The 230686-nt window shown below is 32.4% G+C and carries 220 protein-coding genes and 3 pseudogenes (2 of these 223 only partly in view); 128 read left to right on the top strand and 95 right to left on the bottom strand.

Going from position 1 to position 230686, the window contains the following annotated elements; genetic code table 11:
• Positions 1–1764, top strand: partial view of a tetratricopeptide repeat protein gene (locus AMD28_RS13690; protein WP_055444708.1) — the 3' portion only. The gene continues 420 nt to the left of window position 1, outside the view; the window shows 1764 of its 2184 coding nt (coding positions 421–2184); its start codon lies beyond the left edge, outside the window; it ends in the stop codon at positions 1762–1764.
• A 68-nt stretch (positions 1765–1832) separates the two neighbouring features.
• Here the strand turns inward: AMD28_RS13690 and AMD28_RS13695 are convergent, their stop codons facing one another.
• The 3 genes from AMD28_RS13695 to AMD28_RS13705 all read right to left on the bottom strand — a co-directional run bounded on the left by AMD28_RS13695 (position 1833) and on the right by AMD28_RS13705 (position 6805).
• The gene (locus AMD28_RS13695; RefSeq protein WP_152975616.1) at positions 1833–3530 is read right to left on the bottom strand and encodes an LIC_10190 family membrane protein; all 1698 of its coding nucleotides are present in this window, start codon (positions 3528–3530) and stop codon (positions 1833–1835) included.
• Between the two features lie 119 nt (positions 3531–3649).
• Positions 3650–4318 carry an ABC transporter ATP-binding protein gene (locus AMD28_RS13700; RefSeq protein WP_055444710.1) on the bottom strand — a complete coding sequence of 223 codons (669 nt, stop codon included), beginning with the start codon at positions 4316–4318 and terminating at the stop codon, positions 3650–3652.
• A gap of 51 nt (positions 4319–4369) precedes the next feature.
• On the bottom strand, positions 4370–6805 hold the full coding sequence (locus AMD28_RS13705) for a DUF5916 domain-containing protein (protein WP_055444711.1): 2436 nt from the start codon (positions 6803–6805) through the stop codon (positions 4370–4372).
• Positions 6806–7013: 208 nt separating this feature from the next.
• Between AMD28_RS13705 and folE the strand changes: the two genes are divergently transcribed.
• A complete protein-coding gene (gene folE / locus AMD28_RS13710) occupies positions 7014–7610 on the top strand; it encodes a GTP cyclohydrolase I FolE (RefSeq protein ID WP_055444712.1) in 597 nt (198 codons plus the stop codon).
• Between the two features lie 87 nt (positions 7611–7697).
• Complete coding sequence (locus AMD28_RS13715) at positions 7698–7985, top strand: hypothetical protein (protein WP_055444713.1); 288 nt, start codon at positions 7698–7700, stop codon at positions 7983–7985.
• A 192-nt stretch (positions 7986–8177) separates the two neighbouring features.
• Here AMD28_RS13715 and AMD28_RS13720 read toward each other — a convergent pair whose 3' ends face one another.
• The 8 genes from AMD28_RS13720 to AMD28_RS13755 form a co-directional block, all read right to left on the bottom strand.
• Complete coding sequence (locus AMD28_RS13720; RefSeq protein WP_055444714.1) at positions 8178–10430, bottom strand: TonB-dependent receptor; 2253 nt, start codon at positions 10428–10430, stop codon at positions 8178–8180.
• 175 nt (positions 10431–10605) lie between these two features.
• The gene (locus tag AMD28_RS13725; protein WP_241492517.1) at positions 10606–10941 is read right to left on the bottom strand and encodes a hypothetical protein; all 336 of its coding nucleotides are present in this window, start codon (positions 10939–10941) and stop codon (positions 10606–10608) included.
• 3 nt (positions 10942–10944) lie between these two features.
• Positions 10945–11436: a DUF6787 family protein gene (locus AMD28_RS13730; protein ID WP_055444715.1), complete on the bottom strand. Its 492-nt coding sequence runs from the start codon at positions 11434–11436 to the stop codon at positions 10945–10947.
• 36 nt (positions 11437–11472) lie between these two features.
• Positions 11473–11904: a DUF6146 family protein gene (locus tag AMD28_RS13735; RefSeq protein WP_055444716.1), complete on the bottom strand. Its 432-nt coding sequence runs from the start codon at positions 11902–11904 to the stop codon at positions 11473–11475.
• Positions 11905–11984: 80 nt separating this feature from the next.
• Complete coding sequence (locus AMD28_RS13740) at positions 11985–12626, bottom strand: DUF937 domain-containing protein (protein ID WP_055444717.1); 642 nt, start codon at positions 12624–12626, stop codon at positions 11985–11987.
• A gap of 136 nt (positions 12627–12762) precedes the next feature.
• Complete coding sequence (locus AMD28_RS13745; protein WP_055444718.1) at positions 12763–13719, bottom strand: D-2-hydroxyacid dehydrogenase; 957 nt, start codon at positions 13717–13719, stop codon at positions 12763–12765.
• 78 nt (positions 13720–13797) lie between these two features.
• Complete coding sequence (gene serC, locus AMD28_RS13750; RefSeq protein ID WP_055444719.1) at positions 13798–14862, bottom strand: 3-phosphoserine/phosphohydroxythreonine transaminase; 1065 nt, start codon at positions 14860–14862, stop codon at positions 13798–13800.
• Between the two features lie 108 nt (positions 14863–14970).
• Entirely contained in the window at positions 14971–16029 is a 1059-nt protein-coding gene (locus tag AMD28_RS13755) for an acyl-CoA reductase (RefSeq protein ID WP_055444720.1), read from the bottom strand.
• A 179-nt stretch (positions 16030–16208) separates the two neighbouring features.
• Here AMD28_RS13755 and AMD28_RS13760 point away from each other — a divergent pair, with 179 nt between their 5' ends.
• Positions 16209–16562 carry a 4Fe-4S dicluster domain-containing protein gene (locus tag AMD28_RS13760; RefSeq protein WP_055444721.1) on the top strand — a complete coding sequence of 118 codons (354 nt, stop codon included), beginning with the start codon at positions 16209–16211 and terminating at the stop codon, positions 16560–16562.
• Positions 16563–16625: 63 nt separating this feature from the next.
• Here AMD28_RS13760 and AMD28_RS13765 read toward each other — a convergent pair whose 3' ends face one another.
• Entirely contained in the window at positions 16626–19388 is a 2763-nt protein-coding gene (locus AMD28_RS13765) for a TonB-dependent receptor (RefSeq protein WP_055444722.1), read from the bottom strand.
• Between the two features lie 225 nt (positions 19389–19613).
• Between AMD28_RS13765 and ychF the strand changes: the two genes are divergently transcribed.
• The 4 genes from ychF to AMD28_RS13785 all read left to right on the top strand — a co-directional run bounded on the left by ychF (position 19614) and on the right by AMD28_RS13785 (position 26057).
• Positions 19614–20708 carry a redox-regulated ATPase YchF gene (gene ychF / locus AMD28_RS13770; protein WP_055444723.1) on the top strand — a complete coding sequence of 365 codons (1095 nt, stop codon included), beginning with the start codon at positions 19614–19616 and terminating at the stop codon, positions 20706–20708.
• A 223-nt stretch (positions 20709–20931) separates the two neighbouring features.
• Positions 20932–22794, top strand: a complete 1863-nt coding sequence (locus tag AMD28_RS13775) for a DNA topoisomerase IV subunit B (RefSeq protein WP_055444724.1) — start codon at positions 20932–20934, stop codon at positions 22792–22794.
• Between the two features lie 120 nt (positions 22795–22914).
• The gene (locus AMD28_RS13780; RefSeq protein ID WP_241492518.1) at positions 22915–23307 is read left to right on the top strand and encodes a hypothetical protein; all 393 of its coding nucleotides are present in this window, start codon (positions 22915–22917) and stop codon (positions 23305–23307) included.
• Complete coding sequence (locus AMD28_RS13785; RefSeq protein WP_055444726.1) at positions 23304–26057, top strand: DNA gyrase/topoisomerase IV subunit A; 2754 nt, start codon at positions 23304–23306, stop codon at positions 26055–26057. Before AMD28_RS13780 ends, AMD28_RS13785 begins: the two co-directional genes overlap by 4 nt.
• A gap of 181 nt (positions 26058–26238) precedes the next feature.
• Here the strand turns inward: AMD28_RS13785 and AMD28_RS13790 are convergent, their stop codons facing one another.
• From AMD28_RS13790 to AMD28_RS13800, 3 genes are all read right to left on the bottom strand, one after another.
• The gene (locus tag AMD28_RS13790; protein WP_055444727.1) at positions 26239–27024 is read right to left on the bottom strand and encodes a TerC family protein; all 786 of its coding nucleotides are present in this window, start codon (positions 27022–27024) and stop codon (positions 26239–26241) included.
• 34 nt (positions 27025–27058) lie between these two features.
• On the bottom strand, positions 27059–27427 hold the full coding sequence (locus AMD28_RS13795) for a hypothetical protein (protein ID WP_055444728.1): 369 nt from the start codon (positions 27425–27427) through the stop codon (positions 27059–27061).
• Positions 27428–27526: 99 nt separating this feature from the next.
• Positions 27527–27955 (bottom strand): helix-turn-helix domain-containing protein, encoded by a 429-nt coding sequence (locus tag AMD28_RS13800; RefSeq protein ID WP_055444729.1) that lies wholly within the window; start codon positions 27953–27955, stop codon positions 27527–27529.
• Positions 27956–28259: 304 nt separating this feature from the next.
• Here AMD28_RS13800 and AMD28_RS13805 point away from each other — a divergent pair, with 304 nt between their 5' ends.
• From AMD28_RS13805 to AMD28_RS13815, 3 genes are all read left to right on the top strand, one after another.
• A complete protein-coding gene (locus tag AMD28_RS13805; protein WP_055444730.1) occupies positions 28260–29417 on the top strand; it encodes a M14 family zinc carboxypeptidase in 1158 nt (385 codons plus the stop codon).
• Positions 29418–29481: 64 nt separating this feature from the next.
• A complete protein-coding gene (locus tag AMD28_RS13810) occupies positions 29482–29961 on the top strand; it encodes an Lrp/AsnC family transcriptional regulator (protein ID WP_055444731.1) in 480 nt (159 codons plus the stop codon).
• A 60-nt stretch (positions 29962–30021) separates the two neighbouring features.
• A complete protein-coding gene (locus tag AMD28_RS13815) occupies positions 30022–30393 on the top strand; it encodes a DinB family protein (RefSeq protein WP_338035240.1) in 372 nt (123 codons plus the stop codon).
• A gap of 143 nt (positions 30394–30536) precedes the next feature.
• On the opposite strand, the gene AMD28_RS13820 is transcribed toward AMD28_RS13815, so the two are convergent.
• Positions 30537–30812, bottom strand: a complete 276-nt coding sequence (locus AMD28_RS13820; RefSeq protein WP_055444732.1) for a hypothetical protein — start codon at positions 30810–30812, stop codon at positions 30537–30539.
• Positions 30813–30891: 79 nt separating this feature from the next.
• On the bottom strand, positions 30892–31959 hold the full coding sequence (aroB, locus tag AMD28_RS13825) for a 3-dehydroquinate synthase (RefSeq protein WP_055444733.1): 1068 nt from the start codon (positions 31957–31959) through the stop codon (positions 30892–30894).
• A gap of 96 nt (positions 31960–32055) precedes the next feature.
• On the opposite strand from aroB, the gene AMD28_RS13830 reads away from it, so the two are divergent.
• Positions 32056–33228 carry a proline dehydrogenase family protein gene (locus tag AMD28_RS13830; RefSeq protein ID WP_055444734.1) on the top strand — a complete coding sequence of 391 codons (1173 nt, stop codon included), beginning with the start codon at positions 32056–32058 and terminating at the stop codon, positions 33226–33228.
• Positions 33229–33310: 82 nt separating this feature from the next.
• Here the strand turns inward: AMD28_RS13830 and AMD28_RS13835 are convergent, their stop codons facing one another.
• The 9 genes from AMD28_RS13835 to AMD28_RS13870 all read right to left on the bottom strand — a co-directional run bounded on the left by AMD28_RS13835 (position 33311) and on the right by AMD28_RS13870 (position 43912).
• Positions 33311–35677 (bottom strand): GumC family protein, encoded by a 2367-nt coding sequence (locus AMD28_RS13835; RefSeq protein WP_055444735.1) that lies wholly within the window; start codon positions 35675–35677, stop codon positions 33311–33313.
• Between the two features lie 11 nt (positions 35678–35688).
• Positions 35689–36477: a polysaccharide biosynthesis/export family protein gene (locus tag AMD28_RS13840; protein WP_055444736.1), complete on the bottom strand. Its 789-nt coding sequence runs from the start codon at positions 36475–36477 to the stop codon at positions 35689–35691.
• A 20-nt stretch (positions 36478–36497) separates the two neighbouring features.
• Positions 36498–38396 (bottom strand): polysaccharide biosynthesis protein, encoded by a 1899-nt coding sequence (locus tag AMD28_RS13845; RefSeq protein WP_193787284.1) that lies wholly within the window; start codon positions 38394–38396, stop codon positions 36498–36500.
• Complete coding sequence (locus AMD28_RS13850; RefSeq protein WP_055445046.1) at positions 38389–39531, bottom strand: aminotransferase class V-fold PLP-dependent enzyme; 1143 nt, start codon at positions 39529–39531, stop codon at positions 38389–38391. Before AMD28_RS13850 ends, AMD28_RS13845 begins: the two co-directional genes overlap by 8 nt.
• Before the next feature lie 515 nt (positions 39532–40046).
• Positions 40047–40232, bottom strand: a complete 186-nt coding sequence (locus AMD28_RS18930) for a hypothetical protein (protein ID WP_241492519.1) — start codon at positions 40230–40232, stop codon at positions 40047–40049.
• Positions 40233–40321: 89 nt separating this feature from the next.
• Positions 40322–41023, bottom strand: coding sequence for a polysaccharide deacetylase family protein (locus tag AMD28_RS13855; RefSeq protein ID WP_241492520.1), 702 nt, complete (start codon positions 41021–41023; stop codon positions 40322–40324).
• Positions 41020–41610 (bottom strand): sugar transferase, encoded by a 591-nt coding sequence (locus AMD28_RS13860; RefSeq protein WP_152975617.1) that lies wholly within the window; start codon positions 41608–41610, stop codon positions 41020–41022. The genes AMD28_RS13855 and AMD28_RS13860 overlap by 4 nt, the downstream gene beginning before the upstream one ends.
• Positions 41607–42812, bottom strand: a complete 1206-nt coding sequence (locus AMD28_RS13865) for a DegT/DnrJ/EryC1/StrS family aminotransferase (RefSeq protein ID WP_055444737.1) — start codon at positions 42810–42812, stop codon at positions 41607–41609. Before AMD28_RS13865 ends, AMD28_RS13860 begins: the two co-directional genes overlap by 4 nt.
• Before the next feature lie 5 nt (positions 42813–42817).
• Positions 42818–43912, bottom strand: coding sequence for a glycosyltransferase (locus AMD28_RS13870; RefSeq protein ID WP_055444738.1), 1095 nt, complete (start codon positions 43910–43912; stop codon positions 42818–42820).
• A 151-nt stretch (positions 43913–44063) separates the two neighbouring features.
• Here AMD28_RS13870 and AMD28_RS13875 point away from each other — a divergent pair, with 151 nt between their 5' ends.
• On the top strand, positions 44064–44990 hold the full coding sequence (locus AMD28_RS13875) for an ATP-grasp fold amidoligase family protein (RefSeq protein ID WP_055444739.1): 927 nt from the start codon (positions 44064–44066) through the stop codon (positions 44988–44990).
• On the opposite strand, the gene asnB (AMD28_RS13880) is transcribed toward AMD28_RS13875, so the two are convergent.
• Genes asnB (AMD28_RS13880) through AMD28_RS13925 form a run of 10 tightly spaced genes read right to left on the bottom strand, consistent with a single transcriptional unit; the run spans position 44987 to position 57769 of the window.
• On the bottom strand, positions 44987–46873 hold the full coding sequence (asnB, locus tag AMD28_RS13880) for an asparagine synthase (glutamine-hydrolyzing) (RefSeq protein WP_055444740.1): 1887 nt from the start codon (positions 46871–46873) through the stop codon (positions 44987–44989). The two genes, AMD28_RS13875 and asnB (AMD28_RS13880), sit on opposite strands and share 4 nt — an antisense overlap.
• Positions 46861–48012: a glycosyltransferase gene (locus tag AMD28_RS13885; RefSeq protein WP_055444741.1), complete on the bottom strand. Its 1152-nt coding sequence runs from the start codon at positions 48010–48012 to the stop codon at positions 46861–46863. The genes asnB (AMD28_RS13880) and AMD28_RS13885 overlap by 13 nt, the downstream gene beginning before the upstream one ends.
• Positions 48002–48940, bottom strand: coding sequence for a hypothetical protein (locus AMD28_RS13890; protein ID WP_055444742.1), 939 nt, complete (start codon positions 48938–48940; stop codon positions 48002–48004). Before AMD28_RS13890 ends, AMD28_RS13885 begins: the two co-directional genes overlap by 11 nt.
• A 5-nt stretch (positions 48941–48945) precedes the next feature.
• A complete protein-coding gene (locus AMD28_RS13895) occupies positions 48946–50355 on the bottom strand; it encodes an MBOAT family O-acyltransferase (RefSeq protein ID WP_055444743.1) in 1410 nt (469 codons plus the stop codon).
• The gene (locus AMD28_RS13900; protein ID WP_055444744.1) at positions 50345–51439 is read right to left on the bottom strand and encodes a glycosyltransferase; all 1095 of its coding nucleotides are present in this window, start codon (positions 51437–51439) and stop codon (positions 50345–50347) included. The genes AMD28_RS13895 and AMD28_RS13900 overlap by 11 nt, the downstream gene beginning before the upstream one ends.
• Positions 51439–53283 carry an asparagine synthase (glutamine-hydrolyzing) gene (gene asnB, locus AMD28_RS13905; RefSeq protein ID WP_055444745.1) on the bottom strand — a complete coding sequence of 615 codons (1845 nt, stop codon included), beginning with the start codon at positions 53281–53283 and terminating at the stop codon, positions 51439–51441. The genes AMD28_RS13900 and asnB (AMD28_RS13905) overlap by 1 nt, the downstream gene beginning before the upstream one ends.
• Positions 53284–53286: 3 nt before the next feature.
• The gene (locus AMD28_RS13910) at positions 53287–54387 is read right to left on the bottom strand and encodes an O-antigen ligase family protein (protein WP_055444746.1); all 1101 of its coding nucleotides are present in this window, start codon (positions 54385–54387) and stop codon (positions 53287–53289) included.
• A 1-nt stretch (position 54388) separates the two neighbouring features.
• Positions 54389–55732 (bottom strand): murein biosynthesis integral membrane protein MurJ, encoded by a 1344-nt coding sequence (gene murJ / locus AMD28_RS13915; protein WP_055444747.1) that lies wholly within the window; start codon positions 55730–55732, stop codon positions 54389–54391.
• Positions 55733–55736: 4 nt separating this feature from the next.
• Positions 55737–56684: a glycosyltransferase family 2 protein gene (locus AMD28_RS13920; RefSeq protein ID WP_055444748.1), complete on the bottom strand. Its 948-nt coding sequence runs from the start codon at positions 56682–56684 to the stop codon at positions 55737–55739.
• Positions 56675–57769 carry a glycosyltransferase family 4 protein gene (locus tag AMD28_RS13925; RefSeq protein ID WP_055444749.1) on the bottom strand — a complete coding sequence of 365 codons (1095 nt, stop codon included), beginning with the start codon at positions 57767–57769 and terminating at the stop codon, positions 56675–56677. The genes AMD28_RS13920 and AMD28_RS13925 overlap by 10 nt, the downstream gene beginning before the upstream one ends.
• Before the next feature lie 428 nt (positions 57770–58197).
• Here AMD28_RS13925 and AMD28_RS13930 point away from each other — a divergent pair, with 428 nt between their 5' ends.
• The gene (locus AMD28_RS13930; RefSeq protein ID WP_055444750.1) at positions 58198–59718 is read left to right on the top strand and encodes a T9SS type A sorting domain-containing protein; all 1521 of its coding nucleotides are present in this window, start codon (positions 58198–58200) and stop codon (positions 59716–59718) included.
• Between the two features lie 52 nt (positions 59719–59770).
• Here the strand turns inward: AMD28_RS13930 and AMD28_RS13935 are convergent, their stop codons facing one another.
• Entirely contained in the window at positions 59771–60139 is a 369-nt protein-coding gene (locus tag AMD28_RS13935; protein WP_055444751.1) for a DUF4258 domain-containing protein, read from the bottom strand.
• 3 nt (positions 60140–60142) lie between these two features.
• Positions 60143–61342, bottom strand: a complete 1200-nt coding sequence (locus AMD28_RS13940) for an alanine dehydrogenase (RefSeq protein ID WP_055444752.1) — start codon at positions 61340–61342, stop codon at positions 60143–60145.
• A 118-nt stretch (positions 61343–61460) separates the two neighbouring features.
• Between AMD28_RS13940 and AMD28_RS13945 the strand changes: the two genes are divergently transcribed.
• Positions 61461–62069: a hypothetical protein gene (locus AMD28_RS13945; RefSeq protein WP_055444753.1), complete on the top strand. Its 609-nt coding sequence runs from the start codon at positions 61461–61463 to the stop codon at positions 62067–62069.
• A 2-nt stretch (positions 62070–62071) separates the two neighbouring features.
• Positions 62072–62704, top strand: coding sequence for a hypothetical protein (locus AMD28_RS13950; RefSeq protein WP_055444754.1), 633 nt, complete (start codon positions 62072–62074; stop codon positions 62702–62704).
• A 3-nt stretch (positions 62705–62707) separates the two neighbouring features.
• Here AMD28_RS13950 and AMD28_RS13955 read toward each other — a convergent pair whose 3' ends face one another.
• The 5 genes from AMD28_RS13955 to porX form a co-directional block, all read right to left on the bottom strand.
• Positions 62708–63067 (bottom strand): hypothetical protein, encoded by a 360-nt coding sequence (locus tag AMD28_RS13955; RefSeq protein ID WP_055444755.1) that lies wholly within the window; start codon positions 63065–63067, stop codon positions 62708–62710.
• A 225-nt stretch (positions 63068–63292) separates the two neighbouring features.
• On the bottom strand, positions 63293–63814 hold the full coding sequence (locus AMD28_RS13960) for a hypothetical protein (protein ID WP_241492521.1): 522 nt from the start codon (positions 63812–63814) through the stop codon (positions 63293–63295).
• On the bottom strand, positions 63774–63920 hold the full coding sequence (locus AMD28_RS18730; protein WP_162838507.1) for a hypothetical protein: 147 nt from the start codon (positions 63918–63920) through the stop codon (positions 63774–63776). The genes AMD28_RS13960 and AMD28_RS18730 overlap by 41 nt, the downstream gene beginning before the upstream one ends.
• Before the next feature lie 195 nt (positions 63921–64115).
• On the bottom strand, positions 64116–64520 hold the full coding sequence (tsaE, locus tag AMD28_RS13965) for a tRNA (adenosine(37)-N6)-threonylcarbamoyltransferase complex ATPase subunit type 1 TsaE (RefSeq protein ID WP_055444757.1): 405 nt from the start codon (positions 64518–64520) through the stop codon (positions 64116–64118).
• A gap of 95 nt (positions 64521–64615) precedes the next feature.
• A complete protein-coding gene (gene porX, locus AMD28_RS13970; protein ID WP_055444758.1) occupies positions 64616–66169 on the bottom strand; it encodes a T9SS response regulator signal transducer PorX in 1554 nt (517 codons plus the stop codon).
• A gap of 35 nt (positions 66170–66204) precedes the next feature.
• Between porX and AMD28_RS13975 the strand changes: the two genes are divergently transcribed.
• From AMD28_RS13975 to hisIE, 19 genes and pseudogenes are all read left to right on the top strand, one after another.
• A complete protein-coding gene (locus AMD28_RS13975; RefSeq protein ID WP_055444759.1) occupies positions 66205–67434 on the top strand; it encodes an HD domain-containing protein in 1230 nt (409 codons plus the stop codon).
• A gap of 49 nt (positions 67435–67483) precedes the next feature.
• Positions 67484–68512 (top strand): UDP-3-O-(3-hydroxymyristoyl)glucosamine N-acyltransferase, encoded by a 1029-nt coding sequence (gene lpxD / locus AMD28_RS13980; RefSeq protein ID WP_055445048.1) that lies wholly within the window; start codon positions 67484–67486, stop codon positions 68510–68512.
• Complete coding sequence (locus AMD28_RS13985; protein WP_055444760.1) at positions 68499–69905, top strand: bifunctional UDP-3-O-[3-hydroxymyristoyl] N-acetylglucosamine deacetylase/3-hydroxyacyl-ACP dehydratase; 1407 nt, start codon at positions 68499–68501, stop codon at positions 69903–69905. The genes lpxD and AMD28_RS13985 overlap by 14 nt, the downstream gene beginning before the upstream one ends.
• Positions 69906–70006: 101 nt before the next feature.
• On the top strand, positions 70007–70792 hold the full coding sequence (lpxA, locus tag AMD28_RS13990; RefSeq protein ID WP_055444761.1) for an acyl-ACP--UDP-N-acetylglucosamine O-acyltransferase: 786 nt from the start codon (positions 70007–70009) through the stop codon (positions 70790–70792).
• A gap of 42 nt (positions 70793–70834) precedes the next feature.
• Entirely contained in the window at positions 70835–71401 is a 567-nt protein-coding gene (efp, locus tag AMD28_RS13995) for an elongation factor P (protein ID WP_055444762.1), read from the top strand.
• Positions 71402–71473: 72 nt separating this feature from the next.
• On the top strand, positions 71474–72409 hold the full coding sequence (locus AMD28_RS14000) for a UDP-3-O-(3-hydroxymyristoyl)glucosamine N-acyltransferase (RefSeq protein ID WP_055444763.1): 936 nt from the start codon (positions 71474–71476) through the stop codon (positions 72407–72409).
• Positions 72410–72802, top strand: a complete 393-nt coding sequence (locus AMD28_RS14005; RefSeq protein WP_055444764.1) for a nuclear transport factor 2 family protein — start codon at positions 72410–72412, stop codon at positions 72800–72802.
• Between the two features lie 119 nt (positions 72803–72921).
• Positions 72922–73794, top strand: a complete 873-nt coding sequence (gene sucD / locus AMD28_RS14010) for a succinate--CoA ligase subunit alpha (RefSeq protein ID WP_055444765.1) — start codon at positions 72922–72924, stop codon at positions 73792–73794.
• Positions 73795–73972: 178 nt separating this feature from the next.
• Positions 73973–74719 carry a 3-oxoacyl-[acyl-carrier-protein] reductase gene (gene fabG / locus AMD28_RS14015; RefSeq protein WP_055444766.1) on the top strand — a complete coding sequence of 249 codons (747 nt, stop codon included), beginning with the start codon at positions 73973–73975 and terminating at the stop codon, positions 74717–74719.
• 91 nt (positions 74720–74810) lie between these two features.
• Positions 74811–76844 carry a hypothetical protein gene (locus AMD28_RS14020; protein WP_055444767.1) on the top strand — a complete coding sequence of 678 codons (2034 nt, stop codon included), beginning with the start codon at positions 74811–74813 and terminating at the stop codon, positions 76842–76844.
• 9 nt (positions 76845–76853) lie between these two features.
• Positions 76854–77666, top strand: coding sequence for a prohibitin family protein (locus tag AMD28_RS14025; protein ID WP_055444768.1), 813 nt, complete (start codon positions 76854–76856; stop codon positions 77664–77666).
• 261 nt (positions 77667–77927) lie between these two features.
• Positions 77928–78785 (top strand): ATP phosphoribosyltransferase, encoded by an 858-nt coding sequence (gene hisG, locus AMD28_RS14030; RefSeq protein ID WP_055444769.1) that lies wholly within the window; start codon positions 77928–77930, stop codon positions 78783–78785.
• Positions 78786–78821: 36 nt separating this feature from the next.
• Complete coding sequence (gene hisD / locus AMD28_RS14035) at positions 78822–80105, top strand: histidinol dehydrogenase (RefSeq protein WP_055444770.1); 1284 nt, start codon at positions 78822–78824, stop codon at positions 80103–80105.
• A 46-nt stretch (positions 80106–80151) separates the two neighbouring features.
• On the top strand, positions 80152–81189 hold the full coding sequence (gene hisC, locus AMD28_RS14040) for a histidinol-phosphate transaminase (protein WP_055444771.1): 1038 nt from the start codon (positions 80152–80154) through the stop codon (positions 81187–81189).
• A gap of 28 nt (positions 81190–81217) precedes the next feature.
• Positions 81218–82357 (top strand): bifunctional histidinol-phosphatase/imidazoleglycerol-phosphate dehydratase HisB, encoded by a 1140-nt coding sequence (gene hisB, locus AMD28_RS14045; RefSeq protein ID WP_055444772.1) that lies wholly within the window; start codon positions 81218–81220, stop codon positions 82355–82357.
• A 46-nt stretch (positions 82358–82403) separates the two neighbouring features.
• A complete protein-coding gene (hisH, locus tag AMD28_RS14050) occupies positions 82404–82985 on the top strand; it encodes an imidazole glycerol phosphate synthase subunit HisH (RefSeq protein ID WP_055444773.1) in 582 nt (193 codons plus the stop codon).
• Positions 82986–83065: 80 nt separating this feature from the next.
• Positions 83066–83794, top strand: a complete 729-nt coding sequence (gene hisA / locus AMD28_RS14055; RefSeq protein ID WP_055444774.1) for a 1-(5-phosphoribosyl)-5-[(5-phosphoribosylamino)methylideneamino]imidazole-4-carboxamide isomerase — start codon at positions 83066–83068, stop codon at positions 83792–83794.
• A gap of 1 nt (position 83795) precedes the next feature.
• Positions 83796–84550 (top strand): annotated as a pseudogene (gene hisF, locus AMD28_RS14060) (imidazole glycerol phosphate synthase subunit HisF).
• Positions 84550–85149 carry a bifunctional phosphoribosyl-AMP cyclohydrolase/phosphoribosyl-ATP diphosphatase HisIE gene (gene hisIE / locus AMD28_RS14065; RefSeq protein WP_055444775.1) on the top strand — a complete coding sequence of 200 codons (600 nt, stop codon included), beginning with the start codon at positions 84550–84552 and terminating at the stop codon, positions 85147–85149. The pseudogene hisF and the gene hisIE overlap by 1 nt, the downstream one beginning before the upstream one ends.
• A gap of 64 nt (positions 85150–85213) precedes the next feature.
• Here hisIE and AMD28_RS14070 read toward each other — a convergent pair whose 3' ends face one another.
• The gene (locus AMD28_RS14070; RefSeq protein ID WP_055444776.1) at positions 85214–85630 is read right to left on the bottom strand and encodes a hypothetical protein; all 417 of its coding nucleotides are present in this window, start codon (positions 85628–85630) and stop codon (positions 85214–85216) included.
• A 99-nt stretch (positions 85631–85729) separates the two neighbouring features.
• On the opposite strand from AMD28_RS14070, the gene AMD28_RS14075 reads away from it, so the two are divergent.
• The 8 genes from AMD28_RS14075 (at position 85730) to AMD28_RS14110 (ending at position 91086) form a co-directional block, all read left to right on the top strand.
• A complete protein-coding gene (locus AMD28_RS14075) occupies positions 85730–86512 on the top strand; it encodes a tRNA pseudouridine synthase A (protein WP_055444777.1) in 783 nt (260 codons plus the stop codon).
• A 32-nt stretch (positions 86513–86544) separates the two neighbouring features.
• On the top strand, positions 86545–87630 hold the full coding sequence (gene corA / locus AMD28_RS14080) for a magnesium/cobalt transporter CorA (RefSeq protein WP_055444778.1): 1086 nt from the start codon (positions 86545–86547) through the stop codon (positions 87628–87630).
• A gap of 132 nt (positions 87631–87762) precedes the next feature.
• Complete coding sequence (locus AMD28_RS14085; RefSeq protein WP_055444779.1) at positions 87763–88263, top strand: Dps family protein; 501 nt, start codon at positions 87763–87765, stop codon at positions 88261–88263.
• Positions 88264–88321: 58 nt separating this feature from the next.
• Positions 88322–89227: a mechanosensitive ion channel family protein gene (locus tag AMD28_RS14090; RefSeq protein WP_055444780.1), complete on the top strand. Its 906-nt coding sequence runs from the start codon at positions 88322–88324 to the stop codon at positions 89225–89227.
• Between the two features lie 65 nt (positions 89228–89292).
• The gene (locus tag AMD28_RS18400; RefSeq protein WP_083478323.1) at positions 89293–89457 is read left to right on the top strand and encodes a DUF1328 domain-containing protein; all 165 of its coding nucleotides are present in this window, start codon (positions 89293–89295) and stop codon (positions 89455–89457) included.
• A gap of 35 nt (positions 89458–89492) precedes the next feature.
• On the top strand, positions 89493–89693 hold the full coding sequence (locus AMD28_RS14100; RefSeq protein ID WP_055444782.1) for a hypothetical protein: 201 nt from the start codon (positions 89493–89495) through the stop codon (positions 89691–89693).
• A 53-nt stretch (positions 89694–89746) separates the two neighbouring features.
• On the top strand, positions 89747–90295 hold the full coding sequence (locus AMD28_RS14105) for a hypothetical protein (RefSeq protein ID WP_152975619.1): 549 nt from the start codon (positions 89747–89749) through the stop codon (positions 90293–90295).
• Positions 90296–90408: 113 nt separating this feature from the next.
• Positions 90409–91086 carry a DUF2461 domain-containing protein gene (locus tag AMD28_RS14110; protein WP_055444784.1) on the top strand — a complete coding sequence of 226 codons (678 nt, stop codon included), beginning with the start codon at positions 90409–90411 and terminating at the stop codon, positions 91084–91086.
• 22 nt (positions 91087–91108) lie between these two features.
• Here AMD28_RS14110 and AMD28_RS14115 read toward each other — a convergent pair whose 3' ends face one another.
• Entirely contained in the window at positions 91109–92242 is a 1134-nt protein-coding gene (locus AMD28_RS14115) for an MBL fold metallo-hydrolase (protein WP_055444785.1), read from the bottom strand.
• Between the two features lie 126 nt (positions 92243–92368).
• On the bottom strand, positions 92369–92785 hold the full coding sequence (locus tag AMD28_RS14120; RefSeq protein ID WP_055444786.1) for a hypothetical protein: 417 nt from the start codon (positions 92783–92785) through the stop codon (positions 92369–92371).
• Positions 92786–92916: 131 nt separating this feature from the next.
• Between AMD28_RS14120 and AMD28_RS14125 the strand changes: the two genes are divergently transcribed.
• From AMD28_RS14125 to AMD28_RS14135, 3 genes are all read left to right on the top strand, one after another.
• Positions 92917–93804 (top strand): DUF72 domain-containing protein, encoded by an 888-nt coding sequence (locus AMD28_RS14125; RefSeq protein ID WP_055444787.1) that lies wholly within the window; start codon positions 92917–92919, stop codon positions 93802–93804.
• 3 nt (positions 93805–93807) lie between these two features.
• Positions 93808–94197, top strand: a complete 390-nt coding sequence (locus tag AMD28_RS14130) for an acyl-CoA thioesterase (RefSeq protein WP_055444788.1) — start codon at positions 93808–93810, stop codon at positions 94195–94197.
• Positions 94198–94314: 117 nt separating this feature from the next.
• Complete coding sequence (locus AMD28_RS14135) at positions 94315–95676, top strand: T9SS type A sorting domain-containing protein (RefSeq protein ID WP_055444789.1); 1362 nt, start codon at positions 94315–94317, stop codon at positions 95674–95676.
• 2 nt (positions 95677–95678) lie between these two features.
• Here the strand turns inward: AMD28_RS14135 and AMD28_RS14140 are convergent, their stop codons facing one another.
• Positions 95679–96851 (bottom strand): TlpA disulfide reductase family protein, encoded by a 1173-nt coding sequence (locus AMD28_RS14140; RefSeq protein WP_055444790.1) that lies wholly within the window; start codon positions 96849–96851, stop codon positions 95679–95681.
• Between the two features lie 28 nt (positions 96852–96879).
• Positions 96880–97167 (bottom strand): DUF3817 domain-containing protein, encoded by a 288-nt coding sequence (locus AMD28_RS14145; RefSeq protein ID WP_055444791.1) that lies wholly within the window; start codon positions 97165–97167, stop codon positions 96880–96882.
• A gap of 97 nt (positions 97168–97264) precedes the next feature.
• Between AMD28_RS14145 and AMD28_RS14150 the strand changes: the two genes are divergently transcribed.
• Entirely contained in the window at positions 97265–100132 is a 2868-nt protein-coding gene (locus tag AMD28_RS14150) for a M16 family metallopeptidase (protein ID WP_055444792.1), read from the top strand.
• Positions 100133–100206: 74 nt separating this feature from the next.
• Here the strand turns inward: AMD28_RS14150 and AMD28_RS14155 are convergent, their stop codons facing one another.
• A complete protein-coding gene (locus tag AMD28_RS14155; protein ID WP_055445049.1) occupies positions 100207–101061 on the bottom strand; it encodes an OmpA/MotB family protein in 855 nt (284 codons plus the stop codon).
• Between the two features lie 134 nt (positions 101062–101195).
• Positions 101196–101498 carry a hypothetical protein gene (locus AMD28_RS14160; RefSeq protein WP_055444793.1) on the bottom strand — a complete coding sequence of 101 codons (303 nt, stop codon included), beginning with the start codon at positions 101496–101498 and terminating at the stop codon, positions 101196–101198.
• Positions 101499–101652: 154 nt separating this feature from the next.
• Here AMD28_RS14160 and AMD28_RS14165 point away from each other — a divergent pair, with 154 nt between their 5' ends.
• The 20 genes from AMD28_RS14165 to AMD28_RS14255 all read left to right on the top strand — a co-directional run bounded on the left by AMD28_RS14165 (position 101653) and on the right by AMD28_RS14255 (position 119365).
• Positions 101653–102879 carry a class I SAM-dependent rRNA methyltransferase gene (locus tag AMD28_RS14165; RefSeq protein ID WP_055444794.1) on the top strand — a complete coding sequence of 409 codons (1227 nt, stop codon included), beginning with the start codon at positions 101653–101655 and terminating at the stop codon, positions 102877–102879.
• A 46-nt stretch (positions 102880–102925) separates the two neighbouring features.
• A complete protein-coding gene (locus AMD28_RS14170; RefSeq protein WP_055444795.1) occupies positions 102926–103429 on the top strand; it encodes a CIA30 family protein in 504 nt (167 codons plus the stop codon).
• A gap of 270 nt (positions 103430–103699) precedes the next feature.
• Positions 103700–104332: a hypothetical protein gene (locus AMD28_RS14175; protein WP_055444796.1), complete on the top strand. Its 633-nt coding sequence runs from the start codon at positions 103700–103702 to the stop codon at positions 104330–104332.
• Between the two features lie 213 nt (positions 104333–104545).
• Positions 104546–105664, top strand: a complete 1119-nt coding sequence (locus tag AMD28_RS14180; protein WP_055444797.1) for a DEAD/DEAH box helicase — start codon at positions 104546–104548, stop codon at positions 105662–105664.
• 36 nt (positions 105665–105700) lie between these two features.
• The gene (locus AMD28_RS14185; protein WP_055444798.1) at positions 105701–106279 is read left to right on the top strand and encodes an RNA polymerase sigma factor; all 579 of its coding nucleotides are present in this window, start codon (positions 105701–105703) and stop codon (positions 106277–106279) included.
• Between the two features lie 36 nt (positions 106280–106315).
• The gene (locus AMD28_RS14190; RefSeq protein ID WP_055444799.1) at positions 106316–106627 is read left to right on the top strand and encodes a hypothetical protein; all 312 of its coding nucleotides are present in this window, start codon (positions 106316–106318) and stop codon (positions 106625–106627) included.
• A 4-nt stretch (positions 106628–106631) separates the two neighbouring features.
• Positions 106632–107159 (top strand): periplasmic heavy metal sensor, encoded by a 528-nt coding sequence (locus tag AMD28_RS14195; protein WP_055444800.1) that lies wholly within the window; start codon positions 106632–106634, stop codon positions 107157–107159.
• A gap of 125 nt (positions 107160–107284) precedes the next feature.
• Positions 107285–107569, top strand: a complete 285-nt coding sequence (locus AMD28_RS14200) for an EF-hand domain-containing protein (RefSeq protein WP_083478324.1) — start codon at positions 107285–107287, stop codon at positions 107567–107569.
• A gap of 139 nt (positions 107570–107708) precedes the next feature.
• Positions 107709–107843 (top strand): hypothetical protein, encoded by a 135-nt coding sequence (locus AMD28_RS19045; RefSeq protein WP_275077409.1) that lies wholly within the window; start codon positions 107709–107711, stop codon positions 107841–107843.
• A 125-nt stretch (positions 107844–107968) separates the two neighbouring features.
• Positions 107969–108706, top strand: a complete 738-nt coding sequence (locus AMD28_RS14205; RefSeq protein ID WP_241492522.1) for a YHYH protein — start codon at positions 107969–107971, stop codon at positions 108704–108706.
• A gap of 12 nt (positions 108707–108718) precedes the next feature.
• Complete coding sequence (locus AMD28_RS14210; RefSeq protein WP_055444801.1) at positions 108719–109336, top strand: DUF6702 family protein; 618 nt, start codon at positions 108719–108721, stop codon at positions 109334–109336.
• 221 nt (positions 109337–109557) lie between these two features.
• On the top strand, positions 109558–109842 hold the full coding sequence (locus AMD28_RS14215) for an EF-hand domain-containing protein (RefSeq protein WP_055444802.1): 285 nt from the start codon (positions 109558–109560) through the stop codon (positions 109840–109842).
• A 95-nt stretch (positions 109843–109937) separates the two neighbouring features.
• Positions 109938–110642 (top strand): CotH kinase family protein, encoded by a 705-nt coding sequence (locus AMD28_RS14220; RefSeq protein ID WP_206542243.1) that lies wholly within the window; start codon positions 109938–109940, stop codon positions 110640–110642.
• A 139-nt stretch (positions 110643–110781) separates the two neighbouring features.
• Entirely contained in the window at positions 110782–111531 is a 750-nt protein-coding gene (locus AMD28_RS14225) for a hypothetical protein (RefSeq protein ID WP_055444804.1), read from the top strand.
• A gap of 74 nt (positions 111532–111605) precedes the next feature.
• A complete protein-coding gene (locus AMD28_RS14230) occupies positions 111606–112142 on the top strand; it encodes a CREC-EF hand family protein (protein ID WP_055444805.1) in 537 nt (178 codons plus the stop codon).
• An 18-nt stretch (positions 112143–112160) separates the two neighbouring features.
• Positions 112161–113297, top strand: a complete 1137-nt coding sequence (locus AMD28_RS14235) for a YHYH protein (protein WP_055444806.1) — start codon at positions 112161–112163, stop codon at positions 113295–113297.
• Between the two features lie 77 nt (positions 113298–113374).
• Positions 113375–114340, top strand: a complete 966-nt coding sequence (locus AMD28_RS14240; protein WP_083478325.1) for a YHYH protein — start codon at positions 113375–113377, stop codon at positions 114338–114340.
• The gene (locus AMD28_RS14245) at positions 114306–114938 is read left to right on the top strand and encodes a toxin-antitoxin system YwqK family antitoxin (protein ID WP_241492523.1); all 633 of its coding nucleotides are present in this window, start codon (positions 114306–114308) and stop codon (positions 114936–114938) included. The genes AMD28_RS14240 and AMD28_RS14245 overlap by 35 nt, the downstream gene beginning before the upstream one ends.
• Positions 114925–115578, top strand: coding sequence for an SCO family protein (locus tag AMD28_RS14250; protein ID WP_055444807.1), 654 nt, complete (start codon positions 114925–114927; stop codon positions 115576–115578). Before AMD28_RS14245 ends, AMD28_RS14250 begins: the two co-directional genes overlap by 14 nt.
• An 85-nt stretch (positions 115579–115663) precedes the next feature.
• Entirely contained in the window at positions 115664–119365 is a 3702-nt protein-coding gene (locus AMD28_RS14255; RefSeq protein ID WP_055444808.1) for a metallophosphoesterase, read from the top strand.
• A gap of 15 nt (positions 119366–119380) precedes the next feature.
• On the opposite strand, the gene AMD28_RS14260 is transcribed toward AMD28_RS14255, so the two are convergent.
• Complete coding sequence (locus tag AMD28_RS14260; RefSeq protein WP_055444809.1) at positions 119381–120265, bottom strand: AraC family transcriptional regulator; 885 nt, start codon at positions 120263–120265, stop codon at positions 119381–119383.
• Positions 120266–120437: 172 nt separating this feature from the next.
• On the opposite strand from AMD28_RS14260, the gene AMD28_RS14265 reads away from it, so the two are divergent.
• The 21 genes from AMD28_RS14265 (at position 120438) to AMD28_RS14365 (ending at position 140296) form a co-directional block, all read left to right on the top strand.
• Positions 120438–120737 (top strand): putative quinol monooxygenase, encoded by a 300-nt coding sequence (locus AMD28_RS14265; protein ID WP_055444810.1) that lies wholly within the window; start codon positions 120438–120440, stop codon positions 120735–120737.
• Positions 120738–120958: 221 nt separating this feature from the next.
• Positions 120959–121588, top strand: a complete 630-nt coding sequence (locus AMD28_RS14270) for an alpha-ketoglutarate-dependent dioxygenase AlkB family protein (protein ID WP_055444811.1) — start codon at positions 120959–120961, stop codon at positions 121586–121588.
• 217 nt (positions 121589–121805) lie between these two features.
• Positions 121806–122480, top strand: a complete 675-nt coding sequence (locus AMD28_RS14275) for an NAD(P)H-dependent oxidoreductase (RefSeq protein WP_055444812.1) — start codon at positions 121806–121808, stop codon at positions 122478–122480.
• A gap of 27 nt (positions 122481–122507) precedes the next feature.
• Positions 122508–123515: a zinc-binding alcohol dehydrogenase family protein gene (locus AMD28_RS14280; RefSeq protein WP_055444813.1), complete on the top strand. Its 1008-nt coding sequence runs from the start codon at positions 122508–122510 to the stop codon at positions 123513–123515.
• Between the two features lie 279 nt (positions 123516–123794).
• Positions 123795–124268 (top strand): cupin domain-containing protein, encoded by a 474-nt coding sequence (locus AMD28_RS14285; RefSeq protein WP_055444814.1) that lies wholly within the window; start codon positions 123795–123797, stop codon positions 124266–124268.
• Positions 124269–124491: 223 nt separating this feature from the next.
• Positions 124492–125610: an L-dopachrome tautomerase-related protein gene (locus tag AMD28_RS14290; protein ID WP_055444815.1), complete on the top strand. Its 1119-nt coding sequence runs from the start codon at positions 124492–124494 to the stop codon at positions 125608–125610.
• Between the two features lie 96 nt (positions 125611–125706).
• Positions 125707–126660 (top strand): hypothetical protein, encoded by a 954-nt coding sequence (locus AMD28_RS14295; protein WP_055444816.1) that lies wholly within the window; start codon positions 125707–125709, stop codon positions 126658–126660.
• 185 nt (positions 126661–126845) lie between these two features.
• Positions 126846–127658 carry an SDR family NAD(P)-dependent oxidoreductase gene (locus AMD28_RS14300; RefSeq protein WP_055444817.1) on the top strand — a complete coding sequence of 271 codons (813 nt, stop codon included), beginning with the start codon at positions 126846–126848 and terminating at the stop codon, positions 127656–127658.
• Positions 127659–127871: 213 nt separating this feature from the next.
• A complete protein-coding gene (locus AMD28_RS14305; protein ID WP_055444818.1) occupies positions 127872–128495 on the top strand; it encodes a MarC family protein in 624 nt (207 codons plus the stop codon).
• A gap of 26 nt (positions 128496–128521) precedes the next feature.
• Positions 128522–129118: an NAD(P)H-dependent oxidoreductase gene (locus AMD28_RS14310; protein WP_055444819.1), complete on the top strand. Its 597-nt coding sequence runs from the start codon at positions 128522–128524 to the stop codon at positions 129116–129118.
• 3 nt (positions 129119–129121) lie between these two features.
• Positions 129122–131011 carry a monovalent cation:proton antiporter-2 (CPA2) family protein gene (locus AMD28_RS14315; RefSeq protein ID WP_055444820.1) on the top strand — a complete coding sequence of 630 codons (1890 nt, stop codon included), beginning with the start codon at positions 129122–129124 and terminating at the stop codon, positions 131009–131011.
• A gap of 7 nt (positions 131012–131018) precedes the next feature.
• Complete coding sequence (locus tag AMD28_RS14320) at positions 131019–131897, top strand: helix-turn-helix domain-containing protein (RefSeq protein ID WP_055444821.1); 879 nt, start codon at positions 131019–131021, stop codon at positions 131895–131897.
• 320 nt (positions 131898–132217) lie between these two features.
• Entirely contained in the window at positions 132218–133372 is a 1155-nt protein-coding gene (egtB, locus tag AMD28_RS14325) for an ergothioneine biosynthesis protein EgtB (RefSeq protein ID WP_338035241.1), read from the top strand.
• Positions 133373–134320: an L-histidine N(alpha)-methyltransferase gene (locus AMD28_RS14330; protein ID WP_055444823.1), complete on the top strand. Its 948-nt coding sequence runs from the start codon at positions 133373–133375 to the stop codon at positions 134318–134320.
• Between the two features lies 1 nt (position 134321).
• Positions 134322–134990 (top strand): aspartate/glutamate racemase family protein, encoded by a 669-nt coding sequence (locus AMD28_RS14335; protein WP_055444824.1) that lies wholly within the window; start codon positions 134322–134324, stop codon positions 134988–134990.
• Positions 134991–135090: 100 nt separating this feature from the next.
• Positions 135091–135951: an SDR family oxidoreductase gene (locus tag AMD28_RS14340; protein WP_055444825.1), complete on the top strand. Its 861-nt coding sequence runs from the start codon at positions 135091–135093 to the stop codon at positions 135949–135951.
• Between the two features lie 168 nt (positions 135952–136119).
• Positions 136120–136323 carry a hypothetical protein gene (locus AMD28_RS14345; RefSeq protein ID WP_055444826.1) on the top strand — a complete coding sequence of 68 codons (204 nt, stop codon included), beginning with the start codon at positions 136120–136122 and terminating at the stop codon, positions 136321–136323.
• A gap of 132 nt (positions 136324–136455) precedes the next feature.
• The gene (locus tag AMD28_RS14350) at positions 136456–137082 is read left to right on the top strand and encodes a TetR/AcrR family transcriptional regulator (RefSeq protein WP_055444827.1); all 627 of its coding nucleotides are present in this window, start codon (positions 136456–136458) and stop codon (positions 137080–137082) included.
• Between the two features lie 4 nt (positions 137083–137086).
• Positions 137087–137572, top strand: coding sequence for an Mpo1 family 2-hydroxy fatty acid dioxygenase (locus tag AMD28_RS14355; protein ID WP_055444828.1), 486 nt, complete (start codon positions 137087–137089; stop codon positions 137570–137572).
• Positions 137573–137641: 69 nt separating this feature from the next.
• Complete coding sequence (locus AMD28_RS14360) at positions 137642–138982, top strand: DEAD/DEAH box helicase (protein WP_055444829.1); 1341 nt, start codon at positions 137642–137644, stop codon at positions 138980–138982.
• 3 nt (positions 138983–138985) lie between these two features.
• Complete coding sequence (locus AMD28_RS14365) at positions 138986–140296, top strand: DEAD/DEAH box helicase (RefSeq protein WP_055444830.1); 1311 nt, start codon at positions 138986–138988, stop codon at positions 140294–140296.
• A 1-nt stretch (position 140297) separates the two neighbouring features.
• Here AMD28_RS14365 and AMD28_RS14370 read toward each other — a convergent pair whose 3' ends face one another.
• Positions 140298–141029 (bottom strand): NUDIX hydrolase, encoded by a 732-nt coding sequence (locus tag AMD28_RS14370; RefSeq protein ID WP_055444831.1) that lies wholly within the window; start codon positions 141027–141029, stop codon positions 140298–140300.
• A gap of 346 nt (positions 141030–141375) precedes the next feature.
• On the opposite strand from AMD28_RS14370, the gene AMD28_RS14375 reads away from it, so the two are divergent.
• Genes AMD28_RS14375 through AMD28_RS14400 form a run of 6 tightly spaced genes read left to right on the top strand, consistent with a single transcriptional unit; the run spans position 141376 to position 148233 of the window.
• Positions 141376–142170: a hypothetical protein gene (locus AMD28_RS14375; protein ID WP_241492524.1), complete on the top strand. Its 795-nt coding sequence runs from the start codon at positions 141376–141378 to the stop codon at positions 142168–142170.
• A gap of 54 nt (positions 142171–142224) precedes the next feature.
• Positions 142225–143289 carry a substrate-binding domain-containing protein gene (locus AMD28_RS14380; protein WP_055444833.1) on the top strand — a complete coding sequence of 355 codons (1065 nt, stop codon included), beginning with the start codon at positions 142225–142227 and terminating at the stop codon, positions 143287–143289.
• Between the two features lie 18 nt (positions 143290–143307).
• Positions 143308–144828 (top strand): sugar ABC transporter ATP-binding protein, encoded by a 1521-nt coding sequence (locus AMD28_RS14385; protein WP_055444834.1) that lies wholly within the window; start codon positions 143308–143310, stop codon positions 144826–144828.
• 23 nt (positions 144829–144851) lie between these two features.
• Positions 144852–145820: an ABC transporter permease gene (locus AMD28_RS14390; RefSeq protein WP_055444835.1), complete on the top strand. Its 969-nt coding sequence runs from the start codon at positions 144852–144854 to the stop codon at positions 145818–145820.
• A gap of 16 nt (positions 145821–145836) precedes the next feature.
• Positions 145837–147333, top strand: a complete 1497-nt coding sequence (locus tag AMD28_RS14395) for a mannitol dehydrogenase family protein (protein WP_055445053.1) — start codon at positions 145837–145839, stop codon at positions 147331–147333.
• Positions 147334–148233: a carbohydrate kinase family protein gene (locus AMD28_RS14400; protein WP_055444836.1), complete on the top strand. Its 900-nt coding sequence runs from the start codon at positions 147334–147336 to the stop codon at positions 148231–148233. It abuts the gene before it with no gap.
• Positions 148234–148349: 116 nt separating this feature from the next.
• On the opposite strand, the gene AMD28_RS14405 is transcribed toward AMD28_RS14400, so the two are convergent.
• The 7 genes from AMD28_RS14405 to AMD28_RS14435 form a co-directional block, all read right to left on the bottom strand.
• Positions 148350–149156, bottom strand: a complete 807-nt coding sequence (locus tag AMD28_RS14405; protein ID WP_193787285.1) for a type 1 glutamine amidotransferase domain-containing protein — start codon at positions 149154–149156, stop codon at positions 148350–148352.
• 8 nt (positions 149157–149164) lie between these two features.
• Complete coding sequence (locus AMD28_RS14410; protein WP_055444837.1) at positions 149165–150325, bottom strand: iron-containing alcohol dehydrogenase; 1161 nt, start codon at positions 150323–150325, stop codon at positions 149165–149167.
• 24 nt (positions 150326–150349) lie between these two features.
• Positions 150350–151348 (bottom strand): NADP-dependent oxidoreductase, encoded by a 999-nt coding sequence (locus AMD28_RS14415; protein ID WP_055444838.1) that lies wholly within the window; start codon positions 151346–151348, stop codon positions 150350–150352.
• Positions 151349–151359: 11 nt separating this feature from the next.
• On the bottom strand, positions 151360–151992 hold the full coding sequence (locus AMD28_RS14420) for a nitroreductase family protein (protein ID WP_055444839.1): 633 nt from the start codon (positions 151990–151992) through the stop codon (positions 151360–151362).
• A gap of 17 nt (positions 151993–152009) precedes the next feature.
• Complete coding sequence (locus AMD28_RS14425) at positions 152010–152675, bottom strand: NAD(P)H-binding protein (RefSeq protein ID WP_055444840.1); 666 nt, start codon at positions 152673–152675, stop codon at positions 152010–152012.
• A gap of 1 nt (position 152676) precedes the next feature.
• Complete coding sequence (locus tag AMD28_RS14430) at positions 152677–153261, bottom strand: TetR/AcrR family transcriptional regulator (RefSeq protein ID WP_055444841.1); 585 nt, start codon at positions 153259–153261, stop codon at positions 152677–152679.
• Between the two features lie 134 nt (positions 153262–153395).
• Complete coding sequence (locus AMD28_RS14435; protein ID WP_055444842.1) at positions 153396–154133, bottom strand: hypothetical protein; 738 nt, start codon at positions 154131–154133, stop codon at positions 153396–153398.
• Positions 154134–154383: 250 nt separating this feature from the next.
• On the opposite strand from AMD28_RS14435, the gene AMD28_RS14440 reads away from it, so the two are divergent.
• Positions 154384–156081, top strand: a complete 1698-nt coding sequence (locus AMD28_RS14440) for a patatin-like phospholipase family protein (RefSeq protein WP_055444843.1) — start codon at positions 154384–154386, stop codon at positions 156079–156081.
• Positions 156082–156144: 63 nt separating this feature from the next.
• Here AMD28_RS14440 and AMD28_RS14445 read toward each other — a convergent pair whose 3' ends face one another.
• Positions 156145–157047 carry an EamA family transporter gene (locus AMD28_RS14445; RefSeq protein WP_055444844.1) on the bottom strand — a complete coding sequence of 301 codons (903 nt, stop codon included), beginning with the start codon at positions 157045–157047 and terminating at the stop codon, positions 156145–156147.
• 169 nt (positions 157048–157216) lie between these two features.
• Between AMD28_RS14445 and AMD28_RS14450 the strand changes: the two genes are divergently transcribed.
• The 4 genes from AMD28_RS14450 to AMD28_RS14465 all read left to right on the top strand — a co-directional run bounded on the left by AMD28_RS14450 (position 157217) and on the right by AMD28_RS14465 (position 160562).
• Positions 157217–158269 carry an NAD(P)-dependent alcohol dehydrogenase gene (locus AMD28_RS14450; protein WP_055445055.1) on the top strand — a complete coding sequence of 351 codons (1053 nt, stop codon included), beginning with the start codon at positions 157217–157219 and terminating at the stop codon, positions 158267–158269.
• Between the two features lie 182 nt (positions 158270–158451).
• Positions 158452–158643 carry a cold-shock protein gene (locus tag AMD28_RS14455; RefSeq protein WP_055444845.1) on the top strand — a complete coding sequence of 64 codons (192 nt, stop codon included), beginning with the start codon at positions 158452–158454 and terminating at the stop codon, positions 158641–158643.
• Between the two features lie 119 nt (positions 158644–158762).
• Complete coding sequence (locus tag AMD28_RS14460) at positions 158763–160298, top strand: SDR family NAD(P)-dependent oxidoreductase (protein WP_055444846.1); 1536 nt, start codon at positions 158763–158765, stop codon at positions 160296–160298.
• A gap of 72 nt (positions 160299–160370) precedes the next feature.
• The gene (locus tag AMD28_RS14465) at positions 160371–160562 is read left to right on the top strand and encodes a cold-shock protein (protein WP_055444847.1); all 192 of its coding nucleotides are present in this window, start codon (positions 160371–160373) and stop codon (positions 160560–160562) included.
• A 121-nt stretch (positions 160563–160683) separates the two neighbouring features.
• Here AMD28_RS14465 and AMD28_RS14470 read toward each other — a convergent pair whose 3' ends face one another.
• Positions 160684–161652 (bottom strand): sugar phosphate isomerase/epimerase family protein, encoded by a 969-nt coding sequence (locus tag AMD28_RS14470; RefSeq protein WP_055444848.1) that lies wholly within the window; start codon positions 161650–161652, stop codon positions 160684–160686.
• 226 nt (positions 161653–161878) lie between these two features.
• Here AMD28_RS14470 and AMD28_RS18640 point away from each other — a divergent pair, with 226 nt between their 5' ends.
• Positions 161879–162034, top strand: coding sequence for a hypothetical protein (locus AMD28_RS18640; RefSeq protein WP_161804641.1), 156 nt, complete (start codon positions 161879–161881; stop codon positions 162032–162034).
• A gap of 51 nt (positions 162035–162085) precedes the next feature.
• Here AMD28_RS18640 and AMD28_RS14475 read toward each other — a convergent pair whose 3' ends face one another.
• Both AMD28_RS14475 and AMD28_RS14480 read right to left on the bottom strand, forming a co-directional pair.
• Positions 162086–162517 carry a TlpA family protein disulfide reductase gene (locus tag AMD28_RS14475; protein ID WP_055444849.1) on the bottom strand — a complete coding sequence of 144 codons (432 nt, stop codon included), beginning with the start codon at positions 162515–162517 and terminating at the stop codon, positions 162086–162088.
• Positions 162518–163162, bottom strand: a complete 645-nt coding sequence (locus AMD28_RS14480) for a thiamine phosphate synthase (RefSeq protein WP_055444850.1) — start codon at positions 163160–163162, stop codon at positions 162518–162520.
• Between the two features lie 244 nt (positions 163163–163406).
• On the opposite strand from AMD28_RS14480, the gene AMD28_RS14485 reads away from it, so the two are divergent.
• The 3 genes from AMD28_RS14485 (at position 163407) to AMD28_RS14495 (ending at position 165427) form a co-directional block, all read left to right on the top strand.
• Complete coding sequence (locus AMD28_RS14485) at positions 163407–164411, top strand: LLM class flavin-dependent oxidoreductase (RefSeq protein WP_055444851.1); 1005 nt, start codon at positions 163407–163409, stop codon at positions 164409–164411.
• A gap of 127 nt (positions 164412–164538) precedes the next feature.
• Positions 164539–164841: a ribosome hibernation-promoting factor, HPF/YfiA family gene (hpf, locus tag AMD28_RS14490; RefSeq protein ID WP_055445056.1), complete on the top strand. Its 303-nt coding sequence runs from the start codon at positions 164539–164541 to the stop codon at positions 164839–164841.
• Positions 164842–164917: 76 nt separating this feature from the next.
• Positions 164918–165427, top strand: a complete 510-nt coding sequence (locus tag AMD28_RS14495; RefSeq protein ID WP_055444852.1) for a peroxiredoxin-like family protein — start codon at positions 164918–164920, stop codon at positions 165425–165427.
• A gap of 155 nt (positions 165428–165582) precedes the next feature.
• On the opposite strand, the gene AMD28_RS14500 is transcribed toward AMD28_RS14495, so the two are convergent.
• Positions 165583–166170, bottom strand: coding sequence for a thiamine phosphate synthase (locus tag AMD28_RS14500; protein ID WP_055444853.1), 588 nt, complete (start codon positions 166168–166170; stop codon positions 165583–165585).
• 320 nt (positions 166171–166490) lie between these two features.
• On the opposite strand from AMD28_RS14500, the gene AMD28_RS14505 reads away from it, so the two are divergent.
• The 4 genes from AMD28_RS14505 (at position 166491) to AMD28_RS14520 (ending at position 169288) form a co-directional block, all read left to right on the top strand.
• Positions 166491–167057 carry a porin family protein gene (locus tag AMD28_RS14505; protein WP_055444854.1) on the top strand — a complete coding sequence of 189 codons (567 nt, stop codon included), beginning with the start codon at positions 166491–166493 and terminating at the stop codon, positions 167055–167057.
• Positions 167058–167196: 139 nt separating this feature from the next.
• A complete protein-coding gene (locus AMD28_RS14510; protein WP_241492525.1) occupies positions 167197–167796 on the top strand; it encodes a Crp/Fnr family transcriptional regulator in 600 nt (199 codons plus the stop codon).
• A gap of 249 nt (positions 167797–168045) precedes the next feature.
• Positions 168046–168918, top strand: a complete 873-nt coding sequence (locus AMD28_RS14515; protein WP_055444855.1) for a pirin family protein — start codon at positions 168046–168048, stop codon at positions 168916–168918.
• 52 nt (positions 168919–168970) lie between these two features.
• Positions 168971–169288: a GNAT family N-acetyltransferase gene (locus tag AMD28_RS14520; protein WP_055444856.1), complete on the top strand. Its 318-nt coding sequence runs from the start codon at positions 168971–168973 to the stop codon at positions 169286–169288.
• Positions 169289–169356: 68 nt separating this feature from the next.
• On the opposite strand, the gene AMD28_RS14525 is transcribed toward AMD28_RS14520, so the two are convergent.
• The gene (locus tag AMD28_RS14525; RefSeq protein WP_055444857.1) at positions 169357–170223 is read right to left on the bottom strand and encodes an outer membrane beta-barrel protein; all 867 of its coding nucleotides are present in this window, start codon (positions 170221–170223) and stop codon (positions 169357–169359) included.
• 265 nt (positions 170224–170488) lie between these two features.
• Between AMD28_RS14525 and AMD28_RS18795 the strand changes: the two genes are divergently transcribed.
• The 3 genes from AMD28_RS18795 to AMD28_RS14535 are packed head-to-tail and all read left to right on the top strand — an operon-like array spanning position 170489 to position 174090.
• The gene (locus AMD28_RS18795; protein WP_206542244.1) at positions 170489–170722 is read left to right on the top strand and encodes an AAA family ATPase; all 234 of its coding nucleotides are present in this window, start codon (positions 170489–170491) and stop codon (positions 170720–170722) included.
• Positions 170709–172262, top strand: a complete 1554-nt coding sequence (locus AMD28_RS14530; protein WP_206542245.1) for an ATP-dependent nuclease — start codon at positions 170709–170711, stop codon at positions 172260–172262. Before AMD28_RS18795 ends, AMD28_RS14530 begins: the two co-directional genes overlap by 14 nt.
• Entirely contained in the window at positions 172255–174090 is a 1836-nt protein-coding gene (locus AMD28_RS14535; protein ID WP_083478340.1) for an ATP-dependent helicase, read from the top strand. The genes AMD28_RS14530 and AMD28_RS14535 overlap by 8 nt, the downstream gene beginning before the upstream one ends.
• 170 nt (positions 174091–174260) lie before the next feature.
• Here AMD28_RS14535 and AMD28_RS14540 read toward each other — a convergent pair whose 3' ends face one another.
• From AMD28_RS14540 to AMD28_RS14610, 16 genes are all read right to left on the bottom strand, one after another.
• The gene (locus AMD28_RS14540; RefSeq protein ID WP_055444859.1) at positions 174261–174887 is read right to left on the bottom strand and encodes a Pycsar system effector family protein; all 627 of its coding nucleotides are present in this window, start codon (positions 174885–174887) and stop codon (positions 174261–174263) included.
• A gap of 12 nt (positions 174888–174899) precedes the next feature.
• The gene (locus AMD28_RS14545) at positions 174900–175790 is read right to left on the bottom strand and encodes a DUF6268 family outer membrane beta-barrel protein (RefSeq protein WP_055444860.1); all 891 of its coding nucleotides are present in this window, start codon (positions 175788–175790) and stop codon (positions 174900–174902) included.
• An 18-nt stretch (positions 175791–175808) separates the two neighbouring features.
• Positions 175809–177050, bottom strand: coding sequence for a cation:proton antiporter (locus AMD28_RS14550; protein WP_055445058.1), 1242 nt, complete (start codon positions 177048–177050; stop codon positions 175809–175811).
• Position 177051: 1 nt separating this feature from the next.
• On the bottom strand, positions 177052–177717 hold the full coding sequence (locus AMD28_RS14555) for a potassium channel family protein (RefSeq protein ID WP_055444861.1): 666 nt from the start codon (positions 177715–177717) through the stop codon (positions 177052–177054).
• Positions 177718–177722: 5 nt separating this feature from the next.
• Complete coding sequence (locus AMD28_RS14560) at positions 177723–178736, bottom strand: S1C family serine protease (protein ID WP_152975623.1); 1014 nt, start codon at positions 178734–178736, stop codon at positions 177723–177725.
• Positions 178737–178882: 146 nt separating this feature from the next.
• The gene (locus tag AMD28_RS14565) at positions 178883–179272 is read right to left on the bottom strand and encodes a YHS domain-containing (seleno)protein (protein WP_055444863.1); all 390 of its coding nucleotides are present in this window, start codon (positions 179270–179272) and stop codon (positions 178883–178885) included.
• A gap of 6 nt (positions 179273–179278) precedes the next feature.
• Positions 179279–181228, bottom strand: a complete 1950-nt coding sequence (locus tag AMD28_RS14570; RefSeq protein WP_055444864.1) for a thiamine pyrophosphate-dependent enzyme — start codon at positions 181226–181228, stop codon at positions 179279–179281.
• Positions 181229–181235: 7 nt separating this feature from the next.
• Complete coding sequence (locus tag AMD28_RS14575; protein WP_055444865.1) at positions 181236–181613, bottom strand: hypothetical protein; 378 nt, start codon at positions 181611–181613, stop codon at positions 181236–181238.
• Between the two features lie 4 nt (positions 181614–181617).
• Positions 181618–183024 carry an FAD-dependent oxidoreductase gene (locus AMD28_RS14580; RefSeq protein ID WP_055444866.1) on the bottom strand — a complete coding sequence of 469 codons (1407 nt, stop codon included), beginning with the start codon at positions 183022–183024 and terminating at the stop codon, positions 181618–181620.
• A 5-nt stretch (positions 183025–183029) separates the two neighbouring features.
• Positions 183030–183773, bottom strand: coding sequence for a hypothetical protein (locus AMD28_RS14585; RefSeq protein ID WP_055444867.1), 744 nt, complete (start codon positions 183771–183773; stop codon positions 183030–183032).
• Positions 183774–183779: 6 nt separating this feature from the next.
• Positions 183780–184916 carry an FMN-binding glutamate synthase family protein gene (locus AMD28_RS14590; protein ID WP_206542246.1) on the bottom strand — a complete coding sequence of 379 codons (1137 nt, stop codon included), beginning with the start codon at positions 184914–184916 and terminating at the stop codon, positions 183780–183782.
• A 32-nt stretch (positions 184917–184948) separates the two neighbouring features.
• A complete protein-coding gene (locus AMD28_RS18800; protein WP_206542247.1) occupies positions 184949–185389 on the bottom strand; it encodes a Rieske (2Fe-2S) protein in 441 nt (146 codons plus the stop codon).
• A 33-nt stretch (positions 185390–185422) separates the two neighbouring features.
• Entirely contained in the window at positions 185423–188869 is a 3447-nt protein-coding gene (locus AMD28_RS14595; RefSeq protein WP_055444868.1) for a hypothetical protein, read from the bottom strand.
• A 74-nt stretch (positions 188870–188943) separates the two neighbouring features.
• Positions 188944–189321: a hypothetical protein gene (locus tag AMD28_RS14600; RefSeq protein ID WP_055444869.1), complete on the bottom strand. Its 378-nt coding sequence runs from the start codon at positions 189319–189321 to the stop codon at positions 188944–188946.
• 3 nt (positions 189322–189324) lie between these two features.
• Positions 189325–190977 carry an FG-GAP repeat domain-containing protein gene (locus AMD28_RS14605; protein WP_055444870.1) on the bottom strand — a complete coding sequence of 551 codons (1653 nt, stop codon included), beginning with the start codon at positions 190975–190977 and terminating at the stop codon, positions 189325–189327.
• Positions 190970–191635, bottom strand: a complete 666-nt coding sequence (locus tag AMD28_RS14610) for a DUF6796 family protein (RefSeq protein ID WP_055444871.1) — start codon at positions 191633–191635, stop codon at positions 190970–190972. The genes AMD28_RS14605 and AMD28_RS14610 overlap by 8 nt, the downstream gene beginning before the upstream one ends.
• A 261-nt stretch (positions 191636–191896) precedes the next feature.
• Here AMD28_RS14610 and AMD28_RS14615 point away from each other — a divergent pair, with 261 nt between their 5' ends.
• The 5 genes from AMD28_RS14615 to AMD28_RS14635 are packed head-to-tail and all read left to right on the top strand — an operon-like array spanning position 191897 to position 197411.
• Positions 191897–193228, top strand: a complete 1332-nt coding sequence (locus AMD28_RS14615; RefSeq protein ID WP_055444872.1) for a TolC family protein — start codon at positions 191897–191899, stop codon at positions 193226–193228.
• Positions 193229–193239: 11 nt separating this feature from the next.
• On the top strand, positions 193240–194439 hold the full coding sequence (locus AMD28_RS14620) for an efflux RND transporter periplasmic adaptor subunit (protein ID WP_241492526.1): 1200 nt from the start codon (positions 193240–193242) through the stop codon (positions 194437–194439).
• Positions 194440–194447: 8 nt separating this feature from the next.
• On the top strand, positions 194448–195215 hold the full coding sequence (locus AMD28_RS14625; protein WP_055444874.1) for an ABC transporter ATP-binding protein: 768 nt from the start codon (positions 194448–194450) through the stop codon (positions 195213–195215).
• Positions 195193–196413, top strand: coding sequence for an ABC transporter permease (locus AMD28_RS14630; RefSeq protein ID WP_055444875.1), 1221 nt, complete (start codon positions 195193–195195; stop codon positions 196411–196413). Before AMD28_RS14625 ends, AMD28_RS14630 begins: the two co-directional genes overlap by 23 nt.
• A 38-nt stretch (positions 196414–196451) precedes the next feature.
• Positions 196452–197411 carry a YHYH protein gene (locus tag AMD28_RS14635; protein WP_055444876.1) on the top strand — a complete coding sequence of 320 codons (960 nt, stop codon included), beginning with the start codon at positions 196452–196454 and terminating at the stop codon, positions 197409–197411.
• Positions 197412–197534: 123 nt separating this feature from the next.
• On the opposite strand, the gene AMD28_RS14640 is transcribed toward AMD28_RS14635, so the two are convergent.
• Positions 197535–198422, bottom strand: coding sequence for an AraC family transcriptional regulator (locus AMD28_RS14640; protein ID WP_055444877.1), 888 nt, complete (start codon positions 198420–198422; stop codon positions 197535–197537).
• A gap of 130 nt (positions 198423–198552) precedes the next feature.
• Between AMD28_RS14640 and AMD28_RS14645 the strand changes: the two genes are divergently transcribed.
• The 13 genes from AMD28_RS14645 to AMD28_RS14705 all read left to right on the top strand — a co-directional run bounded on the left by AMD28_RS14645 (position 198553) and on the right by AMD28_RS14705 (position 214488).
• Positions 198553–199989, top strand: a complete 1437-nt coding sequence (locus AMD28_RS14645; protein WP_055444878.1) for an MATE family efflux transporter — start codon at positions 198553–198555, stop codon at positions 199987–199989.
• A gap of 11 nt (positions 199990–200000) precedes the next feature.
• The gene (locus AMD28_RS14650) at positions 200001–200717 is read left to right on the top strand and encodes a DUF1565 domain-containing protein (RefSeq protein ID WP_055444879.1); all 717 of its coding nucleotides are present in this window, start codon (positions 200001–200003) and stop codon (positions 200715–200717) included.
• 44 nt (positions 200718–200761) lie between these two features.
• Positions 200762–202402 carry a hypothetical protein gene (locus AMD28_RS14655; RefSeq protein ID WP_338035242.1) on the top strand — a complete coding sequence of 547 codons (1641 nt, stop codon included), beginning with the start codon at positions 200762–200764 and terminating at the stop codon, positions 202400–202402.
• A gap of 64 nt (positions 202403–202466) precedes the next feature.
• Entirely contained in the window at positions 202467–203651 is a 1185-nt protein-coding gene (locus AMD28_RS14660) for an efflux RND transporter periplasmic adaptor subunit (protein WP_055444881.1), read from the top strand.
• Positions 203652–203653: 2 nt separating this feature from the next.
• On the top strand, positions 203654–206812 hold the full coding sequence (locus tag AMD28_RS14665; protein WP_055444882.1) for an efflux RND transporter permease subunit: 3159 nt from the start codon (positions 203654–203656) through the stop codon (positions 206810–206812).
• 11 nt (positions 206813–206823) lie between these two features.
• Positions 206824–208236, top strand: a complete 1413-nt coding sequence (locus AMD28_RS14670) for an efflux transporter outer membrane subunit (protein WP_055444883.1) — start codon at positions 206824–206826, stop codon at positions 208234–208236.
• Between the two features lie 184 nt (positions 208237–208420).
• On the top strand, positions 208421–209467 hold the full coding sequence (locus AMD28_RS14675) for a sensor histidine kinase (protein ID WP_055444884.1): 1047 nt from the start codon (positions 208421–208423) through the stop codon (positions 209465–209467).
• A 24-nt stretch (positions 209468–209491) separates the two neighbouring features.
• Positions 209492–210817 carry a YHYH protein gene (locus AMD28_RS14680; protein WP_055444885.1) on the top strand — a complete coding sequence of 442 codons (1326 nt, stop codon included), beginning with the start codon at positions 209492–209494 and terminating at the stop codon, positions 210815–210817.
• A complete protein-coding gene (locus AMD28_RS14685) occupies positions 210814–211413 on the top strand; it encodes a YbhB/YbcL family Raf kinase inhibitor-like protein (RefSeq protein ID WP_055444886.1) in 600 nt (199 codons plus the stop codon). The genes AMD28_RS14680 and AMD28_RS14685 overlap by 4 nt, the downstream gene beginning before the upstream one ends.
• Before the next feature lie 13 nt (positions 211414–211426).
• Positions 211427–212434, top strand: a complete 1008-nt coding sequence (locus AMD28_RS14690) for a hypothetical protein (RefSeq protein ID WP_206542248.1) — start codon at positions 211427–211429, stop codon at positions 212432–212434.
• Positions 212435–212482: 48 nt separating this feature from the next.
• The gene (locus AMD28_RS14695) at positions 212483–213211 is read left to right on the top strand and encodes a LytR/AlgR family response regulator transcription factor (protein WP_206542249.1); all 729 of its coding nucleotides are present in this window, start codon (positions 212483–212485) and stop codon (positions 213209–213211) included.
• A gap of 135 nt (positions 213212–213346) precedes the next feature.
• Positions 213347–213646, top strand: a complete 300-nt coding sequence (locus AMD28_RS14700) for an EF-hand domain-containing protein (RefSeq protein WP_055444888.1) — start codon at positions 213347–213349, stop codon at positions 213644–213646.
• A 227-nt stretch (positions 213647–213873) separates the two neighbouring features.
• The gene (locus AMD28_RS14705) at positions 213874–214488 is read left to right on the top strand and encodes a DUF6515 family protein (RefSeq protein WP_055444889.1); all 615 of its coding nucleotides are present in this window, start codon (positions 213874–213876) and stop codon (positions 214486–214488) included.
• Between the two features lie 79 nt (positions 214489–214567).
• Here the strand turns inward: AMD28_RS14705 and AMD28_RS14710 are convergent, their stop codons facing one another.
• The 13 genes and pseudogenes from AMD28_RS14710 to AMD28_RS14765 form a co-directional block, all read right to left on the bottom strand.
• Positions 214568–214984 carry a cation transporter gene (locus AMD28_RS14710; RefSeq protein WP_055444890.1) on the bottom strand — a complete coding sequence of 139 codons (417 nt, stop codon included), beginning with the start codon at positions 214982–214984 and terminating at the stop codon, positions 214568–214570.
• A 35-nt stretch (positions 214985–215019) separates the two neighbouring features.
• Entirely contained in the window at positions 215020–216735 is a 1716-nt protein-coding gene (locus AMD28_RS14715) for an efflux RND transporter periplasmic adaptor subunit (RefSeq protein ID WP_055445060.1), read from the bottom strand.
• Between the two features lie 4 nt (positions 216736–216739).
• A pseudogene (locus tag AMD28_RS14720) lies at positions 216740–219237 on the bottom strand (heavy metal translocating P-type ATPase).
• A 69-nt stretch (positions 219238–219306) separates the two neighbouring features.
• Entirely contained in the window at positions 219307–219864 is a 558-nt protein-coding gene (locus AMD28_RS14725; protein WP_055444891.1) for a helix-turn-helix domain-containing protein, read from the bottom strand.
• Between the two features lies 1 nt (position 219865).
• Positions 219866–221110 carry a TolC family protein gene (locus tag AMD28_RS14730; protein WP_055444892.1) on the bottom strand — a complete coding sequence of 415 codons (1245 nt, stop codon included), beginning with the start codon at positions 221108–221110 and terminating at the stop codon, positions 219866–219868.
• A 9-nt stretch (positions 221111–221119) separates the two neighbouring features.
• Positions 221120–224869: an efflux RND transporter permease subunit gene (locus tag AMD28_RS14735; protein WP_055444893.1), complete on the bottom strand. Its 3750-nt coding sequence runs from the start codon at positions 224867–224869 to the stop codon at positions 221120–221122.
• Between the two features lie 136 nt (positions 224870–225005).
• Positions 225006–225419, bottom strand: coding sequence for an HYC_CC_PP family protein (locus tag AMD28_RS14740; protein ID WP_083478327.1), 414 nt, complete (start codon positions 225417–225419; stop codon positions 225006–225008).
• Positions 225420–225677: 258 nt separating this feature from the next.
• Positions 225678–226442 carry a hypothetical protein gene (locus AMD28_RS14745; RefSeq protein WP_152975624.1) on the bottom strand — a complete coding sequence of 255 codons (765 nt, stop codon included), beginning with the start codon at positions 226440–226442 and terminating at the stop codon, positions 225678–225680.
• A 476-nt stretch (positions 226443–226918) separates the two neighbouring features.
• Positions 226919–227647 carry a LytR/AlgR family response regulator transcription factor gene (locus tag AMD28_RS14750; protein ID WP_055444895.1) on the bottom strand — a complete coding sequence of 243 codons (729 nt, stop codon included), beginning with the start codon at positions 227645–227647 and terminating at the stop codon, positions 226919–226921.
• Positions 227628–228677, bottom strand: a complete 1050-nt coding sequence (locus AMD28_RS14755) for a sensor histidine kinase (protein ID WP_152975625.1) — start codon at positions 228675–228677, stop codon at positions 227628–227630. The genes AMD28_RS14750 and AMD28_RS14755 overlap by 20 nt, the downstream gene beginning before the upstream one ends.
• 23 nt (positions 228678–228700) lie before the next feature.
• Positions 228701–228913: pseudogene (locus AMD28_RS18405) on the bottom strand (DUF4907 domain-containing protein); the annotation flags it as partial.
• 209 nt (positions 228914–229122) lie between these two features.
• On the bottom strand, positions 229123–230130 hold the full coding sequence (locus AMD28_RS14760; RefSeq protein ID WP_055444897.1) for a Kelch repeat-containing protein: 1008 nt from the start codon (positions 230128–230130) through the stop codon (positions 229123–229125).
• Position 230131: 1 nt separating this feature from the next.
• Positions 230132–230686: the 3' portion of a DUF6268 family outer membrane beta-barrel protein gene (locus AMD28_RS14765; RefSeq protein ID WP_055444898.1), read on the bottom strand. 345 nt of this gene lie beyond the right edge of the window; 555 of the gene's 900 nt are visible here — the last part of the coding sequence; the start codon falls outside the window, past its right edge — the gene reads right to left on this strand; the stop codon is at positions 230132–230134.

Below are 230686 nucleotides of genomic sequence, written 5' to 3' on the forward strand. Positions count from 1 at the left end.
CAAAATAGATTTTTATTAAAAAAGATAAGTGGTAAAAAAACAAGCTTAACCTATAATTTGTTAATGTTTGATGAAATAGATAATTATGATGCTTTTATGGATAATGAAAATTATCTAGAGGCTATTAATTCAGCCAAGAAATCTGTAGAGTATGGAAAAAAATGGAGAAAGTATGATACTATTTATTATGATGATTTCTCAGGTACTTATGAATTTCTTTCAAAAGCATATATCCAAAGAGGAAACAAATTATATACTAATAGGGATTATCTATCCGCATTAAAAAATTATAGATCTGCAGATAGCGTTTTAAAACATAAAGAGCATATACCTAAATATCCAAAAGCAACGCAATCAGACATTTATTGGAATAGATGGAATCTTCTAAAAACTTATGACAGACTCAATGATTTTGAAAATTATGATAGGGAAATTGATTTTTTATTAACCAATTACCATAAGGTTAAAGATACTATTGATTTAGACTATTTCCGTATCGTGGAAAACGTAGCTAGTAATTATGCAAAGCGTAACGTCTTAGATGAATCTATTCGTTTGAGTAAGTTTTCCTTAAGTATATTAAAAAAGGATAGTTTAAATAATTTATCGAACTATAGAGATACCTATATCAATTTGGCTAAAAATTATTTAGTAACGGATAGCTTAGAGAATGCTAAAATTTACTTAGATAAATATTCTGAAATTGCCGATGTAAAGGATTGTAAAATACTGTATTATAATTCCATGTATTTTAGTAAAGTAAATATTAAACAAGCACTTTCTTATGCTGAAAAAACGTGCGAATGTATGGATAATGAAAATACTCCTAATCCAAATAATCAATTTAGAGCATATTTAAATCTTTCTCAAATAGCACTGGAAAACTCAAATTATGTGACTTTTAAAAAGAATTTAAAGCGAATAAAACCATTAGTTCCTCAGACATATAATCAAGAGTTAAATATCTCTAAAATTAATAATACCTTAGGATACTATTACAGACTGAAGGGCGATTTTACTAAATCTAAATATTATTATCAACAATCCTTGAACTATTATAGAGATGCAAATGAATATGATAATTATAAAAAGATAATAATTGAGTTAAAGATTGCTTTACTAAATGATGAATTAGGAATTAAAAATAACCTACAATTAATTAACAAGAAGGTTTTAGATTTATTGTCTACTTACGAGTCCACTACGCCAAGTTTGACAATGATGCATAATGATTTAGCTAGTATCAATACTGGTTCTAATATAAAATTATCAGATTCTCTATATCACATAACACTTGCTATTCATAAAAAATATAACCTTAAAAATCTCCCTAAAATAGGAGTTGCATATAATGGTTTAGGAATAAATAATCTTTATTTAAAAAAATACCCCAAAGCAGATTCTTTATTATTGAAAGGAAAAAACCAATTGGAAGCCTTTTACGGAAGCAATCAAAATATGAATCAGACCATTAATTATCTGAATTTAGCAAAATCAAAGCTACATCAAAAAGACTTTTTAAATAGTGCTAAATACTTGGAAAAAGCCACAATCACAGCTAATAATTGTTTTCCAAACGAAAAAACGATTTACGAATCCTATATATTAAAATTACAAGGAGATCTGGAACTAGAAACATCTAAAGATCGTGTTGTTGCTTGGAATCATTATACTAAAGCGTTACCAATTGCGGAAAAATATTTACCAAAAGACCATCCATTTATAATAGAACTTAAAAAGCGAATTAAGAGGAACGCTTCCTAATAAATAATTTACTACGCTTAAATATTCTATAGATTTTAGGTTATATAAGTTAATTAGAGTAATAGTTTTCACTCTATTTCTTTAGCATAAAAACCCTCTTTTAAATCTTTGGTACGCTGTTGCGGAATGACCTTAAAGTTCGCCTTAAAAAAATCTAATTGTTCTTGGTTTAAAGCAGGCAACGGAATATTTCCTGTTCCCCAAAAGAAGTCCACATTATTAGGCGTGTGAATACTTGTGTTTTGTAACGGAAGCGTTTCATATTCTTCCGAATATTTAGAATTTTTATACGGAGTTATAAGGTATTCCGAAGAAAAAGTACTAGAAACGGCAAGCTGTTTATTATTGCTAATTTGCTGATTGTTTATCTTAAAAAATAATGGTATTGCTGCAAGTATAACAGACATAATTAGAACAACCTGAATGCTTTTTCTATGCATCAATAACTTGGAAGCTATCAGTAAACTAAAACACAATATAAACGGAAAGAAGAAGCGATATTGTGGCGACGTTAGTAATAGAAATACCATAGTGATTACCGAAACCGTATAAATAATAAAAAGCGCTTTTTTGTTTTTAGATTTTGCTATAATAAATGGAACCACAGCCAAAAGGACTATCATTAATTTATTAAAAATCCCATGTAAACTAGGTGCTAGTAGCCAGCTTTTTAGTTTTGTGAAATAGGACGCGTTTTCAAATGCTTCGGCAGTTAAATGGTATGCATACGGTTTGGTGTAATTCGCAAAATAGATTTCTATACTTGTGGGTAAACTCCAAGACGTTTTTAAACTTTCTATTCCTTGTAAAGGAAACAATAAATTACCAGTAACTATTATATTTTTAATAGCAAATAGGAGTAAGGTTAGACTTCCAAACAAAACAATAATAGAGCTTGTACTTCTTGTAAAAATGAAATAACGTTTATACAATACTAGAGCAAAAAGGCAAAATGGGAATGCGGTTAGTTTTATGAAAATCATAAAAAAGGAAAGCAATACTACTGCGAAAAAAGCTTGTTTTGTATAGCTAGAATAGCATATTACGAATTGATGTAAAAGTATAAAACTTAACACATAAATCGCAATATCTGGTGATGGCGCAGATATAAATTGGAAGAAAAAAACATTGGCTATAGGGAATAAACCAAAGATGAGATTTCCTTTTGAAGTGTCTTTTTTAGAGATATAATCATGTAGTCTAAAAATAGCGTATACATTACCAAGCACTAATGCTAAAGCACTTAAATCGTTAAATCTGTTGTACATAAAGCTGAAATTAAAGGCACTTTGTAAAATGTGCCAACCAGAGGTTTGTCCTAAAAAGACATGCAAGTTTACCAAGCCATTTACAAAACCAAATTCATTAAGCCATTTAATGGTTTGTATGTAATACGATTCGTTATCGATAACAAATGGAGGAGAAGCGCTTTGTGCTAAAATAAGGATGCTTATAAGTGCTAAAACGATTTTAAGAAACGTAGATAGCCCAAGTAATTCTGTTTTTAGTTGATGCCAAAAAGCAACTATTTCTTTGCAATTTAGAAATGCTAAAGCGCTTGTGATTAATAGTAAAAGAATATGAAAGTATCCATTAATAGCAAACGGAATAGCCCAAATACTAGCAAGTAATGTAACTCCGAAAAAGCCAAAAAAGATAGTTATTATGGTATCTTGTTTTTGTGATTGTAAGACACGGTTTATGCTCACGCCAATAATGCTGCTTATTGTAAGAATGTAAAGCCAGGAAAGGAGGATTAGTAGCATAATTAATTTTTAGTGAGATATTTCGACTGCGCTCAATATGACAATTTGATATAATCCCAAAAAAAGAAATACTTCGACAAGCTCTTTATGACATTAAGTTTCATTTATAATACGGAACACTAATCACTACCAACTATTTTCCCATCTACCATAGTTAGTTTTCTATCTGCCATATCTGCTAATTCTTCGTTATGCGTAACAATGACAAAGGTTTGCCCAAACTCATCACGTAATTTAAAAAAGAGATTGTGTAGGTTTTCGGCAGAAGCACTATCTAGGTTTCCAGAAGGTTCATCTGCAAAAATTAAATCCGGATTATTAACCAAAGCTCTAGCAACAGCAACACGTTGTTGTTCGCCACCAGAAAGTTCGTTTGGTTTGTGTTTGTATCGATGAGATAAACCCAAAAAATCTAAAAGTTCTTTCGCTCGTTTTTCTGCTTCCGCAGGTTTTGTTCCTTTTATAAAAGCAGGAATACAAACGTTTTCTAAAGCTGTAAATTCAGGTAATAGTTGATGAAACTGAAAGATGAAACCAATATTTTCATTTCTAAATTTAGCTAAAGCTTTATCACTTAACGAAAGTATTTCTGTTCCTTTAATTTGAAAGCTAGTATCTTCTTTTTTGGAGGCTTTATCCAAGGTTCCTAGAATTTGTAAAAGGGTAGTTTTTCCTGCTCCAGAAGTACCAACAATAGATACAATTTCTCCTTTTTTAATATGAAGATTTACACCTTTTAACACGTGTAAATCTTCGTAATATTTATGAATATTTTTGGCTTGAATCATTATCTTTTTATCAAGCAATGAAAGTACTACTTTATGCTTAATCCAGCAAGTTTAAATGTTTTTAGGTTTCGATTTAAAGATGTTTTTTACATTGTTATAATCTATATAATACACCATTCTAAGAGAAAAAACATGATTTATATCTTCTTTGAACAAGTCGTTTAAGCTAGAAAAATAATCGTCTTTGGATGCGTTTGTATCGTTATACAATCTATTTCTATATAATGCAGTTAACTGACTTCCAGGAGCAAATTGCCAAGAGTAGGATAGGTCTAAATTCCATGTGTCAAAATTTACATCCGGATTATCTACATCTGCTTTTGTATAACCATCCGCTTGGTTTAAGCGGCCATTTTCTTGAAGTGCGTATAAATCGTCTTCATAAGTTACTGTACTCCAGTAATTTCTAAAGGTTAGATTTAGTGCGTGAAAAGAGTTGAAGTTATAGCTTGCAGAAATACTATTAATTATTGTTTCTTGGTCACGTTGCCCATAAATAATGTCGTCATTATCCAGCGTTTGTACATAACCACGTTCTTTTAATTCCATATCATAATCAAAAGAATACTGCATGATAAACTTATCGCCAAGTTTTAACCGTGGCGATAAGCTATAAAAATAACTGGTATAATCTCTTCCGTTTTCAAAAAGAGTTTCATAACCAAAACTAGCATCTAAAGCAAAAGTTTTATTGTAATTAGAAGAAATCCAACCATTCATATTCAGCCAATCTTCAGAAATAAAATAGCGATTTTCTGCTCTTGGTCCAAAATAGTCATACTGTTTTCCGGGTTGCACACTTACATAAGCACCAAAACCCAATAAGCTCTTTTTTAAAGTTCCGTTAAAGTTTACATTAAAGTTTTTACCAGTGTAGGTATGTGGTTTAAATAGGTAGCTTACATTAGCGTTAACGTATAGTTGAAAGTCATTTAGTATTTTTGTAGGTTCAAAAATTCTATAACTTCCGTTCGCATAAAAATTACTATAGTTATTTCTAAATAATATTCCCATATCATTAATATCGTATTTTTTGTCTACAGCTTCATGTTCCACCGAAAAGCGATATTTTCCACTATTTTTTCCAAAACCTATTCTGCTACTATAACCTACTTGATTGTTTTCCTCTGGTAGATTGATATCGCTTCGTTTCGCTTGCGCAATAAAACCATAGGTGTTTTTTTTGTTTACAAGATCTAAAAGTAACCCCGTTACATTGGCATCTCTTGCATGCCCATTTCTAGTAACATTGGTATTGATTAAACTTACAGATGAGTTTTTGTTAAACTGTTGGTCTACCACAAGAATATTGTAATTAGCCATAGGTTCTACCACCTCTTCTCGGGTACTATTGGTTACATTATCTTTTATTTGTGCTTTTGTTTTTTCGGTGATGGCATTAAAAACACCAATACCTAATCCGTTTTTGGTTCTACCAGAAACTTTAATCGCATTAAGCATGTTTACTTTTTCAGGAAAGTCTACAAATTCTTCATCATCACTTAAAGCAACTTCACCAACAGGAGCGCTCCCAATTCTTCTAGAGTAAAATAAGTTTCCTTTAGAAAATAAATCGACACCTTCGGTAAAGAATTGTCTTTGTTCAGAAAACTGTTGTTCAAAAGGACCTAAATTTAATTGTACATTATCAAAACCAGCTTGGCTAAAATCGGGAATTAAGGTTGCATCTAGTGTGAAGTTTTCACTAATCCCGTATTTCACGTCCATACCAAGTCCGTAATCCGGATTTTTACTAGAATTATAAGTCGCAGAAGCAAAGGGGTAAAAGCTTAATCGAGTAGGTGGTTCAATGTTTTCAATTCCTTTAATTTCTCCGTGATATAAACCAATATTTCCTTTGGTAACATCTATTGGGTTCCAAGTATACTGTGAGTTATCTGTTCTAAATCTTCTATGAAATTGTAAACCCCAAGTTTGCACTTCTTGATTAGAAAAACGCAAAGTAGCATAAGGTATTTTTACTTCTACAATCCAACCATCATCTACAATTCTGGAAGCACTTTCCCAAACAGCATTCCATCCAAAATCTTCTCCAATAGTTGGATTTGCAATAGCATCTGCTTGATGTCCGGTAGGGAAAATAAAAAACTCAACATCATTTTGTGCATCGTTATTCGGATTTAAAACAATGCCGAAAAAATCGGAAACACCAAAATTATCGCGTTGCGAAAACTGTTTAATAATAGCTTCAGGAGTATCGTGTAAGTATGCTGCAAAAAAGATAGCATTATCATTATAAGTTACTTTTACTTCTGTTTTTTGATGTTCCTTTTCGGTTGCACCAACATCGGGTCTAAATTGAATAAAGTCTCCAGCAATTTCTGCTTCTTGCCATGCCGCATCGTCTAAAATAGCGTCAATCTTTGGTGCTTGGTCTGTTCTTTTAATGTTTAATGATTTTTTTTCTTGCGCTTGCAAAGTAATAGCAGTAACCATTGCAAGAAAGAAAATGATGAAATGTCTCATTTGGTTTAGTGTTTAGTTTTTGATGGATAGATTAAAGACATATAAAAAAAAGAAATGTTACAGTAAACTTAAGAAATCTAAAATTCAAATACTTTTTTTATCATTAACGAAAGTAAAAACAGGAAGAATTTATTAATGTAGAGTAAGTAGGTTTAATAGGTTTCGACTTATTTTTTTTGCTTATTTTTATAGAATTAATTTATATACGATGCCATACAAACAATTTGAAGAATATAATATTGACGTAACCGAAGGTATAAAAAACCAATTTAAAAATATTATTGAAGACTTAGGGGAAGATACACAACGGGATGGGTTACTTAAAACACCAGAACGTGCAGCAAAAGCGATGCAGTTTTTGACGCAAGGTTATGATCAAAATCCGGAAGAGATTCTTAAAAGTGCAATGTTTAAAGAAGATTATAAGGATATGGTTATTGTAAAAGATATTGAATTGTATTCTTTATGCGAACATCATTTGCTTCCTTTCTTCGGAAAAGCACATATTGCATACATACCTAACGGACAAATTGTAGGATTAAGTAAACTACCAAGAATTGTCGATATTTTTGCTAGACGATTGCAAGTACAAGAGCGTTTAACCCATCAAATATTAGATTGCATTAACGATACTTTAAAACCTCAAGGAGTTGCCGTTGTTATTGAAGCTTCTCACATGTGTATGATGATGCGTGGCGTACAAAAGCAGAATTCGGTTACAACAACTTCTGGATTTAGAGGGCAATTTGAAAAAATTGAAACACGAAACGAATTTTTAAAATTAATTAGCACAAAGCTTTCCTAAGGTAAGCTACATGTAACATATAGTCTAAATTTTATACTAATTAAGTGTCCGTTAAACTTGGCACTTTTTTTGTTTAATATAATTACTATGAATTTACAATTTAAAAACAAATACAAATTATTAGCCCTAAGCATCTTGTTAGATGTCATTGGTTTAATTCCATTTATTGATCTTATTTGGGCACCACTTTCGGGTTATATTATGACAAGACTGTATAAAGGAGATATTGGGAAAATAGCAGGGGTTATTACCTTTATTGAAGAAGCTATTCCTGGATTAGATTTTATTCCAACCTTTACCATCATGTGGTTTTACACCAACGTGATTAAAAAGACAAAACCAGAAGATACAATTATAGAAGTCGATGCAGAATAAGTATTGAGTATATATAATAAATAAAAAAATCTCCTCCCTTTTTAAAGGAGGAGATTGCATTTTAAATTTATGAGGTTTTAAAATAGCTTCGCATTTTATGTCAAACTCTCCGATTCCTAAAAGAATCATCTCTCTTTAACTAAGGAGAGGAACAAGTTTCTATTAAATAGGAATCTTTCGACTTGTTTAAAATTACAAGGTATAACTCACCGAAAAGCTAACATTTCTTCCAATATCATAAATACCATCTGGTTTTAATCTAGATAGATGGTTTATATATTTTTTATTGGTTAAATTAGTTCCTGTAATTTGAAACTGTAAAGCATTTTTAAACACATTAATTTCTCCACCAAAACCAGCACTTAATAAACTGTATCCACCAGTTTCTGTTTCAAAAACACTAGTATTGTTCTGTTTTAAAGCAGTACTTAAAGTAATAAATGCATTTCCTTTTTCTAGGTGTTTTAGACTGTATTCGACACGTAACGTATTGTTTATTTTGTTTGCAGGAATTAATGGTAAATATGCACCACCATTTTGTTTTCCGGTAACGGTTTCAAAACTACTTTCTATATGCAACCAATCTAAAGGATGCGGATGAATATGTAAACCAAATTCACCTCCATAAAGTGCAGCATCTTCTTGCAGATATAAGTAAACAGGATCTTCATTAATACTTTCTCCGTTAGGAGATAAGTAGATATAGTCATTTACTACATTATAAAAACCATTAGCAAAAACTTCTAAATGATCTGTTTTATATTCTAAAGCTAAATCGGTTTGAAAGTTTTGTTCATTATTCAAATTTTCGTTTCCAATTTCAAAACGGTTGGTACCTTCATGAGAACCATAAGAAGTAAGTTCTGCAAGGTTTGGAGCTCTAAATCCGGAAGCTACATTTAATCTTGCTACTATGTTTTTAGCAAGATTGGTTTTAAAACCTAAAGCACCATTAAAGCTAGTAAAGTTCTTGTCTATAGCATTTTCGACAACAATATTCCTAGTATCAAATCTAGCTCCTAATTGTACATCTATTTTTTCAAAATGAATATGAGAAGTAGCCAAAACACCAAAATCGTTAGTCGTTGCATTTGGGATTAATTCTTCTTCGCCATAATTCGTATTGGTTTGGTTCATTCCTTGCACACCAACTATAGTTTCAAACTTACCCATTTTTGGCATATGGTATTTTACATCATAATTAAAGGTTTTAAGTTTCATGTGTAACGCAGGATGTAATATTTCATCGTGTTCCTCATCCTCATGATCGTCGTGGTCTTCCTCATGATCCTCTTCATGTTCCTCATGATCTTCATCATGATGGTGTTCTTCTTCAAATTCTTTTCTGTCGTTGTACGTAAATCCGAGGTTTACATCTAAACTAGAATCTTTAAAAAACACTACAGATTTAGAACTAAAAATATGATTAGTAATGTCTTGATAAGGTAATAACGGATAGTTTTTTAAACTTTGAACACCTATTTCTTCCGGAATACCGAGCTTAGAAGCATTCAGATTATAACGCAATTCGGTTTTAAAATTTACACCTTGATATCCTAAAGCTGCTTTTAAATCTTTTTCGTTAAAACGTGTATTGGTAACTCTATAGTCTTCGGTTTTATAATCGGCATGTTCTGCAAAACTTCCTCGGATTAAAAACTTAAACTTTTCACCAGAACTTTTATAGCCAAGATTAGTACTTAATCCTTCGGTATTTGTAAAATATTGCAAATTTAGATTAGTTTCACTTTCATTTTCTTGGGCAAAACGTTCTGGATTTAAATACAAAACACCACCAAGTGCATCACTACCATAGAGTAGGGAAGCAGGGCCTTTTATAACTTCTACACTTTCTATTCCTGCATCATTAACACCAAGACCATGTTCGCTACCAAATTGCTGATTTTCTAGTCTTATACCTTGTGTATATACTAAAACACGATTCGAACTTAGTCCGCGAATTACAGGTTTTGAAATACCAATTCCTGTGGAAATACCTTCCACACCAGGGATATTGGTAATACCTTGCGCTAGATTAATGGCTCCTTTATTTTTTAAATCGGAAATTTTACGTTGTTCGACTTTCATTACGTTTTCACTTTGTAATTTGTGAAAAGGAGTAGAGACAATAACTTCTTCCATTTCTATCGCGGAAGTTTGCAAACGAATGTCTAAATTTTCTGGAGACGGAATAGTTATGGTTTGCGAAAAAGTTTCGAATCCAACATACGAAACTAAAATCGTATAGTTTCCGGTAGGTAAATTGTTTAAAGTGAAATTACCCTCTGAGTTTGTTGTTGCTCCTTTTTCTAATTGCGGAAAGTAAATGTTTGCAAAAGAGACAGGTTGATTGGTTTCGCTATCTAAAACGGTTCCGTTAATACTGTTTTGTGCATATATGTTGGTTGCCAAAAAAAGCAACAATAGTTTTATAATTTGTTTCATTTAATAATTAATTTAGTGGGTATGGTACTGAAATAATTTCAGCTCTAAAACCAAGTGATATTTAAAATAAAGGATGGTAATTAGTACATCTATTTCCTCTACATTTTATTAAAAACATAAAGAAAACAGCAATGTATTGCATCGATTATTTAAAAAAAGAATTGGTGTAACGTCATTAAACTAATTGTGGCGGACCACGTAACGCAAAGGATAAGCGTTGGTATTCGGAAATAAATTGATATTGAGAAGTATGTAACTTATGGTTATTTTCTATAGGAACGAAACGATTGGCTACTGTTTTAAAAACAAACGGTTTATTGATTTTAAATTTATAAAACTCACAGTCTACATCCAGTGTATGTAGGTGTGTTTGACTTAAATTATCTGTACAAAAATCGTGTGTATGGTTTTCAAAAACATGACCAAGCTTCACTATACTAGGTATAAGTATGGTAACTATAAGTACTATAGTTACAAATTTAAAGATGCTATGTTCTTGAATGGATTTCATGTTTTATAAAAATCGACCTAAGCCGAATCGTCTAATCATCTTTTTTTCAAATTCCCAAAAGAATTTATGTTGACCAAATAGCCAACCAAAAAATACTAATAATATTTGATAGAAAACTAGGCCAATGATAATAAAAAGGATCCAATAAACAAAAATGTTTAAGTTTTCTTTAGTAATTCCAATCCATTTCATGAGTGGTCTTCCAACAAATAAAGAAGAAGAACCTGTTAGAGCAAATACAATGAATATAGCAATCATTTCCCAACGATAAGTTACTTTCCATCGTTTTTCTACTTTGGTAAAAAGAAATAGAAAGAAGCGTATTAGTAGGTAAGAAATAACAATAGTTAAAACGATTTGAATACTTAAATGTAGCTCGTTAGCAAACCTACTAGAAAGGCGGTAAGCAGAATAAAAAGTAACTAATAAACCAAGAATAGGAAATAGTAATTGCCAATTTTTTTGAATTTCCCAACGTTGTTTAAATTTTTCCATCAAATTTTATTTCGATGCAAAAATACAGAACAGTGTTTAATTTCTAGGAATAAAACCAGTTAATTGTTGTTTATATTTTAATTGAAAGTATATGAAATAGTTATAGAGTTTATAATTAACATCATAACCGTAATCTACACCATAGTCATAATTTATTTGCATTTCGTAAAGATTAGGATCAAACTGACTAGGATTGAGTACTCGAGTATTCCATGCGCTTACAAATAATTTGTTTTTGTTTTCTAAATAATTTTGAGAGTAGAAGCCTTTTGGTTTTGCTCTAGTGGCAAACCAAGAACTAAAGCCTGGTTCAATAATTATTATTTGGTATTCTAGCGCTTCATTACTAATATTTATGGTGTCGTTGTCTATAATAGGTTTTGTTTCTTCAACTACTGTATTGTTTTTAGTTGAATTACAAGCTACTAATAATACACATGCTAGTATTGCGTAAAGAAAGGATTTCATTTTAAAATTTGTTTGCTATTAAAATACAAAAAATGCCAAACAAACGTTTGGCATTTAAGTTAAAATATGTGGAAGTTACATTATTTACCTCCAAAAAGTCCACCAAGTAAACCACCAAGTCCACCTTTTCCTTTTGTTGCTTGACCTAATACCATTCCAGCTACATCATCAATTACGCTACCATCTCCATCTGCATCTAATATTTTTTCAAGGAAACTTTGCTCTTCTTTAGCATCACTACCACCAAGTAAACCACCAAGTAAACCACTTAAGTCGTTAGACGAGCTTACATTGTTTTGACTTGCTTGTTTTCCTAAAACACCCATTAATATTGGTGCCGCTACTTTTAATATGTTCGCTACAGATCCAGCATCTAAACCAGATTTTTCACCAATAATTTTTTCAACGCCTTGTTTTTTGTTTCCTAGAACGTGACCTAAAATTTTATCTCCATCATTTAGTACTTCGTCATTAACTCCACCACCAAATAAACCACCAAGGTTGTCTAATATACTTCCATTATGTTTTCCGCTTAAAGCTCCCATTAAGCCTTCAGCACCTTGAGGTGTAGAAGCATTACGCTCCATTGCCTTCATTAAAACAGGTAAAGCCATTGTTAATACGCTACTTGTTTTGTTTTGATCTGTTCCTGTAGAGCCTGATACACCACTAATGATAGTTTTACCAAGGTCACTGTTTAATAAGTCTAGAATTCCTGACATTTTTATTTTTTATTTTAATTAATACTTCATCTCTTTATCAAAAGATATACTACTAATTTACATAAAAAAAGTCTTAACGTTTTTGTTAAGACTTTATTTTAAAAAAATATGCTAAATCACCGATAAACGGTTAGGTTTAATCGTTGATAAGTATGCTTTTAATTTGTTCGGCTAATTCGGTACCAATTCTGTCTTGTGCTTCGTTAGTTGCAGCTCCAATATGAGGGGTAAGAGAAACTCTTCCGTTCATTAAAACTTTAACTGCTGGAGTAGGTTCGTTTTCAAAAGTATCTAAACCTGCAAAAGCAACTTTTCCAGATTCTAAAGCATCTACTAAAGCAACTTCATCAATAACACCACCTCTTGCAGCATTAACAATGCCAACACCATCTTTCATTAAGTCAAATTGTGCTTTACCAATAACATAATCTTTTTGTGCAGGAACGTGTAACGAAATAAAATCTGCCTGTTTTAAAACATCTTCTAGAGGTTGTGTTGCAATATCGAATTTAACAGATTGTCCATCAAAAAAGTCAAGAGTAATTTCTGCGTTTTCAATAAACATATCTGCAGCTATTACTTTCATACCTACACCTAAAGCTATTTTTGCTACTTCACGACCAATACGTCCGAAACCAATAATACCTATTGTTTTTCCACGTAGTTCAATTCCTTTCGCGTAGTTTTTCTTTAATGCTTTAAATTTAGAATCTCCATCTAATGGCATGTTTCTGTTTGAATCATGTAAAAAACGAACACCTCCATAAAGGTGAGCGAATACTAATTCGGCAACAGATTGTGAAGATGCAGCAGGCGTATTAATTACGTGTAATCCTTTGCTTTTTGCATATTCTACATCAATGTTATCCATACCAACACCACCACGACCAATAATTTTTAGGCTAGGGCAAGCATCAATTAAATCTTGACGTACCGTTGTTGCACTTCTAACTAGTAGTGTGCTAATTGCATTTGTGTTTATGTAGTTTATTAGTTGTTCTTGTGCTACTGTTGTAGTTGAAACTTCAAAACCTGCTTCTTCTAAAGCTTTAACTCCGCTTTGAGAAATTCCGTCATTTGCTAATACTTTCATTTTTTATGTATTATGTTTAAAGTAGAAAGTTAAATGTTGTTTGAACGATTTATACTTCCGCTTTAAATTAAAATTAATTTATGCTTTTGTTTCTAATTCACTCATTACTTCTACAAGTGCTTTAACACTATCTAAAGGTAATGCGTTGTACATAGATGCTCTATAACCACCAACACTTCTATGTCCATTTAAACCACTAATACCAGCTTCTTTAAGCATGGTTTCAAAAGTTTCTTTTAGATCTTCGTTAGCAAGAGTAAAGGTTGCATTCATATTAGAACGGTCTTCTTTATTTGCGTATCCTTTAAATAACGGATTTAAATCTATTTCAGAATACATAACACGAGCTTTCATTTCGTTAATTTCTTCGATAGCTTTAAGACCACCAAGATTTTTTAACCATTCTAGTGTTAACATAGACGTATATACTGCAAAAACAGGAGGTGTATTAAACATACTGCTTTTACTAATATGTACTTTATAATCCATCATTGACGGAATTTTACGAGATACCTTTCCTAAAACATCTTCTTTCACTATTACTAGAGTCGTTCCAGCTGGTCCCATATTTTTTTGAGCTCCTGCATATATTAAATCGAATTTAGTAAAGTCTAAAGTTCTTGAAAATATATCACTACTCATATCACAAACTACAGGAATAGGAGAGTTTGGAAAAGATTTCATTTGTGTTCCAAAAATGGTATTGTTGGAAGTACAATGGAAGTAATCATGATCACTAGGAATATCATATCCTTTAGGTATATAATTATAACCAGCGTCTTTAGAAGATGCTACTTCTAAAATATCATCATATATTTTTGCTTCTTTTACCGCCTTATCACTCCAAGTTCCAGTATTTAAATATGCTGCTCTTTTTTCTAAAAGATTTAGTGCAACCATTAAAAATTGTGAGCTTGCTCCACCTTGTAAAAATAAAGCTTTGTAGCCTTTGCCTTCTAAACCAAGAAGTTCTAAAGCTAAGGATCTTGCTTTTTCCATAACATCTACAAAAGATTTACTTCTGTGGGATATTTCTAATAAGGATAAGCCATCATTGTTGAAATCCATTACAGCTTCTGAAGCTTTTAATAATACTTCTTGTGGAAGAATACTAGGTCCTGCACTAAAATTATGTTTTTTCATTGAAAAATTTATTTTGCATTTCCGAAAACCGGAAATCTTTATTTTTAAACAGTTACAAAGGTGCTAATTTTTGAATGGAATTATGTTATTAAAATGATAATTTATCCACTAAATTTTTAACAAAAATGCAATTGTGTCTTCCCCATCTGCATAATCGGAAAGTTCTGGTTGTTGGGTTTTACCAAATACTATTTCGTTTTCGTTAAAGCCATTAGATACAATACATTGAATGTTGTTTAGGTTAGTATCTATATACGTTTTAAGTGCTTCTGTGCTATCGTAATATTCGTAAAAAACGGTAGCAATTGGCGAAGCGAAACTAGCGTCTTCTTTAATCATTAAAAAGCCGTTTTCTAGCATATCAAATTCACTCATTAAATATACTGCTTTATTATAATCGTAATTATTAGCGTACTTACTTTCGTTTATGATCGCATTCCAAGGGTACATTGCTTTAAAAAATCTTTGAAAATCGTAATCTTTTGGTACAAACAGCTTCGATACGTTTCTGCATCCTAAACCGTAGTATCTAAAAATATCTTCAGACAAAGCCGTTAGCTCTTCTTCGGTTTCGTTTCCTGTTAAAATAGCAACAGAGTTTCTGTTTTTTCTAATAATAGAAGGTTTATTCTTAAAATAGTATTCAAAATAGCGCGCAGTATTATCACTTCCTGTTGCAATAACCGCATCAAAATTTTCTAGTTTTTGATCTGTTAACGTTATTTTTCCTTTAAAAGCAGGTGCTACATGTTCTAAATATTTTGCTATAAAAGGAAGGAGGTGTTTGTCGTTACTAGATTGTTTTACTAGCACTTCATGTCCGGAAATTAAAACAGATAAAAAATCATGGAAACCAACTAACGGAATGTTTCCTGCCATAATAATAGCAACTTTTTGTGTATTTACTTTGTTGAAGTCATACGTTTCTAACCAAGTTGTTAAATTTTTAGTTGTTAAAGCATTAGACCAACTATTAAAAGTAAAGACTAGGTTTTTTTTAGTAAACCATCCGTTATGTTCTTGTGCTAGTTTTATTTGGTGTTTAAATCCTTCAAAAAATAGTTCATTGTGTTCTACATTATCTTTTTTCTGAAAGTTTTCAGAAGTAAATTGGCTTAAAAAGTCTCCTAATTTTGCAAAAGCGTTAATTCTTTGGTCTAAATTCATCTTGTATTTGGTTATGAATACTTTTGGCGTTATTTTTGCGCAAAGTTAGAAAAATGAAATGAACGAAATTTTTTTAAACCTATTTTTTTAAAAGGATTAAATTAAATTTCAAATAATTCTTAATTTTATAGAATTTTCATCGTTTTTAAAGACTATTAAATTAAATTGAAAATTACGCTATGGCAATTATAATAACAGACGAATGTATCAATTGTGGTGCTTGTGAACCAGAATGTCCAAATACAGCAATTTATGAAGGTGCAGACGATTGGAGATACAAAGATGGAACGAGTTTAGATGGTAAATTAGTTTTACCTAACGGAAAATCTGTAGATGCAGACGAAGCACAAGAACCAATAAGTGATGAGATTTACTACATTGTACCAGATAAATGTACCGAATGTGTAGGTTTTCATGAAGAGCCACAATGTGCTGCAGTATGTCCTGTAGATTGTTGTGTACCGGATGATGATCACGTAGAAGAAAAAGAAGTACTTTTAGGAAAGCAAAAATTTATGCATCCGGAAGATTAAATATTTAGTATATTTTTAATAAAAAAACCGAGCTATTGCTCGGTTTTTTTGTTTTTTAATAATTTAGAAATTAAACCCTAATCTAGTAAAAATATATCTACCATCAGAACCCATTTGCACAGAATCTGCTAATCCTCCTTGGTCTGTCCAGCCATCAAATTGAGAAGTTGGATATTCATTAAATAAGTTATTTGCTCCTAAAGTTAAACTCAGGCTTTCTGTAAACTTATATCCTAAACTTAAGTCTACTATATTTCTTGCTTCATAGGTATCAGTTGCAACTAGTTTTAAAGCATCCGCTTCTGCAAAAGTTACAGGAGGAGAATCTACCCATTGAAAATCTTGAAGTTGTACTTCACTAAAACGAGTAATAGATACTAAGGCATTGAATTTAGATTTAGTATAACCAAGATTTAAACCAAATTTATAATCTGGAGCAGCAGCTTGCAAATATGCTTGTGAAAAAGGACCGAAAAATCTTAATTCTGCTTCTTCATCTGTCATGCTACTTCCTTCAAATTCTGGAGTATTAATGTTTTTAATTTTTAGCTTATTTATGTTTCCTATAACTCCTATATTTATTTTACTATCCTTTCCAAAAGACATTTCATAACCTAAAACAATATCTAATCCTGTTGTTTGTGTGTCTACACCATTTGCAAAAAACTGTGCAGCATCTACATTAAGAGGGCCTAAAATTGCTTGATCTGTAAAATTATCTGTTAATATAATCCTGTCGTCTACATTAATTAAATAACCGTCTATAGTTGCAGTGAATCCACTTTTCTTAAAGGTAAAACCTAAGCTTCCGTTAAATGCTTTTTCTTCTTTTAATTCTTCAATACCAAATGCTTTAGTTACTGTACTGTTGTTTGCCGATAATAAAGAAGGAACAGATTCACCAGCTACAATATTATTAAAAATAAGGTTGTAATATAATTGCGCTAAAGAAGGCGCTCTAAAACCGGTAGATACAGAACCTCTTATTGCTAATGCATCGTCTAGTAATTTATATCTACTTGCTATTTTAAAGTTGAAGGTGTTTCCAAAGTCACTATAGTTTTCAAAACGTAAAGCACCTCCAATTAAAAAATCATCGCTAATGTTGATTTCAGAATCAAAATAAATACCATAATTGGTTCTACTTCTATCTATTTCATTAGCTGGGCTATACCCCGGAAAACCTTGAGAACCTCCTGGTCCGGCAGGTAATAAATCTTCATTTGGATTCGTTATCGGTTCATTATCTCCATCTAAAACTGGATCTCCATTTTCATCTCTAACGATATCATCATAAGGATTATTGACAGCACCTGAACCATCATAAACAGAATAAGAAGCTAATTCTCCTGCAAAAATACCGAAGTTTTCGGTTCTATATTCTATACCAAATGCAATGCTTAATCCAGAAGCTACATCTTCAAAATACTTATTAAAATCTATTCCAGTTGTATTTTGAGAAAGATAATGTCCACCAGCATCAAAATCTGTAGGAGAACCATCTTGCATAGAAGCGTTATTACTATCTTTTACATAATAATGGAAGTTGTTTTTACCATAGGTATTATTAAAGTCTAAATGCCATCCGTTACTCATTTCATGTCTTACACCAGCGGAAACAGAAACATCCGTAATATTAGATGTTATTCTAGGTGTAAATCCGTCCGGATATAAACTTAAGACAGTTCTATCATCTCCTTCACCATCACGAGAAAAAGCATAAGCATTGGTGTCTCTAAAGTTGCGACCACCAAAAGCATAAATTTCAGTTTTATCCCCTACAGGAATTGCCGCATTTACCATAAAATTAAATCCGTCTACACCAGCACTACCATATCCTTTTCTCCAAGAAAAACCAGGACGAAGTGTGTTGTCTTTCGATAATAATTCTGTGGTAAAGTTTACAAAACCGCCATTTTCACCTAAGGATACCCCATAGTTTAAATCGATTTTAACAGTTTCACCATCATACTTTCTGTCTTTACCATCTAATCTGTTTTCTCCTTCTACATTGTATAAGGTCTCTCCAGATTTTTCTTCCCAACCATCTCCAACGGCTGTGCTATAAGCACCATAAGTAATACCTCCAGAAACACCATCGGTATTATTTTTAAGTACAATATTAATTACACCAGCAATGGCATCGGATCCGTATTGTGCAGAAGCACCATCTCTTAAAACTTCTATTCTTTTAATTGCAGAAGCAGGAATCGCATTTAAATCGGTACCAGAATTTCCACGACCTCTTGTTCCAAAGACATTTACCAAAGAAGATTGGTGTCTTCGTTTTCCATTAATTAAAACTAGTGTTTGATCGGGGCCTAAACCTCTTAAAGAAGCAGGAACCACATGGTCGGCACCATCAGACCCCGATTGTTTACTGGCATTAAAGGAAGGTGCTGCATATTGAAGTATTTCATTAACTTCGACTTTTCCTGTTGTAGACGCAATTCCAGCAACATCAAGAACATCGACGGGAACAGCGGTGTCTAAAGCGGTTCTTTTAGGGCTACGAGATCCTACCAGTACCACTTCGTCTAAACCTACGCCTTCAGACATGGTAACATGAATAGAAGATTGTCCGTTTACCTTTAATTCTTGAGAGTCATAGCCAACATAACTAAAAATAAGTGTCGCATTTTCACTTACTTCAATACTGTAATTTCCATCAAAATCGGTGGTAACACCATTAGAAGTATTTTTTTCAATAATATTAACATTGGGTAAAGGCAAGCCTTCTGCATCCGTAATATTACCTGTTACGGTTTGTCCAATAGCAAAACTGATACTAAAAAGAGATAGCATAAATAAAAATAAGTGTTTCATTTGTTTTGTTTTTTTAAGATTAGTTATCTTAAAGATATGGAAATTAAATATTTAAGGAATGTTTTGTTTTTAAGTTATTAACTTATTTATTAAAAATTAATCAATACTGAGAAGTATAATTTATATTTGCAATCGCTAATAAAAATTAGTTTCCTTAAAGGCGTATGCCTTTAGCAGGAAAAAGAAGTTTAATTTAAAGATTTCCGCATTAGCGGAAAAACAAATATGAAAGCAGGAATTGTAGGATTACCAAACGTAGGAAAGTCAACTTTATTTAATTGTTTATCTAATGCTAAAGCACAAAGTGCAAACTTTCCGTTTTGTACTATTGAACCTAATATTGGTATTGTAAATGTACCAGATCCTAGGTTAGAAAAACTAGAAGAACTAGTAAATCCAGTTCGTGTACAACCAGCAACTGTAGAGATTGTAGATATTGCAGGTTTAGTAAAAGGAGCAAGTAAAGGAGAAGGTTTAGGAAATCAATTCCTTGCAAACATTAGAGAAACCGACGCTATTTTACATGTGTTACGTTGTTTTGATAATGACAATATTATTCATGTAGATGGTAATATAAATCCGATTAGAGATAAGGAAACTATCGATATGGAACTACAGTTAAAAGATTTAGAAACTGTAGATAAAAAATTAGATAAAGTAAAAAGAGCTGCAAAAACAGGAAATAAAGAAGCGCAAAAAGAAGAAGCTGTTTTATTAAAAATAAAAGAAAACTTAGAGGCTGGTGTTTCGGTAAGAGCTTTAGAATTTAGCGATGAAGATTACTTAGAATTTGTAAAACCTAGTCAGTTTATTACAGACAAACCAGTAATGTATGTTTGTAATGTAGATGAGGGGTCTGCTGTTTCTGGTAATGCTTATGTAGAACTAGTTAGAGAAGCTGTAAAAGATGAAAATGCGGAAGTTTTAGTATTGGCAGTTGGTACAGAAGCAGATATTAATGAATTGGATGATTATGAAGAAAGACAAATGTTTCTTCAAGATATAGGATTAGAAGAAGCTGGAGCAGCAAAATTAATTCGTTCTGCTTATAAATTATTAAAACAACAAACGTATTTTACTGCAGGAGTGAAGGAAGTAAGAGCTTGGACAGTTAATGTTGGAGCAACCGGACCTCAAGCTGCTGGAGTTATTCATACCGATTTTGAAAAAGGTTTTATTAGAGCAGAAGTTATTGCTTACGAAGATTTTGTTACTTATGGTAGTGAAGCGAAAGTAAAAGAAGCTGGTAAAATGCGAGTAGAAGGAAAAAATTACGTGGTTAAAGATGGCGATGTTATGCATTTCTTATTTAATGTGTAAAAAAGAATAGATAAAATAGAGTAAATTTTAAAAGCGAGATGAATTTTTCATCTCGCTTTTTTATTTCATAATATTTGAATAATTCATAAAATGACATCGTATTAAAAACCGATGACCTCTTCCTTTTTATTTTCTAATAACTTGTTAATTACTTTGTGCCTTCTGTATTTCATTTTTTCCTACGAAATACTATCTTAGCAACTTATCCTATTTTTATTCAACTATGTCTCAAGAAACCAAATATACCGAAGATAATATACGCTCACTAGACTGGAAAGAGCATATTCGTATGCGTCCAGGAATGTATATTGGAAAACTTGGTGATGGTTCTTCGGCAGATGATGGTATTTATATTCTTTTAAAAGAGGTGCTAGATAACTCGATCGATGAATATGTCATGGGAGCAGGTAAAACCATTGAGATTTCTATTCATGGTACTAAGGTTATTGTTCGAGATTATGGTCGTGGTATTCCTTTAGGAAAAGTAGTAGATGTAGTTTCTAAGATGAATACAGGAGGAAAGTACGACTCTAAAGCCTTTAAAAAATCGGTAGGTTTAAACGGAGTTGGTACCAAAGCTGTAAATGCATTGTCTTCCTTTTTTAGAGTAGAATCTACAAGGGATAATAAAAGCGCTTCCGCGGAATTTGCGCAAGGTAACCTTATTAATCAAGATTTATTAGAAGATACCTCAAGACGAAAAGGAACCAAAGTATCTTTCGTTCCAGACGAAATTATATTTAAAAAATACAAATATAGAAGCGAGTATGTAGAAAAAATGCTGAAATACTACGTGTACTTAAACCCAGGTTTAACTATTGTATTTAATGGCGAAAAATTCTACAGTGAAAATGGTTTAAAAGATTTACTTTCTGAAAACATCAACGAAACCGATAGATCTTATCCAATTATTCATTTACGTGGTGACGATATAGAAGTAGCGCTTACACATAGTAAAACACAATATAGCGAACAATATCACTCTTTTGTTAACGGACAAAACACCACGCAAGGAGGAACACATCTTGCTGCTTTTAGAGAAGCATTAGTGCGAACCATAAGAGAGTATTTTGGTAAAAATTACGAAGCTTCCGATATACGTAAATCGGTAGTCTGCGCCATTGCTATTAAAGTAATGGAACCCGTTTTTGAGAGTCAGACCAAAACCAAACTTGGTTCTACAGATATGGGAGGAGAGCTTCCAACGGTACGAACATATATTAACGACTTCCTAAAAAAATACCTCGATAACTTTCTACATAAAAACACAGATGTAGCAGAAAGTATTCAGCGTAAAATATTACAAGCAGAACGCGAACGTAAAGAGCTTTCCGGTATTCGTAAACTCGCAAAAGATAGAGCTAAAAAAGCAAGTCTGCACAACAAAAAATTAAGAGATTGTAGAGTGCATTTTGGCGATATTAAAAACGGAAGAAACCTAGAAAGCACCTTGTTTATTACCGAGGGAGATTCTGCATCTGGTAGTATTACAAAATCACGAGATGTAAATACGCAAGCAGTATTTAGTTTAAAAGGGAAACCGTTAAACTGTTACGGACTTAGTAAAAAAATCGTGTATGAAAACGAGGAATTTAACTTACTACAAGCCGCTTTAAATATTGAAGAATCTATTGAGGATTTACGTTATAACAATATTGTTATTGCAACAGATGCCGATGTCGATGGTATGCATATTCGTTTGTTATTAATTACTTTCTTTTTGCAATTCTTCCCAGAAATTATAAAAGAAGGGCATTTATATATTTTACAAACACCATTGTTTAGAGTCCGAAATAAAAAGGAAACGGCGTATTGCTATTCGGAACAAGAAAGAAGAGATGCGGTAGAAAAACTAAAACCGAAACCTGAAATCACTCGATTTAAAGGACTTGGTGAAATCTCGCCAGATGAGTTTGTTCATTTTATTGGTGAAGACATTCGTTTAGATCCTGTGATGCTAGATAAGGATATGTCTATCGAAGATTTACTTAGTTTTTACATGGGGAAAAATACTCCAACAAGACAAGAGTTTATTATCGAAAATCTTAAAGTAGAATTAGATATTATAGAAGAAGATAAGGCGTAATTTCTACATTAAAACAGAAAATCATAAATGAGAACAAACAATCATAAAACAAAAAATTTCATAGTTTCTATATATTTTATACTTGTAATATTTGCTATTATCTCTGCTATAATGTTTAGAATGTTTAATGAAATTAGTAGTAATCCTTTAGTCGTTTTCTTAATTATAGTATTAAGTTTTAGCTTACTATTTTTTGCGGTACATTCTATCTCCAAATTTTTTGAGTATGATAGTGATGGCATGAAGGTAGTGGTTACTAATAAAGGTTTATTATTATCCGATAGGTTTAATTATAGAGAACATACTGTAGAGTTCAATAAAACCGATTTAAAAGGTTTTAAGTTTAATAACTATGTAGTGTACAATACTTTGGTATTGCTAATAAAGGATAAAAGTGGTACTTCTAAAAAAGAACGATTTAATGTTACTTTGGTTTCTAAAAAGAAACGAAAATACATCAAGCAATCTTTAAATAAAATGATTAAAAACAATAGAAAATTAGCTAGTTCATGATAGAGGGAAATGATGATTTGGTAAATGAACAAAACGAAAACATAGAACCGCAAGAAACCATTACTCGAGTTACAGGAATGTACAAAGAGTGGTTTTTAGATTATGCATCGTATGTAATTTTAGAGCGTGCTGTTCCTGCAATTGAAGATGGTTTTAAACCGGTACAACGCAGAATCATGCACTCCATGAAAGATCTAGATGATGGACGTTACAATAAAGTAGCCAATATTGTTGGGCATACCATGCAATACCATCCGCATGGAGATGCAAGTATTGCAGATGCTATGGTGCAAATCGGACAAAAAGATTTGCTAATCGACACACAAGGAAACTGGGGAAATATACTAACTGGAGATAGAGCAGCAGCTTCACGTTATATTGAAGCGCGTATTTCTAAATTTGGATTGGATGTTGTTTTTAATCCGAAAATCACCGAATGGCAAGCTTCTTATGATGGTAGACGAAAAGAGCCTGTAAATCTTCCGGTAATGTTTCCGTTGCTTTTGGCACAAGGAGGAGAAGGAATTGCGGTTGGTTTATCGACAAAAATATTACCACACAATTTTATCGAGTTAATTGATGCTTCTGTAAAACACTTACAAGGAAAGCGATTTACCATTCTTCCAGATTTTCCTACTGCAGGAATTGCAGATGTTACTGGTTATAATGATGGTTTAAGAGGAGGAAAGGTTCGCGTGCGAGCAAAAATCTCTCAGTATGATAAAAATACATTAGTAATTACAGAAATTCCTTTTGCTACCAATACTTCGTCTTTAATTGATTCTATATTAAAAGCGAATGAAAAAGGAAAAATAAAAATAAAGAAAATTGAAGACAATACTGCGGCCAATGTAGAAATTTTGGTGCATTTACCTTCCGGGATTTCTCCAGATAAAACCATTGATGCTCTATACGCATTCACCAATTGTGAATCGTCTATTTCTCCTTTAGGTTGTGTTATTGAAGATAACAAGCCTTATTTTGTTGGTGTTTCAGAAATGCTTCGTCGTAGTACAGATAATACGGTACAGCTTTTAAAGCAAGAATTAGAAATTAAACTTGGCGAGTTTCAAGAACAATGGCATTTTGCTTCCTTAGAACGTATTTTTATTGAAAAACGAATCTATCGCGATATTGAAGAAGAAGAAACTTGGGATGGTGTAATTCAGGCCATCGATAAAGGACTTCAGCCACATATAAAACATTTAAAACGTGCTATTACAGAAGAAGATATCACGCGTTTAACTGAAATTCGAATCAAGCGTATTTCTAAATTTGATATTGATAAAGCACAACAAAAAATTGATGCACTTGAAGAACAAATTGCAGAAGTAAGACATCATCTTGCAAATCTTATCGACTATGCTATTGCATATTTTACAAGATTAAAAAAGGAATATGGTGAAGGACGTGAGCGTAAAACAGAAATCAGAATTTTTGATGACGTTGATGCTACAAAAGTAATTATTCGTAACACAAAGCTGTATGTCAATAGAGAAGAAGGTTTTGTTGGTACTTCGTTAAAAAGAGACGAGTATGTTGGCGATTGCAGTGATATTGATGATATTATTGTTTTTACCAAATCGGGTAAAATGATGGTTACCAAAGTAGATAGTAAAACTTTTATTGGAAAAGATATTATTCATGTTGCTATCTTTAAAAAGAAAGATAAACGTACTATTTATAATATGATTTACCGCGATGGTAAAGGCGGACCTTCCTATGTGAAACGATTTGCCGTTACCAGCACAACTCGAGATAGAGAATATGATTTAACCAATGGGAATTCTAGTTCCGTAGTCTTATATTTTTCTGCAAATCCAAATGGAGAAGCAGAAGTGGTTTCTATAATATTACGTCAAGTTGGCGGAGTCAAAAAACTGAAATGGGATTTAGATTTTTCAGATGTATTAATAAAAGGAAGAGCATCTAAAGGAAACGTTGTTACAAAACATGCGGTTAAGAAAATTGAGCTCAAAGAAAAAGGAGTTTCTACTTTAAAGCCACGCAAAATTTGGTTCGATGATACCGTGCAACGATTAAACGTAGATGCAAGAGGAGAATTAATTGGAGAATTTAGAGGAGAAGATAGATTGTTAATCATCACACAGTCTGGAATGGTAAAAACCATACTTCCAGAAATCACAGCGCATTTTGATGAAGACATGATTGTGTTGGAAAAATGGATTCCTAAAAAACCAATTTCGGCAATTTATTTTGATGGTGAAAAAGAACGCTATTATGTAAAACGTTTTTTAATTGAAGTAGAAGGAAAAGAAGAAAGCTTTATTTCAGAACACCCAAAATCGCAATTGGAAATTGTTTCTACAGATTGGAAACCAATGGCAGATATTGAGTTTAAAAAAGAAAGAGGAAAAGATAGAAAAGATAATGTAGAAATAAATTTAGAAGAATTTATTGCTGTAAAAGGAATTTCAGCTTTAGGAAATCAACTTACTAAAGACAAAGTAAATCAAATAAGTTTACTAGATCCTTTGCCTTATGAAGCTCCTGAAGAAATTCCAGCCGAAGAAATTGAAGTGGTAGAAGAAGAGAATGTTGCGGAAGAACCGGTTGTTGAAAAAGTTAAAGAGGAAAAACCTAAAGAGGAAAAGTTTAAAGAAGAAAAAGTAAAAGAAAGTCCAAAAGCAGAAAATGCTAAAAAAGAAGAACCTAAAAAGGAAGACGAAAAACCTGAAGACGATAAAGAGCTTCCTGAAGGTGAAGACGGACAAATAACTTTGTTTTAATACTTTGTCATTCTGAACTTGTTTCAGAATCTATATAATTATAATAAATCTTCCAATGTTGTGGAAAATACCAACATTGGAAGAAAAATATTTATCATTTTAAATTCGGAATGGCATTTTTAGTATGTGCTTATTTTGAGGTTATTGAATAACCTAAATGGAGACCAGTTTTAAGAATGTTTTATTTCTTCCTAGTAATTCTATAATTAATAAACTCTACCATTAATGAGAATGCAATGGCAAAATAAAGATATCCTTTAGGTATTGCGCCAACCGTTTTTCCAAATAAATTAGTGTGTGAAAGGTGAGCAGCTTCAGTAATTAACATAAAACCAATTAGAATTAAAAAAGATAATCCTAAAATCTGCATACTTGGATGGGCATCTATAAACTTACGTATTGGGTTTGCAAAACCAATCATAATTGCAATAGATATCACAACAGCAATAATCATTAAAACTAAAGTGTAGTAGTGGTTTTCATGCAAACCATTTGTCATACCAACAGCAGTTAAAATAGAATCTATAGAGAAAATAAAATCAATAATTATTATTTGCGTAATGGCTTGCGATAAAGAGGTTATCTTTTTTCCTTTTATTTCGTCTTCATCATGACTTGGTGTTTCTACTTTTTCTCTAATCTCTGATGTGCTTTTATAAATTAAAAATAATCCTCCAACAAACAGTATGATGCTTTGCCAGCTTATTGCTATTTGTAACCAGGAACTTTCAAAATGAAAAAAGGGTTCGCTTAAGCCGACTAAAAAAGAGACGAAGAACAACAATATAATACGTTGTACCATGGCTAGTAGTAAACCAATGTTTGTTGCTTTGCTACGCTGCTCTTCTGGTAATTTATTTGCAGCAATAGATATAAATACAATATTATCTATACCTAAAATAATTTCTAAAAACGTTAAGGTTAATAGTGCGAATAACGCATCACTAGTAAGTAAAAAATCTAACATATCTATTTGCTATTTATTTCATGGTGTTAAAAAACTATTTCTTGAAAGCTTTTCCTTTTTGTTTCAGCTTTTCGCCAACATAAGAATACTCAAAAGTATACGATCTATCTGTTGTTGTGAGGATTTTTAAATGCACGTCTTTACGTTCTGCCATGTTTTTAGGGTTCATGGTCTTAAAGATCATTTCGCAGTCGTTAATCCAGCGTACTTGTGCAGAATCTGTTTTACCTTGGTACACTTCTATTTGTAAATCTTTAGTTCTTGTAAAATCAGATTTATAAACCACAGAGTCAATTATAACTTCGCTATAAAAACTACCTGTTTTATAATCTGTACAATTTCTCTCTACTTGGTAACAACTAGAAAAACTTATAAGTACTAAGGCAACCAGAAAATATCTCATTAAAAATCTTTTATACAAAATTAATAATCTTTTCTGTTATAATACATCTTTTTGCTAAAAGTCGTAATAATCGTTTATTTGAAAATTTTAGGTACTAGTTTATGAATTGTTGAAATTTTGAAAACTACCGTCGGTATAAAAAATTACAATGCGTTCTATTTTTTTTTCGGAAGAAGTGTTTAAGGAAAAATTAGAAGAAGATGGATTCGGAATTTCTACATTTTCATTTTTAGGAGGGGGTATTGTTTTTTCCACTTTTTCCACTTTCGGAGTTTCTGGAATTTTTTCTTCGGTTTTATTTTCATTTGGAAAAACTCCTTTTCCATTCATCAACCAATATAATTCTACTTCCGGAAAATGGGAGAGTACCTTCATTACAAAATCTAAACTTGGCTTATTTCTGCCGGAAAGAATATGCGAAATAGTAGAGCGTTGCACGCCAACTTTCTCTGCAAAAGAGGAAGCACTTTCTCCGTAAAAATCGATGACTTTCTGTAGTCTTTTTGTAAATCCTTCGGTGTTTATCATTGTAAACAAGTTGTTTTGTTTTTATAACGTTACAAATGTAAACATTATTTTGTTAGCACTATTGTATTTACTTGTTATATTTGATTGTAGTTGATTTTTTACTTTATATAATTAAATCTAATTAACTGAAAATAAGATATTTGATTGTTAAATTTAAATTATGTTAAATTTTTCTAAGTGATTTTATGTTTCGTCTTGTAAACGCTATTGTTTTTGTTTAACAATGTAACCAAAAGCACTGTGTAATCTTGTTTACAATTGTAAATTATCAATTGTTTACCTTTGTAATCAATACAAATTACATATGGAATTAGAAACCTTAAAATCATTATATAAAGAACACAAAGAAGCACGGCTTTTTGGACGATATATTCACTCGGAAAGCATAGCTCCTCTACTGGAAAAATTAGCTAAAAAATGCGAAGTTTTAATGGTAGGGAAATCTGTTCTTCAAGAAAATATTCATACTATTACCATTGGGTCTGGACCGAAAAAAATATTAATGTGGTCGCAAATGCACGGAAATGAAAGCACCACAACGAAGGCGATTTTCGATTTATTGAACCTTTTATTAAGTAGTGAAGAAGTTTCAGAAGCTATTTTAAAGACTTGCACGATACAAATTATACCTATTTTAAGTCCCGATGGCGCAAAAGCATATACACGTGTTAATGCGAATCAGGTGGATTTAAATAGAGACGCGCAAAATCTTTCGCAGCCAGAGAGTGTTATTCTTAAAGCCTGTTTTGAGACTTTTAAACCTCATTTTTGCTATAATCTACATGGGCAACGGACTATTTTTAGTGCAGGAGACACAAACAACTCGGCAACGGTATCCTTTTTAGCTCCAGCACAAGACGAAATCTGTACTATTACTCCTAATAGAAAGAGAGCAATGGAGGTTATTGCGGTTATGAATGCTAATTTACAGCAACAAATACCAAATCAAGTTGGTGTTTATGATGACGCTTTTAATATTAACTGTGTTGGTGACACCTTTCAAACTCAAAACATACCAACAATTCTTTTTGAAGCTGGTCATTATAGGGACGACTACACGAGAGAAGTGGTGCGAGAGTATATTTTTCAGTCTTTTGTAGTTTCGTTGAATTATATCGCTAAAAACACGGTTACTGGAGATGCGTATGCTTCTTATTTAGATATTCCTGAAAACCATAAGTGCTTTTATGACCTTATTATTAGAAACGCTAGAATAGTGCAAGATGGAGATTTGTTAGATATAGCTATTCAATATCAAGAGCGATTATTAGCGGATTCTGTTGCGTTTGTTCCTAGAATCGAAAAATTTACAAGTCTAAATCAGTTTTTCGCACATCGGGAAATAGAGGCTAATGGAAGTGTGGTGGAAACGGTGAAAAAAGAGGCAATAATTATAGGTTACGAAAACGATTTAGTAAAGTTGAAAAATGAAGGAATTTCATTAAAATTAACAAAATCTTGAAATTTAGTATATATAAATCAATAAAAATGTATTATTTTTGAAGAAAATTTAATAATACAATAAAATGGCTAAGTTCAAATTAGACGAAATAGATCATCAGATTTTAGATATGTTGATTCAAAATACGAGAGTTCCTTTTACAGATATTGCGAAAAAATTATTAATTTCTGCTGGAACTGTGCATGTAAGAGTTAAAAAAATGGAAGATGCAGGAATTATCAAAGGTTCTTCATTGACTTTAGACTATAAAAAACTTGGTTACTCCTTTATTGCTTATGTTGGGGTGTTTTTACAGAACACATCGCAAACAAAATTTGTTTTAGAGCGTATCAACGAAATACCAAATGTAACTGTAGCGCATATTACTACAGGGAAATTTAATATTTTCTGTAAAATTAGAGCGAAAAATACAGAGCACGCAAAAGACATTATCTTTAAGTTAGATGATATTGAAGGTATTTACAGAACAGAATCGATGATTTCTTTAGAAGAGAGTATAAACGATAAAAAACGATTAATGCATTCTATTTTTAGCGAATTATAGAAGTTATATAAACACGTACTAAGCCCTTTTTTTTAAGGGCTTTTTTTATTCCTTAAAATTATGAAAGTAAAAGATTTAAATGCTTCAGAATACAATTCTTATTATGGGACTTATATTGCTAAGGCTAGTGATTTAAGCTTGTTAGACGGTTTGAGTGACAGTTTTAATACAACGCTTAGCTTTTTTAATAATTTACCAGATGACAAGATGGAGTTCGCTTACGCGGAAGGAAAATGGAGTGTAAAAGAAGTGTTGCAGCATATAATAGATACAGAACGCGTGTTTGCATATCGTGCTTTGCGTTTTTCTAGAAATGATAAAACGGAATTGCCGGGATACGATCAGGATGCATATACGCCTTCTAGTGAAGCAAACAGAAGAACGAAAGCTTCGCTTATTGAAGAATATACACATATAAGAAAACTACAATAAGTTTGTTTGAGAGTTTTACCAACGATATGCTTTTACAAAGCGGTAAAGCAAGTGGAGGAAACATGTCTGTTAGAGCGATAGGCTTTATTATCATAGGTCATGAAAAGCACCATTGCCAAGTGATTAAAGAGCGATATCTATAATTATTCTTCTTCTTCGTTAATAATAATGTGTCCAGAATCGTTTAAAATTACATCATCATTACTATCAAAATTAGTCATGGTGTAATGTAATTTGCTGCTTACTTTTACTAGGTAAATAGCGTCTTCTGTTTTCACTTCAACCGCTTCAATAGTTTCGTTTTTATGGTTATCAAACACTATAATGTCGTTATCTCCATAACCATCTGGAAATTTTTGTGTTAACAAATCCAGGAGTTCTGGAGTTAGTTTTTTGTAGTCTACAATTATTCTTCGCATAACTAGAGTATTTAAGTTAATAAATCCAAGTGTTTTCTTTAACTAGCGAAATAAAGTTACAAAATTTTAAACCAAAAAGTTACGAAGCGTAAAAATTAAATGCTTCTAATATTAATTCGTTAGAAACTTTACAGTTGATTTTTGGTTTTCCAATAGCTTCAAGAAGAACAAAGTTGATGTTACCATGTTCGTTCTTTTTGTCGTATATAAGTAGCTCAATAATAGGAGCGTAGTCTTTTTCGTCGAAAATTACTTTACCAAAAACACTTGTGATTGTTGTTTTTATTTCTTCGTTTATAGTGGTGTCAAGACCAACAAGTTTGGTAGAGATATAGCTTGCTAAAATCATACCTACAGCAATTGCTTCACCGTGAAGCAATGATTCTTTGTCTGCGTTGCTTAAAAAATAAGACTCTATAGCGTGACCTAGTGTATGTCCGTAGTTTAAAGTTTTCCTAAGGTTTTCTTCATTAGGATCTTGCTCTACAATATCTTTTTTAATGACTATAGATTCGTAGATAAGCACGTCTAAATCTTTAGTTGTTTGTTTAGAAAGATCTAGAAATTTACTCCAATACGTCTGGTTTGAAATTAATCCGTGTTTTAGCATTTCGGCTAAGCCAGAGCGCATTTGGTTTTCTGGTAGTGTTGCTAAAAAAGCGGTGTCTATTAGCACCATTTCAGCAGTATTTATAACTCCGATTTGATTTTTTAGATGTCCTAAATCTATTCCGGTCTTACCGCCAATGGAGGCGTCCACCATGGCAAGCAAAGATGTAGGGATATTTATAAAAGAAATACCACGTTTAAAAGTAGAAGCCACAAAACCACCTAAGTCTGTAATTACACCACCACCAACATTGATCATTAAACTTTTTCTGTCTGCTCCATATTCGGATAAAGCTTCCCAAAGTCCTAAACAGATATCTAAGTTCTTGTTTTCTTCACCAGATTCGATCTCTAAAACATCATACGTTATTTCAGCGTCTATATTTGCTAGTACAAAAGGAATGCAATCTGCATTCGTATTTTCATCCACTAAAAAGAAAATTTTAGAATAATTTGCAGCTTTTAAGTGTTCATTTAAAGAAGTATAAGCGCTTTCATTAAAATAGATACTGTAATCTTGTGTGGTAATAGGTGTCATTAACTATAGAATTATTTTAGGGTAAAAATAAGGAGAAATTAATCAAATTTGGTAGACTTCAATTATATTTGTTCTATAAAATTTAATAATCGCATCATGCAAACGGATAAAATATTTGAAAACACAGAAATTGCTTTCGCATTAAAAACAGATACGCAATTAGAGCGTGCTTATTTTTTGTTTAAAATGATTTCTAATGAGCCTTTGGTTCGTATTGGTACTGCAGCTACCAACTTTGCTTTAAAAGCTAATCTGCCAATTGAAGGTTTGATACGTTCTACGGTTTTCGATCACTTTTGTGGTGGTGTAAACGAAGAGGATTGTTTGTCTGTTATAGAGAACATGTACACTAAAGGAGTGAGTTCTGTTTTGGATTATTCGGTAGAAGGAAAAGAAAGTGAAGTAGAATTTGATGCAGCGATGCAGAAAATATTGAAGATTGTAAATTTTGCTGATGAAAAAGAAAGCATGCCAATTGTGGTTTTTAAACCAACTGGTTTTGGAAGATTTCATTTATATCAGAAATTAGGTGAAAGAGGAACGCTTACTTCCGAAGAGCAAGAGGAATGGAATAGGGTAGTTGCAAGGTTTGATACGGTGTGTAGAGCTGCAAAAGAAAAAGATGTTGTTGTTTTAATTGATGGTGAAGAAAGCTGGATGCAAGACGCAGCAGATGATTTGGTTACACAAATGATGCAATTGTATAATACTGAAAAACCTATTGTTTATAATACATTACAAATGTATAGACATGATAGAATGGGTTTTTTGAAAAAAGAGACTGCTTTAGCGAAAGCTAATAATTACTTTCTTGGCTATAAATTGGTTCGTGGTGCTTATATGGAAAAAGAAAATGAGCGTGCAGAAAAGAAGAAATATACTTCACCAATTTGTGTTAGTAAGCAAGCAACAGACGAAAACTTTAATACAGCTGTTGCGTATACCTTAGATCATTTAGATATTATGTCTGTGTTTGTGGGAACGCACAATGAAGATAGTAGTTATTTGGTTATGGATTTAATGAAAACTAAAAACATAGCGAATAAGGATTCTAGAGTTTGGTTTGGACAGCTTTATGGTATGAGTGATCATATTAGTTACAACCTTGCGCATTATGGGTATAATGTAGCGAAATATATTCCTTTCGGACCAGTTAAAGATGTGATGCCTTATCTTATCCGTAGAGCGGAAGAGAATACGTCTGTTGCAGGACAAACAGGAAGAGAGCTTACTTTATTGAAGAAAGAAAAACAACGTAGAAAGGGATAGTTTGCAAGAAGATTAGTTCTGATTTTAAATTTAAAAACCCCGAAAATTTTAATTTTCGGGGTTTTTTATGACATATTAAGTGTTAGCTAGATCTTTTCCACCATTTTTTCTTTGAAGGATCTTTACCATAGCCATAGGTGTAGCTTCCACCTTTTTTGTGGTCTACAGCGTTTAATAAAATAGCCATATTTGGTAGGCGTTTTTCGGTGTACATGGTTTGTGCTATATGTAATTGACGTTTATCGATGTAGTTAGCTCGCACTACATACACAAACATATCTGCATACTTACTAATTAGTAGTGTATCTGTAACTAAACCAACAGCAGCGGTGTCTACAATAATGTAGTCGTACTTGTTTTTAACAGCTTCAAATAATTCTCCAACACGATCACTCATTAATAACTCAGAAGGATTAGGAGGTATAACACCCGACGGAATTACATCTAAAAAAGGATTATCTTCTAATTTTGTTGTTACCTCACTAGCGGTAAGCTGTTTGTTGCCAATAAAATTAGTGATTCCTATGTCGTTTTTAATTTTTAAGTAGTTAGTCGCTTTTGGTACGCGAATATCTGTTTCAATTAAAAGTACTTTCTTTTCAGAAAAAGAGAGCGAAGAAGCTAGATTTATGGAGGTGTGTGACTTTCCTTCTTGACTAGTTGTGGAGGTAACAAAAATGATTTTAGCTCTGGTTGTGATGTCTTGAAGCATAAAATCAATATTGGTTCTTACCATTCTAAAAGCCTCTGCTTTTGAAGAGTAGTCCACTTTGTCAATTAACTTTTTACGGTTATTAGATTTTGGTATATCACCTAAATAGGGTACATCTATATTCTTTTTAATATCTTTTATTGTGTGCACTTTAGAATCTAGCAATTGGAATAAATAGATTAGTCCTATTGGTAAACTAGCTCCTAAAATAAGAGCAGATAAATATATTATTGGTTTTATAGGTGAAATTGGTTTTCCGCCAGCATATCCTTTATCTACTATTTTAGCGTTAGGAGAGGAGATACCATGAGAAATCGCTGCTTCTTCACGCTTTTGAAGTAAGTATAAATAAAGGGACTCTTTTATGTTTTGTTGTCTTTGGGTGTCTCTAAACTGTCTTTCTTTTGTAGGTGTAGAATAAATCTTACCGCTTATCTTGCTTGCTTTTTCACTTAAAGCGCTTAATGTAATTTCATTAGAGGATTTGATGTTGTTTAAGTTCTGGTTTAAATTACCTTTTAGCTCATCAATCTGATTGGTTAGATTTACAACGGTTGGGTTTTTTTCACTAGAATGCTTTAATAGTCGGTTTCTTTCTATAACAAGATCATTATGTCTTCTTGTAATTTCGCTAATGGAATTTTCAGCAATACCAATATTTGCTGGTAATAAATCGGAAGATTCACTGTTTTCATCTACGAAATCTTTCATGTAATCAATTAGCTGAATTTGATTCGTAGTGGTTACTATTTGAGATTCATTATCTCTTTCTGTTTGTAAAAAGATATTAGACTGCGTTGCTAAATCTGATAATCTGTTTCTTTTTTGAATGGTTTCTGCAGTTAAATCTACTTGACCTAGCTCTCTAGAAACAATTTCAAGTCTGCTGTTAATGAAGTCGGAAGTAATTTCTACTACTTGCTGCTTGTCTTTAACAACATCATTATTGTAAACCTCGATTAATCTGCTTAAAAATAAGGATGCTTTTTCTCTATTGTTATTGGTGATCGATAATTTGATAATACTAGAGTATTCCTTGGTTTCAATACGTAAATCGCCTTTAAAACTTCCAATTATTTTACTGATTGGAGAAATTTGAATGGTGATATTGGATCCAATTTTAGCTGCGTACTGTCCAAGGTTTGGGGTTATTATAATATCTCCAAATCCTGTTTTTATAGGTTGACCAAAACTATGTAATGTGCCTTGATCTTCTATGTTCTGATCTTTTGATTTCCATATTTTTTCACCTTCTGTTATACCTTTAAGCAGGAATTGTGTTTTTGAATGTATTTTTACATTCATTATGGTGTCTGCTTGAAAAAGAACGGAGTCTGTAGCGCTAAAATTTAAATTTAATGGCGGATTAGCGTATACTTCGTGATTTTGAATTCTTCCTTCTACATAATATTGAATGTTGAATTTTAAATCTTTAACAACTTGTTCTATTAGCTCTCTGGAGCCAATAATTTCGGCTTCATCTAAAACATTATTAAGGTCTTTTTTGAATAACCCGTAATTTTGTAACGAGGAAAGCTCAGGTAGTTTCGTGCTTTGTCTTTCGTCTTTAATTTGTATAGTTGCGCTTGCTCTGTATTGATAGGTGGCGTATCTCAAATATAAATGCGCTAAAGCTATTGCGACAATTACGCATAAGATCACTAGTTTCCATTTACTTAAGTATGGATCTACTAAATCTCTAAAATGCTCTTTTTGATTTGCAGCGTTATTATTCATCGGTAGGCTTTTTAATTTACAATAATTGCAGTTAATGATACTATTACGGCAAGTGCTGAAATTACAACTGCAGTGTTTTGGTTATAAGATGAAGAGCGTACTTTAGCTTTGTTTGGCGATATATATACAACATCGTCTTGTGCTAAGTAATAGCTTTGGTTGTTTAAAACAGAAATGGATGTTAAATCGAATTTAGAATACTGCTTTTTACCATTATTATCTCTAATAAGTAATACGTTATCTCTTCTTCCGTGAATGGTTAAATCTCCGGCATAACCTAAAGCTTCCGATAAAGATATTTTTTCGTCTTCTAGAACAAATGTTCCAGGATTACGTACTTCTCCTAATACCGTGATTGTAAAGTTTATTAGTCTAATATTTACAATTGGATTTTTTAAGTATTCTTTTAGTCTAGTTTTTAGTAATTCGGTTGCTTCTGTTCTGCCTAGGCCTCCTATTTTTATTTGTCCTAATACAGGGAATTCAATATTACCATACTTATCCACTAAATAGGTCTGCATTTTGGTGCTTCCTTGTGTTACAATTGCAGATTGGCCTTCAGATATGGTAGGAAGGTTAAATGGTCTTGCTGCTTCTGGGTCTAATGACGAAACAATTATTGAAATTTTGTCGTTTGTTTTATAGACAACATCTGTGTTAAAGTCGATAGGTTCGTAGTTTTCAAGAGTTTCGTCTTGAAAGTAAGCGACTTCTTGTGTTGTTGCGCAAGACGCGAATAGAAAAAGGGCTAATAGCGTAGCAACAATACTAGTTTTTGGTTGGTTAAAAATTGGTTTCATGATTAATAGCGTTTTTGAATTTATTTTACGTTTAAAACATCGTATTTAGTATTGTTAGGGGTGTATTCTGGTACGATACCTTTTATTAAAGATACTATTTCTATATTGGATGAAGTAGAATCTAAGTTTAATAAGTTTTTAATTTTTTCTAATTGACTTTCATTTACATTTCTGCATTTGGCAATCATTATTTTTTCGTTATAGGTGGGTTTTGTGTTTTCTCCATCTATTAATAGTTCTTCGTAAATTTTCTCACCAGGTCGAAGTCCGATTATTTTAATATCAATATCTTCTGGGTAATTTAGACCAGAAAGGGCGATCATATTCTTGGCTAAATCTATTATTTTGACTGGTTTCCCCATATCGAAAACAAAAATCTCTTCACCTAATCCCATTGCGGCTGCTTCAATTACCAATTGACTTGCTTCTGGGATGGTCATAAAATATCGTATAATATCTTTGTGGGTTACTGTTAATGGGCCTCCGTTTTCTATTTGTTTTTTAAATAAAGGAATTACAGAACCGTTAGAACCTAGTACGTTACCAAATCTCGTGATGATAAATTTTGTTTTTCCTTTTACTATATTTTTCTGACAGAAGATGCATATTTCAGCAATTCGCTTTGTTGCACCCATAACATTTGTAGGGTTTACTGCTTTATCTGTGGATATTAATATGAATTTTTCTGCACCATGTTTCATGGCAAGTTCTGCGGTATTATATGTGCCAAATATATTTACACTTACTGCTTCGAATGGGTTGTTCTCCATTAAAGGTACGTGTTTGTATGCAGCTGCATGAAATATAATTTCTGGTTTATAGGTGTTGAAAATTTGATCTAAACGTTGTTTGTTTCTTACGTCTGCAATAATAGTTTCAATGTTTGTTATTTTATTTCTTTTAAGTTCTTGTTGTAAATCATATAGAGCAGATTCAGAATTATCTATAATAACTAGTTTCTTATATTTAAAGTTGCTTAGTTTTCTAACTAACTCGCTACCAATAGAGCCTGCAGCACCTGTTACTAAAAGTACTTTATTGCTGTATTCGTCTGTTAATAAAGGGTTGTCTATTCTAATTGGTTCTCTTCCTAAAAGGTCTTCAATTTTAATGTTTTTTATTTGACCAATACTTAGGTCGCCATCAATCCAGTGTTGTACGTCTGGAACAATTTTCACTTTTAAATTTAAAGCGAAGAAAGACCCTGAGATTTCTAATAAGCGATTAGAGTTTATGTTTTGAATAGATATAATTACTTCATCTATTTTGTTTTTTTCTACAAACTCTTTATTTATTTTTTTTGGGTTATAAACATTTAGCATGTCTATTTTCTTTCCGATTTTACCTTCTTTATCGTCTAAAAAACCAAAAACCTTAATGTTGCTTTTTGCATCATTTGTAATAGCGTCATAGGTTACCATTCCCGAATTTCCGGCACCATAAATAAGTACTGTTTTTAAGCTTTCAAAATCATGAAACAGACTTCTGTACATGTGTTTAATAAAGAATTTCGCACCAATTATAAAGAAGATATTAAGCAGTAAATGAATGTATATTATAGACCCTGGGATATCAAAAACACTATCAAAATTATACTCTCTACTTATATAGGTTGTAATAATTAATATGGTTGCTAATATGTTTAGCCCAATAACAACGTTAACCACATCTTTTACTCCTGTAAATCGTACAACGCCTTTGTGTGAGCTAACTATTAAAAAACTAATTAATGTTGCGACGAATACAAATGGAAGTTGTTTTAAAAAGGTGTAAAAATTAAAATCTATTACAAAGTTGAATCTAATTATATACGCTATAAAGAAGGTGAGTAGTACAATGCAAGAATCAAACAGCAACACAAGCCATTTGGATGCGTATCTATCGGTTAGTTTTCTTAATATGTCGTTATAATTAATCAAAGTGCGATATAATTAATTTCGTTATTCGATTTAAATCTGTTTCTGTAAGACTAGATCCGCTTGGTAGGCATAAGCCTTTTTCATACAAACTATTAGAAACACCGTTTAAATATGCAGGAGCGTCTTTGTATAAAGGCTGTAAATGCATTGGTTTCCAAGAGGGTCTTGCTTCAATATTGTTGTTGTTTAATAATTCTAGTAAACGATCTCTTGTTTCTTTTGTGTCTAGTAAGATGCAAGTTAACCACCTGTTAGAAGTGTATCCTTCTGGTTCTTCTAAAAAGGTAATGGCATCCAAGTTTTGAAGCTGACTGTAATAATAGTCATGGTTTCTTCGTCTTAAAGCGACATAGCTGTCCAGAACTTTTATTTGTCCTCTACCAATTCCTGCAATGATATTAGACATTCTATAATTATAGCCAATAGTTTGGTGCTCGTATTCTATGCCGTCTTCTTTTGCTTGTGTAGCTAAAAAGATTGCTTTTTTCTTTAAAGCTTCGGTTTTGGTGATTAAAGCGCCACCACCAGAGGTTGTTATTATTTTATTTCCGTTAAACGAAAGAATAGAAAAATCGCCAAATGTGCCACATTTCTGATTATTAACCTGACTGCCAAATGCTTCCGCGCTATCTTCTACAACGGGAATGTTGTATTGATTAGATATTGCTTGAATTTGTTTTACATTATATGGCATTCCGTATAAATTAATAGCTATAATAGCTTTTGGTTTTTTTCCTTTTTTAATTCTATCTTTTATTGTCTTTTCTAATAACAAGGGACATATGTTCCATGTTTGTTCTTCGCTATCCACTAAAATAGGTGTTGCTCCTAAATAAACCACTGGGTTTACAGATGCTACAAACGTTTTTGTTTGGCATATAACCTCGTCACCTTGTTTAACTCCTAAAAGGGTTAATGCAAGATGAATTGCTGCGGTGCCTGAACTTAAAACCGTTGCGTTACTGTTCTGACTTAGATATGTTTCAATATCTTTTTCAAAACCGTTTACGTTTGGTCCTAAGGGAGCGATCCAATTTAATTTAAATGCTTCTGTAATGAATTCTTGTTCGTGTCCACTCATATGCGGTGGAGATAACCAGATTTTAGAATTCAGTTTAGATTCATTAATAGCCATATAAATATTGTTGTTTTTAGAGTATAAATCAAAAAAATACGACAAAGAACCCATTTAAACGTTCTTTGATTTAAATAATAAAGGTATTAAGTTTTATCTAGATTTAAACACGCTTTTGGGTTAATTTATTTATATAACAATAGTAATTGATTTTAATTGCTTTTTGCTAAATTAATGTGTTAGAGGGAGGTGTGTATAACTGCTTGTTATAGGTGTAGTTAAATATACGAAATTATGAGAATATAGTTACTTGTTTTTGTTTTTAATGAGGTTACTAGTTCGGGGTGTTCTTTATAATATATGGTTTCTTGTATTGTATTCGTTGTTTTATGAAAATAGACCATGGATGCCTAGTGCTTTTACGGTTGTTTAATGAAAGTGTTTTTTTGTTAAAACAGAGGGTTTTTGTTTTAAATATTTTCAATTTAGGACACGTTACTGCTTGGTTTTTATATTGAATTAAAAAAAGAAGTAAATAGGTTTATTGCCTTTTATATTAGTGAATTAGTGTTTTGTTATTTGTGAAATATTCCTGTTAAGTCTGTCATGGTTTTGCTGCTGAAATTATAAGTATTATTTAGCGTGCTATAATGAATAAATAACGTTTCTAGTGCCTTGAAATTCTCCTCTGTATTTTGTCCGAAATTATGTGGATGCCACCATAGGTGATAGTTTTTTTTGTGTTTAGCGGCATGCGTCATTCCTTTTTTTATTCGCTGTATTTTTAAACCCTCTAGAAAACTTAGTTTTTTACTGTAAGGTCTTAGAAATCTACTAGATGCGATGTTTACTATCCATGATGCATTTGTAACTCATGCGTATTATGTCCAGATATATTGAGGTACGCGTCTAGTAATCTAAATATTCTATGTTTGGTGTTTCCTAGTTGTTTGGTGTCTTTGGTATTGTACATCCAGTGGTTTTCAATCCCTCGATAGCTTAGGATGCCATGTTTTGCACAAACTTTAATGTAGCTTTCGTTTATTTGGTTTCTAGGAAAAACAATACTTTTTATAGGGATATCTTGTTGTTTCCCAATGTTTATAGTGGCTAGCAAGTCTGCTTCAAATTGTTCTTCTGTTTGTCCTGCTTCGTTGCAGTAGTAATGACAAAAAGTATGGCTTCCTATTTCGTGATTGTCATTTTGCTTAATTTGTTCTACTAATGACGTTGCGTAATGATAAGGATCTTTGGTTTCGTTGTTACCAATAGCATCATACAATCTATACGGACTAAAATTAGCATCGCTATAACTCGGTTTCTTTTTTGGGCTATACTGAAGTAATTCTTCTTTGTTTTTTGCTAATAGAAACCCAACAGTAGCAAAGGTTAGTTTGATGTTGTAGGTGTCACTTAGTTGTAATAATCTTGGAACAATTTCGGAAACCTTTTCTAATTGTGATTTGTAACTTTCAAGCGTACGAACATCAAAAACACCCCAAAATAATTCGAAGTCTAAAGAGATGACTAAATGCCCTTGGTTTAGTTTCATTTTATTATGGTTTGAAATGTCTTCAGAATAATTTTAACATCCGTAAATACCGAAGGATTAGCAATATACTTCTTGTTTAGTGCGATTTTTTTCGGCATAATATCTTCAATATAAAGCTTTTCGGGATTATCTGTATCCTTTAAGAGTTCTGCTTCGTCTCTAAATGCAATAGAAGCATAGTCTGTAATACCTGGTTTTACTTGAAGTATTTGTAAATCATCTTTAGAATAATGATCTACATATTTGCGAACTTCTGGTCTCGGGCCAACAAAACTCATGGTACCTTGTAAAACGTTTATGAGTTGTGGCATTTCGTCTAGCTTATATTTTCGCAGGAAATAACCAACTTTTGTTACTCTAGAATCGTTGTCACCTAGGGTTAATAGTCCTTTTTTGTCGGATCCTACAAACATGGTTCTAAATTTAAAAATCTTGAAATCTTGACTATTTTTACCAACTCTTGTTTGTCTGTAAAAAATGGAGCCTTTAGATTCTAATTGGATTAAAACAGCAATTACCACTAATATTGGTAGGAGTATTGTTAATCCTAATAGAGAAAAAAATAAATCAAATACTCTTTTTATCATATTGTGGTTTCTACAGCATTTGCAATTGTGGCTACAATATAATGTAATTCTTCTTCTGTTAACTGCGGATAAATAGGTAAAGATATTTCTGCTTTGTAATTATTAAAGGCTTTTGGATAATCTTCTATTTTATAACCATAAGATTTAAACAAAGTCAATAACGGCAATGGTTGAAAGTGTACATTGACAGCAACACCGTTTGCAGAAATCTTATCTATAATAGCATCGCGTTGTGCTTCGGAAGCATCTTTAATTCGCAAAGCATACAAATGACAAGAAGATATTTTTTCATCGTTTTGAAAAGGCGGTAAGACTGCCCATTCTTTGGCTGCAAAATACTCTTGGTAAAATGTAAAGATTTCTTTTCGTTTTCCTAAAATAGTTTCAAAATATTCGGGTAACTGCGCTACACCAACAGCGGCAAGTAAATCTGGAAGATTCATTTTTAATCCAGGATAAATAATATCGTATCTCCAACCACCAGCTTTAGATTTTGTAAACGCATCTTTTGTTTGTCCGTTTAAAGAGAAACAACGTAAGTAGTTATATTCTTCTTGGTTAACAAAAGGTTTAGGTAGGTTTAAGCAAATGGCGCCACCTTCGGCAGTCGTAACATTTTTTACTGCATGAAATGAAAACACGGTTATATCTGTAGTTTCGCCAACAAACTTGTTTTTATATTGCGCTCCAATTGCATGAGCAGCATCTGCTATTACTACAATTCTTCCAAGCTTTTCTTGGTTTTCGTGTGTGGGTTGAAATAAATCTCTAGTATTATCTACTAAATGATTAATAGCGTCATAATCACAAGGCCAACCAGCAATGTCTACTGGGATGATGGCTTTTGTATCTTCTGTTATAGCGTTCTTAATAGCTTTTAACGAAATATTAAAATCGTCTTCAATATCCACCATTATTGGAGTTGCGCCAACATGAATAACTGCTAAAGCTGTTGCAGCATAGGTGTAAGCGGGAATAATGACTTCGTCACCTTCGCCAATACCAAACCATTTTAGGGCTAACATTAAACCAGAAGTTGCAGAGTTTACACCAAGTGCGTTAGGCGCTTTTGTGTATTGACAAACAAGTTCTTCTAATCGTTTTACTTTTGGTCCTGTGGTAATCCATCCGGATTCTAAGGCATCTGTAACTTCTTTGATTACATTATCACTAATGTAAGGAGGAGAAAATGGGATTTTCATTTTCGTTATATTTTATGATTAATAGCTTGGTTAAAGATATTAATATATTGTTTAGAAACATTTTCTAAACTAAACTTTTCAACGTGTTTTAATGCGTTTTCGGCTAATTCATTGGCTAAATCGGTGTTGGTAGCTAGTCGAATCATAGCATTTGCTAGTTGTTCCGAGTTTTTTACTTCCACTAGTAATGCTTCTTTTTCGTGTCTAGCAAATTCTCTAACTCCGGTAACGTTTGTAGCAATCATTGGTAATCCAACTGCTGCAGCTTCTAATAATACTCTTGCGAAACCTTCTCTAAAGGTTGGTAATACAAAGGCATCCGAAGTTAAAAGAAGATCAAAAACATCATTTCTGCTTCCTAGTATATCTACAATATCTTTGTATTGGTCTAATATGTCTTGATTCAGTCGTTTGCTGTTTTCTTCTAAAGGACCAACAAGTAGTATTTTAAAAGTATGTCCTTTGTCTTTACAAATTCTAGCTGCTTCTAAAAGATTAATAATTCCTTTTTCGTAAACCAATCGCGCAACACAAATAAAGGTAAAAGGTGTATTATTTCGCTTTGCGGTTTTATGAATATTTTTTAATTCTATCCCGCTACTAAAAATAAGTCCGAAGTTAGTATCGGTTATTAATCCGTGAGATTTATATAAATTTTTATCGTCGTAATTTTGAAAAATAGTTTTAAAAATACGGTGTTTTACACTTCTATGAAGCATGTAATAAACCTTCCTTAAAAAGAAGCTAGACAAACTATTAGACATGAAGATTGTTCCTAATCCTGTTACCGTTCTTGTTATTGGTGTTTTTGTTTTTTTTAATGCTATTGGTAATAAAAAAGCGGGTTTGGTATCAAAGGTATGAATGACATCAAATTCATTTTCCGCAAAAAAAGTCTTGTACCATTTTAATGTTTTTCTGTCTGCAATAGGAGAGAAGTGCCGTACTAAATTATAAGGTACATAACGAATGTAATCTGGGAATTTACGAGAGCTTGTTCCTATTATGGTTACATCAAAACCTGCTTCTTTAAGATAGCTAGATAGGGAGATGCGTTTATGCACATCTTCGCCACCAACAAGACAGATTTTTTTATTCATAGATTAAATTTACAACTAAAATAAGATAAGTTTTTTGTTTACTGAAATTTGTTTTACATTAGAATAGATAAAACGCTATTTATGTTAAAGATTGCTAAGTATTTATGTCCTAAAAGCTGGATTCAAGAAAATAATAAAACAGAATCGTAATATGAAGCAATTTATATCTAATATATATCATAATACAAGATTGGGTTTTGCTGTTATTCAGCCATTTAAAAATGTATATGAATATTTACGTTATGCTTTAGTTGCAGATGAAACCGTTATAAAAAGGGAGTTTATAACAAATTTGGGTTATGTTCCAAATTTAGAAAATCCGCAGACTTTTAACGAAAAACTACAATGGTTAAAACTTAACGACAGAACGCCTTTACATACTATTGCTGCAGATAAGTACAAGGTTCGGGAATATGTGAAAGAAAAAATTGGCGAAGCGTATCTTATTCCTTTAATAATGGAAACTAAGAATGTTAGAGAGATTATTCCAGAAAATTTACCAGATTATCCTTTTATTCTAAAAACCAATCATGATAGTTCTGGTGGTATTATTGTTAGAGATAAAAGCCAGCACAATTGGATTAACGTACAAAACACTTTATCTAAGTTTTTAAGTATTAATTACTATTACAGATATAAAGAGTGGCAATATAAAAATATTGAACGTAGAGTTGTTGTCGAGGAATTGTTAATGGACAAAAGTGGTGAAATTCCATTTGATTATAAAATGCATTATTTTAATGGAAAGCTCGTTTTTACGCAAGTAGATATAGATCGAGAAAAGAACCATAAACGAAATTTGTATGATGCAGATTGGAACTTAATGGATTTACAATGGATTTACGAAACAGGAGGGGAAGTGAAAAAACCGAAGCTGTATGAAAAAATGATTGCTTTAGGTGAAACTTTTGCTAAAGATTTTTGTTACATAAGAGTTGATTTTTACCATGTAAACGATAAAATTTATTTTGGAGAATTAACCTTTCATGCAGAATCTGGCTGTGGTGCTTTTACTCCAGAACACTATGATGCAGACTTTGGGAAGTTATTGAAGTTGCATAAAACTAAGGTTTCTTAGATATACAAATTCACATACCATTTCTGAAACGTATAATACGTCCAAACCTTATAACTATTGTCTTCTTTGCCAGTTAAATGGTTATTTATTAATTGCTTAATATAATCGATGTTAAATAGATTTTGGTCTTCTAAAAATTTGGTTTCTATATAGCTTTCTAGTTCTTTTTTTAATCCAGAACGCAACCAATCGCCAACAGGAACTACAAACCCTTTTTTAGATTTCTCTAAGAAACCTTCCGGGAACTCCTCTTTAAAAGCTTCTTTTAAAATATGTTTTTTACTAAAACCTTTTAGTAAATAGTCTTCTGGTAAGCTATTGGCAAATTCCCAAAGCGATTTGTTTAAAAAAGGCGCTCTGCATTCTAGTGAGTTTAGCATACTTGTTCGGTCTACTTTAACCAACATGTCGCCTTCTAAACTTATGTGTCTGTCTATCTCGCGATATTCATGAACCGTTTTTGGTTGTTTTATGTTAGTCTTTTCTTTGTAGTAACTAAATACATTAGGTTGTATGCGGTCTGTTTTTAAAAGCTTTTCGGTATCGTTAGAAAATCCTAGTGAAATGATATTCCAGTAATGCTCATTGTTATAGTTTATGGCGTTTACAAACTTTTTAAGCTTAAAACGTTTCCCTCTATTATCATCTTTTGTTGTTAGTAATTTGTTTAAAACGCTTTTGGAAGCATTATGTAAAAACGCAGGAACCACGCTTGTATATTTACTGTTTAATTTACCAATATAATATTTGTTATAACCGCCAAAAACTTCGTCGCCACCATCTCCTGTTAACGCTACCTTTACAAAATCTCGTGTTTTGTTAGCTACCAAATAGGTTGGTAATGCGGAAGAATCGGCAAAAGGTTCATCGAAATTTAAAAGAATTTCATGAATGTTCTTTTCAATGTCTTTTTCTGAAATAATAAACTCATGATGATTACTATTAATCATTTTGGCTACTAGTTTCGACTTGTCAGTTTCATCAAACGAAGCTTTATCGAATCCAATAGAAAAGGTATCGATTTTTTGATTGTTCATTTGTGATAGTCCTAAGCTCACAATGGAAGAATCTACACCTCCGGAAAGAAATGTGCCAAGCGGAACATCACTAATCGAGCGACTTTCTATGCTTTGAAGCATTCGGTTTTTTAATTCCTTTTTTGCTTCCGCGAAAGCGATATCCTGCTTTTCGTTTTTTACAGTACTTATTGGATGTATTTCAAAACTATCTACTTCTAGATCATAAGTAATATAATGATTGGCTTCCAATTTAAAAATGTGCTCATAAATGGTAAAAGGAGCAGGAGTGTAGGTGAGTCTGAAATATAGGTTTAGCCCTTCTTTAGAAATTTCAGGTTTTGTATCTAGATTATTTGTAATCGATTTCAACTCCGAAGCCCAAAAGAAATTATCTTCGTTTTGGTGGTAATACAATGGTTTTTCGCCAAAAAAATCACGAGTAATAAATACTTTGTTTCGGTTTTTGTCATAAATACTAAAAGCAAACATGCCGTCTAAATCAGCAAAACTGCTTTCACCTTTAGCTTCGTAGAGTTTTAAAATGACTTCAGTATCGCTTTTGGTTTTAAAAGTAACACCTTGATTTTCTAATTGCTGTTTTAATTTTTGGTAGTTATAAATTTCGCCATTAAATACAATAACAATGCTTTTGTCGTCATTATAAATAGGTTGTTTTCCGGTGCTTAAGTCAATAATAGAAAGCCTTCGCATTGCCATAGCAACCGTTGCTGGGCCTTGATTTTCAACACAAAAACCATCTTCATCTGGGCCACGATGATAGATGAGTTCATTCATTTTTTTCAATGTATTGTTTACATCGTCAAGGCTTCTGTTTTTACTGATTAAGCCATTTATTCCGCACATAAATACATATCTATTAAATTTTTTGTTTGCTTTCCTATTTCAGAAATATCGTACTGTTTTGCTTTTTCAAAACTTAAATCGCTATATTTTTTTCGCGCTTCTTCGTTGTTTTGATAATAGGTAATTGCTTTTGCTAAACCTTTGTTGTCATCTACATTTACTAATAGTCCGTATTTTGCTTTAGAAAAGCTTCCTTCTTCAATTTGTATGTGTTCGTTATCATTTAATAACTCTAAAGGACCAGACTTGCAATTGGTTGCAATTACAGGAACTCCAAGCGACATGGCTTCTAGAATAACGTTTGGAAACCCTTCAGAAAGAGAAGTTAATACCAAACAATGATGTTTTAGTATTTCTTGATCTATTTCGCTACTGTTTCCTTTAAAAGAAACTATTTCATTAAGGTTTAAAGTAGTAGAAAGGGATTTTAATTCTTCCTCTAAAACACCTGCACCATATATATTTAAACGTACTTTATCTTTAATGAGTGGTATGCTTTCTATTAAGCTGTTGTAATTTTTAACAGGGTTTAATCTGCCAACAGCAACAATTTCAAAAGGTTTGTTTTCTTCTGGATTGTTAAGGAAATCAGGTTTTTCTTCTAGTGTGTAAATAGGATTGTAAAGTACATGAGCTGGTATTTTAACACCAAAATTATCTTGTAAATCTTTATTTATGTGAATGGAATTGGAGAATAAAGCATTGTTTTTATTGTAAAAATAGTTTACCAATTTTTTTCCAAAGGCACCGTAGGTTTTAGAAGGAAAACAACGTTCACTAACTATAGTTATTAGTTTGGGGTTTCTTATTTTAGTAAAACCATTTATAATATTTTGTTTAATTAAAAACGAAATACTAATGTCTATTTCATTTTCCTTTAAGATTTTTGAATACTGCAAAGCGCTATATAAAAAAGTGCTTAATTTAGACCATGAGGAATTATTGTAATGCTGACTTTTTTTAGAGATGCAAATCACATTAACGTCTTTATGTATAGGTAAGTCAACGGTATTAAACATGAGCACTAAGGTTACATCATAGTACTTTACAAGCTCATTTACAAGTCTGCAAACCACGCGTTCTGTACCGCTAAAACCAATAAATGCAGCAAATAATGCTATTTGTTTTTTATTCGTCATATATATTTAAATCTTTACTTAATGCTTCCGAGAAAGCTTCTGCACCTTTATTAGACATGTGTGCAATATCTACCCAATAATCTAAATGTTTGTTGTCTTTAAAGAAATTGGTATAATCATGATATTCAATATTTAAATCTTCTAATGTTTTTTTTAATGCCATGTTATCCTCAGGACATTTATCAATGTAAATAGGAGTAGTAATGGTAATTAGCTTTTTATTATTCGCAGTACAAAAGGATTCTACTTCTTTTAAATAGCTATTAAATAACGGATTGATTTTTAAGTTTGTATTACAAACAATAGAATCATTACGTTCTAGGATGTTTTTAAATATTTCTTTTTGCGTACTGTGGACTTCCATGGGATCATAACCATAATAGGTATCTAAATCATATTTTGGAAAAATGGCATTTTTAAGAATTCCTAAAGCCAAACCATTATAATCGATACACCAATAAAATTTTTGAAAAGGAGTAGTTAATTCTGCTCTGTCAAGTTCTTCTTTTATTATAGGATTGGAATGATATTTAACCATTAAGGTTTTTGTTTCTAGTCTATTATAAACTTCTCTGTAAGCGACATCTGGATCTATTTGAAGAATAACCGTTTGCTTAAGATCTTTTGGAAGCAGTTTTATAAGTGTTGCACTATATGCTATAAATTTACCATCGACTCCCATATTAAAACTGGAAGCGTCTAATTTTTTAACATCTATATGGTGATTTGCTCTTGAGCTACCAAATACAATTAACTTGGTAGTGTCTTTTATAGATAAATAGTGGTTTAATTTACCAATAGCTTGACCAGAGTAAACCGTGTCGCTAATTTTGGTTATAGAATAATAAACGATTTTATCTACAACATAAGACACCACGACAATGAAAGCGATAAGTTTTAATGATTTTATGAGTTGTTTTTTATTCATAACCTTTAAAATTGAAAATAAATAAAATTGTTAGACGTTGAGTAAAACAAACTAGTAAGTAGTATTATGGCCGAAACGATAACACCTAGTTTTAACGGACTAAATGTGCGACCTAAAGTTTCTAAATCTTTATCTGTTTTGAATAAATACAGGTCAAAAGACATACCAATAGCAAGCATCGCTAATCCGGTTACAATAGCATTAATATCTCCAACAAAAGGGATTTTAAATTCGAAGAATATTAACTTTTTTATTATTTGAATTGCGGTTTCAAAATCTTGCGCTCTAAAAAAGACCCAAGAAAGTAGTACCACACAAAAAGGGTAGATATAACCAATCCAACCAGCATTTTTAATTTTTAGCGTTAAAAATATAATTTTTTCACCAACAAGTAATAAACCATGAATGGCTCCCCAAATAGCGAAATTCCAGGTGTTACCATGCCATAGTCCGCCAATTATCATTGTGATCATTAGATTTCTAAAGGTGAAAATTGCTGAGCCACGACTTCCGCCTAAAGAATAATACAAATAATCCCGTAACCATGAGGATAGTGATATGTGCCATCGTTGCCATATATCTGCGATGGAGTTTGAAAAGTATGGCAGTTTAAAGTTTTGATTAAATTTGAAACCTAAAAGTTTTGCACTACCAATTGCAATGTCTGAATATCCAGCAAAATCAAAATAAATTTGATAGGCATAAAATACAGTAGCGAGTAGCAATGTGCTGGAATTGTGCACATCTGGACTTGCATATATGGAATCTACATAGATACCTAAATTATCTGCAATAACTACTTTTCGGAATAGTCCAACCGTGATTTGAAAAATACCATCGTGAAACCATTTTTGTTTAAACTTTCTTACTTTTTCAATTTGTGGTAATAGGTTAGAGGCTCTTTCAATTGGACCTGCTACTAATTGCGGAAACAAACTAACAAAAGTAAAAAAGGCTATAATATCTTTTGTAGGTTTAAAGTTGCCTCTGTAAATATCTATGGTGTAGCTTAAGGTTTGAAACGTGTAAAAACTGATACCAACAGGAAGTATAATATTTAATGTTATTGCATCTACTTGCCAACCGAAAAGGAGCATCATTTCTGCAAAACTTTCCGTAAAAAAGTTGAAATATTTAAAGGCAGCTAAAAGTCCTAGATTAGATACTAAACTTAGTCGTAGCCAATTTTTTTTCGCTTTTACCGAATCGGTTTCATAAATTTTAATTCCTATATAATAATCTATAAATGAACTATAAATTATTAAGGACAAGAAAGTCCAATCCCAATAGGCATAAAAGAAATAACTAGCAACTAGTAATAATAAGTTCTGCTTTTTTAGATCTTTATTTAATAGCCAATACAGAATGAAAACTGTAGGGAAAAAGATTAAATATTCTATCGAGTTAAATAGCATAGTTTGGGGTTAGTTTAATAAATAATTCTTCGTATTGACTGATGATTTTTTCACTGTTAAATTTACTAGTCACCACATGATTTACAGCATCAGGTGAAAAAGAAAAATTCTGGTTAAGTTTTGTTAACTCAGTAACACACTCATCAACCGTATTCACAATAAAACCATTCTTTCCTGTTTCAATAATTTCATTAATTCCTCCTGGTGCATTAAATGCAACAACGGGTGTTCCAACCACACAGCTTTCTATTAATGCATTTGGAAAACCTTCCGAATAAGAACCGAGTAAAAAGATATCACTTTTTCTTAAAAAATCTTCAACATTTTTCGTGTAATTTATCTGAGTTACTTGATTTTCAATTCCTTTACTTCGAATTAAATTTAAGATGTTTTCTTTTTCATTGCCATCTCCAATCATAAAATAATGAAAGGGGAACGCTAACTGAGATAAAACTTCTATTATTCTATCGTGTCCTTTTTCTTTACTTAATCTACCAACAGTAATAATTTGCAATGGTGTTTCTTTATTTCTTGCTTCTTTTTTTGGTGATGTATTTGAAGTTATTGGATTGTTAATTAGGGCTGTTTTACTAATATCTACGCCATAATTGGTTACCATGTCTTTCTGCATATCTTTAGATTGACAGATAACGCAGTCTACAAGAGTGTAGGCTTTTACTATAAGTTTCTTTAAAACTTTTAACCTACTTCCTTTATCATGTTGTGCTAGAACACTTAAAACATTAGCTTCTCTAGCTGCAAATTTTATTTTAGGAAAAGCAATAGATAGGAACGCTATAATAGTATTTAAATGAAAAATAGAACTTACTACAACCTGTGGTTTTTGGGTTCTAAAATGATTAGCAATAGTAAATACTGCTTTTAAAACTCTCGTTTTATTTAAATAAATGACCTGTAAATCGCTAACATCATATACAGTGTCTTTTTTAAAGCCAACCACTAAAAGGGTAGGCTGAAAGATTTTTTTGTCTATGTTTTGTGCTACAAAAGACAATATGCGTTCTGCTCCGCCAGCAGCTAGCGAAGGAATTACAAATGTTATTTTAATCTTTTGTTTTTTCATTATTGTATTGTATAACCAGTTCCATTATTATCTAGCCATTGTTTTAAAACTAGCAATTGCCAAATTTGTGCGTACCTGTTCCATTCACCATCCATATGTTGTTTGATGTATAGCTGTACCTTTTTTACATTAATATTAGGTATTTGTTTTAAGCTTTTTTCGTTTAATGTATCTAAGACATATTCTTTAAGTTCTGTTCTAAACCATTCGTCAAAAGGAATTGCAAATCCTGCTTTTTTTCTGTCAAATATTTCTTTTGGAACATGCTTATATAACACATCTTTTAAAATGCGTTTTTGGTTATTTCCAGAATACTTGAAATCTGTTGGTAAAGAGCGAGCAAATTCTATAACTCTATAATCTAAAAGAGGAGCTCTTGCTTCTAAAGAATACGCCATGGAAGCTCTATCTACTTTGGTATTTATATCCCAATTTAGATAGGTTTTTATATCAAAATCGGACATGCGTTCCAGTAAATTTTTGTTTTTATGCTTTAAGTATTTTACTTCTTTTAAGTCATAGGTTTTTTCGTTGTTATTTATCCAAGAGATGTCTAAACCTGTCTGAGCTTCTAAATACAAATCTTCTATAGATTTAAATTGTAGCGCTTTAGCCATTATTTTATGTCTGTAATTTGGAGACATGTGAATTAGGCTAGATGCTATTTTTCTTAATGGATAAGGTATCATATTTGCGTAATTACCTTTCTTTATCCAATTGTATCTATGGTAGCCAATGAAACTTTCATCTCCACCATCACCAGAAAGAGCAACTTTTACGTTTTGGCTGGTATATTTAGCTAATAACATAGAAGGAATAGCAGATGAATCTGCAAATGGTTCATCATAATAATGACAGAAATTGGATATTAAATCAATACCTTCCTTGTAGTTACATTCTATAACATGGTGTTCTGTTTTTAAGTGATCTGCTACTTGTTGCGCATAAACACTTTCATCAAATCCTTTTTCATTAAATTTTACACAGAACGTTTTTATTTTACTTGAAGTAGATTTTGTAGCAAGAGCCGCAACCATAGATGAATCAATTCCTCCAGATAAGAAAACTCCAACAGGCACATCGGCAAATAATCTTCTTGAAACCGAATCTTTCAATAGGCTTTCCAGTGTATCTTTTGCTTCTTCATAAGAACCTTTAAATAGATTTTCTGCTTTGTAGTCAATATCCCAATATTCTTTTTGCGTATATTTTTTTGTAGTTAAATCGTAATTAAAAGAATGACCAGCATCGAGTTTCTTTATTTCATTGAATATAGAATATGAATCCGGAACATTTCCCCACGCTAAATAATAAGAAATACTTTGACTAGAAATAGATAAATTGCTATTATGAAGTTGAATAGAGGATATCTGACTAGCAAATTCAAAATCATTATTACTTAAGTTATAATAAAAAGGTTTCTGACCGGTTCTATCTCTAGCGCCAAACAGAAGTTGTTTTTTTTCGTCGTAAATAACAAAAGCAAACATACCATTTAGCATGCTAACAAAGGCATCACCATATTCTATATAAGCAGCACAGATAACTTCTGTATCACTAGTTGTTTTAAATTGATGCCCTTTGTCTTGCAGTTGTTTTTTAATTTCTAAAAAATTATAAATCTCACCATTAAAAACAATATGTGTATGGTAATAAGAAAATGGCTGATTAGACCTTACATCTAGGTCAATTATGGCAAGGCGGTTATGTCCGAAAATTAAATTATGATTTTTCCCAACAGACTTCCAGTCTAATTTGTCAGGCCCTCTAAATGCTGTCCTCTCTAATTTGCTTTTAACTTGAGAATCTGTATATTTTATTGTTGTTCCGTATATTCCACACATAATTTAAGTATAGTTTATTTCATTATTATATAATTTGGTATAAAGCCAAATGGTAAAAAATAAGATGATATAATGGTAAAAATAATTATGAGAAGTTAATAAATACGTGAATAGAACTATGGCGATATAGAAGTATTCTGCATTTGTTGTAAACTGCTTTAAGCTTTTAAAAATTAACGCTAAATAAAAGATAACGATAAGCAAAAACGGAAGTATTCCAGCTTCTCCTAAAACCATTAAAAAGGTATTATGTACCCCAACTTTGGTTACACCATAACTAGATTGAATACCTTGCATAGAACCATATCCTTTTCCAAATATTAAGTTGTCCATAATATCATCGGTATATAGTGCCCAAGTTTCTTGTCTAGATTCTCTGGTTATGGTTTTGGTTTTCACTTCGCCAGATGAAAATAAACTTTCTAAAGCTTCAAATCTACTTGTGTTTAATTCAAAAGCAGGCGTGTTTAAAATCACAATAAACCCAACAATTCCAGCAAAAAGACCAACGGCATTTTTTCTATTAGCAAAAAGAGATGCAACATTAATTATTACAAGCATTAGGATAAAATACCTGGATAAGGTGGCGAGTCCACCAATAGTAAATATAAATTGGGCTAATAACTTATATTTTTTTTCGGTAATAGTATAGGTAAGTGTAAAGCCAAGAATACATATTAAACCAGCATTATTTGGGTTTACATATAGACCAGCATATCTTCCATATTCATCCGAATACATCAAAGCATTAATTATGACACTTACTGCACCAATAAATAAATAAAAACAAGCTTCTTTATTGGATGTGTTTTTTGCTACTTCCGTAATGGAAATAATGAATAAAAAATAGCGAAATATATTTTTAACATAAAGAGAAAAATCACCCGAATAACTAAAGCCTCCAATAGAATAATATAATATTCCTAGAAGTAATAAAGGTAGAAGTGGTTTGCTTTTTTTTACAAAAAAATAGTACAGAAATAATGCTACAAGAGATAATGCACTAGCTAAAGATCCCAAAGCAGGATTAAACGATATTAAACCAAACATAGGAAGGTTTAATATGGTTAATGCAAGGATAGTATGCTTTAGTATTTCTTTCATTTTATAGGGCTAGCAATTGCTGTTTTTTTAATTTGTTTGTATATTTTAAAAAGGAAATGAATCTAAAAATTTGAATTAAAGTGGTGCATAATGCTATTCCCATAATGCCGTAATATTCCATTAAAATAATATCTAAGATAATGTTTAATATTACAGATATTAACGCGACATAAGCCATATATGAATTTTTATTAATACTTGTTAAAAAACGAACAAGGATTATTTCGCAAATAGCAAATGGAAGACCTAGTAAAAATACACGTTGAATATTTGCTACTATTTCTGTGTCTTTTTCTGTAAACGCATCCCGTTCGAAGCTTAATTCTATTATAAAATCGGAAAGAAAAATTAATACTATAGATACAATTATTAAAGCTCCAAATAATCGTTTTAATATGTAATATAATAATCTAAAAGCTTCTTCTCTATTAGTGATAGATAGTTTTGAAAAATAGGGCAGAAGTACATTTCCTAATGCCATTACAATAATTGCTACGAAAAAGGAGGGAATACGAAGCCCATAGTTTAATGCAGCAATAGAACCTATTATTAATTGTGCCGCAAAAAACTGATCGGTTGCAGAAATTAATCCTGTTAGAAACCCAGACGATACTTTTGCTGGGACTTGTTTAAACATGGTTACCGTATTTTTTGCCAAAAAATCGGGTTTATTAAGCGTTATGATGTTTTTATTAATTGCTACAATCAATAAAAATAAAAATTGTACTATACTACCAGCTAACATTCCTACTGCGAGTACTTTTTCTTGCAACTGTTCTTTAAAAAAGAAAAGGCAAATAAGCATCGTTATAGAAGTGAATACAGGATAAATTGAAGAGTATCTAAATTCGTCATAAATATTTAGCAAACCACTTAATAAAGAGGCGAAACCCCAAAAGAGTATACATGGCAATAAATAATATAGCTGCGTTTTTACTAAATCGTAATAATCTTGCGTATGTCCTTTAAACAGGGTTTCTAAAAAAACGTCTGTAAATAAATAAGAAATAACAATAAAGAATAAAGCTATAAGTAAGGTGATAATAAAACTAGCAGATTGAAATGCGCCTATTTTATTAGTAGATTTTTTTTCGGCAATATAATTAGGAATGAATACAGCCTTAAAAGCATTTATAAAGACCTCGCTAACAAAGCCAGGTAATAAAGCGGCAATAAAAAAGGTGTCTAGTAATTCGGATAAACCAAAAGTTCCAGCAACTATAATTTCTTTATAGAAACCTAGGCCTTTTACAAAAATGCTAATAATTGCAACGGTTACAATATTAATAAAAGTAGGACTTTTTATTAGCTTTTTAATGGATGCTATGAGTTGGAGTTTTTTCAATGTCTTATAAAAATCGTTTAAAAGGCCAGCCTATAGTAAAAAGGATCGTTAGCGTATTACTTTTAATTGCTTGTTGGTATTCTTTTAAATGAAATTCTAGATATCTCGAAGCTCGCAATAAGGTGTACGTTCGTTTTAAGAAAAGCTTCGGGTTTTTTAATAAATGTTCTTTGTAATACCAGTTTAGTATGGATAACGAATATATAGCCATTCCAAAAGCATCTTTTTCATGATTTTGAATGGATATAGCATTTATAGTATCTAAATAATAAGTACGTAGTGTTTTGTTGATGTATTTTGTTTGAAAACCTTGCTTGGCTATAAACTCCCATATAATTCCTTCCGGGATATAGCCACGAGAAAAAATAGCATTATTTATCTGAATGCTCTTTAAAATATCGGTTTTAACGAAACCCCATTTTTCTAAAGCATTGGGTTGCTCCATTTGCTGTCTAAATGTATTGCTATAATGTGGTGAAGTTTTAAAAGGTTCTCCAACCAAATTACCAAATTGGTCATTACATAAACAGGTTACGCCACTTATCATTTTTTGTTTTTCAAGAGGAACGGAATCATACTCGTTTTTAAATACTTCTAAAGCATCTACAGTACATTCATCATCCGAATCAAAAGGTAAAATAAATTTCCCCTTTGCCATTTCGATGGCCTGTATAAAGCAAGCCATTTTATGTTTGTTGGTGGCATTGTTAACGTAATTCACAGGAAACGTTGCTGTTTTTATTAACTCTAATGCAACTTCATGCGAATTATCTTTAGAACCATCATTTATTAAAACCAGTTCAAAATCTTTAAAAGTTTGCGCATTCAAAGATTTAAAAACACGTTCTAATGTATCTGCTCTATCATAAATAGGAGTAAACACAGAAAATGTATAGCTATAGTTAGCTGGTTCTTGTTTTTTATATGTAGGAATTAAATTTGTTAAACGCATACCTTATATATTAGTTCTTTCCATTTTTGTCCAATAAAATCAACTTCAAATTTTGAAGTGTTTTTCATTGCGTTAGTACTAAATGTATTCTGAAGATTTGTATCTAAGATTAATGTTTGTAGCTTGTTTTCTAATTCTAATTGGTCATTAACAGGGATAAGAAATCCGTTTACAGCATCGTCAATTAGTTCCGAAGGACCAAATTCACAATTAGTAGAAATGCATGCTACACCAAAACACATCGCTTCAATTAAAGCATTAGGAAATCCTTCGTTGTTAGAAGTAAAAACAAAAATGGAAGCGTTATTATAGTATTCAGAGATATTAGAAACATTTCCTAGTAAAATAATATCCTCTTCCTTATTAAGACTTTTAATTAAAGATTTTAGATAGTCTCTTTTTATACCATCACCGGCAATTTTAACTTTCCAACCATTTGCTTTAATATTAGCAAAAGCTTTAATTAATAATTCTTGATTTTTTGTGTTATCTAGTCTTCCTACGCTTAAAATATATTTTTCTTTTGTTATAGATGAATCTAATTGTTTTAATAGCTTATCAGAAAGCGGATTGTTAATTACTTCCATTTTAGAAGCGTCAATAAAATCATTGTAGTGCTTTTTTACAGCATCCGTTTGTAGCACTAATTTATTTGCTGAAGGATATAATTTTCTTCTGATTTTTCTCCAAGTAGTATTGACATCATCTAATTTAGGATGCGCGCGTTCATTTATGATACAAGATGCTTTGGTGAGTTTCGAAATAATAACCGAATACACATTAGCGGTAGTCATAAAACCGATAATGACATCGATTTTTTCTTTTTTTATGATGCTATACGATTTGTATAATAATTTAAAATGCGTACTAATGGATGAAAAAAAGCTTTTCTCTGGGGAATATGCTTCCAAGCAATAAACGACATTAATATTACTTTTAAGGGTATAGAATGGTGTGCACTTATAAAAAACAATAATGGTAATATCAAAGACATTACAAAGTTCGTTTGAAAGTGTGGACACAACTCTCTCTGCTCCCCCGACTTTTAGGCTAGGTATAATGAAAGCAAGTTTTTTTCTTTCCAAGAAATTCTTAGTTGTAGTATAAGGTATAAAATAGGAATACCTAATATTGATTAATAGCTCAATAAAAGTAGTAATTTTTTAGGTTGTAGTGCTAATACTTGATACATATTAGATGAAATACCTCTTTTGTATATAAAGTGTATACATATTTTTCTTACAATCAGATAACCAGATAATTAAGTTTGATTTTTTTTTCATTTAAAAAATCCAATTAGCCATTTGATGCGTATATAGACTAATTTGCATTTCTCAAAGTTAGCGTAACAGTTTGACTTAGTATCGATTAAGAGTGAATAAATGCCTACAAATAACCATTTTTGTAATTAATAACTTACAAAAAACGTGTATTTTGTCGAATATTTTGGAAGTTTAACCGATTAATGAAATGAAATTATAATTTAGCACAAGATTAATAGCAAAACCCTAAAATGAGAAAAAAATTAATTAATAAGTTTCTGTTTAGCAGAAATTTAGAGAAAGCACTATTGTTTACATTTTTAACCTTTAGTTTAAATGCACAAGCCCAAAACTATCCAGACCGAGTTTTACTTTCAACAGTAAATTATCAATCGTACGAAGCACCTACTGGATCATTACCTGAATATTTAGAATCTTTTACTGAAAATTTATCAGGAAGTAAAATTACAAGAATTAGTGATAAAAATGTCTTTGGTACAAGTTCCCAAAGAATAAGACACAATTACGCTAAAGATCAAACATGGAATTCAGATGGGACTTTAATAAAGTTGGCTGGTTACCCTGCAGCAATTTTAGATGGTGAGACTTTCGATTTTTTATACTGGAGAGATATACCTTCTTATGGTAGATGGGCAAATACAGAGCCTAACTATATGTATGGTACTTCTGGAAACAAATTTGTAAAATATAATGTGAGTGATAATTCAAGAGTTACACTAAATACATTTAGTGATTATGCAAGTGTTGATTTTGGTTTTGGAGAAGGTAACCAATCTAACGATGATAAATACGTTGGATTAATTGGTAAAAACGGAAATGATAAAACTTTAATCGTTTACGATATTGAACTAGATCAAATTGTTGGTACTAAAAACGTAGGGTCTAATGGTAATTTAGATTGGTTTTCTATATCTCAATTAGGAAACTTCGCTGTAGTAAGTTGGGCCGATAATGGTTCTGGTTCTACACAAGGTTTTAAATCGTATGATATTAATTTAAACAATGAAATACATGTTAACTCACATACAGAACATGCCGATTTAGGAGTTGATGCTAATGGTAATGAAGTAATAGTATCTTATAACGGACCTGAAGGATGGAACGAAGGTTCTTATGTGTATTCTGCAAGACTAGATGGAGGAGGAGTAACTAATTTATTTGAATATCCTGGAGGAATTTGGGGTGGTCATATTAGTTGTAGAAACACAGATAGACCAGGTTGGGCTTATGTAAGTGAGCAATGTTGTACTAGTCATGATGTCGCTTCTAGAGAGATATTTGCAATAAAATTGGATGATTCTGGAATTGTAGAGCGTTATACGAAACATCACAATAATGTAGATCCTGGTTATATGCACTCTGCAATGGCAGTTCCAAATAGAAATGGTACAAAGATTTTATTTGCCAGTAATTGGGAAAACAATGAAATCATGGGAGATGCTGCACCTCCAGCTTGGATTTTAGAATATCCGCAAACACAGTTAAGTGTAAACGATAATCAAATAGAAGATAATGTATTAACAGTGTATCCTAATCCAACAGATAACATAGTAAACATTAAAGTTACTGGGCAGAATAATTCTATTTCTGCAATACAGTTACATGATATATTAGGAAGGTCTTTAATAAATGATGTAGTGAATAATGAAAACACATTAACACTAGATTTATCTTCTTATCCAAAAGGTGTTTATGTTTTATCTCTAAACATTAACGGAAAGAAACAAACGAAGAAAATTATTAGAAATTAGTCTTTCTATTGCATATAAAAAAAGCTTCCTATATACTTAGGAAGCTTTTTTTTTACCATTTAATATCTTGAAGCGTAGCAATACTATCACAATTCTCTACTGTAAGTATTACTTCTTTATCGTCAATATAGCTTTCAATAGTATAAATACCACAAGGTTTTTGTCTGGTGTTACTCATACTAAAATCTACATCTCCTTTTAAAAGCGCATTTTTAATCGTTGCGCTATCTACTTTTCTATCCGAAATAAGTAAATCCACGTTATCGCTATAAAGTAGCGTCTTTGTGTTTATGTTTTTTATTACTCTAGCCTCGGGACCGTAGGCACAAGAAGCCTTTTTTCCGTTTAAAAAGAAAGCTAGAATTACTAAACCTATAGAGAAACCTCCAAGGTAAAAGCCAATACGTTGTATTAATTTCACAATTTAAAAAATAAGTAAGTTGATATCGCTGTGTTTTAAATCGAACCATTCACCAACAGATTTGTTAGTTAAAATTCCGTGGTAAAAGTACAACCCATTTTTTAATCCCTTATCAAATCTTAAAGAATTTTCTAAACCACCATCTTCGGCAATTTTTAAAAGATAAGGCGTAAACATATTGCTAATGGAAATAGAGGCTGTTCTAGCAAATCGAGCAGGAATATTAGGAACACAATAATGTATTACACCATGTTTAATAAAAGTGGGATGTTTATGTGAAGTAACCTCACTAGTTTCTATACATCCTCCCATATCAATACTAACATCTATAATAACAGCACCCGATTTCATGTTTCCAACCATGGCATCTGTAACAATAATTGGTGCTCTATTTTTTCCTCTAACTGCTCCAATAGCAACATCACATCTTTTTAAAGCTTTTGCTAAGTTTTTTGGTTGTAGCGTAGAAGTGTAAATAGTCATTCCTAAGTTGGTTTGCATTCTACGTAATTTGGTAATCGAATTATCAAATACTTTTACGTTTGCTCCAAGTCCGATAGCACTTCTAGCGGCAAATTCACCAACAGTTCCAGCGCCAATAATAACAACTTCAATGGGAGGAACACCACTAATATTACCAAACATTAATCCGTTACCTTCATTAACATTACTTAGTAATTCGGAAGCAATAAGCACTGCAGAAGTTCCTGCAATTTCACTTAAAGATCGAACGGCAGGATACGAACCATCTTCATCTCTAATAAACTCGAACGCTAACGCAGTAATACGTTTACTAGCCAAGGTTTCAAAATACTTTTTGTTTTGTGTTTTTAATTGTAGCGCAGAGATTAATATGCTTTGCGGATTTATCAAATTTATTTGATCTAGAGTAGGAGGTTCTACTTTTAAAACTATTGGGCAACCATATACTTTTGCGGTATCATTAGTGATTTTAGCACCAGCTTCACTATAATTTTTATCGCTAAATTTTGCACCTTCACCAGCTCCAGTTTCCATTAAAACGCGATGACCATTACTAACAAGAGCAGAAACGGCATCTGGAGTTAGGCAAACACGCTTTTCTTGAAAAGCGGTTTCTTTTGGTATACCTATAAAAAGGTTTCCTTTTTGTTTAAAAATCTCAAGTGTTTCCTCTTGTGGGAGTAATTGTTGCTTAGTAAAAGGAGATAATGGTTTAGACATATTTTGGACCAATTTATTGGTAAGTCAAATTACGAATAATTTTAATTTATATAAAAATTAAAAATTAAAAGATTTATGTAGAAAATTTCCTCTATTTTTTGTAATATTATATGTAGATATGAAAAACCTTTTAAAAAATATAAAAGAATTAAAAGCCAGAGATGTAGTAATTGCTTTCGTGATCTTGGTTTTGCCGTTTTTGTTTTACTTGTATAAACTAGCTCCAGATACTACTGTTTGGGAAATAGGTTGGTTTGTCATAGATTCAGGGGACTTGGAGAGTACTAAATTTTATTTATGGCTCATTTGCACTAAACTATTGTTAGTTTTTAGTTTAACGATTTGGTTTGTTACCTGTAAACATTGGTGGCGTTATGTAATTTTGGTACCATTAATTATTGAACTATTTAAGTTTAGTTCTATATATATTAATACGGGATTAGTTATAGATGAAATAGAATATTTAGATAGTTTACCATTTACAATACCAATTGTTATTCTTATTATTTTTATTTCAAGAAAAATAAATTATTATTCTAAATATTTAGACTTGAATAATGAGATGAATGCAGAAATAGAAAGTTTATTAACGGAATTAGAAGTTAAGAATGATAAGGATTGGGTAACGGAAGAATTTAAAAACCTCAAAAAAAATAAATCACTATTTAGTATAGAAGATTATAAAAAGAAGCTATTGGCTTTAAGGCAACAATTATCTAAATTATAAGTATGTCAAAGTCGTTAATTTATAATAGAGTTAGTTTTTTTAAGGATCTTTTTATTTTACTATTAATAATTATCACTCCTTTTTTGTTTTTTCTATATACTATAGCTCCAGAAGATGTAACAGAATGGAAAACAAGATTTTTTCATATCAATTTATCTAAGACAGGATATGATGTAAACGCAACACTTTGGTATTTTAGTTATAAGCTTTTATTTTTTATTGTTTTTATTTTGTGGTTTATTACCTGTAAACATTGGTGGAGGTATGTTTTATTAGTGCCGCTGCTTGTCGAAGTATATAAAATAAGTGGAATGTGTTATGAATTGAATGGTATTTCAGCTGATTATAAGTTTTACTATAGCTTTATTTCGTGGGTACCATTAATAATCATTCTTTTTATATTATCTAAAAAACTTAATTATTATTCCTTGTCTAAAAGTATTAATAAGCAAATAGACGAAGAAATTTATGTTTTAATGAACCAAGTTTCTAATTATAAAACGGTAGACTATAAAGAGTTTAAAGTTAAATTGATATCGTTAAGAAAACAAAAAGAGAATTTGGATAAAAAAGAGTATTTAGTACAGTTGATTAAATTAAGGGATGATTATACATTAGGTAAGCAAAAGGAATAACTTTTAATTTTTTTCAATACTTTTAAGTTCCTTTAAAATTTCATCTAAGAGTTGTTTTTTTTCAGCACTCCATTTTTCACTCAACCTTTCGTTTATATATTGCTCGATCTCATGGTTCGTTTTACTAGTTTCTTTTTTAGAATTTTCTAGCAACATATCTCCTTGTCCAGTAATTAGCCAAACTAAATTTATTTGTGGATACAACTCTACAATTCGCTCAATAACATCACTACCAACAGATGCGTTGTTTTTTTGCATACGCAAAATATAACCATTAGCAGTGCCAATAGAAATATCAAATTGTCTCGCACTAATTCCTAAATGCTTAATAACCAGCATTATCCTGTTAATTGTTTTGCTCATTTCTCTTATTTAATATTTTTTAACGAAGAAAATATTCTATAAATATACAAATAAAGATGTAATTGTTAGTATGGTAATATTAAATAGAGAAAGTCCATGCTTTAGAAAAGAGCATAGAATAGGAGGTGGGTGTTATCTAAAATAAAAAACAAAACACTTCAAGTGATTGACTATGAGTGTTTTGTTTTTTTAGTAATTAAGAGTATTGTATAAATAAAATGAATTTTAAAAATACTGTTTTACTTTCCCCCAAAGGGTTTTAGGTCTTACTGTAAATTCTGCTTCCAGATCTTCTAAGGTTTTATTTGCAGTGGTTAATTTATCAAACATCTTGGCTCTTATTAAATAAATGGAAGGGATTATTATTGCCATGACAGGAAGAAGTACTATTAATTCATGTTGATCTGTATATGATAAGTCGTCATTAAGTACTATCATTATTTGGTAAGTAAACATTGCTATAGGAATGAGCAGAGCATGATACCACCAGTGTCTACAAGTAAAAAACCAAATAACAATTAAAAATAGAGGAACAACCTTTCCTGCTAATGTCCATGCTAAAACAAAAATACTTTCGTAATAGTCACTACTATATGTGAAAAAGTAAGTGTCCCAAACTTTAACATCTGGAACACTTTCATATAAATTAAAAATAAATGGCGTAGCCGCTATTAAAGTAGCAATAACGCTACCTAATATTACACCACTATCTACCTTGTCCTGGGACTTTAATTCTGTTTTTTTCAATTTTTGTTGTGGTTGTTCCATCGATATTTAAAAGATTTGTTGCTTGAGCTGTAAATAAAACTCCTCCAAAAATAGCGATTGCCATTAAATACTTTTTAGTTTTCATAATTATAAGGGATTAAATTAATTAATACCTCGAAATTATATAAACACAATATTTCTATTTTGCGTTAAATGTTAAAATTATGTTAAAATTAAGATTTTTCGCTTTTAGGCTTACGGTTATACCGTAAAAAAGGGTTGTGTTATAAAAAATATGTAGGATTTTGCTTACTTTTTTGTTTTATTTTTTTAGTTCCAGTTATTTTATGGTAATCTTTCTACTTTCATTTTCATTTATTTCTAAAAACACATTTGTTGCATTTTCAGGAATAAAATCTATCGCTAATTCTGGCCATTCTATAAAAACCCAATGGTTTTCTTGTAAATATTCTTCAAAGCCAATATTATAAAGCTCATCAATCTCATTTACTCGGTATAAATCAAAATGAAAAATACGCGATGTACTTGCTTGATACTCGTTAACTAAGGAATAGGTCGGACTTTGAACTTCATCAGTGCTACCAATAGCTTTTACTAAAGCCTTAATGAGTGTTGTTTTACCAACACCCATGGTACCATGAAATAAAATAATTTTACTATCACTATTACTTAATAGTGTGCTAACAACCTTATCTAGATCATTAATGGTGTAATTTAATTCCAAATCTATCTTAAATTAATACTACAATTATACATAAATATATCTTAAAAAACTAATTTTTGTGTATTTCGTCGGTATTTAATGCATTACGTCTATCCCTACTTCGGGTTTAATACCACAAACGGAATGATCATTTCTTCCAAAGAAACACCTCCATGTTGATACGTATTTCTAAAATAACTAACATAATGGTTATAGTTATTAGGGTACGCAAAAAACAAATCACTTTTTGCAAAGATAAATGAACTACTCATAGAAAGAGAAGGTAAATGGATGCTTTTTGGGTCTTTTGCAACTAAAACATCTTTGTCTTCATACGTTAAACTTCTACCGGTTTTGTATCTTAAATTTAAACTAGTGTCTCTATCTCCAACAACTCGTGAAGGGTTTTTTACATTAATAGTACCATGATCTGTAGTAAGTATTAATTTAAAGCCCAATTGTTGTGCTTGCTGTATCATTTCTAATAAAGGAGAGTTTTTAAACCAACTTTGCGTTAAAGATCTATACGCTTTATCATTTGACGCTAATTCTTTAACAACATCCATTTCTGTTTTAGAGTGTGAAAGCATATCTACAAAATTATATACCACAACAGTAAGGTCATTATCTTTAAGTCCTTTAAAATTATCTACAAGTTTTTTACCATTCTTTAAATTGGTAATCTTATAGTATTCATGTTTAAGGTGAGATAAGCCTAAGCGTTTTAATTGTTCTCTTAAAAAATCTGCTTCGTGTAAGTTTTTACCGCCTTCATCTGTATCATTCTTCCAGTAATCAGGATATAGTTTTTCCATATCACTTGGCATTAACCCAGAAAAGATGGCGTTTCGAGCATATTGCGTTGCTGTTGGCAAAATGCTGTAGAAAGGAAATTCTTTTTCTTTTTTGTAGTAGTTATTTACAATAGGCTCAAAAGCTTTCCATTGGTCTAAACGTAAATTATCGATTACTACTAAAAGAGTTGGTTGCTCTTTACTTATTTCTGGAGCAATTTTTTCTTTAAATAAAGTATGCGACATAATAGGAGCGTCTGTATTTGCTTCAAACCAAGTCGGATAATTTTTATCTATAAACTTGCCAAACTGCGTGTTGGCTTCGTTTTTTTGCGATTCTAGAATTTCAAACATTCCAATATCTTCAATATCTTCTAGTTGAATTTCCCAATAAACCAGTTTTTGGTATAAAGCGGCCCATTCTTCAAAAGTATTTACCATAGATAAATCCATCGCAATTTTTCTAAACTCTTGCTGGTAATTAGAAGTTGTTTTTTCAGAAATTAACCTAGAATGATCTAAATTCTTTTTTAAACTTAATAATATCTGGTTAGGATTTACTGGTTTAATTAAGTAATCTGCTATTTTATTCCCAATAGCTTCTTCCATGATATATTCCTCCTCACTTTTGGTAATCATTACCACAGGAAGTGTATCTCTTTTTTCTTTAATTTCATTTAAAGTCTCTAACCCCGTAAGTCCAGGCATGTTTTCGTCTAAAAAAACAATATCAAAATTTGTATCGTCTAAAATTTCAAGTGCTTCTGTACCACTTTTGCATGTCGTTACCTTGTAGTTTTTTTGTTCTAAAAAGATAATATGAGGTTTTAATAAATCGATTTCGTCGTCAACCCAAAGAATATTTATATTGTTCATGTATATTTGTTTATAAAATTGTAAAAAATTAAAGCTTGCATACTAAAAACAAACTCAAAATATTAAACGACCCAATTTACGGATTTATTACTATACCGAATTCGTTAATCTTCGATTTAATTGAACATAAATACTTTCAGAGACTACGTAGAATTACACAAATGGGCATGTCTTATTTGGTGTATCCTGGAGCGCATCATACTCGTTTTCAGCACGCTATTGGTTGCATGCATTTAATGCAAAAAGCAATCCAAGTGCTTCGTTTTAAAGGGGTTGAGATATCTACTGAAGAAGAAAACGCACTGCTTATTGCTATTTTATTACACGATATTGGTCATGGTCCATTCTCTCATGCCATGGAACATAGTATTGTAAATAATGTATCTCATGAAGAAATTTCCCTGCTTTTCATGGAAACTTTAAATAAAGAGTTTAACGGAAGTTTAACGTTAGCCATTAATATATTTAAAGGAGAATATCACAGAAAGTTCATGTGTCAGCTAATATCCAGTCAAATAGATATGGATAGAGCAGACTATTTAAAACGCGATAGTTTTTATACAGGTGTTGCCGAAGGGAACATAAATAGTGAACGTTTAATAACCATGCTAAATGTAGTAGACGATGCACTTGTAGTAGAAGGGAAGGGGATTTATAGTATAGAAAAGTTTTTAGTAGCTAGACGTTTAATGTATTGGCAAGTATATTTACACAAAACAAGTTTATCTGCAGAACAATTATTAATTAGAGTTTTAAAAAGAGCTAAAGAATTAACGTTTAAAGGTGAAAAATTAGACGCTAGTAGACCGTTGCAATACTTTTTAGAAAATGAAATTTCTTTAAATAATTTCAACAAAGAAACATTAGATACCTTTGCTATGTTGGATGATTATGATATTGTTTCCGCAATGAAAGCGTGGCAATTTCATGATGATTTTGTGTTGAAAAACTTATGCCAAATGATAATAAATAGAGATTTATTAAAGGTGAAGTTGAAAAAGAAAAAAATCAAACCAGAAATTCTAAAACAACACATACAAAAACTTATGGATACGCATAATATTACAGAAGCGGAAGCAGCTTATTTTGTATTCACAGGTGAGATCTCAAACCAAGCATACCAACAAAAAAAGCAGAAAATTAATATTTTATATAAAAACGGAAAGATTGAAGATATAGTAAAAGCTTCCGATCAATTAAGCTTAAAAGCGCTTTCAAAACCAGTCACTAAATATTATATATGCTATCCAAAGCAAAAACTTTAGCACATTTTTCTTATTTTTGCTAGAATTACAAAAAACTAAACAAAAAAGTTTGAAATTCACAGCGCAACAAATTGCAGGGATTTTAGAAGGAGACATTGTTGGTAATCCAGATGTTGAAGTTTCTAAACTATCAAAAATAGAGGAAGGAACAGAAGGATCGCTTACGTTTCTTGCTAACCCTAAATATAAACCATATATATATTCTACTAAGGCATCTATAACCATAGTTGATAAAACTTTCGAACCAGAAAACAGTATTAAAACTACTTTAATTAAAGTAGAAGATGCATATAAATCTTTTTCAAAGCTTCTAGAATATTACAACGAGGTAAAAAATAATAAAGTAGGAATTGAAAATCCAAGTTTTGTTTCCGAAACAGCTACTTATGGAGAAAACGTCTATTTAGGCGCTTTTTCTTATTTAGGAGAGAATGTAAAACTTGGTGATAATGTAAAAATTTATCCGCAAGCATACATTGGAGATAATGTTACTATTGGTGATAATACTATCATTTTTGCAGGAGCAAAGTTATATTCTGAAACTCAAGTAGGAAAGAATTGTGTCATTAATAGTGGTGCTATATTAGGAGCAGATGGTTTTGGATTTGCACCAGACGAAAATGGAGAGTTTCAAAAAGTACCACAAATAGGAAATGTTATCATAGAAGATAATGTAGATATTGGTTCTGCAACTACAATAGATAGAGCAACGCTTGGTTCAACCATCATTAGAAAAGGGGTGAAATTAGATAACCAAATACAAATTGCTCATAATGTAGAAATAGATGAAAATACTGTAATTGCAGCACAAACAGGAGTTGCTGGTTCTACAAAAATTGGAAAATATTGCATGATTGGCGGACAAGTAGGTATCGCAGGGCATTTAACCATTGGAAATAATGTAAAAGTACAAGCGCAAACAGGAATTGGTCATCGTGTAAAAGATGGCGAAAAACTGTATGGCTCACCAGCTATAGATTACGGAAATTATGTAAAATCTTATGTGCATTTTAAAAACTTACCAGAAATAGTTAAAACTATAAACAAAATAGAAAAAAAATTAGATGGCAATAGTTAATACTCAAATTAAGCAAAAGACAATAAAAAGCGAAACGTCTTTAAATGGTGTTGGCTTACATACAGGAGAAAATGTAAAGTTAACCTTTAAACCAGCTTTAGAGAATTCAGGATTTAAGTTTAAACGTGTCGATTTAGAAGGAGAACCAGTAATTGATGCAGATGCTAACTACGTTACAAATACGCAACGTGGTACATGTATGGAGAAAAACGGCGTAACCATACAAACTTGCGAGCATGTACTTGCCGCATTAGTTGGTTTAGATATCGATAATGTGCTTATCGAATTAGATGCTTCAGAGCCACCAATTATGGATGGTTCTTCAAAATTCTTTATTGAGTCTCTAGAAAAAGCAGGAATTGTAGAACAAGAAGCTACAAGACAAGAATATGTAGTTACAGATGTTATTACGTATACCGATGAAGAATCGGGTAGCGAAATTCTTGTAATGCCTTCTAAAGAATATCAAGTAACTACCATGGTAGATTTTGGTACTAAAGTTTTAGGTACACAAAATGCTACGTTAACTCATATTTCAGACTTTAAAGATGAAATTGCTAACGCTAGAACTTTTAGTTTTTTACATGAAATAGAAATGCTTTTAGAGCATGGATTAATTAAAGGTGGAGATTTAAACAACGCCATAGTATATGTAGATAAAGAATTGTCTCCAGAAACTATGGAAAAACTTAAAGTAGCTTTTAATAAAGAAAGTATTGCCGTTAAAACGAATGGTATCTTAGATAATCTTACTTTGCATCATCCTAACGAAGCTGCAAGACATAAATTATTAGATGTTATTGGTGATTTAGCTTTAGTTGGAACAAGAATTAGAGGTAAAATTATAGCAAATAAACCAGGACATTTTATAAATACACAGTTTGCCAAAAAGCTTTCTAAAATTATAAAACATGAAAAACGTAATTACGTTCCTGATGTTGATTTAAACCAAGAACCTTTAATGGATGTCAATCAAATAATGGATATGTTGCCACATAGACAACCATTTTTATTAATTGACAAAATTTTCGAATTAAGTGACTCTCATGTGCTTGGTATGAAAAATGTTACCATGAACGAAGAGTTTTTTAAAGGTCATTTTCCTGGAGCTCCAGTGATGCCAGGTGTTTTAATTGTTGAAGCAATGGCACAAACAGGAGGGATTTTAGTATTAAGTACCGTTCCAGATCCTGAAAATTATCTAACTTTCTTTATGAAAATTGATAAAGTGAAATTTAAAAAGAAAGTGGTTCCTGGAGATACACTTATTTTTAAGTGCGATTTAATAACACCTATTAGAAGAGGTATTTGTCATATGCAAGGTTATGCTTATGCAAACGGAAAATTATGCGCTGAAGCAGAATTGATGGCACAAATATCTAAAGTAAAATAATAAAACATACAAACATCTCGAGCAATAATTCGATTTTATTTGTATTGAAAAACATTAAATTGCGAATACATTTTTCCCGGTTTAAAAAATAATATTAAAAAATGAATCAACCATTAGCTTACGTACATCCTGGAGCAAAAATCGCTAAGAATGTTGTTATAGATCCTTTTACAACCATTCATAATAATGTAATAATTGGAGAAGGAACCTGGATTGGTAGTAATGTTACTATCATGGAAGGTGCCAGAATAGGTAAAAATTGCAATATTTTTCCAGGAGCAGTAATTTCTGGTGTTCCTCAAGATTTAAAATATAAAGACGAAGATACATTAACCGTTATTGGAGATAATGTAACCATTAGAGAATGTGTAACCATTAATCGTGGTACTACAGATAAAATGAAAACCGTAATTGGAGACAATTGTTTAATAATGGCATATTGCCATATTGCACATGATTGTGTGGTTGGTAACAATTGTATTTTTTCTAATAACAGTACATTAGCAGGACATATTACTGTTGGTGATTATGTGGTACTAGCAGGAATGACTGCAGTACACCAATTTTGTTCTATTGGTAATCATGCTTTTGTAACTGGTGGATCTCTAGTAAGAAAAGATGTTCCTCCTTTTGTGAAAGCTGGTCGTGAACCTTTATCTTATGTCGGAATTAATTCTGTAGGACTAAGAAGAAGAGGTTTTACAACTGAAAAAATTAGAGAAATACAAGATATATACAGAATGTTATATCAGAAAAATTATAACAATACACAGGCTGCAGATTTAATTGAAGCAGAAATGGAAGCAACGCATGAACGTGATGAAATTCTTCAATTTATTAAGAATTCACATCGTGGTATTATGAAAGGATACTTCAAATCAAATTAAAATTTATTAATTAAAAAGATACCCACTTTCGTGGGAAATACTATGGCAACAACTTCAGATATTAGAAACGGACTTTGTTTAAAATATAACAATGATATTTATAAAATCATTGAATTTTTACACGTGAAACCGGGTAAAGGTCCTGCCTTTGTAAGAACCAAAATGAAAAGTGTAACCAGTGGAAAAGTATTAGATAATACCTTTTCTGCAGGACATAAATTAGAAGATGTACGAGTAGAAACACATAAATTTCAATATTTATATAACGATGGTGAGTTTTATCACTTCATGAACGAAGCAGATTATACGCAAATTCGTTTATTAGAAGCTGCTTTAGATAAACCAGAATTAATGAAAGAAGGAGAAATTGTAACTGTTCTTATTAATACAGAAGACAATATGCCTCTTTCTGTAGATCTACCTGCAAGTGTTATACTTGAAGTTACAGCTACAGAGCCTGGAATTAAAGGGAATACAGCAACTAATGCTACAAAACCTGCAACTATGGAAACAGGAGCAACGGTGAATGTGCCTTTATTTATAAACGAAGGAGACAAGATAAAAGTAGAAACAGAAAAAGGTACGTATAAAGAACGTGTAAAAGAATAAAAATTCAGTGTACAGTCTCCGTATGCAGTTGACAAGACTGAAAACTGGGACTGAAAACTGTAAACTGAATATATGAAATTCCCAAAACCTCATACCCTTAAACACATTGCAGACTTAATTGATTGTAAATACGTTGGAGATGCTAATTTTCAAGTTTTAGGTATTAATGAAATTCATGTAGTTGAAAGTGGAGATGTTGTATTTGTAGATCATCCAAAATACTACGATAAAGCATTACAGTCTGCTGCAACTATTGTGTTAATCAATAAGGAAGTAGATTGCCCTAAAGGAAAAGCGTTACTTATAAGTGATGATCCTTTTAGAGATTTTAATAAAATAACACAACATTTTAAACCTTTTCAAGCCGCAAATGTAGCAATTGCATCTTCTGCTAAAATTGGTGTAAATACTATCATTCAACCCAACTGTTTTATTGGAAACAATGTCACTATCGGTGATAATTGCATTATTCATTCTAACGTAAGTATTTATGATGATACGGTAATTGGAAATAATGTGACCATTCATGCTGGAACCATTTTAGGTGCTTCTGCATTTTATTACAAGAAACGTCCAGAAGGATTTGATCCGTTAATTTCTGGAGGTAGAGTAGTAATTAAAGACAATGTAGATATTGGTGCACTTTGTACTATTGACAAAGGTGTTACGGGAGATACAACCATTGGTGAAGGTTCTAAACTAGATAATCAAATTCAAGTTGGACACGATACGATCATTGGTAAAAAGTGTTTAATAGCATCACAAACCGGAATTGCTGGTTGTTGTATTATTGAAGATGAAGTCACTATTTGGGGACAAGTTGGTACTAATAGTGGTATTACCATTGGAGAAAAAGCGATAATTCTTGGCCAAACAGGTGTTACTAAATCTGTAGCTGGAGGTAAATCTTATTTTGGAACTCCAGTAGAAGAAGCTAGAGTTAAATTAAAAGAATTAGCTTATATCAAGAAAATTCCTGAAATTGTTCAACAATTAAAAAATAAATAGATGTCACCTAAAGAAGTTGTTCAAAAATTTTACAATTCAGATTTAGCAAATAATTCAGAAGCTGTAGATCTTTGTTTTCATAAAGATTGCAGCCTAAGTTGGCATAGTAGCAAAGGGTTTAACGTTTTAGACTTTGAAGCTTTAAAATTAGTTTTTGAAGAAGTTAGAAAAATGTACGACACATTGCGTTTTGAAACTAGTCATTTATTAGCCGAGGGAAACATGGTGACCATACGTTATACTTCTTATTTTACAACTGTCGAAAATCCTAATGAGGAAATGCCTTTAGCGCATTTTACAACTATTTGGGAAGTGAAAGACGATAAAATTATCAAAGGATTTCAAATGAGTCAGCTAGCAGATAGTAGCTCCGAAAGTTTAAATTCTTTTTAAGAAATAAAAATACAAATCACTTTAAAAATTCTTTTCAAAATCTTACTTTTGCAGTAAGAGTTTTAATTTTTAGTAAAGAATTCTTAAACAAATATTAAACAATTTTAATCTAAACATAAATGAGCGTTTTAGTAAATAAAGATTCAAAAATAATAGTTCAAGGATTTACTGGTAGTGAAGGTACTTTTCACGCTGGACAGATGATTGAATACGGAACAAATGTTGTTGGTGGAGTTACTCCTGGTAAAGGTGGTCAAACACATTTAGATAGACCAGTTTTTAATACAGTTTCAGAAGCTGTAGAAAAAGTAGGAGCAGACACAACCATTATTTTTGTACCACCAGCTTTTGCTGCGGATGCTATTATGGAAGCTGCAGATGCAGGAATTAAAGTAATTATTACTATTACTGAAGGTATTCCAGTTGCAGATATGATTAAAACTGCTGCTTATATTAAAGATAAAGATTGTAGATTAATTGGACCTAACTGTCCGGGAGTTATTACTCCAGGAGAAGCTAAAGTTGGTATTATGCCAGGTTTCGTTTTCAAAAAAGGTAAAGTTGGTATTGTATCTAAATCAGGTACATTAACCTATGAAGCTGCAGACCAAGTTGTAAAACAAGGTTTAGGTATCACAACAGCAATTGGTATTGGTGGAGATCCTATTATTGGAACTACAACTAAAGAAGCTGTAGAGTTATTAATTAACGATCCTGAAACAGAAGCGGTAGTAATGATTGGTGAAATTGGTGGACAATTAGAAGCAGATGCTGCTAATTGGTATAAAGCTAGTGGAAGCAAGAAACCAGTAATTGGTTTTATCGCAGGAGAAACTGCACCTGCAGGTCGTACAATGGGACATGCTGGAGCAATTGTTGGTGGTAGTGATGATACTGCACAAGCAAAAAAGAAAATCATGAGAGAATGTGGTATTCACGTTGTGGATTCACCAGCTGAGATTGGTAAAAAAGTTGCTGAAGTTTTAGGCTAAGCAACAATAAGATATATGTTAAAAACCTCACATTATTTTGTGAGGTTTTTTTATTTGATGCAATTTGTATTTATTATATTTGAATAGAATAAAGAGGCTTTAATAAAAGCTTTAAAGTTTAAATTAAAATTATCATTTCTGTAAAATCAGGAATCTAACTTAATTGAAGTTATTACATATGAAATTATTAGAAGGAAAAACAGCTATTATAACTGGAGCTAGTAGAGGAATAGGAAAAGGAATCGCTCAAGTTTTTGCCCAACAAGGTGCTAATGTAGCATTTACATATAGCTCTTCTGTGGAAGCTGCTAACGAACTAGAAAAAGAATTAACAGCTTTAGGAGTTAAGGCTAAAGGATATCAAAGTAATGCTGCAGATTTTAATCAATCGCAAAAATTAGCCGAAGATGTCGTTGCAGAATTTGGAAGCATAGACATCCTTATCAATAACGCAGGAATTACTAAAGACAATCTTTTAATGCGTATGAGCGAAGAAGATTTTGATACGGTTATCGAAGTAAACTTAAAGTCAGTTTTCAACATGACCAAAGCGGTACAACGTACTATGCTTAAACAACGTAAAGGTTCTATCATTAATATGAGTTCTGTTGTTGGTGTAAAAGGAAACGCAGGACAAACCAACTATGCTGCTTCTAAAGCAGGAATTATAGGGTTTTCTAAATCGGTAGCCTTAGAACTTGGTTCTAGAAATATTAGAAGTAACGTGATTGCTCCTGGTTTTATTGAAACAGAAATGACAGCAAAACTAGACGAAGAAACAGTTAAAGGTTGGCGAAATGCTATTCCGTTAAAACGTGGTGGTACTCCAGAAGATATCGCAAATGTTTGTGTTTTTCTTGCAAGCGACATGTCTGCTTATGTTACAGGTCAAACCATTAACGTAGATGGCGGAATGTTGACTTAATGCATTCCTTAAATCCCAATATTATTAAGAAGGAATAACAACTATTAATAGTTTATAAATGTCACCTTGAGCGCAGTCGAAAGGTCTCTTAATGCAAACAGAAATACTTATATACATCATACTTGCTGGAATCATAGCGCTATCACTAGCGCTATTTCAGTATAGTTTAAAAAAGAAGAACAGAACATCTAAAAGTGTTCTTTTTGCATTTTTAAGGTTTATATCTATTTTTTCACTTCTATTGTTGCTTATCAATCCTAAATTTGAAAAAATTAGCTACTATACCGAAAAACCTAATTTAGTGGTTGCTGTAGATAATTCAAGTTCGGTAACACATTTAAATCAGAAAGAAAATACCCTGCAATTAGTAGCTTCTATTAAGAATAATAAGGAACTATCTGAAAAATTTAATTTGGATTATTTTACCTTCGGAAACGCTATAGAAACATCCGATTCTTTAACTTTTTTAGACAAACAAACCAATATTGATAAGGCTTTTAGTAGTTTTTTACAGATTTATAAAAACACAACTTCCCCAATCCTTTTAGTAACGGACGGAAACCAAACCTATGGTAGCGACTACGTGTTTTCTGCGGAAAAAGTAAAACAACCCATATTTCCTGTCATTCTAGGAGATACCATTACCTACACCGATTTAAAACTACAGCAGCTTAATGTAAACAAGTATGCTTTTTTAAAAAATAAGTTTCCTGTCGAAACCATTGTTACTTATAATGGTAATAATATTGTGAAATCAAGATTTGTGGTTACTTCTGGTAATGCTACAGTATATTCCGAAAACGTAAGTTTCAGTGCTACCAATAATTCAAGAATTTTAAACTTTACCTTGCCTGCAAATCGAGTAGGAGTTCAAGCGTATAAAGCACAAATTATTCCTATAGAGAGTGAAAAAAACACGATTAATAATTACAAAAACTTTGCTGTAGAAGTTATAGATCAGAAAACAAATGTTGCTATAATTAGCGATTTTATGCATCCAGATTTGGGTGCTTTTAAAAAGAGCATTGAAAGTAATGAGCAACGGGAAGTTTCTATTGTTACTCCAAATGAATATTTATCACAAAAAGATAATTTTCAATTAGTTATATTGTATCAACCAAACAATAGGTTTAAGCCTGTTTTTGAAAGTTTAAAGGAAAGTAACGCGAATAAATTTATAGTTTTAGGGGCTAAAACAGACTATGCTTTTGTGAATAAAATGACTTCCGATTTTAAAAACGATATAACCAATCAGACCGAAGATTATCAAGCAAGTCTTAATACAAACTATAATACCTTTATTGTTGACGATTTAGATTTTGAATCTTTTCCGCCTTTACAATCTTCTTTTGGTAATGCTACTTTTTCCATTCCAGTAGAAACCATTTTAAACAAAAAAGTTGGAAGTGTAGAAACACAAGATCCATTACTAGTAACTTTAGAAACCAATGGCAGGAGAGAAGCGGTACTTTTTGGTGAGAATATCTGGAAATGGAGAGCACAAAGCTATTTAAACACCAAGTCTTTTAATACTTTCGATAACTTTATTGGTAAACTTGTGCAGTACTTGGCTTCCAATAAACGCAGAAGTAGATTAAACGTAGATTACGAGTCTTTTTATCAAGGCAATACCAATGTTATTGTTAAAGCACAATTCTTCAATAAAAACTATGAGTTTGATGTAAAGGAAACTTTAAATATTTCGGTTAAAAACAAGGACACGAAAGAAACTAGTACTTTTCCTTTAATTTTAAAAGGAAATAATTACCAAGTCGACTTAAGTAATTTAACTGCTGGAGCCTATGATTTTACGGTAAAAGCAACAAACGAAAACATTTCAAAATCTGGATCCTTTCAAATTCTAGAATATAATATAGAACAACAATTTTTGAATGCTAATGTAACAAAGCTACAGCAAGTTGCTACTAATACAAAAGCGAACAGTTATTTTATTGCAAATACAAATACGCTGATTAATGATTTGTTAAAGGATGAACGCTTTGCTACCATACAGAAAAGCAGTAAAAATGTTGTACCTTTGATTGATTTCAAATACTTGCTAGCCTTGCTAATTTTAAGTTTAGCAATCGAGTGGTTTTTAAGAAAATATAACGGATTAATATAAATAATAAACATGGATAAATTACCTAAAATTGCAGTGCCTTTTATAGTAGGACTAGTGTTCTTAATCATTTTAATTTCTAAATCCGCAGTGACGATTGGTCCAGGAGAAGGTGGTGTTTTATTTGAACGTTTTGGAGATGGTATTAATACCGAACACACGTATGGTGAAGGTTTTCATATTGTTGCACCTTGGAATGATATGTTAGTGCAAACGGTACGTCAACAATCGGTTTCCGATGAAATGAATGTGCTTTCCGTTAATGGATTAGAAGTAAAAGTATTCGGAACTATATGGTATGAGCCAGAATTTTCTAACCTTGGAAAATTAATTAAAACCAAAGGAGCAGATTACGAAAGAGAATTATTAGATCCTGCAATTAATGCAGCAGCAAGAAGTGTTGTTGGTAGATATACGCCAGAACAATTATATTCTAGTAAAAGAGATGTTATTGAGCAAGAAATTTTAGAAGAAGTAACAACGCTTTTAGACGGACAGTTTTTAACAGTAAAAAGAGTTTTAGTAGAGGATGTAAAATTACCAGCAACTATTAAAGATGCTATTGAACGTAAACTAAAGCAAGAACAAGAGTCTTTAGAATATGAGTTTAGATTAGTTACAGCTTCAAAAGAAGCAGAGAAAGTAATTATTGATGCGAAAGGTAAAGCAGAGTCAAACCGTATTTTAAGTGCGTCATTAACAGACAAAATTTTACAAGATAAAGGTATTGAAGCAACGGTAAAGTTGTCGGAATCACCTAACAGTAAAGTAATTATTATTGGTTCTGGAGATTCTGGAATGCCAATTATATTAGGAAATCAATAAATTATATATTTATTTTTAAGAATTTCATAAAAATGAAATTTTATTTTCAATAAATTAGGATATAAAAACTAATTTTTACAATATTTGCATATATAAAAACAGAAATGAACTTTATTCAATTACATCATCATCATTTTACTACTGGCAATCAAGCGAGCTAAAAGTGTATTGAATAAAACCAACATATTTTAAAAACCGTTTGAGCATCTCAAACGGTTTTTTTTATACCTAAAGATTTACTCAAACACATTAAAAATTATAATGAGTAAATTAAAAATTGCAATTCAAAAATCAGGAAGACTTAACGAAGATTCTCTTAAACTCCTTAAAGACATTGGTGTTTCTATTGATAATGGAAAAGATCAATTAAAAGTTTCGGCTAGAAATTTCCCCTTAGAAGTATTTTATTTAAGAAATGGAGATATTCCACAATACCTAAAAGATGGTATTGTAGATGCTGCAATCATTGGCGAAAATGTACTTATTGAAAAAGGAGAAGGTATTCCTGTCGTAGAAAAATTAGGGTTTTCTACTTGTAAAGTGTCTATAGCCATACCAAAATCAGCATCCTACAAATCGATTCAAGATTTACAAGGAAAACGTATTGCAACCTCGTATCCAAATACCGTTAATCAATTTTTAAAGAAAAATAATGTAGATGCACAATTGCATATCATTAATGGTTCTGTAGAAATAGCACCAAATATTGGCTTAGCCGATGCTATTGTAGATATTGTTTCTAGCGGAAGCACCTTGTTTAAAAACGGATTGAAAGAAGTAGAAGTACTACTAAAATCGGAAGCAGTTCTTGCGGTTTCGCCTCAAATTTCAGAGGAAAATAAAAGCATTTTAAATAAGATTCAGTTTCGATTACAATCGGTTTTAAAAGGAAGACAAAACAAATATGTGTTGCTTAATGCTCCTAATGATAAAATAGAAGAAATCATCAATATCCTTCCAGGAATGAATAGCCCTTCCGTTTTACCTCTTGCACGAACAGGTTGGAGTTCCATTCACTCGGTAATTAATAAAAATGAATTTTGGGAAGTAATTGATGAACTGAAAGAAAATGGAGCCGAAGGTATTTTAGTTTGCCCAATTGAAAACATGGTGATTTAATTACTGGTTAATACAAAGACTTTAAGACAAATAGAAATGAAAACAATTGAAAATCCTAGTAAGCAAGATTGGCAAGCTATTATAGAAAGACCAACGCAAAAGGTTAGCGATATTGAGTCTATAGTTACCGAAATATTTAGTGAGATATCTCAAGATGGGGATAAAGCTATTGCGAAGTATACCGAAAAATTTGATGGTGTGGTATTGGATACTATGAAGGTTTCTACTTTAGAAATCGAAGAAGCCGCTAATCAAGTACCAGATAATTTAAAAGTAGCTATTGGTAAAGCAAAAGCAAATATTGAAAAATTTCATGCTGCGCAAAAAACAAAGAAAGTAGAAGTAGAAACTACAAATGGTGTGCTTTGTTGGCAAGAAAAACGTGCGATTCAAAAAATAGGATTGTACATTCCAGGAGGAACAGCGCCATTGTTTTCAACCGTCTTAATGCTTGCAGTGCCTGCGCAAATAGCGGGTTGTAAAGAAATTGTTTTATGTACACCTCCAAATAAAGAAGGTAAGATTGCAAATGAAATTTTATACGCAGCACAACTTTGTGGTGTTACTAAAATTTTTAAAGTAGGAGGTATTCAAGCAATTGCTGGTTTAACTTTTGGAACCCAAAGTATTCCTAAAGTGTCTAAGATTTTCGGACCAGGAAATCAATTCGTAACCGTAGCAAAACAATTGGCTACAAAGCATGGTATAGCAATCGATATGCCTGCGGGACCAAGTGAATTGTTAGTGATTGCAGATGCATCAGCGAATGCATCTTATGTGGCTTCCGATTTGTTAAGTCAAGCAGAACATGGAGCGGATAGCCAAGTAATTTTAGTTTCAGATACTAAAGAACTACTTGCAGAAGTAGCTGATGAAATAGAAAAACAACTTCTAGAGTTACCAAGAAAAGAGATTGCTACACAAGCTCTTCAAAATGCGAAAGCGGTTTTAATTGAAAATCGGGAGGAAGCATTAGATTTTGTGAATGAATATGCAGCAGAACACCTTATTATTGCCACTAGAAACAACGATTTTTTTATCGATAATATTACCAATGCAGGATCTGTTTTTATAGGTAATTATACACCAGAAAGCGCAGGAGATTATGCTTCTGGGACTAATCATACTTTGCCTACTAACGGATTTAGTAAAGCATATTCTGGGGTGAATTTAGATAGTTTTTTAAAGAGTATCACCTTTCAAAAAATCAGTAAAAAAGGATTGTTAAATATTGGAAATACCATTGAGTTAATGGCAGAAGCCGAAGGTTTACAAGCACATAAAAATGCAGTTTCCATCCGTTTAAAAGATTTAAGTTAATACGCTGTCATTCCGCATTGGATGCGGAATCCAATTAGAATTAAATATGAAAAATAATTCCAACATAAACAATCTCGTAAGAGCTAACATAAAAGCATTAAAAGCCTATTCTTCTGCAAGAGATGAATTTAAAGGCACTGCAGATGTGTTTTTAGATGCAAATGAGAATCCGTTTGGAGACTTAAACAGGTATCCAGATCCACAACAAAGAGAAATTAAAGAAAAGTTATCTGCCATAAAAAAAGTAGAAACAAATCAGATTTTTGTTGGCAATGGTAGTGACGAAGTTATCGATTTAGCATTTCGTATTTTTTGTGAACCAGGAAAAGATAAGGTATTAACCTTTTCGCCAACGTACGGAATGTACGATGTGTCTGCAAATATTAATAATATCGAGGTTATAGAGCAGCCGCTAATTAACGATTTTCAAATTAGTCTTAATCAATTACAACCGTATTTAGATTTCGAAGAGCTGAAAATTATTTTTATATGTTCTCCAAATAACCCAACAGGAAATAGTATTAATCCCGAGGATATAGAATATATTTTAGAAAATTTCAATGGTATTGTGATTGTAGATGAAGCCTATATCGATTTTAGTTCGCAAGCATCCTTCATTAAAAAGATAGACAAATACAATAATCTAATTATTAGTCAGACCTTTAGTAAAGCTTGGGGTTTAGCAGGTGTTAGAGTAGGAGTTGCCTATGCCAATGAAGCTATTATTAAACTTTATAATCGTGTAAAACCACCTTATAATGTGAGTACTTTAAACCAAGAAGCGGTTTTAAAAAGCATAAATAATGTAGAAGAAGTTACTCAGAATATCGATACCATTCTTTTAGAAAGAACAAAGTTAAAAGACGCTTTAAGTACCCTTTCTATTGTGAAAAAAGTATATCCTACAGATGCCAATTTTTTGTTGGTTGAAGTGGATGATGCTAATAAAACGTATCAATATTTAATTGAAAAAAAAGTAATTATTCGTAATAGAAATACACAAGTCAAAAATTGTATTCGTATTACTGTTGGTACTAAGGAAGAGAATGAGAAATTAATTAGTGCATTAAAGAATATTAATTAAAAGATTACCGCTTTCGCGGAAACTAAAGATGAAAAAAGTATTATTTATAGATAGAGACGGAACATTGGTATTAGAACCACCAGTAGATTATCAATTAGATAGCTTAGATAAGTTAGAATTCTACCCAAAAGTATTTCAATATATGGCTAAAATAGCTTCAGAATTGGATTATGAATTGGTTATGGTAACGAATCAAGACGGATTAGGGACAGATTCTTTTCCAGAGGATACCTTTTGGCCTGCGCAAAACAAAGTAATAACTGCTTTTGAAAAGGAAGGTGTTGTTTTTTCTGAAGTGTGTATCGATAGAACTTTTCCACATGAAAATGCAGAAACTCGTAAGCCAAGAACTGGTTTACTAGCCAAGTATTTGGATAAAGAAAACTATGATTTAGAAAATTCTTTCGTTTTAGGAGACCGAATCACAGATATGGAATTGGCTAAAAACCTAGGTGCCAAAGGAATCTTTTTATCTGAAAATCCAGAATTAGGAGCAGATGAAATTGAAACTTCCAAACAAGCCATTTTAGATGCTATTGCTTTAACAAGTACCGACTGGAAAGCAATATATGAATTTTTAAAACTCGAAGATCGTGTTCAAGAGATTACTAGAAATACAAACGAAACCAACATTTACATTAAGTTAAATTTAGATGGTTCTGGTAAAAATGACATCGATACTGGTTTATCCTTTTTCGATCATATGTTAGACCAAATTGGTCGTCATGGTGCAATGGATTTAACGATTAAAGTGGATGGGGATTTAAATGTAGATGAACACCATACCATCGAAGATACCATGATTGCTTTGGGTGAATTATTTAATAAAGCCTTAGGGAATAAATTAGGAATAGAACGTTATGGTTTTTGTTTGCCCATGGATGACTGTTTAGCACAAGTAGCTGTTGACTTTGGAGGTAGAAACTGGTTAGAATGGGAAGCTGATTTTAAACGTGAGAAAATAGGAGACATGCCAACCGAAATGTTTTTCCATTTGTTTAAATCGTTCACAGACGGCGCAAAATGTAACCTAAATATTAAAGCGGAAGGAACCAACGAACATCATAAAATTGAAGGTATTTTTAAGGCATTTGCTAAAGCGATGAAAATGGCGGTAAAACGCGATTCTAATAAAATGTTTTTACCATCTACTAAAGGAATGTTATAATATCACTTCGAGTGATTTTGGGGAACGAAAAATAGTATCGAGAAGAATGAAAATAGTAATTATAGATTACGGGGCAGGAAATATTAAAAGCATTCAGTTTGCTTTTAAACGACTAGGATTGGAAGCGGTTCTGTCGAATAACCCAGAAGAAATAAAAGCAGCAGATAAGATTATTTTCCCAGGAGTAGGAGAAGCGAGTAGTGCAATGAAAATGCTTAGAAAAAGTAAGTTAGATATATTAATCCCGACTCTAACACAGCCTGTTTTAGGGATCTGTTTAGGTATGCAATTACTATGTAAAACGACAGAAGAAGGAAATGCCGAAGGATTAGGGATTTTTGATGTAGATGTAAAACGTTTCAATACCAGTGTAAAAGTGCCACAAATGGGTTGGAATACTATTAGTAATTTAAAATCCGATTTGTTTAAAAACATAAATGATAAAAGCTATATGTATCTTGTACATAGTTTTTATGCAGAAAATTGTAAAGAAAGTATTGCAACAACAGACTATGATGTAGTATATGCTTCCGCATTGCAAAAAGATAACTTTTATGGGGTGCAATTTCACCCAGAAAAAAGTAGTGATGCAGGAGAACAATTATTAAAGAATTTTATAGCATTATAGTGTCCTTCGAGGTTTTAAAACCTTGTAGGTATAAAGAAAAGTTTAATTAAAAGAGATTTCCATTTTCGTGGAAAAGGAATATGAGAATAATACCAGCAATAGATATTATAGACGGAAAATGTGTTCGACTTACTAAAGGCGATTACAACACCAAAAAAATATACAATGAAAACCCTTTAGAGGTTGCCAAACAGTTTGAAGCAGCAGGAATTCAATATTTACATTTAGTAGATTTGGATGGAGCAAAAGCGAAACACATTGTAAACTATAAAGTATTAGAGCAAATAGCTTCTAAAACCAATTTAAAAATTGATTTTGGAGGTGGATTAAAAACAGATGAGGATTTACATATTGCTTTCAATTCTGGCGCAAAACAAATTACAGGAGGAAGTATTGCTGTGCAAGACACGAATACTTTTGATAACTGGATTTCTAAATATGGAGCGCAAAAAATAATACTTGGTGCCGATTGTAGAAATGAAAAGATAGCCATTAGTGGTTGGATGGAAGAAAGCAATTTAGAGGTGATTCCTTTTATACAAGGCTACCAGAAAAAGAACATTCAATATGTTATTTGCACAGATATTGCTAAAGATGGTATGCTGGAAGGTCCTTCTATAGAACTTTATAAAAAGATGCTTGAAAGCTGTTCTGCTAATAATCAAACCATAAAACTAATAGCTTCTGGTGGTGTTACTACTATTGATGATATCAACTTATTGGAAAAAATAGGTTGTGAAGCGGTAATTATTGGTAAAGCTTTATATGAAGGGAATATACGTTTAACCGATTTAGAAACCATCTACTAAAATGCTAGCAAAAAGAATCATTCCTTGTTTAGACATTAAAAATGGACGTACCGTAAAAGGTATTAATTTTGTTGGTTTACGAGATGCTGGAGATCCTGTTTTACTTGCTAAAAAGTATGCGCTTCTTGGTGCAGATGAGTTGGTTTTACTAGACATTTCAGCAACATTAGAAGGTAGAAAAACGATGCTGATTTGGTGCTAAAAGTAGCAGAGCAAGTGAATATTCCGTTTACTGTTGGAGGTGGAATTTCTTCTATTGAAGATGTAGATGCACTTTTAAAATCTGGAGCGGATAAGGTTTCTATAAATTCTTCGGCAATTAAACGCCCAGAATTAATAAATGAATTGGCCAATAAATTCGGAAACCAATGTATTACTGTTGCTATTGATGCAAAACAGGTAGATGGAAATTGGATTGTACACGTTGCGGGTGGAAGTATTCCTACCGAATTAGATTTATTTTCTTGGGCTAAAGAAGCAGAAGAACGTGGTGCCGGAGAAATACTTTTTACATCCATGAATAATGATGGAACTAAAAACGGTTTTGCTAACGAAGCATTAGCTAAACTTTCTACAGAATTAAATATTCCTATAATCGCTTCTGGTGGTGCAGGAAACATGGCGCATTTTGTAGATGCTTTTCATATTGGGAAAGCAGACGCAGCTTTAGCAGCTAGTGTTTTTCATTTTTCTGAAATTGAAATAAAAGATTTAAAACAAGAATTAAAGAATAATAACATAGAAGTGCGATTATAATGGAAATAGATTTCAATAAAAATAACGACGGATTAGTACCTGCAATCATTCAAGATGCAACAACAAAACAAGTATTAATGTTGGGGTATATGAATGCGGAAGCCTTCAGTAAAACAAAAGAAACTAAAAAGGTTACTTTTTTTAGCAGAACCAAAAAACGACTTTGGACCAAAGGAGAAGAGAGTGGTAATTTTCTAAACCTGGTAGATTATAAATTAGACTGCGATAACGATACCTTACTAATTCAGGTAAAACCAGTTGGACCAACCTGTCATAAAGGTACAGATACCTGTTGGGATGAAGAAAATAAAGAAAGTTTCGGTTTTATTTCTAAATTAGAAAGTACAATTGAAAGTAGAGTGAAAGCTGGAGATTCTGAAAAATCGTATGTAGCTTCCCTATTTGCTTCCGGTATTAATAAAGTAGCTCAAAAAGTAGGAGAGGAAGCTGTAGAAGTGGTTATTGAAGCTATGGATAACAACGACGATTTATTTCTAAGCGAGAGTGCCGATTTACTATTTCATTTTTTAATGTTGCTTCAAGCGAAAGGTTATAAATTAGAAGATGTAGTTTCGGTTTTAAAAACTAGAGAAAAATAATAGAATTAAAAAAGGCATCTAAATAATTAGAAGCCTTTTTTGTTTGTTCGTTAATTGGTGGTTTTTATGAAATCCATCCTTTTTTTGTCGCATGTTTCGCAAGTAAAACAAGCGCAATAGACACAATAATAATGATTGGAGTCATTGCATTTGTCATTTTTAAAGAGAACACTACATAAGACATTTGAAGTATAACAGCAATTGCGCCAATTAGAAAAATAATATATGCCCATTTTTTTCTTAATAATAAAGCAATACTACCCAAAGCTCCTGCAAAAACAGCTATTGCAAATGCTGCGGTATACCAAGCAGGCAAATTTTCGTACATAGCAAGTTCGGTTTCTGTTAGTCCTGCACGAGTATCATTGTCCATATATGCTTGCGCTAAATATGCGCCAACTCCTAATAAGTTCCAAATAAGAGCAAATACACTTACAATCCAATACCAAATTGGAGGTTTTGTTTTAGCTGCTTCATTCATAATTTTTAGTTTTAGTTAGTTATTTGTATTACAATTTATAAAAATTTTGTTAGATGTAATAAAATAGGTTACTTGCCGGCTTAAAGAGATTCTTAAAATATGTTTAACAAACGTTACTATTATCTAGTCAAAGTACAATATCTAGGCTATCGTTTTCATGGTTGGCAAAAACAGCCAAAATTGAAAACAGTGCATTTAATGATTGACAGAACTTTTAATTACATTTTAGAAGGCAAGCGTTTTAAAACCTTAGCTTCTGGTAGAACAGATGCTATGGTTTCTGCTAATGCTTCGGCTTTTGAGCTTTTTTTATATGAACCTATTGAAGATCAAGAAGCTTTTCTAGCACTCTTCAACCATAACTTACCTCAAGATATTCGCGCATTATCTATTGAAGAAGTTGATGCGGAATTCAATATTATTCAGCATTCTAAAACAAAAGAATATTTATACCTTTTTACATACGGTGAAAAATGCCATCCTTTTTGTGCGCCAATTTTAACTACCATTTTAGAGGATTTAGATATTGCAGCAATGGAAGAAGGAGCAACCCTATTTCAGGGCACGCATAACTTTAAAACCTACTGTTATAAAGCGACAAACGAAGGTTTATACACTAGAGAAGTTAGTACTTGTGAGCTTGTTGAGAATACGGTATTTAGTGCAAATTTCTTCCCAGAAAAAACATACATGCTTCGTGTAAAAGGAAAAGGATTTGGTAGAAATCAAATTAGATTAATGATGGGAGCACTTATAAAATTAGGAAGAGGAGAAATTACTTTAGATTATATTAGGGCAACATTACTACCAGAAAGTACAGAAGTGATGGACTATATTGCTCCAGCTTCGGGATTAGTATTAAATAACATAGAATTTGAATAAACTTTAGTATTTTTATAGTAATTAAAAACTACATGGCTCAAAAAAACCGCAAAACAACTAAGCGAAAAAAAACGTATAAAACGGTAAATTCAGTTCCTGGAACTGTTTCTTACGTAGGTGAAAAACAATCTATTGAAACTAAAATTGATATTGTAAATTATAATAAAGATGCTTGTGACTTTAGAATTTCTAATAATGTAGAAGATGCTTTTCATTTTAAAGGGCAGGAACATGTTACTTGGATTAATATTAATGGTTTAAACAATACTGCCGAAATTGAAAAATTAGGTCAGCATTATAATCTACACCCTTTAGTTCTTGAAGATATTGTGACTACAAACCAAAGAGCTAAATTAGAGGAGTATGAAGGTTACCTTTTTATTGTTTTTAAAATGCTACACTTTAAAACTGAAGATGAAATAGTTTACGAGCACATGAGTATGGTTATTGGAGAAAACTATGTACTTACTTTTCAAGAAGCAGATGGTGATGTGTTTGATGATTTGAGAGATAGAATTAGAAATGCCAAAGGAAGAGTACGAAATGCCAAAGCAGATTATTTAATGTACACCATTTTAGATGCTGTGGTAGATAATTACTTTACGGTTATTGAAGCCGAAGGGGATAAGATTGAAGATTTAGAAGAAACCCTTTTTATTCAAGAATCTAGCTCTAATACAACCACTACAAGCATTCAAAACCAAAAACGTGAAATACTAAAAATACGAAGAACCGTTTTTCCGTTTCGTGAAGTAGTAAACAAATTGGAAAAATCGGAAATCGATTTTATAGAAGATAAAACCAAAAACTATCTTCGTAATTTATATGATCACATGATACAAGTAAACGAAAGTATCGACTTGTATCGTGAAATGATTTGGGGACTTATGGATCTCTACATGACCAACATTAGTAATAAGATGAACGAGGTCATGAAAGTGCTAACTATTATAGCAACTATATTTATTCCGCTAACATTTATTGCAGGAATCTATGGCATGAATTTTACCAATATGCCAGAGCTTTCTAATCCGTATGGCTATTATATAGTTTGGACAGTAATGATTATTATACTCATAATTATGTTAATTTATTTTAGAAAAAAGAAGTGGCTTTAACATAATTTATGTTAAAATAATCTTAAAACAGTTAAAACCTGTTAAAGGACTTGACAAAAGGGAGATTTCGCATAGTTTATATAGTGTTCGAACAAAACAAACTGTTTAAAACATTAAAACCAAAATATAATTATGAGTTATTTGAATATGCAAGATGAGAAATTATTACCTGTAGTTGTAGAACTAAATACACTACTAGCAGATTACCACATTTATTACCAAAAACTAAGAAATTTTCACTGGAATATTTTAGGAGAAAACTTCTTTGATCTTCACAATAAATTTGAAGAACTATACAAAGATGCACAACTAAAGATTGATGAAATAGCAGAACGTATTCTTACGTTAAGATTTCATCCGATGAGTAAATACAGCAATTATTTAAAAATTTCAGCTGTTGAAGAAGCTAAATCCTTAAAATCGGATACCTATATGGTTTCCGAAATTATTAAAGATCATAAAATAATACTAGCGCAAATGTCTAAAGTTATTCATAAAGCAGAAGATGCTTCAGACGAAGGTACCATAGATCTTATTGGTGCTTACATACGAGATTTAGAAAAAGCAAGCTGGATGTTAGATGCTTGGACCAAAAAGACTTCCGATAAGTTACAGAGTGTTATCGTTGATTAAGTTTTTAGTAGTTACTAAAACAAAATCGATGTATAGAAACACTTAAACTTATTGAAAAATGAAAAACCAATTAGAAACCGCTTTTAATTTATTATCAGAAAAATTACAAGGCTGGCTTAATACCTTTATCGAAATTTTACCAAATTTAGCGATAGCAATTACAGTACTTTTTGCATCTTACTTTACCGCAAAATATGTAAATAAGCTAGTAATAAAACTAGTATCCAAAAAAGTAGAACAAAAATCTATCACAAATATAGTTGCTAGAATTGCAACAGTAATAGTAGTATCTACAGGAATATTTGTAGCCTTAGGCATTTTAAATTTAAGTAAAACATTAACTACGCTAATTACTGGAGCAGGAGTAATAGGTCTTGTTGTTGGTTTAGCTTTACAAGGCACATTGTCTAACACTATTGCAGGTATTATATTATCCTTTAGAAAGAAAATTCAGACAGGAAATTGGGTAGAAACCAATGGTTTTTCTGGGGAAGTAATGGATATTAACCTCAAAGGATTTGTTATAAAGGAAGCAGATAACAATTTAGTTATTATTCCTAATAAAGACATATTAGAAAAACCTTTAAAAAATTATTCGCTGACTACCAGAATGCGTGTCATGTTGGAGTGTGGTGTTGGTTATGAGTCTGATTTAGATCTAGTAGAAGCACTTACCAAACAAACCATTGCAAATACGTTTAGCCAGGTAAAGGAAGCTAACGAAGTAGAATTTTATTACACAGAATTTGGCGGAAGTTCTATAAACTACCTGTGTAGATTCTGGATAGACTCTGAAAATGCTTTAGAAAGACTAAAATCTAAAAGTAAAGCCATTATAGAAATTAAAAAGGCATACGATAAAGAAAATATCAATATTCCTTTTCCTATTAGAACCTTGCAATTTGATAACAAACTATCCTTTGAAAATTCAAATGCACATCAAGAAGAATTCTCTAAGAACTAGAGTAAGAGTATACAAAGATTTCACAAAGTATAGTCTATTACACTAAAATTTTAAAACTTAAAGATATGTTACGTTGGACAATTACATTCATAATAATTGCATTTATTGCTGGAGTATTAGGCTTTAGTGGTATTGCAGGAGCTTCGGCTGGAATAGCCAAAATACTATTCTTCGTATTTATAGTATTATTTATTCTATCTCTTATTAGAGATGTTATAAGAAAAGTATAATAACCAAAATTAATAACCATCAAAACCATAAAATCATGAAAAAAATAATAATTGTATTGGTGCTTATGTTTTCCATTTCAACAGTATTTACAAGCTGTAGAGAAGAAAAGAAAACACCAACTGAAAAAATTGAAGAAGCTGTAGAAAATACAGGGGATGCCATTGAAGATGCTGCAGATGCTGTAGAAGACGAAATGGAAGATGTTAAAGAGGAAATAGAAGATAAAGTGAAGTAATATTTCTGAAGAATATCGAATAAAGTTTAACCATTAAAATTTAAAAAATAAAAATGAAGAATTTAATATATATATTTAGTTTATTAATGTGTGCAGGTATTTATGCACAAAACAATCCGGTTGATGTTTTAGAGGAAACTACTGTAAAAACAGTAAAAGTCAAAGAAGACGGAAAACTTATTGAAAAGAAAGTAAAAGTAAATACGGTACAAAAACAAGAAGTGAAAATCGATCCAAAAGATAGATATAAGCTTAACGGAAACAGAATCGATACCCCTGTAAAAGTGACAAAAACAGTAATGGTAGATAATGATAAAGACCCGCAATATGATACCAAAACAAAAGTTACTTATTACAAATTTAATGACGTGGATTATGCGTTTATTCCAGATGAAAAGGGATTTATCGTTTCTGTAAAAAATGGCGATAAAAAAATGCCTTTTGGAAAAGCAAGATACTCCGCTAGAAATATGAGTTATATTGTTACCACAGATAAATATACTGGTGTTGGGTACTTTGATAAAAATAAAACTTTTGTTATCGAATATTATGATGGTGAAAGTGATGGATTGATTACCAAGGAGTTTAAAATTACTAAGTAGATTTTACGTTAGTCGATAGTCGTTTTTAATTAAACCGACTATAGATTAATAGCATAAAAGCCTCGATTTTTTCGAGGCTTTTTGTATTTTTAAGCTTATTTAATATTTGTATTATGAACGAAACAATACCAAGAGAAACCTTCGACTTTTTTAAACGATTAGAAAAAAATAACAATCGAGAATGGTTTAACGAAAACAAGAAAGAATTTAAAGAAATAGAAGCAGAGGTAAAACAAGTTTATAATCAGTTGTTTAACATGCTTAGTACGCATGATGAGATGGATAAAATGAAGATGTTTCGTGTTTATCGTGACGTGCGTTTTTCTAAAAATAAACTGCCGTATAAAACCCATTTTGGAGGTTCTTTTAGTAGAATAAAACCGCATTTACGAGGTGGTTATTATTTACATATTCAGCCAAATAATGAAAGTTTTATTGCTACCGGATTTTGGGAACCAAACAAAGAAGATTTATTGCGAATTAGAAAAGAATTTGAACAAGACGATTCCGAAATCAGAGAAATAATAAATAATAAAAATTTTAAAGCAATTTGGGGTGAACTTGTTGGAGACGAAGTAAAAACAGCACCGCGAAATTTTGATAAAGAGCACAAAGCCATCGATTTAATCAAGAAAAAACAATTTATTTTTACCAAAAAATATACGGATAAAGAAGTGACTTCTCCAGACTTTTTAAACGATGTGGATAAAGCATTTAAAGTCATCAGACCATATTTTAATTATATGAGTGATGTGCTAACTACAGATTTAAATGGCGTGTCGTTAATATAAATACTAAGCTTCAGCGTTTTGTTTAATAATTGTCCCACCAATTGGTGTAATTATTTATAGTGTCTTTCACTTTAATTACTTCTCCAATTTCGGGAGTAATAACTTCTAGGTTTAGTGTCGCAGCTTTGTTTTTTAAACGTTCAATAGGATCTGTCCAATCGTGTAACGCTAGTTTAAAACCAGCCCAATGAATAGCCATGATTTTTTTTGCTTTCACATCTATTCCTGCTTGGGCAGTTTCTTCTGGCATCATGTGTATGTCTGGCCACATTTCATTGTATTGTCCGCATTCCATTAACGCAAGATCAAAAGGGCCATATTTTTCACCAATTTGGGTGAAATGAGGTGCGTAACCACTATCTCCACTAAAATAGATGTTTTCCGTATTAGATTGTATCACCCAAGAACTCCATAAGGTGCTTTGTGAATTATTAAATTTTCTTCCAGAAAAATGCTGTGCTGGAGTACATACAAAAGTTAGTGCGTCTAATTTTGTTTCTTCCCACCAATCCAATTCGGTTATATTATCTGGGGAAACATGCCATGCTTTTAAATGTGCACCAACACCTAATGGCACATAAAAGCGTTGTGTTTTGTCTTTTATTTTTAATATGGTTTCATAATCTAAATGATCGTAATGGTCATGTGAAAATAGCACCGCATCAATTTGTGGCAGTTTTTCAATGTCTAAAGGGAATTCTTCATTAAATCGATTGCCACCAAGTAGCGTATGTGGTGCGGCTACTTTTCCAAACATGGGATCTAACAAAATGTTTTTACCGTCTATTTGTAATAAAAAAGAGGAATGTCCGAACCAAACCATTCTAGCTTCGCCTTTATAATCGGCTACATTTGTCGAATCTATTTTATTTGCTTTTAAATTTTCTTTAGGCCTTCCGTTTGGTACTTTGGTGGTGAAAAAAGTGTAGGCTAGTTGTATCGTTTCCGAAAAACTTAAATCTTTGGGTACCGCTTTCGTATTGGTGAATTTTCCGTTATTAAACTGTTCCGAATTTTTATAAACGAGTTGTTGCTCTTTAGTAATGTCTCCACCAAAACTAGGGTAGTACGTAGTAAATAAGAAATAGACTATTACTAAAAGACCAATAATACTAAGGATGGTTATTAACATGTGCTTTACAATTTTTTTAAGCATTTTATTTAAATTTCGGACAAAAAGTTGGACACATTAAAATATGCACTGTAATTATTTACAGCGCAAAATTAGTCTAATTATTAAGTTTAATAGAATTTAAAATATAGATAATTATAGCATTTATGCTTAAACAGCAGCGAGTAATTCTGCTTTGTCTAAAAGTTGAATATTACCAATTAATTGGGCTTTAACAATAGACATCATACGTTTGTTTAAAGCGGAAGAGTTTTTTATATAAATAAGATATTCTTCTGTAGTGAATAAACCAATCATCATTCCTTTTAAGGCGTTTCTAAGCTTCATATCTTTTTGCAACGCATTTTCAATATAAAGAATGCGTTTTTCAATAGATAACTCGTAAAAAACGTTCTTATGCTTTTTAGCATAATTTTTAAAAACTTCAATAAATAAAGGGACTTGTAATTTAGCTATTGGTCTAAGTACAAGATTTTGAAAACGTTCGTCGCTGGACATATCATCACTAATAATTATAGAAGCTATTTCCGGACGCGTTTGCTTTAAATTTAAGTCTCTAGTATTCATATCTATAAGTTTTTATTAAAATTAGAGATTTTATAATCCCTAAAATAGCATTGTATTTTTACTTGTTAACCAGTTTATTAACAAGCTATATTTTGGTATCTTTACCTCAAGTTTTTCAATACAAATAAAGCATGAAGTTTGGAAGCGTAGAACATCCAGAATTAATAGATTTCACATTACCTCAAGATCATAAAGACACGCTTAACGTTTTAAATAATGTAAAAGTAAAACAGGATCCAGAGATATTTGTTGGCTGTGCAAAATGGAATAGAGCAGATTTGAAAGGCTTTTATCCAAGAGGTACAAAAGATGAATTAGGGTATTATTCTAGTCAGTTTAATGCCATAGAATTGAATGCTACGTTTTACAGAATTTTTTCTGCGGAACAATTTGCAACTTGGCATGAAAAAACACCAAAGGGATTTAAATTCTTTCCGAAGCTAAACCAAGAAATTAGCCATTGGAAACGTTTAAATGAAGTAGGAGAGGTTGTTAATAATTATCTCAATAACGCGGTTAATCTGAAAGAAAAACTAGGAACTCTCTTTTTGCAAATGCATAGTAATTTTGCGCCAAAAGATTTTAATAAAGTAATCACCTTTGTAGAATCCTGGCCCAAAGAAATTCCTTTAGCAATAGAGTTTAGACATACCAATTGGTATAATGACTCTGCTGTTGCAGAAGATTTGTATGCGCTTTTAGAAGAAAATAATATCTCCAACGTCATTGTAGATACTGCAGGCAGAAGAGATTTAATGCATATGCGATTAACTAATACTACTGCTTTTGTTCGCTATGTTGGCGCAAACCATGAAAGTGATTATACCAGATTAGACGATTGGATTGAAAGGTTAAAAATATGGACCGACCAAGGAGTAAAAGAAATTGATTTTTTTATTCATCAAAATATTGAAAAAGAATCCCCTTTGCTTTCTGCTTATTTTATTGAAAAATTAAACAAAGAATTAAACTGCAATCTAAAAATACCAAATCAGGATTTGCAACAAAAACTATTATAATATATGAGATTTCATACCAGAAAATGGATAAAACCAGAAGATTTAAACCCAAATGCAACTTTATTTGGAGGTAGACTTCTAGAATGGATAGATGAAGAAGCTGCGCTTTATGCAGTAGTACAATTAGAAAACCAACAAGTAGTAACCAAATTTATTACAGAGATAGATTTTAAAAGCTCTGCAAAACAAGGCGATATTATTGAAATAGGAATAGATGCTGTGAAATTTGGTAAGTCTTCACTAACAGTGCGTTGTGAAGTCCGTAATATGATGACAAGAGAAACCATTATTACCATAGAAAAAATAGTAATGGTAAATTTAGATAAAAATGGAAATGCATTGCCTCATAATAAAACAAAAGTAGAATTTGTAGGAGATAGGTTAAGTGATTAGTAATTAAACGAGTAAAAAAACAGAATAACGATAATAAGAGGAAGTTACAGTATTAGTTACCATATTGCGCTTAATAATTGTTAGTACAACACTATCAATACGTTAAGAAAGAAAGATATGCTATTAATCACTTTTCGAAATGTAGTGTTTTCCTATTTTTTTAATATAAAGCTCCATTTATTTTTTGCGCTTGTTTTATTAAATAGTACAAACCTACATTCTCAGACTACTTCAATTCCTGACTCAACTTTTGAGCAAGCTCTAATTTCATTAAATATAGATACCAACGGTTTAAATGGTAACATATTAAATAGTGATGCATCATCTATAACTAGTTTATTTATTGCAAATAAAGGGATTCAGAATCTTTCTGGTATAGAGGCTTTTAAGAATTTAAGGCGTTTATATGCTTACAATAATCATTTAACAACATTAGATTTAGTTTATAATCCATATTTAGAATTTTTAGATGCAGATAATAATAATTTAACGACATTAAATATCGTTTCAAATCAAGCTTTAAGAAGTGTTTATTTAAGTAATAATAATTTGAGCACTTTAGATGTTAGCAATAATTCTCAATTAGAAAACCTGTATTGCAGTCTTAATAATATTAGTGTTTTAGATGTATCTGCAAATGGTAATTTAAAAGACTTAAGATGTTACTTTAATAATCTGTCTAGTGTAAACCTTGCCAGTAATTTAAATTTGGAGGATTTATTTATTTCAGAAAACAACTTAAACACATTGGATATCTCAGCAAATACAGCGTTAAAAACCTTATCCTGTGATAATAATAGCTTAAATGTTATTGATGTTTCTAGTAATACTTCGTTACGCTATTTAAGTTGCTCTAATAACAATTTAAGTACTTTAGACTTAGGTAATAATGACGATTTAAAACATTTGCTTTGTAATAATAACAATATTTCGAGTATCGATTTAAGTAACGCTGATGATTTATTTTTACTATATACGCAAAACAATCAAATTCAAAATTTAGATATTTCTAATAATCCAGATGTGAAGTATATAAATGCAGCGAATAACGTACTAAATAATATTGATATTAGAAATGGAAATAACCATCGTATAAGTCAGTTTATAGTAACAGACAATCAAAGCTTAACTTGTATTTTTGTAGATGATACTTCCGCTAGTTATTTAAGCAATTGGCAAGTAGGAAGTGCTTGTAATTTTGTTGCAGATGAAGGAGAATGTCAAACCTTATCATCTCAAGAAGTTACTGCTCTAGATTTTAGAATGTATCCTAATCCTGCAACAACAGTAGTAAATGTTAATCTAAATGTTCCTACAGCAAAATTAGCATTGTATTCTGTTCGTGGTCAGTTTCTATTTGAAAAAGAAATTACGCTTGGCGAAAACAGTTTAAATGTATCCAGTTTAAGTTCTGGTTTATATATAGCAACGATTAAAACAGAAGGAAATACAATTACTAAAAAGCTAGTAATACAATAGATTTATTCTTTAATTAATTCTTTAATTCTGTTTTCTAAGGTATTACCAGAAATTTTACCACTTGCGATTCTACCTTGTTTGTCTACTAGCATTTTATGTGGTATGGATGAAACACCGTATCTAAAAGCTATTGTTTTATTATTATCTAAAATGTGTGTATTCCAAGTTAAGTTATCTGCTTGAATAGCACCTAACCATTCTGGTTCGCCTTTATCTTCACTAACACTTAAAATTACTAAACCTTGATCTTTGTATTTATTGTGCAATCGCACTAGGTTTGGATTTGTAACTCTGCAAGGAGCACACCAACTAGCCCAAAAATCGACAAGAACAACTTTTCCTTTTAAAGAAGCTAAAGATATCGTTTGCCCGTTTGTATTTGGTCCGCTTAAAGTATAAGCCATAGGTCTATATTCGGTGGCTTTTATACTTTGTTGCGCTTCTTTTTCTTCAAGACTTACAATATTATTATGTATTAATTTAATAGATGGTAAGTTTTTAATAGCGTCGCTTAATGTATCGTGAAGTTTTCTTAAGTTTTCTGTAGAAAAACTATGGTAATTTTCTTGTAGTACAAAAGGAGTAAATTCTGAATCGTTATTTGTTTCAATAAATTCCATAACAAAAGTTATTTTTTCGATTTGCATATTTTCTAAATCGGTATTTAGAATCGAAGTTCTCTTGCTAGCAGTTTGTGGCGATTTATACTTTAGAAATAATTCACGCTCTTTATAATCAAAAGCATCCATTTTAGATTTATAATCCGAATAAACCCTTTGTGTCTCCGAGTTAGAAGAAGTGGAAGAAAGAAATAAGTTTGTATTTAAAAACATATTTATTTCCGAAGCATCGACTAAAAATTTATACATAACATCACTTTCGTCTACCTTAATTGCGTAAAATTCAGGTTGGTTGGATGTACCTTTAAAAGTGAAAGCTTTTTCTTTAATAGAAATAGTATCCATTAAAGTAAGTGTATCGCTTTCTATTTTATAAATATAAGCCGTATTTAAATTGGTGTTAAAAGTAGTTCCTCTAACAATAAATTCGTTTTCTAATAAGGCTTGAGGAGCTTTATTGCTTTTATGAATCTCAATAGATTCTTCTTTTTTACAACTAGATATTACTAGCAATACAAAAGTAATAGCAAGAAAACGAGGGAGTTTTTTTAGCATTTTAAAGTATATTTAATATGCTATATTACTAAATATTTTTCAGATATTTCTTTTCTACATAAAAAGTAGCAAATGGTAATATAGATGCAATGAGCACAATAAACATGGTTTTCTTATTCCATTTGTGCTCCACTCCAAATAGAATTGCCAATATAATATAAGCCACAAATAGCAATCCGTGAGGCATTCCTAATAGTTTTACAAAGTAATCATTACCATTAGGCATACGTTTATATATTGCAGCAGCCATTAATAATAAGTAAGAAACACCTTCAAGTAAAGCGACTAAACGAAAAATATTTTTTAAGGAAAACATAGATTCTATTTTAAGTCTGCAAAGATATTAATTGTTTTAACGTATCTTTAAAAATCAAGTTATTAAATTTAAAGTCTATTAATCAAACCAATTACAAATGAAATTATCTTCACTAACCTTAGTGCTACTTGCACTTACGAGTATTTCTTGTAAAAAAGAACCAGAACCAATTTCGCAAACTACAACCGAATTTAAAATCGATTATGAAAAATTTGTTTTAGATAATGGCCTAGAAGTTATCCTGCACGAAGATCATAGTGATCCTATAGTTGCAGTAGCCACGATGATGCATGTTGGATCTAATCGTGAAAAACCAGGGAAAACAGGATTCGCTCACTTTTTTGAACACATGAGTTTTAACGATTCGGAAAATGTTCCTGTTGGAGCAAACCGAAAAATGATTCCAGAATGGGGTGGAAGTAGAAATGGTGGAACTTGGAGTGATGGAACCGTATACTATGAAGTGGTGCCAAAAGATGCTTTTGAAAAAATTCTGTGGATTGATTCCGATCGTTTTGGTTATATGATTAATACGGTAACCAAAGAAGCATTAGAACGTGAAAAACAAGTAGTGAAAAACGAAAAACGCCAACGTGTTGATAACGCGGCTTATGGCTATACCGATGAAATTATTAGAAAAAACTTGTATCCAGAAGGACACCCATATAGTTGGACCGTTATTGGTGCTTTACCCGATTTACAAGCAGCAACTATAGACGATGTGAAAGCCTTTTACCATCAGTATTACGGAGCAAGCAATGCATCCTTAGTGATTGCTGGAGATATTAATATTGAAGAAACGAAAGCACTTGTAGAAAAATGGTTTGGTGAAATTCCTAGCGGACCAGAAGTACCGCAATTACAAGCAGAACCTGTTGTATTAGAAGAAATAAAGTCTTTGTATTTTGAAGATAACTTTGCGAAGCTTCCAGAATTGCGAATGGTCATTCCAACAGTAGAAGAATACCACCAAGATGTTTACGCATTAGAAATTCTTGGACAACTTCTTAGCGGAAGTAAAAGTGCTCCATTATATAATGTAATAGTAGAAGAACAAAAACTAGCACCAAATATTGGTACCTACCAAGCGAGTAATGAAATCGCAGGAGAATTTATTTTTAGAGTTCGCGCAAATGCAGGAACAGATTTGGATGATGTAAAAACCGCAATTGAAGAAGGTTTAACCAAATTTGAAACGAATGGCGTTAATGAAAATGATTTAAAACGAATTAAAGCAGAATTGGAAACCAATTTATACCAAGGGGTAAGTACTGTTTTAAACAAAGCATTTCAATTAGTACAAGACAATGAGTTTAAAGGAGATCCAGGATTTATTGTAGAAAGTGCGAAATTAACGGAAGCGGTAACTGCTGAAGATGTTATGCGTGTTTACAATGAATACATTAAAGACAAAAACTATGTAATGACCAGCGTGGTACCAAAAGGACAATTAGACCTAGCGGTAACAGATGCAAAAATTGCAACGGTTTGGCTAGAACGAGTACGATATAATGTAGCTAATGAAGAAGTTGGTCAAGGTGCCGAAGCTGTTTATGAAAAAACAGAAACAAAACAAGATAGAAGTGAGCCTGAATTTGGTGAGTTACCATTGTTTAAAGCACCAGTCGTTTGGACAAGCAGCCTTGAAAATGGATTAAGCTTGTTTGGAATAGAAAATAACGAAGTACCTCTAGTACAGTTTGATATTACTATTCCTGGCGGACAGTTACTAGATCCAATTGGAAAAGAAGGTGTATCAAGTTTGTTAAGCGATTTAATGCAGGAAGGAACAGCGGCAAAAACTCCAGCGGAATTAGAAGAAGCTATTGGTTTATTAGGTGCTTCTATAAATATGTATAGCGGAAAAGAAGATTTTCATATCACAGGTTCTTGTTTGACCAAGAATTTTGAAGGCACCATGGCTTTAGTAAAAGAAATGATTCTAGAACCACGTTGGGATGAAAAAGAATTTGAGCGTTTAAAATTAGCTTTAGAAACTAGTTTAAAAGGACGTGAGGCAAATCCAAACGCTATTGCTTCTAATATTTTTAACAAATTAATTTATGGTCATAATCATCGTTTTGGTACACTAGGTTCTGGAACGCTAGAAAGCACGCAAGGGATTACTATGAAAGATTTAAAATCTTATTATAATAACCTTTCGCCTAAAGAGGCTAATTTTCATATTGCAGGAGCTATAACTAAAGAGCAAACAGAAGTTGTGGCTCTAGTATTAAATAGTTGGAATGGCTATAAAATAGCAGTTCCGCATTATAATTTACCAATTAATAATAACAAAGGAAATATCTACTTTATTGATGTTCCCGATGCAAAACAATCCGTGTTACAAATAGGTAAGTTGGCTATATCTGCAAAAGATAAAAATGCGAATAAGTTAGAATTTGCAAACGAGATTTTAGGAGGTGGTTCTAGTGGTAGATTATTTCAAACCTTACGAATTGAAAAAGGATATACCTATGGCGCATACTCTGGTTTTTCAAAAAGTAATGAAGTAGCACCTTTTACAGTTCGATCTAGTGTTAGAGCAAATGCAACATTAAAATCTTTAGAAATTATTAAAGAGATGCTAACCAATTACCAAGCAAGTTTTACAGACAATGAAGTAGCATTAACTAAAAATAAGATTCTAAAAGGAAATACAAGAGCTTTTGAAAGTTTAGGAGCGCAATTATCTGTTTTAAGAAACATAAGTAAATACAATAAACCAGATACGTATATGGTAGACGATCAAGAGGAATTGGTAAACATGACTTTAGACGATTATAAAACCACGATTAGAAATTATTTAAACGAAGAAGAAATGATTTACGTAATTGTAGGAGATAGGAAAACACAAATACGTGAAATTGAAAAATTAGGGAAACCAATTATAGAACTAGATATTTATGGAAATGTTGTAGCATTTGATAGATATGGAAACCTTATAGAAGCACCTGTTTTATAAATAATAAACAAATAGATATAAAAAAAACGCAACCTAAAAGGTTGCGTTTTTTTATTTATAAAATGATGTTCTGTTTAATTATCTTCAGACATTAAAGCAAAAAACTTATCAATGTTTGGTAATATAATAATTCTTGTTCTTCTGTTTCTAGCTCTATCTTCTCTAGTATCATTACCTACTAAAGGTTGGTAGCTGCTACGTCCTGAAGCAATTAATTTTTCTGGAGCTACGTTATATTGTTGTTGTAATTTTCTAACTACAGACGTTGCACGTAACACACTTAAGTCCCAGTTGTCTTGTAATTTATCTGTGTTTATACTTCTAGCATCTGTATGGCCTTCTACCATAACATCTATACTAGATTCTGAGTTTACCACATCTGCTATTTTTTGTAAAATATCATTTGCTTTATTGCTAACTCTATAGCTTCCAGAATTAAATAACATTTTATCTGAAATAGATATCATAACCACCGTTTCATCAATGCTAATTGCAATATCATCACTTTCATCAAAAGAAGTCGTATTCATTCTTTTCTTCAAGTTATAAGAAACAGCCAAGTCCATAGAATCTTTTAAAGTTTTTGCCTGACTTACTAAATTAGGATCCACTTTCGTTAAAGTTTCACGCATCTTTGTTTTTGTGTTGTTAGACATTACTGCAACACCAGCAACATTTTCCATTTTAGAGTCATTCTCTTCGCTTAAAGAACTATTTAAAGAAGCTAATGTGTTAATTTTAGTATTGTATTGATCTACGCGTTCTTGTATAGCAGCAAACTTACCTTCAAGATCTTCCTTCGCTACTTTAGTTTTAGTTAATTCACTTTTAATTTCACCGTTTTCATGTTCTAATGCAAGAAATTTCTTTTTAGAAACACATGAGGTTAAGACTATTGCAACAAGTAGTAGTATGGATGTTTTTTTCATAATAAATGTATAGTTATTGTTTTCTTTATGTACGCAGAAAATCTTAATATGGTTTATCTGCATCTTCATTTTTTATTTATATAAAAAAACACAGCCTAATAAAAGGCTGTGTTTTAGATGTCTGTGTGAAATATTTATTCCGAAAGAATTTCTAAATCTTCAATGGTTAGAACTTCCATTTTGTTTTCCATTTCATCCAAAATGGTTTCTGTAGAGTAAGTGATTTTAAAGTTTTGTCCAATAAAGTTTTCATTTTTCAAATCAAATTTCTTGCTTGTTTCATCAGAAATAGCATCAAAAACATGTGCTGTATCTGCATCATCACTAAAATAAAAGGCTTCATTTTCTATTCCATCAAATGTAGCGGTAATCGTTTTTTTGTCTTGAATACTAGTAAAAGACACAAGTGTAAAAAAGGCAATTAAAAGAGTTTTCATGTTTTATGTTTTTTAAAATTATATGATATATACGTCGAAGCAGAATCTTTAGACTTGGATAAAATTATATTTAACACATTTAACAATTTTTAATCTATTACAAATTACTGCTAATCGCTAGCTGCATATTTCATACTTTTGCAAAAATATTTTTATGCATTTTACAAGAACTTTTTCTACTACAAATACTAGTCAACGTATTGCTGTTAAACTTAACGCAAATGGAGAGAGATCTGTAATGCAAAAACATCCTTGGGTTTTTTCAGATAGTATTATAAAAACGAATAAAGATCCACAAACAGGAGATTTAGCAATTATTTTCGGAAAGAATAAAAACAAAATTATTGGCTTTGGGTTATTCGATTTAGCGTCACCTATTCGAATAAAAATGATTCATCATGGCGATCCAATTGCTATAGATGCTACTTTTTTTAATCAGAAAATAGCGGAAGCTTTTAGCAAAAGAAGTTCTTTACTAAAAACAAACACCAATAGTTATCGATTGCTTTTTGGCGAGAATGATGGTTTTCCTGGTTTAATTGCAGATGTGTATGCTACGGTTTTAGTGGTGAAAATATATTCTGAAATATGGCTAAACTATTTACAAAACATATTAGAATCCTTAATAAGCACCAGCAATTGCAAAACTGTTGTTGTGCGATTAAGTAGAAGTTTAGAGCAAAGTAAAGCACATGATTTAAAGGATGGAGAAGTGGTTTATGGTGTTTTAGAAAAGGAAGTGGTACAGTTTGTGGAGCATGGTGTGCAATTTTCTGCCAATGTAATTCACGGACATAAGACAGGATACTTTTTAGATCATAGATTAAACCGAAAACAAGTAGGAGCATGGAGTCGTGGTAAAACGGTGCTAGATGTTTTTAGTTATGCTGGCGGATTTTCGGTACATGCATTAGCAAATCAAGCAAAAGAGGTTACCAGTTTAGATATTAGTAAACAAGCTTTGGAAATGGCGGTTGCTAACGGAAAATTAAATACCTATTCTGGAAAGCATAAAACCATTGCTGGAGATGCTTTTGCTGCAATGAAACAATTAATAAAAGATAAAACTACTTTTGATGTGGTAGTTATAGATCCCCCAAGTTTTGCAAAGCAGCAAAGCGAAATAGATTTAGCAAAAAAGAAATATGCACAATTGGCGACTTTAGGTTTAGAACTTACAGCACCAAACGGTTTGCTTGTTTTGGCTTCTTGTTCTAGTAGAATTCTTGCACAAACGTTTTTCGATATTAATGCACAAGTTTTAAGAGATTCTAATAGGAATTATAACGTGATTTTAAAAACAGAACACGATACAGACCATCCTGTTGGTTTCCCAGAAGGTGCTTATTTAAAATGTGGTTATTATAGATTAGACAAATAACTTCGTTACGAGAATGAAAAGTATTTAATTATTCTAAGTTTTGTGTATGGCATATCCAGATAGTACATCCAATATTTTTGATTTTAAATCAAAAGAAGACACCAATAATTGGTATGTTATTAATGATGGTGTCATGGGAGGGCTTTCTACAAGTTCCTTAGAAATTAACCCAGATGGAAAAGCGCTATTTAAAGGTCATGTGACTACAGAAAACAATGGTGGTTTTGCTTCCGTTCGATATACTTTTTCTAAAAAAGAGGTTTCCAAGTTTACCCATATAGTACTCCGAATTAAAGGAGATGGTAAAGACTATCAATTCCGAATTAAAGAAGAACAAGAGCAACGTCATTCTTATATAGCTCCTTTTTCTAGTTCTGGAAAGTGGGAGGTCCTTAAAATTCCGTTATCCAAATTCTATCCTAGTTTTAGAGGAAACACATTAGATATTCCAAATTTTTCTGGAAAGTCTATGGAAGAAATTGCATTTCTAATTGCTAATAAAACAAAAGAATCTTTTCAACTAGAAATAGAGTCTATTTTACTGGAATAAAAGAAAATAAATGGCTCAGAAATAAGGAAGAATCTATACAAATATAAATTTATGCTTTTTTATTTTTGTTTGCTTTATAGTCCAAAATCGGATACCAGAAACTAGGTGTAATGGCATCGTTTAATCCAAATACTCGAAATTTAGTGTTCCTTTCATCGTATTTTTTTGAATAAAAATTCTTTTCATCGTGTATTTTTATAGTTCATAAGATTTATTGTGTGCTATTGCATTGAATATTATAGTTTTAACCTGTTGAAACTATCAATTATTATGAAAAGCTTAGTTACTATTTTTTGTTGTACCCTTTTTTTTGGAGCCTGTCAAACGTTACATGCACAAGATTCTGTAGATAATTCTATAGCACTTGCCATTAACTTTCAAGAAGATTATTCGGATGCTAATTCGGAAATAAAGGAATTTAATAAAAATACAGATAGTGTTCCTGATTTTCAGTTAAAAGAAGAAAAAATTAAAATCGTTGGAACCATTTTTCAATCCGATGGAATAACGCCTGCCAATAATGTAACGCTTTCTATATCACAACCAGATGAAGATGGTTATTACAGTATTCAAAAAGAGAATGATAAACGTCACATATACCATAGCGCATCTATTACAACAGATGTGGATGGTACGTATACTTTTTATACGTTTATCCCTGGAACTGTGCATAGAAGTGGCCGTGTAAAATCTATTCGTCCTGTTATAAAGGAAGAAGGTAAGGAAGCTTATGAGCTAAACGCTTTTTATTTTGACAATGATCCTTTGCTAACTAAATATCGTATTAAACGATTGACGAAAAAAGGCCTAGATAAAAGCATTCTAAAATTAGAAAAAAAAGAAGATATGTTTGTTGCCAATAAAGATATTATTCTTGGTAAAGATCTTTTAGACTGCAAATAAAAAGATTACTTCAAAAACTTAATAAATACAAAACATCTTGAAACAAACACAAGATGTTTTTTGCTTTAGTGTCTTTTTTCAGGAGCTAGAAATCCTAAAAAGTTGAATTTTGTTTTTCGTCTAAATAATATTAAAACGTGTAGTAGAAAGAATATTCAGATTATATTCGTTTTATTTGTGTACAATTAATAGTAAAATAGATTAGAACCCATTATGGCATCATTTTCAGAATTAGGTATTCATAAAAACTACGTGAAATCCTTAAAAGAATTAGGGATTAAAGCACCTACGGAAATTCAAGAACAAGCAATTCCTATTTTAATACAATCTAAAACAGATTTAGTAGGTTTAGCCCAAACAGGTACAGGGAAAACTGCTGCCTATGGTTTGCCAGTTTTACATCGTATTAATCCTAAAAAAGCAGAAATACAAGCTTTAATTTTATCACCAACCAGAGAGCTGGTACAGCAAATTAAAAAGCAGCTTTTTAAATTCACCAAGTATAACGATACTAAAATATTTTGTGAAGGTGTTTATGGCGGTGAGAAAATAGATATTCAAATAAAAAACCTAAAACGTACTACACATATTATTGTGGCTACTCCAGGACGTTTGGTAGATCTTATTAATAGAGAAGTTATTGATTTACAAAATGTAGAAACCTTAGTTTTAGACGAGGCAGACGAAATGCTAAGTATGGGTTTTAAAGATGATTTAACTACCATTTTAAAAACGACTAAAGCTTCTAAAAATACGTGGTTATTTTCTGCAACCATGCCAGAAAGTTTAAAAGACATCGTAAAAAGATATATTAAACCAGATGCAGTTAGACTAGAGATAAATAGAAATAGCTTAGTAAATGCTAATATTTCCCATTCTTTTATTGAAACTACTATCCAAAATAAAATTAATGTACTAGTATCTGTTTTAGAGGAAAGAACAGAAGAACGTGGAATCATTTTTTGTAAAACAAAAGCAGGAACACAAGCGTTAACGCATCAGTTACAGCAAGAAGGATTTAATGTAGGTGCTTTAGAAGGGGATATGCAACAAAGAGATCGTGAAAAAGTTATGCGTGCTTTTAAAAATACTAGTGTACAAATATTAATATCTACAGATGTTTCGGCAAGAGGAATCGATGTAAATAATTTAGGTTTCGTAATTCATTATCAATTACCAGAACATTTAGAATATTATACACATAGATCTGGAAGAACAGCTAGAGCAGGAAAAAAAGGAGAATCTATAGCTTTAGTCTTATCGAATGAAGTTTCTAGAGTTCAAGAAATTGAAAAAGCGCTTGGTATTAAAATAAAGCAAAAAACAGTTTAAATTATTTTTATAATTTACTAGGATTAAATTACGCATTTGGAAGAACAAGATTTTATAAATGATTTAAGAGAAGGAAAGCAATTTGCCTACGGAAAGCTTTTGGACCTTTTTCAGCAAAAAGTATTTGCGACTTGTATTTCTTTTGTGCCTAACAAAGAAGATGCAGAAGATATTGCGCAAGATGTTTTTGTAGAGGTTTTTAATTCTATTCATAAATTTAAAGGGAATTCTAAATTATCTACTTGGATTTATAGAATAGCAACCAATAAATGTCTAGAGTTTATTAGAAAAAAGAACACCAAAAAACGTTTTGCATTTTTACAATCCTTAACAGGAAATGATATTGCTTTAGATAAAACAAATTATTTTACAGAGATCAAGCATCCCGGAATTGTTTTAGAACAAAAGGAAACGAGTGAAACCTTATTTTACGCTATTAATCAATTGCCAGAAGCACAAAGAATCGTATTTACATTAAATAAAATTGACGATAAAAGTTATAAGGAAATTAGCGAGATTACAGATAAAAGCATCAGTTCTATTGAGTCTTTATTGTTTAGAGCAAAAAAGAATTTACAGGTATCTCTAGAACATTTTTATAAAAATGAAAAATAAGCGCAAGTTTTTGCAAATTTATGCATCTAAATAAATATGAAAACAAATAATACCATTCAAGAAAAAATAGACAATACCTTTAAAGCTGCTGAAGCTATTGAAGAAGTTGCTATTTCGCCTTTTTTTAAAGATAAAACCATGCAACGTTTGTTTTCGCAACAAGAAGAAGAAAAAGTTGCTTGGTCTTGGTTCTCACCTAAATTACAACTAGCTACTTTGATATGTGTAGTTGCTTTAAACGTACTCGCATTTTCAAAGTTTCAAAAAACAAAATATGAAGAGAATGTCAATCTATTTGCAGAAACGTATGGTTTATCTACAAGTACAGAAACATCGCTATTAAATTAAGAATATGAAAAAGAATACCGTTTTATATATTTTACTTGTCTTTTTAATTGTTGTAAATGGTTTTTTTCTGTTTAACTACATGGGGAAATCTAATGATAACAAAGCCGAAGGACGTAAGGATCCCATGAGCTTTTTAAGAAAAGAATTAAAGTTTAATGCTGCACAACTTGAAAAATTACAAACTATAAATGCTACACATCATGAAAAAATGATGCGTACTAGTGATGATTTAAGGGATTTAAAAGATGCATTGTTGAATAATATTTCTAATGCTTCGGTAGATGAAAAAGCGATAGATTCTATTACAAGATTAATAGGGGATAAACAGGCAAACCTAGAAAAGGAAGTCTATTATCACTTTAATAGTATTCACGATTTATGTGATGAAAAACAAAAAGTAAAATTTAAGAAAATTATAAAAGACGCACTTCGTAGAGGAGGAGATGAAGGCGGAAGGCCTCCACGATCAGAAAGACCGGAAAGGCCGGAAAGACCAGATGGTCATAGACCTCCACCACCAAACGATTTTTAATAAAATATTATCTAAAAGCGCTTCATAAATGAAGCGCTTTTTTTTTGGCTTTTATTTAACAATATGCAGCACAAGGAATTAAATATGTTGGCATCTAAAAGAACATAACAATAAATATTTTAGATATGAAAAGTAGCACAATTAAAAAAACAGTTTTAGCATTTGGTATAGTAGTATTAATATCTAATAGCGCTTTTTCACAATCTCAAAACCGACAAGAAAAAACGCCACCGTCTTTTAGTGAACTAATAAAAGAAATGGATGCAAACGAAGATGGTAAACTTTCTAAAGATGAAATTAAAGGGCCTTTAAAAGAAGATTTTTCTAAAATTGATACCGATGAAGATGGTTTTATTTCAGAAGAAGAATTTAAAAATGCGCCAAAGCCTAAAGGAAGAGGAAGGAAATAATAAAGTTGAAAAATCAATTTCGATTGATTATTAACCCGTTGTTAATTTTCATTATAGATTTTAACTTTTTTCTTAAAAAGAATAATACAAGTACTATACAATTAACACCTCTAAATAATTAAACCAAAAATATATAATTATGAATTTCAAATTTTTAAATAAAGTATTATCAATAGCACTTGCTATGATTGCTATTTGTTTTGTTGCTTGTAGTAGTGATGATGATAATACAACAACAGAAGCAGATACTACAGTAGAACCGTTATCAATGTAGATTCATCTTTATTTTTAACCAATACATCAGCAGTTACCATAACTGTAGTTCCTTGTACATTATCTGATGGTACAGATACCGATTGTTATCAAATAGTAGCAACAAGTACACCTACAGATCATGAAATGGGTCCTTGGTGTCCAGAAAACATTTCAGATGATGCGTCAGCAGGAGGTATTTGGCTAGAGAATGGTCAGGTTTATGACGTAGATGGAGCATTCATTGAAAATATGGCAACATTTTATAATGACTCAACTTGGTTAATGTACGATGGTAATGGAGATATTTACACTACAGAAACAGAAGACGATTGTGCTAATGCTGCAAATCCAAATGTTGGAGCAGAATATGAGAATTTTTGTGTAGAATGTTTACCATCTTACGTTGCAGATTTAACACAAACGTACTTAATACCAATTACACCTGTAAAACAAACAACACCAATATCTTTTGGTGGTGTTGGAGGACCTCCAGGACAAAGTACTGGACCATCACAAAGAGGATTAGCCTTTAATGGAGTTGTCTTTGATGCTCCAGCACCAACAGACGCTATTTTAGGGGCTTATACTTTAGCTCCTTTTGATGATGCAGGTGGGCATGTTAATTTAAATGCAGGTTATCATTATCATGCAGCAACAGGAGTATCTACTCAAATAACTCAAGATGATGATCATGCTGCTATGATTGGTTATGCTATAGATGGTCATGGTTTATATGCGCAATTAGATGTTAATGGAAATGAGCCAACAGATTTAGACGATTGTAGAGGTCATACAGATGAAACAAGAGGCTATCATTATCATGTAGATGCTCCAGGAAATAACAATTTTATTGATTGCATTTATGGTGCATATGTAAATTAAAAAACAAAACAAATGAAAAAGATAATCATACTTGCACTATTTCTATTCACTTCGGTGGTTATGAAAGCGCATCAACCAAATGTTTCTACAACAATGTTGGTAGAGAAAGAGAACAATACATGGATATTACAAATTAGCGCATCTTTATCTGCTTTTCAACAAGAAATAAAAACACATTATGCTGAAACTCCTTATAAAACACCTGAGGAGTTTCAGAAAATGGTAATTGAATACCTTAAAAATAATCTAGAAATTAACTTTAACCAAAATCAAGAGATTACTTTAGGTAAAGGTTATGTAAAGCTAGGTCACGAAACAAAAGTAGTTTTTGAGGTGTTTGGTGTTCCTTCAGAAATAAATGCTGTTTTTGTGAAAAATAGCGCGTTTAAAGATATTCATAAAAACCAAAGTGCTTTAGTACTTTTAAAAGAAGGTTTTAATAAAGAACACTTTGTTTTAAATGATAAAAACAATCATGCTTTAAATTTATTAGTAGACAAAAATAAATTTTTAGTTAAAACTAAAAATCAAGCAAGTTTCTTTTCGTATAACATTTTGTTTATTTTATTAGGTATAACAGTTGCTGGGTTATTAACTAAGATTATAATGAAAAAATCAATTAAAATTTAGTTGTTGAAATAGCGAAAATAAAAACAACGTATTAACTAATAGAAATTTAGCCATGTTTGGTTTTATATTTATTCTATTTAGATACATATCTTGTGTAGTAGTGATTTTTAAAAAGGACTCTTCATTTTGAAGAGTTTTTTTTGGCTTTTATTTAACAATATGCAGCACAAGGAATTAAATATGTTGGCATCTAAAAGAACATAACGATAAATATTCTAGATATGAAAAGTAGCACAATTAAAAAAACAGTTTTAGCATTTGGTATAGTAGTATTAATATCTAATGGCGCTTTTGCACAATCTCAAAACCGACAAGAAAAAACGCCACCGTCTTTTAGTGAACTAATAAAAGAAATGGATGCAAACGAAGATGGTAAACTTTCTAAAGATGAAATTAAAGGGCCTTTAAAAGAAGATTTTTCTAAAATTGATACCGATGAAGATGGTTTTATTTCAGAAGAAGAATTTAAAAATGCGCCAAAGCCTAAAGGGAGAGGAAAGAAATAAAGAATAGTTTTTTGAGTGATTAGTTGATTGAAATTAAAGCTTCGTGTGATTGCGAAGCTTTTTTTACAATTAGAAAAATAATAAATATGAAGAAAATGAAAAAATTAAAAAGAAGCATCCATTTTCTTTTTGTGTCTTTAACATGTAGTAGTTTTATAATAACGTTCCAAGCGTGCAGTACAGATGATGATACAGAGGTGACAACAGAAGAGTTTGATGATAGCAATTTTGAAACATTAGATTGGACCACAACAACACATAGCAATGAAGTAGATCCAAACATGGATGAAGTTTTTGATAACAATACTGTGAAGAAATTAGAAATTGTTATTACAGAAACACGTTGGCAAAGTATGTTGGATACTATGACAGAAACGTATGGCACTTTTGGTGCAGGAGCAAACTCTGAATCTATAGATACAGAGGAAGGGGCTATTTTTGTTCCTTCAGAAGTGTTTTACAATGGTTTGGAGTGGTATAGAGTTGGCCTGAGTTTTAATGAAAACTCAAGTTTACAGCGTAGTTGGCAAAATGGCATTTTAAAGCTATCCTTTAAATTAGATTTCGACTTTTTTGGAGATGCGTATCCGCAAATTGATGCCCAACGCTTTTATGGGTTTAAAAAATTAAACCTTAAAAATAATTTTGATAACAAATCGATGTTACAAGAAAACGGAACAACAGATACGTCTTCTTATTCCGTATTAGTGGCTTTTTATAAAGTGTATATAGACCATGGAGATGGATCGGAATATTTTGGTTTATATACTTTGGTTCAAGAAGTAGATGAGACCGTTTGAGGGTAATAATATAATGACGATTATTTAATTGAATTTACTGTTGGGCCATAATTATTGAATTTAAAGACCTCACAAAGTAAAAGTGATAACGCTTTTTTACCAACAAGTAATTTAATCTAAAGTTTTAAAATAGGTAAGCATGAAGATTTTCAGAAAAATTAGAAGAACATTAGTAGCTTCAGGTAAAACAAAAAATTACCTACTATATGCTTTTGGAGAAATTTTATTGATTGTGATAGGTATCCTAATAGCTTGGAAAATCAATAGTATCAATGAAGTTAGAAAAAACAGAATTGTAGAATTAAAAATTTACCAAAGTTTAAATGAAGAGTTAAACGCGAATTTAATTTTATTAGATTCTTCCATCGTTAGGTATGCTCAAAATGTACAAACCATGCAAAACACCATTCAAAGTATACGTTCGCAATCCCATGATCTAACTAATGAAACCAAAGAAGGCATTATTAATGTAAATCATAAAATCACCAAACTGCAAAGTGGTGCAATAAACTCGGTTAGTAGTACTAATAAATTCGAATTTATTGAAAGTGATTTGTTACGGGATTTAATTGCTTCGTACCCAAATGAATTAAATAATTTTGAAAACCAAGAATTAAAAATTGGAAACATAGTTGTTAATCGTTTACAACCGGTTATCGAATCGCACATATCATTAATTGATATTCTTTTAACTCGGAATGTAAAATATAAGAATACCGAGTCTTATTCTAAACAAACCGATTATAATAAATTATTAAACAGCAGAGACTATCAAAATGTACTGGTTGATAGGTTAATACAAACAGAAAGTCAGCTAACAATTGCCAATAACTTAAGAGATAAAACGCAAATAATTGCTTTTAAATTAAATAAAGAATTAGGCAATTAATAAAGCAGGAAAAAATAAAAAATCAAGCACAAGTTTTTTAACAATAATGCATCTAAAGTAGAAACACAAAACAAATGAAAAAGAATAACTTAAAAACAACGATTACTATTTTTTCCATGCTATTATGTTTTAGCCTTTTTGCACAAGGACCTCCAGGTGGAGGAGGTAGTCGTGGTGGCGGACAAGGAAGAGGAGGCCAAAAAGGAGGACCACCCGAAGCTTCCGAAATTTTATCCAAGTTAGATACCAACAAGGATAATTATATAGATAAAGACGAAGCTGCTAAAGATAAAAGAGGGAAAATTTCTGAAGATTTTGAGGTAATTGATAGTAATGGTGACGAACTAATAGATTTAGAAGAATTAGATGCTTCGTTAAACGATAGAAAACCTAAAAAAGTTTCGCCTAAAAAATTAATTAAAGAAGTGGATGATAATGGTGATGGTACGCTAAATGAATTAGAGGTTGCTGCCAAAGGGGAAAAAGAACTTTCTGATGATTTTAGTGCAATAGATACCAATGAAGATGGAGAATTAGACATCGAAGAATTGAAAGCCTTTTTTGAAAAAAACGTAAGTACTAAAAAATCAAAACGTAAAAAAAGAGATTAACGCTAACTAAAATTAAAGATGAAAAATGCTTATAAAATTATAGTAGTTCTTTTAGCAGCTACACTATTAAACTGTAAAAGTAATACAAATGCACACAGTCATGATGGTCAAGAAAATCATACACATGTAAGTGATAATATTTCAGAAACAACCAATGATTATTTTGGTAATTACGATTTAGAGGATGCCACTTATGGTACAAAAACCAGAGTTACTATTACAAAAGATTCTCGAATCATGGTAACAAACTCTTTACCAAATCATGAAACCGGAAGTTTTCCAAATCCGGGAAACCCAAATACTATTTCGGCACAAAATAAAACCTATACGTTTCCATTAAACCCTGTTTATACTGGTAAATCACAATGGATGCGTGAACCAGGGATTGCTTTAAATGGTATTAAGTTTGAACCACAAACAGCAGAAGTTGTGGTTTGCGAAACGGGTGAAAATTATAGAGTAGAAGCAATTCAAGATATTATAGATCTTGGCTTAGATTTTAATCATGCACATGTACAGCCAACAGGAGCTTATCATTATCATGGTACACCAACTTCTATGATAGAAAAAATGGGTACAGGAAAAGATATCATTCATATTGGTTTTGCGCATGATGGTTTTCCTATTTATTACTCTAAAAGCGGAAAGTACAAACCAAGTTTTGAACTTTTAGATGGAAATAGAGAAGGTGAAGATTGTACTTATGATAATCCGAAAGAGCATTTAGATATTGCTGTTGGCGGACATCATGATGGGAGTTTTGGTTCCGATTATGAGTATGTAGATGGATTGGGAGATTTAGATGAATGCAATGGTGTGGTAGTAGATGGTCAATACATGTATTTTGTCACTAAAGAGTTTCCGTATGTTGGTAGATGTGTTATGGGAGAGGTTTCTTTAGATAGTAATCAAGGTGGACCACCAAGCGGTCAACAAGGAGGAGGACGTCCTAGTGCTTCCCAAATTTTTAAGCAAATGGATGCTAATAAGGATGGAAAACTTTCTAGGACAGAAACACAAGGACCATTAAAAGAAGATTTTTCTACAATAGATATAAATAAAGATACTTATATATCTATAGAAGAATTAGAAAATGCTTCTAAAGGTAATAATCAAAGACCACAAGGAGGAAAACCTCAAGGTAGAAGGAATTAAAAAAAAAATAATTTGAAAAGTCGCGCAAGTTATTCCAATTTAAAACATCTAAAAACTAAATACTAAAAAACAACAATATGAAAAACTTATTTAAATTCTCATTCTTATCACTATTCCTAGCTGTAATTATTTTAGCTTGTTCCAGTGATGATAATGGATCCAGTGAAGAAGAAGAGCTAGTAGAGACTACTTGGTACCTAGATGCAGATGGAGATGGTTATGGGGACCCAAGCGAATCTATCTTATCTACAACACAGCCTGATGGATACGTGAGTAATAACACAGATTCTGATGATACAGATCCAGACTCAGAAGCCGAAGTACAGCCAACTTTACACGCTGCTTTTGCAGACTTTGATGCAGATAATTTAACCATCATGTTAAGCGGTACAAATGTGGTAATAGAAAGTAATGGTTTGCCAAATCATACATCTCCTTATTGGTCTAATACAACATCAAGAAGCATTACTGGGCCAGATGGAAATACTATGATAACCGTTTCAGACGCTAATCATCCATTATGGGTTGAGCCAACGGTGACTTCTCAAGATCAAATGGCACCAGGAAATATTGATGATTTTAATGGTACGTATTCGTTAACCGTTTCTGCAAATCCGCAATTAGCATCTAGTTCTACCGCAACAGGTTTAGGAGCAATAGGTATTGCGATTAGTGGATCGATGATTTATAATGATGAAGAAGGGCCAAACATTCCTTTAGATAATGCTGTAGGATCTTTAGATTACACTGCTGCACATACAGGACCACAAAGTTACCATTATCACTTAGAAACAAAAGCTTGGTCTGAAGATGATGATAACTTAATTGGTATTATTGCAGATGGATTTTTTCTTTACGGAAGAAAATGTGATGCAACAGGAACATACCCTACAGATTTAGATGCATCAGGCGGACATACAAGTACTACACAACATACAGATGTTGCAGAATATCACTATCATATTCAAAACGAATTATATTTAAATTCTTATTACATTTTATTCCCAGGTGATTATCAAGGAACTCCAAGTAATATTCAATAGAAGCTGGATTGTTTTCAGTTTTATACTCTTTTTTAACTGTCAGAATAAGACCGTTAAACAGGAAGAGGGAAATAATGCCAAAACTGAAATTTCTTTACAAGAAGTTTCAAAATCAGAATTAATCTTAAAACCAAATATTGGGCTTGTCTATTACCAAGACAAGCCTTTTACTGGTATTTCAGTTCTAAAATTTAAAAATGGTATTAAAGTAGAATCCATTTCCTATAAAAACGGTAAAAAAAATGGATATTCTAAGAAGTGGTTTGACACTGGATTATTAAGTTTTGAAGCATTTTACTTAGATGGTAAATTAGAAGAAACATCAAAGTCCTGGTGGTTTAATGGTAATCTTCGTTCCCAGTCGCATTACAAAAATGGTATTGCAAATGGCATTCAAAAACAATGGTACAAAACTGGTGAAATTTTTAAAGAGATGACTATTGTTGATGGCAAAGAGGAAGGGATGCAGAAGGCTTGGAGAAGAAATGGTAAAATATATAATAATTACGAAGCAAAAAACGGTCGCATTTTCGGATTAAAACGCGCTAATTTATGCTTTCAACTAGAAGAAGAAATTGTACAAGATGAAAAATTATAGTCTAGCATTATTCTTGTTATTTGTAATAACAAGTTGCAAAAACAAAACCGAAGAAAAAATCAGTAGAGTAGATGCTTTACCATATTATAATGAAGCAAGTTTTACGCCTAATTGGTTAGATATTTCAGATCCAAAAGGAAATGTTGTTCATGAAATACCAAATTTTTCACTTACAAATCAAGAAGGAGAAACCATAACGCAAGAAACATTTAAAGACAAAATTTATATTGCAGATTTCTTTTTCACATCTTGTTCTGGTATTTGTCCAAAAATGACAGCAAACATGGCTGTTTTACAAGATGCATTTCTAAAAGAGGATGACGTATTACTAATGTCACATACAGTTACTCCAGATATAGATTCTGTTTCTGTTTTAAAACATTATGCAGAAAGTAAAGGAGTTATTACCAATAAATGGCATCTAGTAACTGGAGATAGAAAGGAGATTTATGACTTAGGAAGAAAAGCCTATTTCATAGAAGAGGATTTAGGAGAAATGAAAACCGAAGACGATTTTCTACACACCGAAAACTTTGTCTTAATTGATAAAAACAAGCACATTCGCGGGATATACAATGGTTTAAACAAAACAGCTATAGCCCAATTAATTGCAGATGTTAAAACGCTTAAAGCGGAATAAATACTTGTAATTATTAGATTTACCTTTCAGGAATACTTTTAAAGGCTAAGTAATTTTTATCTTAGCAGTAAATATTATTCTAGAAATGTCAAAAAAAATATTTTTCCAAGTATTCGCTTTTGTACTTATAAGTTCTTGCGCAACCTATAAAGCACAGTATAAAAATACTACAAACCTAAATACTTTTCCCGATAAGGAAATAGAGCATTCATTTTATTTAATTGGAGATGGTGGAAATTCACCAATGGGAGAATCTTCAAAAACAATCCAAGCTTTTAAATCCGAGTTATCTAAAGCTACCAAAAATAGTACAGCCATTTTTCTTGGTGATAATATTTATCCAAAAGGATTACCGAACAAAGAAAGCCAAGGTAGAGCTTTTGCAGAACATCAATTAAATACCCAAACACAAACTACAGCAGACTTTAAAGGAAATGCTATTTTTATTCCTGGAAATCACGATTGGTATAGCAACGGACTTAAAGGATTAAAACGCCAAGAAAAGTATATCGAGAAAATTTTAGGTAAAGATACTTTTTTGCCAGAAAATGGCTGTCCTATTGAGAAAGTCCATGTTTCAGATGATGTGGAATTAATACTTATTGATACCCAATGGTTTGTTACCAACTGGGATAACCATCCTACCATTAACGACGATTGTGAAATTAAAACCAGAGCACTTTTTTTTGATGAATATAGCAGTTTAATTAAAAAAGCTAGAGGTAAAACGACTATCGTAGCATTGCACCATCCTATGTATACCAATGGTTTACATGGCGGACAATATGATTTTAAAAGTCATATGACACCAATTCCTGTTTTAGGATCCCTAAAAAATCTATTGCGAATTACCACAGGAGTTTCAAATGCAGATATTCAAAACAAACGCTATAACGAACTAAGAAAACGACTGATAACCATTTCACAAGAAAATAGTAAAGTCGTTTTTGTTTCTGGTCACGAACATAATTTACAATATTTGGTGCAAGATAATCTACGTCAAATAGTAAGTGGTTCCGGATCTAAAGTGACACCTACTCGTAATGTTGGTGGCGGACAATTTTCTTACGGAACTCCAGGTTACGCTAGACTAGATGTATTTAAAGATGGTTCTTCGTATGTGCGTTATTATTCTGTAGAAGAGGATAAAATTGTATTTGAAACGGAAGTATTAAAACCAGATACCAACAAAACAGACACAACATATCCGGTAACTTTTCCGAAAGAAAAAACAGCTTCTATTTATACCGAAGAAGAAACAGATAAATCTGGTCTAACAAAATTTCTTTGGGGAGAAAGATATAGAAACACATACAGCACAAAGGTTACCGTGCCAACCGTTAATTTAGATACCCTTTTTGGTGGTGTTACCGTTGGTAGACGAGGTGGCGGAACACAATCTAAATCGTTGCGTCTTATTACTAAAGATGGCGAAAAGCAATACGTAATGCGCGCTATGCGTAAACAAGGTACACAGTATTTACAAGCTGCTTTTTTTAAAGATCAATATCTGGACGGAAAGTTTGACGATACAGCTGCCGAAGATTTAATTTTAGATGTATTTACAGGTTCACATCCGTATGCGCTTTTTACCGTTGGGGATTTATCGGATGCTGCTGGTGTCTACCATTTAAATCCGAAATTATACTATGTGCCAAAACAAAATGCCTTAGGAGATTTTAATGAACAGTTTGGCGATGAATTATATATGATTGAAGAGCATGCTTCTGATGGTCATGGAAATTTAGCAAGTTTTGGTTTCTCTAACACTATTTTGAGTACTTCAGATGTTATGGATAAATTGCATAAAGATGAAGATTTAGTTATGGATGAAGGTGCTTACATTCGTGCTCGTTTATTTGATATGTTAATTGGCGATTGGGACAGACATCAAGATCAATGGCGTTGGTTAGAGTTTGAAGAAAATGGTAAAAAAGTATATAGACCATTACCAAGAGATAGAGATCAAGTATTTTCCATCATGTCAGACGGTGCAATGCTTACCTCTGCTGTTGCCATTATTCCTACTGCAAGATTATTAAGAAAATATGATGACGATTTAGTAGATGTTAAAGGAGTCAATGTAGAACCGTATCCTTTAGATATGGAGTTTATTATGCTGTCGGATAAAGAAGTTTGGGATGCGCAAGTGAAGACCATTCAAGAAGGAGTAACAGATGAAGTTATAGATAAAGCATTTTTAAATTTCCCGGAAGAAGTTAGAGGAGAAGTTACCGATAAAATCAAACAAACGTTGAAAGCACGTCGTGCTAATCTTCAAAAAATTGCAGATAGATATTATAGTTTAATAAATAAATATGCGGTTATTAAAGGAACAAATAAAGACGATTGGTTTGATGTAGAACGTTTACCTAACGGAAAAACTAAAGTTATAGCATATAGAATAAAAGGTGGAGAAAAAGGAGATGTTTTTCATGAAAGAACCTATAATAGTGACGAAACGAAAGAAATCTGGATTTATGGTTTAGATGATGATGATGTGTTTCATGTATTTGGAAATAATACCAATAACCAAATGCGCGTGCGTTTAATTGGAGGTCAGAATAATGATATCTATAATATAGAACAGGGGAAGAAAGTTACTTTTTACGATTATAAATCTAAAGAAAATACCATTATTACTAATAAAGGGCATCAAAAATTCACGGATGATTATGAAACGAATGTGTACGATTATAAAAAGTTGAAAAACAATGTAAATCAGTTTATACCAACGCTTGGATCTAATCCAGATGATGGCTTTAAACTTGGCATTTCTAATACGTATACGGTCTACGGTTTTGAACGCAATCCTTTTACTTCCCAACACACACTTTCTGCCGCTTACTATTTTGCAACCAATGGTTTCGAATTAGATTATAAAGGAGAATTTGCCAACGTATTTAAAGGTTTAAATTTCGGATTAGACCTTCATTTTAATAGTCCGAATTATTCTATAAACTTCTTCGATTATGGGAATTCTACTCCAAATTTAGAAGCGGAAGATAACGAGGCTTTTGATGTAGGTTTAGATTATAACCGAGTAAAAATAAGAACATTTTTCGCGATGCCTTCTTTAGTGTGGCGCGGACAATTAGGAGGTTATTTTAAAGTAGGTGTTTTATTTGAAAACAATGAAGTAGAAAGAACTAATGGACGATTTATTAATTCATTTATAGGAGACGGAAACGAAGTAAGTGATACTTTTTATGGTGCAGATGCTGCGTATTCTTTTCAAAATAAAGATAATGAAGCTTTTCCAACTTTAGGAATGCAATTTGGGTTACAAATTGGTTTTAAAAACAATATAGATTCTAATAAAGGCTTTGGATATATCATTCCTGAATTAGGGTTTGATTATAAACTTATTCCAAGTGGTAAATTAGTTTTAGCAACCAACTTTAGCGGACATTTTAATTTAGGAGATAATTTTGAGTTTTATCAAGCTGCAACTTTAGGAGCAAATACTGGTTTGCGTGGGTATAGAAACGAACGTTTTACCGGTAAAAGTGCATTTGTGCAGAGTACCGATTTACGTCTTAATTTCTTAAGTCTTAAAACCAACTTATTGCCAATAAGTCTTGGTGTTTATGGTGGTGCCGATTATGGTCGTATTTGGGTAGATAATGATTTGGTTGCAAATAGAATGTACAATAGTGACAGTTGGAATACCTCTTTTGGAGGAGGTGTTTTTATGACTATGGTAGATATGTTTACTGCAAATGTATCTGCATTTAATAGTGACGATGGGTTGCGTTTAGCTTTTAAATTAGGCTTCGGGTTTTAATAGGTTTAGAACCTTTTAACTCGCGCAACTATTTCGCTTTAATAGCATGTATTCGCCCTTGTTTTTAAATTCACGGATAGAAGTTCCTGCGTAGCGTTTAAACGTTTTAGATAAATGACTTACGTCGGTAAAGCCCAATTCATCAGCGATTTGTGTTAAGGTAAAATCAGAATTTAACAATCGTATTTCTACCAATTTCAGCTTTGCTTTAATAATATATTCTCGCAAAGACATGCGTACTTGTTTCTTGAAAAACTCGCTTACATAGGTTGGAGACATCATAAAAACATCTGCTAAATTTTCAACTTTAAGTAATTCTATTTTATCAATGTTTTCATTAATATAGGTTAGCATTTTGGTAATTCTATCATCTGAAGTATTCTTAGGTAATTCAAAATAGCTACTCTTTTTAATATTTCTAATTAGGACCTCTAAAACACTAGTCATTAAGCTGGTTACTAAATTGATAGATGCATCACCGTAATTTCTAGATTCTTGTAGAATCATCCCAATTAAACTTTCTAAATGATTTCTATCTATTTCGTTTTTTATAATATCACCAGGCAATTGGTTGTAGTTGGATAAAATATAGGAAGCTTCTTTAAACCATTCGTTTCTATCAATATTTATTCTGTTTACATTTTTAAAGAACGAATCTGTAAATTTTAAAAACACAAATTGCGTAGGTTTTTCTATGGTAAAAGAATGGCATTTTAATGGAGGTAATAAAAACATACTTCCTTTAGCATAGGTATAATCATTAAAGTTGATACACTGCGAACCTTCGCCATCTTTAATTAAAACCAATTCGAAAAAATTGTTTTTAATCGGACGTTGTTTCCAATCGGTCAATTCTATTTCTTGTATTTCAAAAGGTTTATACGCTTCAATTACTTGCATAATGTTCTGTTTTACTACTAATTTTAAGCAAATCTAGATAAAAAAGAAATGTGAATTAAAAAAATCGTATCCAAAACCTTTAAATGTACATGATTATCCATGCATCTTACATAAAAGTCCTTGAGAATGAGAATATCTTTGTATTGAAATTAAATCTATTAATACTAATTATATGAAGAAATCATTTTTAACCATCGTAGCAAGAATTACTGCAAAAGAAGAACATACAGCATTTGTAAAAGCAGAATTACTGAAATTATTAGATGTAACTAGAGCAGAAGAAGGCAATATTAGTTATGATCTGCATCAAGATAATGAAAACCCAAATGTATTTCTATTCCATGAAAAATGGGTGAATCGAGAATTATGGCAAAAACATATGGCTAATAAATATTTAGCACATTATTTAAAAGTAACAGAAGATAAAGTGGAAGCGTTTATTTTAAATGAAATGACAGAAATAGTAAACTAGATATTAAATAGAGTGCATACTTGAAAATTAATAGGGATTAGAATTTAAATTCTAATCCCTATTTTTGTCTAAATCAAAACACTTTTATTATAATTATAATCGGTTTTTTTTATTAAAGATCTTAGAAAAAACAAGCTAGATGAATGCAATGAACACGATGAATTTTTGTTAGTTTTTCATTTTTATCCGATTAAAGTATAAACGATTCTACAAACAACGAAATGGATTTATTTAGTCAAACCGATTTATTTTCTACGGATGAAATTCGTAAAACAACATTTGATTTACCCGGAGCAGATGTCACGTTGTTTGAAAACTTTTTTTCTTCGGAAGAAAGCAATAGGCTTTACAATAGTTTGTTACAAAACACAATCTGGGAACAAGATCAAATGACCATTTATGGGAAGCAAGTGAATTTGCCAAGATTAACAGCCTGGTATGGAGATTCAAAAACAGACAGTTCTTATTACGATAAAAAACGAAAAATGCTTTCTTGGAATGATGATTTACTATTTATAAAAGAACGCATAGAAAAAGAAGTAGATATCCAATTTACGCGTTGCTTACTTAATTATTACAGAGACGGAAAAGATAGCGTCGATTGGCATCAAGATTATGAAGAAAGCCAACGAAAAAACACCGCTATTGGTTCTGTTACCTTTGGAGCAACAAGACCTTTTCAATTAAAACATGCGACTCGTAAAGATTTAAAACGGATTTCTATTCCCTTAGCGCATGGAAGCTTACTAGTTATGGAAGGTGCTACACAAGATAACTGGAAACATAAAATTCCTAAAACCACAAAGAAAATACTGCCTAGAATTAACTTGACCTTTAGATGGATCAAGTAAAATAATTAAGGTATTAATAGAGGATTACTATTTCATTTAAGGTATAAATAGAAGTGTATATCTGTGTTATGCTACTCAAATTAAGAAAATTTTAAGAATTAAAACCTTAAAAACCTCTATTTGTACATAGATCACCTTTTTTTATACTCTAAAAAAAGGCTTCGATGATTCTATCTTTGTCCCAGATTAATAAAACAACCTTTCAAAAACATATAAAATGAATACACCAAACATTGCAAAAGAAGATATATTAAACGCATTTAATTTTAGACATGCTACCAAAGAATTTGACGATACTAAAAAAGTTTCCGATGAGGATATGAAATTTATTCTAGAAACAGCACATTTATCTCCTAGTTCATTTGGTTTCGAACCTTGGCATTTTATTGTTGTTCAAGACAAAGAATTACGTGAGTTATTAAAACCTGTAGCTTGGGGAGCACCTTTAAAACTAGATACTGCAAGTCATTTTGTATTAGGTTTAAGTATGAAAGCACCAATGGTAAAACATGATGCAGATTACATTATGCACATGATGAAAGATGTAAAACAATTACCAGAAGATGTTATTGAAATGTATTCTAAATTCTACAGAGAATTTCAAGAAAATGATTTTGATTTAGATACAGATAAAAAATTATTCGATTGGTCTTCAAAACAAACCTACATCGCTTTAGGTAATATGATGACTGCTGCTGCTTTAACAGGAATTGATTCTTGTCCGATAGAAGGTTTTCATCAAGAAAAAGCAGAAGCGTTATTAAAAGAGAAATTCGGAGTAGATACCGATAAATATGGTTTATCCTTTATGACTGCTTTTGGGTATAGAAAAGCAGATCCAGAATTCGGAAAATCAAGAAGAAACTTTGAAGATATAGTAACGTTTAAATAAACATTTCCATCTAAAAAACACAAAAAAATGAAAGCAATAGGGTATAAAAAGAATCTTCCAATTGAAGATGTTAACTCATTACAAGACATAGAATTAAACACACCAAAAGCAACGGGAAGAGACATTTTAGTAAAAATTAAAGCCATTTCTGTAAATCCAGCAGATTATAAGGTACGTGCAGGAATGCCAGTAGAAGGTGACGATTGGAAAGTTATTGGTTGGGATGCTACCGGAATTGTAAAAGAAGTTGGAGAGGATGTCTCTTTATTTAAAGTTGGTGATGAAGTTTGGTACGCAGGAGATTTTACTCGTCAAGGGAGTTATGCACAATACCAAGTTGTAGACGAACGTATTGTTGGTAAAAAACCATCAAGTTTATCTTTTCCTGAAGCTGCAGCTTTACCGTTAACTTCACTTACGGCTTACGAAATGTTGTTTGATAGATTACAGGTTTCAAAAGACGATGCTAGCAAATCCATTTTAGTTATTGGTGCTGCTGGAGGTGTTGGTTCTATATTGGTGCAATTGGCTAAAAAGCTAACAAAACTGAATATTATTGGAACTGCTTCTCGCGAAGAAACTACAGCTTGGTTAAAAGATTTAGGTGCAGATTCTGTAATAAATCACAGAAATAAATTAAGTGAAGAGTTTGAGAAGTACAATTTAGCTGCACCAGATTATATTGTGAGTTTAAATGCAACCGAACAACACGCAGATGAAATCGCTAAACTTATTAAACCACAAGGTAGATTTGGTTTTATTGACGATCCAAAAACGTTTAACGTGATGCCTTTTAAAGCAAAAGCAGTTTCTACGCATATCGAATTTATGTTTACGCGTTCTATGTTTCAAACAGAAGACATGATAGAGCAGCACAATATTTTAAACGAAGTTTCTGGTCTAATTGACAACGGAACAATTAAAACCACTTTAGGGGAGAATTTCGGAATTATCAATGCAGAAAACCTTCGTAAAGCACATGCATTCCTGGAAACAGGAAAAGCAAAAGGTAAAATAGTTTTAGAAGGATTTTAATCTTTTTAGAAAGTATCATATAAAAATCAATTGTCACTTCGAGTGAATTTCGAGGAACGAGAAATTTGTATCGAGAAGCTTTTATAAAATTGAATGATCAATAAAATGACACTTCGAGTGTTTTTATTGAAATGCAATTAAAATAAAATAATTGTCACTTCGAGTGAATTTTGAGGCACGAGAAATTTGTATCGAGAAGCTTATTAATTCTAATGGTTCTCGATACAAAATTCTAAAAGAGAATTTCACTCGAACTGACAAAAAATAAACACTAAAAAAATGAATTTCAAATCCATTATAGCTGCATTAGCAGTAACAGCAATGCTTGTAGGTAATACAGTAAATGCACAAGTAACAACTAAAGATTCTATAGCAACTTCAAAAGTGCAACATTTCAATTTTGATAAAATGGAATCAGAAACTATTGGAGAAGGGATCCAACGTAAATGGTTTCATGGTGAAAAAGGACAAATGACCATTTTCAATTTAGAAAAAGGAGCTCATATTCCTTGGCATCACCATCCAAACGAGCAAATTACATATATCATGTCTGGTAAAGTAAAAATCAAAACTATTATTGATGGTAAAGAAACGTTTGTAGAAGTTGGAGCGGGAGAAGTTATTGTATTTCCAGAAAATGTACCACATGAGTTTTGGGCTTTAGAAGAAACAGTAGATTTAGATGTTCATGTTCCGGTTCGTGAAGATTGGTTATCTAAAGAATTACCAGAATATTTAAAAAAGAGTAAGTAAAATTTTAAAAGATGGTCACTTCGAGTGCATTTTGAGGTACGAGAAATTTGTATCGAGAAGTCTAGATAAAGTTGAATTTTTAATAATATGTCACTTCGAGTGTTTTTATTGAAATGCAATGAAAATAAAAATGTATCGAGAAGCTTATTAACTCTAATGGTTCTTGATTCAAAATTCTGAAAGAGAATTTCACTCGAACTGACAATAATAAATAATACAAAACATGAATTTCAAATCTATTATAACATCATTAATTTTTACAATAGTGTTTACCAGTCATACTGTAAAGGCACAAAACACGTTAGCTCAAGCAGAAGTTTTTGTAACTACAGCGCAAGCAGTTGGTAATATTACGTTTACGGATACTGGCGATTTAGTTTATAGTCATCATCCTTTTTTCTCACCAGAAAATAGAGTGATGATCATGGATGCCAAAACAAAAACAAGCAAACCGTTTCCTAATAAAGCGTGGAATACACCACGAACTACAGACGATAATTATCTAAGTAATGTTTTAGGTATTAGAAACGATGAAAACGGCATTGTTTGGATGTTAGATATGGCACAACGCGATAACGTAACACCTAAAATAGTGGGTTGGAACACAAAAACTAATCAGTTAGAACGTATTTATTATTTACCTAAATCTTCCGTACCAAAGCACGCGCAACCAAATGATATGGTGGTGGATACTAAAAACGGTTATTTTATAATTGCAGATGAAGGTATTGGAAATGGAGGAGATGGAAGCAATGGTGCCTTTATTATTGTAGACATGAAAACGGGTAAAACACGTCGAATACTTGAAGGTACACGCACAACATTACCAGAAAATACGCCAACAGTAATTAACGGTAAACATTTAGCGGTTAATGGTACGGATTTATTAGTCGGAAATGACGGAATTACTGCCGACGCTAATTTTGAATACATTTATTATGGTCCGTTAAACGGAACAAAAATTTACAGAATTAAAACTTTAGATTTAGTAAATGAAAATTTTACAGAAGAAGAGTTAGATCGTAAAATCGAAACCTATTCCGAAAAACCAAACAATGGAGGAATGAGTATGGATACAGCAGGAAATATTTATTTAACCGCTTTAGAAAGCAATAGTGTCGCTGTAGTTTTAGCAAAAGATAGAAGTGTAAAAACCATGGTGAAAGATGCTAATATGGTTTGGCCAGATGGCGTAAGCTATAATCATGTAGATGGTTACATGTACGTTTCCGCAGCACAAGTAAACAAAGGCGCTGTATTTAATGATAGTAAAGATTTGTCTACAAAACCATTTTACATTTTCAGATTTAAACCTATTACAACAGGGGTTTCTTTTAGATAATTTAGAAGTTAATGTCAGGTTAATGGTTCCTTAATTAAGCATAAGCGATATAAAATATCCTATTGCGACAGTTTTTGGTAAAAAAATATAAAAACAATGACAAATAAAAATATATTAGAAGAAGCTCGTTCGCTTACTTTACCTTCTCGTGAAGCTTCCTTAAAACGGGAACCTTCTGTATCTCAATTTTGGAACAATAACCAGAAAATATTGGAAGATGCATGGGCAGAATGGGAAATTGAAAACAAAGATAATTTACTAATCCCTGACGAAACGCTACTAGATCCAAGCTTGCAAAAGGCAATTAAAGATGCTTGGGAAAATCCAGAAAAAGAAAATGCTGTTGCCGATTTATGGGAAGAAATTATTCCTGGTGTTTATTCTGCACAGTTTTTTAACCCTGAACGCTTAGCGGATTTTCGTAAATATTTAGAAGCTGTAGTAAATTCACAAATTCCTAAACGAGCACCATACGGAATACAATTGAATCGTTATGGAATTATGCTTGATCCACGCTCAGAAGGCTATCTTGCAGCGCCTAATTTTCAAGCATTTTATAACGATATTATGGACCGTTATATGCGTCCGATTGCACGTTTGTTATTGGGTACTTATGGCTATGACAACCAAACATTTGGTTTTTCTATTCAGTACAATCCTGATAAAGATAAGGATTTACATGCGCATACCGATGCTTCGGCTGCTACCTTGAATATCAATATGAACTTACCCGATGAAGCATTTACAGGTTCGCAAGTTGACTTCTACGATAAAACCACAGGGAAAACGGTGCAAACTACTTTTGAATCAGGGAAAGCAATAATTCACAGAGGTGATGTAGCACATGCAACGCACCCGATTAGCAGTGGGCAACGTAGTAATTTGGTTGTGTGGTTATACGGAGACCGCATGCAAATCCCAAGAGGAGGAGAAAGTAGTTACGGTAGTGTGGATAACTCAGAATCTAAAGTGGTTACACCAGAAAGTACTAGTGCTCGAGAGCGTTGGAGTGTGCCAAACAGTCCTAAAGATACCTCTGCACCTTTTTAAAAAGATTAGAAATCCTTGTTCTTGCTTTATGCAATGGTTATATGTAGAAATAGAGGTAAAACTAGTATCAGAATTTTATAACAAGATTCAAAAAAACAAGAAAATGTCAATTTGTGTATTACTGAGAAATTAAAAGACCTTTCGACTGCGCTCAAGGACAGTCTAATAAAAAAAAATAAAGAATCATGAGTAAAACAATAATAGTAACAGGAAGTACTGACGGTATTGGAAAGTTAACTGCTTTAAGTTTAGCAGAAAAAGGACATACGGTTTATGTACACGGAAGAAATAAAGCAAAGGTAGACACGGTTGTTTCAGAAATAAAAACAACAACAAACAATCAGAACATTCATGGTTTGGTTGCAGATTTCTCCGATTTAGAAGCTGTTTCCAAATTAGCAGAACAAATAAAAAAGGACATTCCTAAAATAGATATACTAATCAATAATGCGGGAATTTTCAAAACGAAAGAGGTTCAGAATAAAAACGGATTAGACATTCGTATGGTGGTGAATTATTTAGCACCTTATGTGTTAACGAATGCCATATTAGAAAATATAAAGCAATCCGAAGCACCAAGAATTATCAATTTAAGTTCTGCGGCACAAGCACCAGTTTCTGAAGCTGTTTTAATAGGAAAGGAGCAAGATTCAGAAAATAGTACATACGCACAAAGTAAGTTAGCACTAACCATGTGGAGTTTTAATCTAGCAAAACAAGAACCAAAAATTACGGTTATTGCTGTAAATCCAGGATCCTTATTAAATACTAAAATGGCAAATGAAGCATACGGACAACATTGGTCGCCAGCAGAAAAAGGAGTGGATATCTTAGTAGATTTGGCATTATCTGATGACTATAAAAATGATTCCGGTAAGTATTTTGATAACGATAAAGGGGATCCGAAAGGTTATTTTGCACCAGCACATCCTGATGCTTATGCGGATAGTAAAATAGAGCGATTATTAAGCATAACTAAAAGATTGTTACAAGATTAAACCTTTAAAGGTCTATTCTTCCTAATTTTATAATACTATATTTTAGTAAAATGCTCCAATTAATTTAGTGATTAATTGGAGCATTTCTTATATTATAAAACGAATAGAAATCACTTCGATTTTATAGTATTAAAACGATTTAAAAAAAAGACAAAATTGCTTAGGTAATACAGAAGTAATTTAATTTTTTTGCAGATTATAATTATATAATTAATGGATAACTTACTTACATTTTCAATCACGGTATTTACAGCCTTTTTTGCTATAACCAATCCGATATCAAACATGACTGTTTTTGTATCTTTAACACAAGGTGCAGATAAGAAAACAAAGCATGATATCAATAAACGTTCAAACATAATAGCCTTTATTATTGTGGCTGTTTTTGTGCTTTTAGGAAAATATATATTCGAATTATTTAATATCAGTATTCCTGCCTTTAAAATTACTGGTGGTATTTTGATCTTCTTTATTGGGTTTGATATGCTACAATCTAAACAGTCTAATGTAAAAACCCTAGATAATGTTCATGTGGATGAAAATATTGCTGTTTCTCCGCTAGCGATACCAATTTTAGCAGGACCAGGAACTATTGTAACCGCAATGAACTTTGTGTCTAATGTGGAAACAATTCATATTATTTTAGTGATCCTTATATTTGGTTCCATGAGTCTTTTAACCTATTTCACTTTTAGATTAAGTGATCTTATTGTAAAAATAGTTGGTCATAACGTGATATCTGTAATAGGTAAAATTATGGGATTAATTATAGCAATTATTGGTACTGGTATGATTATTCAAGGAATTAAAATTTCTTTTAATTTAATATCCGTATAAATACATTATAATCCATAGATCAAAATATGAAAAAAATACTAGTGCTTTTTTCCCATCCTACATTTGAGAAATCTAGAGCAAATACAGCACTTGTTAATCATATAAAAGATATGGAAGGTGTTACTTTTCATGATTTGTATGAGCGCTATCCCGATTTTCATATTGATGTTCCTGCCGAAAAAGAACTACTAAATACCCATGATGTCATTATTTGGCATCATCCATTTTATTGGTATAGTTGTCCGCCATTAATGAAACAATGGATGGATATGGTTTTAGAGTTTGATTGGGCGTATGGTCCAAATGGAAAAGCCCTTCAAAACAAAACCTGCCTAAATGTTATAACTACTGGTGGATCTAGAGAAGTCTATTGTTCCGAAGGTAGTAATAGCTTTACAGTGAGTCAATTTTTAAGACCTTTTGAGCAGACTGCAAACTTGTGTGGTATGGAGTATTTGCTGCCATTTACAGTAATGGAAACACATAAATTAAGTGAGGTTGATTTAAGTAATTATGCGAATCAATATGAGAATCTAATTACTTTACTTAAAGATAATCTTACCAAAAAAGATTGTAAAGGATTTTCTTTTTTAAATGATATTCCTAAACTGAAAAATCAATAAATTATGACTGGAAGTATACTTTTTGAAGCCATAGTTTTTCTTGCAGGAGCCATTATTTGTGTATCTATTGCTAAACGATTAGGCTTAAGTTCTGTAATAGGTTATTTATTAGCAGGGGTATTAATTGGCCCTTATGTTTTAGGTTTTATAGGTAAGGAAGGTGAAGATATTTTGCATTTTGCAGAATTTGGAGTAGTAATGATGCTGTTTTTAATCGGACTAGAAATTGAGCCAAAAAATTTCTGGAACATGCGAAAAACCATACTTGGTATGGGTGGGATTCAAGTAGGGGGAACCATGTTACTATCGTATATACTATTTACTCTTTTGGGTTTTGAGTGGAAAGTTTCTTTGGTTATTTCTATGGCTGTGGCATTATCATCTACCGCAATTGCCATGCAAACCATAAAGGAAAAAAGACTAATGGATACTACCTTTGGTACGTCCGCTTTTTCCATTTTATTGTTTCAAGATATTATTGTGATTTTCATGTTGGGTTTTATTCCGCTGTTATCGAATACAGAGGATAACGCTTCCGCGGAAAAACATAGCGAGCATGCAAATCTATTAGAAAACTTACCTATCGGATTTCAAACATTAGCCATTCTTTTATCTGTAGTTTTAATCATTGTTGCTGGTCGTTATTTAATTGTACCCATGCTACGAAAAGTCGCTAAAACAGGTGTTCGAGAACTTTTAATTGCAGCCGCTTTTTTAATTGTTTTCGGAATTTCATTTATTATGGAATACGTCGGAATAAGTCCTGCTTTAGGTGCCTTTTTAGGAGGAGTCGTTCTTTCCAATAGTGAGTTTAAACATGAACTTGAAAGTACGCTAGAACCTTTTAAAAACTTGCTTTTAGGTTTGTTTTTTATGGCTGTTGGTGCATCTATTAACTTTATCGTTATTGCCAAAAGTCCCCTGACTATTGGAGGAATTCTAATTGCAATTATCGCTTTAAAAGCTATTGTTTTATTTATAACTGGTTATATTTTTAAATTAAAAATAGATCAAAAATTACTGCTGACTTTCAGTTTAGCCCAGATTGGAGAATTTGCGTTTGTATTGCTGTCTTTTGCTTTCGGGCTTAATATTTTAGAGCAAGAACAAATGGATATGTTATTAGTAATAACAGCATTATCGATGTCGTTAACACCCATTATAGGTATGATTAATGAACGTTTTATTCTTCCAAGAATTGGCACTAAAGAATCTATAAAACGACCAATGGATCATATTGCAAAATCTCAAAAAATTATATTGGTAGGTTTTGGACATTTTGGAAGTACCATCGGAAGATTTCTGCGTTCGCATGGTGTGGAAGCTACTATTTTGGATCACGATTCTAATCGTGTCGATTTTCTTCGTAAAATGGGATTCGAAGTGTATTATGGAGATGCTACGCGTCTCGATTTATTAGAATCTGCAGGAATAGCGGAAGCAAAAATAATTATTTGTGCCACCAATAAGATTGAAGTTTCTAAAGCGATTAGTAAAATTGTAAAAGAAAAATATCCGCATGTAGAATTAATGATTCGTACCAAAAATCGTTATGATGCTTACGAATTACTAAATCTTGGAAATGAAAATATCTATCGCGAATCCTTAGAAACGTCCTTAACTTTAGCGAAAGATGTATTGAGTAAAATGGGTTTTCGTAAATATACCTTAAATAGACAAGTACAGAATTTTATCAAGTATGATGAAGATAGTTTAAGACGTCTGGCTTCTGAACCTAAAAGTGAAGACAACTATATTTTTAAGGCAAGAAAAGAGCTAGAACAACAGGAGAAGTTTTTAAATGAAGATTTTAAAAGAGGTATTGTAGAATACGATAATCATTGGGATAGCGAACATATTAGAAAAGCTCTAGATAACAAAGAAGACCAATAAAGTATTCATGCAAAAAGACATTCCACATATTGTGTTTAATTCTCAAAAACCAGATAATAATGGTATTGAAATATTAACGATTGAAAGTCTTGCTGTTAGAAAAAAGGATATCCCGCATAATCCGGAAAAAGCACATCAATTGGCGTTTAACATGATTGTGTTTTATGCGGAAGGAAAAAGTAAGCATCTAGTAGATTTTTTATGGCATGAAGTGAAACCAAACACGATTATTCACTTGTCTAAAGGACAAATTAATGCCTTTCAGTTTCATGAAGATTTAAAAGGATTTATTATACTTTTTACAGACGAATATTTAAAAAATCAAATTAATGCATTGCCGAAAAATGAATTAGTTAGAATGTTTAATGCGCACTTGTTTTCGCCAATAATTCAGGTTCCTCAAGATTCTAATGTATCCAAATATCTACAATTATTTTATGAAGAATATTCCCGTATAGAGGAAGATTACAATCCAGAAAACACCTATAATTCCTTATATTCTATCATTTTTTCAAAATTAGAACGTTTAAAGCAGTACCAAACATTTCATTTAAAAAGTTCGGATAAATTAAATACGTTTCTAGCCTTTAAATCCCTTTTAGAAAGCCACTATATTCAAAGTAGAAATGCAGGTTTTTATGCAGAGAAATTAAACATCACGTATAAATATTTAAACACTATTTGCAAAGACACCCTTGCTATTACTGCGAAACAATTTATTGATGAATTTATAATTCTTGAAGCAAAACGATTGCTTATAAATTCGGAAATAAAAAGTACAGAATTAGCCTATTCTTTAGGTTTTGAAGAACCTACAAATTTTGTAAAATACTTCAAGAAGTATACAGGGTTTACGCCAAATCAATTCAAAAAAGATTACATCTAAGTTTTTAGGTTTGATATTTACCTTTTTTGTACTCATATTTATCTTTAGCAAAGTTGCACACTATTTTAATTTTGTTAAAAATAACAATACCATGTATTAAAAGGATATGCAGTTTTGTTAGATAAAGCTTGAATTTTATAATATGCATTCCGGTTGTAGAAAATAAATTCATTATTTTTAGAAACAACAAAAAAACAAATACTAATTTAAGCTAAGTAGTCTTGAAATTTATGTTTTGTTGATCTGTAATTTTAAAAAAAAGGTTCGACTGAAACATAGTTGAAAACAAGAAATCAATATAAATAGTTAAACATATTATTTTGTCAAAAGAAATTATACATACATATAAAAACATCCGGCAACAAACGGAAGCTATTTGTAAACCTTTACAAATCGAAGACTATTCGATTCAAGTCGTACAATTTGCAAGTCCGGCAAAATGGCACTTAGCACATACCACGTGGTTTTTTGAAACTTTTATTCTTAAAAACTATGTTCAGAATTATGTAGCCTTTGATGCTAATTTTAACTTTTTGTTCAATAGCTATTACAATAATCTAGGTGACCGCATATTGCAAACCAACAGAGGTAATATGTCGCGACCTAGTACCGATAAAATCTATGAATATAGAGCTTATGTAGATGCTAAAATCGAAGCGTTTTTAAATGATGTTTCCGATACCAAAATACTAGAATTAGTGACATTGGGTTTAAATCATGAGCAACAACATCAAGAATTATTACTGACAGATATTAAATACATGCTTGGTCATAATCCTATTTTTCCTGTATATGACGAAGCGTTTAATCTCATAAAAGATACAAATTCAACTTCTGATAGCATTAAAATTAAAGCTGGTATTTATAAAATTGGATACCAAGGAAAGGACTTTTGCTATGATAACGAGTTAGGTGTGCATCAAGTATATGTAGATGATTATGAAATAAATAATCATTTAGTGACTAATGGAGAATATTTAGAATTTATGGAATCTGGTGCCTATACCGATTTTAATCTTTGGTTAGATGAAGGTTGGTCTTGGGTCAATAAAAATGACATAAAAGCACCAATGTATTGGCATAAAAAAGAAGGAGAATGGTATAATTATTCCCTTGCAGGTTTTCAAAAAATAGACAAAAATGCAATATTAAGTCATATCAATTATTACGAAGCAAATGCCTATGCCGAGTGGAAAGGTATGCGATTACCAACAGAGTTCGAATGGGAAATTGCAGCACAGCAATTACATTGGGGAAAACGTTGGGAATGGACCAACAGTGCGTATTTAGCATATCCGAATTTTGAAAAAGCAAATGGAGCAGTAGGTGAGTACAACGGTAAATTTATGAGTAATAAAATGGTCTTGCGAGGTGCTTCTGTGGCTACTTCTCCAAATCACAGTAGGCCTACATATCGTAATTTTTTTAACCCAACAGAAAGATGGCAATTTACTGGAATAAGATTAGTAAAATAGATGATAGAAACGTTTAAGAAAGAAGTACAACAAGGATTAGACAGCCATCCAAAAACGCTACCTTCAAAATATTTTTATAATAAAATTGGCGATGCCCTTTTTGTTGAAATAATGAATCTTCCGGAGTATTATTTAACACGTAGTGAGTTAGATATTTTTCAAAATAAAACCCAAGATTTAATGGATGCGTTTCAGTTAAAACCAGATACTTATTTTGAACTTATTGAATTAGGAGCAGGTGATGGTTTAAAAACTAAAAAACTTCTAAATGCATTAGATGCACAGGATTTTAAATTCGATTATTTCCCAATTGATATTTCTGAAAATGCATTACGTTTATTAAAGGAGGATTTATCCGAAGTGTTACCAAACGTTTCTGTAAAAACGCAACAAGGAGATTATTTTGAAGTATTAGCGTCTTTAAAAGAGAGTAATAATCCTAAAGTTATTTTGTTTTTAGGGTCTAATATTGGAAATATGAATGATGAAAAAGCGGCACAATTCATCTATAATCTAGGCGCAAATCTAAAACCTGGTGATAAGTTATTATTAGGTGTAGATTTAATAAAATCTAAAGATATTGTGCTTCCTGCTTACAACGACAATCAAGGGATTACGGCAAAATTCAACCTCAATCTATTAGAGCGAATTAATAAGGAATTGGGAGGCGATTTTAACCTTGATCAATTTAAGCATCAACCAGAATATACGGAAGAGGATGGGATTGCAAAAAGTTTTATTGTGAGTACAATCCAACAAACGGTACACATAAAATCTATAGGAGCGTCTTATCATTTTGAAGCTGGCGAAAAAATACATACCGAAATTTCAAGAAAATATAACGATGCCTTGATTCAACAAATCATTGCAGAAACAGATTTTAAACTAGACACCAAAATAATGGATAGCAAATCTTATTTTGCGGATTATATTTTGACTAGACACTAAAATGATAGAAACAAAACTTGGCGTATTAGGACTTGGTAGTCGTTCGACATTATATTATTTGAGCGAATTGAATCGTCTATATAATCAAGTGAAAGGTGCTTACAGTACCTGTCCATTGGTGCTATTAAATACAGATTTCAATGCCATAAACTCTTTGTTGCCAAATACTTCTAAAGAATTAGACGCAGTTCTAGAATCTTATATCCATGAATTAGAAACGTTTGATGCACAGCAGTTACTAATTCCTAACATTACACTTCACGAAACTATAGACAGATTATCTATTACTAAAAACGTACTGCATCCTGTTCCTTTAAGTATTAAAAAAATGAAAGAAAACAATTGGACTAAAGTCGTTTTGTTTGGTTCGTTATTCAGTATGAGTACTTCCTATATAAAAGATCCATTTGTTGCAAATGGAGTGGAAGTGATATTGCCTTCTCCAGAAGATATGCTATTTATAGATATGGTTAGAAAGCAAATCTATAGTGAAACAGAGACAAGTGAATTGATTGAAAAATACCATCGCATAATCCATAAGTATACCGCTAAACATCCTGTAATATTATCTTGTACCGAGTTGTCTATTTTAAAACCTAAAGGCAACAAGAATCTGTTAGATATGGCAGATGTGCAAATAGAAGAAGCTATAAAATATTGTATTGCTTAGGGCATACATTTACCCTTTTCAGGACAAGATTCATCCTAATTTTTTTTTGAAAATCAGGTATCTTTGTGTTAGTAAATTAATAATTATTAAAACAACTATCATGAAAATAGCAGTAACATCCGCAAGCGGAAAATTAGGAGCTTCCATAATAAAACATCTTGTTAATTTAATTGGTAAGGATCATGTAATTGGAATTGCACGTACACCAGAAAAAGCAGCACATTTAGGTGTGGAGATTAGAAAAGGAGATTATAATAGTAGCGAACAGTTTGATGCTGCTTTACAAGGAGTAGATACTGTTTTGTTGGTTTCTGGAATGGATACACCAGATAAAAGAATTGTGCAACACAGAAATGTAATCGAAGCAGCAAAGCAAAATGGTGTTCAAAAAATAGTGTATACAAGTATTGTAGGTGCCGAAGAAAACAATGCGTTTAGTCCGATAGTGCAAACCAACAGACAAACAGAGAAAGATATTCAAAACTCAGGACTGGATTGGGTTATTGGAAGAAACGGTATTTACATAGAGCCAGATTTAGAATATATAGACACGTATGTGAAAGAAGGGGAAATTAGAAATTGTGCGGCAGATGGAAAATGCACATACACAAGCAGAGAAGAATTAGGTTATGGGTACGCTAAAATGTTAACGGAAGAGAAACACAATAAGCAAATTTATAATCTTGTTGGTAATGCCATTACTCAAAAGCAACTTGCAGAAGACATAAATACTGTTTTTAATACCAATTTAGTTTTTAAAAATGTATCTGTTGCAGCGTATAGAGCAGAGAGAACGGAAGCCTTAGGTGATTTTATGGGAACTGTTATTGCTGGAATTTACGAGGGTATTAAAGAGGGCGCTAATGATGTCTCTTCAGATTTTGAAACAGCAGCTGGTAGACCACATCTGTCTACGATAGAAATGATGAAAGTATTTAAAAACAAACAAAAGGAATCTTAAAATACTTTTTGAATTATTTGAATTGGTTCGATATTTACCAGTATTGTATCCGTTTTCACCTTAAGTAAAACGTATTGCAATAGTAATTTTGTCTTCAGAAATTAACTAATAAACAAATAGAATTGGTAACCTTTTCATTTTAAATATAATTCATAAAAACGTAACAATATGTCAGATGTAAGAACATGCCCAACTTGTGGGGCAAAAGCAAAGTATAAAGAGAAAGAAGGTGAAGTTACATTTACTGCCATTCAAGATGAAGAAGCTTTTAAAAAAGTAGGACAAATGAAAAAAGCAATGGAGAAATTTAAAGCCAAAGCGGATGCTTTAGAGAAAGAATTAGCAGGATATAGAAATGGAAATCTGAATTAATTTTTATTCTTTATAATATATTAAAGGTTGTTCCATACAGAATAACCTTTTTTTTGTTTCTTTTTCAAATTAGTAAGCGTTTACTAATTTAATTTGTAAATTAGTATTTTAAAACTAAACATACGTAAAACGTTGAAGCATAAAATAAAAACAGAAGCGATTTCTTTATTTAATTTGCATGGAATTTCTAATGTTTCTATGAAGAAAATTGCAGATGGACTTGGTATTAGTCCGGGAAATTTAAGTTACCATTATAAAACGAAAGCAGATCTTTTGGCTACTATTTATAAAGAGATGTATGCCGAAACGCTGGATTATATCCTTCCGGGAAACACCTATATTACTTTATTTCATTTTGAAGAAATGATGCTAAAGTTTGACAATCTACAACAACGATATGCTTTTTTCTTTAACGACATTGTGCACATTATTAAAACCTATCCTGAAATTGCGAAACAGTATGAATCATCTAACTTGATTCGTTTTAAAGATGCTAGAAAACTAATCGATTATTATATCGAAACAGGAAGAATGCAACCAGAAAATGAAATGATAGATTACAATAAAACCATATATACGGTTTGGATGACGAGTACCTTTTGGCAATCACAAAAACTAGCAATACAAACAAAAGACTACACCGTAAATAAATGTCCGTCTATAGAAATGCTTTGGACTTTATTTCTACCATATTTAACAGCGAAAGGATTGGAAGAATACCAACAACTGAGACAATTTGTAAAACTCCCTAATACATAATATCATGAGAAAAATAGATTCCCTTTTAACAGAGTATGCCGAAAGTCACCAAACAAAGATGAATATTGCTATACATTATGTTTGTGTACCATTAATCTTCTTTAGTTTAATAGGTTTGTTGGCTAGTATTCCTTTTCCAGAAGCAATCACACAAGCGTTGCCAGAAGGGTTATTACCTTATGCGCATTTTGGAACCTTAGTAATCGTTTTTGGATTGTTCTATTATTTGCGTTTATCTCTAGTACTTTTTATTGGAATGCTATTGTTTTCTGCATTGGTATTGATCGGTATTCAGCAAATAAACCAACTAGATATTGCGCCACTATGGGTAATCATGTTGGTCATTTTTGTTGTGGCTTGGATTGGTCAATTTATTGGTCATAATCACGAAGGGAAAAAACCTTCATTCCTAAAAGATCTTCAATTTTTAATGATTGGTCCAGCTTGGACAATGAGCCATGTATTCGAAGCACTACATATTAAGTTTTAATAAATAATACTTCCGAAGTATTTCATAAAAACCAATAAAACTGCACTATCTTTGCACAAAATATAAATTATGTCACAATCGTTTTCTAGCTTAGGTATTAATAATACACTGCAAAGTAATTTAGCAGAATTAAACATTACGGAACCTACAGATATTCAACAAAAAGTAATTCCGGTAATATTAACTCAAAAAGAAGATGTTGTTGCAATTGCAAAAACAGGAACAGGGAAAACTGCTGCTTTCGGATTGCCTTTATTACAATTAATAGATGTGAATAAAAGTAATATTCAAGCAGTTATTTTGGCACCAACAAGAGAACTAGGGCAACAAATTTATAGCAATTTAGAATCTTTTAATTCGGATGCTTTACAAGTTTCGATTGCAGGATTATTTGGAGGAATTCCAATAAAACCACAAATTGAAAAACTAAAAGAAAACACTCATATAATAGTTGCAACGCCTGGTCGTTTAGCCGATTTAATAGAAAGAAACGCTTTAAACGTTAAGGACATTACTTATTTTGTTTTAGATGAAGCAGACGAAATGGTTTCTGCGCATAAAGAAGGTATAGACGCTATAATTAAATCCTTACCAAAAACCAGAAGAACCTTATTGTTTACGGCAACCATGCCTGGAACGATTAAGCAATTGGTGCAAAATAGCCTTTCTAAAAAAGTAGTTACTATTGAAGCAGATATGACAACGGTTGGTCATCAAGGAATTGATCATCAATACGTAGTTGTAGAGCCTATTGAAAAACTAAATGTTTTAATGCATTTTCTAAATACTAACGAAGGAAAACGTGGTATCATTTTCTGTAAAACAAAAGCAGCTGTAAATAAATTAGCTAAAAATCTAGCAATTAATAAATTCTCATCAGGAGCCATTCATGGTAGTTTGTCACAAGGAATTCGAGATCGAATTATGGGACAGTTTAGAGAAGGCCATATTAATATTTTAGTCGCTACAGATTTAGCTGCTCGTGGTATTGATGTGAAAGATTTAGCCTTTGTGGTAAATTATCATTTACCAGATACCTATGATGCGTATGTGCATAGAAGTGGAAGAACAGCTAGAGCAGGAGCAACCGGATTATCGCTAAGTGTAATTCAAGAAGATGAAGTTGCTGATATTCCAGAATTTGAAAAGGAATTAGGGATTACTTTCTCACCATATATAAAAGCAGATGCTAAAAGTATTGAAGAGAATAACGGATTGCTTTGGGCTAGAAAAATATTTAAAACAAAGCCAAATCGTGATATTCCAGAAGATTTTAAAGCAAAAGTAAAAACTATTTTTCATCATTTAACGAAAGAAGAATTGGTGGATAAAATTTTATCCAATTACATTGCAGAAAACAATACTATTGTGGAGAAAACAGAGGTTACAAAGAAGAAAAAGAGAAAATAGAAAATGGGTAACTATATAAAAGCACAGCAAGATATTTTAGATAAATTAAAAATAGAAGCGCTAAATCCGATGCAGGAAGAAGCCTTGTTATCTATTACAAGTACTGCAAATACGGTATTACTTTCTCCAACAGGAACAGGTAAAACGGTTGCCTTTTTGTTACCTACAATAGCAGATTTAAATAAGAATTGTAAAAATATACAGCTATTAATTTTAGTGCCTTCTCGGGAGTTGGCCATTCAAATTGAGCAAGTAATTCGTACCATGGGCTCTGGTTTTAAAGCCAATGCGGTTTATGGTGGAAGACCTTTTAGTAAAGACAAATTAGATTTAGCACATACGCCAGCAATACTAGTGGGTACTCCAGGACGTGTTGCAGATCATTTACGTCGCGAAACTTTTTCGGTAGACGATATTAATACTTTAGTATTAGATGAATTTGATAAGTCTCTAGAAGTCGGATTTGAAAAAGAAATGAAAGATATTCTTAGCAGTCTTCCAAACATTAAAAAACGAATTTTAACTTCTGCAACCCAAGACATGGAAATTCCGCGTTTTGTTGGTTTAAAAAACGAGTTAGTAATTGATTATTTAGATACAAAAATTTCGAATCTAGAAATTAAAAAAGTTAAATCTCCAGACAAGAATAAGCTGCAAACTTTAGTAGACTTATTGCACGATATAGGTAATAAACCAGGAATTATCTTTTGTAATTTTAAAAATACCATTCAATATGTTAGCGATTTTTTAAACGAAAATAATATTGCCCATGGCTGTTTTCAAGGAGGTATGGAACAGATAGATCGAGAGCGTGCTTTATTGAAATTTAGAAACGGAACGCATCAAATTATTATAGCAACAGATTTGGCTGCTCGTGGATTAGATATTCCGGAATTGAACTATATTATTCATTATCAATTACCTTTAAAAGCGGAAGAATTTACCCATAGAAATGGTAGAACAGCCCGTATGAATGCAGAAGGAACTGCTTATGTATTACATTGGGAAAAAGAAACGTTGCCTGATTTTATAGAAACAGATGATATTGTAGTGCCAAAAGGAAAAGTAACAGAACTAGCTACAAAATGGTGCACCTTATTTATTTCTGGTGGAAGAAAAGATAAAATCTCAAAAGGAGATATTGCTGGTTTACTGTTTAAACAATGTGATCTAGATAAATCGGAAATTGGTGTCATAGAACTAAAACAAGATTGCGCATTTGTTGCTGTTCCTAAAAGCAAAGCTTCCTTTATTGTAGATACCATTAATAATGTGCGTCTAAAGAAAAAGAAAGTCCGTGTAACTTTGGTTTAGACTATATGCTTATTAAATAGTTTTTCTGAAACATTTTATCATAAATATCTTTGCTAAACATATACAGTTGTGCGGGTTTTTTGGATACACCAACTTGTTTTTCATCTAGTGCAATAATGTATTTTTTGTTTATTAATTTTCTTCTAAAATTTCTATTATCTATTTCTATACCTAGAATAGATTCATATAAATCTTGTACATCGTTTATGGTGAATTTATCTGGAAGTAGTTTAAATATAATAGGTTCCGACAAACATTTTTCCTTTAAATCTTCGTACGCTTCTTGGATTATTTGTTTATGATCAAATCCTAACTCTGGTAAATCATTAACAGGAAACCATGCCGCACCATTCGTATTGTTTGTTAAATCAACATCCTCCGTTTTTAATAGAAAGTAATAGGCTATAGTAGTCGTTCTTAAATGAAACGCTTCATTTTCTATCCAAATAATATCCTTAGGACGCATCAATCGGTCAGGGTTTCCAAAGGCTTTAAATTGCTTTTTATATTGATTCGTTAATCCCGTCAGTTCTTTTAATACTCTAGTTGCTGTATCATCTAATGTTTCATGGGTATATACATGATAACCTGTTAATACATAGTCATCTACTAAAACTTCATTATTGGACTCTAAATAACGTTTAATAAGTAAAAGATTCAACGATTTAGAAGTAATGTCATATCCAAAAACGACACAATCTACAGATATATTTAATATTTTTTCTAGCATCATAGGTGATTTGTTTTGTTAATAATAGATAAAATTTTGCCTTCCTAAAACAGAGTAATTAATTATTAAACGTCAATTAAACACTAGCAATATTACTGCTTTTTATTGACAATTCCATATTAATTATATCAATTAAGCATATAAAAATGATAATTTAACACATATTTTTTCATTAAAATTAGTTTTTTTAGGATTATTTATAATACATTTGAAAAACAAACGTAACAATGACGTTTATAATTTTATTAATTATTTAATACTTTATAAAATGGAAAAGGAACTAGCCTTCAGTAATTTAAATTGTAAAAAAGAAAAAATTTGTAAAACGATTTTTATAACTTTAAGTGTTATGTTACTTTTTTCAAGTAATATAATAGCACAAGAAGAGGAAATGGAAAAGGAAGCAATAGCTGAAGATTCCTATTCGCCATTTAGTATTAGCGCACATCTAAAAAACATGCATACATGGCATGGATTTGTGGTTCATTCAGGAGCGGTAATAGCTACTAGTTTAGAATATAATTCTAAAAACGAAAAATTCACTTTTGGTTTTTGGGGTGGAGCAAGTTTTTCTACAACAGATGTAAAGCATATTAATACCGGAGAAAACGAAAGTGCTTATTATAAAGAAGTATCTATTTATACAAAATATCGCTTTTCTAAAAAGTTTTTTATCGAAGCGGTTTCGCATAATAATTATACAGGAGTACAAGAAAGAGGCGATAAGTTAGAATATTGGAGTTATGATAAAACACAAGGATACAATTTTGTAGATCTTAATTTTGGATATAACATAACACCAAACACATTATTATATTTTGCAACGATTGTTGGTGGTGGTTCTGGAGATTATGAAATACAAGAAAATGGGGATTTAGAGAACTCTTGGACGCATTACTTTGAAGTGAATAGTAAAGTTTGGCAAAATGAAAATTCCAGTTTATCTCTATTTGCAGGTGGTGCATGGTCTTTTATAACAGACAAAACATTTTATACAGAAGGAGCAGGGAATATAATTAATGTAGGAGCAACTTTTAATAAACAGTTTTCCGTTTTTAAACATAATGTACCTGTAGATGTTACACTTATGTGGAATCCAGAGCAAGAAAGAACAGTCGTGCAATTGGATGTCACCTTGTTTTAAATTATATAAATCCGAATAACTAACATTTTTGTACAATCCATAAATAGTAAGATTATGAAAACACAAAATACCGCTTCCTTTCTTCGTAAAATGATACTTCCAGTAGCATTAATTGTATTGATTTTTAATCTTACCAGTTGTGCGGAACAATTAAGTAAATCCGAATCCTCTTCGGAAAACACAGAGGAAACAAAAGATATTTTTGAAAGTGAAATCGATCTTACAGGTAAAAAAATTGGTTATTGTTCTCCTACATTAAATGCACCATATTATCAAGCATTGTGGCAAAGTGTAAAAGCTACTACCGAAAAAAATGGGATGGAATTTATTTCAGCAGACGGACAAAACGATATCAATAAACAAATTGCAGCTGTTGAAGATTTAATTACTAAAGGAGTGGATGCTTTATTGCTAAATCCTAAAGATCCTGATGCCTTAGTTGGTGTCACTAAAATGGCTAAAGCTGCTGGAATACCAGTGTTTATAATTGATAGTTCTATAAACCCTTCGGCAGAATTTGTTACTACCATTCAGTCTAACAATCTTGCAAATGGGGAGTTAGCCGGTGCGTGGTTAGCTAAAAAGTTTGGTAATAAACCAATGCAAATTGCATTACTAAGCGGAAACGCAGGAAACCCTGTTGGACGTGCACGTAAACAAGGTCTTTTGCAAGGTATAACTGAAGAACAATTACGAACACAGGGTAAAATTAACTTGAATATTAAAACACAAGCATATACCGAGTGGTCTTATGCTGGTGGTTTAAAAGCTATGGAAGATATATTGGTGGCACATCCTGATGTTAATGTGGTAATTACAGAATCGGATGTTTGTGTATTAGGAGCTATTAAAGCTATTGCACAAGCAGGTAAAACAGATGATATTTTAATCGTTGCAGGTGCAGACGGACAAAAAGAAGCGATTAAATATATTATGGAAACAGATTTTTACGGTTGTACTGCTATGAATAGTCCTGTACAAATTGGTAAAAACGCCGTGCAATATGCGATAGAGCACATGAATGGTAAAAGAGATTTTGATAAGAAATCGTACACAGCTCCTTTATTAATTACCAAGGAGAATGCTGCAAAATACTACAACCCAAACGCTATATTTTAATAATTAATAGAACTTGATATGAAAAATTCAGAACATGAATATCGTCTAGAAATGACAGGAATATCAAAAAGCTTTGGTGTTGTTTCCGTACTTAAAAATGTAAATCTTAAAGTGAAATCTGGTGAAATTCATGCTTTATTAGGTGAAAATGGCGCAGGGAAATCTACTTTAATTAAAATACTAAGTGGTGTACATCAAAAAGATACGGGAACCGTGGTTTTAGATGGTCAAGAAATTACACCTAAAAACACACACGAGGGACAAGTTTTAGGAATCAATGTCGTGTATCAAGAATTGTCTTTGGTGAATGATTTATCCGTTGCAGAAAATATTTACCTGCACAAACTAGGTGCAAATAAAACCTGGATGAACTGGAAAGGATTAATTAAGGACGCACAAGAATTACTAGATTCTTTAGACTTTAAAATTAATGCTTCCGCGAAAGTTAAAGATTTAAGTATTGTTCAAAAACAAGTGGTGGAAATCGCTAAAGCAATATCTGAAGACACTAAAATTTTAATTTTAGATGAACCTACAACGGTTTTTGACCCGAAGGATGTTAAAAAACTATTTAATATTCTTTTTAAACTGAAAGAAAAAGGAACTTCTATTATTTATATATCGCATCATTTAGACGAAATTTTTAAAATAGCAGATAGTGTTACTGTGCTTAGAGATGGTGTAGACACCGGAAGCTTAGCCATTGCAGATACCGATAAAGATGGTGTTATTCACTTGATGATTGGTCGTGAATTAAAAGATTTATATCCTAAAAGGGATGTCAAAATAGGAGAAGTACCCATTTTTGAAGTTAAAAATTTGACTGCAAAAGACACGATGGTTCATGATGTTTCCTTTCATGTAAAACCAGGAGAAGTCCTTGGTATTGCTGGATTAGGAGGAAGCGGAAGAACAGAAACAGCGAAACTTATTTTTGGAGCAGACAAAAAGAAATCGGGAACTTTGATTCTGGAAGGAAAAGAAATAGTAACGAATTCTCCAGTAGATGCTGCACGTTATCAAATTGGTTTTGTTTCCGAAGATAGAAAAGAAGAAGGTGTCTTTTTACCATTATCTATCCGTCGAAATATTAGCGTGACCAGTTTCGATTCTATTTCTAGTAAACTAGGATTTATAAACGTGGAAAGCGAATACAAAAAGGTTTTAGGGCTTATTGAAAAGCTAAATATCAAAACGCCAAATTCAGAAATAAATGTAAAAAACCTTAGTGGTGGAAATCAGCAAAAAGTAGCCTTAGCAAAATGGTTGAGTATTGAAAGTAAAGTGATTTTTATTGACGAGCCAACACGTGGCGTAGATGTAGGAGCAAAAATTGAAATATATAAACTGATTAATGAGGTTGCTAAAAAAGGCGTTGGTGTCGTTGTAATATCTTCCGATATGCCAGAAATAATGGGTATTTCAGATCGTATTTTAGTAATGCACGAAGGTACTTTCTATGGTGAATTGCCAAAAGAAAAATTTTCAGAAGAAAACATTCTTCGTTACTCCATTGGAGAACCATTAAAAACAATATAACTAACTAATTAAACATTCACGTTATGACTTTAACATTAAAACAACAACTGAGTACTCCTAGAGGAATACTTGCGTTTTTAGTAAAGTATAATACCATATTCATTTTTTTATTATTGGTGATCTTTTCAGCCTTAATTTCTGATGTATTTTTCACTTCGGTAAATCTTTCCAATTTACTAAAACAAGTTTCAGGTATTGGTATCATTAGTATTGGTATGTTGCTCGTAATTCTTACTGGCGGTATTGATTTATCTGTAGGTTCCATGGTAGCCTTGTTAGCCGTTACATTTGCCATTTTGGTAAATATCTTCATGTTACCAGTCGCTATTTTATTTACCATTATTATAGGTTTTGGTTTAGGAAGCATCTCTGGGTATCTGGTTGCGTATCAAAAAATGGCACCATTTGTTGCCACATTAGCATTAATGACTATTGCAAGAGGGATGAGTTTTATCTACTCTAAAGGATCTCCTGTTACGTTTACAACGGTTGGCGGACAATACATGTCAAATTTTGCAAATAATAGCACGTTAGGTGTTCCTAACATTGCAATCGTATTTTTTATCATTGTGATTATGGCAATGGTGATGCTACGTTACAACGTTTTTGGACGATTAATAATCGCGATTGGTAGTAATGAAGAAGCTTCGCGTTTATCCGGAATTAAAGTAAATAAATACAAATTTTTAGTCTACGCTATTTCTGGAGCTCTAGCGGCAACTGCAGCAATTATAGTTGCTTCTAGAACCAATTTAGGTTCCCCAAATATGGGAATGGCTTGGGAGTTAGATGCTATAGCAGCTGTAGTAATTGGAGGAGCAAGTTTAAATGGAGGAAAAGGAACCGCTATAAACACATTAATGGGGGTTTTAATTTTAGGATTAATTGGAAATATCTTAAACCTATTAAATGTACCATCCTATCCACAACAAGTAGTTAAAGGAGCAATCATCATTTTTGCTGTTTTATTACAAAGATTTGAAAGCAAATAAAAATATACATTCTGTAATGGAAAATTTAAAATTAAATAAAGCGAACCTTTCTGCTATTTCAGAAAGGATTACTACGCCAAAATACGATAGAACAAATATTAAAACAGGTATTGTACATGTTGGTATTGGCGGATTTCATAGAGCACACGAAGCACTTTACACCGATCAATTATTACACGATGAAACGGTAAAAGATTGGGGAATTTGTGGAATTGCTTTATTGGACTTCGATACTAAAATTTATAACACATTAAAAGCACAAGATGGCTTGTATACTTTAATTGTTAAAGAATTAGATGGTACACTAACCAAACGCGTTATAGGTTCTATTGTAGAGTGTTTATATGCTCCTGAAAATCCAGTTAAGGTGATGGAGAAAATGGCGAGCCCAGAAGTAAAAATCATATCCTTAACCATTACAGAAGGTGGTTATAATTATGATGAAGCTACCAAACAATTCGATTTTACAAATCCGTTAATTAATCACGATTTAGAAAATCCACAAGCTCCAAAAACTATTTTTGGCTATTTAACACAAGCTTTAAAACTTAGAAAGGACAGAGGATTAAAAGGTTGTACCATTCAATCTTGTGATAATATTCAAGGTAATGGCCATTTTGCTAAAAAGATGCTTTTAAGTTATGTGCAAGTTGCTGAACCAGAATTGGTAGCATGGATAGAAGCAAACGTGTCTTTTCCAAATGCCATGGTAGATAGAATTACGCCGGCTACATCGCCATTAGATATCGAAATATTAAAAGAAACTACAGGTATTGACGACGCTTGGCCAGTAGTTTGTGAGCCTTTTAAACAATGGGTTATTGAAGACGATTTTATTGCAGGAAGACCAGCTTGGGAAACCGTTGGTGCGCAATTTGTAGAAGATGTTGTTCCGTATGAAAAAATGAAACTTAGTTTGCTAAATGCAGGACATTCTGTATTAGGTATTCTTGGTGCATTATATGGATATTCAACCATAGATGAAGCTGCTAGCAATGCCGATATTAGTTCCTTTTTAAGGATTTATATGGGGAATGAAGTAACACCAACTTTAGGAGATTTAGAAGGCGTAAACTTAAAAAATTATAAGTTTTCATTAATACAAAGGTTTGGAAATACTTATATAAAAGACCAGATTGATAGAATTTGCTCGCAGAGTTCTGCTAAAATCCCAATATTTATTTTACCAACAATTTATACACAGTTAGAGAAAAAGGGATCGATAGATCATGCTGCTTTTATAATCGCTGCTTTTGCAATATATAGTGTTGGAGTCAATGAATTTGGAACGCAACTTATTATTAAAGATGTTATGGAATCCGTTTTAAACGAAAAGGCCATTGTGTCTAGAAAAAAACCGGAAGCTTTTTTAGAAATAGAATCCATTTTTGGGAAACTTAAAAACGATACCACTTTTGTGAAATCATACATAAATGCATATCAAAACATTGTTCAAAATGGGATTGAGAAATCGGTTAAGGATATTAACAGTAATGTTTTAAATGAAATCTAAATGAAAAATATAGTTTGTTTTGGAGAAGTGTTATGGGATGTGTTTCCTACACATAAGAAAATTGGTGGAGCTCCTCTAAATGTTGCTTTACGCTTACAATCTTTAGGAAATCATGTGTATATAATTAGTAAGATAGGTAAGGATAGTAACGGCAAAAATATAGTTTTTCACATCATTGAAAATCATTTAAATACGGAAAACCTGCAAATAGATGAAACACTAAAAACTGGTGATGTACAGGTAACTCTTGACGAAACAGGTTCTGCTTCCTATGTTATAGAATTTCCAAGAGCTTGGGATTATATTGAATTGACAAAGGCTACAAAAACAGCAACAATAAATGCAGATGCCTTTATTTATGGGAGTTTAGTAACTAGAAATAGCACGTCTAAAAACACATTATATGCGCTTTTAGAACTTGCAAAATATAAAATATTCGATGTAAACTTAAGAGCTCCTTTTTATACCACAGAAATCTTAAATCATTTAATGTTTCAAGCAGATTTTATTAAGTTCAATGATGATGAGATTTTTGAGATTAGTAGAAAAAATAATTACAATTCTGACGTTTTAGAAGATAATATAAAATTTATTGCAGAAAGTACAAACACTAAATCCATTTGTGTCACTAAAGGTAGTCAAGGAGCTATTTTGTATTGCAGTAATACGTTCTACTATAACAACGGCTATGCTATAGAAGTTGTTGATACAGTTGGTGCTGGAGATTCTTTTTTGGCTACATTAATAAACAAATTATTAAATCAAGATAATCCGCAAGAAGCTATAGATTTTGCTTGTGCAGTTGGTGCCTTGGTTGCTGGTAGTGAAGGAGCAAACCCTATAATAAGTAAAGAAGATATTACAAATTTTATTAACCATAAAGATATTATTTGTGACTAATAATTGATTAATAGCAATTCAATTATTTAAAGGCTTCTATCTAATAAATAGAAGTCTTTTTAAACAAAAAAGGTTGCCCAAATTGGACAACCTTTTTTTATTTTATATCGTAAAGCTTATTTTAAGCTCTCTAATAATTTTTCAGCAACTAATTCTGAAGATGCTGGATTTTGACCAGTAATTAAGTTTCCATCTTGAATAGCATAAGCTTGCCAAGCGTCTGCATTAGAGTAGAAGGCACCATTTTCAATTAGCATATCTTCCACTAAAATTGGCACAACTTCTGTTAAACCAACTTGCGTTTCTTCGGTATTAGAAAATCCAGTTACTTTTTTGCCTTTTACTAAACGTGTACCATCTTCGTTTTTCACATCTTTTAATGCAGCTGGCGCATGACATACAAAAGCAATAGGTTTTTTCTGCGTATTGAATTTTTCAATTAAAGCAATAGAAGTAGCATCGTTTGCTAAATCCCATAATGGTCCATGACCACCTGGGTAAAATACAGCATCATAATCATCTGCGTTTATATCTTCTAATTTCTTGGTGTTTGCAATAAGCGCTTTAGCTTCCGCATCGTTATTAAAACGTTTTGTAGCTTCTGTTGCAGCATCAGGAGAATCGCTACTTGGGTCAATTGGTGCAGCTCCTCCTTTTGGTGTTGCCAAAGTAATAGTTGCTCCTTTATCTAATAATGTATAATATGGGCTTGCAAATTCTTCTACCCAAAATCCTGTTTTCTTTCCAGTGTCTCCTAATTCATCGTGCGATGTTAATACAAATAATACTTTCATATCGTTTTCTTTTTTTAATTCTTTTTTTACTTCCGAAACTTTTTCAGAAGGTGTTTTACTTTTTGATTCTTTACAGCTTGAAGCGGTAACAATAGTTAGCGTTAACGCTAGTGTTTTTAATATATTCATCTTTACTTTTAGTATGCCATTTTCACTATTTTCTCCACCTTATCTGGCGATAATGTTTGGTGTTCTCCTAAACCTGTCCAACCACGATTTGTAAATCGTTTTGAAATTTCTTCTGCAGTACCTTCATAATCCTTAGTATAATCAGATAGTTTCGTATCGATTCCTAATTCATGGAAAAAAGCAGTTGTTTTTTCAATTGCTGCTTTGGCTTTATCGTCTGTACTACCTGCTGTGATATTCCAAACACGTTCTCCGTATTGTGCTAGTTTTTCTTTTTTATCTTCAAAATTAAAGGTGTAATGGCTAGGTGCAATTATAGCCAAAGTACGCGCGTGATCAATACCAAATAAAGCAGTTAACTCATGTCCGATAGCATGTACAGCCCAATCTCCTGGAACTCCTTTTTGAATTAATCCGTTAAGCGCCATTGTACAACTCCACATAAAGTTAGATGCTGCTTGATAGTCTGTAGGATCTTTTAATACTTTAGGAGCTACTTCAATAATGGTTTGTAAAATGCTTTCTGCAAAACGATCTTGTAATAACGCACCAATTGGGTAGGTCATGTATTGTTCTAAAACGTGTGTAAAAGCATCGGTTAAACCATTTGCTAATTGACGTTGCGGAATAGAAGTAATTACTTGCGGATCTAAAATAGAGAATTCCGGGAATAAACCTGGTCCGCCCATAGCAAGCTTTTCTTTCGTTTCTGCTCTTGTAATTACTGCTCCAGAATTCATTTCAGATCCTGTTGCCGGTAAAGTTAAAACCGTTCCAAAAGGCATTCCTTTTTCGGTTCTAATATTTTTAGTTAATATGTCCCAAGGCGTTTCTCCGTCATATACTGCTGCGGCGGATAAAAACTTCGTTCCATCAATGACAGAACCTCCACCAACAGCTAATAAATATGTGATGTTTTGATCTTTAACAACTTTTAACGCTTCTATTAATGTTGCGTATTCTGGGTTTGCTGGAATTCCTCCAAACTCAACCACTTCTACATTTGCTAAAGCAGTTTTAACTTGGTCGTAAATACCGTTTTTCTTAATACTTCCTCCACCATAAAGCAATAATACTTTGGCGTCTTGAGGGATTTCTTCTTTTACTTTTTGTATGGTATCCTTTCCAAAAATAATTTTGGTAGGGTTTTTAAATTCAAAATTGTTCATCTTCTTTTTCTTTTTACTTACTGATTATATTTTCACTATCATTTTTCCTTTGTTTTTACCTTCAAATAAATCGATAAAAGCATTTGGAATATTATCAAAACCTTCGACAATAGTTTCGGTGTATTTTAGTTTTCCTTCCGCTAACCAACCTGCTAAATGTTGCATGGCTTCTGGGAATTTATCTGCATAATTGGAAACAATAAAACCTTGCATTAATGCGCTATTTTTAACTAAGAAAGGTTGTACACTTAAACTTGTAGGTAATTCGGTTTCATTATAAACGGAAATGGCACCACAAATTATAATACGTGCAAAACGATTAATATTAAACAAAACAGCATCTGAAATAGGTCCGCCAACATTATCGAAATAAATATCTACACCATTTGGAGCAAGTTTTTTAAGGTCTGCGTTAATATCTGTACTCGTGTTATAATTGATACCTGCATCAAAACCAAACTTGTTTTTTAACATGTCGATTTTTTCATCCGTTCCAGCAATACCTATAACGTGAAGTCCTAATATTTTGGCTATTTGTCCAACAACACTTCCAACAGCTCCAGCAGCTCCAGAAACCACAATCGTTTCTCCAGCTACAGGTTTACCAATTTGTGTTAAACCCAAATAAGCTGTTAATCCTGTCATTCCTAAAACACCTAAAAAAGTACTTAAAGGCGCTTTAGAACCATCCACTTTATTTAAACCTTCGCCATTAGATACTTGCTGTGTGGACCAATCTAACATTCCTGAAACATAATCACCTTCTTTAAATTTTTCGTTTTTAGAAGCTACAACCTTCGCAACAACTCCAGACTGTACAGGAGCATTTAATTGAAAAGGAGGAACGTAAGATTTGGCATCGCTCATTCTTCCTCTTAAATAAGGATCTACAGATACGTAAGCTGCTTCTAAAAGGATTTCTCCTTCCAAAATTGCAAGTTCCGTATCTTCCGTAACAAATTCAAAATTGGAAACTGTAGGTTTCCCTTCTGGTCTATTATTTAATAAAATGGTCTTTCTCATAACTATTTTTTTTATTCAATTACTGTTACTAATTCTTCCATAGGTTTTCTAACTTTAACAAGATTTACCAACCAATCTGCATCTTCTTTTCTATAGCCAATTGGTAATAATACAGCACTACGTAATCCTTTTTCGCGTAGTCCTAAAATTTCATCTACAGCAGCAGGATCAAAACCTTCTAATGGTGTTGTATCTACACCTTCAAAAGCAGCAGCAGTAATTGCATTTGCAAAAGCGATATATGCTTGTTTAGCAGCATGATTAAAGTTTTCTTCAGCATCTTTTTGCGGATAAGCACTTAATAGCATCTGACGATAGTTTTCCCATCCTTCATTTTTAAATCCACGAATTTCATTGGTTAAATCGAACATGTGATTAATTCTATCTGCAGTATAGGTATCCCAAGCAGCAAAAACGAGTAGGTGAGAGCAGTCCGTAATTACAGATTGATTCCAAGCAACTGGTTTGATTTTTTCTTTAATTTCTTGATTCTTAATTACAAAAATCTCGAAAGGTTGCAATCCACTAGACGTTGGAGAAAGTCTAGCAGCTTCTAAAATGCGTTCTATTTTATCTTCTGCTACTTTTTCGCCGTTCATTGCTTTTGCAGCATATCTCCAGTTTAATTTATCTAATAATTCCATATTTTTAATTTTCTTTATTATGTATTCTTTGTTATTCTTTTTATATCGTTTGAAGTAATAATGACTTCGGTATAACTTGTACTATTAGCCAAGTTTATCATGGCTTGCGCAATATTTTCTGGTTCTGTAATTTTATATTGCTTTAGTTTTCCTTTAAATAGAGGTTGAATCACTTTAAAAATAGCCAATCCAATTTTTTCAAGAGTTCTTCTTTCTTCGCGTTCTCCGCCAATTAAAGAAGGTCTAAAAATGAAAGTTTTTTTGATGTTTTGTTTTTGAACATCACGTTCCATTTCGCCTTTTGTTTTATTGTAAAATACAGCACTATTTGCATTTGCTCCTAATGCGGAAACCACTAAAAAGGTTTCTATATTATTTTCTTTAGCAAGTTTTGCTGCTGCAACAGGTATTCCATAATCTATTTGTTTGTAAACCGATTTGTTTGGCGTTTTACTAGCAGTTGTTCCAATGCAACAGTATATTTCGTCTGCTATAAAATCGGTTTTAAATTGCTCCAGGTTTAATAAATCACCAATAAACTGAGTGACTTTATTTGGTAAACCTTTTATCTTAGTACGTGAAAATAATAGGATACTTTTATATCTATCGTCTTCTATTAATTTCTGAAGTAAAATACCTCCAGTTAATCCAGTAGCTCCTAATATGATTGCTGTTTTTTTCATCTTATTTACAAACTTTTATACTGCTCCAAGCAGATTGATATGCTTCTTCTAAATGCGTTTTATCTAATTGAAATGCGCCACGTTTTTGATTAATCATTAAAAAGGATAACGGATTTATAGAATAGGCATATAACAAGTAATTGGATAAGGGTTTAATAATACCTTCCTTTTTACCTCGAGTCCAAAGGTCGAGTAGTGGTTGTAAGTGTTTAATTCCTTCTTGTCTGCTTACTTCATCAATCATTGGAGTATTATCACATTGCGCTAAAAACATTGCGTTTTCACATTCCTTTAATTTAAAATCGGCTATTCGTTTCCAGATGTGTTCAAAACCAGCTTCGACAGATAAAGTGGTATCAAAATTTTCAAAGGCGTATTTTGTGTATTCTGCTTTAACTTCTATATAGGTTTGGTTTACTAAATCCTGTTTGTTTATAAAATATAAATAGATAGTAGCAGGAGATACGTTAGCCATTTTTGCTATTTTACTCATTGGTGTAGCATGAAAACCACTATTATTTACAAGCTCAATGGTTGCCTTAACTAATGCGTTACGTTTATCTATACTTTTTTGAAGTTTTGCCATAATTATCTAATTCTTATACAAAGATAAGTAAAAAATGAATGTTCATTCTTTTTTTAACAAAAATTTATATTTGGGTATTGAAGTAACTAAGAATGGAGGAGGATAAAGCTGTTAGTTATGAAACAACCTATTGTTTAAATGTATTTCTGTTTCACATCTTTAAAATCTAAAACTTTAGTTTCGGAAATAAATTTCATTAAAAGGTAAACCGACATGATATTACATATAATAATTAATACCGTAAAAGTCTTTGTGTACATAAAAAATTCATTGATTGGAGATAAACAGATTTGAAAAATATAAAAAACTCCTGAAGCTAATAAAACAGGTACATTATTGTATAAATCATTCACATAAATCATACCAAATGTAAGTGCGTAAATAAGTAAAAAAAAGATACTTAAATAGGTGAAAAAGAACATGTTTCCGGGAATAAAATCTATTATAAGTTCTAGAACAGCATAAATTAAATAACTTACTAATATAAACCCTGTTATGACGGAAAAAGACAATAATGATTTTAGTTTAGCTCTAGATAAATATGCTTTAAGGATAAGTGTAGAAGAAAATAAAAATAAAGAGGTAGATATAGCAATCCACATAAAATAAGCATCAAAATCATAAAGCGAAAGCACATTAGAAACAAGAACAGCTAGTAAAGCAAAAATAAAAAGGGGTTTCGTTTCTTTTTTAGCAACACTTATATACTTTAAAATAATAGTCAAAATAACAATTGGCATCACATAGACTAAATCTTTTTTTTCCATGGTAATACTTACTACTATAGTGGCTAAAAAAGAAAGAATAAATAAGATATCGTAAACAGTGATTTTTTTAAAAAAATCAAATGTAATTAATTTCCTTTTAGACATTTAAGAGATTGGATTAATATTTAAAGGTATGAAGATAGAATTAATATACGGCAAAAAAAAAGAGAAAGTTGCATTTAGAATCAATCTATAATAAAAGCGTTTTATTCATAAAATGCAACCTCATTTTTAAGAAAAAAGGAGCATAAAACGAATTTCGATTTGCGAATATTAAAATATAATCAGGTACTTCTACTTATAACCATGGGCTAATTAATAACTACCTTTAAAGACAAACAATTGCTACTATTTTATGCCGGAACAAATCAAAATAAAATCTGAATTTATACCCTTTGAAAATATAGGTCTTTGCTTTAGTGGTGGAGGCTATCGAGCTACATTTTTTGCATTAGGAATATTATCTTATTTAGATCAAGTAAGTTATAAAAATAAATCGTTATTACAATCGGTAAAAGCATTAAGCACCGTAAGTGGTGGTACGCTAACGGGAGTTGGATTTGCTAAAGCTGTTCAAGATCCCGATTATAATTTCAAAGATTTTTTTAAGAATTTCTATGCCACATTTACTCCTGAAAATGATGTGCTTTTAAAAACTGCTATTAGTAAATTAGAAAATGATAGCGTTTGGAAAGCCAATCCTTATAAAAATAGATCGTTAATTAATGCATTTGCTTTAACCTATCAAGAAATGCCAATCTTTGAAGGTTCTTTTCAACACTTTAAAGACGATAAAATCAAACAATTAGAACAAGTATGTTTTAATGCTACCGATTTTTCTTTCGGATTAACCTATCGTTTTCAAAATAAAGGATATTTTGGGAATAATCCGCTGTACAAAAACAATCAAAAAGAAATAAATGCATTGCGTAATGAAGTAATGTTGGGTGATGTTATTGCATCTTCTTCTTGCTTTCCGGTAGGGTTTGAACCTTTAGTATTTCCAGACGACTATTTCGATAACCATAACAGTCCTGCATACAAAAACTTAAAAGGATTAGATAATTTTATAGATGGTGTTGGTATTATGGATGGCGGCATTGCAGACAACCAAGGAATTGGTAGTATGATGCTTATTAACGAAAGAATGGAGAGAACTACAAAAGGCTTAGACCTTATTATTGTGAATGACGTAGGAAGCTATAAAATGAAACCTTGGCAACAAGATACGAGCAAGATTGAAAAAAGTTCTACGGTAAAACGTGTCATCAATAAAATACTGCAATACTTTACTATTAAACCGCTGTATTGGATAACATTTATTGTAGGTCTACTCATTTTGCTTTTAAATAATATGCGCGTTTTTGGGAATCAAGAGTATACCGGTTTGTACATTTTAGGAGGTGCTATTTTTGGTATTGGTTTACTATTAACAGCGTTTGGTTTGGTTGCTTCCGTTATTAAATTTTCGGTAACGTCTAGATTAAAAGCTTTATTTAAAAAAAATGTTCCAGAACCATTGTTAGAAGATATTGTCACGTTTAAAAAGTTGGATATTAGTTTAATTCAAGTGATGCTTTCCGATAGATTAACATCGGCAATGACGATGATAAATGATGTGTTTTTAAAACAAATGAGACGTATTAATTACGATTTGTTTTACTCCAAAAATGAACTAAAAAACAAACGTATTACGGCTACGGTTTACAAATTAAATGGAAAAATTTCACCTTATAGTAATAGTTCAGGCTATAATAAGGAGATAAAACCTACGCCAAGTAAAAGCTTAGAGAGTGTTTGTTTAACAGCTTCGGAAACACCTACAACATTATGGTGGGACAAAACAGATATAGCTAAAAATAGAATGGAGACTTTAGTGGCTTGCGGACAATTCACAGTCTGCTATGAACTTATGGATTACATTTTGAAACTAAAAGCAGATCCGGGTACCATCACCGACTTTACCCAAATCGATAAATTATACGCCGCTTTGCAAACCGATTGGAAAGCATTTAATAAGCAACCTTTATGGCTGGTGGAGGAATTGAAATAAGCAGTAATAAGAGGATTAATTTAGAAGTAATAATCGAATGGAAATAATATATTATGGTACATATTAATTAGAATATAAAATCAAAAACACGCCAATTAGAATACCAAATAACGGAATCAATTTCTTTCGCTTGTTTTTCTCTTTAAACACCAAACCTCCAATAACAACAGCTATTATTAATTGGCTACGTTTGATGGCAGATAATAACATTATTAAAGCATCCGGATCCTGAAGCGCTTTAAAGTAAAAATAATCTGCAGCAACCAATAAAACACCAACAGCAATGATGGTCCAACGAAATGTAAAGGCTTTTCGTTTTTTAGCAAAAGGAAACCAGGTCACCGATAAAATAATTAGTAAAATAAGAACCGTATACCAGCAAAACCAGAACTGTAAGGTTTGTGGATTTAAGGCTAAATTCTGAATTAAAAACTTATCATATAAACCACTAGAAGCTCCTAAAAAAGTGGCAGCAATAATGGCAAATATCCATTTATTCTTCTTAAAGTTTATACCTTCTTTTTTCCCTATTTTAGAGTATAGTATCACGGAAAATATAATAAGAAAAAATCCAATCCATTGTAAAAAATTAGGCGTTTCCTTATAAATTAAGATAGCACCAATAAAGGTGAAAAACGGACCAGCAGAACGTATTGGAGTTACAATAGTAATTGGCAAATGCTTTAAAGCTTGATAGGCTAAAATCCATGAGGAAGCCATAATCATCGATTTTATAAAAATAAAACCGTGTGTTTTCCAAGGAATACTAGTAATATGTAATCCTATTTCTTTGGTGTATTCTGGGAAATAAATGGATCCAATGAATAAGGGAAGTAATAACAAAAATCCGGACCCAATAGTACCTAAAAGCACCGGAAACACTTCATTTCCTTGTACAGCATGTTTTTTACACAGATTGTGTAAACCTAAAAAAAGTGCCGCCAATAAACCCAAATACATCCACATGGCGCGAATATAGTTTTTTAAAGGATTTTGGAATTATAATATGTTGTGATTTTCAATTAATTTTAAGGATTCCTATAATTTTATGCTGCAAGATTTAAGAGCATTAGTAATCGATAATTCACTATTTATAATTATATTTAATGTACATAAAACTAAAAATCAGCACATTATGAAAACCACAAGTGTTAAAGCGTACGGCACAACTTCTGCAGAAGCAGATTTAAAATCCTTAGTGATAGATAGAAGGGAAGTAACTCCAGAAGATGTCGAGATGGATATTTTGTACTGTGGTGTATGTCATTCCGATTTACATTTTGCTAAAAACGATTGGGGGATATCTCAATACCCATTAGTTCCTGGACATGAAATTGTTGGTAAAGTTGTTAAAACAGGAGCAGGGGTTACTAAATATAAAAAAGGAGATATCGTTGCTGTTGGCTGTTTGGTGGATTCTTGTAGAACGTGTAATAATTGTAAAAACGATGTAGAGCAATATTGCCCGGAATGGGTTGGTACTTATGGTGGTTATGATAAGCATTTAGATACCAATACACATGGCGGTTATTCAGAAACCATAGTCGTAGACCAATCTTATGTTTTAAGTGTTCCAGAAAATCTAGATTTAGCTGGTATTGCTCCGGTATTATGCGCTGGAATAACAACTTGGTCGCCATTACGTCATTATAAGGTAGGAAAAGGTAGTAAGGTTGCTGTTGTAGGTTTAGGTGGTTTAGGTCACATGGCTATAAAATTAGCACACGCACTAGGAGCACATGTAACTTTGTTTTCTAGATCCGAAAATAAAATCCAAGATGCCAAACGTTTAGGAGCAGATCAGGTTATTATTTCTAAAGATAATGCACAAATGGAAAGTGTGGCAGGACATTTTGACCTAATAATAGATACGGTTCCTTATGCACACGATCTAAATCTGTATATAAATACATTAAATACCAATGGTACTTTAGTTGTTATTGGTTATTTAGGTCCGTTAGACCCAACATTAGTAACGGTTCCATTAATCATGGGGAGAAAAGCGATAGCAGGTTCCCTAATTGGAGGTATTAAAGAAACCCAAGAACTATTAGATTTTTGTGGTAAACACAATATTACTTCAGATATAGAATTAATAAACATACAAGATATTAATACCGCATACCAACGCATGTTAAAAAGCGATGTAAAATACAGGTTTGTTATAGATATGAAGTCGTTAAAATAGCAATAGCCTACTGTTTATGCAATAAAACACTGTATAACAAGTCGTTAAAAGAACAAAAGGAAGGATGCTAAGTAAAATTATTTTTCAATAAATTGAAAATTAGTTAATTAATTAGTTGCTTCTTACAATTATTGGCACCATCTTTGCCTAGTATTAAAATAATAATAATAAATTACATTACAATGAACAAAGGAACAGTAAAATTTTTCAACGACACTAAAGGTTTTGGATTCATCACTGAAGAAGGAGTTGATAAAGACCACTTCGTACACATTTCTGGATTAATCGACGAGATTAGAGAAGGTGACCAAGTAGAGTTTGACTTACAAGAAGGAAACAAAGGATTAAATGCAGTTAACGTAAAAGTTATCTAAGACATATATACTTAAAGTTTTACAAAGGCCTATCCATTTATTTGGATAGGCTTTTTTAGTTTACATAGTTTAGGTTTCCAAAAGTGTCATTATCTTTGACGAAAAATTAAGGAATTGGTATGAGTGAAAATAAATCGAATGTAGACGTAGCATCTTGTATTACAACATTAGAGACGCTATTAGAAAATACCAATTTGCTTTTCGAATTACCCGAAGAACAACGTGTTGCGCTCTACAAAGTTGCTGGCGAATTGTCTAGACCAAATCGGGATGAGTTTCAACGCCGACGTAAAGACGCTAAAAAGGCGACAAAACGTAAAATGATTGCTAGAGACAAGCATGCTAGAAAAACTACAGGAATTCGTTCTGCAAGAGAAGCTTCCTTGTTTGTAGCTCCAAAATTATTAGCTGCAGCTCAAATACCAGACAAACCTTTAGAATTAGAATCTCCAAGAAACTGCTACGTTTGTAAAACGGTTTTCACACAATTACATCATTTTTATGATACCATGTGTACCGAATGTGGCGATTTAAACTACGCAAAACGTTTTCAAACTACAGATTTAAAAGATCAAGTTGCTGTAATTACAGGTTCTAGATTGAAAATCGGCTATCATATTACTTTAATGTTATTACGTTCGGGTGCAACTGTAGTCGCTACCACACGTTTTCCTGCAGATTCTGCCATTCGTTTTTCAAAAGAAGAAGATTATAAAGATTGGAGCGATCGTTTACATATTCACGGACTCGATTTAAGGCACATTCCAAGTGTAGAGATTTTCTGTAATTATATAGAGCAAAAATATAATCGCTTAGATATCTTAATCAATAATGCCGCACAAACCGTAAGAAGACCTTCTGGTTTTTATTTCCATTTAATGGAAAATGAAAAGCTTCCTATTAATAAACTTCCAGAATTAGCGCAGACGCTTTTAAAAGATCATGAAAGTTGTTTAGAAGAATTAACCAGCTTAAGTGTTGGTCCTTCAAAAACAAATAAAAACAATGTATTACCGGTAACTTGGCACGGACCAGAACCTGGAATTGGTTTACGAAACTCTGCAGAATTATCTCAAATTCCCTACAGTTTTGATAACTCCTTACAGACTGCTGAAGTCTTTCCGGAAGGCAAATTAGATGCCGATTTACAACAAGTAGATTTACGAAAAACAAATAGCTGGCGATTAAAACTTGGTGAAATTGAAACCACAGAAATGGTAGAAGTACAGCTAGTAAATGCGGTAGCTCCTTTTGTTTTATGTAATCGTTTGTCTAATGTAATGATGAAAGAGAATACTGGTAAAAAACACATTATCAACGTTTCAGCAATGGAAGGGAAGTTTCATAGATTTAAAAAAGTAGATAGACATCCACATACCAATATGGCAAAAGCAGCTTTAAATATGTTAACACATACTTCTGCATCTACCTTTGCTAAATCGGGTATTTATATGAATGCGGTGGATACTGGTTGGGTTACCGATGAAGATCCTGCAGTATTGTCTAAAAAGAAAGTAGACGTTCATGATTTTCAACCACCTTTAGATATTGTGGATGGAGCAGCACGTGTTATGGATCCGTTAATTGATGGTATAAATACAGGAAAACATTGGTCTGGTAAATTCTTAAAAGATTATTTCCCTATCGATTGGTAGGCCAAATCTAATTTCTGGCACCATCTTTGCATTCTATATAGTAATTATTAAAATAAATATATTACAATTATTATGAGTACAGGAACAGTAAAGTTTTTCAACGACACAAAAGGATTCGGATTTATCACAGAAGAAGGAGTAGACAAAGATCACTTTGTACACATTTCAGGATTAATCGATGAGATTAGAGAAGGAGATCAAGTAGAATTTGATTTACAAGAAGGAAACAAAGGATTAAATGCAGTTAACGTAAAAGTTATCTAATATATACTTCCAATAGTACAAAAGCCCATCCATTTATTTGGATGGGCTTTTTTTATGTTTAAACAGCTGATAATCTTAGTAAAGTCTGTCGTTTTACTTAGTATATATGTAGAATTAAAAACTATTCTGCATTTTCCCAAGCATCTTTTAAATACAAGAGATCCTTTTTAATTCTAGATAAAACTTCCTTTTTCGGAATTGTTATTTTAGAATGTCCTTCTTCCGCACCACCTAAATCATGCTCGACATGTAGCGAAACAGGAACGTTTATTTTATATTTTTTAAGTAGTGAAAAATAACGATTAAAATCAACCATGCCTTCACCAAGTGGCACGTGCATTGGTTGCCAAGTGCCATTTTTTATTCCCCATTTAAAATCTTTTATGACTATAGAATTAATGAACGGTTTAATACGGCGTAATCCTAGTTCCCAACTCTGGCCACCTTCTGCAACAGCATGTCTAATATCATATTGTGAGCCCATGAATTTACCTTCTGTTGCTTCCAAAATAGGAAGTAAATCCCAAATAGGAGCGCCAACATGATTCCCAGAATGGTTTTGATAGCCACCAATAAGTCCTAATTTTTCATTTAGTTCCTCTAGCGCTTTTGCTTGTTTTCCATAAAGAGTTTGGCTCTCAGTAATCGATTTGTCTTCTGGGTATTTTAACCAATCGGTTCGGTAATGCGTAAATCCAAGGCTACTTGCCGTTTCCAATACGGTTTTATTTACCATGTTATTAGCATCCCAAACGTTCGTACTCATCAGCTTTGGGGACAGTCCGTGTTTTTTCATTGCTGCGGCCGCTTTCGGTAAATCTTCTATTACATTTTCTGGTAATACATGTCCTTTTCGTCGCACTGTTAAATCGAGACCATCAAAACCCATTGCTACAGCTGCCGCCGACATTTCATTATAATCTAAAAATTGTAATTGTTTAGAAAACAAATGCACCTTTAGATCTGCTTCGGGTTCTTCCTGTAATTTAGATAATGGATCTTGAAAGGCTAGGAGTGGAATAGATGCAAGTCCCATGGCGGAAAGCTTAGCAAATTCTCTTCTGGAATACTTGTTAGAACACGGATTCATTTTGTAGTGATTTGTGAATGAGATAGTAAGATACTTTTTTTTGAAGGAATTTTAGAATACGGAAAAGTTCTTCTTCTTTATAAATCTAAAAACACACAAGGTAACTTTTTGACTATCATAGCTCTAAGTGTTATTTAAGGTTTCAGAATTATTAATAACACCTTTAACGAAAGCTTTTGTAGTAATATTTTTATATATTTAACAAATAACTAAAACTTTTCTTACTATGAAATACAGAATATTCGCACTATTAATGATTTTTGCTTTTTCAACTTCTATGAGCGCCATAGAGATCAGAGGCAAGAGAAAAGTACCTTCTCAAGGTTATGCACAACAAACAGTGGAAACGCCTAATGTGTTGGATTTAAAAAATAAAATGTAATTAATAATTACATGAATTTAAAAAAGCAATGTTATCTAACATTGCTTTTTTTTATAGCATACTTTCTATAGCATAATACAATCTATTCTTCGCATTATCTTGAGAACCAAAAATAGAACGAAACAATACTCCTTGTTCTGTTATAAGCAACCATTGTGGCGTGCCTTCCGATTCAAATTGATCATACACCTTATGTCCTTCATCGATATAAATAGGAAACGGATTTTCACCACTAGTAAACACACTTTTAATATTTTCTTTTGTGCCTTCTCTATTTACAAAATCGGCATGAATACCTGCAACTTGAATGGCTGGATATTTTTGTTGAAAGTCGTATGCCAAAGGAATAGCACGACCTGTACAACCCAAACAATCATTGTTATAGATAATTAATAACAACACTTTGTCTTTATAAACGGTCATCAAATCTACTGCGACACCATCTAAATCTTTTACTATTATAGACTCTATTGGATTGTTCATTTATTCAAAAGTATGACGTTGTTCTTGGGTAGAAGATGCGTTTAGTAATTGGTTAAAGGTTTTAATGGCATCAAAATTTTGGGTAATCGCTTCAGAAACAGCAATACCTGAAATTTCCGTTTTTAATATCTCTGTAACATCTGCTGTAGTGATCCCTCCAAAACCAATAATTGGAATCGGCGTTTTTAAAACATCGGTGATTGCTGTATATCCTTTTTTTCCTAAAACCGGACCTAAATTAGCGTTGGTTTTTGTCTCTCTAAAAGGACCTAAAACAATATAGTCAATAGATGCATCTAATAATTTTTCACAATCGGCTAAAGTATTTGCAGCACCGCCAATACTTTGCCAAGGATATAAATGTTTTCTAACGATAGTAGGCGAGGCATCCGTTTTTTCTAAATAAACACCATCCGCTTTAATTTCTTTTGCCACTTTATAATAACCGCTAATCACTAATCTGGTTTGAAAAACTGCAGTAATTTTAATCGCTTCTTTGGCAATCTTTAAAAGCTTTTTTTCGGAAGCATTCGCCATACCAAGTTGCACTAATTCTACACCAGAAGTACATGCTTTTTGTATGTTTTCTAAAATTTCTTTTGGGGAATCTCCTGTTGCTATATAGTGTAATTTTGGTATAATCATATTTTCGTTTCTTGTGTTCTTCCGTATTTTAAAATGGAATATGTTGCAAAAATACGACTATTATAAGAACCTTAGTAGAGAATAGCGAATGGAAATAGAAGCTATTTATTTCCGAAATAAAAATAAAAAAAATAACTGTTTTATTAATGCATAGAATCGATTAAGAAACAGACTACATTATGTAATTTTGTGGAAGAAGTAACGACTATTGTATACTTAATATTACCATTGATTTTATCCTATTATGAAAAAGAATCCAACAACCTATTCTATATTAGATCTTGCTTTAGTTTCTAAAGGACATACATTAAAAGAAACCTATGCCAATGTTTTGGAATTGGCACAACATGCCGAAACCTTTGGTTACACACGCTATTGGTTGGCAGAACATCATAATTCGTCAAATATTGCAAGTAGCGCAACTTCTATATTAATTGGTTATGTGGCACAAGGCACTAATACTATTCGTGTTGGTTCTGGAGGTGTTATGCTACCTAATCATTCGCCATTAATCATCGCAGAACAGTTTGGTACCTTAGGTTCTATATATCCTAATCGAATAGATCTAGGTTTGGGTAGAGCGCCAGGAACAGACAGAGAAACCGCAGAAGCTATTCGTTCCGATTTTATGCAAGCAGCACATTCTTTTCCTAACGAATTAGAAAAAATACAAACCTATTTTTCGGCAGAAAATGCAACTTCTAAAGTCCGAGCTACCGTTGCAGAAGGCGTAGATGTTCCTATTTATATCTTAGGTTCGAGTACCGATAGTGCGCATTTGGCAGCTAAAAAAGGATTGCCTTATGCTTTTGCTAGTCACTTTGCTACCGCGCAATTATGGGATGCCTTGAAGATTTATCGCGATGAATTTCAGCCTTCGGAAGTATTACAAAAACCATACGTAATCGTTGGTGTCAATATTATTATTGCAGAAACAGACGAAGAAGCTCAAAATCTCTCCACTTCCTTAATCAAAATGATTGTAGGGATATTTACTGGTAAACGCGACTATGTGCAACCGCCAACAGCAATGACAGACGATTTAAAACAGGTGATGCAAAATCCGCAAATACACCAAATGTTAAAGTATTCTTTCATTGGTAGTAAAGCTACTGTAAAAGCACAAGTCAAAGAATTTATGGAACAAACCGAAGCCGACGAATTTATTGCGGTTACTAATATTTATGATATAAAAGATAGAATCCGTTCTTATGCATTGTTTGCCGAAATCATGAAGGAGCTACAATAAAGAAAACCTGTTGAATTGGACATCCAATAGCATATGCGTTCATATTCATAGCATATACGCCAATGTTAGTGCCTATTTATAATTAGTTTGACCATAGAAGGATAATTAATTAAAAATGAAGACGACTATGACTATACATTTTGAATATGACGAAGTACAAGCAAGCAAAAGATTAGAGGCATTTGCAACCGAAAAATTAGAAGGCTTATTTAACAAGTTTTCCATGATTATTAGAGCAGATGTTTTTTTTAAATTGGAAAACACCACTTCAGACGAAACAGGCAAGATTTGCAACATTCGCTTAAGTGTTCCTGGTCCTAGATTATTTGCCGAAGCAAGTCACGATAATTTTATGAATTCTATTTCAGAAACTATAAATAATTTGGACACGCAATTGACGAAGAAAAAAGGAAAAATGACGAGCTTTTAATACTATATAAGTTGTTATAAAAAGCGACAACATTAAGAATAGCATTAAATAAAAACGAATTATAAAATAATAGACCATGATAAAACCAACAGAAAAAGCACCTGCATTAAAGGTTAAATTAGTGAACGATATTACATGGAGTTTACAAGAACAAACCCCAGAAAACTTTACTTTAATTATTTTCTTTAGAGGAAAACACTGTCCGGTTTGTAAAATGCAATTGGAAGAATTACAGACTAAGATTAATGATTTTACAGAACGAGGAGTTAACGTAATAGCGATTAGCACAAACACAGAAGAACTTGCAAAAGCAACCCACAAAGAATGGAAAATTGCAGACATCCCTTTAGGTTATGGTTTTGCTATTGACGAAGCTAGAAAATGGGGGTTATTTATATCTAAAGGAATCAAAGAAACAGAACCAGAACATTTTAGTGAGCCAGGATTATTTCTAATCCATAAAGATGGAACCGTATATTGGGAATCTATTCAATCTATGCCATTTGGAAGACCACAATTTAAAGATGTCTTAAACGGAATTGATTATATATTAAAACAAGGATATCCTGCTAGAGGAGAAGCCTAATAGTAGTTACTACTTGTAGTTTTTCTAGAAATATTTTTTACGGAAGAGTCTTTTAGAAATCAGAGAAATTCAATATATAAAGAGCAATTTTATACGATATGAATTATTACAAAATGATAATTTCTTAGTATAAAATTGCTTTTTTTTATTCCTAATTATTGAAAATGTGCTTTTATTTTTTTGAAAACAGCAATTGGTGTATCACTATTCCAAATACCACCTAAAACACCAACCCCTTTAAAGCCTAAAGTTTTAAAAGCATCTAAATTATCTGCGGTAACGCCACCCATACCTATAATGGTTTTGTCAATGGCATTCACATCAAAACCACGACCAGCATAATCTGTTTTAGAAATGGAAGCAAACACCGGACTTAGTAAATGGTAGTCAAATTCAAAATAGCAATCTTCCAAGTCTTGTGGTTCATGAAACGAAGAGCTTATGGTTTTTCCAAACATATTCAGCCCTTTAAAATACTGACCAGGATTATCAATATGCGCAATTCTTTCCTGTTCTTGAAAATGAATTCCTTTTAAATTATAGTCGTTAATTAATGCATGGTGATAATGCACCACAATTCTGTTGTGATACTTGGCATCTATCAAATTTAAATAGTCAGAATGTTCCTTGTAATCTTTATCTGGTTTTCTAAAATGATAGCAGGCTAAACCTTCTTCAAATAACTGATTCAGAATTTCAATTTCATTAGGTACATCTTTTTCTGGTGCAATTACAACAATCATAGTTTAGCTCTTTTTTTCAATAACTTATTTCACAAAGATACTTTCCTTTAACCATACTTTAAGGTTTTATATTTTTAATATTTTGTCAAACGCATTCAAATATCACATATCCATATTCCATAAAAAAAGGAAAGTATTTTAAGAAGCCGAATGCCGTATTTTCTTATAAACAGTAACACTTTAACGCGATTAAACAACTCAAGATCAGCGCTTTTTAACACGCTGTTAAAGTTGGTTAAAAAGGTTAAAAGTATGATAAATAGGAAACTAGAAGCCGTTATTTTTTTTTCATTTGTTGGGAACAATAAAAACTTTCAACCATGAAAAAAGGATTACTTATTATTGCAATTTCCGTGATCGGATTTACAAAAGCACAAGCACAAGACGTTGAATTCGGCGCAAAACTAATTATTAATTATGCGAACCTTTACGGAGATTATGATGGAGACGACGGCGGCGTAACCAGTCTTATTAATTTTGGAGTAATGTCTGAAATACACATCAATGAAAAATTCTCTTTCCAACCAGAAATTATGTATTCTATGCAAGGATTTAGTACAGGAAATGGTGATGACGACTTGGTAAATTTGAATTATTTGAATGTACCATTAATGGGGAAATACTATATCACCAAAGGTTTTAGTGTGGAAGCTGGTCCGCAAATAGGATTTTTACTTTCCGCAAAAAACGATGGCGATGATGTGAAAAGTAGTTTTAAAGGATTAGATCTTGGTGTGAACTTCGGATTGGGTTACAAATTAGAAAACGGATTAAACTTTGGCGCACGTTACAATTTAGGCGTATCTAATATCAATGATGTCGATGGTTCTTCTAGTAAATTTAGAAATGGTGTAGCACAAGTATCTGTTGGCTATTTCTTCTTATAAAACAAAATAGTCTTACGGTTTTTAGAGAATATAAAATTGGTTCGCATTGCAAGATGTTGAACCATTTTTTTTAATGTATATATGCCTATACCTTAATAATAAATAAAATCTTAGCTTCTAATTATTTACCTTTATATCCATGATGGAGGTACCCAATTTCAAAAAACATATTATAGAAAAATGCGGATTATCGGAAACCGAATTCACGCAAATAGCACCTTTCATTAAAACCAAGAAAGTTGCTAAAAACGACTTCCTTTTACAACAAGGCGAAATCTGTTCGCATTCCTTTTTTGTAGAACAAGGTGTATTGCGTTTTTATGCTTTAAATGAAGAAGGCAATGAAAGCATTCTACAATTTGCAACCGAAAATTGGATTGTTAGCGATCGCGGAAGCGTCTTCTTTCAGGAACCTTCTACCTATTATATCGATGCGATTGAAGATACGCTAACCGTGATGTTAGACGAAGAATTTATCCAAAGAGTAGTCCAAATAAATCCCGATTTTAGGAAACAAAACGAAAACTTACTACAAAACCATATTCGTCATTTGTACAAACGCATCAGTTTGTTATTGGGAGCTTCGGCAAGAATACGCTATTTAGAATTTGTTGCGATGTATCCAGATGTAATGCTTCGTGTGCCACAATGGATGATTGCTTCCTATTTAGGAATTACTCCAGAAAGCCTAAGTCGCGTTCGTAAAGCTTTAGCAGCAGAAAACTTTCCACGTAAGTGATATAAAAACAGCTATAATTTCTAATATTTCACTTCTTATCATAGGTCAATGCACAACTTTAGTAGTTCCTGTAATTTTACAGTAATCCAAAGAAAGGAAATGTATCATGAGAGATTTAGAGGATGCATTCGAACTCCATGTAGCATATAACTTCAATTAATTAGTAAAGCAGGTCACGGCAATTGCAAACGCACCGATAAGCTTTGAATATGTATAATTAAAAGATTACCGCTTTCGCGGAAAAATATTATGAAAACAAAAAATATAGAAAAAGTAACCCGACCAGGAACACCACATTTTGTTGGTGACGGATTTAGAGTACACAATTTTATTCCTGGCACATCGACCATGCAACGAATGGATCCGTTTATTATGTTGGATTATAATTCGAAATTCAACTTCCCTGCAACCGATAAACCAAAAGGTGTTGGTGTGCATCCACATCGCGGTTTTGAAACCGTAACCATTGCCTACAAAGGTCGTGTGCAACATGATGATAGTTCTGGTGGTGGCGGTATTATTGGCGAAGGTGATGTACAATGGATGACGGCAGCTTCTGGTGTTTTACACAAAGAATTTCATGAAACCGAATGGAGCAAAACAGGAGGTGCATTTCAAATGGTACAATTATGGGTAAATCTTCCTGCAAAAGATAAAATGAGTGCGCCAAAATACCAAGCGATTGCCAATGCCGAAATCGTAAAAGTGTCTTTACCAGAGGAAGCTGGAGAAGTCGAAGTCATTGCTGGAGAATTTCAAGGAAATAAAGGAGTAGCATCTACCTTTTCACCAATTAATATGTTTAATGTGAAATTGAAAAAAGGAGGGAAGACCCAATTGTCTTTTCCGGAAAACTATACCACAGCCATTTTAATGGTAGAAGGTGCAGCAAAAGTGAATGAAATTGTGGATGCACCAGAAGATCATTTTGTAATGTTTAAAAATGACGGCGAAACGTTTACGGTAGAAGCTTTAGAAGATGCTGTAATACTAGTGTTAAGTGGCGAACCGCTTAACGAGCCTATTGCTGCCCACGGACCATTTGTTATGAATACAAAAGAGGAATTGCAAGAAGCATTTCAGGATTTTAATACTGGTAAATTCGGGTATTTAGAAGATTAAAAAATCTTTAAAACAGTTCTTTTTTAGAGCTGTTTTTTTATATATTTAAAAGATGAGAGAAGACTTTACAAATATACCGCTTTATAAAAACGAAGAAAAGAAACGTTTTGAAATAGAAATCGATGGTAGCATTGCTTTTGTTACCTATAAAGAAATAGGCAACCAAGTAGCATTGGTGCATACCGAAGTAGAACCCGCATTAAGTGGTCGTGGTATTGCAGGAGCATTGGTAGAAAAAACTTTGCAGTATATAGAAGACCATAACAAAACCGTCTTGCCATTTTGTTCCTATGTATTGGCATATATTCAAAAGCATCCAGAAAAAAAGCGTTTGGTAGACCCTAGTTTTAAGGACTACCATACGCTTTAAATCTTTGTTCTACATCACATACATGATGGAAGAAAAGGATTTCTACTGGCAATTAAGCACTAAAAGAATTATCCCTTTTTAGCAGCGCCACCTTTAAATTTATACGTAACACCAATATTAATTCCGAAAGAAGAATACGGCACTTTTTGCGCTAGTTTTTTAGACGAATCGGTATTGTTATTATCCAGATTATCTACATAAGTAGTTTCCTTATTATAACCAGCAGGTAAATTATCTAAAGAATAAAAACCAGAAACAGCAACCGTACCATCCGGTAAAACAATATCGGTATTAAATTCGGAAAGTTCCGAGTCTTTTCGTTTTAAGCTAATCCCATAATATTCTGCTTCCGCAAAAATACTAAAGTGATCACTTAAGTCGTATTTATAACCAAGCGCAGCAATAAAACCTAAAGGAAACTGTCCGTGAAAATCTTCTTTGTAATTCGTTTCCGAGTACGATCCTAACGGTACACCAAAAGCATCGGCTTCCTCTTGAGTAAATACCGTTTTATCATATACAACAGCTTCTGTTTTACCACCTATTTTTATTAAAGCACCAAAACGACCGTAAATATTATTAGTGAATCTGTAGACTATAGAAGCAGATCCTCCAAAAGCACGTGCTCTAGCAACGGCATCTACCTCTCTATTTGGTAAATCCACTTCAGAGATAGTTTGATCGGTACCAAGTAAATATCCTAATCCTATTTCTGCTCCAAAAGAAGGACCAAAGAAATACGTTCCTCGTAATTGAAAATTGGCGCCTTCACCAAAACTACCATAACTGTTTTCTGTTTCCGAAATATTAACGGTTTCTCCTAATTTCATTCCAGCACTTCCTAATGCATATCCAGAACTCACCGAAACCTGAAATTGCGCAAAAGATATTGTGCTTATAAACAATGCTGTACATACTATCACTAAATGTTTCATAACTTTTTATTTGGTAGTATAAATGTATAAAAAAGTAGGGGAATGGGAAATGATTTAAAGTTAATTTTAAGGGAAAATATGGTGGGGTTTTGGGGGTTGGGATTGTGTAGAAATTAGTTTTTAATTAGTTAAAATTATGGTGTTTACGGTTTTCCGTAAATGTGGTGTTAGAAATATTACTATATTTAAACTCTCCCTATAATTAATTATTCGCAACACAATTTTGATATCCCAAGGGATTTCTCATGCACTAAATTGAAAATAAATGTATTTATCAAAATTAAAGATTACAAATTTCAGATCAATCAAAGCTATAGAATTAGATTTTAATAAAGGAGTTAACATATTGATTGGTGAAAATAATTCAGGCAAAACAGCTGTAATAGATGCTTTGAGAATTGGATTGGGCTATGGTAAGTCAAACAACAATATTTACATTAATGAAACTGATTTACATTTAAATAGAAAAGATTTAAACGAATATAATGATGAAATTTGATTTTATTTTTGAAATAGAAGAAGCTAAAGAAAGCGAATGCTTTTTTGATTTTTTATCACAGAATATTGAAAACCCTTTAAAACAAACAATTCAAATTCATATTAAATATAAATATGAAAAAAGAGGAAGTAGAAATTTCTTCAAAAGGACTGTTTGGGGTGGAGATAATGAAGGGCAAAGTGTACCTTATGATGCTTTGGAAGAGATTTTCTTTATATATCTAGATCCATTAAGAGATGCTGTTCAAAGTCTCAAGCCATACTCATACGCTAACAAGGTTGGGAATTTATTTAATGAATTAACAAAGTATAAAAAAAATGGTGCTGATATCCCTTTAAATGAAGAAAAAAAGAATGAATTAGCATCTGATTTGTATAGTGTATTTGAAGGCAATGATAGTGATTGGGAGTCGATATTACAAACAGGCAATGAAAAAGTAAATGACCACTTAGACGGAACTGGTATTTCTTCCAAATATCCGAATATTAAAATGAAATATGTTGGTAGAAAGTACTCAGATGTAGTTAGAGGGATAGAGCTTAAACGACCTGTATATGTACCAGAACCAGAAAACGGTCAAAAATATTTTGAAATCCATCAAAACGGACTAGGAGAGAATAATTTAATTTATACATCGGTAGTTTTAGGGGATTTAATTAATAGATGTGAAGATGAAAACCTACAGATTTATAATGCATTATTAGTTGAAGAACCTGAAGCACATTTGCATCCACAATACCAGAATACTTTTTTTCAATATTTAAATCAACTCCAAAGTACAGGTGTTCAAATATTCATTACCTCACATTCTCCAACAATTACTGCTAAATCAAATTTTGAAAATATTACAGTTTTGCAAGTTCAAGATAATAAAGTCTCACCATTCTGTTTTTCTAGATTGAGCTTAGATGAATTTACATTGAGAAATAGAAATCATCTTAAAAAATTTTTAGATACAACTAAGTCTAAATTGTTTTTTGCTAATGGTGTAATATTAGTTGAAGGTATAGCAGAAGCGATATTAATTCCAGTCATTTCAAGAAATTTTTTAGGTTTAGATTTAGATAAACTTGGAATTGAGATTGTAAATATTAATGGTGTAGCATTTGAACATTTTGCTAAATTATTTAATAATGATGACGACAACAAAAGCATGGCTTCTAGATGTTCAATCATTACAGATAGTGATCCCAAAGGGGATAAGCCAATTTCTGATAGAGCAATAATAGCTAAAGGTTTTGAAAATGGAAATTTAAAAGTGTGTCTTGCTCCAAATACTCTCGAATATGATTTATTCAATGAATCAGAAATAAATAAATCACTTATGAGATCTGTTTATAGAGGTCTTCATTTACAGACTCCTGATTTATTAATGGATTTTGATGCTGAGACATTAATGGAAAAATTAAAATCAAATCAGGATAAAGGTGATTTTGCCCTAGATTTAGCTAGCATTCTAAAAGATTTTGAAGGCTTTGAAATTCCAGAATATATTAAAAAAGCTATTCATTGGGTGTTAAAAATAAATGATAATGTTTAGTAGACTTACTTTAAAGCAAAAGGAAATTGTTGATTGCTTAGAACCGCGAATAGTTGTTAAAGCTTGTCCTGGGAGTGGAAAAACATATTCAGTTTCTGCTAGACTTGCTAATTTAATATTAAATAAGAGTTTTAAGCATAGTGGTATTGCAGTAATCTCATTTACCAATACCGCAGGCAATGAAATTAAAAAGAGTTTGTTTGAAAATTATAATATTCAAAATATTGGTTATCCGCATTTCCTAGGTACAATAGATAGTTTTGTCAATAAACATATATTTCTTCCTTTTGGACATTTAATTATGGGATGTAAATCAAGACCTGAAGTTGTGGGAACTGAATTTAATCAATGGTACGATTATGATTCATCAATGAGAAGTGGATATTCACAAAAAATCACTGATCCAAACTTTTATTTTGATAAGGTTTCTTTTGATAAAAATGATGACCTTTTAAGACTTTTACCATATAATTCATATTATTTTGGAAAGGCAGTATGGGATAACATGTTCAAAGCAAATAATGAATATAAAAAGCAAATAAGTGATTTAATAGAGTGCAAAGAGAAATATTTCAAAGAAGGGAAAGCTAATCAAGCCGATGCAAATTATATTTCTCTGAAACTTTTGAAGAAATATCCATTTATTCTTGAAAGTTTAGCTAGGAAGTATTCACACTTAATAATCGATGAAGCCCAAGACACGACAGATATTCAAATGGAGATTATAGAACTTTTAGATGGAGCTCAACAAGAAAATATAATTTTTATAGGTGATCCAGATCAAGCAATTTTTGAATGGAATACTGCAGATGCAGAATTATTTTTAAAGAAATATAATAATCAAAATTATTTTAATATAGAGCTTAATGAAAATAGGAGATCTTCTACAAAAATTTGTTCCGTATTAAATAAAATGGTTGGATCAACTACAGCATCTATAGCAGATGTAAAAGATGATGTTAATCAACCAGCAGTAAAAGGTTATGATACAAATGATAAAAACTCTGTTCAACTAATAAAAAATGAATTTCTTGAAAAATGTACTGAGTTAGGTATAAGTCATAAAAAAAGTGCTATTCTTTTTAGGGGTAAAAGTTTTGGCGAAGAACATTTCGAACTAGCGATAGACAATTCAGATGACAATCCATGGGTTAGCAAACATTATCATGTTAAAGATATTGTTCATGGTAAATATCTAATGGAAAAAGGTGAATTCCGTAAATCTTTAAAGTTATTAGAAAGGAGTTATTATAAATGTTTAAATCCTGATTTAAGATATGTATCTAAAGTTTTCTTGCTAAATGAGATTGAACAAAAAGGATTTAGAGAGTATAGAAAAAAAATGTTTGAGTTTATCAATTTATTACCAACTACAAATTCAAAAACCTTGAAGGAATGGATTATTGAAACGAATTCCGTTATTATAGATAAAGGGTTTAATCAGCTTTTAGTAAAAATAAACAAATCAAATTTTTTAATAAAGGAATTATTTCACAAAGTTGAAACTTCAGATTTGTTATTTAATTTAGGTACAATCCACTCTGTTAAGGGACAAACATTCGATGCTACTTTATTGTTTTTGAAAAAAAAAGCAATAAAAAATTATTCCACAGTTTTAGCAAATAATTATAATGAACCTGATGAAACTAAAAGAAGAAAAGATAAAGAAGAGTTAAGATTAGTATATGTGGCATGCTCAAGACCTAAAAGATTACTGTGGTTAGCTGTACCAAATGACGATATAGATATTTGGAAAGATTATATGGGATTAAATCTAATAGTATCTTTACCATTGAGTAGTGCGCCACCAAACTTGTTTTCCCCTTAAACCTTAAACCGAACCCCAGTTCGTAAATACAGCGTATTCGAATTATCTAGATCGATAATATCATCTCTATTTTTATCTCTTAAATGCACCGAATTACTCAAAATATAGGAAGTCCGTGCATAGAACTCTATGTGTTTTGTAAAATGATATTCATACTGCAATCCGCTTAACTACATCAACCCACCAAACAATGCATGACAACCAATAAATGCGATTACCGATAAAATAATACCAATTAAAAAGATGTTAAACGATTTACGTAGTAGTTTAAATTTACGGTCAATGGTTTTTCCTAAATGGTAGGTGTCTTTGGCTATGGTTTTATAGAGTTCATCGCCTTCATTCATTAAGTTGGTGATGCTGTCAACATATTCATCTTCTTCCATATCTTGAAAATTGCCATAAAACATGAGGTTTCTGGCATCACTTTTTCCGTGTACCAATTCTGGACGTGTGGCAAAAATGGCAAAAGTAATGGATGCTAGATTGGTGATTAGTATCATTACTATGGGATAAATAAGATGTGGGTCGTTACTTAATTGGCTCATTACTGTTCCTAATATCAAGGATAAAATTAAGGCATTGATAGAGATTAATATATTCGATTTGGTATCTATCATGGTATTTAAGGTGTATTGGTTTTTAGACAATAACCTAAATAGAGTTTCCACACCACGCTCAGATCTTGGTGAGATTTTAGATAGTTTCTTTTTTAGTTTTTTTAAGGCGTCTTTATCAATATTTAATTCTTCCATTAAATAGGTATCTTCTGCCTTTTCCTTTTGCTTATTACTCATAATCCGTTTTTCTTAAAGTTTAAATCTCAATCCTGTTCTTAAGTACAGGCTATTCGAATTATCTAAATCGATAATATCGTCTCTGTTTTTATCTCTTAAATTAACGGAATTACTCAAAATATAGGAAGTCCGTGCATAAAACTGTATATGTTTGGTGAAATGATATTCATATTGCAGTCCGCTTAGTATTAAAGACATGTTTACACTTTCGGCTACTTCGTCTTCATTTACAAGCACACCACGCTGTAGGTTGGCTGTAAATCCGTCTAAATCTGCATAGGCTTTTAGTCGGTGTTTTCCAGAAATATGATATTGTAGATTCGTTTTAGGAATCCCAACATTATACGACCATTTGGGATGAAATTTTCGGTAATAACTAATAAAAGGTAGTGGATATGGAAAACCACGATTTCCAGAATAGGACGCGCCAATAATAAGTCGCCACGGTTTCTTAACGGCTTCGCTTTCTTTTTTATTCTTTATAAATACCACGACTCCGGAAAGTATCACATCTTCAAAAGACAAACTGGTTGCCGATAAATTGGTGCTAAATCCAGGAGATAATCTCGCTCCTAAACGCCAATCGTTCTTTAATGGCGTGGTGTAGCCAATATTAATATCCAACGACTGAAAATCGCTCAGTTGTTCTTTATCATAAGGAAAAGCATCGCCATCCATTCGCAAATTGAAATTGCTGTAATCTAATCCTAAAAACAAATACTCTTTTTCTTTTTTAAGTTTTATAGGCACATTAAATAAAGCTCTGGCGCGAGTGTATTCTATATTCGAATTTCCTGCTGGAAGTATCGTGTAATCTATTTTAGCTAAATCACCCAATTGCGAAAAACTATAGTTTGTAATACTTATAGCAATTACAAAACACAGACATTTTACCTTTTTCATTTTTTTTGAATCTGTTGTTTATTTAAATAATTTCTTTACAAAACGACCAATACTTAATCCTTGTACAATAATAGAAAACAAAACGATAATGTAAGTGATATGCAGTATTAAATCTCCCGAAAATTCGGGACTTAAACTTAAAGCCAATGCTATAGAAATACCGCCACGTAGTCCTCCCCAAGTTAGAATGGCTATAGTTTTTATTGGTTTTTTTTCTTCGTGTTTTAATAAAGAATAGGGCAGAAGTACAGAAATGAATCGTGCTAGTAGCACTATTAAAATAGTTAGCATACCTAATAAAACATAACTGGTATTGAAATCTAATAAGTGAATAGCAAGCCCAATAAGTACAAATAAAATACCATTAAATACATCATCTAAAATCTCCCAAAAGGCACTAATTGCTTTTTGTACTGGATTTTTATCTTCATTAACATGGATTTTATTTCCTATAAATAATCCTGCAACTACCATTGCTAATGGTGCCGACACGTGTAACATAAGTGCACCTGCAGTTCCTCCCATAACCGTAGCAAGGGTAATCATTACAGCTAATTGCGGATTTTCTTTTAAAGATTGAATACATTTTAAACCCAGAAAACCAATGAGTAATCCGTAAAGTATGCCACCAACGGCTTCTTCTAGAAATAGCATGCCAATTTCTGTTCCTATTTCGGCTGTACTATGTGCTCCTGTTGCTGTAGTTATTAATAAGATTCCAGAAAAAACAACTACACCAATACCATCATTAAATAAGGATTCTCCTTCTATTTTTATGCCTAAACTTTCTGCAATATTTGCTTCCTTTAAAATAGACATCACCGCAATGGGATCGGTAGGTGAGATTAAAGCACCAAACAAGAGCGCGTGTAGAAAAGGTAATTCTAAACCAAATAATGCTGCGCCAAAATAGAATAAAGCACCCACTAAAAATGTGGAGATAAGAACGCCTAAGGTTGCAAATAGAAAAATGGATTTTTTTTCTTTGTTAAGTGTAGCAAGGTTGACATGTAATGCTCCTGCAAATAGTAAAAAGCTTAATATACCATCTAGTAATAGTGTTTTAAAATCGGCGTTCACTATAATGTCACAAAAGAATTTGTAAAATTCTGGAAATACATCTTCACTTAACATTAATGGAATAATTAAAAGTAAACTTAAAATCATTAACCCGATAGTAGTTGGTAATTTTAACCACTTATAATTAATGAAGTTAAAAAGTGCTGCGATGGTAAATATAATACTGAACGATTCGAACATTTTATTTTGATTTTGTATTAATGTATTTCCCAACAAAAACACCGATAACAATAGCGAGATAAAATTGTCCGATGATATTCATAACCAGCGTAAGGGATTGTGCTGGTGCTGTAAGTGGTGTTATGTCGCCATAACCAACAGTGGTGATACTTATAAAACTGAAATAATAAAAACTAAAACCTGAAAACCCTTTAACTAGTTGAAAGGAATTGGGATCTAAAAAATGAATCGACTCAAAAAGGATGCCTCCAATAATTCCTAAGTAAAGAAAGCCTAGTAAAGGACCTAATATAAACTGCAGATTTATATCCTTTATTTTTAATAATTGCCGGATAAGTATCACGCTGAAACAAGTAAATAATAAAAAGGAAAACGCCAATCTACAAATGAAAATCGGATTAGAATCTGCATTAGATAGTTCTAACCAAATAGCCATTAAGGTTAGAAAACCGATAACATAAGTCGTTAATTTTGCTAATTTCGTAGATGCGAGTAACGCGCTACTTAGAATTACCAATGTATAATTTATTACTACAACATAACTCGCACTAAGATGGCTAAGCGCTATATGTAATGGTGTCAATAAAAAATTGAAAGCTGCCAATAGTGCAATCAAATACTTGTATTGCGTGACTTTATTCCAATTCATTATTGCTGGTAACTCCATGTATCTTAAAAATTAGCTGTAAGCGTTACTACTTTTCCTTTTCTCAAAACTTCAATAAGGACTTGATCACCAACCTGGAGCGCTTCTATTTGTGTTTTTATATTACCTAAATCGTGAGGCGCATTGCAACTTAAGCCTTGAATGCTTAAAATGATATCTCCTCCTAACCATAAGTTCTGACCTAATATTTCCGCTTGAAAAACACCGGGCTGTAATCCGATTTTATCTGCAAATGAATTAGGCGTTACGCGTTGAATTAGTACGCCAGATTTTTGTGGGGTATTAAAAACTCCTGCTAATCCTTCGTTTAAAAAAACACCGTCAAATCCTGTCCAAAAACTATTAACGTCGAATAAAATATTTTTAGCAGTATCGATATCTACCGCGAATCCAAGTCCTTCAAACCCGCCACTATTAGTTAGTATAAAGCTAACAATCCCGATAACTTCCCCTTTTAGATTAAACATTGGTCCTCCAGAGTTTCCTTGATTTATAGAAGCATCTGTCTGTATAAATCCTGCCATCGCTCCATTAGAAATCGTGTTTTTCTCCATCTTACGACTTATATGGCCAACCGATAAGGAGTGTTCCAAACCACGAGGTGCTCCGATAATAAGTATCTGCTCTCCAATTTTTGAATTCCCAGAATGTCCTAATGTTGCTGGTTTTAGGTTTGGTGGGACTATTCGTAATTTAACAAGTGCAACATCTGCTGCAGTAGAACTTGCTATTACATCTGCAGGAAAAGAAGTGCCGTTTAGAAGTTTTACAGAAATTTCATTTGCAGATTCCACCACATGTGAAGCGGTAAGAATTAAGCCTTCTTTGTTAATTATAACACCAGACCCTAAACCACCAGAACTTGTTATTTTCTGGTCTTTTACTTTATATTCTACGACTTCTATGGTCACAACGGAAGCATCGAGTTGTTCAAAGAGTGCGGATAAATCTTGCGCTGGAAGACTTGTAGTAACACACAATAACAATAAATAACTAATACCTTTTATTCTATTCTTCATAATTCTTAAATGCATGCTATACAGTGCTACAAACTTTGTAACTATATTCTTTTGTTATAAACTTACTACTAATGAATACAAGAGGGGAATGGAAGAAAAATGTACTTCTATCTTTCCCTTGTATTTTCTATGAAACTAAAACCGAATTACGCATTCATTTTAGCCCAAGCAGTATCTGCTAAGTCTCTTAATTCCTCTGGTTTTTTAACCCATTGACGTTTTGCATCAATAATTCCGAAAAGCTTACGAGTAAAAAAATATAATTTACCATCTCTTACTTCCCAACTTTTTGGATTTGGATTGAGTGCTTTATCTTCAGACATCGCAATGGCGCAAAATCCACCATATTGCGGTACGTAAGATTCAGGTGATCCTTCAAATTTTTCTTTATCTTTTAGTGAAGCAAATAAGTACTTTCCGCCATTATAATTTGAATTGTAAGCTTCATTTCCTTTTTTAGGGCTTCCGTTAAAGAATGATACAACGTCAAATCCTTGTGCAGCTATTCCGTTTTCTAAATTTTGATTCATTTTCATGTTTATTTATATTAATGTTGCGTCTGTTATTATTTCTAATAATGCTGGACCTTTATGATCTCTTAGCTTTTCTAAAGCCGGTATTAATTCTTCATTTTTTGTAACTCTTATTCCTAAAGCGCCACAGTTTTCGGCATATTTGGCAAAATTAGCATTGTGTAAAGATGTTTTCCAAACGTCTAGTTCTGCTGCTTTTTGTTCTTTCGAGATTTTTCCAATTTCGGAGTTGTTTAGCAATACATGCTTGATGTTCATATTGTATTTCACTAATGTCATCATTTCTCCTAAATATTGTCCGAAACCACCATCACCAGAAACCGACCAAATTGGTCTTTCTTTTCCTTGTGCTGCCCAAGCTCCCATTGCTGCTGGCAATGAAAAGCCTATAGATCCTAAATAACCAGACATTAAAACCGATTGATTTTTAGGTTCAAAATAGCGTCCGAAAGAGTAGGTGTTATTTCCAACATCTACAGCAATTACGGCATTGTCTGGTACCACTTTATTCATCGCTTCAAAAACAGCAATAGAACTAAGTCCGACTTCGCTTTCGTCTTTTAATCGACTTGCTTTTTCTTCTTTCCAAATAGACCAACGACTTGCAATTTCTTTACGTCTGTCGACCGTATTTAGTTTACCTTTCGTTTGTTCTTCAATTAATGCTAAAGTTTCCGAAATTTCTCCCCAAAGTGCAGCATCTACTTTATGAAATTTGCTTAAAGCTGTAGGATCATAATCTACTTGAATAATTGGCTTTTTTGGTGTGATACCGGTATGATTAGAAAAGGATGCACCAAATACGAGTAACAAATCACTTTCATTCATAAACCACGATGCGATTGGCGTTCCACTTCGTCCTAAAACACCACAACCTAAATCGTGATGGTCTGAAATTTGCCCTTTTGCCTTAAACGTAGTAATTACTGGGCAGTTTAATTTTTCAGCAAATGCAATAATTGCTTTCATATGAAAACGTGCACCATGCCCAACAATAATAGCAGGCATTTTAGAATTTGCTAACATGTCTACTGCTTTTGCAACCATTTGTCTTGGTGGCGAAATATTCATTGGTGTTATTCTGCCTTCTGGTGTTTGCGCTTCTTCGACTTTTGGTTTAGGCATAAAAGCAACTTCATCTGGAAAAGTGATATGGGAAACATCTCTGTTTAATAAAGCACTTTTTATTGCTAAACTCATTAATTCGCTATGTTTTGAGTTTTGCTGCACACTATGATTAAAGTTTGCTACCGTTTGAAAAGCACCAACTAAATCTACTTCTTGAAAAGCACCTGTACCAAGTACTTGCGTATTTACTTGACCCGATAATACTAACATTGGTGCGCGGTCTACTTTTGCATCCCACATTCCTGTGAACATATTGGTAGAACCAGGACCTGCAATACCAAAACAAACTGCTGGTTTACCCATTAGTTTCCCATAGGCGGAAGCTGCAAAAGCTGCCGCACCTTCGTGGCGAATACCAAAAAACTGAAACTTACCTTGTTGCTCTAATCGCATCATAGCATCAGCAACCGCTAGGTTAGAATGGCCTACCATTCCAAAACCAGTATCTACTCCCCAATTTACCATGGTTTGCATCATCACATCCGAAATAGTATCTTGATGTTTCTCTTCTTCTTGAATACCAACAAAAATTTCATCACCTTCTTGTTTTACTTCGAAGGTTTTTACGCCATCATCAAATCCACCAGGAGGTAAGCCGGAACAAGGGTCAAAATCCCATCCATGCCAAGGACAACGTAACAAGCCGTTTTCAATAGAACCTTCTCCTAATGGTCCACCTTGATGCGGGCATTTATTATCTAATGCAGAAAACTTACCGTCATAATGTGTTAAGCAAATACCTTGATGCCCTGCAGTTACCGTTTGTACACGACCTTCGGGAAGTGTCTTTTTGTCTTTTAGTACGCTATACCATTTTGTTGTTTTCTCCATAATATGTTCAGATTTTATCTTGCTTGTTTTTAAATTGATTTTGACGAATGCTTACTGCTCTAAACGAAAATAGGACCAAAGAAAAAAGTCCGATAATTGCAAAAACAATTGCCAAAACGCTGATGTATAAGGATGCTTTATCTATTGCATATAAACCGTTACATACCGCGGAAACTAATAATAGTGCTACCGCAACATAGAAAAATACCATGGCCATATTAAGCAATTTCAATTGTTTTAATTTTCTGGCTATAATTGCTTTCTCTTTAGAATTTTCAATCATTGCGCTTATCTCATTACTTAAGGTTACCATTAGGTTGGAAGTAGAAAGAATAAGCAAGCCCAAACCAGGCACAATGGTGATTGGTAAATACCAGTTTTCCATATTTCTATTTTAAATGATTTCGTACGGCATAACTTGCTAATACGCCTTCACCAGTAGCAGCAGCCACTTGTGCAATAGCACCTTCTCTGCAATCACCAGCAGCAAAAACACCAGGTATATTGGTTTCTCCTAAAGCGGTTGTAGTAATAAAACCGTTTTTGTTTAAATCAATAAGACCTTTTACGCTCGTTGTATTCGGAATTAATCCGATAAAAATAAACGCACCATCTGCGGTAAATTCTTCCGTTTCTCCAGTGGTTTTATCTTTTACTTCCAAACCTTTAAAATTGCCTTTTTCATCTTTTGTAAATCCTAAAGATTCTTTGTTCAGATGGGTTTCGATGTTTTTTATAGAAGGTAGTTTTTCGATATAAGTTTCCGAAGCAGAAAATGTTGCGCCACGATTTATAAGGATTACTTTTTTACAAAATCCTGCGAGAAAGATGCCTTCTTCCAAAGCGCTATTTCCGCCACCAATAACAAGAATTTCTTTATCTCTATAAAAAGCACCATCACAGGTTGCACAAAAATGAATTCCGGCACCGATTAAATCCTCTTCATTGGCAATCCCTAATTTTCTATAGGTAGAACCTAAAGCCAATACTACAGATTTACTCTGGTAAGCGCCCATATTAGAATCGATATCAAATAGGTTTCCGTTTTTAGCAATGCTTTTCACTTCTACGCCAGTTTCAATAGTTGCGCCGTATACTTTTGCTTGTTCGGACATGCGTTGCATTAATTTCGGACCAGAAATCTCTGTAAAGCCAGGATAGTTTTCAATCTTTTGGGTTAAAAAGGCATTTCCGCCAATATTCTTCTTTTCTAAAATTAAAGAACTAAAACGATCGCGTTGAATATAAATAGAAGCCGTTAATCCTGCAGCACCAGCACCAACAATAATACTATCGTAGACCTTTTTCTCGGATTCTTTACCAATGTTTAAAACGGCTTTTAAAATAGAATTATCCGGATTGGTATAACTTTTATCACCAATAAATAGGGTAGGGATAATACGTTTTCCATTATTAATTTCTTCTACTTTTTGCGCAGCCCAATCGTACTTATCAACTTCTATATATTGAAAATTAATATGGTTGTCTTGTAAATATCCTTTTGCACGTTGGCAATCCGGACACCAATCGGCACCATATAAAATAACACGTCCTTCGTCATTAATACCTAATACATTTGCCAAAACACTATTGTCTGGATTGGTATATGGTTTTTCGTTAATTAGAATGGTTGGTATAATGCGTTTTCCGTTATTGATACCTTCTACACGAGCGGTTGCATCTTTGTCTAAATCGACATCGATAAAGTTAAAATCGACATTATTTTCTTTTAAATATGCTTTTGCTCTTTGGCAATCTGGACACCAATCGGCACCATATAAATCTATTGTATTCATTTTCTTTATTTTGTTTTTAGTTGTTGGATTGCTGCTTCAAAAAAAGCAACACCTTCTGGCACTGTTAGGCTATCTGCCTTAAGAATTGCACCTGTAAATCCATTAGATTTCCATGCTCCAGATGCTAGTTTTGGGAAGGAATCAGTGTCTATTTTATTACCATTTTGGTATCCAGAGATATATAAATAATGTGTATTGGAAACATTATCTGGTATTGCCAAACCTAATCCTATGGTTATGTCTGAATTGGGTAGCGGACTATAAATACCGGTATCAAAATGATGTGGCCAGATTCTAATGGAAGCATTTAGGTTAAGTTTTGTATCTATCTCTTGCAGAACACATTGTGCTAAAACACGAAGTTGCATTAACGCTTTTAGTTTTGCTGCATCTTCTAATTGAAAGGTGAATGTATCGTCTATGTTATATGGTAAATCATAATGAAATGTATACTGATATTTCTTATCTAAAAAAGCTTTCGAAGTATCGCTAAGCCATTGTAAAACTTCGGCGTGTGTTACGCCATCTAAAAGGAAAGTGATGCTTTCTTTTTCCGATTTCCATACTAACGCAAATTTTTCATAATCCAAGCAAAGTACATCGCCATCGTCGGAAAGTGCATGCGTAGAAAGGCACCCGTTTTCGGTGTTAAATCCTAAATTGGTATGGCTGTCGTCTGCTTTTTTTTCTAAAAAGCTAATTCCAGCTGCAGCCAAATATTGCGCTGCTAAATGCATTTGTTTTTCCATGGTATCTTATTTTATTCCGGCGTAATCGATTCCGGTTAGTTTGTGTATCTCATAATCGTAAGTAGAAAGATCGCTATGTTGAAATTTGGAAATATCATCATAACCACAAGCTCTCGAAACTACTTTTATCAAATCGTTGGTAGCATCAAAAAAGTTGTGTAATTGTTTTGCCGAAGCGTCTATAATTAATCGACTACGTAGCGATTCCTTTTGTGTTGCAATTCCTACCGGACAATTATTAGATCCGCAAGCGCGCATGCCTAAACAACCGATAGCTTGTAATGCCGAATTGGAAACCGCAATAGCGTCTGCACCTAGCATCATTGCTTTTGCGAAGTCTTCGGCAACCCGTAAACCTCCAGTAATTACCAAAGTAACGTCGGTAGCACCAACTTTATCCATATATGCTCGTGCTCTTGCTAATGCAGGAATAGTTGGCACATTAATATGATCTCTTAAAATGGTAGGAGCGGAGCCTGTTCCGCCACCACGACCATCGAGAATGATATAATCTACACCAACATCTAGTGCAAACTGAATATCTTTTTCAATATGACTTGCAGCAATTTTAAACCCTATTGGAATACCGCCAGTACGTTCTCTTACTTTTTCTGAAAAATCTTTAAAGTCTTGTACGCTATGAAAGTTTGGATTTGCAGCTGGTGAAATTGCGGTTTCTCCTTCTTTTAATCCGCGAACGGCAGCAATTTCTGCACTTACTTTATTCCCTGGTAAATGTCCGCCAGTTCCTGTTTTTGCACCTTGACCACCTTTGAAATGAAAGGCCTGTACGTGATCTAATTTATCCCAAGAAAAACCAAATTGCGCCGAAGCTAATTCGTAAAAATATCTAGAATTACTCGCTTGTTCTTCGGGTAACATACCACCTTCACCAGAACAAATTCCTGTTCCTGCTAATTCTGCACCTTTAGACAATGCTATTTTTGCTTCCTTAGATAAAGCACCAAAACTCATATCACTTACAAAAAGCGGCATGTCTAGTTCTAATGGTTTTTTAGCCTTTGGACCAATAACTACTTTAGTAGCAACTTCTTCTTCATCTAACAAAGGTCTTGTCGCTAATTGTGCTGGTAAAAACTGAATCGCATCCCATTTAGGCAACGTATTTCTATCGACTCCCATAGATGCGGAGAATCCGTGATGTCCAAGGTTTTTTAATCCGTTTGTAGCAAGCTCTTTGATATAACCAGTGTATGGTTCTGTTTCTTCGGATGTGTATCTGCATAAGCACCTAAATAAGCATCGCGATTAAAAGGTTGCGGACTATTCACTAAATAGGCGTCAATTTCGAATGCATCGACTAGTAAATCATCGCCTTCAATTTTAGTGGAAAATTTATGAAGGACTTCTTTATTGTTATATTCTGAAACTCCTGAATCTACACGATAATCCCAGCCATGAACGCCACAAATTAGATTATGACCATCGATGTGACCGTCGGACATAAGTGCTCCTCGGTGTAAACATCTTCCGTAAAGCACCGAAATATCCGCATCAAATTTTACGATTACTAAATCCAACCCGTTTACGAGCGCATGTTCTGGTTCTTTGTTTTTTAAGGCACTTACCTGAGCAATTACAACTGGTTTTTTCATGTGATTTATAATTTATATATGTTAATAATTTATTTAAAAAGCGAAACCTAATACAAAAGAAACTATTCCTCCTTCTGTACTTGAATAATATCCTGCATTAAGTGTGAAAGTTTCCAAACCGCTAATCCAAACAGAACCACCAACACTATTATGCCATTTGTTGGATGTATCTTCTTCTAACCAAACACGACCATAATCATAACCTCCAGTTATTCCATATTTTGCAGGTATAATACTCGTATTCAAATCACCTATTTTAAGTCTTAAATCGGTACTATGAAATGTGGAGTATTTACCTATAAAACGTTCTTTTCTATATCCTCGTAGATTTTCACCTCCACCTAATTGTGCGGCATGATATAGTTCAAAATCATCTCCAAGAATGGCTTCTCCACCAATTTTTGTGGCTAATACCAAACTAGCACTTTTATTTAATTTATGGTTTATTGCTAAAAACGGTTTTATATAACCAAAAGCATTTTTTTTATTTGCTTCGTCAATTGCTGCTTTATATCCAGCTGTTATTCCTACATTTAATCCTAGAGTTGGATACGCAATATCATTTTTATTTTTAAAACTGTAATTGACTTCACTTCCAAGATACGTTTGTTTTTCGAAAAGACTTGCATTTGCAGGTAGTGCATTAATGAATCTATCGGCTACGTTTTCAACTTCAAAAGACTCTACTAAAGGTTTAAAATAAAACGAACCTCCATATTTTCCTTCCCATATTAATGAAACAGCAGCACTCCATTTTCTTATGCTTACTCTATTAAAGTCAATTTCTACATCCTCTTTATCATAAATGGTTTCATTTCCATAACCAAAGAAGTTTTGTGCAAAATTTGGACTGGTATACTGACCTTCAACACCAAAATTCCAGTGATGAAAAATATTTGAAAATTCCCCTTTATATGATAAATCATACCCAGAGTTTCCTGTGTAAAAAGCAGCACTAATACTATGTCTATAAGTATACGGATTTCGTTGCAGTCCGTAAAAAGCAAAATTATTAAGCACGCCAATTTTCACTCCATCATCCGGGTTAAATCCTAACAGCGGTAAAATTTGATTAAAATTATGCTTTACCTTTTTATGATCATAATTGTTGATTTCATAATCGTCTACTAACCATTTTTTGGATTTTTTATTTACGATCGTATTTTCTTTACTTTTATAATCATAAAGCTTTACTTTTTTCGTGTTTTTAAAATCATAGGTATCGTTTTTCTTTCCACCTACGATTCTAATTTTGATAAGATCATTACCTTGACCTTGAACAACAAAAGTATCTTTTCCATCTAGTCCGTAAATCCATATTTCTTTGGTAATGTCTTTGGAAAAGGTTTTATCTAAAAGGCCTAAATCTTTGCGAATTATTTTTATTGAAGTTTCTCCATTAGGAAGACGTGTTATTGTGAATTCATCCGATTTCTGAGTGCCAACAATGACTTCAAATTTGTTTAAATATTTATAATAGGCTTTTGCTATTTTCATTAAATTAGCGCGTCTTCCTTTAAGTTTTTCTTTTATATTCGAAACAATTTCTCCGCTAACTTCTTTAGGGAACGCTTCAAAAGCTTTTTCTATAGTTTCATCTTTCAGGTTGTCTTGTATGTGTTGTACTTGTTTTTCCCATTCGTCCCAATTTGAAGTATTAATTAACATTAAATCTAAATGATAAGGGGAAGTGGCTAACCATTTTACACTTCTAATTTCCTCATCGTAGGATTGCATTTTACGAAGAGCAGGTACAGAACGTGTTAAAAAAGAAATAAGAGCGCCATCATATTTTGAAAACGCTTGATCTCTATCTCTAGGAATTGGTTTACAATAAGAGGTTCCATCTTCATCTTCGAAGAAAGCCCAACGCCATTGGTCTTCATGTCTGTCCCAATCTCCTAAAAGCATATCAAAAAGTCGTGCTTTAATATAGGAAGGTTCATCTACAACCGACTTTCCTGTTTTATGAATTTCTTGCAATACGTCTGCTGTACTAAGTATGTCTTTAGGTTTTCCAAAACTATTTAATCCTGCTTGCGTACTTCCTACGTGTTCCTCTATCATATATAACTCATCTCCAAAATCATCATTAAATATACCTAGTGTTTTTTGCTTAGGTATATAGTATAATACAGGGTTCGTGTGATTAACATTTACCGCTTTTGATAATGCTCCTATAGCAAATGGAGCATAGGGATTTGATGTGGTGTAAAAATCGGATAAAAAGGTGTCAATAGCGGTATCATCCAAAGTGTTATCTATAAAAGTTTCAGGAAATAGATTTGCTTGAAGAAATTTAGTAGTACTTTTTTTTAGCGCACGCATTACAAATTGTTTTCCGTTTTTATCTTCCAATCTAAGTGATTTTGATTGTTGACCACCACCTCTTTTTATAGGAGAAAGTCCTCCCAATAATGTGTCTAATAGCACTACGGGAACATTTACTTCTGTTCCATAAAAGTCTCTATAATGTTTTCCCCAAAGGGTTTTGTATAAGCTACTTTTATCTATTGCTTCTTTGGTATAGATGGATGCCGACTGCGTTTTAGGAAAATTTTCTTTAAACGTATAATGAACTTCATCATCCACTCCTTTTAAAATATTAGACTTAAAGACTTCCGTAGAAGTACCCTTTTTTACTGTATAGTATTTAACGAGAACTTCACCAGAATTATAAATCTCTAATTTAGCATACCCGTTTTCCGCTAATCCAAACTCTCCCGGACTAACATTACCTACATTTTTAGTTTTTCCAGCGGCACCACTTATAATTTGTGGGACACCATTATTTATAAATTGTAAATTTTTGTCTTTTCCAGATAAAAAAATAATATTGTCTACGCCTTGACTAATTGTTTTTAATCTATTTCTTAATTTTCTATATTCCTTATTCTGAAAATCTTGTGCATGTATTCCTCCAACATTATGCCATAAACCTTGTTTGGTATTTGTTTCTATGGGATGATGCAAAGCCACAAGAATTATTTTACCATGCGCTTTTTTAATTCTATTTTCAAATTCTAAAAAGAATAAGGTTCTGTTTTTAACTTCACTCGTTTCATTGATATAAGTAGCCTTATTCCAATCTTCTAAAAACCATTGTGTATCTATAGTGATAAGAACAATGTTTTCTGAAATATTCTTATGTTTTATTGCTTCACTTTTATCTGGATAAAATTTAGAATCGCTATTTTTTTGAATATATTTTTCTACAGACTGAACACCTTTATGTCCATTAATTGACCATTCGTTTGCTCCAGGTATAAAAAAAGATTCTCCTTCGAATGAAGATAAAGTATTCAGTTGGGAATCTATACTGCTTTTAAAATCGGAATTTAAATACTTCGCATTTATCGAATTTCCTAAAAATAATAACATCGGGTTTTCTGATTTTTCAGAATTTTTGATGATTTCAGATAATACCTCTGTATTATCCACTGTACCTGTATTACCAATTAAATAAATCGACTTATCCATTTGTTGCCCCAAAACGATGGAGTTTATTAGTAAGAATATATAGAGGATTTTTTTTTTACTATTATTAAAAATGTTCATGATTTTTTTAATTTAAGGGAATATATTTTTAAAATAATTAAAGTACTAAAAAGCACTAAAGAATAGTAACACATTGGTGTACCGGATGCTGTTTTAGGGCATTCGGCATTTCCTGTAAACTGCATTATGGAAGCCACTAAAGCAATGCCGCCTGCAAGTCCGGTAAAAATAAAATACAAGACATTGGCTTTTTGTAATAGATGTGCTATTAGTGGAATCACAAAACAAATAAAAACCACCAAACACATAGGAATGTGCATTATTTTAGGGCAACCTTCGCCTGTTTTAAATTCTTCAATAACTAATCCGCCAGCACCAAATAATCCTATAATGAGGACACTAAGAATACTATAATATAGGAAAATTTTTATCAAAATCTATAACGCTTCTTCTGGTGTTTCTATAACTTCTTCTTGTTTTACCACTGCAGATTTCAAATCCATAATGGTATTGATTTCCGGATTATCGATACTAATTTCCATATCGTTTGTTAACCAGATTTTAATGTTGGTGACCTTGGTATCTTCTCCTAATCCGAATTGCAGCAATGCCGTTTGATCACTCGCTAAACCTTCACCAGATACCAGCCATTCGGTTAGTGTTTTGGTTGGCGTTGTAACAGTTACTTTTGCACCTTGTACTTGCACAGATTCTCCTAAATCTACTTGTAGGTAATTGTTGGTTCCGCCTTTATTAATATAGGCTAGTGAAGGTGTATCAATATTTACCCAAATCATATCCAAATAGCCATCTTGGTTAAAATCACTTACTAAAGAAGTAATGGCGTAATACGGATTCACAACACCACTTTTTTCTTCGGTTGGCGCGAAAGTTCCATCTTCTTTTTGCACTAAGAATCTACTAGGCAATCTAAAGAGTTTATTCGGCGCTAAATCCACATAGTTTTCAGCAACCATTAAATCTTGTAAACCGTCGTTATTCATATCGGCAAAGGTACAACCCCAAGAAAATTCGTAATCTGCAATTTTAGTTTCTTCGGCAGTATCTGTAAATTTAAAATCCCCATCATTTCTAAAAAGAATCCACTTTTCATTAAATAAAGAAGCGTCTTTAATATCTCCTTTAGCCAAAGCTCTTGGCAAGGTACTTCCGGTATTAGAAAACATAAAATCTACCAAACCATCATTGTTGTAATCGCCAACCGCTAATCCCATTGGATATGCAAATTTTTTGGTTAACGGATTTGGCATCATCGTATAGGTAAGATCGCCATTATTTTTATAGGTTCTTGCTTCTCCAGTATCATGAACCACTACTAAATCTAGCCAAGTATCGTTATCGATATCCACTAAAACACCTTGAAACGTATTATGCACATAATCTAAACCAGCTTCTTTAGTAATACTTATAAAGTTTTCATTTCCCGTATTTAAAAGTAATTCACTAGTAGATCCATAGGTGTAATCTTCAAAAATGGTTTGGCCTTCCATAAGCTCTTTTTTAAGATAAGTAGCCATGAAAACATCTAAATCCCCATCTTTATCAATATCTCCAACCGTTAATCCTGCAGGTGTTGATTTTTCATTGATAGGTGTATCGATTTTTTTAACGGTGAATTTTCCGTTGGTGTTGTAATAAATGGTTAATCCGTCTTCTCTACCTAGAATAATATCCGTAAAACCGTTATTGTCAAAATCGGCAGAAACGACACCAACAGTGGTTAGTGTATTTTCTTTTTTAGGTAGATTCACTTCGGAAGAAATATTGACAAATTTATTATCTCGGTATGCAAAAATAGCATCCTCTTGAAACATACCACCTCCAAAAAATACTTCGTCTATATTATCATTATTAATATCAATTAAAGCGGAAGGTGCAATTGGCAAAGATTTATCGCCATTATATTGATGTTTAAAATCGAGAGCAATTGCTTCAAATTGAGGAATTTTATTATCGGCTATACTGATATCGTATTTATCGGAAACGGAATCTCTCCAGAAAAAGCCAAGTACAAGTACTAATAGTAAAAGGATTAATATTCCGGTGTATTTTAAAATTTTCTTAAGCATTTTGAGGTGTTTTAGTGTATGTATTTAGTTGATATAGGGATAATGTAAAAAGGATAAAATGGGTGACATTCATTAAGATAGGAAGCATATGTTTTCCTAAAGAAGGAATTAGTTTTCCTAAAACGACTAATAAAAGCAGTATTACAATAGGGTTAAAAATAGCGACCCACTTCTTATAATAAGTGCCTCCTTTTAGGATAGCGATAACAAAAACAACAGATAGCGATGCAATGATGATACGAAGTGCTTTTACTAAAATCTCCATGTGACTGGTATAATCTGCTAATAGATTCTGGTAGATAGTGGGATCCATAGTACCTTTTAAATGTACGATGTTACCGATAGATGCTCTGGATCCAATCCAAATTCCTCCAACAGCAAAAGCGATAAAACCTATTGCTAAAACGAGTCTTGCTAACGTTTCGTTTCCAGATTTTAGCATTCGGTAGATGTGTAGGTATCCAGCAAAATAAAAAGGCAAACCAATAACTGCCAAGAAATGTCCGGTTGTAAGATTCTCTAAGGTAACATATTTGAAAAATGCATACTCCTCAGCATGCTCTAAAATGTGTGGGGAATAGTGTAAAAAGTATTCGCCTAATCCCACAAGAATAGAGGCGAGAAGGCCTAAGTAGCCTAAAGTTTTGGTTAATTTCATTTAGTAATAATGGGTTAGTTCTTGGTTTTGTCGACAAATGTTAAAATTCCTTACCAAATAAAATAGAATACTAATAATAAAGGGATTACAAGGATAAAGTGCTTGCATTTTTAGGGAATTTCTAATTATGGGATACAACGCAAAAATCCCATCGATAAAACAAGGCTTTTGGTATAGACAATTCCCGCAAACATCTATTACTGTTTTATAGTAGTAACTATAATTTCACCTTTGAAGTATTAAAACCAAACATTCAAAAAAATGAAATTATATCTAATCCTAGCAAGTCTATTCTTCGTGCAGTTCTCTTTTGCGCAAGATGCTACTACAGCAACAATACCAAAAGTATGGTCCTTAGAAGATTGCATTACGTATGCTCTTGAAAACAACATCACGGTTAAAGATGCAGCCTTAAATAAGGACATTGCCGAAATAGATTATAGCAAAGCGAAATCGTCTAGACTGCCTAATTTATTTGGTAGTGCTTCTCAAAATTTTTCTAGCGGAAATACCATCGATCCTATTACAAGTAGTTATGTCACCGATCAAATAAACAGTACCAATGTTGGTATTAACAGTTCGATGACTTTGTTTCAAGGGAATCAATTGAACAATCAAATTAAACAAAATAAACTGTTCTTAGCGCAAAGTGTTTTTCAAGAAGAAGTAGAAAAAAATAACATTGCTTTAAATATTCTTGAAGTGTATTTACAAACGCTGTACAGTAAAGAAAGTATCGCTATTGCGGAAAACAATGTAACCGCTTCCGAAAAAGAAGTAGAAAGAGCAAAAGCACGTTTAGATGCAGGAACCATTGCTTTAAGTGATTATACTGAAGCCCAAAGTCAGACAGCAACAAACAAATATAATGTGATTGCAGCTAAAAATGATTACCAACAATATATCATTCAGCTAAAACAATTATTAGAATTATCTCCTTTAGAAGATATAGAGATTCAAACTATAGATGAAAACATGGATTTAGTAAATCTAGAATTGGATAAAATGAAGGTCTATACCAATGCGCTTGGTTTTCTTCCTGAAATACAATCTAGTATTCTAAATATTGAAGCCAATAAGAAAGAATTAGATATTGCTAAAGGTGCTTATTTACCAACCTTATCCTTATCTGGAAGTATTGGTTCTGGTTTCACAAGTATTAATGATAATACCTTTTCCGATCAGTTTGATATTAATTTCAATCAGAAAATTGGACTGTCATTAAGTATTCCAATATTCAATAGAAACCAAACCAAAGCAGCGGTTAAAACGGCAAACATCAATATTGAAAAAGCGGAAATTCAAAAACAAAGCACAGAAAAAGAAATCTATAAAAAAGTAGAAACGGCATATCAAAATGCAGTATCTGCGCAAGAGCAAGTTATTGCTTCGGAAGCTTCCAAAATAGCAGCAGAGCAATCGTATAAACTAGCACAAAAGAAATATGAATTAGGAGGTTTAAGTACTACCGATTTAGTGATTAGTCAAAATACATTTACTAATGCACAGCAAAACTATTTACAATCGAAATACTTAAACATTTTATACCACCAATTATTACAATTTTACCAAGGAAACGATATCCAACTTTAATTCAAAAAATTATGAAAACTAAAAAGAAAATCATCATAACAAGCGCGATAATAGTACTATTGGCAGTCATAGGCTATAGTTTTATAAAAGGCGACGATGCTATAATAGTAGAAGCAAAAACCATAGTAGCTAAAAAAGCAGACGTCACTACCATGGTGACAGCAACCGGAACTATGGAACCTATTACCCAAGTAGAAGTAGGGACGCAAGTTTCTGGTGTGGTAGAGAAAATATATGTGGACTACAATAGCGTAGTTACCGAAGGCCAGCTGATTGCCGAATTGGATAAAACCAATCTAAACGCAGCCAAAACACAAGCGCAAGCAGTGTATGATAATGCGGTTAGTCAAAGAAATTATACCAAAACGATTTACGACCGACAAAAAACATTGTTCGATAATCAAGTGATTAGTAAATCTGATTTTGATGATGCAGCATTCAACTACGAAACTGCAAAAGGAACGGTAACGCAGCGTTATTCCGATTTACAACAAGCCAGAACTAATTTAGGTTATGCCAATATTTATTCGCCAATTGATGGTGTGGTATTGTCTAGAGCGATTGACGAAGGACAAACGGTAGCCGCAAGTTTAAGCACACCAACGCTATTTACTATTGCACAAGATTTAAAAGAAATGCAAGTAGAAGCAGATGTAGATGAAGCAGATATAGGACTAGTAAAAGATGGACAACGTGTAGAATTTACGGTCGATGCCTATATAGGTGAAACATTTAATGGTGTAGTTACACAAGTTCGTTTAGACCCAACAGTAACCTCAAATGTAGTGACTTACACAGTGGTTATTAAAGCAGAAAATGAAGACTTAAAACTAAAACCAGGATTAACAGCAACCATTTCTATTTATACTTTAGAATTGAATGATGTGTTAACTGCGGAAGCGAAAGCCATCAATTTTAAACCGGAAAGAGAAACCTTAGCAACCTATAATACACAACATCAATTATCTGAAAATAATAGCGAAATATCTCGCGAAGGAACTACACTTTGGGTACTAGGAACTAACGGAGCAATTACTCCTAAAGTAGTAAAACTAGGAGCAAGTGATGGTGTCAATGTACAAGTATTAAGTGGTGTTAGCCAAGGCGAAAAACTAGTCTATAGTTTAAAAGGAGTTGCAAAATCGGAAGTGAGTACTGATGCGAAAAGTGAAAGTCCGTTTATGCCACAACGTCCAGGAGGAAAAAAATAACAATAGCTATGACTAAAGAAATAATTAAAATAGAAGATTTAAAACGAGAGTTTACCATGGGAACCGAAACGGTTCATGCGCTAAGAGGTATTTCGTTTGATATTAAAGAAGGAGAATTTGTGACTATTATGGGATCTAGTGGTTCTGGAAAAAGTACGATGTTAAATATTTTAGGATGTTTAGATCAGCCAACATCGGGAATTTATGAAATTGATGGTGTATCTGTAAAAGACTTATCTCGAAATGAATTAGCAACCATTAGAAACGAGAAGATTGGTTTTATTTTTCAATCGTATAATTTATTAGCAAGAACATCGGCTATTGAAAATGTGGAATTACCATTGTTATATAATAGCAAGGTTTCTTCCGAAGAACGCAGAAAACGTGCTATTGAAGCTTTAGAAAAAGTAGGACTTGGGGATCGTTTACATCATACACCATCGCAACTTTCGGGAGGGCAACAACAACGTGTGGCTATTGCTAGATCACTAGTGAATAATCCGGTGATGATATTAGCAGATGAAGCCACAGGAAACCTGGATACACGAACGTCCTATGAGATTATGTCCTTGTTTCAAGAATTGAACAAACAAGGTATTACCATCACATTTGTTACGCATGAGCCAGATATAGCAACCTTTAGCAGTAGAACCATTGTATTGAAAGATGGTAATATTATGCAAGATTATAAAAATGATAATATACAATCTGCTGCAAACGAATTAGCCAATTACCTAAACAAGACGATTAATTATGAGACTATTAAATGTATTTAAAATCGCAACAAAAGCCATCGTTCTTAATAAAACAAGAACCTTGCTAACGATGCTTGGAATTATTATAGGTGTAGCTTCTGTAATCGCTATGTTAGCCATTGGAGAAGGATCTAAGGAAAGTATTCGTACTTCCATTTCTGCAATGGGTTCTAATATGATAACTATAAAAGCGGGAGCTGATACTAGAGGTGGTGTAAGACAAGAAGCAAGTGTTATGGAATCGCTTACTTTAAGTGATTATGAAGCGATTAAAGCACAATCGACTTTAATAAGTTATAGTTCTCCAGTGGTAGAAGGTAGAGGTCAGGTTATAAATGGATCTAATAACTGGCCATCATCCATTTATGGTGTTAATCCAGAATATTTAAACATTAAAGTCGTCGGTTTACAGAGCGGAAGCATGTTTACAGATGCAGAAGTTCAAACCGCTTCAAAAGTCGCTGTAATAGGTCAGACTGTTGTGGATAATGTGTTTCCTGACGGACAAGAACCTGTGGGGCAAATGATTCGTTTTAATAATATTCCGTTTAAAGTGATTGGTGTTTTAGAGGAAAAAGGAGAGAACACCTTTGGTCAAGATCAGGATGATGTGGTTATTGCGCCTTACACAACCGTACAAAAACGTATTTTGGCTATTGATCATTTAAATCAGATAATGGCTTCTGCAATTAGTGAGGAAGAAGCGCCTAATGCAGTTATAGAAGTCTCTAAAATTTTACGTGAACAACACAAATTAACCGATAGTGATACCGACGATTTTACGGTACGTTCTATGGAAGAATTAATTTCAACTTTTAGTTCTACTAGCGAAATGCTAACGATACTATTGGTTGCAGTAGCAAGTATTTCCTTATTAATTGGTGGAATTGGGATTATGAATATCATGTATGTTTCTGTAAAAGAGCGTACTAAAGAGATTGGTTTACGTATGGCTGTAGGTGCTAAGGGTGCAGATATATTGATGCAATTTCTTATTGAAGCTATTTTAATTAGTATTACAGGTGGTGTGTTAGGTGTATTATTAGGGCTTGGATCCACCGTATTCATAGAAAAATTCTTAAATTGGCCTACTAGCGTGGCTTTATATTCTATTGTGATTTCATTTGCCGTTTGTGCGGTAACAGGTATCTTTTTCGGATGGTATCCAGCTAGAAAAGCATCGGCTTTAGATCCCATAACCGCTTTGCGTTATGAGTAAAGACTCGTGATTCTAACTAATTAATAAAACGGATAAACATGAAAAACTTCAAGCATTTAAAACCCATTTTACTTTTAACATCCATAGTTCTATTTATGTCCTGTAAATCCGATAAAAATAACGAGGCATTAAGTGCGATAAAAGTGGTTTCCGTAAATCCAGATTATTTTATCGCAGATAATATTATTGGTGAAATTACACAGGAAACAGTAACGTTAGACGGTACACCAACCTTGTGTTATGTGTTTCAAACAAACTCTAGACCATCCGAACATCCAATGGGACCTTGGTGCCCGAGACATATTGATGATGCTAAAGAAAAAGGAGGTATTTGGTTTGAAGATGGTAAAGTGTATGATGTAGATGGGCATTTTATTGCAGGATTGGCTGAGTTTTATAAAGATGATGCATGGAAAGTGTTTAGAGAAGATGGTAGCGTAAAATATACCGCTACACAAGAAGAATGCGAAGGAGCAGCAAAGCCAGATGTGGAAGAAGCTTATCAAAATTATTGCGTAGAATGTTTACCAAAATATTATAAAGATCAAGTAACAACATATACAATTCCTGTTACTCCGGTTTATACCAGTAGAGAACAACGCTTTAGAAGAGGTGCCATTGGTGTCGCTTTTAACGGCGTTAATTTTGATCCACCAGCACCAACAGAAGCGATATTAGCGGCACATACTATAGCGCCTTTAGATGATCAGGGCGGACATGTAAATCCGCATGGAGGTTATCATTATCATGCAGCTACAGGATTTACAAAAGAAGTAAATCAGGCAGATGTGCACGCACCAATGTTAGGGTATGCTATGGATGGTTTTGGTATTTATGCACTTTTAGATGCCAATGAAAAGCAACCAACAGATTTAGATAATTGTGGAGGTCATGAAGACGAAACACGCGGTTACCATTATCATGCTGGAGAACCAGGAGGGAATCAAGTGATAAAATGTTTACATGGTGTTGCAGGAAATGCACGTGTACAAGAGTAAAATAATAACGGTAAAATCTCAAGTAAAACTAGGTTAACATTAATTTGTTAACCTTATTTTTTGTCTTGTGGTTAGAAGAAATAATTGCAATACAGTCTCTTATATCCCTTTGGTGCTTTAGTATTAAATCTTACGAAATTGAGTCGCCGTGATACCCATATTACGTTTAAAAAACTGATTAAAATTAGCAACTTCATTGAAATTTAAAGCATATGCGACTTCGGCTACCGATTTATCCAGTTGATGTAAAAGCGTTTTAGCGTACAACATTTTATAATCGATTATAATTTTCTGAGCACTTTTACCTGTTGCTTTTTTAGCACATTCGGTAAGGTATATCGGACTTATATTCATCTGAGAAGCATACTCATTAACCGATAAAAACTGGTTGTTGCTAGACAGAATCTCTTGTTCAAACTTCGACATGATAATTTCATACCTATTATTTGTAACCATGCCGTTATTGTCTTGAGTAAACCGCTTTATTTTATAAAGGAAGATGAGGAGTAAGGACCTTACAATCTCAAGGTTGTGCATTTCAGTACTTCTAGATTCATGATACAATTCTTCAGCAATAGGCAATATATCTTTAAAATCATTATCTGATAATTGGTATAAAGGCATGGTATGAATTTTAAAAAAAGGAAACTCATTTTGAAGCCCATAAGATTGATTTAACCTAGTAAAAATAGATGGATTAAAGTAAATAATATATCCTTCATCATCATTAGGTGGTACTATATTATAATTGATGACTTGAAATGGAGAAACAATAGCCAAACTATTTTTGGTTTTCTTGAAGGTTTGATTACCAATTTGAATTTTTTTTGAGTTTCGTTGTAAAACAGCAACCTCAAAAAAATCTCTTTTATGAGGGTCAGAGAATTTATCATTTGGTTCTACAAATAATTTATTCTTATCCATTCTTCTAATATAAAAACTGTTGGAATAATCATTTGCTTTTTCCGTTCCATTTAAGAAATATGCGTTTATATCATTAAATACTTTCATTTACAACTGTTTGAGAATTTTAACAAAGATACAATAAACTTAAATTGTAATCTATTATACGTAAATTGTAATTCATATTTAAGTTGAAATTCTATTCACCTTTGCATTGATATAATAAGTAAACCCATCAATGTCTAATTTTACAAATAAATTCTCTAATCCATTTTCATTCTTAAAATCTAAGAAAGAAACTATTATGCGTCAGTTAAGAACGCATACAGAAGGCTATTCACTTAAAGATGATTCTATACCAAAATTACTTTTAGCATTTGTAGGTCCTGCGGTTTTAAGCCTGTTAATTAATGCTTTATATAATTTAGTAGATCGAATTTTTGTAGGTCAGTTTGTTGGAGTCGATGGTTTATCGGCTGTAACATTAGTTTTTCCTGTAACACTTTTTCAATTTGGATTTGTGTTGCTTTTTGGTAGTGGATCCGGAATTTTAATTGCCAAATTTCTAGGTGAAGATAGATTAGATAAAGCAGAAGATGCTCTTGGTAATAGCATAGCAGGACTCTTAATAACCATGGTGGCATTTACCACGCTTGGTTTACTATTTTACAAACCTTTATTAATGGCTTTTGGTGCAGAAGGCGAACTTTTGAACCTATCATCAGAATATCTTTGGGTCATCATAATGGGCTTTCCGCTTAGTTTTTTCTTGGCTTTAGAATTTACTTGTCGTGCAGAAGGTAATCCGCGTTTTCCTGCTAAACTTATTCTTTTATCATCCTTAATTAATGTGGTGTTAGATTACGTTTTTATGAAAGTATTCAACATGGGTATAAGTGGTGCTGCTTTGGCAACAATAATCGCCCAAGCTGTTAACGCTATACTTTTAATACGATATTATACAAGCGGTAAAAGCCTAGTAAAATTGGTGTGGAAAAAAATACGAATTAAAAAGAAGATTATTCTTCCAATACTATCTGTGGGCTTAGCACCTTTTATAATGGACATTGCCATCAGCTTACAAAATGTATTTACAAACCATTTATTACTTCAATCTGGAGGAATCGATGGAGTAGCAGCCATGGGAATAATCTTTGGAATCAACATCTTTTTTATGATGACAGCACTTGGTACTGGAGATGGCATGCAACCGGTTATCAGTTATAATTTTGGAGCACAACAATATAATCGTGTCACAAAAACTTTAAAGTATGCCATAAAAATGGTGATTGTGGTTGCCATCGTTGGTGTGATCCTTTTTGAAGTGTTTCCAAAACAACTCATAGCGCTTTTTGTTAGCGAAAACGAGAATATTATTAGCATTACTAAAACAGCCCTTCAAATATTCGCGATGTCGCTTCCTTTTTATATGATGCAAGTGGTAATCACAAGGTATTTTCAAGCCATACAAATAAACAAGATTGCGACATTTTTAGCGCTATTACGCCCAATACTACTGTTTATACCCATTGCATATCTATTAAATAACAACTATGGTTTAATTGGTATTTGGGCAGCATTTGTAGTTAGCGATAGTATATCTGCTCTAATCGCACTATTACTTGTCAAAAAATATTCAATAAAAAAATTAATATTAATTAATCATTCACACTAAAAATAAAGATTATGAAAACAAATAAAATATTTACCGCTTTATTGTTAGTACTCGTAGTACTTTCTAGTTGCACAGGAGCTAAAAATACTAGTGCGGCAATAACTACTGATACTACAAAAGCGCATGATGCTACAATTATATTTGTAGACGATGATTCAAGAGGAACAGAAGACGGTACATCATGGAACAATGCTTTTAGTAGTTTGCAGGATGCCATTTCCCATAGTAAAGCTGGAGAGGAAATATGGGTAGCCGAAGGTACATACTATGCATCTACAGCGGATGAAACAGAAAGTTTCTCACTTGTTGATGGCACAAATATTTATGGTGGATTTGATGGTACTGAAACATCTATAGACCAAAGAAATATAGCGGAGCATGCCACTATATTAAGTGGTGATATTGACAAAGATGGTACAACAATAGGTAACACCAATAACATCTTATTGGCTACAAATGGAATTATTGATGGTTTCATCATTCAAGATGGTTACAATGAATCTGAAATGAGACAAGGTTCAAGCACTAAATCACCTTCAGATCAAGGCGAAAGTAATGACAGTGAATTAACAGAAGGAGCTGGTCATAGTTCTCCCGGAGAGGTTACGTCTGGCGATGCAGAATCTACACCAAATGGTGCAGGAATAGTTGTTTGGGGTGTTAGCGCTACAATTAAAAACACAACGGTAAAGAACTGTTACTCCGTTAAAGGTGGCGGCTTTATGTAAATGTTACTGGAGAGCTTAAAACTCAGCCTTTATTTTACAATGTAGTGTTTGAAAACAACGCATCGAAAATGAGAGGTGGCGGTATTTCAATTGATATGATGTCAAACCCCACGTTCATTGACTGTGTATTTAAAGATAATTACTGCGGTGGAAAAGGTGGTGCAATGTATAACGACTTTGGATGTAGTCCTTCATTATACAATTGCTTATTTATAAACAATGAATCTGAAATGGCTGGAGCAATGGGTAATGATGGTGTTTCAAACTCAATAATTTATAACAGCACATTTACGGAAAACAATTCTTCAGAACAAGGAGCAGCAATCTATCAAGGAACGGGACCATTTAATGATCCAATTATCATAAATTCAGTAGTATCCGGTAATAAAAGTGATAAAGGACAGCATACAATCTTCAATTGGAATGAAAGTAATACAGCAGTATATACGAGTGTTATTGAAGGTGGATACAACGGACTTAGTGATGGCGTAATTGATGATACTGCACTATTTGATAGCGCATACAACTGTACAAACTACAGTTTTGGTTATAAATCAGAAGAGGTTGGTAATAGAACGGAAAAAGAACTGAAAGAGATAAAAAAAACACTAAGTAGTGTAGAAAACACACCTGAGCCAACCCTTTTAAACACAACCAATAAAAGTGATAATATAGCTTCTACATCAACCATTTATGTTAATGCAAATGGTCTTGGTGATGGTTCAAGCAAAAACAATGCAACTAACAACCTTCAAGAGGCAATATATCAAGCAAACAACTACTTTGTTAAAACAGGAAATGTTGTTACTATTTATCTAGCAGATGGAATATACACTCCAGGTGCAAATAGATCAGACTCATTTATATTACAAGCTGGTGTTAAGCTAATTGGTGAAAGCGAGAAGCATACAATTCTTTCTGGTGAAATAGGAACAAACGCTAAAGAAGATAATAGCTATCATGTCGTAATCGGATCTGACAACGCTAGCTTAAACAAGCTTACTATTACAGGTGGTTATGCCAATGGAAACAATGGAGAAGTATACGATAGACTTGGTGGCGGTTTGCTAAACTATGCAGCAGGTAACAGGGTAAGACCCACATATAAGCCAACACTAGGTTTTGACACAGCGTTAACCAATGTAACCTTTACAGACAACTATGCAGAATCTGGTGGAGCGGTATATACCTACCATGGTGGCAATCCAACCTTCAACAATTGTACTTTTAAGAACAATGAAGCTTTATATGGTGCGGCTACAATGGAAGTTGGCGGATGTGCTGCAGTATATACAGATTGTACGTTCTCTAACAATCATGCCCTATATTCAGGTGGTGCAACATTTGTAGACTATGGCTCATTAACCAGCTATTTAAGCTGTGATTTTCAAGATAATGTAGCGGAGCGTTGTGGTGGAGCAATTTACGCAATTGATAGAGCCTCTCAGAGCATACTAAATAATACAAGCTTCTCAACTTTGATTGATTCTTCTTGGAGCAATGATGAGGACATCTTCTCTACTGCTTATTTAAATGCATGTACATTGACTAATAACAGTGCCGATTTTGGAAATGCAGTTTATGTGTTTGAAGGAAGCTACATCAAATTAATCAACACCGATATTGCCGATGCAGACATGTCCATTAACCCTGAGTGTACTTTAATTGAAAATAATAGTAAATAACCAACTATAGTATTAGCACTCGTATTTGTGTCTTGCAACAACAATAAACAATAAAAATTAATAAATGAAAACTAGAGCCATTTACCCACTTACTTTATCTATCGGACTGTTCATTGGTCTACTATCAACCTCTTGTAACAACAAGGAAAGTTCAAATAAAACCGACGCTATTCCTACCTACGAAGTTTTAAAAGTTGCCCCAAAAACTTCAGAAGTAATTAGGGAGTTTCCTGTAACTGTTGAAGGTATAGAAAACATTGAAATTAGACCTAAAATAGAAGGTTTTATCGAAAAAGTAATGGTAAATGAGGGTGAATACGTCGAAAAAGGACAAGTACTCTTTCTGCTTAATGCACCAGAATACGAACAAGAAGTATTGAATGCACGAGCCGCTATAAGCACTGCTAAAGCAGAAATAAGCTCTGCTGAATTAGACGTCGAAAAAGCAAAGCCTTTAGTAGAAAGAGAAATCATTAGCAGTTTTGAGCTCACTTCAGCAGAAAATGGACTCATTGCAAAAAAAGCTGCATTGCAACAAGCACAAACCAACTTAGCAAATGCGAATACCAATTTTAATTATACACGTATTAGCGCACCCGTTGCTGGTTATATTGGTTCCCTACCTTATAAATTAGGGAGTTTGGTGAGCAGTAGTAATACAGAACCACTAACAACGGTTTCCAATATTAAACAGGTCTATGCTAATTTTTCTATTAACGAAAAAACATATTTAGAATTTTTAAAAGAAGGGCTACTAACCAATAAACAAGAAGTATCGCTTTTACTCCCAGATTACACACTATTTAATCAAAAAGGAGAAATCCGAACTGTAAGCGGACAAGTAGATGAGGAAACCGGTTCTTTTAATGTCCGTGCTATTTTTAATAATCCTGATGGTTTACTGAGAACGGGCAATAGTGCCACAATACAAATTCCTAAAACGGTAGAGAATGCACTACTTATTCCACAAGCCGCTACTTATGAGCTTCAAGGTGGTGTATATACTTATGTTGTCGATGAGCAATCAAAAGCAAAATCAACCAAAATTACGGTTACGCCTACATCCTCAGGCAAAGCTTTTATTGTTAGCGAAGGACTTCAAGCAGGCGATCAAGTTATTGTAGAAGGCATTAATACGCTAGCAAGTGGAAAAGAAATAACACCTGTTGAAGTGGATGCTAACACTATTGATGCTTTGCAGGGTACCGATGAAAAAGTGACAACCACCAATAATCAAAATTCAAAGTAACTATGTTTAAAAAATTTATAAAAAGACCTGTTCTTTCTGCTGTAATTTCTATAATCATATTGATTTTGGGTGTTATCGGACTTACAAGTTTACCCGTATCACAATACCCAGATATTGCACCGCCAACCGTAAAAGTTTCTGCTTCTTATGATGGCGCAAATGCTGAAGCTGTTTTAAATAGTGTTATTGTTCCGTTAGAAGAAGCGATAAATGGTGTAGAAGGTATGACATATATGACGTCTACCGCAACAAGTGGCTCTGCAAGCATCACTGTTTATTTCGAATTAGGTACCGATCCCGATATTGCCGCTGTAAATGTTCAAAATAGTGTTTCAAGTGCATCAAGTACTTTGCCATCAGAGGTTACAACATCTGGAGTAACTACAGAGAAACAGCAAAGTAGTAATGTACTTATTGTTGGTCTCTATAGTGAGAATAGTAATTATGATGAAGAATTTGTACAAAACTATGCTAACATCAATATCATTCCTATTATTAAAAGAATTAACGGGGTTGGTAGTGCAAGTACTTTTGGAAGTAGAGATTACAGTATGCGTATTTGGTTAAAAGCCAACATTATGGCAAACTATGGTTTAGAACCTTCTGATATTAGTCTTGCACTTGCAGATCAAAACTTGGAAGCAGCTCCTGGTGAATTAGGTTTACAAGGCGACCAAGCCTACCAATACACTTTAAAGTATAAAGGAAAACTACAAAATGCTACGGAGTTTGAAGACATCATTGTAAAAACAACAGATGAGGGGCGCATATTACGATTAAAAGATGTTGCTAGAGTAGAATTAGGTTCACAATCGTACAGCTCTTCCACATTAATTAATGGGCACCCAGGAGTTGGTATTGCCATAGCTCAATCTTCAGGATCGAATGCTCAAGAAGTTGTAGAAAATTCTATTGCAACCCTTAACGCGGCATCAGTTAATTTTCCTGAAGGCATTAAATATGTTGAAATGCTGAATGTCAACGACTTTTTATCAGCCTCTATCACTAAAGTAATTCATACTCTAATAGAAGCCTTTTTATTAGTTTTCTTGGTGGTTTTTATTTTTCTACAAGATTGGCGTTCCACTTTAATTCCTGCCATTTCAGTACCTGTAGCTATTGTTGGAACCTTCTTTTTCTTAAGTGTATTCGGTTTTACCATCAACTTATTAACGCTTTTTGCCTTAATGCTTGCTATTGGTATTGTGGTAGATGATGCTATTGTAGTTGTAGAAGCCGTACATGCCAAATTAGACTCCGGTTATACATCTGCACGAATAGCAAGTATAGATGCCATGAGTGAAATATCTGGTGCTATTATTTCAATTACACTAGTGATGTCTGCCGTATTTGTACCGGTAACATTTATAAGTGGTTCTTCGGGAGTATTCTACCAACAATTTGGTTTAACGCTTGCCATCGCTATTATTCTTTCGGCTATAAACGCATTAACATTAAGTCCTGCATTATGTGCTTTATTATTAAAACCGCACGACGAAAAGCATACTAGAAAAGGGTTTATTCAACGTTTTTATGTGGCCTTCAATACAGCGTTTGATAAAACCACTTCAAAATATAAAAAATCAGTATCGTTTTTAATCCGTAAAAAAGCAATTGCCATTGGTATGCTTTGCGTTTTCATTGGGGTATTTGTGTATTTAATGAATACAATGCCAACCGGTTTTGTGCCAGATGAAGACCAAGGTACCATTATGGCCGACATTAGTTTACCTGCAGCAGCATCCTTAGAAAGAACGGATAAAGTTGTACAACAAGTACAAGAATTAGTACAGGATATCCCAGAAGTAGAAGCTGTATTAAGATCAACAGGTCGCGGAATGATTAGTGGCCAAGGATCTAATTATGGTATGGTTATTTTAAAATTGAAAGATTGGGGAGAACGATCGGGAGATGGGCAAGATGTACAATCTATAATTAAAAGGTTATTTGCCAAAACAGCTGATATTAAAGACGCTAGAATTATCTTTTTTGCACCACCCACTATCACAGGGTTTGGGCTAAGTAACGGTTTTGAATTTCAATTGCAGGACCAAAGTGGAGGTACTGTAGATGAGCTTTACAAGGTAAGTCAAGATTTTATTGCAGGCTTAAGTGAAAGACCTGAGATACAATATGCAAATACCACCTTTGATCCCACATATCCACAATATGAGGTAGAAGTTGATGTTGCCAAAACTAAATTAGCAGGCTTAGATGTGGAAAGCGTACTAGGTGTCATGCAAGGGTATTTGAGTGGTGTTTATGCTTCTAGCTTCAATAAGTTTGGTAAGCAATACCGTGTTATTTATCAAGCAGAGCCAAATTTTAGGGCTAATCTTGAAAGTTTGAATGCTATTAAAGTAAAAAACAGTAATGGTACTATGGCGCCTATAACCGAATTTGTAAGCTTAAAAAGAGTTTACGGACCGCAAAGTTTAACGCGTTTTAATTTGTTTACAGCCGCTAAAATAACAGGAGCGCCTAACGATGGTTATAGCTCCGGTGATGCTATTAAAGCTATTGAAGAAGTTGCCGCACAAACATTACCTGTTGGTTACGGATATGAATACTCTGGGATGACTCGAGAAGAAATTTCTGCAGGAACCCAAACCGTTTATATTTTCATGCTATGCTTCATTTTTATTTACTTCTTATTAAGCGCGCAATATGAGAGTTTTATTATGCCATTTGCTGTTTTAATATCCGTTTCTGCTGGGCTTTCAGGAGTGTTGATTTTTGCGAATTTATTTGATATCAGCAATAACATTTATGTCCAAATTACTTTGGTAATGCTTATTGGGTTATTAGCCAAAAATGCCATTCTAATTGTAGAATTTGCCATACAAAGACGCCGAGCCGGTGAAACCATCATACAATCGGCATTAGATGGAGCAGTTGCTAGATTCAGACCTATTTTAATGACATCATTTGCTTTTATTTTTGGATTACTACCGCTTATGGTGGCAACAGGAGCAGGCGCTACAGGAAACAGAACTATTGGTACAGGTGCTATTGGCGGTATGTTAATAGGTACACTTTTAGGTGTTTTACTTATTCCGGTACTCTATGTTATTTTCCAAACACTACAAGAAAAAGTTGTGGGTGTTCATGATCATGATTGGGGAGATGATGAAGACGAAAAACTGCCTTTAAACAAATAAAAAATACAGATATGAAATATAAATTTTTAAAATATAGCACGCCTTTTGTTCTCATTATTTTAATGCTGAATTCTTGCGGAGTAGTGAATAAAAAATATGTTACTCCAGATGTAGAATATACTAAAACCTATAGGGATATTGAGGTGCAAGACACGACGTCTATTGCTACTTTAGCTTGGAAAGCTATTATAACAGATAGCATATTACAGGGTTTAATCGAAGAAGGATTACAAAACAATCTCGATTTAAAAACAGCTATAGAAAACATCAACCAAGCGCAAGCGAGCCTTACCGAAGCAAAGTTGGCTTTTCTACCAAGTTTGGAAGGTAGCGCGCAGGTAAGTAAATCTAAAACCTCCGAAGCATCATTAAATTTTGGTAGTACAGATGGCATCAATTTAAATACCACATCCTATTTAGGACAATTAAGTAGTAGTTGGGAGCTCGATGTTTGGGGTAAATTACGAAGTAATAAAAGATCCGTTTTGGCATCATTTTTAAAAACAAAAGCTGCTACGAAAGCAATACAAACACAATTAATTTCTGATATTTCGATAAGCTATTACAATTTATTAGCCCTGGATAAGCAATTAAAAATTACACAAGAAACGCTTAAAAACAGAATAGTAGATCAAGAAACGATGAAGTTTCTAAAAGAATCTGCAGTGGTAAATGGTGCTGCAGTTGTACAAAGTGAAGCAAGTAGGTATGAAATAGAAGCCAGTATACCTGATATAGAATTAAGCATACAGCAACAGGAAAATGCACTTTCTATTTTATTAGGAAGAGCATCCGGTTATGTAGAAAGATCGTCATTAGAAAAACAAACTGCTTTTTCCGAATTAAAAATAGGTTTACCTGCTTCACTTTTAAGAAATAGACCAGACATTAGAGCATCAGAAATGGAATTTAGAAGTGCTTTTGAAGATGTAAATATAGCGAAAACCTATTTCTATCCATCCTTAACTATTACAGCAAGCGGCGGTTTATCTTCATTAAATATAGTCAGCTTTTTTGACAACTCTGTGTTTTATAACCTTATTGGAGGGTTAACACAACCCATTTTTTCAAATGGAGAAAATAAAGCGCGATTAAAAATTAATCAATCCGTACAACAACAGGCTTATTATAATTATAAATCGACATGGTTAACAGCCGGAGAAGAAATATCAAATGCCTTGTTTCAGTATAAAAAAGCAAAAGAAAAACAAGAATCTAGAAGCAAGCAAATTGCGGCTTTAGAGAAATCGGTTGAATTTACGCAAGCACTTATTAAATATACTTCTACCACAAATTATACCGATGTACTTACCACACAAAACAGCCTATTAGCAGCACAATTAGATGCCGTGAGTGATAAACAGCAAGAGTTACAGGCTGTAATTAAATTGTATCGTGCATTAGGTGGTGGTTGGTTAAATTAGAAAAGGTCAAGATATAAGTTAATGTAAAATTCAATCGATAAAATCATAGCATTCATATATCAAATCCTTCAAACTGTCTATTCTATATAAAATTGAAGATAAATAGTTTTACCTTTGGTTTATAAGGGGACATTCCAATATTTCCCCTTCAGTTTTTTTAATTTAAAAAAAGAATATTAAAGTAATGTATAAAAATAAAAACATAACCATCTTTTTACATGTGCTAGTTTGGCTAACACTATTTTGTTTGCCTTACTTGCTCTCTTATAGCGAGGAACAAGAGTTAGATAGAGTTAAAGCGCATTTTTGGATTCCTTTATTCTTTTCAGTAATTATCTTTTATTTCAACTATTTTGTACTGGTAGACCGCTTTTTGTTTCCTAAAAAAACACTATTATTTATTGTTGTAAACATAGCACTCATAGCATTGTTCCTATTTTTAAAAGAATATATTGAAGATAACTACTTTCAAGATATTTTAAAAAAACGTCTTGCAAATACCAATAGGGTAGAACCTCCATTTAAAATGGCGTTGTATATACAGTTGTTGTCTTATTTAGCACCTTTATTTTTCGCTGTTGCCTTAAAATCTACAAAGCGATGGATTAAAACAGAAGCCGAACGCAAGGAAGCTGCTAATTTTAAATTGAAGTCAGAATTACAGCATTTACATTACCAATTGCAACCGCATTTCTTTTTTAATTCTTTGAATAATATTTATTCTTTAGTCGATATTTCGCCAGATCAAGCAAAGTCTTCTATACACAGTTTAAGTAAGCTGATGCGTTATATGTTGTATGAAACGAATTTAGAAGTGGTGCCTCTGACTAAAGAAATTGATTTTCTTAAGAAGTATATCGATTTAATGAAGTTAAGGGTCTCAGATAAAACAAGCGTTAGCTATAGCTTTCCTGTAAAAGAAACAGGTGTTCAAATTGCACCTTTATTGTTTATTTCTTTAATCGAGAATGCTTTTAAACATGGTGTCTCTGCCACAAAGCCAAGTAGTATTATTATTAATATGACTTGTGATGATAATACCGTTTTATTTTCGGTGGAAAATAATAATTTTCCGAAGAAAACAGAGGATAAAAGTGGCTCTGGTATCGGACTTCAAAATTTAGAAAAACGTTTGCAGTTATTGTATCCAGATAAATTCAGCTTTAAAACTATTTTAAAAAATGATCAGTTTATAGTCACTTTAAAAATAGAAACTAGTGAGAAAAATTAATGTAATAAATAGAAAATTAAGCTTATGAAAAATGCAATTATAATTATCTTTTTTTTGACATTAAACGGGAATCTTTTTGCGCATGAGCATGGACATGGAACCCCTTTAAAACAATGGGAATTAACAAGTACTAATAAAACAATTAATGCTGATTTTGTAAAATATGAAAATGGTCAAGTTTGGCTTATAGACGGCAATCATACTGTTCAAACTTTTCAAATTTCAGACTTTTCCGAAGCAAATCAAGAGTATATTAAAACCAAAAGTGAATTCATTACTTCTTTAAATAGTAATGTAACTATTGAAACGGATTCTCAATCGGTAACAAGTTTTAATATAGGACTTATTACTTTAGGTGTCTTTCTTTTACTTTTTTCTGTTTTTAAACTGATAAAGCAAAAAAAAACGGTGTACGTAACGCACGGAGTTCTTGGTTTGATTTTGATTTTAGTGGTGTCGTGCAAAAACGCCAGTACAACTAAAGCAAGTACTGCACAAGTACCGGCAAATAATGTGACATTGATGCAAAGCTTTTTTGAGAAATTTGACGGTGTTACAACACATACAGATGACAACTATCTATATGTTTCATCCAATGGGTTGCCAGATCATGACATGATGGTTGGTATCACAAACTGGCAACAACAAGTACCTATTAATCAAAATTACACGGGCGATAATAGTTGGGCGATACCCACGCATCCAAAAATGGCAGAAAATCCGCTATCTACAAAAACCAATTTGCTTAAAGGTGCGATAGCTGTTGCTGTAAATGGAATTCCTATTTTTAATCCTTTAAACAATAGAGGTGAAGATGCAAATGCTATTGGAGAATTAGACAACTGGGGCGGACATTGTGGTCGTGCAGACGATTATCATTATCATTTACCACCATTGCATTTACAAGATCAAGTAGGTGCTGGCAATCCGGTAGCTTATGCTGTAGATGGTTTTCCTGTATATGGCGAAACAACAGATAGATTAGATGCCTATTTAGGAAAAACAAACGCAGATGGCTCTTATCAATATCACACTATTAAAGAATATCCTTATTTAATTGCAGGTATGCGAGGTGAAGTAATATTAGACCCAAAAACAGAAGCACCAGAAAATCAAGTGTATCCGCAACCTAGAACACAAGAATTAAGACCTGCTTTAAGACCACTACGAGGTGCAGAAATTATTGATTTTAAATCGTTAGGAGAAAATTCATATGCGTTAACATATCGTTTAGATTCCAAAGAATATATCATAAATTACAAATGGGACAATGAAGATAATTACACGTATCAATTTATAGATCCTGAGGGTACAGCAAGCGTTGAAACTTATAAACCAAGAGAAAAATGAAATATTCAAAATTTTTAATTCCTATTCTTTTTATTGGGTTCATGTCTTGCAAAAACAATAAAAAAGCGACTACAAACGTAAATCATGATGATTTTAAAACCATACATTCCAATTTTAAACTATCCAGTATTGCAATAAAGAATGGTGTTTTATTAGATACTTATAAGTGTGAAGAGAAGGTTAATGCTGTTGAAAATTCCATACCACTTTCGTGGGGAAATGTACCAGAAGGCACTAAATCTTTAGCAGTTGTGATGTATCATTGTCCGAAAAAGGATAATAAAACAGAAATTAATTCATACCTGTTATTATGGGATATTAATCCGGAAACAACAAAAATACCATACAAAATGGCGGCTAAAGGGAATTGGTTTATGGGTGCAAATAAAGATGGTACAGCGATATCCTATACGTCGCCATGTTCTCGTGGGAAAGGTAAACATGAATATACCATAGCGCTTTATGCCTTATCTGAAACACCTACCACTTTACCTAAAGAACACAGTTTACATGTAGATTATAATGTATTTATGAATGCAATGAATACCGTAAAAATTATAGATAGAACAACATTAACATTTATAGACTCCAATTAAAAAAAACATAATAATGATACACTTAAAGAACATTATACCACTCTTTGTTTTCGCTTCTTTAACGATGACAGCTTGTAAAAACAGTCCAAAGACTACTCCTCAAAATTCAGAAGTTTATAAAGGCACAGCATCTGTATCGCAAGGGCAAGCAACAGTTGTAACCGAAAATATTTTTAAATGCGATAGAGGTAGAGAAGCGCCAATTGGAACGTCTACAGCAACAGATGGCAGTACATGGACGGTTCCTGCAGCCGTTAATTTTACGGATGACAGTTTTCCTTTTGCATCCGATTTGTTTAATCCCTGTACAAGAGTAGAATATGCCTCTGCCAATGAAGCTCTAGCAGCTTTAGACGGAACAGATATTATTGAAGTGGATCCCGATGGTGAAATAATTACAGCGTATGTATTTGCTGACAACTATTTTGAAATGTACATTAATGGAATTGCTGTAGGTAAAGATAATGTGCCCTTTACGCAATTCAATTCTAATATTGTTAGATTTAAGGTAAACACGCCTTTTACGATAGCCATGAAATTGGTAGATTGGGAAGAAAATAGTGGTTTAGGGTCTGAGGCGAATAGAGGTCAAGCATTTCATCCAGGAGATGGAGGTATGGTAGCTGTTTTTAAAAATGCTAAAGATGAGATAATTGCAACAACAGATGCTAATTGGAAAGCGCAAACCTTTTATACAGCGCCTTTAAGAGATTTATCTTGTGCTAGCGAAGAAGGCACTTTAAGATTAAGTGAAACATGCAGTACAGAAGATTCTAATGACGGAGCGTCATATTACGCTTTACATTGGAAAACACCATCAAACTGGCAATCTGCAGATTTTGATGATAGCCAATGGCCTAACGCAACTACCTTTACAAACAATACTATAGGTGTAGATAACAAACCTTCTTACACCAATTTTACAAATATTTTTGATGATAGTGCGGCAGACGCCCAATTTATATGGTCAACAAATGTTATTTTAGATAATGAGGTTATTGTTAGATATACGGTTAACTAATCATTAGTATTCCAATTTATAATTACTTTTAATATATAAACCAAACGTATGAGCACTATAAAAATCACCTGTGTTATTGTAGACGATGAGCCTATGGCGCTTAATTTAGTGGAAAGCTATGTAGCAAAAACACCTTTTTTAGAACTAAAACAAAAATGTAGTAGTGCTATTGAAGCTTTGGAATTTATTAAAAATAAACCTGTAGATTTACTGTTTTTAGACATTCAAATGCCAGATTTAACAGGCTTGGAATTCTCTAAAATGCTACCAAAAGAAACACGTGTTATTTTTACAACGGCTTTTGATCAATATGCTTTGGAAGGCTTTAAAGTAGAAGCTTTAGACTATTTGTTGAAACCTTTTGATTATGCCGAATTTCTAGCAGCAGCCAATAAAGCTAATAGTTGGTTCTCCTTGGTAAAAGGAAAGCAACAAAAAATGGTTTCTGAAGAAAAGGAATTTCTTTTTGTAAAATCGGAATACAAACAACTGCGTATTAAACTAGCAGATGTTCTGTATTTTGAAGGATTAAAAGATTATATCAAGATATGGTTAAAGGATAATCCGAAACCTATTTTAACCTTAATGAGTTTGAAATCTCTAGAAGAAGAACTCCCAGAAACGCAATTTATGCGTGTGCATCGATCGTTTATTGTATCGCTTAAAAATATAGATGTTATTGAGCGTAGTCAAATTATTATCAATGACCAACGTATCACGGTTTCAGAGCAATACAAGCCTCCTTTTCTAGAATTTGTAAATAGTAATTCGTTATAAAACCAACGGTTTAACTTTTCGTCTATAAAATCCTATCTTTCATAGATGGATAAGAAGCACACGTCTATTCTCTTATGTAATGTTTAAACATGTAATTATATTTGCGCCAACATAAAAATAAAACAAATTCAAATTATGAAGAAAGTAGTACTTACATTGGCGATTTCAATAGGATTATTTAGCTGTGATAGCGTGAAAAACGTTAATACATCAACGGTATCTCAAGCAGCAACATTATTAAGTTCATTAAGTTCAAACGCTACGGTTCAACAAATTTCTAGTCTTTTTAGTTTATTAGACGCGAATAAAGATGAAGCTATTAGCTCTACGGAAGCTATTGGTTCTGTATCTGAAAACTTTAATACTTTAGATACAGATAACAATTCAAGTTTAAATTTATCAGAATTAACAGGTTTATTAGGATTATTAAAATAATTTTAATATTTCATTAGTTTAAAAGCAAGGTATACTTTCGTAGTATACCTTTTTTTGTTTCCATAAATAAAATCTACATAGATAAAAAAATCCTGTTTGTAGATAGAATGTAGGCAACTGTCTATTTGCTTTTTTATAGTTCTTTTATGTGTATATCTTTAAACTATTCCTATTAAAAAATGTCTTAATAGGTAGCAAATAAAGTGTAATCCTTAAAAAATTAAATTATGAAAACATTAATAAAAACACTCGTTTTACCAGCCCTGTTTATGGTGGCTATTACAACACAAGTTTCGGCACAAACGCGTCGTACTACTTCAACTACAACCACCAATAAAACGGAAAAAGCAACAAGAACAACCACTGCAAAAAGCAATACAAATACAACCAGAAGAGTAGCCAGCAGTAGAGTAACGTACAAAACACCAAAAAAGAAAATTGTTTCTGTGAGAAATGTACCAAATAGAACGGTAATTAAGCACAACGGACAAAATTACTATTATGCAAATAACAAATATTACACACAGTCTAGAGGTCGTTATATTGTTATAGCACCAAAGGTTGGTTTTAGAATAAAAGTATTACCTACAAATTATAGACGTGTGCTTTTTAATAACCACAGCTATTTTAATGTGCATGGTATCTTTTACACCCAAATAAATAATGAATATGAAGTAGTAGATCCAGAAGTAGGCACTGTAGTATATGAGCTTCCAGAGGATTATGAAAAAGTAGTCATAGACGGTCAGACCTATTATGAATACGCTAATATTCTATACGAAAAAGTACAAGTAGATGGTACTAGAGCGTATGAAGTAGTTGGTATTATAGATATGCAATAATATAGTTAAAAGAAAAGCCTATTAAAACAACTGTTTTTAATAGGCTTTTTTAGGTTTCAAAATGAAGAATGGAAAGGTTTTATTCTTTCGACTCTCCAGATTGATTCATCTTCATTTCATGGTCATATTTACAACAACCTGGTAAATTCTCATAAGCTGCTTCACTTCCTAGAACTTTATCGGTATCATAACCAGAAGCTGCAATGGCAGTATGAATTGCCGTTGCATCGGTTTTCGTATCATCAAAAGAAACCTCTATTTTCTTTTTATCTACATCCCAATTTGCTTTAGATACGCCTGGAACAGCATGTACTGCTTTTTCTATAGTACTTTTACACATCCCACAGTTTCCGCGCACTCCAAAAGAAATATCGGCCATAGCCATTTCGTTAGATACTTCACTAGTTGTTGTTTCAGTTTCTTGTTTGGCTTCGTTTTTACAACTTGTCAAACCCATTATAGCTAATACAGCTAAACTTAAAATTATTTTCTTCATGGTTTAAAAATTTAGTTATTGGTTTATTTATTTTTTTATTTGATTTCTTCAATGATACTTCCACAAGTTATCATGGCATCTCCATAATACGGATTTCGAATAACCTTGTCATTACTCAGCCACATAGCGCCATTATTATTGTTTGCCATTGGGCATTTCTGAACATATAATGTGGTATTTAAAGTCCCCATATTCATGGCTAAGACTACTATATTTTCATTGAGTATCACAAAATGATCCCGTTGTTTTTCAATTTCGTTATTTTCGGAAATCGCTTTTAACATAGATCGTGTTTTATCCAAATGTGCTAATTCCATTTTTCCTAAAGTCGCGGCATCCAAATTTTGTATTTTCTGATACATAGTACTAGCAATATCGGAAACGGTTTTCCCATCGCTTACAATAAAGGCATCTTTCATATTCAAGTACATAGGAAGTATTTCTTTAAATTCTTTTTGAAAAAGGCTAGGGAATTTCATTTTCATCGGTTGCATTGCCGTCATCGTTTCTTCTTTCTCCGATTTATTCATCATCGATTTCTTGCCTTGTAATTGTGCCGCAGCATCTACTGTAAAAGTCCCGTTGGTTACAATTTCATCTTCCTTTTGCAAACCTTCTAAAACGGGATAATTACTTCCAATTTGATTACCGATTGTAATTTCTCGCATTTCAAAAACAGGTGCTGTAGGATTGGTTTTCACATATACTACCGAACGTTTTCCTGTCCATAAAACAGCAGAAGCAGGAATAGTTAATACTTCTTCTTCGTTGGTAGCATTGGCAATTCCTTTTAATTTACCTTCCACAAACATTCCAGGTTTAAACACACCTTCTTTATTATTCAGTACCACTCTTAATTTTACGGTTCTTGTTTTGGTATCTAAAATAGGATCTATAAAATCCACTTTCCCATTAAATGTTTTATCCGGATACGCATTGGTTGTTACCACAACAGCTTGTCCTTTTTTAAATTGACGGATTTGATTTTCATACACATCAAAATTTGCCCAAACGGTATTTAAATTTGACACTTTAAAAATAGGTTTCCCATCCATAATATGCGAACCTTCGTTGATAGCGATTTCGGTAACCACACCAGATACATGCGAGTAAATAGTAAAACTTGTTTTTACTTGTCCGGTTTGTTCCACTTCAGCCAATTGCGAACCGTGAATCTTCCAATTCTTAAATTTATTCTTCACCGCATTATATAATTGTGGCTGGGAAGCTTTTAGTTTGTATGCTGTAATTAATTCCTGTTGTGCAGCAACAAGATCTGGGGAATAGATTCTAGCAATTGCTTGTCCTTTTCTCACTTGTTCTCCTAAGGAATTCACATACAGTTTTTCTATTCTTCCGTCAAAATGAGCCGGCATGGTTGCTGTTTCATTTTCATTCTCCGTAATTTTCCCAGATAAAACGAAACCCGAATCTGCCTCGGTACTACTTGAACCAACCATAGAAGTTTGAATGTTAGCCAATGCTATTGCATTTTCAGAAAGTTTAAATTGATCTGCTAGTAAGCCTTCCGAATTACTTTCTACAGGAATTAAATCCATGCCACAAATAGGACAATCTCCTGGTTCGGATTGCATAATTTGTGGATGCATGGAGCAAGTCCACATAGTACTATTCTCTACTATTTCATTATGTTTATGTTCTACCTCTTTATTGGAAGAATCTCCAAAAAGAAATGCTCCCAAAAGTAAACCAACAGCCAATACTGCAATATAAAGGATATATTTTTTCATTATTTTATATTTTAATTCTTCGTAATCGTAATGCATTTGCAATCACCGAAACTGAGCTAAAACTCATCGCTAATGCTGCAATCATTGGGGATAATAAAATTCCAAAAACCGGAAATAAAACACCTGCCGCAATTGGTATTCCTACCGTGTTATAGATCAATGCAAAAAACAGATTTTGCTTAATGTTTTTCATTACAGCCACACTTAAATGTTGAGCTTTCACAATGCCATGCAAATCGCCTTTTACTAAAGTAATCATCGCACTTTCAATAGCGACATCGGTTCCTGTTCCCATCGCAATACCAACATCACTTTTAGCCAATGCTGGTGCATCATTAATTCCGTCACCAGCCATAGCAACCACTTTTCCTTCCTTTTGTAACTTTTCTACTTCTTGTAATTTATTTTCCGGTAACATGCTTGCTTTAAAATCGGCAAGATGCAACTCCGAAGCCACAGCTTGTGCGGTATCGTAATTATCTCCGGTAAGCATAACAACAGCAATTCCTTTATCTTGAAGTGCTTGAATCGCTTTTGCGCTGGTTGCTTTGATTTTGTCGCCAATAACCACATAACCAACTACTGCTTTGTCTATCGATACATAGGAAACTGTTTTCCCTTGTTTCTGATACGTTTTCGCTTCTTCCGCCATTTCCGGAGTAATCTCTGCATGGACATAGTCCATCATTTTAGGATTTCCTAAGGCTACTTTTTTATTGTTTATGGTAGCTTCGACACCTTTTCCAGTAACGGCACTAAATCCTTCCGATTTTAGAATTTCTATATTTTGTGATTTTCCGTATTTTACTGTTGCTTCCGCTAAAGGATGTTCACTATTTATATTTAAAGAAACAATGTATTGCAGCACTTCTTTATCCGTTAAAACGGCATGAAATGCAACTGCCTTTTCTACTGTTGGCTTCCCTTCGGTAATGGTTCCTGTTTTATCAATAATTAAAGTATCTACTTTCGCCATTCGTTCTAATGCTTCTGCATTTTTCACCAATACACCATTTTGCGCACCTTTACCAACACCAACCATTATAGACATTGGCGTCGCTAATCCTAATGCACAAGGACAAGCAATAATTAAAACTGCGATGGCATTTACAAAGGCATATACGTAAACCGGTTCTGGTCCCCAAATGGCCCAAATTGCAAAAGTGATTAATGAAATGATAACTACAACAGGTACAAAATAACCAGAAACTTTATCTGCTAAATTCTGAATTGGCGCGCGACTTCTACTCGCATCATTCACCATTTGAATAATTTGAGAGAGTAGTGTATCGCTACCAATTTTTTCTGCTTTCATTAAAAAGGATTGGTTTCCATTAATGGTACCACCACTTACTTTATCGCCTTCAAAGCGATCTACAGGAAGCGGTTCTCCAGAAATCATAGATTCGTCAATAGGGTATTTCCTTCAGTTATAACACCATCTACTGGGATTTTATCGCCAGGTTTTACTTTTAGAATATCATGTAAAGCAATCTTATCGATGGGCACTTCTACATCTTCACCATCTATTATTTTGGTTGCTTTATTAGGAGCTAATTTTAGTAATTCTTTTACTGCAGAATTCGTTTTACTATGCGCACGCGCTTCTAAAAGTTGTCCTAAAAGTACTAAGGTTAAAATAACAGTAGAAGCTTCAAAATAAACATGAACTGCTCCGGATGCTGTTTTAAATTGACTTGGAAAAAGGTCTGGAAAAAACATTCCGAATACCGAAAATAGCCAAGATACGCCAGCACCAATTCCGATAAGGGTAAACATATTTAGATTCCATGTTTTGATACTTCGGTATGCACGTTCAAAAAACATCCATGTTGCATAAAACACCACAGGAATGGAAAGTGCGAACTGTACCCAATTCCATTGTTTCTGTTCCAGAATAGTGTACAACGGATTATTAGGAATCATTTCACTCATCGCAATTAAAAATATGGGTAAGGTGAATACCACTGCAATCCAAAACTTTTTTAATAGCTTTTTATAGGTTTTCTCTTCTGCGGAAATATCTGGTTTCATGGGCACTAAATCCATACCACAAATAGGGCAGGAGCCTGGCGCATCTTTTATAACTTCGGGATGCATTGGGCAGGTCCATTGTTCGGTATTAGTAATAGATAGATTTTGTTCTTCTACTAAATCCATTCCACAAACCGGACAATCACCAGGCTTGTCGTAAGTTTTATCGCCTTCACAATGCATTGGACAATAGAAAGTTCCGGTGCCATTTTTTACGGGTTGTTTTTCTTTTTTAACTTCTACGTGTGGATGGTCTCTTAAGTTATGAATGCTATATCGTCCGCCATCGTTTTTAAGTGCTTCTTGAAATTTCTCCAATGGAATATGTTTTTCCATTTCGATGGTTGCTTCTGCTTTTTCTAAATCCACTGAAGCCTTGGAAACACCTGCTACTTTAGAAAGGGTTTCTTCCACATGACCGCGACAACCGTTGCAAGTCATTCCGTGTATATGATATGTATGTTTCATTTTATCTAATTTTAGATGTCAAAATTAAACCGATTTTATCCGTCTTATTTTCACAATTCTGTTTCTTATTTATACAATTTGGTCTAAAGACTTTCTATCCCAATCTTGTACGCTTTTATAATCTGTCATCGACATTCCTGTAATCGCTTTAAATTGTCTTGCCAAGTGACTACTCGTTTTATAATTTAAGGAATATGCTATTTCCGAAAAATTTAAGTGTCCTAACTGTATTAATTCTTTTACTTTTTCAATTTTTAAATGGATGGTATATTTCTCTAAAGTTATTCCTTCCGATTTACTAAACAGTTTGCTTATTGCAGTTTCTGTTTTACCAAACTCTTTTCCTAAGGTCTTGAATAAATCGTCTGTTTCTGCCAATTCTATTTTATGAATAAGCATGACTTTTATTTGTTCGACCAAAGTATCTGCTTCGTTTTCTATAATTTCAAAACCTATTTCTTCTAATGCTTTATTTACATTTTCGGAATTACTTTTTGGTCCTTTTAAAGCAACTACTTTTCCCAATTCGATAGATTCCACCGTGTAATTTTCAGCAATAAAAATGGACAAAACGGAAGCAATACAACGGTTACAAACCATGTTTTTGATGTAGATCGTTTCTTTCATTTTAATTCGTTATTAAATAATTAATAATTGTGGATTGTATGTAATATGCTTTAATCGATTCTGTTTGATCCATTTGAAACTTTAATTGTAATTCTTGAATGTCTAAAACATCGTTAAAATCGATGGTTCCTGTTTCGTAACTTCGAATTAAAATATCTTCCGCATCTTTGGCTTGTTTTATATTTTTAACCTGTGTATTATAGCTGATTCTTGCGGAAATTCTATCGTTTATAGCTGTATCTAAAAGCGTTTCTAAGCTATTTAAACGCTCTTGTTTTTGTGCTTCAATCTCTTGTTGCTGTAATTCATTTTGTTTGGTTTTCGATTTGTACTTTTTATTAAAAATAGGAATAGATAACGAAACCATAGGCATAAAAATATCTTTTCCTTTTTCACTAAAAGTAATGTCTGAATCTGCTTGAATATTGATGTAATCGAATCCGAAACCAAAAGAAGGATTACTTTCTTTTTGATTCAATACTTCGGATTGTTCTACCGATTGAAAAAGCTTGTCGTATTTCAATAATTCTGGATGCAATGCTAAATTTTCAGAAGGGATTTCAAAATCTTCGGAAGGCATTATCAATTCATCTACAACTTCAATTTCTATATTCTTTTCTCTATTTAATAGCTTATTAAAATTAGTTTGTTCTGCTAGATATTGTTGTTCTAAAACCTGTTCTAATTGCTCCAATTCATTCTGTTGCATTTGTAATTTAAAAACATCTACTGCAGAAGCTTTACCAACTTCAATTGATGTTAGTGCCAGCGTTTCATAGGTCTTAAGAAGTTCTCTATTTTCGACTAAAACCGCTTGTTTTGCTTTGTTATCGTATAATCTATAATACGATTGCGCTATGGAAACTATTAATTTTCGTTTGGCAATTACAATGTCCTCGTATTTAGCATCGGCCAAAGAACTCGCATAATTTTCTCGCGAAGTAATAGTACCAAACCAAGGCAACATTTGTTTTGCCGATACTTTAAAACGCTGTGTACCCGTTCGTGTTTCTGGTTCTAAAACAAAATACCCAGCACTAAATTCGGTGTTTGGTAAGGTGTTGACTTCATTCACTTTTTCGGAAGCAATATTATACTGCAATTCGAATGCTTGAATTTCAGGATTATTCTCAAAAGCCTCGTTGATATAGGTTTCTAATTCTTGACTTTGTCCGTTAAGAAAAAAGAATAAAGAACCAAAAAGCAAAACAGCTTTATGTACGATATGTATATTAAGGATTTTCATAATGTTTTTTTAGTCTATTTTTCTAAGCGCTTTTTTCTCTATTCTCTTTAACTTCATTTCCTCTCTCCAGCTATATAAAACGGGAACGATAAAGTAGGAGGTAACGTCAATTACCATTCCTCCAAATATTGGAATGGCCATTGGAATCATAATATCACTTCCTTTTCCTGTGGAAGTTAATACCGGTAACAATGCAAGAATGGTTGTAACTGTAGTCATTAAACACGGACGAATACGTTTTTCTGCAGCTTGTAAAGCAGAAGCTCGGATGCTTTTCTTATCGGAAGGTTTTTCACGATCAAAAGTTTGTGTCAGATACGTTGCCATGACTACGCCATCATCGGTTGCTATTCCGAATAGGGCAATAAAACCAACCCAAACCGCCACACTTAAATGGATGGTTTTCATATTAAAAAGATCCCGCATATTTTCACCAAAAAGGTTGAAATTGAAAAACCAGTCTTGACCATATAGCCAAATCATAATAAATCCACCTGCAAATGCAACCGTAATTCCTGTAAACACCATTAATGATGTGGACACCGATTTGAACTGAAAATAAAGAATTAAAAAGATAATCGCTAATGCCAAAGGCACTACAACCGCAAGTGTTTTTTCTGCTCGTAACTGATTCTCGTAAGTTCCTGTGAATTTATAACTGACACCTTGAGGAACGATTAATACGCCCGAATCAATTTTCTCTTGAAATAAGGCTTGGGCATTTTCAACGACATCCACTTCAGCAAAACCATCCAATTTATCGAACAAAACATAACCGACTAAAAAGGTGTCTTCGCTTTTTATTACTTGCGGACCTTGCTCATACCGAATTGTTGCTAATTCGCTTAACGGCACCGGACTTCCTTTTTCAACAGGAATATAGATGTCTTTTATATCTTCCGGATTGCCACGCAATTCTCTTGGATATCGAACACGAACGGCATATCGCTCTCGGCCTTCCACAGTTTGGGTTAATTCCATACCGCCAATGGCTACCTTTAGAACGCTTTGTACGTCTGCAATAGAAATGCCGTAACGCGCAATTTTTTCTCTATCGATATCAATGAGTAAATAAGGCTTACCAACAATTCGATCGGCAAAAACAGCTTCAACTTTAACACCTTCGGCTTGTTTTAAAAGAGCTTCTAATTCCAATCCGAAAGCTTCCATTTGTTTTAAATCTTGTCCTTTTACTTTGATACCCATTGGCGCTCGCATACCGGTTTGTAACATCACCAGTCGGGTTTCTATTGGCTGTAATTTTGGTGCAGAAGTAACTCCTGGTAACTTAGTAACTTTTATTATTTCTTTCCAAATATCGTCTGGATTCTTAATTTTTGGTCGCCAGTTACGGTAGAATTCGCCATCGTTGTCTTCGATTAACTGAGACCTTTCGACTGCGCTCAAGGTGACATTTTGGGTGTTATTTGGATTTGCAATAAATCGTCCATCTTTCAGTTCAAATAAACCAACATCATTTACTTTATAACGTTGTCTTTTTCCTTTGGCATTACGCATATATTCAGACTTATACTGAATCATATTTTCGTACATCGAAACTGGTGCAGGATCTAAAGCAGATTCTGTTCTTCCTGCTTTTCCTACTACCATTTTAATTTCAGGAATGGTCGCAACTGCCATATCTAATTGCTGTAACACGCGTTTATTCTCTTCTACACCAGCATGCGGTAAAGAAGTTGGCATCAGAAGAAATGATCCTTCATTTAACGAAGGCATGAATTCTTTTCCTGTGTTATTCATAATCCAAACACCAGAAATTAGTACGGTAGTTGGAATGATTAGAAATAGCATTTTATTCGCTAAAGCCCATTTTAAAAGTCTTCCGTAATAGATTCTTAAAAGAGAAAAGATTCCTAAAACTCCGAAGCAAATAATAGCTACAAAAACTAAATTGATTAGAATACTACGATCAAAACCTAATGGTCTCCAATATTCGGCAAGTAGAAATACGATGGCTGCAGATGAAATAATGATATTTACTAGATTCCCTTTTTTAGGATCTATTTTTTCTAAAACAATAAATAAACCTGTAATTCCGAAAGCTATTAAAATGCTTCCTAACCAATAACCAGATATAATAACTACAATTCCAGCAACTATTATTCCGCCATTTAAGAAATATCTAAAGGTGTTTTTAAGTACCGTTTTTCGGAATAGGAAAGCTGCTAATGGCGGAATTATAAACAGTGCAATTACCAAGGATGCAGATAATGCCATTGTTTTTGTAAAAGCTAAAGGTCTGAATAGTTTTCCTTCGGCACCAATCATTGTAAAAACCGGTACAAAACTAATTATGGTAGTTAAAACTGCGGTTAAGATCGCACCAGAAACTTCCGCAGTAGCGTTATAAACGACTTCATTTATAGTATATGCTGTGCCATCTTCTCGAAGTCTTAATTTTTGATCATCGAGATGGCGAATCATATTTTCGGCGAGTATGACACCAACATCTACCATGGTTCCAATGGCGATTGCAATACCAGAAAGCGCCACGATATTTGCGTCGACATGAAATAGCTTCATCGTTACAAAAACCATCAAAATAGCCACAGGTAATAATCCGGAAATTAAAATGGAGGCTCTTAAATTAAACACCATAATAATGATCACTAAAATGGTAATTAGAATTTCTAGTGTTAATGCTTCATTCAGCGTATCTAAGGTTTCTACAATCAATTCGGAACGATCATAAAAAGGAACCACTGTTAATTGCGAGGTGCTTCCATCTGCTAATACTTTGCTTGGCAAACCACCTTTTAGTTCATCTATTTTCGCTTTTACATTGGTAATTACTTCCATTGGATTCGCGCCATATCTAGCAACTACAACACCACCAACAACCTCAGCACCTTCTTTATCTAATAAACCACGACGTGCTGCAGGACCTAAAGATACTTTAGCAATGTCCTTAATTTTAATAGCAGTATATGCTTCGGAAGTAACTACAGCGTTTTCAATATCTGCAACCGATTTGACATAGCCTAAACCACGTACGAGATATTCGGCTTGATTGATTTCTAAGGTTTGCGCACCAATATCTTGATTACTACTTTTAACCGCTTGAACCACTTGGTTTAAACCAATATTGTATTGACGCATTAATTCGGGGTTGACATCGACTTGATATTCTTGTACATAACCACCAATAGAAGCTACTTCAGAAACACCACTAGCAGCAGATAGCGCATACTTTACGTAGTAGTCTTGAATGCTTCGTAATTCTTGTAAATCCCAGCCACCAGTTACTTTTCCGTTTACATCACGACCTTCTAAAGTGTACCAATATACTTGTCCTAAACCGGTAGCATCTGGACCCAAAGCAGGGTTTATACCCTCTGGTAATAAGTTACTTGGTAGGGAATTTAATTTTTCTAAAATCCGACTTCTGCTCCAGTAAAATTCGATGTCTTCCTCAAAAATAATATAGATACTAGAAAAGCCAAACATAGACGAACTACGAATAGTTTTTACACCGGGAATACCGAGTAGGGAAGTAGTTAACGGATAGGTAATTTGGTCTTCGATATCTTGCGGTGAACGACCATCCCATTTTGTAAAAACAATTTGTTGGTTTTCCCCTATATCTGGAATCGCATCTACTGCAACTGGATCACTAGGCAAAAAGCCTGTATCCCAATTAAAAGGTGCATTTATAGTTCCCCATCCTACAAAAAGAACGAGTAATAAAACGGCTACGAGTTTATTCTCTATTAAGAATTTAATGCTTTTATTTAGCATGTAATTAGATTATTAAACAGTTAGAAAGAGATGTTGTTCCAAATAAGAAAACACCGAATACTTGTCTGCAAAAGGGCAGGCAAAAATTATCCTCATGAAATAAATCATTGGGATAATACAGTCTATTGTTTAAAAATCAAATTAAATAGGTCTCGTCGAGCTTGAAGATTTCCTTGCTAACGAGTGGTGGTATATAGGTTTCAAATGAAGATATACTACTATAAGCACCTTCAAAAAGATTTATATACGTATATACAAATGAAGCTATAAATACTTGTTGTTCTAAAGAAATGTTATCGAATTGAATTTGTAATTGGTCTTGACCATCTACAAGTACTTGTTCGTCATTACAACAACTCTTTTTAGTAATGGAACAACCATCTGTAGCGGGCTTCTCCATTTTCATTCCGCAACCTTTAGCTTTATTAAAAATAGCAGTTTCTACTAAAGTATCTCCACAATAATGCATGTTTACGCTGAAGGACATGGTAGAGAATAACACTACAAAAGCCATTGCAAAAGACATTATTTTATGGAATATTTGCTTCATATTACTTACAAAGTTACAATATTTAAACTATCCTGAATTTTGTTTAACAGAATTTTATTAGCATTTATTTTCTTTAGTTTATTTCTATTGCTTTTTTATCTGGCATTTTGAAATAAAAAAAACACCCCTTTTCATTGCGAAAAGAGATGCTTTTAAAATAGTTTGATTTTACTTAAACTTTGCTATTAATCAATCCAAACTAAATTTTTTATGAAAACATTATTCTTAGGTTACTTTTTCAAATCAAGCGATTTGAGATTATCTTGCTTTGTGCGTTCTTGTTATTATATATCTAATATCATAAATCTCTGCAGCATAATCGGATTCCACTTTAACAGTACCACCGTTTAACTCCCATGTGTTTAATGTGTATGCATTAAAAGAGCTCAAATAGAAATGCTCCACTCCAATACCTTTTGACGTTATAAAGTCTCTTGTGTATATTTCTCCAACACCACCTCCTATATCAATTGCTACCGTTATCTTAGTGTTCTTGTTTATAGTAGGATTTACTTTAAATTCTATCACTATATTTACACCATCTCCATCTCTTCCTGTTATAGTAGAAGTAGTAGCATCATAAAATTCGGTTACATCCATAGGTTTTTGACTATCTCTAACCGTAGTTGCATCATTAGGTAAAGTCACTTTAGAATAAGCGGTTAATGTTAAAGGACTTCCAGAGGTATAGGTTCCATCCTCGTAATCTCCCCATCCAGTATAGTCATTACTACTTCCACTTCCGGCGCTTAGGCTTACCCAACTTGCTCCATCAAAGTAATAAAACCCATTTAAATCGGTATCAAATACTAATAGACCTTGAGCAGGACTAGATATTGCTGCTTTTTGAGCGGTAGTCATTCTAGGTGTTAAAAGTCCTTTATCCGTGGAAGTGACATCTAACATGGCCGAAGCATCTGGTGTTAATGCGCCAATACTTACTTGAGCTATAGCATTATAGTTAATAGATGTAAAAATGGCAATGGCCATTAATAGTATTAATTTTTTAGTAATGTTTTTCACGTTTATTCGTTTTTGGGGTTTATATATTGGTGTCTGTTTTAAATACGCTTTATCCTATTTAAATAGGATGGATTTTATATTATTCGTATTAATTGAAAAACTAGAAGCAATTTAGGTGCCAAAACAAACTCACCTGCAAGTATACGTGCTTAAAATACTGATTAACAAGGCTTTAAAAAAAGTAACGCTTTTGAGGAAGAAAATAAAAACATCGATATACCGTTAATTATTTCAGTTGAAATACTTAATCCACGGAATACCGAGAAATATAATGGGTAATGAACGGGGAATCGCACACTCTATTTCTATCCCAAATGATTTATGTAAAGCGTGACATAATACTATTGTTTAAAGCTATGCAGATACCATCACTTTTAGTTCTTATGAAGATGGTGAAGAATATGCTTTATAATCACAAAAAAAAATCAAAAATAAGTAGTTTTATTTTATAATATGGAATAGAAATACTAGTATCGTTATAAGCTTAATCTACTATACACCATAGATTTGTAGCTTTCTCCAATAGGAATTCTTTCGTCTTTAATTACAATTCTATTTTTTTGAACAGATGTAATTTTATTAACATTAACGATATAGGATCTGTGGACTCTAATAAATGTGCTTTCTGGGAGTTTGGATTGAATTTCTCTAAAGCTCATTAGTGTTAAAATAGGTTTCGCATCTTCCGAATGAATTTTTAAATAGTCTTTTAAACCTTGAATGAGTTTGATACTGTTTATATCTATTTTTAAATTTTCATATTCCGATTTCACAAAAATAAAGTCATCTTCATGAGATTTAATTTCGCCACCTGCGGAAGAAAAATTAAACGAAGCACTACTATCATTCAATTTAATCATTTCTTTAACTCTATTTATAGCTTTGATAAAACGAGGAAAAGGGATTGGTTTTACTAAATAATCTATGGCATTTAAATCAAATCCTTCTAAGGCATATTCAGGATAAGCAGTCGTAAAAATAAAGTAAGGGACTTTTCCTTCTAAAGATTTAATAAGTTCTATTCCTGTTATATTTGGCATTTCAATATCCGAAAAAACCAAATCAATAGTATTGTTATTTATAAAATTTAAAGCTTCAATCGCATTTGTAAAGGTCTCTATTACTTCAATAGAACCAATGGCTTGGCAATACGATTCTATAATATCAATAGCTAAAGGTTCGTCATCAATTATTATGCATCTCATTATCCATCAAATTTAAGGTTAAATGTACTTTATAGTGTGTTTTCGTTTCGTTTATTATCAGTTTATGATTATTTTTATATAAATAATGTAACTGATTTTCAATGTTTTTTAGTCCGACACCAGAATTCTTCATATCCCGTTTATGTAGCCCGAGGATGTTTTCTGCTTTAAAAACTAATTGGTTATTACTAACTACAATCTTAATATCTATTTGTGTATTTCCTTTATAATCTGTGCCATATTTAAAAGCGTTTTCAATAAAAGAAATTAATAGTAAAGGGTAGATTTTTAAGTTTCTTGTTTCGCCATTTATATTCAGTTTAACTGCTTCGGTATTTTTTAATCGTAACCTTTGCAATGCAATATAATTCTGAATATAATTGATTTCTTTTTCTAGCGGAACCTGTTTATCTCCAGCTTCATAAAGCATATAACGCATTAACTCGGATAAGGTAATTACTGCTTCTGGTGCATCATCGGATTTACTTCTTACTAAAGAATAAATACTATTTAAAGAGTTGAATAAAAAGTGCGGATTTAATTGATTTCTTAAAAACTGAAGCTTAATATCTTTTTGTTCATTTTCTAGTTCTTTAGATAAACGATCTCTTTTATAAAAGTCAACTACTAAGCTAAAAATCCCTCCTAAAAGAAAAATAGATAAAGAAAAAACAATAGGAATAGCATGTTTTATACCAAATGGTCCTCCAGGTCTATTTGGTGGTCTTGGTAGGTTTCTAAATTCTACAATTAGGTTATTGAAAATTAATTCTTCTGTGACATAATTATAAACGAATAAAAAAACAATAGAAACTAAAATATATAAAACTAGTTTTCGTCTCAACAATAAGTAAGGCACAAAAACCAAGTAATTTATATAAAACACAATAGGTCGCATTGCTTGTTTTAAGTACATTCCGGAAGGAATTTCACCCAAGTCAATATATGCTGTTAATAACGGAAATATGCTAATACACATCCAAACTAAGGTGTGTATTATTATTTCTTTATAGGATATTTTATTTTTCAAATTTTAATAATTATAGACCTGAATCAAATTTTTCTAAAGTTAATGTTATTCGCATCAAGATCACGTATACTAATTGCAGGAAACTTATCTTGAGAAAGTTTAACGAGTACCACTTTTCCCATTTTCTCGGCATCTTCTTTTGTTTTAAAAACCTGTTTTCCTATTGCTGCAGGAATGTATTCTTGGCGAATAAACAAATTATCATTGTTATATACCTCATAAATCCAGAAATCATTTTTAGTTAAAACCTTTAATGAATATGGAGATCTGTTATATTATTTGCTGTATTATCTTCTGGTTGAAAATAAAAAAACAGCAAAACAATTATTGAAATTGTTAAAGAAAAAGCAAGATACTTGTGTGTGTGTTTCATAAAAATAGAATTTAAAGAAGAGTCAGATGTAATACAGGATTCCTGTTGTACTCTGACTCTAAAATTTACAAATTAATTATCATCATCATCTTGAGTTGCATTTGGGAAAAACTCCATATTATCATCCAAATATAAAGTACCATTTCTACCAAGTGCTACAAATGCGCGCTCTCCATTACTAAAGGAAATTGCATCTCTTCTTGCATACAGTTCAAACGCTGTTCTTTCCACCCAAGCTTGAGAAGAAGGATTATATTCGTAAACAGTACCTATACTAGATCCATATTCACCACAAGCAATATAGCCTTTACCATTAATCGTAAATGCAACAGCATTAGATCTAATGATGTCGTCATCATCGTCTTCATCAATATCTTCAAGCTCTGTCCAAACTTCGGTATCTAAGTTAAAAACCCAAAAATCTTCTTCATAAACACCATTACTAATTCCTGTGGTTAGATACACTTCATTATCAATAGTAAATGTAATTCCGTCTCTTCTTTTATCTCCTCCAAAACCAAAAGACTCTTCCCAAGCATCTGTTGCTGGATCATATTTCCAAAAGTCTTTTTTATCACTTCCGTCATAACCCGTTCCAACATAGCCATAAGTGTCAGAACCAAAACCTACTGTTCCATAACGTGCCGAACCACCAAAATCTGCAATTTGCGTCCAACTATTTGTGTTTACATTATACTTATAAAAATCTGCTAATTCTTCGCTAGTATCTCCATTATAACCTGTACCAATATATCCTTCATTATTAATAACAAAAGATACTGCAGAACTTCTTTCTTCTCCTGGAAAATCGGTTAATTGTTGCCATGAATTGGTATCCATGTTATAACTCCAAAAATCTTTGTAATAATCGTCACCATCGTAACCGGTTCCTATGTACCCCATATTTCCAATAGTGAAGGCGGTAGAACTGCTTCGCGCATCTTCATTAAAGGTTGATTTTTTCACCCAGTTTCCAACGGTATCATCGCTGTCGTCATCACTACTACAACTACTAATTAGTGTAATTATAGCGCTTAAAAAAAGAAATTTTAAGGCTGTTTTGTTAATTGTTTTTCTCATTTCACTTTTTATTTAAATTAAATCTTAATCCTACGTTTACGGTTAGTGCTTCATCTGAACCAAAATCATATATTTTATTATCGTTATTATTAATACGAAGCTCACTGTTGGTTAAGTAGCCAACATTAAAATAGGTTGCCCAGTTGCTATCTAAATGAAATTTATAACCAAGAGATAGTTTTACTGCTTTAAATTCTAATTTTGAATTGTATAATACATCCTTGTTATTTAAAAAAAAGGCGGAAGCATTGTTAGCATAAATAGATTCTGGTTCTGCTTTAATATGCACACTGCTTTTATCATTAAAATTATAATATGCACCAGTAACCGGGATTCCTATTTCATATCTAAACTTTTCATTTACTTGACTAGAATAAGAAACCAAAGGGTAAAAATTGGGAGCACCAAATAATGCACCATAACCAGCTCCTAATTTTAAATAAGATTTAAGACCATCTTTCTCCCAGTTTTTCACAAAATTCACCTCGTAGCTTAAAACCAAATCATCACTAGAAATATTTTCATTTAATGTAGAAGATATATAAGGAGCAAATGC

This window comes from Lacinutrix himadriensis, from assembly GCF_001418105.1.
Taxonomy (GTDB): domain Bacteria; phylum Bacteroidota; class Bacteroidia; order Flavobacteriales; family Flavobacteriaceae; genus Oceanihabitans; species Oceanihabitans himadriense.

What these genes read in the sequence shown, in the direction of transcription:
- AMD28_RS14295 (WP_055444816.1), top strand. Translation starts at nt 125,707, where the DNA reads ATGACAAATAAAAATATATTAGAAGAAGCTCGTTCGCTTACTTTACCT.
- AMD28_RS14390 (WP_055444835.1), top strand. Translation starts at nt 144,852, where the DNA reads ATGACTTTAACATTAAAACAACAACTGAGTACTCCTAGAGGAATACTT.
- AMD28_RS14200 (WP_083478324.1), top strand. Translation starts at nt 107,285, where the DNA reads ATGAAAAGTAGCACAATTAAAAAAACAGTTTTAGCATTTGGTATAGTA.
- AMD28_RS14000 (WP_055444763.1), top strand. Translation starts at nt 71,474, where the DNA reads ATGAAATTCCCAAAACCTCATACCCTTAAACACATTGCAGACTTAATT.
- AMD28_RS13720 (WP_055444714.1), bottom strand. Translation starts at nt 10,430, where the DNA reads ATGAAACAAATTATAAAACTATTGTTGCTTTTTTTGGCAACCAACATA.
- hisIE (WP_055444775.1), top strand. Translation starts at nt 84,550, where the DNA reads ATGGAAATAGATTTCAATAAAAATAACGACGGATTAGTACCTGCAATC.
- AMD28_RS13850 (WP_055445046.1), bottom strand. Translation starts at nt 39,531, where the DNA reads ATGGCTATTAATGAATCTAAACTGAATTCTAAAATCTGGTTATCTCCA.
- AMD28_RS14485 (WP_055444851.1), top strand. Translation starts at nt 163,407, where the DNA reads ATGAAAAAGAATCCAACAACCTATTCTATATTAGATCTTGCTTTAGTT.
- AMD28_RS14645 (WP_055444878.1), top strand. Translation starts at nt 198,553, where the DNA reads ATGTCTAATTTTACAAATAAATTCTCTAATCCATTTTCATTCTTAAAA.
- AMD28_RS14270 (WP_055444811.1), top strand. Translation starts at nt 120,959, where the DNA reads ATGGATTTATTTAGTCAAACCGATTTATTTTCTACGGATGAAATTCGT.
- AMD28_RS13920 (WP_055444748.1), bottom strand. Translation starts at nt 56,684, where the DNA reads ATGCGTTTAACAAATTTAATTCCTACATATAAAAAACAAGAACCAGCT.
- AMD28_RS13775 (WP_055444724.1), top strand. Translation starts at nt 20,932, where the DNA reads ATGTCTCAAGAAACCAAATATACCGAAGATAATATACGCTCACTAGAC.
- AMD28_RS14360 (WP_055444829.1), top strand. Translation starts at nt 137,642, where the DNA reads ATGTCACAATCGTTTTCTAGCTTAGGTATTAATAATACACTGCAAAGT.
- AMD28_RS14500 (WP_055444853.1), bottom strand. Translation starts at nt 166,170, where the DNA reads ATGATTGTTGTAATTGCACCAGAAAAAGATGTACCTAATGAAATTGAA.
- AMD28_RS13785 (WP_055444726.1), top strand. Translation starts at nt 23,304, where the DNA reads ATGATAGAGGGAAATGATGATTTGGTAAATGAACAAAACGAAAACATA.
- folE (WP_055444712.1), top strand. Translation starts at nt 7,014, where the DNA reads ATGCCATACAAACAATTTGAAGAATATAATATTGACGTAACCGAAGGT.
- AMD28_RS14380 (WP_055444833.1), top strand. Translation starts at nt 142,225, where the DNA reads ATGAAAACACAAAATACCGCTTCCTTTCTTCGTAAAATGATACTTCCA.
- serC (WP_055444719.1), bottom strand. Translation starts at nt 14,862, where the DNA reads ATGAAAAAACATAATTTTAGTGCAGGACCTAGTATTCTTCCACAAGAA.
- AMD28_RS14530 (WP_206542245.1), top strand. Translation starts at nt 170,709, where the DNA reads ATGATGAAATTTGATTTTATTTTTGAAATAGAAGAAGCTAAAGAAAGC.
- AMD28_RS14190 (WP_055444799.1), top strand. Translation starts at nt 106,316, where the DNA reads ATGAAAACAAATAATACCATTCAAGAAAAAATAGACAATACCTTTAAA.
- corA (WP_055444778.1), top strand. Translation starts at nt 86,545, where the DNA reads ATGGCTCAAAAAAACCGCAAAACAACTAAGCGAAAAAAAACGTATAAA.
- AMD28_RS13885 (WP_055444741.1), bottom strand. Translation starts at nt 48,012, where the DNA reads ATGACGAATAAAAAACAAATAGCATTATTTGCTGCATTTATTGGTTTT.
- AMD28_RS14455 (WP_055444845.1), top strand. Translation starts at nt 158,452, where the DNA reads ATGAACAAAGGAACAGTAAAATTTTTCAACGACACTAAAGGTTTTGGA.
- AMD28_RS14540 (WP_055444859.1), bottom strand. Translation starts at nt 174,887, where the DNA reads ATGAGTAATAAGCAAAAGGAAAAGGCAGAAGATACCTATTTAATGGAA.
- AMD28_RS14115 (WP_055444785.1), bottom strand. Translation starts at nt 92,242, where the DNA reads ATGCTTAAAAAAATTGTAAAGCACATGTTAATAACCATCCTTAGTATT.
- hisG (WP_055444769.1), top strand. Translation starts at nt 77,928, where the DNA reads ATGAGTAAATTAAAAATTGCAATTCAAAAATCAGGAAGACTTAACGAA.
- AMD28_RS13815 (WP_338035240.1), top strand. Translation starts at nt 30,022, where the DNA reads ATGAAAGTAAAAGATTTAAATGCTTCAGAATACAATTCTTATTATGGG.
- AMD28_RS13890 (WP_055444742.1), bottom strand. Translation starts at nt 48,940, where the DNA reads ATGAATAAAAAACAACTCATAAAATCATTAAAACTTATCGCTTTCATT.
- hisA (WP_055444774.1), top strand. Translation starts at nt 83,066, where the DNA reads ATGAGAATAATACCAGCAATAGATATTATAGACGGAAAATGTGTTCGA.
- AMD28_RS14440 (WP_055444843.1), top strand. Translation starts at nt 154,384, where the DNA reads ATGCCGGAACAAATCAAAATAAAATCTGAATTTATACCCTTTGAAAAT.
- AMD28_RS13895 (WP_055444743.1), bottom strand. Translation starts at nt 50,355, where the DNA reads ATGCTATTTAACTCGATAGAATATTTAATCTTTTTCCCTACAGTTTTC.
- AMD28_RS14425 (WP_055444840.1), bottom strand. Translation starts at nt 152,675, where the DNA reads ATGAAAAAAACAGCAATCATATTAGGAGCTACTGGATTAACTGGAGGT.
- AMD28_RS13725 (WP_241492517.1), bottom strand. Translation starts at nt 10,941, where the DNA reads ATGAAATCCATTCAAGAACATAGCATCTTTAAATTTGTAACTATAGTA.
- AMD28_RS14105 (WP_152975619.1), top strand. Translation starts at nt 89,747, where the DNA reads ATGAAGAATTTAATATATATATTTAGTTTATTAATGTGTGCAGGTATT.
- AMD28_RS14320 (WP_055444821.1), top strand. Translation starts at nt 131,019, where the DNA reads ATGCAAAAAGACATTCCACATATTGTGTTTAATTCTCAAAAACCAGAT.
- AMD28_RS14450 (WP_055445055.1), top strand. Translation starts at nt 157,217, where the DNA reads ATGAAAACCACAAGTGTTAAAGCGTACGGCACAACTTCTGCAGAAGCA.
- AMD28_RS14505 (WP_055444854.1), top strand. Translation starts at nt 166,491, where the DNA reads ATGAAAAAAGGATTACTTATTATTGCAATTTCCGTGATCGGATTTACA.
- AMD28_RS14460 (WP_055444846.1), top strand. Translation starts at nt 158,763, where the DNA reads ATGAGTGAAAATAAATCGAATGTAGACGTAGCATCTTGTATTACAACA.
- AMD28_RS14265 (WP_055444810.1), top strand. Translation starts at nt 120,438, where the DNA reads ATGAAGAAATCATTTTTAACCATCGTAGCAAGAATTACTGCAAAAGAA.
- AMD28_RS14405 (WP_193787285.1), bottom strand. Translation starts at nt 149,156, where the DNA reads ATGAATATATTAAAAACACTAGCGTTAACGCTAACTATTGTTACCGCT.
- AMD28_RS14275 (WP_055444812.1), top strand. Translation starts at nt 121,806, where the DNA reads ATGAATACACCAAACATTGCAAAAGAAGATATATTAAACGCATTTAAT.
- AMD28_RS14310 (WP_055444819.1), top strand. Translation starts at nt 128,522, where the DNA reads ATGAAAAAAATACTAGTGCTTTTTTCCCATCCTACATTTGAGAAATCT.
- AMD28_RS13835 (WP_055444735.1), bottom strand. Translation starts at nt 35,677, where the DNA reads ATGAATAATAACGCTGCAAATCAAAAAGAGCATTTTAGAGATTTAGTA.
- AMD28_RS13705 (WP_055444711.1), bottom strand. Translation starts at nt 6,805, where the DNA reads ATGAGACATTTCATCATTTTCTTTCTTGCAATGGTTACTGCTATTACT.
- AMD28_RS14480 (WP_055444850.1), bottom strand. Translation starts at nt 163,162, where the DNA reads ATGATTATACCAAAATTACACTATATAGCAACAGGAGATTCCCCAAAA.
- AMD28_RS14305 (WP_055444818.1), top strand. Translation starts at nt 127,872, where the DNA reads ATGGATAACTTACTTACATTTTCAATCACGGTATTTACAGCCTTTTTT.
- AMD28_RS14610 (WP_055444871.1), bottom strand. Translation starts at nt 191,635, where the DNA reads ATGAAATTAACCAAAACTTTAGGCTACTTAGGCCTTCTCGCCTCTATT.
- asnB (WP_055444745.1), bottom strand. Translation starts at nt 53,283, where the DNA reads ATGTGTGGAATATACGGAACAACAATAAAATATACAGATTCTCAAGTT.
- AMD28_RS14195 (WP_055444800.1), top strand. Translation starts at nt 106,632, where the DNA reads ATGAAAAAGAATACCGTTTTATATATTTTACTTGTCTTTTTAATTGTT.
- AMD28_RS13870 (WP_055444738.1), bottom strand. Translation starts at nt 43,912, where the DNA reads ATGAATAAAAAAATCTGTCTTGTTGGTGGCGAAGATGTGCATAAACGC.
- AMD28_RS13830 (WP_055444734.1), top strand. Translation starts at nt 32,056, where the DNA reads ATGCAAACGGATAAAATATTTGAAAACACAGAAATTGCTTTCGCATTA.
- hisC (WP_055444771.1), top strand. Translation starts at nt 80,152, where the DNA reads ATGAAAAATAATTCCAACATAAACAATCTCGTAAGAGCTAACATAAAA.
- AMD28_RS14155 (WP_055445049.1), bottom strand. Translation starts at nt 101,061, where the DNA reads ATGAAAAAAACATCCATACTACTACTTGTTGCAATAGTCTTAACCTCA.
- AMD28_RS13910 (WP_055444746.1), bottom strand. Translation starts at nt 54,387, where the DNA reads ATGAAAGAAATACTAAAGCATACTATCCTTGCATTAACCATATTAAAC.
- AMD28_RS14475 (WP_055444849.1), bottom strand. Translation starts at nt 162,517, where the DNA reads ATGAACAATCCAATAGAGTCTATAATAGTAAAAGATTTAGATGGTGTC.
- AMD28_RS14090 (WP_055444780.1), top strand. Translation starts at nt 88,322, where the DNA reads ATGAAAAACCAATTAGAAACCGCTTTTAATTTATTATCAGAAAAATTA.
- AMD28_RS14625 (WP_055444874.1), top strand. Translation starts at nt 194,448, where the DNA reads ATGACTAAAGAAATAATTAAAATAGAAGATTTAAAACGAGAGTTTACC.
- AMD28_RS14515 (WP_055444855.1), top strand. Translation starts at nt 168,046, where the DNA reads ATGAAAACAAAAAATATAGAAAAAGTAACCCGACCAGGAACACCACAT.
- porX (WP_055444758.1), bottom strand. Translation starts at nt 66,169, where the DNA reads ATGAACAATATAAATATTCTTTGGGTTGACGACGAAATCGATTTATTA.
- AMD28_RS13945 (WP_055444753.1), top strand. Translation starts at nt 61,461, where the DNA reads ATGAAAAACCTTTTAAAAAATATAAAAGAATTAAAAGCCAGAGATGTA.
- AMD28_RS14730 (WP_055444892.1), bottom strand. Translation starts at nt 221,110, where the DNA reads ATGAAAATCCTTAATATACATATCGTACATAAAGCTGTTTTGCTTTTT.
- AMD28_RS13715 (WP_055444713.1), top strand. Translation starts at nt 7,698, where the DNA reads ATGAATTTACAATTTAAAAACAAATACAAATTATTAGCCCTAAGCATC.
- hisB (WP_055444772.1), top strand. Translation starts at nt 81,218, where the DNA reads ATGAAAAAAGTATTATTTATAGATAGAGACGGAACATTGGTATTAGAA.
- AMD28_RS14130 (WP_055444788.1), top strand. Translation starts at nt 93,808, where the DNA reads ATGAGATTTCATACCAGAAAATGGATAAAACCAGAAGATTTAAACCCA.
- AMD28_RS14585 (WP_055444867.1), bottom strand. Translation starts at nt 183,773, where the DNA reads ATGGAAAAACAAATGCATTTAGCAGCGCAATATTTGGCTGCAGCTGGA.
- AMD28_RS13940 (WP_055444752.1), bottom strand. Translation starts at nt 61,342, where the DNA reads ATGTCTAAACCATTATCTCCTTTTACTAAGCAACAATTACTCCCACAA.
- AMD28_RS14085 (WP_055444779.1), top strand. Translation starts at nt 87,763, where the DNA reads ATGAGTTATTTGAATATGCAAGATGAGAAATTATTACCTGTAGTTGTA.
- sucD (WP_055444765.1), top strand. Translation starts at nt 72,922, where the DNA reads ATGAGCGTTTTAGTAAATAAAGATTCAAAAATAATAGTTCAAGGATTT.
- AMD28_RS14710 (WP_055444890.1), bottom strand. Translation starts at nt 214,984, where the DNA reads ATGAAGAAAATAATTTTAAGTTTAGCTGTATTAGCTATAATGGGTTTG.
- AMD28_RS14570 (WP_055444864.1), bottom strand. Translation starts at nt 181,228, where the DNA reads ATGGAGAAAACAACAAAATGGTATAGCGTACTAAAAGACAAAAAGACA.
- AMD28_RS13930 (WP_055444750.1), top strand. Translation starts at nt 58,198, where the DNA reads ATGAGAAAAAAATTAATTAATAAGTTTCTGTTTAGCAGAAATTTAGAG.
- AMD28_RS14740 (WP_083478327.1), bottom strand. Translation starts at nt 225,419, where the DNA reads ATGAAGCAAATATTCCATAAAATAATGTCTTTTGCAATGGCTTTTGTA.
- AMD28_RS14260 (WP_055444809.1), bottom strand. Translation starts at nt 120,265, where the DNA reads ATGCAAGTAATTGAAGCGTATAAACCTTTTGAAATACAAGAAATAGAA.
- AMD28_RS14415 (WP_055444838.1), bottom strand. Translation starts at nt 151,348, where the DNA reads ATGAGAAAGACCATTTTATTAAATAATAGACCAGAAGGGAAACCTACA.
- AMD28_RS14430 (WP_055444841.1), bottom strand. Translation starts at nt 153,261, where the DNA reads ATGGCAAAACTTCAAAAAAGTATAGATAAACGTAACGCATTAGTTAAG.
- AMD28_RS14665 (WP_055444882.1), top strand. Translation starts at nt 203,654, where the DNA reads ATGTTTAAAAAATTTATAAAAAGACCTGTTCTTTCTGCTGTAATTTCT.
- AMD28_RS18400 (WP_083478323.1), top strand. Translation starts at nt 89,293, where the DNA reads ATGTTACGTTGGACAATTACATTCATAATAATTGCATTTATTGCTGGA.
- AMD28_RS14280 (WP_055444813.1), top strand. Translation starts at nt 122,508, where the DNA reads ATGAAAGCAATAGGGTATAAAAAGAATCTTCCAATTGAAGATGTTAAC.
- AMD28_RS14640 (WP_055444877.1), bottom strand. Translation starts at nt 198,422, where the DNA reads ATGAAAGTATTTAATGATATAAACGCATATTTCTTAAATGGAACGGAA.
- AMD28_RS14225 (WP_055444804.1), top strand. Translation starts at nt 110,782, where the DNA reads ATGAAGATTTTCAGAAAAATTAGAAGAACATTAGTAGCTTCAGGTAAA.
- AMD28_RS14330 (WP_055444823.1), top strand. Translation starts at nt 133,373, where the DNA reads ATGATAGAAACGTTTAAGAAAGAAGTACAACAAGGATTAGACAGCCAT.
- AMD28_RS14605 (WP_055444870.1), bottom strand. Translation starts at nt 190,977, where the DNA reads ATGCTTAAGAAAATTTTAAAATACACCGGAATATTAATCCTTTTACTA.
- AMD28_RS14685 (WP_055444886.1), top strand. Translation starts at nt 210,814, where the DNA reads ATGAAATATTCAAAATTTTTAATTCCTATTCTTTTTATTGGGTTCATG.
- AMD28_RS14395 (WP_055445053.1), top strand. Translation starts at nt 145,837, where the DNA reads ATGGAAAATTTAAAATTAAATAAAGCGAACCTTTCTGCTATTTCAGAA.
- AMD28_RS13760 (WP_055444721.1), top strand. Translation starts at nt 16,209, where the DNA reads ATGGCAATTATAATAACAGACGAATGTATCAATTGTGGTGCTTGTGAA.
- AMD28_RS13860 (WP_152975617.1), bottom strand. Translation starts at nt 41,610, where the DNA reads ATGATAAAAAGAGTATTTGATTTATTTTTTTCTCTATTAGGATTAACA.
- AMD28_RS14575 (WP_055444865.1), bottom strand. Translation starts at nt 181,613, where the DNA reads ATGGAAAACTGGTATTTACCAATCACCATTGTGCCTGGTTTGGGCTTG.
- AMD28_RS18795 (WP_206542244.1), top strand. Translation starts at nt 170,489, where the DNA reads ATGTATTTATCAAAATTAAAGATTACAAATTTCAGATCAATCAAAGCT.
- AMD28_RS14760 (WP_055444897.1), bottom strand. Translation starts at nt 230,130, where the DNA reads ATGAGAAAAACAATTAACAAAACAGCCTTAAAATTTCTTTTTTTAAGC.
- AMD28_RS14445 (WP_055444844.1), bottom strand. Translation starts at nt 157,047, where the DNA reads ATGTGGATGTATTTGGGTTTATTGGCGGCACTTTTTTTAGGTTTACAC.
- AMD28_RS13875 (WP_055444739.1), top strand. Translation starts at nt 44,064, where the DNA reads ATGAAGCAATTTATATCTAATATATATCATAATACAAGATTGGGTTTT.
- AMD28_RS14315 (WP_055444820.1), top strand. Translation starts at nt 129,122, where the DNA reads ATGACTGGAAGTATACTTTTTGAAGCCATAGTTTTTCTTGCAGGAGCC.
- AMD28_RS13700 (WP_055444710.1), bottom strand. Translation starts at nt 4,318, where the DNA reads ATGATTCAAGCCAAAAATATTCATAAATATTACGAAGATTTACACGTG.
- AMD28_RS13800 (WP_055444729.1), bottom strand. Translation starts at nt 27,955, where the DNA reads ATGATAAACACCGAAGGATTTACAAAAAGACTACAGAAAGTCATCGAT.
- AMD28_RS14345 (WP_055444826.1), top strand. Translation starts at nt 136,120, where the DNA reads ATGTCAGATGTAAGAACATGCCCAACTTGTGGGGCAAAAGCAAAGTAT.
- AMD28_RS14470 (WP_055444848.1), bottom strand. Translation starts at nt 161,652, where the DNA reads ATGAATCCGTGTTCTAACAAGTATTCCAGAAGAGAATTTGCTAAGCTT.
- AMD28_RS14125 (WP_055444787.1), top strand. Translation starts at nt 92,917, where the DNA reads ATGAAGTTTGGAAGCGTAGAACATCCAGAATTAATAGATTTCACATTA.
- AMD28_RS14160 (WP_055444793.1), bottom strand. Translation starts at nt 101,498, where the DNA reads ATGAAAACTCTTTTAATTGCCTTTTTTACACTTGTGTCTTTTACTAGT.
- AMD28_RS14725 (WP_055444891.1), bottom strand. Translation starts at nt 219,864, where the DNA reads ATGAAAGAAACGATCTACATCAAAAACATGGTTTGTAACCGTTGTATT.
- lpxA (WP_055444761.1), top strand. Translation starts at nt 70,007, where the DNA reads ATGAATCAACCATTAGCTTACGTACATCCTGGAGCAAAAATCGCTAAG.
- AMD28_RS18640 (WP_161804641.1), top strand. Translation starts at nt 161,879, where the DNA reads ATGAAATACAGAATATTCGCACTATTAATGATTTTTGCTTTTTCAACT.
- AMD28_RS13840 (WP_055444736.1), bottom strand. Translation starts at nt 36,477, where the DNA reads ATGAAACCAATTTTTAACCAACCAAAAACTAGTATTGTTGCTACGCTA.
- AMD28_RS13740 (WP_055444717.1), bottom strand. Translation starts at nt 12,626, where the DNA reads ATGTCAGGAATTCTAGACTTATTAAACAGTGACCTTGGTAAAACTATC.
- AMD28_RS13985 (WP_055444760.1), top strand. Translation starts at nt 68,499, where the DNA reads ATGGCAATAGTTAATACTCAAATTAAGCAAAAGACAATAAAAAGCGAA.
- AMD28_RS14020 (WP_055444767.1), top strand. Translation starts at nt 74,811, where the DNA reads ATGCAAACAGAAATACTTATATACATCATACTTGCTGGAATCATAGCG.
- efp (WP_055444762.1), top strand. Translation starts at nt 70,835, where the DNA reads ATGGCAACAACTTCAGATATTAGAAACGGACTTTGTTTAAAATATAAC.
- AMD28_RS14690 (WP_206542248.1), top strand. Translation starts at nt 211,427, where the DNA reads ATGATACACTTAAAGAACATTATACCACTCTTTGTTTTCGCTTCTTTA.
- AMD28_RS13755 (WP_055444720.1), bottom strand. Translation starts at nt 16,029, where the DNA reads ATGAATTTAGACCAAAGAATTAACGCTTTTGCAAAATTAGGAGACTTT.
- AMD28_RS14525 (WP_055444857.1), bottom strand. Translation starts at nt 170,223, where the DNA reads ATGAAACATTTAGTGATAGTATGTACAGCATTGTTTATAAGCACAATA.
- AMD28_RS14235 (WP_055444806.1), top strand. Translation starts at nt 112,161, where the DNA reads ATGAAAAATGCTTATAAAATTATAGTAGTTCTTTTAGCAGCTACACTA.
- AMD28_RS14400 (WP_055444836.1), top strand. Translation starts at nt 147,334, where the DNA reads ATGAAAAATATAGTTTGTTTTGGAGAAGTGTTATGGGATGTGTTTCCT.
- AMD28_RS14255 (WP_055444808.1), top strand. Translation starts at nt 115,664, where the DNA reads ATGTCAAAAAAAATATTTTTCCAAGTATTCGCTTTTGTACTTATAAGT.
- AMD28_RS14300 (WP_055444817.1), top strand. Translation starts at nt 126,846, where the DNA reads ATGAGTAAAACAATAATAGTAACAGGAAGTACTGACGGTATTGGAAAG.
- AMD28_RS14660 (WP_055444881.1), top strand. Translation starts at nt 202,467, where the DNA reads ATGAAAACTAGAGCCATTTACCCACTTACTTTATCTATCGGACTGTTC.
- AMD28_RS13780 (WP_241492518.1), top strand. Translation starts at nt 22,915, where the DNA reads ATGTTTAATGAAATTAGTAGTAATCCTTTAGTCGTTTTCTTAATTATA.
- AMD28_RS14005 (WP_055444764.1), top strand. Translation starts at nt 72,410, where the DNA reads ATGTCACCTAAAGAAGTTGTTCAAAAATTTTACAATTCAGATTTAGCA.
- AMD28_RS18800 (WP_206542247.1), bottom strand. Translation starts at nt 185,389, where the DNA reads ATGAAAAAACCAGTTGTAATTGCTCAGGTAAGTGCCTTAAAAAACAAA.
- AMD28_RS14555 (WP_055444861.1), bottom strand. Translation starts at nt 177,717, where the DNA reads ATGGAGTTACCAGCAATAATGAATTGGAATAAAGTCACGCAATACAAG.
- hpf (WP_055445056.1), top strand. Translation starts at nt 164,539, where the DNA reads ATGACTATACATTTTGAATATGACGAAGTACAAGCAAGCAAAAGATTA.
- AMD28_RS14025 (WP_055444768.1), top strand. Translation starts at nt 76,854, where the DNA reads ATGGATAAATTACCTAAAATTGCAGTGCCTTTTATAGTAGGACTAGTG.
- AMD28_RS18730 (WP_162838507.1), bottom strand. Translation starts at nt 63,920, where the DNA reads ATGAAAACTAAAAAGTATTTAATGGCAATCGCTATTTTTGGAGGAGTT.
- AMD28_RS14700 (WP_055444888.1), top strand. Translation starts at nt 213,347, where the DNA reads ATGAAGAAAGTAGTACTTACATTGGCGATTTCAATAGGATTATTTAGC.
- AMD28_RS14635 (WP_055444876.1), top strand. Translation starts at nt 196,452, where the DNA reads ATGAAAAACTTCAAGCATTTAAAACCCATTTTACTTTTAACATCCATA.
- AMD28_RS14215 (WP_055444802.1), top strand. Translation starts at nt 109,558, where the DNA reads ATGAAAAGTAGCACAATTAAAAAAACAGTTTTAGCATTTGGTATAGTA.
- AMD28_RS19045 (WP_275077409.1), top strand. Translation starts at nt 107,709, where the DNA reads ATGAATTTCAAATTTTTAAATAAAGTATTATCAATAGCACTTGCTATG.
- AMD28_RS14630 (WP_055444875.1), top strand. Translation starts at nt 195,193, where the DNA reads ATGAGACTATTAAATGTATTTAAAATCGCAACAAAAGCCATCGTTCTT.
- AMD28_RS14180 (WP_055444797.1), top strand. Translation starts at nt 104,546, where the DNA reads ATGGCATCATTTTCAGAATTAGGTATTCATAAAAACTACGTGAAATCC.
- hisD (WP_055444770.1), top strand. Translation starts at nt 78,822, where the DNA reads ATGAAAACAATTGAAAATCCTAGTAAGCAAGATTGGCAAGCTATTATA.
- AMD28_RS14495 (WP_055444852.1), top strand. Translation starts at nt 164,918, where the DNA reads ATGATAAAACCAACAGAAAAAGCACCTGCATTAAAGGTTAAATTAGTG.
- AMD28_RS18930 (WP_241492519.1), bottom strand. Translation starts at nt 40,232, where the DNA reads ATGACGCATGCCGCTAAACACAAAAAAAACTATCACCTATGGTGGCAT.
- AMD28_RS14120 (WP_055444786.1), bottom strand. Translation starts at nt 92,785, where the DNA reads ATGAATACTAGAGACTTAAATTTAAAGCAAACGCGTCCGGAAATAGCT.
- AMD28_RS14075 (WP_055444777.1), top strand. Translation starts at nt 85,730, where the DNA reads ATGTTTAACAAACGTTACTATTATCTAGTCAAAGTACAATATCTAGGC.
- AMD28_RS13950 (WP_055444754.1), top strand. Translation starts at nt 62,072, where the DNA reads ATGTCAAAGTCGTTAATTTATAATAGAGTTAGTTTTTTTAAGGATCTT.
- AMD28_RS13735 (WP_055444716.1), bottom strand. Translation starts at nt 11,904, where the DNA reads ATGAAATCCTTTCTTTACGCAATACTAGCATGTGTATTATTAGTAGCT.
- AMD28_RS14410 (WP_055444837.1), bottom strand. Translation starts at nt 150,325, where the DNA reads ATGAACAATTTTGAATTTAAAAACCCTACCAAAATTATTTTTGGAAAG.
- AMD28_RS14165 (WP_055444794.1), top strand. Translation starts at nt 101,653, where the DNA reads ATGCATTTTACAAGAACTTTTTCTACTACAAATACTAGTCAACGTATT.
- AMD28_RS13695 (WP_152975616.1), bottom strand. Translation starts at nt 3,530, where the DNA reads ATGCTACTAATCCTCCTTTCCTGGCTTTACATTCTTACAATAAGCAGC.
- AMD28_RS14355 (WP_055444828.1), top strand. Translation starts at nt 137,087, where the DNA reads ATGAGAAAAATAGATTCCCTTTTAACAGAGTATGCCGAAAGTCACCAA.
- AMD28_RS14705 (WP_055444889.1), top strand. Translation starts at nt 213,874, where the DNA reads ATGAAAACATTAATAAAAACACTCGTTTTACCAGCCCTGTTTATGGTG.
- AMD28_RS14595 (WP_055444868.1), bottom strand. Translation starts at nt 188,869, where the DNA reads ATGGATAAGTCGATTTATTTAATTGGTAATACAGGTACAGTGGATAAT.
- AMD28_RS13810 (WP_055444731.1), top strand. Translation starts at nt 29,482, where the DNA reads ATGGCTAAGTTCAAATTAGACGAAATAGATCATCAGATTTTAGATATG.
- AMD28_RS14290 (WP_055444815.1), top strand. Translation starts at nt 124,492, where the DNA reads ATGAATTTCAAATCTATTATAACATCATTAATTTTTACAATAGTGTTT.
- AMD28_RS14695 (WP_206542249.1), top strand. Translation starts at nt 212,483, where the DNA reads ATGAGCACTATAAAAATCACCTGTGTTATTGTAGACGATGAGCCTATG.
- AMD28_RS14150 (WP_055444792.1), top strand. Translation starts at nt 97,265, where the DNA reads ATGAAATTATCTTCACTAACCTTAGTGCTACTTGCACTTACGAGTATT.
- ychF (WP_055444723.1), top strand. Translation starts at nt 19,614, where the DNA reads ATGAAAGCAGGAATTGTAGGATTACCAAACGTAGGAAAGTCAACTTTA.
- AMD28_RS14680 (WP_055444885.1), top strand. Translation starts at nt 209,492, where the DNA reads ATGAAAAATGCAATTATAATTATCTTTTTTTTGACATTAAACGGGAAT.
- AMD28_RS13730 (WP_055444715.1), bottom strand. Translation starts at nt 11,436, where the DNA reads ATGGAAAAATTTAAACAACGTTGGGAAATTCAAAAAAATTGGCAATTA.
- AMD28_RS14715 (WP_055445060.1), bottom strand. Translation starts at nt 216,735, where the DNA reads ATGAAAAAATATATCCTTTATATTGCAGTATTGGCTGTTGGTTTACTT.
- AMD28_RS14285 (WP_055444814.1), top strand. Translation starts at nt 123,795, where the DNA reads ATGAATTTCAAATCCATTATAGCTGCATTAGCAGTAACAGCAATGCTT.
- AMD28_RS14550 (WP_055445058.1), bottom strand. Translation starts at nt 177,050, where the DNA reads ATGTTCGAATCGTTCAGTATTATATTTACCATCGCAGCACTTTTTAAC.
- aroB (WP_055444733.1), bottom strand. Translation starts at nt 31,959, where the DNA reads ATGACACCTATTACCACACAAGATTACAGTATCTATTTTAATGAAAGC.
- AMD28_RS14240 (WP_083478325.1), top strand. Translation starts at nt 113,375, where the DNA reads ATGAAAAACTTATTTAAATTCTCATTCTTATCACTATTCCTAGCTGTA.
- AMD28_RS14615 (WP_055444872.1), top strand. Translation starts at nt 191,897, where the DNA reads ATGAAATTATATCTAATCCTAGCAAGTCTATTCTTCGTGCAGTTCTCT.
- AMD28_RS14070 (WP_055444776.1), bottom strand. Translation starts at nt 85,630, where the DNA reads ATGAATGAAGCAGCTAAAACAAAACCTCCAATTTGGTATTGGATTGTA.
- AMD28_RS14535 (WP_083478340.1), top strand. Translation starts at nt 172,255, where the DNA reads ATGTTTAGTAGACTTACTTTAAAGCAAAAGGAAATTGTTGATTGCTTA.
- AMD28_RS14375 (WP_241492524.1), top strand. Translation starts at nt 141,376, where the DNA reads ATGTTACTTTTTTCAAGTAATATAATAGCACAAGAAGAGGAAATGGAA.
- AMD28_RS14650 (WP_055444879.1), top strand. Translation starts at nt 200,001, where the DNA reads ATGAAAACAAATAAAATATTTACCGCTTTATTGTTAGTACTCGTAGTA.
- AMD28_RS13955 (WP_055444755.1), bottom strand. Translation starts at nt 63,067, where the DNA reads ATGAGCAAAACAATTAACAGGATAATGCTGGTTATTAAGCATTTAGGA.
- AMD28_RS14110 (WP_055444784.1), top strand. Translation starts at nt 90,409, where the DNA reads ATGAACGAAACAATACCAAGAGAAACCTTCGACTTTTTTAAACGATTA.
- AMD28_RS14175 (WP_055444796.1), top strand. Translation starts at nt 103,700, where the DNA reads ATGAAAAGCTTAGTTACTATTTTTTGTTGTACCCTTTTTTTTGGAGCC.
- AMD28_RS14620 (WP_241492526.1), top strand. Translation starts at nt 193,240, where the DNA reads ATGAAAACTAAAAAGAAAATCATCATAACAAGCGCGATAATAGTACTA.
- AMD28_RS14205 (WP_241492522.1), top strand. Translation starts at nt 107,969, where the DNA reads ATGGGTCCTTGGTGTCCAGAAAACATTTCAGATGATGCGTCAGCAGGA.
- AMD28_RS14210 (WP_055444801.1), top strand. Translation starts at nt 108,719, where the DNA reads ATGAAAAAGATAATCATACTTGCACTATTTCTATTCACTTCGGTGGTT.
- AMD28_RS14170 (WP_055444795.1), top strand. Translation starts at nt 102,926, where the DNA reads ATGGCATATCCAGATAGTACATCCAATATTTTTGATTTTAAATCAAAA.
- fabG (WP_055444766.1), top strand. Translation starts at nt 73,973, where the DNA reads ATGAAATTATTAGAAGGAAAAACAGCTATTATAACTGGAGCTAGTAGA.
- AMD28_RS14560 (WP_152975623.1), bottom strand. Translation starts at nt 178,736, where the DNA reads ATGAAGAATAGAATAAAAGGTATTAGTTATTTATTGTTATTGTGTGTT.
- AMD28_RS14580 (WP_055444866.1), bottom strand. Translation starts at nt 183,024, where the DNA reads ATGAATACAATAGATTTATATGGTGCCGATTGGTGTCCAGATTGCCAA.
- AMD28_RS14735 (WP_055444893.1), bottom strand. Translation starts at nt 224,869, where the DNA reads ATGCTAAATAAAAGCATTAAATTCTTAATAGAGAATAAACTCGTAGCC.
- AMD28_RS14435 (WP_055444842.1), bottom strand. Translation starts at nt 154,133, where the DNA reads ATGTCTAAAAGGAAATTAATTACATTTGATTTTTTTAAAAAAATCACT.
- AMD28_RS14140 (WP_055444790.1), bottom strand. Translation starts at nt 96,851, where the DNA reads ATGCTAAAAAAACTCCCTCGTTTTCTTGCTATTACTTTTGTATTGCTA.
- AMD28_RS13795 (WP_055444728.1), bottom strand. Translation starts at nt 27,427, where the DNA reads ATGAGATATTTTCTGGTTGCCTTAGTACTTATAAGTTTTTCTAGTTGT.
- AMD28_RS14230 (WP_055444805.1), top strand. Translation starts at nt 111,606, where the DNA reads ATGAAAAAGAATAACTTAAAAACAACGATTACTATTTTTTCCATGCTA.
- AMD28_RS14670 (WP_055444883.1), top strand. Translation starts at nt 206,824, where the DNA reads ATGAAATATAAATTTTTAAAATATAGCACGCCTTTTGTTCTCATTATT.
- AMD28_RS14365 (WP_055444830.1), top strand. Translation starts at nt 138,986, where the DNA reads ATGGGTAACTATATAAAAGCACAGCAAGATATTTTAGATAAATTAAAA.
- AMD28_RS14135 (WP_055444789.1), top strand. Translation starts at nt 94,315, where the DNA reads ATGCTATTAATCACTTTTCGAAATGTAGTGTTTTCCTATTTTTTTAAT.
- AMD28_RS14465 (WP_055444847.1), top strand. Translation starts at nt 160,371, where the DNA reads ATGAGTACAGGAACAGTAAAGTTTTTCAACGACACAAAAGGATTCGGA.
- AMD28_RS14100 (WP_055444782.1), top strand. Translation starts at nt 89,493, where the DNA reads ATGAAAAAAATAATAATTGTATTGGTGCTTATGTTTTCCATTTCAACA.
- AMD28_RS14675 (WP_055444884.1), top strand. Translation starts at nt 208,421, where the DNA reads ATGTATAAAAATAAAAACATAACCATCTTTTTACATGTGCTAGTTTGG.
- AMD28_RS14420 (WP_055444839.1), bottom strand. Translation starts at nt 151,992, where the DNA reads ATGGAATTATTAGATAAATTAAACTGGAGATATGCTGCAAAAGCAATG.
- AMD28_RS13820 (WP_055444732.1), bottom strand. Translation starts at nt 30,812, where the DNA reads ATGCGAAGAATAATTGTAGACTACAAAAAACTAACTCCAGAACTCCTG.
- AMD28_RS14385 (WP_055444834.1), top strand. Translation starts at nt 143,308, where the DNA reads ATGAAAAATTCAGAACATGAATATCGTCTAGAAATGACAGGAATATCA.
- AMD28_RS14370 (WP_055444831.1), bottom strand. Translation starts at nt 141,029, where the DNA reads ATGATGCTAGAAAAAATATTAAATATATCTGTAGATTGTGTCGTTTTT.
- AMD28_RS13865 (WP_055444737.1), bottom strand. Translation starts at nt 42,812, where the DNA reads ATGAAAATCCCATTTTCTCCTCCTTACATTAGTGATAATGTAATCAAA.
- AMD28_RS13765 (WP_055444722.1), bottom strand. Translation starts at nt 19,388, where the DNA reads ATGAAACACTTATTTTTATTTATGCTATCTCTTTTTAGTATCAGTTTT.
- AMD28_RS14750 (WP_055444895.1), bottom strand. Translation starts at nt 227,647, where the DNA reads ATGAGATGCATAATAATTGATGACGAACCTTTAGCTATTGATATTATA.
- AMD28_RS14335 (WP_055444824.1), top strand. Translation starts at nt 134,322, where the DNA reads ATGATAGAAACAAAACTTGGCGTATTAGGACTTGGTAGTCGTTCGACA.
- AMD28_RS13805 (WP_055444730.1), top strand. Translation starts at nt 28,260, where the DNA reads ATGGAATTAGAAACCTTAAAATCATTATATAAAGAACACAAAGAAGCA.
- AMD28_RS14520 (WP_055444856.1), top strand. Translation starts at nt 168,971, where the DNA reads ATGAGAGAAGACTTTACAAATATACCGCTTTATAAAAACGAAGAAAAG.
- asnB (WP_055444740.1), bottom strand. Translation starts at nt 46,873, where the DNA reads ATGTGCGGAATAAATGGCTTAATCAGTAAAAACAGAAGCCTTGACGAT.
- AMD28_RS13900 (WP_055444744.1), bottom strand. Translation starts at nt 51,439, where the DNA reads ATGAAAAAACAAAAGATTAAAATAACATTTGTAATTCCTTCGCTAGCT.
- AMD28_RS14220 (WP_206542243.1), top strand. Translation starts at nt 109,938, where the DNA reads ATGAAAAAATTAAAAAGAAGCATCCATTTTCTTTTTGTGTCTTTAACA.
- AMD28_RS14340 (WP_055444825.1), top strand. Translation starts at nt 135,091, where the DNA reads ATGAAAATAGCAGTAACATCCGCAAGCGGAAAATTAGGAGCTTCCATA.
- AMD28_RS14545 (WP_055444860.1), bottom strand. Translation starts at nt 175,790, where the DNA reads ATGAAAAAGGTAAAATGTCTGTGTTTTGTAATTGCTATAAGTATTACA.
- AMD28_RS13855 (WP_241492520.1), bottom strand. Translation starts at nt 41,023, where the DNA reads ATGAAACTAAACCAAGGGCATTTAGTCATCTCTTTAGACTTCGAATTA.
- AMD28_RS14145 (WP_055444791.1), bottom strand. Translation starts at nt 97,167, where the DNA reads ATGTTTTCCTTAAAAAATATTTTTCGTTTAGTCGCTTTACTTGAAGGT.
- AMD28_RS14510 (WP_241492525.1), top strand. Translation starts at nt 167,197, where the DNA reads ATGATGGAGGTACCCAATTTCAAAAAACATATTATAGAAAAATGCGGA.
- AMD28_RS14590 (WP_206542246.1), bottom strand. Translation starts at nt 184,916, where the DNA reads ATGGGAGTCGATAGAAATACGTTGCCTAAATGGGATGCGATTCAGTTT.
- hisH (WP_055444773.1), top strand. Translation starts at nt 82,404, where the DNA reads ATGAAAATAGTAATTATAGATTACGGGGCAGGAAATATTAAAAGCATT.
- AMD28_RS14565 (WP_055444863.1), bottom strand. Translation starts at nt 179,272, where the DNA reads ATGAAAATGAATCAAAATTTAGAAAACGGAATAGCTGCACAAGGATTT.
- AMD28_RS14250 (WP_055444807.1), top strand. Translation starts at nt 114,925, where the DNA reads ATGAAAAATTATAGTCTAGCATTATTCTTGTTATTTGTAATAACAAGT.
- AMD28_RS13745 (WP_055444718.1), bottom strand. Translation starts at nt 13,719, where the DNA reads ATGAAAGTATTAGCAAATGACGGAATTTCTCAAAGCGGAGTTAAAGCT.
- AMD28_RS13790 (WP_055444727.1), bottom strand. Translation starts at nt 27,024, where the DNA reads ATGTTAGATTTTTTACTTACTAGTGATGCGTTATTCGCACTATTAACC.